Source organism: Paenibacillus xylanexedens (assembly GCF_001908275.1).
GTDB classification, from domain to species: Bacteria; Bacillota; Bacilli; order Paenibacillales; family Paenibacillaceae; genus Paenibacillus; species Paenibacillus xylanexedens_A.
This window is the reverse complement of record NZ_CP018620.1, coordinates 1,095,757-1,326,442: the sequence shown is the minus strand read 5'-3', so window position 1 is coordinate 1,326,442 and position 230,686 is coordinate 1,095,757. Positions and strand designations below refer to the sequence as shown.

The following is a 230,686-nucleotide window of genomic DNA, read 5'->3' as shown; positions in this document are numbered from 1 at the left end:
GGATCGCGAAAGGAAGCTTCTTTCATGAATTGCACGGTATTGTTCGCATTCCATTCGGCTGGAATTCGGGTCTCTGCCGTTTGCCCGGAATCCAGTGACCATCTCAATGTCGTGTCTGTCCTGCCATCCGGCGACGTGGATTTCAGAAACGTTACATCTTCACTACCGAGAATAAAGAGGGTCTCACCGCTCGCTTTCACACGATACATGGAAGCTTTGGGATACGAGCCATGTAATTGCTCCAACCGGGCCTTAATCTCTTCATCCGAAGCACCATCCAGGTTCTCCGCTTCAAGCGACCAGAGGTTACTGATCTGGGTAACGTCACCATAAGGTGCCGCTTGATTCATATTCGTGTTATTCACTACCACAACATATATGATGGACATGATCGGAAGAATGACGGGGACAAATAATACAGCCGCCAAGATCAGGATGATGTATCTGGACATCAAGGACCGCCCAAAGCGAAGCTTGCGCCGCCCGGATTGCTTTTGATCCATGCTTCGTTCTCCCTTCATGATCTTCCGTTCCCTGAACCACCGGATCATGGCTTCTTCACACGATATCCCACACCACGGACCGTCTGAATAACTACCGGATTGGCCGGATCAAGCTCCAGCTTTTCGCGTAGATGTCGAATATGTACCATTAAAGTTTTGTCCCCATCCAGATAGGGCTCGTTCCAGACGGCTTCATAGATCTGCTCTTTGGTTCGAATCATGCCCATATGTCGTAGCAGGTAGGCGAAGATGTGGAACTGTTTTCCCGATAAAATAATCTCATCTCCCGTCTCCTCATTGACGATCCGGTTGTCCTTCTCATAGATGGAGAGATGATCCAGTTTCAGGGCTGTATCCGATGAGACCGCTGTTCCTGCCTTACGCAGTTGTACTTCAATCCGGGCAGCCAGTTCATCGGGGTGAAATGGTTTGGTCACATAGTCATCGGCAAAATCAAGACCGTGCAACTTGTCGTCAATGGACGTTCTGGCCGAGAGCATGACAATGGGCACCGCGGGATGTTCTTTTTTCAGCCGCTGGCCCACCGTAAATCCATCCAGCCCCGGCAGCATGACATCCAGAATAATGAGTGAACAACCGACAGCAGCCTCCGCCGCGCCTTCACCACTGCCGAGCCACACCACCTCATAACCGCGTTCCTCCAGATCGGCTCTGACCCAAGTCGCAATTTCCGTATCGTCTTCAATATATAACAGTTTGGTTTTCATCCGAATATTCGTTTCCTTTCTGCCCCCATTGGGTTAATGATATATCTGAGCATCATCATGATAAAAGCTGTCTATAACATATGGATTCATGTCTTGTTGAAGTCTCGCGTTACCACACATGCTAATTATAGCTTATCCATTAACTTGGGTAACGTCATATCCATCAAGTCTACCAAGTACATACTAGTTCTACACCTGACGGGAGGAAATTCATTATGCTGCTGGAAGCCATCTATCATCAACCGAAACGAAACTGGGCCTATGCCTATGACCAAGATACAATCCACCTGCGCCTGCGTACCAAAAAGAATGATCTGACCGAGGTACATGCCCTGACCGGGGATAAATATGCGTGGGATGCAACCAAAGCGCTAGTTCCCTTAACCAAGTTTACCTCTGACTCCATGTTCGATTACTTCGAGGGTGAGGTGAAACCTCCCTACCGCCGACTGAAGTACTCTTTTCTGCTCAAAAACGGAGACGAACAGATCTGGATGACCGAAACGGACTTCCAGGAAAAAGAACCAGACGATCCGGGTCGTATGTTCCAGTTCCCTTATATTCATGCTGGAGCTGTATTCACACCCCCTGCGTGGGTTAAGGATGCGGTATTCTATCAGATTTTCCCTGAACGATTCGCCAACGGCAACCCGGATATTAGTCCGGAAAAGGTAGAGCCGTGGGGCGGCGAGCCAACACCTTTCAATTTCTTCGGCGGTGACCTTCAAGGCGTGATCGACCATCTGGATTACATCAGCGATCTTGGCATTAATGCGATCTACTTTACACCCATCTTCGAAGCCACCACCAATCACAAATACGATACCGAAGACTACCTGCGGGTAGATCGTCACTTCGGTGACGCAGATACCGTGAAACGACTGGTTGAGCTGTGCCATGCACGTGGAATTCGTGTACTTCTGGATGCTGTGTTCAACCATTCCGGGAAGACATTTGCGCCGTTTGTAGATGTACAGAAGAACGGAGAACAATCCAAATACAAGGACTGGTTCCATGTACATGAATACCCGCTGGAAGTGAAGGACGGCATTCCTACGTATGAGACCTTCGGATTCGAAGCGCACATGCCAAAGCTCAATACGGAGAATGCCGAGGTGAAGGCCTATCTGCTGGAGGTTGCCGAGTATTGGATCAAGGAAGTGGGTGCGGACGGCTGGCGGCTGGATGTGGCAGACGAAGTGGACGATGCATTCTGGCGTGATTTCCGCCGTGTAGTCAAAGCGGCTAATCCGGATGCCTATATTCTGGGCGAAGTATGGAACGAGTCTTCCTCCTGGCTGCAAGGTGACCAGTTCGATGCGTCCATGAACTATCCGTTTACCGATGCCGTGAATGCTTTCTTTGTGAAAAATACAATGCACGCCGAACAGTTCACAAACTCCATCGGGCGACAGTTATCCCGTTATCCGCTTCAGGCCAGCGAAGTGGCGTTTAACTTGCTGGACAGCCACGACACCCCGCGGCTGCTTACGCTGTGTGAAGGCGACCAACGCAAGATGAAGCTGGCTGCGTTATTCCAGTTCAGTTACATGGGTGCTCCGTGCATCTATTACGGAGATGAGATTGGCATGGACGGCGAACATGATCCGGGTTGCCGTAAATGCATGGAATGGGATGAAGCCAAGCAGGACCGAGAGCTGTTCGACTTTTATCAGAAACTGATCTCCCTGCGTCATGCTCATCCTGCCCTGCGTGCAGAAGGCACCGTTCGTTTCTTGCAGGCTCGTCCCGATGGCAGCCAACTGGTATTTGAGCGACAAAATGAGGAGGAACGCATTTTGGTTCTGTTTAACCGATCAGAAGAGACAGCTATTGTCGAGCTGGAGGCCGGTGACGAGGAATGGACCGAGTTATTCGGCGGAAACCATCGTACCGCCAAGGAAGATGGCGTACTCGCCATTGAACTGCCCGCGTATGGATATGCCGTACTAAGTACTAGTCTCACATAAATATCAAGTTATACTTGCTCATATGCAAGACAGAGTCCTCGTCATCGGAATATATCACCAAATAGGCGCTCCACAGATCTGTTCCTGATCTGTGGAGCGCCTATTTGATTTTGACGTTATTCATTATGACCATGGATTACTCTGGCTGAACCAGCTGTTCCTTCAGCAACTGGATGGTGGCCTCATATTGTACAAGCCCTACTTGCAGACACAGACGCTGTGCAGGCGAAATGTGTTCACCGAATTCTTCCATCTGGCGCTGAAGTTCAGCGTATAACATTTCCTTGCGCTTCAACTGGGTGGATATCCAACCCGTTACGGTATCTTCATCCGCCAACTCTCCGAAGTACAAACGCATCAGAAAATCAGAACGAAATACCTCAGCTTCCAAAGGACTCATTAAATAGGCGTGAAATTGCGCTGCTCCTTCAGGGGTCAATGAATACACGTTCTTATCAGGTTTCCCTTCCTGCTTCACCGATTCCTTAGTCAGTAATCCTGACTTTTCCATCTTCGCAAGTGTAGGATATATGGTGCCAAAGCTGGCATCAAAGAAAAATGAAAAATATTGTTCAAAGTACTGCTTGATCTCGTATCCGGAACTTGGCTGATTGTGCAGTATTCCGAGGATGACATGCTGCGTGTTCATCGGTGTACCGCTCCTTTCCATTCCCCTTAACGTATCACAATCAGTACCCCTTGTTCAATGTTCAGATGACGAAACGGTTGCTTTCAGAGCAACAGGCACAGCAGCAGTCTGGTCCTCCCTACGGGCTTCAGATCGTACCGGGCTGGAGCGTCTGATCCAGGTGCAAAGCGCACCCAGAGTCAGTGTTACACCACCGATTACGGCGAGCAACATCGCATCCCGGCCGATTCCGTTTCCTCCGAGCACAAGGTTCATCATCCCCTCTACCGCATAGGTCGCTGGCAGATAATGACCGATCCCTTGGTAGAAGTCAGGCATTACATCTCGCGGAATCGTTGATCCCGAGGACAGCATCAATAGAGGCAACAGCGCACTGTTTAACCAAGCCCCAGCATTGCCAAGCAACAGCAGGCTTAACTGAGCCATGAATAGAAAAGATATGGTGATTAGTAACTGAAACAGCCATAACATGAACCAACCGTCTGCTGATGATACCCCCATTATGTGCATCATACCCGATCCAACGAGCGAAACGATAAATGCCGCACCAAGATTAACGATGTTACGTGCCCAGAAGCGCTCCCATTTCCCTGCCCTTCCACTTAGTTCACCAGAAACCTTTTGCAGGTTCATACCAAGCAACATCGCTCCGGTAAACGTAGCCGTTACAATCAACATCGGTACCATGGAGAAAGCAAAATTATCAACAGGATTCAGTCGCTCCACCTCTGCCTCAACGCGTGAAGATAACCCTACCGCAAGCGCATCGGACTGATCGGCTGTCATACCGGACTGGTCCAGCACTCCGCGAATGCCATTCTCTTGTACTTCACGGTTCAACGTCGCTGTAACTTGTGCGGCTACGTTCTGCATCACACTTTTCACGGTAGCCACGTTTGATTCGTTCATCACATACTTCACTGTCATCGGTTTTGATAAGTCTTCTGCCTGTTGCATGAAACCTGATGGAATCTCAATAATCATGTACACATTCCGATCCGTTAACATCTGTCGTGCTTCTTGCATCGATTCAGATGGTTTGATCTCGAAATTCAGACCTGCCGCCAAAGACTTAGCCACTGGTTCAGCCGCTACCCCGTCTTCATTCACGATGGTGACAGCCAGCTCAGTCATTCTTTCGTTAACCTTATCGTATCCACTAAGCCAGATGATGTTAAAGAAAACCTGAAACAGTACAGCCGTAATTAAACCTACAATGGTGGCTCCGTTTTTCAAAAACAATAGACTCGTCTGGAAAATCCCTTTCATTCTATCCATCTCCTTTAATTTTGTTTCGCTCCTATATATATCGTATTGATATATGACAATTGTTAATATATCAATACGATATATATGTCGTCAATGTTTTTTTGTTTTTCTTCGTTGGAAAAAGACAAAAAAAGCCGATACATCTCTTCACCAGGAAGGTTTGTATCGGCTTTTCATATCAATCCTATTTATGCCTTAGGTTCTACGTCATTTTCAGCAGGAGACTCCGGCTCAGGTTCGGCACGCTTTGCCTTTGGTTTAGCCAACTTCTGCATCATTTTGCGGCCGGTTGGCGTCTGGGCCAACCCGCCCTGGGCTGTCTCCCGATGACGGCTAGGCATCGCACTGCCTACTTCCAGCATAACGTCGATGACTTCGTCTGACGGTATGGCACTACGCACTCCGGCCAGGGCCATGTCAGCCGCAGCCAGCGCCGTAACTGCACCCAGTCCATTACGGACGATGCACGGAATTTCAACGAGGCCTGCGACCGGATCGCAGATTAGGCCCAGTGTATTTTTTAACGCCAAACCAACGGCATGAACGACCTGTTCCGGTGTACCTCCACGCAGTTCAACCATGGCACCCGCAGCCATGCCGATCGCGGAACCCACTTCCGCCTGACAGCCACCTTCCGCACCGGAGATAAATGAATTGTTCGCGATAACATAACCAATCGCTCCTGCACAGAACAACCCGTTCACCAAATGTTCGTCCGTCCAGCCAAACCGCTCCTGTGAACTGATAAACACACCCGGGATAATGCCGCAGGAACCGGCTGTTGGTGTTGCCACGATCCGACCCATGGAGGCATTCACTTCAGATACACACAGGGCATACGCCATGGCAAGTGCGGAAGCATCTCCTGAACAAGTCTCACCTTTGCGAATGTACTCGGCCATTTTTTTGCCGTCTCCACCTGTTAATCCACTGCGTGATGTCGTATCTTCCGTTAACCCTTTGCGTACCGCTTCCTTCATCACCTGGTAATATTCAGACATCTGTTTCACAACATCCGCTTCCGGTGTATTGGTCTCCTGAACTTGCTCCTCGATCATCAGCTGAGCAATGGTTTTGGATTCTGCTGTACAGATCGTATTCAGTTCATGCAAATGTTTAAACCGCATCCGAATCAACTCCTCTCTTCAAATCTATGACACGAATGTCTAACACATGGTCCAGCTCCCTTAGACGCTTGAGCATATCAGGATTAGGCACACCGTCCATCTCCATCGCAGTCAGTGCTTCGCCATCACGGGCTTTCCGATCCACCTGCATATACCCGATGTTAACCCCGGATGAACTGATCGTGGACGTTACCGACGCAAGCACCCCTGCTTTGTCTGCATGTCGAAGAACGAGTGTCGGGAACTCACCACTAATCTGAACACGAAAATCATTCATCGAATGCACCGATACACTTCCACCACCAATGGATGCACCGATTAAGGAGCAGGCACGTTCTCCATGCCACAACTCAATTTTGACCGTATTCGGATGAGGAGCAGGCAGGCCACTTGTATAAAACTCAACCTCCATGCCCGCTTCCTCTGCGTATTGCTCTGCATCCGGGATACGCGGATCGTCTGTGACATAATCCAGCAGACCGCCGATCAGTGCCAGATCTGTTCCGTGCCCCTGATACGTATCTGCAAATGAACCGTACAGGGTCAGCCGGGCACGATCTGGCGTACATCCTAGCCACTGTCGAGCAATTCTCCCTAACCTTGCCGCTCCAGCTGTATGTGAACTTGAAGGCCCCGTCATCGACGGACCAATAATTGAAAACACATCTTTAAATCGCACCTTATAACCCTCCAATTGTATTCGTCATTTCCATCCAGAATCTGAGCCATATTGTTCCTTATTTACTGAATGATGACATCAAAAAAGGACAGAAGAAGGCCTCAGGCCCTCTCTCTGTCCTCGATACCTGAGAGTTTCACGATCAGCAGTGTCTCACGACAAGGCGCATTGCCTGCGATTACAGACAAGATCACCGGTCTGACTGATCATATACCCCTTGGGTGGCGCAGTTCGCGCACTCTCCAGAGTTGCGTCCAACGATGGTACATTTACCTGAGAGATTAACCACTGCGCCGGGTGCGCAGCAGCTTGCTCCTTCGGTGCCTGAACACTAGCCATTTTGCTTGGCTAACCCAGGTCTCTCCCGCTCGTTATCATCCGCTGTATTATCTTAATTTGATTCTTAATCGGAATGGTACATTTCTAAATTTTTGATCGTGTATACCCATAGAGTAATGTACAATATCATATATGTCAACAAAAGTAACGTGTAATTACCATAAGTCCGATGTCTATTTTAACTGAAGCGAATAGCATTCACATTTCTCACTTCCGCTGAGGCACTCGTGACGTTGCTAGTTGTCGTAAATTCAATACTTATCGTATATGCGTTAGTCGTTGTCGCAGGAGAAGTATCCACGTAAGTGTTAGAAGAAAGAAACCTCAACGTTCCCGCAGCATTCCCGGTCCTTGAGAGTTGCAATTGATTAATTAGAACTCCGTTACGCCTCAGGTTAATGTTATACGCAATACTCCAGTTAGACCCTACAACTACTGCTACTTGTGTACTATTATCGATTTTCACGCGTTGACCTGCCACCAAGGGTACATTGAGGGTCTGAATGATCGTTTCACCGGTCAACGGAAGAGGCAATGCCGTTGTCTGACTGTCAGCAAACAGAGAAGAATCCGCAGGAGCAGAAGCTGCTGTCGATCCGGTCGCTCCTGTAGCCCCTGTGGTTCCGGTCACTCCCGTTGCTCCGGTTACACCAGCCGTCCCAGCTGTTCCCGTCACGCCTGTCGCTCCTGTAGCCCCAGTAGCTCCGGTCACTCCCGTTGCTCCGGTTACACCAGCCGTCCCGGTTGTTCCCGTCACGCCTGTCGCTCCTGTAGCCCCTGTGGTTCCGGTCACTCCCGTTGCTCCGGTTACACCAGCCGTCCCAGCTGTTCCCGTCACGCCTGTCGCTCCTGTAGCCCCAGTGGTTCCGGTCGCTCCCGTTACACCTGTTGCACCTGTAACACCACTGACTCCGGTCGGCCCCGTCAGTCCTGTTGCTCCCGTTACGCCTGTCGCACCTGTAACTCCAGTGAATCCGGTCGCTCCCGTTAAACCTGTATCGCCAGCGACTCCGGTCGTCCCCGTTACTCCCGTCGCACCTGTAACACCAGTGACTCCGGTCGTTCCCGTTACGCCTGTCGCACCTGTAACACCAGTAACTCCGGTCGTTCCCGTCAGTCCTGTCACACCTGTAGCTCCAGTAACACCAGTTGTTCCCGTTACTCCCGTCGCACCTGTAACACCAGTGACTCCTGTCGTACCCGTTACGCCTGTCGCACCTGTAACACCAGTAACTCCGGTCGTTCCCGTTACTCCCGTCGCACCTGTAACACCAGTGACTCCTGTCGTACCCGTGACACCTGTCACACCTGTATCTCCATTGATTCCGGTTGTTCCCGTTGCACCTGTGGCACCAGCAACACCAGTAACTCCGGTCGTTCCCGTTACTCCCGTCGCACCTGTAACACCAGTGACTCCTGTCGTACCCGTGACACCTGTCACACCTGTATCTCCATTGATTCCGGTTGTTCCCGTTGCACCTGTGGCACCAGTAATTCCGGTTACTCCCGTCATGCCTGTTACACCTGTATCCCCAGTGACTCCAGTCGCTCCAGTCACTCCCGTTGCACCGGTTACACCAGTGGCTCCTGTTGTTCCTGTTACTCCAGTCAAGCCCGTAACCCCGGTACCTCCATTTATGCCTGTCAATCCGGTCGCACCTGTAACCCCAGTATCTCCAGTCGTTCCCGGTACACCTGTCGTACCAGTTGCCCCAGTCACTCCAGTTATTCCCGTTGCACCTGTAGATCCAGTATCTCCGGTCGTTCCTGTCACGCCTGTTGCACCTGTAACACCGGTGGCTCCAGTTACACCTGAAATACCGCTGTATGCCCCCAGTAATTCCTCGGATACGAGACGGTGGGCGGTAACCAGTTCTCCATTCTGGTTTTTACCCCAGACCGAAATCTGCACATCCTCCACAGTAGCATCACCTGTTGTAAAAACAAATTCAAACCCGTCCAAATCAGCATAAAAATCCTTGGTTATTACCTGATTAGGCAAAACATTGAACAACTCTTCGATATATAATGTACGTACGCCTACCAAATAATATCCTTGAACAAGAACTGTATAAATACTAATCGCATTCCTATTATCCAGCCTTATCGTAATTCTCTGGGTAGGACGCCCATTTCCCGCAACAACATTATTTTCAATGGGGCCTGTTGATAAAACAGTCATACATGGATGCCTCCTCTGCCAGCCTTCGCCGGGTCATGATCATCCTTTATGTATATGTAGCAAACAAGTAGATGTCGTCACAACTCATAGAAAATACGCTCATTTTGTACATAAGGTCTGCAATACTTGCTGCATAGCTTTGGCATGCGATCTTTCATCCATTCGTGCCTCGACTCATTCGCCATCTGAAAGGCATAATAACCCAGTGTAAAGATCAACATAAATCCTTCCATTAATCGGATATCACGATCCGTCAGTGGTGCGATCTGTTGGGTATAACCGGATAAGAATATGTCACGTTCCTCCCGATTGAACATCAGTGCTGCCCCTCCGGCATCAAAAAGATAATAACCATAACCGTGTAGACAAAAATCAATCATGGAAATTCCCTGCTCCGTTATCAGCAGATTGTTGCGAGTAATATCCCCATGAATGATCCCCCATGTCCCTGCGTGATGCGGGTATGTTTCTAACTGCTCATTAATGTTCTCAAACGTCTCACGAAGCAGATCGAAGTCTTCCGTTGTAAAAATCCCCAGTCGGACACCTTCCTCTAGCTGCCCGAGCATGACCAAGTTCTCATGGCTATTGCCATATGCCGGCCGCACCGTTGTTCGATCTGTCTGATTCTGCTCACGCCCATATTGATGAAGCATCTGCAGTTGTGACCCAAGATCATAGATCTGCTCTGTTGTCAGGCGTTCTCCCTGCTGGATGTCCCTTCCCTCAATCCACTCCAGTACTGTACAACAATTCTCTTTCCCTGCCTCACTTGTCCATACCGTGACCCATTCACCGGATGCATTGCGTACCGGATGTTGCACGCGCAATGCTGTCGTTGCATTTAACTCATGAAGCAAGTTCATCTCTGCCTCCAGCGCAGGAGGCGTATGCTGAATGCCTGTCATACTTGCATATGCGGCTTGATGGATACGTAGCAGATACTTCTGCCCGCTTGCTTCATCAACGACATGATATGTCAGATTCTCGTTGTGACGAATATATGAAACGACAGGTTTTTCAATCCTGTAGTTCTGTATGATATCAGCTGCCATGTGGTCGTAAGACATCTTATCCGTAGTGATTATCAACATCTCCTTCGAAGTTATGTAAACGTTCTCTTCATACTAAATATCGTAGCATGATTGCTTTACATACAGCAAATTTTTCCAAAATGAAATTAAAAAAGCACAACTCCCGAACAACCGTCCAGGCATTGTGCTTTCTTTTGTCTCTATTATTTATTAATCTCTTTGTCTATTAATCTATGTTACACTCCATGATCCAATTAACCGAAACGACCCATAATGTATTCTTGCGTCAGACGATTGTCCGGGTTCGTGAAAATATGCTCCGTATCCCCGTGTTCAATCATGTTCCCCAGGTAGAAATAAGCCGTATAATCCGAGATGCGTGCCGCCTGCTGCATATTATGGGTAACAATGACGATCCGCAGCTCCTTCTTGAGTTCGGTGATCAATTCCTCAACCTTACCCGAAGATACCGGATCAAGTGCAGATGCCGGCTCATCGAGCAGCAAAATCTGCGGATCAACCGAGAGGGCGCGGGCAATACACAGCCGCTGCTGTTGTCCGCCAGAGAGAGACAGAGCTGACTCATGCAGTCTGTCTTTCACTTCGTCCCAGAGCGCAGCACGGCGCAAGCTTTTTTCCACAATTTCATCCAGTGCCTTCTTACTCTTCGTACCACGGTAGCGGGGGCCAAACGCGATATTGTTGTAGATGGACTTATGAAAAGGGTTCGGCTTCTGCCACACCATGCCAATCTTCTGGCGAAGCTTGATTACATCGGTTCCAGGCTCATTCAGGTCGTTACCGTCCATCCAGATATGTCCCTCTGTACGGGAACCGGCAATCTCGTCGTTCATCCGGTTCAGCGACCGGAGGAACGTGGATTTACCGCAACCAGACGGTCCAATAAGAGCCGTTACGCTTGCTTCAGGAAACGTCAGGCTAATCTGCTTGACCGCCTGGAAATGTCCATAATATATGCTTAACTGTTCCGTACCAAAAGGTATGGCCATGTTGGTTCCTCCTTATTTCGAAGCTGTCATGCGGCGGAATACAACCCGACCGATCCAGCGTGCACTTAGATTGAACGCCAGCACGAGAATGACAAGCACGGCGGATGCCCCTGCTGCCACTTCTTTGGAATCTGGCCCAATACCTTCACTATTCACTTTCCAGATATGGACAGCAAGTGTCTCTGCCGGACGGAAAGGATTAAGCGGTGATCTTGGACTCGTCGGATTCCAATCTGTAAAGTCCAATGGTGGACTACTCATACCTGCGGTGAACATCAGCGCTGCTGCTTCACCAAAGATCCGGCCCGATGCCAGGATCGTACCCGTAATCAAGCTCGGCAATGCCACAGGCAGTAGAATGGAAGTGATAATCTTCCACTTGGACAGTCCAAGCGCCAGACCTGCTTCCTTCTGTTCCTTCGGAACAGCCCGGAAGGCCTGCTCCGTTGTCCGTACCATCAGTGGCAAGTTAAAGATCGCCAGAGCCAAGGCACCCGAGATCAGGGAGAAACCAAGACCAAATTGATTTACTAGCAGCAAGAGACCAAACAAACCGATAACAATGGAAGGGAATGATGACAATACTTCAACGACCAGACGAATGAAGCTGGTAATCTTGCCTGGTTTAGCGTATTCCGCCATGTAAATCCCGCCGCCCCATCCGAGTGGAATGGTAACAATCAAGGTCAGGACAAGCAAAAATACGGAGTTGAAGAGCTGTGGACCAATCCCGCCGCCACCCTTAAGCAACTGTGGTGCGCTCGTCAGGAAGTTCCAGCTAATATGTCCAATGCCTCTATACATGATGAAGCCAAGCAGACCGAGCAATAGAATAACAATGAACAGGGCCAGTACAACGATAACGGATGTTGCAATTTTATCTACCGTCTTTGCCTTCATTTTCATACCCGGTTTCTCCTTTCAAGCAGGCGAACCAGAATGACGAAGACAAAGGTCATCACCAACAGGACAAGCGCCATACTCCACAGTGCATTGTTATGAACAGAACCCATCGTGGTGTTACCCATGCTGAGTGTAATTACACTTGTTAATGTTGAAGCCGATTCAAGCAAGGATGTTGGAACATGCGGTGCATTACCGATAACCATCTGCACAGCAAGTGCCTCACCAAAAGCACGGGCCATACCCAAAACGACACCTGTCAACAAAGCTGGCAAAGTCGTTGGGATAATGACACGGTAGATGGTTTGCCAGCGAGTGGCACCCAGTGCGTAGGAGGATTCACGCAATCCTTTTGGCAATGCGGACAATGCATCTGCCATAATACTTGTCACCGTAGGAAGAATCATTACCGCGAGAACAAGACATCCGGCTGCAATCCCGACGCCTGTTCCGCCAAAGATACTGCGAAGCAAAGGTACGATGACACTCAGACCGATAAATCCGTATACAACGGATGGAATTCCGGACAAGAGCTCAATCGCAGGCTGCAAGATCTTTTTGCCTTTACCCGGAACAATCTCTGTCATGAAGAGCGCTGCACACAGGCCAAGCGGACTTGCGATCAATGCTGCAAGCAAGGTTGTAATGAAAGAACCTGTGATGAACGGCAAGGCCCCGTAGAACGCAGGTTCTCCGGTTGGATCCCACGTTTTTCCACCAAGGAATTCGCTGATGCTTATTCCATTTTGAAAAAATGTGGATAGTCCCTTGGACGCTACAAAATAAACAATGGAAAACATGACAACGATCAGGAAAACGACACAAATCGACGTATAGATCCGTCCCGTCCACTCTTCCCAATAATGTTTCTCTTTTAAGGGCCGGCGCGGTTTCAACTTGTTATTCATTACCGTTCCCCCTTCGGTCTGTTCCATAACAACCATCCTTCTATAGTAGAATTAATGCAAAATATGGGATTATTTTAGAGCAAACCGCGTAAAGAGGCGGGACCTAAGTCCGCCTCTTTCGCTGTATGCGCAAGTTCAAAGATTACTCAACCACATTACCTGCTGCATCGCGTTTTACTTTCATACCTGACATTGGAATGTATCCAAGTTCTGTCACGTCGTTTTGTTGAATTTCGTCACTCAAGATGTAATCCAAGAATGCTTTTGTTGCTGCATCAGGCTCACCTTTTGTGTACATGTGCTCGTAAGCCCACACTGGATAAGTTCCTGCTTCTACGTTCTCAACTGTTGCTTCTACACCTTCGTATTTCAACACTTGCAAGCTGTCATCCAAGTAAGACAAGGCAAGGTAACCAATAGCACCTGGCGTTTCAGATACCAATTTTTTTACGTTACCAGAAGAATCTTCTTGAATCGAACCTTGGATATCACCCATTTTTGCACCCAATGCATACTTCTCGAAAGTTGCACGAGTACCGGAACTGCTCGGACGGTTTACAATAACGATTGCTTTATCCGCGCCGCCAACGTCTTTCCAGTTCGTTACTTTACCGGAGAAGATGTCGATCAGTTGTTGCTTCGTCAAATCTTCTACACCTGCATCTTTGTTGCTAACTGGCGCCATAGCTACTACTGCTACTTGATGGTCAACCAGTTCTTTTACTTTGGCTTCGTCCTCCAGTTTCTCTTCTGCAAATACATCAGAGTTACCGATTGTAGCTTGTCCGTCAGATACTTGTGTCAAACCAGTACCACTACCGCCACCTTGAACTTGAACCGTTACGTTCTTATATTCATCAACTGCCATAAATTTCTGTCCAGCTTGTTCTACCAGAGGTAGCAATGCTGTCGATCCGACTGCCAGAATGTTACCGCTAAGCTCAGTAGCAGCTTCTCCTGATCCATTGCTTGCGGCACCCTCTGTACCAGCGTCATTTTTCGATCCGCATGCTGCGAGTACCAGTACGAACGTTAAGGTCATCAAAATAAACGGCAACTTTTTAAACATGTTTTGTTTTCCTCCCCCAATGTAGTGATGGCGTTTTGTGAATTTGTTTGTTCACCATCAACTCTTTACTCATTGTAGTTTCGGTATGTCATCTTAAAATCAGTGTTTTGTAAACGCAATGTTAAAAATATCGGCTGTATATTGAAAATCATCTGAGACAAGTTGCGCTGAAGTGGCCGCTTCGGGAACGGACGTTGTTTCAATCGCTGTTATCCCCGGATTTATATGATTTACTTTTTTCAAGGAATACATCCGGGGATAAAGGCGAACGCTTCGCTTTTCCACAATCGTTCCGTTCCCTTCGCTGTGTCAGCGCTCGTTGGATCTCAGGCATTTCAATCTCCTGCCTGGGAAGTATGCAAAGAAGGCCAGCCCTATAAAAGGCTGGCCTTCTGTAAATACTTAATGTAGATATTGAATCAATCTGTTATATAGAACAAACAAAAAACTGCCTCACAGTCAGTGCATAGCACCAGCTGGTTAGAGAATTTATGCAGATTTCATAGTTGTTAAGGCTTTTTTATCTGACGGGTCGCTTGAATTACTTTTTGGTTGATATACAGGTTTCTTTAACAATCCAATCATACAAGCTGTAATGATGGAACCAACTAAAATACAGACAATATACAGTAATGGATTACTTGCCGCAATGGGAATAACAAAGATTCCACCGTGAGGAGCTTGTAACGAAATACCTAGAGCCATGCTCATTCCTCCACCAATCGCTGCACCTACAATATTGGATGGAATAACTCTCAAGGGATCATTTGCAGCAAACGGAATCGCGGCTTCTGTAATAAACGACGCACCCATAATATAAGCGGCTTTGCCTGCATTACGTTCTTCGATTGAAAATTTATTCTTAAATAATGTTGTAGCTAATGCAACACCCAGTGGCGGAACCATACCTCCAACCATCAGAGCAGCAGAAGGTTCAAAGATTTGATTGGCGAACATCGCCAGTCCAAATGCAGATGCTGTTTTGTTAATCGGCCCTCCCATATCAGATGCCATCATTCCAGCCAGAAGTGCTCCTAATAAAATAGCATTCGAGCCTGTTAAGCCATTTAGCCAACCTTGTAACGACTCATTGATCCAAGCCATCGGACTGTTGATGACAAAATACATAATCAAGGCGGTTACAAATGAACCTACTAATGGCAAGATCAGCACAGGTGACAGGCTTTGCAGTGAGTCAGGAATGCCTTTGACTAATTTTTTCAGAGCTAGGATCGTATAACCGGCGATAAATCCAGCCAGCATACCTCCCAAAAATCCAGAACCTCCAATAGTTGCCAGCATCCCACCAATCATACCAGGTGCCAATCCTGGACGGTCAGCAATACTATACGCAATATACCCCGCTAATACAGGAACCATCAATGCAAAAGCAGCACTACCCCCTGCTGTACTTAAAAAAGCGGCGAAAGCATTATAGTCCGGGCTATTTGGGTCAGCCGCATGAATACCAAACATAAACGAAAGCGCAATCAATATACCTCCTGCGACTACAAAAGGAATCATAAAGGATACACCATTCATAATATGGCTGTATATTTTAGGCTGCTTTAAGCGTGTTTTTTCTTTTGCTTCTTTAAGATTACTGTTGCCTTGATTCAAAACGACACCTTTTCCAGCAATCGCATCTTCAATTAACTCTTGTGCATGATGAACTCCATTTTTGACAGAAGTTTTGATCACTGGACGATCGCCAAAAACATCCATATCGACTTTGACATCTGCCGCCACAATAATACCATCAGCTTCAGCAATATCTTCAGGAGTCAATTGATTTCCAACACCTGTTGATCCATTGGTTTGCACTTTAATGTGTACACCGAGTTCCTTGGCCGCATTTTTCAATGCTTCCGCGGCCATAAACGTATGGGCAATTCCTGTAGGACAGCCTGTAACTCCAACCACTTTTTTGCCAGCATACTTGTTAGGACTATGAAGTGCCTGCGCATCTTGCTCTTCTGCCTGTTCAAATAAACGGACAATCTCTTCTTGATCTCGAGCAAGGATAAGTTTCGCTCTAAATAGTTCATCCATCAAAAAGGTCGAAATTTTGGATAATGTTTGCAAATGCTCTGATGAAGAGCTTTGATCGACTGCAATCATAAAAAATAAATTACATGATTCGGTACTATATTCAATACCGCTTAATGATCTGCCCATAATAATGGCAGGGGACTGTACTCCAGTAGACTTGGCATGTGGAATGGCTATTCCGAATCCCACTTCTGTAGGAACCTGTTCTTCACGTGCCCAGATATCTTTTTTAAATTGCTCAATATCGCTTAAATAGCCGTTATCGTTTAACTTTTGCGACAATTCATCTATTAATTCGGCTTTGGTCGTAGCGGTGACATCTAATATGATATTTTCTGGTTTTAAGACATTAGAAATCTTCATGATGGATCTCTCCTCTTAAATTTCTCCCAGTTTATAAAGGGATGCTTTACCTGTAGAACCAAACAGATCCATTTTTTTCTTCACCAGTTCTGTTGCCGCTTTGGTCGCCTCAGGCATCAGTTGATCCGGTTCATATGCTTTCGGATTTGCATCGAGTGTCGCTCTTAATTGGTTGTAGAATGCTCGCTTCATATCGGTTGATAAATTGATCTTCGCTATCCCATGCTTCACTGCTTCTCTAATCTCTTCATCAGGATTATCTGATCCACCATGCAGCACTAACGGAATTTTTACTTTTTCATGAATTTGTTTCAAACGATCGATTTTGATCGAATGATCTTTGGATTGAGGATAAATACCATGTGAAGTACCTACAGCGACAGCAAGTGTATCGATACCTGTTTGTTCTACAAAAATCGCCGCTTCTTCTGGATTCGTATACAAAATCTCGTCAGCCCCACCTTCCGAGCTGCCTTCATTACTCCCAATTGTACCTAGTTCACCTTCTACAGATACATCGACCAGATGAGCCAGTTCAACCGCTTCCTTGGTTGCCGCAATATTCTGCTCAAAAGGTAAATGAGATGCATCCATCATGACTGATGTATACCCATTGCGAATCGAACGTGTAATATCTTTGATCGTCGCTCCATGATCCAGATGAATAACAAACGGTACTTTGGACTTGGATGCCGCTTCTCGCACATAAGCTATAAATTCATCAGTGACTAGATCAATTTCATTCGGGTGAATCTGCATAATTGCAGGCGAATTCTGCTCCTCTGCGGCTGTAATGACCACTTTGACGAACTCGCTATTGGCTACATTAAATGATCCGACTGCAAATTTATTTTCATACGCTACTTTAAGTAAATCTTTCATATTAATTAACATTTGAATTCCTCCTAGATTTATTTGGAAGACCAGACTTCCAAAAATTCATCGTAATTGGTGATATGGAGTATTTTTTCTGTCATATTGGTCTGTTTAAACACATCGTAAATTTCTTCGAAAAATTTGGTGTTATTCACCTTCTGATTTTTCGGCGGAATAAACAGAAAAATGATCTGCGCCATCTGATCACCCCATAGCATTTTCTGCTTATTAATCGCTACCAGTACACGTAGTTTTTTGTTATCTCCACAATCAAATGGATGGGGCATCGCGACCAAATTCCCAATATTGGTACTCGACATTTTTTCTCTTTCCACAATACTGGTATATAAATGCTGAATATCGCCTAGTTCTGTAAGTTTTTTTAACAAATCAATTGGATTGTCTTCATTTAGGAAAAAAACATCATCTGGAGATAAATAATATTTGAGCAGTCCACGATTTAACTGAATCGAAATATTCTTCATATCATCACTTGTAATCATTTCACTTACCAGAATGATATTTTGTACATTTAACTGCTGTTGTTCCGCAATCTCGCTCGTTGTGATAATCGTTTCAATTCCTTCGGGAAGAAGATGTATTTCATGATTAGCTAATAGACTATCGATTCTAATATTCGGAAAATAGAGATTAATCTTACGCTCCAATAGCTTGCCGACTAATAGATTTTTGCCATAAATAATCGCAATACGTTTTCTGTTATCTTGAGAATTCTCAATAATGCCCATAATGTGTAACGTCAAGTAACCGATTTCATTTTCGGGTATTTTGATATTTAAGCAAAATTGCAATTCTTTTGCCAACACAACTGCGACATTATAAGCATTGGTATATTCTGATTTTATTTGAGCAATAAAAGGATTTTCGACAGGGAAATAATACTTTAATGGGTATAATGATTTGGTAATATGAGCTAATAATCGATCAAGTAACTCTTGGTTTTTGTAGCTGATGAATCCATATTGCTCTCCAACTTTTTGGATCACTGATTTGATTTTTTGTTCCATTTCATTCACGTGTTCATGCCCGATCTCTTCATTTTTTTTAGGTAAGATCTGCAATGCGATCAGCAGGTAACCTAAATACTGATACTCATATTCATCAAAAGGGATATCCATTTCTTGAGCCAGACGGATCAGAATAGATTGGGCTATTTTTAATTCTTCAAAGCTTGTATGATCCAACCTCATATCCTGTTCAGTTATTTTTTGTGCAAGACTTACTCGTTTAAGACTGATCAAAACATTCACACAGATCGAGAATAATTCTTGAAAACTTAGCAATAAATTATACTTGGCAACCTCTTCTTCAATACAAGCGTAGATAAAATGAATAGAAGATTCGTTGAACCAATCGCCAAAATAGTATTGCAGTGCTTCGTCTATCGGCATGTGTTTGAGACAATCGGTAGTGACTAGTTTTTTGAGCAAAATCCGTTTCTCAACTTCGCTTCCTTTAAGCCGGATACCTTGGAAGATAATCGCTTCAATTTCGATGTTCTGCTTTTCTGCTTGAATCGTTTGCACTAATTTTTGCACGTCTTTACGGATCGTTTGAGTCGAAAAATAAAGCGTTCTAGCCAGATCCTCATACGTAATAAAATCAGTCTGCGATAACAGTGCTTTGATAATATGAAATGCTCTTTCTTCGTCATCATCTTCATTTTTATACAGGCTGGATAAATCCCCGACTAACTTGTATCCTTTGCGAGTATTGCCGGTAATTATTGCTTTATCTAAATAATTTTCATTTATTTCTTTAATGTCATTGCGGATCGTTCTAGTCGTTACATCAAATAGATTAGCTAATTCGCTTCCACTCACAAAATCATGCTCAGATTGTTTTAAATGCTCTAATAGCTTAATGTAACGTTTTCTCATTTGGCTTTCCTCCTTACACACATACTAATGCAAGCGCTTTATATCCACCAAGCCTATACTCTTTCCTAATAGTTAGGAAGTGATCGTGTATTCGTTTATGATACCCACTTTTTTTAAATTCTAAGTTAGTATTCTATTTAAGAATCGTTTGGGAAGGAAAATAGAACACAAAAAAAACCAACCTTCTAAAAAGGTTGGTTTGTGTGTATAGTACCACTACATCCATGACAATAAGTGCGATCCCTACAAACACTACCTACACTAGGCCCTTAACGGTTTGTTCTGGTTCCAAATGTAATTACGATTGTACTAACCTAGAATCCATAACCACAATGCCAATCCGGCCAACGTAATTAACAATGTCGGGATCGTCAGGATGATACCTGCTTTGAAATAATACCCCCATGTGATCTTCACACCTTTACGGGATAACACATGCAGCCACAGCAATGTGGCAAGTGATCCAATTGGGGTCATTTTGGGACCCAGGTCGGAACCAATGACATTGGCATAGATCAATGCTTCTTGAATGATACCTTCGGTATGTGCGCCCTGGATGGCTAGCAGGTTAATCAACACGGTCGGCAGGTTGTTCATCACCGATGATAATACAGCAGCGATGATGCCCATCCCAAGCGAAGCAGCCAGCAGACCATGCTCTGCTATGGCATCCAGCCAGCGGCTCAGATGATCCGTTAACCCTGCATTACGCAGTCCATATACGACGATATACATACCCACCGAGAACACCACAATCGACCATGGCGCTTCCTTAATTACCCGTTTCAGATCAACCGCCTCGCTCTTGCGTGCCAGTAAAGCGAACAGCAACGCAACGGAGCCAACGATAACCGACACGGGAATCGGCAGAAACTCACTGGATGCATAGGCCACGAGTAACAACCCAAGCATGAACCAGGCGATTCGGAACATCCGTGGATCACGGATCGCTTCCTTCGGGTCACGTGCCGCGGAGATGTCGTAGCGAAGAGGTATGCTTTTGCGATAGAACAAAAACAACATCCCCGTACTCGCTACGATTGAGAACAGATTGGGTACGACCATGCGTACCGCATACTCCACAAATGTAATACCAAAGAAATCGGCCGATACAATGTTAACCAGATTGCTGACGACTAACGGTAACGACGTGGTATCGGCGATAAACCCACTCGCCATCACAAAAGCTAGCACCATGCGCTCATCAAACTTCAATGCACGCACCATGGCCAGCACAATTGGCGTCAGGATGAGCGCGGCACCGTCATTCGCGAACAAGGCAGACACCGCGGCTCCCAGCAGAATGGAGTAGAAGAACAGTCTGCGACCGTCTCCTCCAGCCAGCCTTGCCATATGAAGGGCAGCCCATTCGAAGAAACCCGTCTCGTCGAGAATGAGAGAAATCATAATAATGCCGACAAAGGCCAGCGTTGCATTCCATACAATGGATGCTACATCCGAGGCATCATTTAAGCTAACAACTCCACATAGCAGGGCAAGCAATGCCCCGCCCGAGGCAGTCCAACCGATACCCAACCCACGAGGTTGCCAGATCACCAAAGTGATCGTTACTACAAAAATCAGTATTGCTACGTATACCATAGAGCCTCCTGCTGTACCCTGTATCAATATATTATTTCGTTAATTCAATCTTGTTTCGTAAGATTACACCGCTCTATACGCGGAATGACCAGACGATATATTTATACAGGGCAACAGGAATATTGTCTATCTTTATTTTCTTTTGATATAAAATGTGTGGTAAGTTATGGTGTTCAATGCCAAGAATTATTCTTTACCTTTATCCTTCGGTGTATCCTCCACCATCTTGAACATGCCAAGCAATCCTTGTAATTGTTCCGCCATGCTATTCAGATGTGCCGAGGATGATGCAATCTCTTCTACCGATGCCAGTTGTTCTTGCGAAGATGCAGACACGGATTCTGTATTTGCAGCCGATTCCTGGGTCACATTCGAAATATCGCTCATCGCTTTGGCAACGTGGGATGCACCGCTCTCCAGTTGCTTCGTTGTTTCGGACAAGTCATCCAATGTATGAACGGCATCTTCCACCGCCTCCCGAATCTGGGCAAACGATTGTCCGGACGTATTCACGGCCTGAATTCCTTCTCCCACCCGAGTCTGAGCGGCATTCATGGCGATTAGAGCGGCATCCATATCCTGACGGATATTGTGAACCACCTCACCGATCTGCGCTGCCGAGCTACCGGATTCCTCTGCCAGTTTACGTACTTCTCCCGCTACGACGGCAAACCCACGACCCGCATCACCCGCTCTTGCCGCTTCAATAGAAGCATTTAATGCGAGCAAGTTCGTTTGTTTGGAGATGGAAGCAATGACATCAACCATGCTGCCGATCTCTACCGAACGGGCATTCAGAGACTGAACCACCGTTCCCAGCTGCTCCACCGTTTCCTGGATACTGTTCATCTGCACCACAGCCTGTCCTGCTGCCTCATTACCAGAAGTAGCTGCTCCGGACGTATTCCGCATATTTGCCGTAATCGATTGCACACGCTCCGACATCATTCGAACATCTTCTGCCATTCGGCTCATCTGTCCCGATCCGTCTTTCACGCTGTTTACCTGCTGCTCTGCACCTTCAGCCAGTTCCTGAATGGCCTGTGTTGAATGTTCAATCGCTTTGGTGGTTTGTTCTGCACTGGCAGATAACTCTTGGGAAGAAGCAGATACCTGCTCTGTCGTTTCCTGTACGCCCAGAATCATCATTCGAAGGTTATCGACCATTCGTTCAAAATACTTCGCAAGTTCTCCGACTTCATCTTTGCGTCCTGTTTCCATTTTCACGGTCAAGTCACCTTTACTCACGGCTCTCGCTGATTCCTGCAGACGCTTGATTGGGCGCAGCATGGAGCGTGTAAACCAGATAATAAAGAGGAGCGTAAGGAACGTAGCCGCCAGAATAACAATAAAAGTGGCCATGCGAATATCCTTACTCGCATTAGTTATTTCACTCTTGAACATCGTGCCGGCAATTTTCCAGCCTGTTGCTTCATTTGTTGAGAAAATCATCATCTTCGGCTGATCGTTGTACACGTAATCGAATTGACCTTCTTGACTCTGATACATCTCATCAAGGGTGCCGCTCGTTTCCGGCGTACCTGCATCTGCTACAGGGGATACGACATAGTTTTTGTTTGCATCCATAATAATGACGTAGCCTTCTTTGCCCACCTTAATGGATGCCTGCTCTTGCAGGTCTGTCAGGTCCAGAGACAAACCGATGACACCGGATTGATCCTTTAATGTTTTGGAGATAAACACAACTGCAACACCATCGGTATTAACAGACACCGCTGATACAACAGCTGTACCTGGCTTTTCCATCGCTAGTTTGTACCACTCCCGCTCCCTAGGATCATATGCATCTCCCCGTGTGCTGCTCGCTGTTGGTTTACCTCGAACCATGACTCCATCTGTTGTTCCTACAAAAATATTCATGGCATCGGGATGCAAGCCCAGGTATTGCTCCAGCTTCACCTGAAGCTCGGGACTATCGTTCTCCCCTTTGACCAGGCTCGGATCAAGAGCATCCGCGAAATAGTTAATGTCATGAATCTTGTAATTCACTTGGTTTTCTACAATGGTATTGGCAGTGCTCACACTTTGCATGGCACTATCCACTAATTGTCCTTGTACGCCATCTTCAGCCATCGTTAGTGTGATCACGCCGACTGCCAAGCTTGGCAGGAGTAGAACAGCCAGGAAGGAGACCAATAGTTTGTTCCTTATATTCCAGACGAAACCTTTCTTTTTCTTTTTTTTATTTTGACTATGTTTTGGTTTGGCAGGTTTCGCTGCTTTCATTGGTTTATTATCCTGAGTTTCACTCATGTCTTTATCCCCCTCAAAATGTAAAAATGCCCTCTTTCTTTGTATGTATGGATCAATCTAAAAGGCTTATCTTATATATCGGCTAAATGAGGGTATTTATTTGAGAGAAAAATGTGCAGGCACGCCAAACAAGCCACCTCTGATCAGAAGCGACTTGTACAAGGTACAGGTTACTAATTATTACATGAATTAAATGAAGTATTGCAGTACGGACCGCCTGGCGGTTGTGCCGAGGGTTTACCAAAATAGTAGCCCTGTGCAAGCTCAATACCTATGGAACGACAGAATTCAAACTCTTCCATTCGTTCGATCCCCTCGGCAAGGACTTGCCCTCCAAATCGACTCGACATCTCAACAATATGAAGAATTTGCTGTTGTTTGGTCGAATCCTGATCACAACGGTCAATGAGACTTCGATCTATTTTTACAAAATCCGGTTCTAACCGATTCATCAACTCTATTGTCGAATATCCGGCACCCACATCATCCAGTGCAACCGACATTCCACGGGAACGATATACCTCAAATATTTGCTGCAAGATGGGCATATGCTGAATCTGCTCTGTTTCCACGACTTCAAACACAAAATCTTTAGGGTCCAGCGAAAGGCGTTCAATCGCTTCAAACGTATGTGTCAGACAATATTCAGGATTGTATATGGAGGAAGGCAGGAAATTTACGAAGCGTTTGACACCATGCGGCAAAAAAAGGGCACTGGTCTCAATAGCAGTAATACGAGCCAATCGATCCAGAAAAGAATGTAGTCCGGTCTCACGCGCAACTTCAAATAATTCATAGGAACTGAAGGATTTTCCATTCTCAGCAGGACGAAGCAAAAACTCATATCCAATAATCTGCTCCGATGCATCAACGATGGGTTGCATATGACTGCTGAATTGATGCTCCAGAATAATGGAAACAAGCTCCGCATGCTTGAAACGGGACTCCTGCATGGTTAGACTAATCCAGCTTTCTTCATTAGCCTGTTCGTATATAGGCATAATCTGAACGGTTAGGGAATCACGTAATGTCGGATCAATTTCGCCGATCTCTTTTATTAAATTCTGAACCGTCTCAAGATTCGAAAAATCCATCCATATCATGTCATTCGACGTCTCGATAAGTCTTCCCGGCGTTTGTAGCGCTTCCAGCAAAGCGGGGGAAATGGGACGCAAGTACAAGGTACCTTGGCCCTCTATAGGATAGATTGGACTGCAGCCACTGCAATTCATGTAGGACCCCCCTTGCCAATTTAGATTCCATGTCCATTAATGTTCACTTGTATATACCCAAAGTTTGTAAATATTATATCATGGGTCTTAAAATTAATCTCTACTGTTTTGATGACTTCCTGTATGACGGTTCTTGGAACAAATATATTCAAATTTGCAGAAAAAAAGACCGACAGTCTGATGACTGTCGGTCTCCCTCAACTTATTAAACTTTAAGAAGCGGGAATCACGATTTTCTGTCCAACTTTCAGGTTATGCACATTTGAGATTTGGTTAGCTGTCGCAAGCTTGCGCCAGTCTACACCATATTTCAAACCGATGCGGTACAAGTTATCGCCTTTTTTCACCACATATACCACTTTGCCGCCCGCTGGTTTCTCAGGCTGTGGCTTGGTCGTTGGTTTGGTTGGAGTAGTCGGCTCCGTAGGTTTAGTTGGCTTTGTAGGCGTAGGATCAGGCTCCGTACCTGGTTTCGGAGTTGTTGTTGCTTCACCTGTCAGTTTCAAACCATACTCTGCAAAACCTTCATTGTTTGTACCGATGAATGACATCGCCGGGTTTGCTTCAACCAGATCTTTTGCATCCGGGGAAGAAGAAAACACAACTTCAAGATCGTTCAGCGCTGCTGCGGTTACACCAGCAGATGGTTTGATTGGTGCCAGGGACCAGTTTCCGTCCGCTGCCGGATTAATCGTTTTATTCTCACGGATGTAGTCGATGATCACTTGACGGTTCTCATCCGGTGCAGCCAGAACGATCCGTTTACCGTCCGGGTTAGCCAGTTTGGATGAAGAAGCACGGTAGTTATTTGTCGCTACAATGAATTTTTGTGCTGGGTCAACCGGTTTGCCGTTAAAGCTCAGGTCCTTGATCCGGCTTGCGGATGCATTAACAATCGTAGCTTTGCTATCGTATTTGGCTGGTTGGGTCACATCAATCTGATACGTTACACCATCGATAACATCGAAGTTGTACGTTGGGAAGTCATTGTTGATCAGTTGTTGGTGTCCACCTTTAGCCGGGTCGATCTGGTTGAACTGGCCTGCAGACCATTCCAGCCATTCTTTCAGTTCTGCGCCGTTAACCATTACAGCATGTACCGTATTTGGATATACGTACAGGTCAGCAACGTTTTTAATCGCAATGGTGCCTTTAGGGATATTCGTGTAATACGAAGCGCCTGAACGTCCACCGGCTTTGAATGGTGCACCTGCGGACAATACAGGGATTTTCTCATATTCCGTACCTTGCATATGTTTTTCGACATACCATTTCTGTGCATTCGTTACGATCTGAATGGATGGATCATCCTGAACCAGAGCGAAGAAGCTGTTGATAGGTGCAGTCGTTTCGCCCACCGGACCACGAACATACTCCAATGTACCTTCATGCTCTTCATGAACCGCATCAATGATGTCCTGATCCGCATCTACCAGTGGCTTTTTGTTGGCTGTGTCATAGATTGGGCGTGCTTCCGTTTTGGAATCTACCACTTTCCATTTGCCATCAACCAGCTCTAGATCCAGGTCGATGATACCAAGATGATCACCCCAGAACCCTGGCTCTACAGCAGGAACGCCATTGATTGTCCCTTTCTCAAGGTCTACCCCTTTTTTGCCGGCAAAATCAGCACTTGGGAATACTTTGTGAGCATGTCCAAACAGAATGGCATTAATGCCTTCTACCTGGCTCAGGTACAGTACGGAGTTCTCCATCAGATCCGTTTGAGGGATATCCTCAAATCCGGAGTGAGGGATAGCTACAATAATGTCGGCACCTTTGGCTTTCATTTCAGGAATGAATTTTTTCGCGGTAGCAATAATATCCTTGGCGATTACTTTGCCTTCAAGGTTAGCGCTGTCCCACTGCATGATTTGTGGCGGCACAAATCCGATCACACCTACTTTGATCGTATGTTCTTTACCAGTTTCATCCGTTACCTTTTTATCCAAAATCTCATACGGTGTGAAATAGTTTTTGTCATTTGTCTCATCATCATCACCATCGTCTACATAGACGTTGGCATTAATGTAAGGGAAGTTCGCTCCCTCGAGCGTCATGTCCAAGAAGTCCAAACCATAGTTGAATTCATGGTTACCGATGTTACCTGCATCATAATCGAGCAGATTCATCGCTTTATATACAGGGTGAGTCTCACCCTTTTTCAATGGATCAATCTTCGCAACATAGTCTCCCAGCGGGTTACCCTGAATCAGGTCACCATTGTCGAACAGCAGGCTGTTCTTGGCTTCGTCACGCGCTTTCTTGATCAGTGTAGCTGTTTTGGCGAGTCCATATTGGTCTGTCTCTTTGTCGGAATAGTAGTCATAGTTAATCAGATTGTCATGAATATCTGTGGTCTCCATGATCCGCAGTTTAACTTTGGCAGCATCCGCAGCCGATACAGGTACCGGAAACACCGCAAGCACGTTTAATGCAACCAAAGCGGCAGTCAGGCTTGATAATACTTTTTTTCTCATTTTCAAAATAACCCCTCCCGGTTATGTACATTGAATCATGCATTAATGGGCAAACGAAGAGCGCAGAAAAAAGATAGATTTCATGGGTTGTGCGTACTGACGCTCTGATGACATGCATCGGAATTCCAGGTAAGTTTATCTCACATGAACATCTATTTATGTCTGTGCTTGTCGTTTACATTCCAAATCATAACGCAATGTTCAGTCATTGAAAAGCATTATTTTTTACATTACCCGCACATACCTAGGCAAGTTTACATTATCATGCGTGATTTCGACAATTTTTTCAACATTTTAGTAGGTATATAGTGCTTATTATCTTTAAAATACGTATATTACATGTGTCTTACATGTATATCCAATTCAGCGTTATTCATCCATACCAAAAACCGTGAAACCATAATGGCTTTCACGGTTGGATTAAACTCTGCGCGTATTTTCGCATAAGGACGCTACTTTGCAGAGGTTATTTTCATATTCGGATTATTGTTCCCACACATGATGTTCATGATCTTTCCCTGTGTATTCAATACGAGTCGGGGTGATATCCAGAATGACATAGTTTGGATCATTAGGTCCATCGAACCACGCCTTCAGTTCGTCGTTCCACACTTGCTCACGCAAGCCTTCGTTCTTCGTCACTTCACAGGTTCCTTCGATCTCAACTACTTCCTTGGAACCACCAGCTTCATAACCAAGTAGCAGGCTAACATTCGGATTATTCTCCAGTTCCTCTACTTTGTGTGTACGGCGGTTCGTTGCCAGATGAATGTTCAGTCCATCGTTGAAAAGCGCCATATAGCGGGATTTCGGTTTACCATTCTCCACAGTGGAGAAGCTGCAAAAAGGGTTGTTTTCCAATGCTTTTACAATGTTTTGTTCCAATTCAGTCTGGTTCATGGGAAGTGCTCCTTTCGGTTTTGGAGGTATATTGGAAGGACTCTTGTAGGCGGCCGTTTCGGGTACGGATCGTTCTTTGGATCGCTGTTATCTCTCAATGATCCTGATCTCTTCCTCATATGCATTGGATTAAAACCGATTCACACTGGCACTACGATGACAGAACAACCTTCCAATCGCTGTTATCCCCAGATTTTTTTGATTCCCTTTTTCTAAAGGGAAAATCCGGTGATAAAGGCGAGCGCTTCGCTTTTTCAGGTTTCTTCTGTCCTCTCCGTTATCGTGTGAATGCTTAATTCCAAAGGATATATGATTGAAAATCCAAGATACATGCGAACACTTCGCTTCCTCAGAATCGATTCCGTCCCCTCCACTACGTCTACCGTTCTCCCAATTAAGGTTGATTAATAAAAGTACAAAGAGAAGTGTAATTGTTACTATCTCTTTTTGTTTAATGACAGTTCATTAATCGCTTATAACTAGAGACAGCTTAATGCAACTCTGTAATAAGCCTGTACTTATAGTGTACCCACCTCACCTATGGTGAATCCCTTAAACCTGTACGCAAACGTGACAAAATCGGCAAAGCTGATTATTAAAATGTTTACATAAAGGGATTATCCCGTATTGTTCCTAGGATCTTTTTAATTCAGATCTCCAAGATAGATTGATGAAGAATCCGATTTAAGCAGCAGCTCTCCTATGGTTTTTGGATATAAACGAATCTGGGACAGCTCTTCAAGTGCAATCCATTCCACGGCGACTTGGTGGTCGTCTGGATTGGAGCCTTCAAAAATAGTTGCAGCGGGATCGATCAGGCTGCACGCAAAATAAAATTCAACCTGGTGGATATCTGCATCCCACTCGGCGAATTCATGATTTTTTCCGATATACTCCCGGATATGTAACAGCTCTCCCACGTTCACGGCCTGACCAATCTCCTCCAGACATTCGCGTGCGACCGCATCCTTGAGTTCTTCACCTTTCTCCTGTCCTCCACCCGGGAACACATAAGCGGTACCATATTGGTCTTCCAGCCGGATGACCAGCAATCGTCCATCCTGCACAATGACAGCTTTCGCCGAGTTGCGTATGGGTTTCATTCTGTTCATTCACTCCTTGTCAATTTCAAAGTTCAATCCGAACAACCTGATACTACTATTGTTCTACTGAACAGGCGTATCATTCTGTTGTCTGCGCAGATAATTTAATGCCTTCCGATTCCAACACACGACGAATCTCTTGAGCAAATGCGAGAGCGTTTGCTCCGTCACCGTGGATACAGACCGTCTCTGCCTTAATGGGAACCAACGTACCAACCGTGGATAGAACCACGCCGTCTTTCACCATCCGAAGCACTTGAGCAATTGCTTGTCCCGACTCTTCAATGATGGCTCCGACTTGGCTGCGAGGGGTTAGCTTGCCATCCGCTCCATAGGTTCGATCCGCAAACACCTCGCTCACACTGCGCAGACCGATGCGATCTGCGGAATGAATCAGCTCACTGCCCGCCAGACCATACAAATACAGATCAGGCTGTACTTGATAGATCGCCTCGGCGATGGCTTCAGCAAGTTTCGCATCTTCTGCGGCCATATTGTATAAAGCACCATGTGGTTTTACGTGATGCATTCGCCCTCCACTTGCCCGGACAAATGCATCCAGCGCACCGATCTGATACACCACCATGTCATATGCTTCCCGTGGCGTAATGTCCATACGTCTTCTCCCAAACCCTTGCAAATCCGGCAACCCGGGGTGGGCTCCAATTGCCACCTGATGCTCCAATGCCCTCTCTACCGTCATCCGCATTGTAGCCGGGTCCCCTGCATGAAACCCGCAGGCAATATTGGCTGATGTAATCAAGGGTAGAATGGCCTCGTCCGACAGCGTGCGATATATACCATAACTTTCGCCCAGATCACAATTGATATCCAAAGTTTTCGAGGTATTCATTAAGCGCTCCCCATTCCTGCCATTCTTCTGCGTATCAGCTTATCTATGAGTTGCATATTGATTTCCTGTTCCATATACAACTGTCCGGCTTGATCATGCGTAATCTTCTTAAAAGAAATTCGGGTTCCTGGCCTAGCCTGAGCCAGGATTGGCATATCCACCCGAGCTACCTGTGCAATGACAGGATAACCTCCAATCGTCTGATGATCTGCCATCAAGATGATGGGTTGACCATCCGGTGGCACCTGCACCGTGCCATAGGTAACGGCTTCAGACAGTCGATCCAGGGGCTGATCCAGCTCCACTCTGGAGCCCTGTAAGCGATAGCCCATCCGATCGGATTGTGAAGAGATCACGTATTTTTCGGCATAGAATTGTCCCAGACTTTCTTGGCTGAACAGCGAACTATCCTTGCTCTCCATCACACGAATAACAGGTTGCCCATAATAGTCAGGTCTTTCACGTTCAGATAAAAGCCACGCAGGCGCCAATATTCGGTGGTCCCGCTCACTCTCCTTTACCTGCTGCTCCATACGATGCATCCAACCTTGCGCTTCACCAGAAGGTTCACCTATGGATAACAGATCCCCCACGCGCAAGGCTCGGCCCTCCACACCGCCAAGACCTGTCTTGAGGTCTGTACTTCGACTGCCCATCACTTCAGGCACAGCTATTCCACCCGCAATCGCCAGATATCCACGCAAGCCATGACGACATTGACCAAACTTCAGTACACTTCCAGCCCGCACCAGCACCGGACGCCACAAGGGTACAGGCAGATGATCCACCGTTGCCGTCAGATCGGCTCCACATAACGAGACTAGCTGGCTCTCCTGAAATCGAAGCTCTGGCCCCGTCATCGTCATCTCCAGTACTGCCGCATGTCGGGAGTTGCCCACAAGCATATTGGCTGCTCTGGCTGCAAAGGTGTCCATGACCCCGCCAGGATGAATACCATACCGGCGATAACCGGTTCTGCCTTCATCCTGAACGGTAGATAACAGACCAGGGCGAATCACTTCAATACTCATCGTTCGCCCTCCTTCCGCTTCAACGCCAGATAGTCCTGCATCGTAATCTGTTTGAATCGAACCCGATCACCTGCTACCAGCAAACTCGGTACGTTCTCTTCCGGCCGAAACAACCGGAGTGGCGTTTGTCCAATACATTGCCATCCTCCGGGTGTGTCCACCGGATAGATTCCCGTCTGTTTGCCACCGATACCTACTGTCCCCGCCTCAACCCGGAGCCTCGGCGTCGCTCTTCTGGGCGTAGCAATCAGTTCGGATAACCCGCCGAGATAAGGAAAACCCGGTGCAAATCCAATCATATGTACGAGATAATCCCCGGATGTATGAATCGCAATAACGTCCTCTGGGGTCAGTCCATGCTCACTGGCAACGTAGTTCAGATCAGGCCCCCATTCGCCACCGTAACATACGGGAATCGTGACCGTTCTGGGTTTGTCTTGTACGGATTCCTTCATTTGATTCAACTGCTGAAGCAGAATTCGGCATAACTCGGGGTACGGGGAGATGAACGGATCATAAAATACTGTAACGGACGTATATGAAGGTACCCATTCGATCATGGCTGGCAAACTGCTTTTTTCCAAAAAAGCACATACAGACATCACTCTGCGCTGCACCGCTTCAGACAAGTGATCCCCGCAATCGATGATAACTGCTGTCTCACCCAGCGGAGATAAGATCTCTTCCGTCCATGCATACGTCTGTTTGGTCATGCGCCATCTCCCCCTTTTTCCAAACGTTTAGCGTATCGTTATTTATCTCTCTCCAATGCCTGCAATACCAGTGAACAAACCGCCGGAAACGGCTCATCTTCTTCTGTACGTATCGCAAGATACAGTGTCTGTAAAAACAGACGCACATTCAGGTTCCTATGACTGGTTTCCAGAAGTGATCTGTTCAACGCCTGGTCTCCTTGATGAAGGGAATCGATCCACGTCGTAATATCCTTTGTCTCCAACAGATTGCGACGCAGAATGGTAATCACAGCATGCGCTATTCGCTGATCTTCATCATGGATGTAAACCACACTTGATTCCGTTATTTTTACAGCGAGTGCGTGCAGAAGTTCCAGCAGATCCGTTCGCTCCAGATATGGCGATTGTGCCAAGTCTTCAACCGCATCCGCCGCGTGTGCAGGGGCATGCGCCCAGCCCTTGTTATCGGCGTAGCCGCGAACATCTTTTTCACGTTCCAGATATGTAGTCAACCGATGATGAATCCCTGCGATATCTTCTTGGTCCAGGAAAGGTCGCTGACGATCCACATTCAGAATGGGAGGCAGTAACAATACGGAGAACGTACGCGTAAACACACTATCCGTTCCCTGCTCTCCGATCGCATAGAACAGGTGCTGATCGTCCAGCGCCAACTGCAACATATGCCTTAGCTGATCTTCCGAAAATACACCCTGTCCAATCCAGGTTGCAAACGTAACATAGATCAATTCATCCCGCAGGACAGGATCAGTACTACCAATATGCTTCATCATATACAGTGCCAATTCGTAAGGCTGTTCCTCGTGATCAATGGAATGATTAGACGACTGAATATGCTGTAATTTTTGTTTTAACGTCAGAGCATCCATCTATTAAGACTCCCCGGGCGAATCCAAATGCACGCTGCAATTGTACAGTTCGCATTGCCACGTATTCTCATTCTTGGCGATCCGGGTAATGGATGTGTTGGACAGTTTCACGCTGATATCCAGTTCAGGCACCAGACCTCGCAGTATATTCCGCAGGACGGCCCCATGACTTACAACGATCACTCTTCCATTGGGGTGCTGCTGTACAATATCTTCAAGCACCGCACTGCCTCGAACAGTCCCTGCATCTGCAAGCTCACGTCCCAGATCCAGAGTACTCCAGTCCGCTCCCCACTTGGCTAACCGTTCCTCTTCCGTTGTTCCTTCGACCTGTCCCCCACCCATCTCGCGAAGTCTAGGGTCCAGATGAATCTCCTGAATGCCCAAGCGATCACCAATGATGCGAGCCGTCTCACTTGCACGCTCCAAGTCACTTGCATAGATGGCATCCCAGGATTCCTCGGCCAGTCTCGCGGCAAGTAATACCGCCTGTTCCCTGCCATCCTGATCCAGCGGATTATCCGTCTGTCCCTGCGAACGTTTTTCCTTATTCCACGCTGTGCTTCCATGGCGAATCAATGCAATTTGAGTCATTGTTGTTCCTCACCTTTTTCTATATGAAGTTCATCTTCTGTAAAATGTTTGCGTGCCTTCGGCTTGGCAAATTTGCCGCCATTATATTGAGAAGACCCGTTTCTCGGAATGGAGAGACTGTCCCAAGCTGTTTCTTTGAGCATTTTCGCGGCAAATACAATCTGCCCGACATGATACGGATAATGTGCCAATTGCCGGATAATGGCCTCCATCACGGTATGACCTTCATTTCGAATATATATGATATGAGACAATTGTTCCGGGGTAAATGAACGAATGGATTCGAGTAGACAATTCCAGCCTTCCTCCCATTTGGAGAGCAACTCATCCCGGGAAGAAATATCATTCACGAACTCGGCGTCTCGTTCACGCCACGGTTTCTCACCATCTGTTGTCAGTACATCCGTCCAACGGGACAGCATATTGCCCCATAGATGTTTTACGATTACCGCAATGCTGTTCGCGTCTTCATTCCAGGATTGAAACAATTGCTCGGAATCCAGTTGTGCCATAGCTTTTTCCCCGAGCTGCTTGTAATACAAGAATTGTTTCTCCGCTGTCTCCAGAAAAACCTGATTCATATCCATCCGTTAACCGCCCTTCGGAAAAGTAATATGACCCCTGATCATGTTCAAACAGAAGCGTCACATGTTATTTTATTCAGGAAATGAGAATGTACCGTCTGCATTCGGTTCAAATGGGATGACTTTGCGAACAGCATCCAGATTCAGCTCTCCATAGATATGTGGATATAGTTCATTCAATTCGTAGAGATCCTCATATACCAGTTCCGGCTCTAACGACTTCTCATCAATACTGAGCAATAACAGATCCGTGCGACCTGCATAATATTGCCCGGCTACCCATGGGATCTGTTCCTTGGTGGAACAATGAATGAATCCGTCTGTCTCCAGGCTATCTGGTGCATACTCACTCCCCTTTGACACTTGCTCCCACAACGAACGGGAAATAATACTATAGATCATGGTTCCGCCTCCTTCAATTTCTGCGATGTACCCTATGTGTCATTGGAAGTATTATAGATCATCCCGGATACGGGAGTACAATTTTTGATCCGTAAATACACCTTTGATCTTCAACTGTTTGCGTAGCAAACCTTCGTACGACATGCCCAGCTTCTCCATTACGCGTGCAGAGCCTATGTTGCCTGCATTACATTTCCCCTCCAACCGATTGCAGTCCAATTCCCGAAAGCAATAATCCACGATGGGTTGCATCGCTTCTGCTGCGAGACCCTTACCCCATTGACTGCTGGCTATTGCGTACCCCAGTTCAGCACTCTGCATGGGTTCGTTGAGATGGAAAATGCCACCTCTCCCGATCAAGGTCTCTGTTTCCTTTAAAACAAAAGCCCAGATATGTACCGTTTTCCGTTCATAATTATCCAGTACCCGCTGAATATATTGAATTGAATCCTCCACCGTCTCATGGCATTTCCACAAGCTCTGCTGACTCACTCGCGGATCAGAGGCAAACGCATAATATTCATCAAGATCATCCATCCCAAGGCGCCTCAGCTTTAACCGCTGTGTTTCGAATTCGGGCGATTCGGCAAAAAGTTTTTCTACATTCATGCAGCACACCTCCATGATTCACTTGAGTTCATGATCCAGCCATCTTATTTCTCAGGAAATAACGATCTATCATAACCATGCACAGAATACCGACCGTATATCGAATCAGATCGATCACCAGAAAACCATGTCCCAAAATAAGAGCACCTAATACGGTAGAGCGTATCTCAATCAGCCAAGGCGTCTGAATCAACTGCGAGAACTCAATCATCCAGCTGAATACACAGCTCAAACACATCGCCCATACCAAGCTGCGATGAGGCCACACCATGCGTACTCCGAAATAAATCATGCCCGCCCAACATGCATCCCCGAAATGTTCATGCACCCAATCCGGCAATCGTTCACCAAAGTGTCTGGATGCGAGTCCTGCCGCCATGGTCATCATGACTGCGAAGAAATAGATCAGCCTGTCTCTGATAAGTACGCTTTTCAATCAATCACACGCCTTCATCAAGCACTTGTAAAATAAATTGCGTTTTGGCAGCGGTATACGATTCCCTGTCTTCCTTGTTCTCATCAGCAAGCTTTGCCTTCAGGACGGCGTAAGCTTCCACCAGATCTGGGCGTTTTCTCAGCACATCCCGAAACCGAATTTGACGATCCCAGCGTTCTTCCCCCGGGCGCATTAGATGAAGGTGTACAGCTCTCTTGCCATCCTTAACCCTGACCCAAAATCGTCTGTACTCCCGTCCATCCAGTTCAGGCGGAACGTAGTTCCAGCCCAACGGATTCAGCTGATCCGCAATCAGATCCATGTCGTCCCATGACTGTACCTCTGCCATCAGATCAATAATGGGCTTGGCGGGTAACCCTGGAATGGACGTGCTTCCGATATGTTCGAATTGTTGGATATTAAACTGCTGTAGAAGACGTTTGAGTTGCAGGATTTCTTCCTGAGCCTGTGCGTCCCAGTTGGGGTTGGCCGGAGCAATCTCTACCGACTCTGTCGCCCAGGAAGGCCAGTTTTCCGGTTGCATTGGATCTGTCATTCAGGTATCTCCTCTTCACCAAGACATTTTAAATGGTAACCTTCTCTGTATTTTTCATAGGTGCGTTGCTTCATGCGCTTAATCGTAGTACTCCGTTGAAATGTAAGTATGGAACTTAGGGATAAAAGAAGATATTTCAGGTAAGCCAGATCACTAGAGTTAGCGTCTGAGCTTATAATCGAAGCTTTCATATTCATCCCATCCAATCCCCTTATATAGTTGTTAAAGCAGAAGGCATTTCAGATACATATTTCTATATATCCAAAAAAGGAGCGTATGTCTACGCCCCTTGGTTGTCTGTTACCTTGATGATATTGATGATTTTAACGATGTCATGTACTGAAACTAATTTTCGGATCATGCAAGATGCTTTATTATATGAAGATTTATTTTACCGTAACAGGGATCGTCACTTTTTTGTTGCCCCACTTGGCCGTGATGGACGTTTTACCTTTGCCTACAGCCACGATCTTGCCATTTGTTACTGTCGCTACGCCCGGCTTTGTGCTGCTCCACACCGCACTGTTGGTCACAACAGTGGTCTTGCCCGTATCATACTGTGCCATCACACTCAGCGTTGTACTTCCCTGTGGGGACAAAACCAGTTTTTTCTGGCCTGTAATCAACTTTTTGAGCAAAGGTACAACGGTAACCTCTGCCTTTATTGTCTGATTTTGATAAGTTCCTGTCAAGGTGGCTTGTCCTTCTGTCAGCGTTTTAACTGCTCCATTTTTCACGATAGCTACATTTGTATTGGAAGAAGTCCATATCACTTGTTTCGAAAGGTTGATCGTTTTGCCATTCGCGTAGGTGCCAATCACCTTCAACGCTTTGGACTTCTTGATGTTCAGCTGCATTGTGGCAGGAGTGACCTCAACTTTGGTAATCTCATCCGTCACAGCAACGGGGACTTTCACAACCGTTGTTCCGTATTTGCCTTGCAGCAATACTCTGCCGGGTGTAACCCCTTTGATTTTACCGTTTTCCAGCACAGCCGAAGAAGTGGACACGGACCACACAATCTCAGACGTCACATCCTCTTCCTTACCATTCGCACGGGTAATGCTTACTTTCGGAAGGGTGCTTTCACTGCCTTTAACGAAATTATAGGAGTTTGGTGAAGCTTTGATGCTTTTGATCTTCTCCTGCACCTGCACAACCAACTGGGCTTTAGACCCGTCTACTTCTGCAAAAATGGTTGCTTCGCCCGCGGCCACAGCCTTGACTTTGCCTTTCACCATCGTAGCGACTGCTGCATTACTGGTGGACCAAGTCACGCCTTCGGTAACATCCTGCTTGTTATCAAAACCTTCTACCGTTGCCATCACCTGAAGCGCAGCTGTTTCGGAAACACTCATCTTCTGCGGGCTGCTATTGGTTATTTCAATCGATTTCACGTCACCAGTAGCCGCCAAGGCCAACGAAGGGACCAGTATTGTTAATGCCATAATTAGAGCAAGTGTGCCTCGAAGCGCCAGTTTGATTCTACTCATTTCTATATCCATCTCCCATAATCCAATATTTTACTTCTATTATATTATATCGGATATGAATTGCATAAAGTTGAATAACATAAGTGAGAGTCTTGGAACAATTCATGATTTTCATTGTATAATATGGGAAGGTCGCGCCCTTGAATCTGGACAAATTGAAATCATTAACGAGCGTGAATGGAAGCTGCGTTAACATTTAAGAAATAATTTTATTTACTTACATAAACGAAGGAATTTTAATCAAAGAAGTAAGCTATATCTTAGGTCCAAGCACTTACCGGATCAGTTCAGCACAACATAGTAGGAAATTGGTTCGTTAAATATTGTTACCATTGAAAATGGGATGCCCATCGTCACATGCAACATGACGTGTGGAACATCCCCTTTTTGAATTACTAGAGCTTTAACTAACCTCTCTACTTCACTTCATCCTGCTCTGGCAAAATCAAGCTCTCGGCCCCGCCCATATAGGGCCGCAGGGCTGCCGGAATGCGAATGCTTCCATCCTCCTGCTGATGATTCTCAAGCAAAGGAATCAGGATACGCGGTGATGCCACCGCCGTATTATTCAGCGTATGACAATAGGCCAACTTGCCTTCGGCATCCAAGCAACGAATATTCGAACGGCGCGCCTGAAAATCATGCAGATTCGACGACGAATGCGTTTCTCCATATGCACCGCGGCTTGGCATCCAGGTCTCGATGTCATACTGTTTGTACGTTTTCTGCGACATATCTCCGGTACATACAGCGACAACACGATACGGCAGTTCCAGTAATTGCAGCAATTCTTCGGCGTGTCCAGTAATCTCTTGCAGCATGCGCTCCGATTCTTCCGCATCAGGGGCACAGAGAATGACCTGCTCAACTTTGGCAAATTGGTGCACACGGTATAATCCGCGTACATCCCGTCCGCCAGAGCCAACTTCACTGCGGAAACACGTCGATACCGCGGCCAGCTTCACAGGCTCTTGAACATCAACAATCTCATCGGCATAATACGAGACCAGCGGCACTTCAGAAGTTCCCACCAGCCACTTGTTCTCCCCTTCGAGTTCATAGACCTGATCTCGACCGGTTGGGAAGAATCCGGTGTTCACCAGCGCATCCTCCCTGACCATCAGCGGTACTTCCATTGGTGTAAACCCATGCTTCAGCAACAAATCCAACGCAAGTTGCTGTACTGCTCGATGTAATAACAGGCCAGCCCCTTTTAATACATAACTTCGTGTACCGCCAATCTTAACTCCACGGGGAATATCTATCAGATCATGCAACTCCCCAAGTTCCACGTGATCTTTGGTGTTATACTCGAACGTTGGCACCTCTCCCACACGTCGCAGCTCTACATTGTCTGCGTCCGACGTACCTTTTGGGGTATCCGGGGATACGATATTGGGTACCAGCCATTGCAGCTTGGTTACTTCCTCCTGCACAGGGGCGAGCCTCGCTTCCACCTGTTCCAACTGTTCATTGATCTGTTTCACCTGAGCCCGCAAACCCTCGGCCTGTTCCCGATTCCCGGCTTGCATGAGTCTGCCAATATCAGCAGATAACGTATTGCGCAACCTGCGACCTTCTTCCGATTCCTGCAAAAGTGTCCTGCGTTCCTCATCCCGCTCTAACAATGTGCGAATGTTGATCTTGATTTTTTTCCCGTCTGCTGCGGCCTGAACCTCTTCTGCATGTGCACGAATCCACTTCATTTCTAACATGGTCACCGTCTCCTTTGGCTGTAAAAATACAAAGAGCGCCCTCATCCCTTGGGACGAGGAGCGCTCTGCTCGCGGTGCCACCCAACTTGCTGAATCAGGATATCCTGCTTCCAGCCTCTTGGTCCGCGATAACGGGCGGTTCCGGTTAACTTGGGGAAATATCGCTCCCCTGGCGAAAACGCCTCCGAGTTGGATGCTCTTCAACGGCATGGTCCGATCTGTAATTGTTGGTCTCAGTATATACGAACGCCGGACCAGATTGCAACCTTCTGTATCGATCAGGAATTCATGGCACAACTTAACATGTCCTGTTATGATAGACTTTGTCTTCAAGATTGCGCTTTATTGTGATCCTCAATTTATGTATATAAGTAGAAGGGGTTCTTTATGAAAAAATTACTTTGGATCGGATGTCTGTCCTATTTCCTGATTGGACTTGCCCACGTTGTGCTCGGTTCCATTCTACCGGTTGCACTTGAACATTACGGCAAAGATTATAGCCAAGGCGGAACGCTGATCTTTGCCCAATTTGCCGGATTCCTGGGTGGTGTATTGTTATCTCCATGGCTGAACAGACGCTTTGGTAAACGGGGAGGCCTGTTAATCGCCACAGCACTACTCTGTATTGCAGAATTTTCCTATATGCTGTTGCCACCATGGGGCTGGATGTTCGTCATTGCACCCGCTGCCGGCTTTGGATTCGGAATGGTTGAAGCTGTTATTGGCACCATTATCATCGCTGCAATCAAAGACAATACAGCCGTTGCCATGAGTCGACTGGAAGTGTTATTCGGGATCGGAGCGATGGTCATGCCGCTCATTGCCAGCGGTCTGATTGCTGCCGGATACTGGCGTCTCTCCTTTCTCGTTGTTGCGATCTGCGCAGCGCTGACCTTTGTTTTCTGGGCAAAAGGATCATTCGGTGAACTCGATAAGTTTCTAGAGCGACAGAGTTCAAATCAAGCTCCCGTAAATACGCACTCTGCTGGGACAGCGGGTGAGATGCATCCCGCATCTGCAAGTACATCCAGTCCAACCTATCGTGGCCGTAACAGGACTCTTCTGGTATTATTCGTCCTATTCTTCTTCCTATATGTTGGCACAGAGATGAGTCTTGCGAACTTCATGCCAGCGATTCTGATTGAGAAAATGAACATGAAGGAAGCCGGAGCAGCCCTTAGTGTCACCTGTTTCTGGATTGCCATGTCCGTGGGACGGCTCTTCGCCGGGTATATCGCAGAGAAATTCCAATACCGCGTATATGTCCTGTACAGTTGTCTTGCATCTGTTCTCTTGTTAATGATATTTCCATTCACAAACCAAATCTGGTCTGCATTTCTCATCATCTTACTGCTTGGACTTGCGATGTCAGGGATATTCTCCATTGCCCTTGTCTTTGCCAGTAAACTGCTGCCCGGAACAGAAGAATCCACACCCAGCATTTTGATTGCCTCAGGTGGGGTTGGCGGTGCCATTCTGCCTTTGACTACGGGATGGAGTCTTGATCATCTGGCGGTTAATCAGTCTGCATGGATGCTTGCGATCTTTGCAGTTGGCCTGTTTGTCATTAGCGTAATCACGTATCAATGGCAGAACAAACATATAGTGAATTCTGCGACTTAACAGTTCTGTGTTGGTCTAGTCCTGAGGATTAGAAATACCTATTAAAGATATTGAAATGTCTACTGTCATGACCTGACAGTGGGCATTTTTTTGTAGCGTTACTCTGTTCTAATGAACCTAACACACGCTATTCCCATCCATTTCCGCATGTTTGAAATCTAACGAATCCTAGAGACGTTATTATAGATAATTAACTTCAATTAAATGCCTCGTTGGAGGTTTTTTGCATAATAACGCCGCTGAGATTCGTTAGATTTTTCATTCCTTAAAAACTGGCCTAATAAGGCGTTCTCGATTCGTTAGCGCTGTTATCATGGTGGCAAGTGTCCTATCTTTGCCTCTCTGATCACCTTTCATTAAAGGTGAGAATACGATCTATTCATTTGCACAAGATTGCCCAGGAAATACTTTGGGTCTGGGTGAATCACACACTTTTGTTAACGACAGGCATTACGGGCCCGTTATCCTTGATGAATTTACCGAATACATATCGCACGAGTGGTCCCAGAATGATTAACTGATATGGAAGCGCCAGGCTGAAGTTGCGAGCGATCGTCTGAAGATAGGTACGGAATATGGAACCCCCACTTAATTGGTCTGCAAGATACGCTGAAATCATTCCATACATGGACATGATCAGAACCATGCCAATCACCATGAAAAATGACATGACGAGCACACCCAAAATCTTGTTGGACTTGTCAAAGGGCAAGGAGAATGCAATCTTTCTCGCCACAGGGCCAACAATGAAAGACTCCACCAGAAACGCGATGACAAAACATAGTATGAATTGAAGCAGTATCTCAAGCGGGGACATCTTGCCGAGTAACCCACTGTGCCATAGATTGAAGAACATCATGACCAAGACCATTCCTATACACATCATTAATCCGAAAATAATTTGTTCCTTCTTGCTGGTTGGCAATTCTCTCATCCTCTCTGTTTACCTTCGTAATTATAGAGATGAGGAAACCCTCCACATAAGTGAACATTCTGTGAACAATTGTGATTTTTCCAATTTAAAACTATATTTGACAACCCCGTGGTATAGCCCTATGATATCCCTTAAAATGGTAGAAAATTTCACTATATAAGGAGGTTTTTGATTGTGAGTTTTCAAAAACGCATTGACCATATCGGTATTGCCGTGCGTGATCTGGAGACCACACTCCGTTTCTATACGGAGATTGTTGGTCTTGAATTGAAAGACCGGGTAACCCATACTAACGGCGTCATTCAGCTCGCCTTTCTTGGCTTCAATGGAAGTAACGAGACTGAGATTGAGTTAATTCAAGGGTACAGCGACAAGCTGCCTTCCGAAGGAACCGTGCACCATTTTGCCATCCACGTGGATGATCTTGATTCTGAGTACAAACGCATCCAAGCCACCGAAGCCGAATTTATCGATGGAGAGATCATCACACTGCCTAACGATTACCGTTATTTCTTCATCTATGGACCTGAAAAGGAATGGATTGAGTTCTTCCAGCGCTAAGAAATGGAGCTGATTTTATGAACATTTTAATTACCGGCGCAGCCGGAAAAATTGGACGTGACTTGTCCCAACACTTGTCAGAGACATTTCACCTGCGACTAACGGATTTAAATATCGACAGACTGCATACGTATCAAGGGACCGGCCATGAGATCATGACACTGGATGTGACAGATCCTGAAGCCTGTCAGCATGCTTGCGAAGGCATGGATGTGGTTGTACATCTGGCGGGAGATCCTTCACCGAATGCCGGATTTTATGAATCGTTGTTGGACATCAATATCAAAGGTACATTTAATGTATTCCGTGCAGCCAAGGACCAAGGTGTACGAAGAGTCATTCTGGCAAGCAGTGCACAGACGATCGAGGGGTATCCCATTGATGCTCAGGTCTATCCGGACATGCCGACACGCCCACGGAATTTGTACGGGGTTAGCAAATGTTTTGGAGAATCGCTCGCTTCCTATTTTGCGTATACCGAAGGTTTACAAAGTGTTGCGATACGTATAGGTGCATATGATGATTTTCAACCGGACGGACCAGTTCTGGAGGCAAGGGATATGAGCGCGTATATTAGTCCGTCTGACTTGTGTGATTTGATGTTCAAAGCAATTACAACTACAGATCTGGAACCCTTCACCATACTGCATGGGATCTCGAATAATCGGTTTAAACGATTAAATCTGGAAACCACTCAGAGACAGGTAGGTTATGACCCCAAATCCGATGCTTTTGCACTCAGCCAGATTTCCTTATATGATTCGCCACGATAATTATTGAAAATAACACATCTAAACAGGCTGTTATACATATGTATAATGGCCTGTTTGATAAGTTCATACATGTCCCTATCCAGTTCCTGACTGGACACGTTCCACCGGCTGGCCTATAATTACACCTAGTAATGCCCGTAACTTCATAGTTTCCCAGGGGAGTCGGAATTGGCCGGCTGAGAGTGTATCCCACCAAGATACTAACCCTTAGACCTGATCTGGATCATGCCAGCGTAGGAATCGGAGTATATCGAAATGGCACAGCCCTATGGCTGAACGCCACCTCTCTAACGCCTGCACGCGTCCCGGATTACGGGGCGCTTTTTTTGTTACTATCAGAAAGTATAAGTTTGGAAGCATCACCTTTCTGATATTGCAAGAAAAACTGCCGCTAAACGCGGTCTGGCTTCCTTGAATGACATCGATGGACGTTTACTTACGCTCAAAAATAACGTCATCCGGATCTCAACTGGTATAAATCTGTCGATTTATGCAAGATGATTGGATATGAAGCCAAGGAGTACCCCGTGCCAATCGGCCGGACATACCGAAGGAGAGAACCACAGATGAAATGGCGTAAAACGATGGGATTGTTGCTCTTATGCGTGCTTATGGTGACTGTAGCCGCATGTGGTGGCAAAGAAGCTGCCCCAGCTGGGCAGAACGGCAACACAAATACGGAAAGCAGCAACGAAGGTGACACTGCCGCCCTGAAAGATATTAAAGTGGTGCTCGACTGGACACCGAATACGAATCATACAGGCCTGTATACAGCTGTAGATCAAGGTTTTTATAAGGCCGAAGGCTTGAACGTGGAGATTGTACAACCAGGTGCCGGTGGCGCAGATACAATGGTTGCCTCGAATGAAGTGCCTTTTGGCGTAAGTTATCAGGAGAGTGTAACTCAAGCCCGCACACAGGGTGTTCCATTGGTCTCCATCGCAGCAGTTATTCAGCATAATACCTCCGGGTTCGCTGCTCCGGCGGATCGGAATATCAAGTCACCGAAAGATTTTGAAGGTAAAACCTATGGCGGTTGGGGTTCCCCAGTCGAAGAAGCCGTGATGCAATCCATTATGGAAGGCGACGGAGCAGATGTATCCAAAGTGAAAAACATTAACATGGGTGACGCTGACTTTTTCACCGCAGTGAAACGGGACATTGATTTCGCGTGGATTTTCTACGCCTGGACAGGTATTGAAGCCGAACTGCGCGGGGAACCAATCGACATGTTATATGTGAAGGATTATTCAGATGCATTGGATTACTACACGCCTGTCCTCGTAACAAACGAGCAGACGATCCAAAACGACCCTGAGTTGGTGAAAGCATTCCTGAAGGCCACTTCAGAAGGGTATCAATATGCGATTGATCATCCCGAAGACGCAGCGAACATTCTGATTAAGGCCGTACCGGATCTGGATAAAGACCTCGTACTGGCAAGCCAGAAATGGCTTAGTCCAAAGTACACAGATGACGCCCCGCGCTGGGGTGAGCAAAAACAGGAAGTGTGGCAGAACTATACCGACTGGATGTTTAGCAAAAAACTGCTGGATGAACAGATCGATGTGAGCAAAGCATATACAAACGAGTTTTTACCCCAATAAAAATTGCTTAAGTTTAACTTTTTTACACAAGAACGAAGAGTGCAGAACCCATCTGAAGAAGCGAAGCGCTCACCTAAAAGCTTTCTGAAAGAAAGCTCCTTCGGAAGCATATGCTATCCCCGGATTTCCTCCATTAGAACTCATTAAAGAAATCCGGGGATAACAGTGATCGGAAGAGGGTACTGCAATCGGAGTGATAAGTGTAAACCTGGTTCAATTCATGTAATTTATCACGAAAGGAGCCGTGATCTCTCATGGCAAGCACACTACTTAGCATTCAGGTTATTCCGAAAACGCCAAATGGCGAGAACTCTTATCCTTATGTAGATCGCGCCATTGAAGTTATTCAGCAATCCGGCCTGAAATATCAGGTGAACGCGCTCGACACCACAATGGAGGGGGAACTGGAGGAACTGCTGGAAGTTGTACGTAAAATGCACGAGGTACTTGTGGAGGCTGGCAGCCCAAGCATCATCTCCCAGATCAAAATCGCCCATAGCCCTACTGGCTTCAGCATGGATACCCTGACGGAGAAGTATCGCTAATGCCTGCCTATTTCAAAAGTGTATGGCCGCCCATTGTGGCGGTTATTCTCTTTATAGCGATATGGCAGGGAGCCGTCTCCCTCTTCCATATTGAGAAATGGATGCTGCCTGCACCATCCGACATCGCCCGCGAAGCGGCAACCCAGGCCGAACGACTTGGTATGCACGCTTCCGCAACCATTCAGTTAACGCTGATTGGATTCGCCGCTGGAACAGCGGTTGGATTACTGATTGCGATGGTGCTGCATTTGGTCCCTTTTCTCAAGTCAGCCCTGTATCCTTTACTTATTCTTAGTCAAAATATCCCAACCATTGCGCTCGCACCGCTCCTGTTAATCTGGTTTGGATTCGGGCTGTTGCCCAAGCTAATTACCATCATCCTCGTCTGTTTCTTCCCCGTTGCAGTGGCGGCCATGGACGGATTGACCCGTACAGATGCAGCGATGATGAACTATATGCGCATGGCTGGTGCGAAACGTCATCAGATCTTCTGGAAGCTGGAGCTTCCCCATGCGCTGCCATCCGTGTTCTCCGGTGTCAAAATCGCCGCTACCTATAGCGTGATGGGCGCCATCATCGCCGAATGGATTGGTGCAGACAAGGGTATTGGTTATTATATGATGCTGCAAAAGTCGGCTTATCGTACGGACCGCCTATTCGTGGCGATAATGATTATTGTCGCGCTCAGCTTGCTGCTCTTCCTGTTCATTGCCCTACTGGAGAAGCTTCTCGTGCGCTGGCGGCCACAGAAGCGGTAATAAAGCAAGTAATCTGTATATTAGGAAGTGATGACCATATGAATCGGCAACAGGATGAACAAGTCCAGCCTGGACGAGGAGCAAGTGTAATGGAGCCAACGCACGGTGAAAAGGTTAACTCCGCTACGCCTGATCGATCTGCCAATACGACTCCTGCTCCGGTTCCACCTGCACTGGAAGTCGTTGATGTTCATGCATCATTCCGTGAACGGCGGAGCAGGTTACCGGTTCTGAACGGCCTATCCCTGACTGTGGAGCAAGGCGAGTTTGTCGCTATCGTTGGTCCATCCGGCTGTGGCAAAAGTACCCTGTTCCATATCATCGGCGGTCTGCTGAAGCCACAGGAAGGCCAAGTGCTTATGAACGGTCAGAATGTAACGGGACAGCGTGGCAAGATTAGTTATATGCCGCAACAGCCCGCCCTTTTCCCGTGGCGTACCATTGAAGATAATGTACTACTTGCTGGTGAAGTAGCTTCAAGCGCTCCACATCGGGCCGAAGCACTTGCAGAGGCTCGAAAGTGGTTAAGCAGCGTGGGTCTTGCCGGGTTCGAGCAGGCCTATCCTCATATGCTGTCGGGCGGAATGCAGCAGCGTGCTGCATTTCTGCGTGCCCTGCTCAGTCCGCAGGAACTCATGCTTCTGGACGAACCTTTCAGCGCGCTGGATGCACTGACACGTAGCGACATGCAGCGCTGGCTGCTCGATATCTGGGAACAGAACCGCCGCTCGGTGCTGTTCATCACCCACAATATCGAAGAAGCATTGCTACTTGCAGATCGGGTCTATGTGTTATCCAACCGACCTGCAACGGTGTTGCACGAGGTACATGTTCCTTTTGACCGCCCAAGACGAGAAGAAATTACGGAGGAATCCGCTTTTCTGGAGCGTAAACGGCAGATTGCACAGTGGATGAGAGAAGAACAGCAGAAAGCCCGCCTATCTTGATAGCGCGGGTTTTTAAGTTATTATTTTCCTTTAATGGGTGATCCACCACAAGAAATTCTGCGTAACATAGTTAGAATATAAATGAACACAAGGAGGAATTCCCTCGTGCATTCTCAAGCTTTTGCACCATTAATTGATGCTCATATTCACTTCGATCAGTATACCCCTGACGAACAACGAGAGATGCTGTTATCTTTCCCGTCTCAGCAGGTCGAAGCAGTCATTGCTGTGTCCATGAATCTCGCTTCTGCCCGGGTCAATCTGGAGCTTGCAAAACAACATCCACGTAACATCTATCCGGCCTTCGGTTTCCATCCGGAACAGGAACTGCCGTCCGTTGCAGAACTAGACCTGTTCTTCCAATGGATCGAGAAGCATATTGGACAAGCTACAGCAATAGGAGAAGTCGGGCTCCCCTATTACAATCGTCTGGAAGCGGAGCAGGCAGGGCAGCGCTTCGATCAGAGCGGGTACATTGAACTGCTTGAACGTTTCATCCAACTTGCCAAAAAGTACAACAAACCACTTGTCCTTCATGCGGTATACGAAGATGCGGATATCGTCTGTGATCTACTGGAGCAAAATCAGTTCCGACGCGCCCATTTCCACTGGTTCAAAGGTTCTCACCAAACCGTAAGGCGCATAGCGGACAACGGCTATTTCATCTCCTTCACGCCGGATATTCGGTATGAAGAAGAGATTCGTGAACTCGCCCGGCAATATCCATCGGAACAAGTGATGGCCGAGACCGACGGACCTTGGCCCTTCGAAGGACCATTTCAGGGACGAATGACACACCCTGCCATGACCAGACAGGTCATCCAGGCTTGGAGTGAAATCACTGGCATGGGAACCGAGCGGACCGCCCGCCTCTTTTATCAGAACACAAAGCGTTTCTATGGCTTAACTTGATTACAATCAGGTAACAGCAAGTGCTCTCGCTTGCCCTGCCAACACAGCACTTTACAACAAAGCACAAAGAAGTCAGTCGGTTTCGCTCCGACTGACTTCTAATTTACTATATAACTTAACGCTTCAAGAATCCTTTGCCTTCCAGGAAAGGTCTCACCTGTAACCTTGTCGGCTCAGTCAGGCGCTTCGCCATTAGTTCGGACCATGGAGTTGTTCTTTCACCGTTAGTCCGTTCTTTCATGTACGCCGTCGTTGTCTCATCATACTGCTCAACACCTTTGATGCTCTGCTCGGCATTATAACGATTATGATGCAGGACTGCATCCAGTGGCAGACGCGGGCGAATTCCCGTTTCCTGATCTGCAACGCCAATACACATGCCATACACCGGATATACCCCTTCCGGCAATTCCAACAGCTCAGCAACTTCCTCAATCCGGGTACGAAGCCCGCCAATATATACGATTCCGAACCCTAGTGACTCCGCTGCAAGAGCGGCGTTCTGGGAAGCCAGAGCAGCATCAATCGTGGCTACCATGAAATTCTCGGTTGAATCGGCATACGATTCCTTTTCAGGAAGATGACGTTTCGCAGCATCACTCAGCCGATACAGATCAGCACACCATACAAGAAACACCGGACATTCATTGACATAGGCCTGGTTGCCTGCCAATTCAGCCAGCTTGGCTTTTTGCTCTAAGTCAGTCACAGCAATTACGGTATATGCTTGCACACTACTTGAAGAGGAAGCCATCTGTCCAGCCGCTACGATGGCTGCAAGCTGCTCTTCACTTACCGGGTCTGGCTTGAATTTGCGTACAGAGCGGTGTTTCATCATCAACTCAATGGTTTCATTCATGGTGGTTCACTCCCAATCCTCGTAGTACGAACTCAATTGTCTGCTCAGCAAGCTCGTCTGTATTCATATCCTGATAATCAAAGCCAAATCGTGAATTCTTGGCCCTTTTGTGCGCCAAAGCCACGCCCATAACCTGAAGCATTGCATAAGATACGGACTCGACCTGGAACAATCCCTGGTCTTTTCCTTCTTGCAGCAGGTCCCTCACTCGGGTCCATACAGGGTCTAGAAAACGAAATACGGTAGCTGTACGATGTGTCCGCAGTGTAATTTCAAGCTGCACAATATCGCTCATCTCCCGATCCGTCATCGTGAACTTCACAACTTCACCAATAATTCGGCGGATACCTTCCACAGGCGAGGACATCGACTCTTCCGCCAGCGCGTTCATCATATGCCCCGGGAAGAAATGCTCAAATAATGCTTCGAACACTTTTTCTTTGCCGCCAAAATGATAAGACACCAGCGACACATTGGCACCTGCCTCATCACATATTTGACGAACACTCGTCCCGTCATACCCTTGCTGTGCAAAAAGCTTCTTGGCTGCAAGCAATATCCTCGTTTTGATATCCAACTCCGGTTCCGTCATTCCGTCCCGCTCCCTCTTGTCCGTTCATCTCATTCGCTCCAGCTCAAGGACTGCAGCCAGCGATTCATCTGTCTATTATATTACACCAAGCACCCCGATGAAAATCATCGGGGTGCTTGTCCTATCCTATGATGCAATGGTATGCATCTGCTGTATTAGTTGTTTGCTTGAGCAGGACTTGGAGCCATAGCTGGCATGCGTTGTTTTTTCAACAGCGTCACGACCAGTGACAACGCAACGGCAACCAACAGTACAATCACGATAGAGCCCGCAGCAGACTGAACTCCTGGGCCTCCCAACTGCACGCTCAGAATACCCTGAACGGCGTATGTTGCAGGCAGGTACTGCCCAATGCCGCTATAGAAGCTGTTCAGCAATTCACGCGGTACCATTGCACCGGAAGATACCAGTTGCAAGGACAGTGAGATGATGTTGAACAGACTTCCTGCTGGTCCGAAGCAGATCAGGAAGAACTGGGAGAAGAACATGAACGTGCACAGGAAGAGCGCCTGGAACAACCAGAATGCAACGAATCCTTGTGCAATCTGTCCTCCCAGTGCCACGATCAACGATGATCCCAGCAAGGAAACGACCAATGCAGAACCCACGTTAATGACTACTCTCGCGCCAAACAAAGTCAAGCGGGAATAGGTAGATGACAGCATACCCATGGCTGTCTGGAGGTTCATCCCCATGATCATGGCACCTACATAGGAAGCCAGTACCATCATCATCGGCACCATCTGATTATTCATCCCGTTAACCGGGTTGATGGACGTTGTCGTTCCTTCCACTCGGGTAGTCAGGTTTGTAGCGGCTTCAGCAGCCTGATCGGCAGGTGCACCTGAAGCGGTCAATACCGTCTGTACCCCTTGTGCTGTAGCTTGTTTGTTAATCGTGTTTGTCACACTTTGTGATACACCTTGCATCATGCTTTTAATCGTAACCGGGTTCGCTTCATTAATGGTGTATTTAATCTCGGCGGTTGAGCCAGCCGTCTGAAGCAATTCGTTAAACCCAGCCGGGATATCCAGCACCATGTGTACTTGGTGATGATTCAGCTGATCCAACGCTTCAGCCGCGCTTAGATTGGATACGGTATGGAAAGGCAGTGTTCCTGCGAGCGAGTCTGCAATTCCTTTGGACATTTCGCCGTCCTCATTCACAATCGCAACCGTCAATTCTTTCGTACGGTCATTTACTCCAGAATATGCGGTCATCCAGATCACGCTAAAGATCACTTGAAACATAAGTGCTGTTACGATCCCTACAATCACTGGCGGTTTTTTAAACAATGTACGTAAAGCCTGTAACATAAAAGGTGTCCTCCATTACTCAAATAGTTCTAATTTGATTTAAACAGTTGTTTGAATCAAACGATCGTTTAAATTTTATGTGAATATGTCCATATTGTCAACTCATTTTTGAAAAATTCAGAAAACGTAAGCTTTATTCATGAATAAAATCGATCCATTTTCACAAAAGGGCATTATGCTATCTTTTCTTCGTAGAAAAGAACATCTAATACCAACGATTCAGGCTTACTTTCTGGCGACTCAACTGTATTTTTCTCAACAAAAAACACGGTCCGCCGCAGCGAACCGCGTATTTATTCATCCCCACTTTATTGACAATGAGGTGTTGAATATATCTCCAAACAAAAGTCGGTCAGTCATTTCTCTTCAACTTCATGCGTTGCAGACGTAGGGAATTCAGTACAACCGATACGGAGCTGAACGCCATCGCCGCCCCTGCCAACCATGGAGCCAAGAAGCCAACTGCCGCAATTGGAATACCAATAACATTGTAACCGAGTGCCCAGAACAAGTTTTGTTTGATGTTCCCCATCGTGCGCCGGCTCATCTCAATGGCATCTGCAATGCTGTTCAGATCACCACGCATCAACGTAATATCCGCCGCTTCCATCGCTACATCCGTTCCTGTTCCGATCGCCATCCCAATATCCGCTGTAGCGAGTGCCGGAGCATCATTAATGCCGTCACCTACCATCGCGACTTTCAGGCCACTTTCCTGAAGTTTCTTCACTTCCGCAGCCTTGCCTTCCGGCAGAACCTCAGCCAGAACTTTACCGATCCCTGCCTGTTCTGCTACAGCACGAGCTGTTCGCTCATTGTCTCCCGTGATCATGATAACATCGATCCCCATCGCTTGAAGACGACCAATGGCTTCTCGAGAGGTATCCTTGATGGTGTCAGCCACAGCCACGATCCCTGCCCACTGACCATCTACCGCTACCAGCATCGCTGTACGCCCTTGTTCCTCCAGACGGTTCATCTGCTGAACGGTTTCCTCAGAGACATTCACCTGTGCATCTGCAAGCAAACGACGCGTGCCGACCAGAATCTCCTGCCCGTTTACTGAAGCTCGAACACCATATCCCGGTATGTTCTCGAACTTCTCTGTTGGGGTTAGCTCCAGACCCTTGGCACGAATACCTGCAACAATCGCCTCTGCCAGCGGATGCTCGGAACTCTGTTCGGCCGCTCCCACTCGCTCAAGCAGATCAGATTCCGTCCAATTCGGAGCCGTAACAACATCGGTAAGGACCGGTTTGCCTTGGGTTACTGTACCTGTTTTGTCGAGCACCACGGTCTGAATCTGTTGTGCCGACTCCAGATGTTCGCCGCCTTTGAACAGAATGCCATATTCAGCCGCACGTCCTGATCCAGCCATGACAGAGGTCGGCGTTGCCAGCCCCAGTGCACATGGACAGGCAATGACGAGCACGGCAATCGCTTTTTCAAGGGAACCAGCGAAGTCACCTGGACTTGCAAACAGATACCAGATCAAGAATGTCAACGCGGCAATACCCACGACAATCGGAACAAATATACCCGATATGACATCTGCAATCCGCTGGATCGGTGCTTTGGAGCCCTGAGCTTGCTCGACCACTTTGATGATCTGGGACAAAGCCGTGTCCGATCCCACTCGGGTCGCACGCAGCCGTAATACCCCGTTTTTGTTCAGCGTAGCACCTGTAACGGGATCTCCCGGCTTTTTATCCACGGGAAGGCTCTCTCCACTTAACATGGATTCGTCCACCGAGGATTGGCCCTCTTCAACGATACCATCCACCGGGATACTGTCCCCCGGCTTCACCAGGATCAGATCACCCACCGCAACATATGCGGCTGGAACCAACACTTCCTGTCCATCACGGATGACACGGGCTTCACGTGGAGCCAGTTCAATCAGGCTTTTGATCGCCTGTGAAGAGCGACCTTTCGCCACAGCTTCGAACCATTTTCCAAGTAGAATTAACGTAATCAGAATTGCACTTGTCTCATAATAGAGTTCTACCGAAGGCATGGCGGCTGTGCTCGTTCCCATTGCCCCATGATCCATGGTTGTAGAAGGTAAGTAGCCACTGGTTAGCGTCAGATACAGACTGTAGAAAAACGCTGCACTGGTACCCAGTGCGACAAGAACGTCCATATTGGCACTGCGGTTACGTAATGCTTTGTACGCCCCCACATAAAACTGCCACCCAATGACGAACTGTACCGGCGTTGCCAGCAGCAGCTGGAACCAAGGGTTCATGAACAGATCTGGGACATAGATTCCGGATGTGAACGAGAAATGCCCCACCATTGCCCACAGCAAAGGAATCGATAACAACGCAGATATCATCCATTTCCACTTTTTGCGTTGCAGCTCACGTTCACGAACCGATGTGGTCTCTTCTTGCGTCAATTGCAGTTCAGCACCGTAGCCCATCTGCTTGATCTTGGCGGTAATATCCGAAGGTTTGAGTGCGCCAGCGGCATATTCGATATGCCCTGTTTCCAGCGCCAGATTCACATTCGCCTGAGATACCCCCGGTAGTCGGGAAAGACCTTTTTCGATCCGGGCAGAACAAGCAGCACACGTCATACCCGTGATGTTCAGATCAACCGATTCGGACACCGTACCGTAGCCAAGCGCCTCTACTCTATCCCGCAACGCATTCACATTGGTCGTCTTCGGATCATAAGATACGGTTGCCTGTTCGATGGCAAGATTCACATTGGCTTGATGCACACCTTCCATGCGGGACAAGCCCTTCTCCACTCGTGTCGAACACGCAGCACAGGTCATCCCAGTGATGTGCAGTGTTGCCTTCAGTCCTGGTGCTTCTGCCATAGGTGGCATTGGTGTGGGTTCGGATGATCTATCCATTGGTTTATTCGTTGAGTTATCCATCATGTCAGCTCCTTTCATGTCGATTCGATTTATTGTATGTTATACCAAGATACCCCCAAGGGGTATATATCAGACAGAAAATTAGGCTTAAACCTGACTCTTGGAAAAAGGTACTCTGACCTCTTTTTCGCCCATGAGCATGTTCGGTTTAAGCCTGTGATCCCGTTAGACTACATCGTATCCCTGATCTTCAATCGCAGCTTTGATCTGATCCACGTTCACCGTCTGCTCATCATATTCCACCGCTACTGTCCCCGCTGCCAGATCAACCTTACCACTCGCACCGGTATTCTTCACAGCTTCTTCAACTGATTTCACGCAGTGATTGCAAGACATTCCCGTAACGTTCAACGTAACATTAGACATTGTAAATTCCTCCTTGGGGTATATTAAAATGATAACTTAATTAGGTGAATTGATTCAGCTTACTTCATTAACTTCCGCATCGTAACCAGCAGTTCATCCACAACTTCATGTTCACCAGCCTGAATACGCTCAACGATACAGCTCTTCATATGGCCTTCAAGCAAAAGTTTGCCTACTGAATTAAGAGCAGACTGAGCCGCCGCGATCTGCGTCAGCACATCATCACAGTACGTATCCTTCTCGATCAATCCCTTGATCCCGCGAATCTGACCTTCCACACGGTTCAAACGAGAAACCAGGTTACTCTTCATCTCCTGCGAATGGTGACTCTTGCGCACATGCTTCCCATCACTGCCCTCGGCATGACAGGATACCGCTTCTTGAACTGTAGCCGAAGCTTCCGTTGAATCTGACATGGAGGATTGCAAAGGTTCCTCGGGATGGCTCTGATGATCCATCATGAACACCCCTTTTCTTTCGTTCTTTTCTAAGAGTAACATACCCCATGGGGGTATTCAAGAGTATTCTGATATTTTGATAAAAATGGATGAATCCTTCCTAATTAAATAGAGCGATGCATCTTACAAGGTATACTCCATCCTGCTGCTGCGGACGACCAGACCCATCTGTTCATAGAAAGTCTGTGCTCCAGAGTTAAACGTTGAAACGGACAATTCCACGCTATCTGCCTGAAGCTCTCTCCCTAGCTCGATGAATGCTTCTAGTAACTGTTTGCCTGTTCCTTGGCCCCGATGCTTGTTATCCACTACAAGTTCATGGATGTACAACATCTTGCGATCCACCATCAATGGGTTATCCTGAATTACACTTAACTGCACACTCCCGTAACCCAGAATCAAACCCGTTTCCGAAGACTCGGCAACATATAGGTAACGCTTGTCCGTTTCCAGCAGTTCGATGAACTCCTTTTTCTCCATTCTGGTCTCTAACGCTCTGTATAGATCCGGCCGCGCCTCGACATGCATCTGGTGCAGCTCATCTTTCAACAATGACACGCCAGAGTAGTCCCTCATTTCTGCCTTTCGGATGTTAATCGTACCTGTACTCATCCCAATCACTCTTTCGTCTACTGAATTTTACATTATTATACAACCAAAAAGCAGATACCATAAGGGTACCTGCTTCGCTAAATTTATCTTCATTCCATCAAGCCCACATGATGCTCATGTTGTTTATTTTTTCGAAGAAGCATTTCCTTCATTAAAAGCAACAGGTGATGGCTTCGCTGCCCATTCGTCCGCCTGCGGCTCAATGTCTACTCCGCTCAAAATCTTCTTTTTCTCCATCAAGGAATCCCCGTCTTCATCCAGCTTGTTGCGAATTTCCGCCTCGTCCTGAGGTTGATTGTTCTGTGTCATCATAGAGTCCTCCCTTTTTCGTATTCATGTTGATGTTCCTTTATATAACGTGCCCATTTTCTGCATTATCATTCTCTTCAAGGATCAGGCCGGGAGATCTAACGAATCGTACACACCTTATAAGGGCAAATATAGGGGGAATGAAAATGTAACGAATCTCAGACACGTTATATCACGGGAATTCATCGAAATGGGTGGAAAAAAGGGGCCTTTTCAGGCATTAGCGTGCCTACGATTCGTTAGAATTTCATACTTGCGATTTCCGTCCGAATAAGACGTGCTGAGTTCGTTAAATCGAAACAGTACACCATTCATAACCTCCTTTTTCTCAGATCAGCTCACAATCACAAATCCCCTAAAATACTTATCATCGATACAATATCCAAACTCCTTTTATGCACAAAAAAGGGCATCCCGTTGGTCAAATTCATGACCTTACAGGATGCCCTCTTTCCTTATAGTCCAACTCAGGTGGACGTTTAACCGATTTATTTATGGTTTCGTATTATACCTGATCCTGGCGAGCAAGCGCGGCTAGTGCGCGTAGCGCTGCATTAATCTCGCGCTCCACCGCTTGTCCAACCGCATCCGTATGCGGATCATACTCGGCAGCCAGATCGCTGTCTGCGAATCCATCGATCGCGACAATCGCTCCGGCGCGAGCGCCACGCAGGGTGCTGACGATATAGAGCGCCGCAATTTCCATTTCAGCCGCAAGTGCTCCAGCCTGCTTGTACTTGCGGTGTGGAATCTCTTCCACGCCTGCAAAGAACGCATCCAACGTTACGGTGATACCAACGCCCACTTTGCCTGCAAAGGTTGCAGCGTCCGCGCTTTCTTGCTCACGAGCAGCTTCGATCAACACTTGTGTCACCCCAATGTCCGCTACCGCTGGGAAACCATCCGGCACCAGTTGGCGAGTCAACCCATCCGTACGAACAGCGGCTGTACTCACAATCACACTGCCTGCCGGATAATCGGCTGTATACGATCCCGCTGTACCTACACGAATCAGAGTTGTTACACCCGCGCGAATCAATTCCTCGAAGCAGACAGCTGCTCCAGGCGAACCTACACCATGGCTGACCACAGCGATCTGTACCCCTTCATACAATCCAACAAATGTACGATACTCCCGACTGAACGCCAGTTCTCTCGCCTGCTCCAGCTTGCGGGAAATCTTCTCCGCACGTGCCGGATCACCACAGACGATGGCGTATGTCGGCATGTCTTCCGAATGAATCTGCAAAATAGGCATCAACATATTAATCAAACTCCTTCTTCGTCCACTCGTCTTCCGGAATTGGCAGATCTTCACCCGAGAAGCGTTGTTCCTTGAACGGATCGGCAAAATGGTGGAAACCATTCACTTCCCAGAAGCCGTTACGGTCTTCTGTCATAAACTCCAGACCTCGTATCCACTTGGCACTCTTCCAGAAGTAAAGTTGTGGCACAACCATACGCAGCGGAAAACCATGCTTGGGTGTTAGTGGCTCACCGTTATATTTGAATGCAAGCAATACATCATCATGCATCAACTCTTCGAGCGGTACATTTGTTTCATAATCATGATCCGCATGAATCATGACGTATTTTGCCTCCGGCTTAACCCCAAGAAGCTTCACAAAATCGGAGAAGCGAATACCTTCCCACGGCGTATCGAATTTCGACCAGCGTGTGACACAGTGAATATCACTCACCGTGTTCACCTGTGGCATCGCCTGCAACTCAGCTAGGGAGAACACCTTCTCCTCTTCTACTTCACCGAATACCTTCAAATCCCAGGTGGACAGGTCATATTCCGGCACTTCCCCTTCATGCAGAATCGGGAATTTCTCCGTCAGCATCTGTCCTGGCGGCAGTCGATCTCCGTGATTGTTACCTGTTTTGGGTGCCGGGGTTTTACTTTTTTTCAAACGTTCAGCCTTGTTATGCAAGTGGAATTCCTCCTTCTTTTACTGTCTCTAACATAGACATTCAGAATTAACGCGAGCTTCCGCCCGCTTTCAGTGCATCCTGTGCATAGGTACGGTCTTTGAAAAAGAACATCGCGACCAGCGTCACAATATACGGCAGCATCAACGTGAAATGGGTTGGCAAGGAGAAGCCTTGCAGACGAATACTCAATGCTTCCATGAAGCCAAATAGCACACTGGAGCCCATGACGCCCAGCGGGTTCGCTTGTCCCAGCATCGTTGCCACCAGCGCGATAAAACCACGACCCGCGGTCATGCCTTCGGTAAACATCGTCACCTGACCAAGCGACAACTGTGCTCCAGCCAGAGCACACAACACACCGCACATCAGAACGGCACCATACTGGATGCCACGTACCTTGATCCCAATGCTCTGTGCTGCAATCGGGTTCTCACCGACGGAACGCAGGCGGAAGCCGGATACACTTTTGAACAGATAGAATTGCAGTCCAATCACGAGCACAATGCCGAGGTAGACCAGGGGACTATGTCCCGATAATACATCGCCCAACCACGGGATGTCCTTGATCAGCGGAATATCCCACTTGGGAAGTCCCACCATGTCTTTGTCGTAGTATGCACCTTTTACATCAAAAATCGCACGCAGTGCAAAGGTCGTCACTCCCGCAGCCAGGAAGTTTAGCGAGATCCCGACCACGATGGCGTTAGCCTTGAGGTTAATACTTATAAAGGCAAAGAGCGCCGAGAATAACATCACAATAATAATGGAAAAGAGTACAGCCAGCAGCACATTACCAAACAGATAATTGCCGACAATGGCGGAGAACGCACCGATCAGAACCAGTCCTTCAAGACCCACGTTAAACAGACCGACACGAGAACATAAAGCCCCACCGAGCGCTGCAAGCAGGATTGGAGTCATAATCCGCAAGGTTGAGCCAAACATGGCTGCATCAAACAGTTGTTGCATTGGACTTTTTCTCCTTTCTCCGCTTCAGGAATGAATAACCGATCTGAGCTGATACAAATAACGTCAATACAGCTTGGATGACACTGCCAACTTCCAGTGGCACATCCGTGTTCCGTTCCATACCCATGGCACCTGTCTGTAACGCAGCCAGCAAAATAGCTGCTACAGCAGTACCGAGTGGATGCGAGCGGGCAAGCAACGTGGCCATAATGCCGCTCCATGCGTAACTTGCCGATGATAATGAGCCATCAAGGAAACGGTACTGTGTACCGAGCACTTCCCCCGCACCCGCGAGTCCAGCAAGTCCACCACTGATGACCATGGACAGCATCATCATGCGAATGCGGCGAACACCACCGTAGGTTGCAAAGGACGGGTTGCTGCCGAGCATGCGGATCTCGTAACCGGTCACCGTTTTATGCGTGAACCAGTAGATCAGAATGGCCGCTACAATGGCAATAATGAAGCCTGCATGCAGCCCCATGCCCTGGAACAACTTCGGCAACCAGATACTCTGGTCAATCATGGGTGTCTGAGCCATTGCTGCAGATCCTGTGCGGTCCTTAAATGGATAGGAGACCATGTAGCCCCCGAAATAAATGGCAATATAGTTAAGTAGTAAGGTTGTGATCAACAAGTTCATGCCGAAGCGTGCATCCAGCCAGCCTGCAAACAGGGACCAGATTCCCCCGGCAACAATACCTGCCACAATCGCAGCAATACACACAAACCAGCCTGGTCCTGGCAGATAGAGCGCCGTGAGCGCGGCACTAAGCCCGCCAAGAATCATCTGGCCTTCGGCTCCCATATTGAAGAATCCGGCACGGAATGCCAATGCTACGCCAAGCCCCGCCAAGATGATTGGTGTGGAACGAGCCAACGTATTGGTGAAGAAGTAGAAGTTGCCGAAGGCCCCTTTCCACATCTCCGCATACGTATCCACCACATTACCGCCAACGATCAGAATCGCCACAGCCCCTGCAATCAGACCGATGAATACGGCAAGCAGCGGCTGTACGAGTCCGCGAAGTGTTTCTTTTACCCGATTCATATCCGCTCTTTCCCTCCTGCCATTAACAAGCTGATCTGTTCCTCAGTCGCTTCTTCTGCTCTCAATTCTCCGGCAATCTCACCTTCATACATCACAATAATCCGATCAGATAATTGCAAAATTTCGGACAACTCCGATGAAATGAGCAGAATACCCGCGCCCGCGCTACGTTTGCGCAGCAATTCAGCATGGATTGTCTCCATCGCTCCGATATCCACACCACGAGTCGGTTCGGCTGCAATCAGAAACGGTGTATCCTGTGCAAATTCACGGGCAGCAATCAGCTTCTGCAAGTTTCCTCCAGACAGAAACTGTGCCTTGGTCTCCGCAGAACCTGTCTTGATGCTGAACTGTTGGATCCAACTCTCTACCATTGTTCTTGCTGCTTTGGCTTTGATAATACCGCGTGACTGCAAGCGATGATGGTGTCCCATCAGCCCGTTCTCGCGAACACTCGCATCCTTGGCCGCTCCCCACATATAACGATCTTCCGGGATATGAGCAAGTCCATGCTCCCTTATGCGCCGTACAGGCCAGTTGGTTGTATCCTGCCCGGAGAGCACAACGCGACCACTATCCGCCTTACGCAGTCCAGCAATGACCTGTATCAGTTCCGACTGGCCGTTACCTGAGATGCCTGCTATGCCAACGACCTCACCTTTTCGAACCTCCATATGGATGTCCTTGAGCGCCGAACGATCCTTCGCTCCGGACAGATTAACCCCTTCCACCTGAAGCACCGCTTCCGCTGGTACCGATGGCTGCTTGTCCATACGCACAAGTTCACGACCAACCATCAGACGAGACAATTCCTCCACATGTGTATCCTTGGCTTCCAACGTACCTGTCACCTGACCATCCCGAAGCACCGTGATTCGGTCGGCTACATCCATGACTTCTTGCAGCTTGTGCGTGATCAGTACAAAGGTTTTGCCCAGCTTGGCGAGAGATTTCATGTTCGCCAGCAGTTCCTTCACTTCCAGCGGTGTCAGTACCGCCGAAGGTTCATCCAATATAATGATGTCTGCGCCCTGATGCAGCACCTTGAGAATTTCAACACGCTGCTGCATGCCAAGCGGGCACTCGGACACTTTTTTCCACGGGTCAACCGGCATGCCATATTGTCTGCCAAGCTCGTTCACCTGAGCCGCTGCTTTTTTGCGGTCAAATGCGCCTGCCTTAGCCGGTTCACGTCCGATCACGATGTTCTCCGCCACCGTAAAGGAAGGGAACAGCATGAAATGCTGGTGCACCATGCCGATGCCACTTGCCATCGCCTGGGAAGGCGTAGCAAAGCTTACCTCACGTCCGCGGACTTTGATTGTGCCTGACGTGGGCTGTTCCATACCATACAGCATACGCATCAAGGTTGTTTTACCGGCCCCGTTCTCACCGACAAGGGCATGAATCTCTCCCTCACGCAAATTAAAACGGATGTCACGATTAGCGGTGAAGCCGCCGTACTTCTTCGTAATCTGATCCATCTCCAACAGCATATCTCGCGTTCGCTCCCCTCAGTTCAACTTAAAAAGGTTACACTCGTCACTACGATGACAGAACAACCTTCCGATCGCTGTTATCCCCAGATTTTTTGATTCCCTTTTATAAAGGGGAAAATCCGGTGATAAAGGCGAGGTGTATGCTTCCGAAGCAGCTTTCTTTCAGAAAGCTTTTAGCATTGCTTCTTCAGGTTATTTCTGTCCTCTTCGTTATCGTGTAAACGATAAGTTGAACATATACTGGTCATTTAATAGCAGCAAAACCGGCTGCCTGATCGGGCAGCCGGCTGATCATTTCCATCACTCATTCATTGAAAAGAACATTCGAAACTATTGTTGCAATGGATCTTTGACTACGATTTTGCCAGATACGATATCATCCTTGATTGCTTTAACCTTGTCGATCACTTCTTGTCCAACAAAAGCATTCAATGGAGATTCGCTGTCACGTGTAACGTAAGTCAGGCCTACACCGTCTTCTTTCAAACCGTAGTTAACAGCGCCTGCTTTGAAGTTGCCTTCTACAAAATCTTTCACAGTCTCATAAGCAACCGTATCGGTTGACTTCAATTGAGACAATACGATATGTTCCGGGTCTTCAACGGTACGGTCCGTATCTTGACCTGAAGTGTAGAAGCCTTTTTCTTTGGCTGCTTCGAACACGCCGAGATCACCTACAGCGGATGCGCCAGCGATGAAGTCAGCGCCTTTGCCGAATTGTACCAGTGCCAATTCTTTTGCTTTGGCCGGGTCATTAAATCCACCTACATAGTTCACGAGGAATTCTGCATCCGGATTCACGGATTCCAATCCAGCTTTGAAACCTTCCGTATATTTCTTGATCAATGGTACATCCATTGCTGCGATCATGCCGACTTTGTCTGTTTTGGTGGACAATCCAGCAGCTGCACCGAGCAGGTACGCCCCTTCATATTCACGGAAACCAACGCTACGAACGTTAGGAAGATCAACGGTTGTATCCACAATTGCAAAGGACTTGTCCGGATTTTCTGCAGCAACTTTCTTCAATGCATCTTCTGCCTGGAAAGTGGCTGTAATAATTAGATCATAATTCTCGGCAACCGCAGCACGCAGATTTTGTTCAAATGCTGCCGGATCTGTCGATTCAATCGTCTTGGTGTCTACTTTGAATTCTTCGCCTGCTTTTTTGAAGCCTTCATCCATCTGTACAAAGAAAGGGTTAACCCCTATTTTTTCGGGAAGTACGAGGGCCATCCGAAGAGATTTCTCCGAATCACTGCCTTGGGCGGATTGTTCGTCTTTGGAAGCCGAATTCCCACAAGCTGCCAACAAAATAGCCAACATGATGATCGATAAGACGAACGATAAACCTCTTTTCATTTTGAAAATACCCCTTTTCAACATTCTTTTTTCTTATCCTAGCGGATACTGTCGATCCTTGTCAATAAATCTTTGAGCGTATACACTCAAATAGAATATAATTGACAACTCGCTTTCTACCAAGCTTTGGAAACCGCTCTGTATCAAGCTTTTTTTCGTTGACATCCAGCGCGTCTCCGTGCTAAAGTCAATCCAATTATTCTATTCTGATAGGAATTGTCAGAATTATAACCCAAAGCTGATCATTTTCCAACCCATCTTAAGGAGGCTATTCATTTGAAAAAGATCACCCAGATCACGTTGGCGGCCCTACTCGCCGCTCCGGTAACACTCGGCAGCCTTAGCTTGCCCGCTTCTGCTTCTGCAGCATCTGCAACTCCGGCTAAACCAACCACCTCACAAAGTGTCAAAGGACCGGTAGCTCAGGCTCCAGTTGCTTACACGGAAAGCGCAGCGGATTTTGCTCAATTCTTGCAAGCGAAATACAACGTTCAATTGCCGCAACAGATTACCAAAGGTGATTTCATTCAAGCCATTGCAGCCATCACGGAAGCAACTCAAACAAGTGACAGTGAAGCCAAAACTCCTGTCTTTACCGATCTGTCTTCTGGTGATTCTTCCTATGATGCTGCCGTATCCTTATACAATAATGGGGTTCTTACGGGTACAGAAGTACGTGCCAAGGATCAACTGAGCACTTATGCCGCCGTCTTCATCGCGGTGAAAGCAGCCGGATTCAAGGAACTCGCTTATACATATCCCACAGAGAAAACGGCCAAAGCACTTGCCAAAGTTGGCATTAGCCCTAACCGTGTTCAGGGACAAGCCGCACAGGAACTGGCTGCAGCGATTGATACAGGCCTGATTCCCAAAAGCCTATACCCCGCTCTTCTTAAGGGTGGCGTAGCAAGTAAAGATTTCGCTAATACTTTGCTTGGACGTGTCCTGGTCAGTCAAGGGAAATACAAACATGAGATTGGGCGTTCCGGCGATGCGGACATCTATTCCAAATTGTATGCTGCATATCGCACAGCGGATCTGATCGAATCACCTGAGCTGAGAAAGATTGTGGATCAGGCGCTGCGAGATGATCTCGTAACAGGTTACAATCTGAAGGATAGCCGCTTTGATTCCAACTTTATCGATGAACTGACACTTACCTACGGCCACGATAATATTCAACACGCTGTACAGTTGGTTGGTTTGTTGCGTAGCGAAGGTATTGATGCTGATGTGCAATTCCAACCCAAGACATCTGCCTTCATTTATTTGAAGGAATGGGGCGAGCCAAAGGAAACGCCAGATTATAAAGTGACACAGATCGAGAACGGTAACTATATTGCTTCTGCGAAGGAATATGATATTCAGTTCGAGTTCAACAATGTGGCAGACAAAGTCCGCTTCAACGACATTGTGCTGAAATATGCCAAAAAGAACAGTGACAGTACATCTCCACTGATTCTAAGCTCCTGGTGGCAACCACTGTATTATTCACCAACCGCATTGGCTAACTATCCGGTCATTTCCAATAATAAGATCGCGCTTGGCAATTACTATGCTCAGTCCTTCTCTCTGAAAGAGAATGCCAAAGCCATTCGGGAAGGTTTCCTGAAGCTGGCACCTGATGCGGACATTACGACGTATGACTTCTGGGTGGACCAACCTTTCTTCAACTATCTGAACGGTGGATCTGAATAAAATAAATTCCGTCTCCAACCGAATTAAAGCTCGTATTTTGCCATTATAAACATCCGTCTTTACCGAATTTCACAGGGGTTTCGACCCCTAGATTCGTAAAGGCGGTTTTTTGTTCAGCATTTTGCAAATTTCTTCTACAAAATCATTTTTCTCATGCAGGAATTACCAATATAAGGTCGAATCCTTTATGTACACAAACACGCAATCATATTGCATATCTCCGCACGAACAGGAGTTACTCCATGGTATATGACGGTATTCTACTAGGCTTGATCGTTGGATTTTTTCGGGGCGGGTTGCGACATGGGCTCAACCAGTTTGCAGCACTCAAGCTACGAAGTGGCTGGATTTTCCCTGTATTGTTGCTAATCCAGTTCTTTATTTTCTATCTCCAGGAACGATTCGAATGGGTGGCATCCATTAATGGATATCTCTTTGCTGCCGTCTACATTACAGGGCTCGCTTTCCTGTGGCTCAACAGACACCATACCGGTTTCATGCTCATCTGGATTGGGGTGTTTCTCAATTTTGCCGTCATGGCTGTAAATGGTGGGCGCATGCCAGTTTCTGTGGAAGCTTCTGCTGTACTGGGACCCTATTATGTAGACATGCTCAGGGAAGGCGGCGCCGTATCGAAGCATTTTATGATGAATGCGTCTACAAATCTGCCTTTTCTCGGTGATATCATCCCACTCTCCAGCCCTTATCCACGGACTCAGGTCATCAGCATCGGTGATGTGGTCATGAACGTTGGCATATTCCTTTTTATCCAGTACATGATGGTGAATCGGGACAAAAAGGTTGTGCAACCTGCTAAAACTCATCAGGCATGAAGAAACAGGTAGACTCCAAGGAAGGGAGGTCTTCTCCATGAAAAAATTTGAAGGTGTGAAATATTCCCGCATTGTCATCAACGCAATCATCGTGGCTTCTGTCGTTGTAGCATTAACTTCGGGATACAAGCTGGGCGGCTAGTATCCATACCGCCAAACAAGACAAACAGGCTGCCAGCGGCCTGTTTTTTCTTTCTGGATTTTTGGCAGGCAACTTGGTATGTTATACATCTATATGGTATATCCCTTTACAAGAAAACTAATTATATACACATCAAGAGTAGACTAAACCCAAGCAGGAGATTTTTTATGAACTTTATTCGTAACCTTATCCATAAGGCAGATCGAAGCAGTCTGTATGTTATGTTGCTTAGTTGTACCGGGATCGGTGTTTTTCTGTACATGAATAAGTGGTCTTATCTTCATCTAACCACGGCGGATTGGGTTATGGTCTACACCATGCTGGGTGCGGCGTTAATTCTGGATTATTTCACGTTCCAGATTCCACCCAAAGGCAATCAGCAATCTATGGATTCATCGGTATACCTTGCCTGTATATTCATGTTTGGCGGAGCTTTCAGTTTGTCTGTACTGCTCCCTGTTTCCATCATCCTACTCATCAAAGAGCGCAAGCTCACCTGGTGGAAACACATTGTTAATTTCAGCATCTACAGTCTCATGATTACAGGAGCAGCTGCCGTGTTTGAGTGGACTGGCGGGCAATCCGGAACTCTGGACGGCTATAACCTGATTCCTTATTTTGCAGCGCTCGCAGCCTACTTCATCATCAACACGATCACACTTGGCTTATTCTTTCATTTCTCAACAAAGGATGCATTACAGCAGATGAAGCGGGCATTTGTTACCGAATCCCTGCTGGTTTATTTATGTACGCTGATTCTGGCGCTTGTATTGACGATTCTGGTTGTGCACAATGGCGTGCTCGGTCTGTTGTTGTATCTGAGTCTCAGTATTCTGCTCTCCCATGCATTCAAGCAGTTGTTTGTCATGTATCAGACCATTGAAGAGAAAGCTAACACGGATCAACGCACAGGTCTGTTCAACCATAGTTATTTTGAAAGTATGTTGGAAAATGAACTGACTACCGCTCGTACGCAAGGAACGCCGCTCTGTCTGGGGCTTATTGATATTGATGATTTCAAAAAGTATAACGATCGGTTTGGCCACCTTCAAGGCGACAGTCTTCTAGCCCTGCTGGGGGATTTTCTGATGCGAAAGACGGAAGACACACCTGTTACCGCCTTTCGTTATGGAGGGGAAGAGTTTACTTTGCTCATGCCAGGCATGGAGTTGGACGAATCCTACAGGTTCATGAACAAGCTGCGTAAACAACTGAACGACACACCATTTGAAGGCGTTGAAGTGTTTCCACACGGTTGTCTCTCCTTCTCTGCTGGCGTCGCGCCCTATCAGGTGGATATGTATAACAAATCCCAGCTCGTGGATCAGGCGGATAAAGCACTGTATTATGCGAAGAAACAGGGCAAGAACAACGTGCACCGCCACGGCAGCAATGATGGTATGGAACACGAGATTGATCTGGTACAGGACGTTCGTGACATCGAACAGCAGCTCAATCTGTTCAGATACAAAGATATGGATACGTTTAAACATTCCAAACGGGTCTACAAATATGCACTGGATATCAGTGAATTGCTCACACTGGACAATGCCGAGAAACGTCGTTTCGTGCTGGGAGCACTGATTCATGACATCGGAAAACTGGAGATCCCTTGGTCCATTCTGAACAAAAAGGACAAGCTCACCGCAGAAGAATGGGAAACGATCAAAGGACATGTCACCTGGGGCAAAAAAATGGTGATCACGAACGATCGCTTCGCCGATCTGATTCCGTATATTGAACTTCACCACGAGCGCTATGATGGCAAAGGCTATCCTTACGGCCTGAAGGGTAACGAGATTCCCCGGCTCTGCCGGATGCTGACCGTGATTGACTCCTTTGATGCCATGACGACAGAGCGGCCGTATCAGGAAACCAAGAACGTGGAAGAAGCGATTCGGGAGCTACGCTCATGTTCGGGTTCACAGTTCGATCCGGAGCTTGCCGAGTTGTTCATTCAATATATTGAGAAAAGAACCGCTCAGCAACAGTTACAGTAAAATAAACAGAGCTTCTTCTATAAGCCAAGAAAAAGTAAAAGCGCTATCCCCGGTCTGATCGGAGATAGCGCCATTTTCATTTTCATGGAATGAATCGTACACCAGACAACTTCATTCTCGTGCAGATTCTACATTAAGATTTGGTATTCAGCTCATGTGAGGTCTGATGCAGCTCTTTAATCATCTGCTGCAAAAACATGTTGTCTTGGCGACTGATACCGTGCTGATTGTCTTGAACAAGCATCTGATGAATGTTCTTTTTGAGCAATTCACTGCGACGTTCCAATACTTCTTGACTCATGTTGTTGCGTCACTCCTTAACATGTTTTGTAATGAATTCACGTTCTATATTAAGTATAGAGGACCTTCTCCGATAGGGAAAACGGACTCAGCCTTCCTCAGCTGGTCACACCAACCCTCACCTAGCGTGACAACATTTCACCCCTTATCGTTCTTAGATATCCTTCTAAATACTCCCTGATCCTCCCCAGCATTCCCCAAAGACACAGACTAGGGTCTTGGACAAGCTTGCGTTATAATGGTCCCATCCCTGTATAAATAAATTACCTTATTAAGCTAATCCTAGATCAAAGGAGTTCTGCATTCATGTCCTATAAACAAATTAAATGGATGATTCTGCTGATCCCCACATTCACGGTTGGCATCTGGGAATACATTCGCCATCAGTTTCTGATGCCATACCTTTCGATGGATGCAGGAAACTGGTTAACACCCGTCATCGTTTACCTCGTCAGCGTGACACTGCTCAGCCGATTGTTCCACATGCTTGAAGGTGCCAGGGCTGCTCTGGAGCAGGAACGTGCAGCAAAAGCAGCGCTGGAAGCTCGTGACCAATTGGCAAGAGAACTTCACGACGGCATATCTCAGTCTCTTTTCCTGCTGTCAGTGAAGACCGATAAAGCCGGCCGTAGTCTGGCAGGCAGCGGACATGAGCATGAGATCCAGGAGATTCAAAAAACCGTGCATGAAGTCAATACATATGTAAGGCAAGCTATTGCCCAGTTGCGTTATGTTCCCTCCTCTACCGTGGCGCCCGAGATTATTTCACTGCATGCGCAGGTCGAAGTGCTCGTCAAGGAAACGGTACCTGGTGCACAGATTCATTGGGACCTCAGGGGTGTAACGTTCTCTGCCAAGGAACAAGTGGAACTGCTCGCCTGTATCCGGGAGGGTTTACTGAATGTACGCAAACATGCGCAGGCTACCCGCGTTCAGGTTCACGCGGAAGGTAACCCAATTGCCTGGTTCATTTATATTCAGGATAATGGGAATGGACTAAGTGGAGATCCTCTTCATCTGAAGGATCGGTACGGACTGCGAATTACGAAGGAGCGTGCTGCCGAGATGGGTTGGTCTTTTACCCTCGATTCAAAACCGGGGCATACCCGAATGACGATAGGAAAGGAGCATACTTAATATGGAACATGTACGTGTATTGGTTGTTGATGATCATGCACATGCGCGTGAAGCGATCTGTAGCATTTTATCCGAGGACAGCCTGTTTGAAGTAATTGGTACAGCTTCGAATGGACAGGAAGCGCTGGAGCTCACCGGACAATGGATGCCTGACCTGATCCTGATGGACGTGCAGATGCCGGACATGGATGGGCTGGAAGCTACCCGTCAGATCAAGCTGAGATTCCCTTATGTTATTGTTGTGATGGTCACGGTATCGGATGATGTGACATTTCTGTTCGAAGCACTGAAACAAGGCGCTCAAGGCTATTTGCTCAAAAATCTAACGCCTTCCACCTGGCTTGAATACCTGCGCGCCATCGTCAGTGACGATGCACCGCTCAGTAAGGAACTGGCCTACCGAATTTTGCAGGAGTTTCCCGCACCACGCAGTGAAGATGTGCAAGATAACCCGCTAACAGCGCGGGAACTTGAGATTCTGCAATGGGTATCCGCGGGATATACCAATCGGGAGATTGCTGATCAACTCGGTATTTCAGACCAGACGGTCAAGAATCATCTGAAGAACATTTTGCAGAAGCTGCAGCTTGAAAACCGGGTACAACTCACCCGCTACGCGCTAGAGAGCGGGCTTGCAGGACGTAAACTTCGCAAATAATGTGGCTTCGTAACAATATGTGAATGGTAGCACGAACGTATCGCACACCAATATGAGATTTGTAACATAAGACGAGATGGGCGCTCTGCACCTTACACATTCATGCTTTTGTCACAATTATGTAGAACAAATCGTTTTTTTATAGCCCAATGTAGTCATACGCAGTCATTTTGGACAAAGTTATAATGGGTTAGATTGTGTTTAAAGGGCCATGAATGACTACAAATCTATAACCTGAGGGTGATGATTTTTTGATTTTGACAAGCTTTACCCTGAAATGGGGCAAACGGCACTGGGCATTGGTCACCAGCCTGTTGCTTGTGTGCTGCCTTGTTATGCCACAGTGGGCATCTGCCCATGCTTATATTGTTAAGGCTTCGCCAGGAGAAAATGAGATCCTCGTAGCTGCTCCAGAGCGGTTGACAATGGAGTTCAACGAGTCCTTGCAGACGGCCTTTTATGATATCAAAATTACCGGTCCTGACGGTACTCAGGCAGACGATGGAAAAGTTCAGATTGATGTGGATCGCCCTCATATTCTGGAGACTGGCCTGCGGGCTGGACTCGGGAACGGGACTTATGCCGTTAACTGGAAAGCTGTGTCTGCCGATGGACACCCGATTCAAGGAGCATATGTTTTCCATATCGGTGAACCATCCGGTTCTCCTGCCGGACTAAGTGATCTTACATCCGGTTCCGGCTCAACAGGTGGGCCGCTGAAATGGATCGTATCCCTGACAGACTGGATTCAGTATCTCGGATTGTCTGTCATTCTGGGGACACTTGCATTCTTGCTACTGCGAATCGCACCGACATCCATGACAAGAGAACCTATGGATGTTCCGGGCAGCTACAGACTGTTATGGATCAGCTATGCTGCTGCTTCCTTTGCCGCTCTGATCAGCCTGCCACTAAATACGTTATATGAATCTGGTGTGGCTCTGGGCGAGCTAAGCTGGGGACTAATCGGAAGTGCGCTCAAGCTGACATCCTTTGGTCAGATCTGGATGTTACAGATACTCATTGTAATGCTGCTGGCCGTCACGATACTCTCTGGATATGATCGCGATCGATCCATCCGTGCTCGCATCTGGTCTTCTTACGGGTCACTCGTGCTCGTGCTTGGATGGCTGTTCACTCATGCCATGACGGGACATCCAGCTGCGGCGGATCAACGAGCTCTCGCGATTGCCATGGACTTCGTGCATCTGATCGGGGCAGCCTTCTGGATTGGTGCACTAACCGCCATGGCGATATGTCTGCCTCCACTCGCCGACAAGCTACCTTCGAAGGTGCGAGGAGAAGTCTACTGGACTGCCATTCGCAGGTTTACCGCTTGGGGGATTGGCGCCGTTGCCGCTCTGGTTGCTACAGGGATATACAGCAGTCTGATTATTCTACCAGCACCTGTGCTGACTTCCTTGTTCACTACAGCCTATGGCCTTGTCCTGATCGGCAAGATCGTTCTGCTGATTGTGATGGTTCTCTTTGCATGGCGTCATGCCAGATTAGCAAGAGCAGCAACGGGAAGCAGATTATCCGGCAGCCTGAAAGCCGAGCTTGCTACTGGTGCTGTGATTCTCGCTCTTGCTGCTGTACTGACACACCTGTCTCCAGGACAACCGGCTGCGGTCGGACCGTATCAGGAGACAAAGACTACAGAAGATGGCTCGGCGATCACACTTCAGGTGAGTCCCAATGTAACGGGAGAGAACCAATTTGAAGTCGATGTGAAACGAGCAGATGGAAGTATCGTTAACGATCTGGAACAGATCACACTGTCACTCACACATCTGGACATGGATATGGGGATCTATGAGATTACCATTCCTAAAAACGACACCGGTGTGTACAAGGCTGAAGATTACATCTCCATGCCTGGACGTTGGAATATCAAGGTACATCTTCTGACCAAAACGTTGGATGCACTGGATGCCGAATTTGAGATCGACACTGCCAAGCCATAGTTACACACGTTTATATTGAAAAGTGACCCAATCTAAAATTAGTGTTTCTACACACTGCAAATGTAGTGAAGGATACGAAATTGATTCTGGAGAAGCGAAGCTCAGCCTTTATTCCGGGATTTCATCTTACTAAATATAAATTGAACTAATGTTTGCACTGAAACGGAGAGGACAGAAAAAACCTGAAAAAGCGAAGCGTTCGCCTTTATCACCGGATTTTCCCTTTGAGAAAAGGGAATCAAAAAAATCTGGGGATAACAGCGATTGGAGGGTTATTCTGTCATCGGAGTGTATGTGTAAACCATCTTTTGTTCAATTTGTTGAATCAAAAAAATCCGGGAATAACGGTGATCGAAAGAACAATTCGTAACCGGAACGTGCCTTTGCAGAACGTAGACACTCATTTAAGAAAATGGGCCGCATCATATATGATAAGTACTGAGAGGGGTTATTTATTTTGAAGAAAACATCATGGATTTCCAAACTAACATCCACTATCGCAACAGGTACTGCAGCATTTATGCTATTCGCCGGATTCGCGAGTGCTCACGTTACCGTTAGCCCATCCGTTGCACAGACAAGCGCATGGCAGACGTACACGATTAAGATTCCATCCGAGAAAGAACTGCCAACGACCAAAATCACGATGAAAATTCCAGAAGGTGTTGCGTTCAAGCAATACCAACCACTGGCAGGCTGGAAAATCACCACAGAGAAGAACGCCTCCAATGAAGTAACGTCGATCACATGGGAAATTGACGGCGATAACGAGGGTATTATCGCAGGACAATTCCAGCAGTTCAACTTCGTTGCACAGAATCCTACGGCTGAAGCTGAAGTGGCTTGGGATGCATTCCAATACTACAGCGATGGCAGTATTGTAGAATGGACAGGCCAGCCAAGTGACGCCAACCCACACAGTATCACAACGATCAGTGAAGATCCGGCTGCTACTGATAATGCTGCGGCAGGTGGAGGACATGATAGTGCAGGTACAGAAGGAGCCACTGGTGATAATGCAGCTACCGACGATAGCAAAGCAAATGATGACACCACGCTGGGCGATGCACTCAATGACACCGTTACAGGTGAGCCAAACAACACGGATACAGACCCAGGTACACTTAAACTTCAACAAGCAACGTTGATCGTATCCATTCTGGCTCTGATTCTGTCCTTCTTGGGAATCGCGTTGGCTACACGTCGCAAAAAACGTTAAGAACTAACTTACAGTTCACGATAACTTGAGAAATATTTAGATAACAAAAAGCCTATGGCATACGGGTTCAAACCCGATGTGCCGTAGGCTTTTTAGCTATCATCATCTTGATTGGCAACCCATGTTCTTTACAATCCGTGGTTTAGGCACTAATCACGCCTCTCCACATTCACACTCTTATCCACGCTGATTACCATCCGCAATATGGCATCAGCCTTACCACTCGTTAGCGTTCCTGATCCGTCTGGATCATAATCTCAATGTTTTGCAGCAAGCTTTTCTTCTGCTGTTCAATGGATTGAATACGTCTGGACAGGCCCGCAAAAAACTCTTCAATCTGCTGCCTTGTATAATCAGCAGATTGCCCTTTCCAATCGTTCAGGCGACTATATAGCGCCCTCGCTTCCTGTTCATCGGCTTGCAGACGGGCAAGCAGCTGTGTCAGTTCTTTTTCCGCAATTCGAAGATCATTCAATTCCACCAGCAATTGTCCACCCACTTGCGTTCCCCTCCCCCATGTACGTGATATCGACATTAACCAACCTGGTTCCTAATTAAAATGAACCGGACTCTCGTCCGCCTGCCGGAAGGCATCTGCTTTCTCATCAATAAAGTTCAGGAACTGGCTGGTATGTTTCATATGCCATGTGCTAAGTTCTTGAATCGACGCGTCCAGTTGGGTGACAATCGGCTCCAGCCTGCGACTGCGGCTCGTATGCAGGTATTGAGCCATGCGGCTTCGTACCTGATTCAGCTCGGCATTGCATTGTTGTGCATTTTGCTTCCACCGGGAAGCGACACTTTTCAGTTCTTCCGGCGTTACCTGAATCAGACCTGAAGCCGCAGCAGCCGAAGCCATACCTCCACCTCCGCCAGACTTGGAACGTAACGGACCGAAGTTCTTGCCGAACGGTCCCATGTGATCCATAAGGCGCGGTGAATAGCGGATTCTCTCTCCAGTAATCGGATCGTACAGGTCATTGGATATGTAACCATTTTTGAAATCATATTGATCCAGACTGTGATAGTTTTCCCCGCCAAATGAGTTCTTGGCTTTATCGATAATACTCACGCCATCATTCGCCGAGTCATAATCGGAGTTGATGTAATAGGTCGATCCTACATGCCGGTCATATCCTCCCAATGTTCCGCTGGCTACCAGATCACTGGGATTGGCATAGTTCACAACCTGCCCGTCAAATGCACCCGCTTCAGCCCGGCGCCGCATTTCTGGTGTCAAATTACCCATTACAGATGGTGCACTAAACGTCACGGCTGGAATTCCGGTATAAGCAGATGCATATTGTGCATTTCCCCCGCCCAAGGAATGTCCGGTCATCGAGAAATTCAGATCCTTATGCTTGTTCTGCATGTGATTTGCGTAGTCTTCGGATTGATACATCTGATTGGCCCAGCCTGTAGGGGAAACGGTTTTTTCAATATCCTTTACGCGATCACCCGTCCAGTTCTCCACGTCTCTTACCCTGTCACCAGCCCAATCCTCCACTTTGGATATGCCCGTGAAGTCCTTGACGCCTTCGACCCCTTTGTCGAGCCAATCCGGCGTAAGATTATTTACAAAATTCCCGGCCTCCTGCTGACCCTTACGAATCAACTCTCCGCCCCCAATACGGCCATCCATGACAAAGTCAGGTACAGAGCGATCCAAGGACGCACTTCCTTCTGTACCACGATAAGCAATGACCGCTTCCTTGGTCTCGGGATTATAAAAGGTTACAGCATCAAAACCGGAAAGTTTATTGCTTTCTGTCCCCTCAAGGACCTCCCATCCGGGAATTTCCGTTAATTTGTCTCCAGCCTTTTGATCCTGGTAGGCTAGATCAGACATCGTTTTATACGTTTCATCATCAATATTGGACCCGTTACTCAATAACTACACCTCCCTTTATTTGTCGTATGGATCATGTCCCTTGGCTATCATCACTTCCTCAATTTCAGGGCTAATGACCAAATTCTTGGTTACCTTCTTTTTGTAGTCGTACGAAATGCCAAAGCTCTGATCTTCATGATCTTTCACATGGCCTTTCAGCCCAATCTGGGATACTGCCATTTCCGGCAACAACTCTTTGCTTGTAATCACAACATCCAATTCGAACTTCTGCTTGAAATGCTGAATTACGGTTGCTTCAGCTTCTTGGTATAGAGCTTCCTTCTCACTTGCATTCATGTTCTGACAACCTCCCAGAAATATAGTAAACACCATCATTAGTGTGAATAAACCCTTCAACCATCCTGCACGTTTAATACGGATCCCTCCTCTTGGTAGAATCGAGGCATTCACTATATGTGAAGTACACCCTATTCATCTGTTACCTGCATCATAGTACAAAATCAACATGAGCCATATCGGCTAACAGGATCGTTTTCATGTAACTTTCTTCCTATATGATTCAAATAGGACACTTTGGTGTACATTACCCACTTTCCTAATTCTTGCATCAGTTTAGCTTCTCGGCTTTCCATATATAACAAAAAAGCATCCTTTTCAACACATATTGTGTAGAAAAGAAAGCCTTTTATCTTCCGTCAACATCATCCTCAATAGCCTCATCCATACTGTCTGGCCCCGGTTTCGTCCAGTTGTTCACACACGAGATCATTGTAGGATTTACACCGCCCAATCAATTCATCATGTGTTCCAGCATCAACGAGTTCACCTTGGTCCAGCACATATATGGTGTCCGCGCTTCGGATCGTACTTAGCCTGTGGGCAATGATAATCTGGGTACATTTCAACATGTTCAGATTATGGGCAATGGTCGCCTCTGTAACGGTATCCAAAGCACTGGTTGCCTCATCCAACAGAAGAACTTTGGGTCTGCTCACCAATGCTCGTGCGAGAGCTACCCGTTGCTTCTGCCCTCCAGACAGGTTCGATCCCGCCTCAGAGATCAGTGTATTATACTTCATTGGCATCTTCTCAATATCGGCATGAATATCCGCCAGCTTCGCTGCGAACATTACATCCTCCAGTGTTGAACCCTCTGCATGTAGCCTGATGTTGTCATACACGGTGTTGTTAAATACAAAGTTATCCTGAAGCACGATACTGATTTGGCTGCGAATATCCTGCTGCTCCAGTTCTTCTACAACCACGCCGTCAAAATAGATATTACCCTGTGTGGGCGTATACAGCCCTACCAGCAATTTCGCCAAGGTACTCTTTCCTGATCCTGATTTTCCAACTAGAGCGACCCTTTGCCCTGCTTTAATCGTAATATTAATATTTTTCAGCACATCTTCCCCGTAGTCCGTATACCTGAAGGTGACCTGATCAATTGTAATATCCCCATTCAGCTTTACATCTCGGAGGGTCGGCGTTTTCTTCTTGAATTTATTACTTTCCTCAGCTTGAATGACATCATAGATTCGATCTAGCAGCGCATCCGCCATCACGAACTCGTTCAGCATCAAAGCAAGCGAGTTCAGCGGCCCCAGAAACAGCGCGGCCAGGGATTGGAATGAAACAAGCATACCAAGTGTCATATTCCCCTGCATAATCTGATATAATCCCACCAGCAGAATGAGCATCGGAGTCATAAAACTCAGCGTATTCGTCACGGTATTTACTCTTGTCTGAAAAATGGCTTTTTCCTTGACCGTTGCGAGCTGACGCATGAATAGCGCTCTCCATTTTTCCCCGGTACGCTCTTCAATCCCAAGTGATTTGATGGTCGAGATGCCTTCCAACACTTCCGTCATGAACGATCCAGCCAAACTTTGGGCGACAATCTGGGTTTGTGTCAGTTTCTTGAATCTGCTGCGTGTGTATACAAAAACAAGAATCTGTATCAGCCCTACACCAAGCAGTGTGAAAGCGATCAAACGGGACTGGATTACAATATACGTGAAGGTCACAACAATTAAAAATAGATTGATTAGCGTAGAGATCATCTTCTGGGATAATATCTCTCGAATGGTCGTATTGCTATTAATCCGCAGCATCAAATCCCCACGCGAACGAATTTCAAAATATTGATAAGGCAGTTTGAGCATATGAGAGACAAAGTTTGTCGTCAGTTGGGAATCCAGCAATTCCTGAAGCCGTACAATGCACATATCCTTCATATAACTGAAGCCGATTTGAAACAGGGTTAACAGCACAATGCTGGTGATTAGGACAGGAAATAACGAGTAACCCTCACCACTAGTGGCCGCATCAATTGAAACTTGCATCAGGAATGGAAAGGCCACCGAAACCAATTGCAACCCCAGAGCAAGTAGAATGGTCCAACCAAAATATTTTTTGTTACTGCGAATCAAATCTTTGAAGTACGCCACTTTACTAATCTTTTTCTCGGACAAAGGTACAAAGCCATCATCCGGATATACGAGCAGAAAAATACCTGAATATTTCTCCGTAAACTCCTGTGTACTGATAACCAGCCTGCCCAAAGCCGGATCGACAATAATGAACTGACCACCCGTCTTGATCCGCTCAAGCACGACAAAATGGCTGTCTTCCCAGAAACAAATGACTGGCAGAAAGTCATTGTTAAGTGTTTCAACAGGCGCTTTTTTAGCTATCCCTTTCAAATGATAGGTCTGGGCAACCTCTTTCATTTTGAGCATCGAACTGCCATCCCGACCGTTCCCCAGCATCGCAAAACGTTCCTTCAGATCCGTGAAATCCGCTTCGTAGCCGTGATATGCGAGTAACATATGTAAGCAACTAGGGCCACAATCATATTGATTCATTTGCAGTTTGACAGGGACTTTGCGTTGTCTCTTTCCGCGCAGACGGAATACAGGTCGTTCAGGCATAATGCTGCCCCATATGGGGTGACTGTTCCATAGTGTCCATCTGCTGCTGAGCGGATGCCGTTTCCATAGCGTATGTCTGCGCCATATCCCTTGTTTCCTTGCCTTTTGGTCCCTCCATCATCAGTACTGAAGGCAGGTCACGATTGTAAAGTCGGAGCAATTGATATCCAATGCCGGCAAGCCCTAGCATCAGTCCTGGGATTTGCTGACGACCTGGAATGCCGCATCTCCAATGATGGTTATCATGTCTCACCTGTGTCACAATGTAATTTGCCATCTGAACGGAGTACTCCTTCAACTCTTCATCCTGCAAATATTCGGCTGCGAGCAGGAACAACTCCAGATTGCCCATATCTCCATGGCAGAGCGAATAGCTAACTTCTGTAAACCCTTCTTCCATCGTCTTGGCTAACGCTCTGCGGATATCCTTCTCAACCGTATCCATAGCTCCTAATGACCTCAATTGGTGCGCTAATCCTATACGGGCGATCCCTAGACCAGGTGCGCCATTACACCAGTACATGACGTAATGTTCTTCCGGCATGCTGCCATCGGTGAACCGCAGATCTTTCCAATTGTTCACTTCAGGACTGTAAAGGGCTTCCTCATACTTCAGTCCTTCCATACAGGTTTCAAGATAGGCTTTGTTGCCTGTAGCACTATATAGACGGGCCAAACTCAGACAGATGCCTGCGTTACCATGCGCAATGCCGCTAAGTGGCGTTTTATTAATCGCTGACGTCACCCAAGCCATACCTTGATCCATTGGCTGCGCAAGCTTCAGCAAACGATCTCCGCATCGCACAGCCACGTCCAGCGCTCTTTGCGATTGAAAGTTCATATACATGTCCACACAAGCCATCAATGTACCTGCACAACCTGAGATCACATCCAATTGCTGATCATTATCGACCATATCGTCCAGGATATCGAGCAATTCCAGCGTATCCGGGTTAATCCCCGGTTCGGAACATACGTTGGCTTTATGAACCAGTAAATAGAGAAGTGATCCATAGCCAGTGAACAATGAGATGTTTTTATCGATTTTTTTGCGGATCATCTCCCAGGCTGTCTGAATACACAGATGAACCATCTGCATATATTTGTGGTCACCTGTCTCCTGACTCAGATACAAATAGAAATAGGCAATGCCCGTTACCCCGTTATATAACCCCAATTCCGAAGATTTGTAGATTAACTTCTCGTCTGCATCCATACCCATACTGATCCATGACACCGAAAGACCTTCATCTCCCATAATGGCAATATCCTTTATGTAATCCCCGATCCTTACGGCTTCATGCAAATATTCTTCTTTCGTCATGGGTATTCGAAGTTCATTCAACTGTGCCGGTTGCACACTTGCGGTACTCTTCTCCATAGCGAATGAACGTTCCAGCACATACTTGGTCTGGAGTGTCCTTTCGGTAAATTCCCACTGCATGTCCATGTCTTTTGGGTTCATTGCCCGCACTTTATCCGCAGTCTGCGTTAAAATATCAGAGGAAAATACGCCGGCAATGGCTTGGTTGTCGTGGTGGTGAAACAACATGTCCTGGCCGATACAGGTCTGGAACATAGGTACGTCTCCGTGCAATAGATCGTAGCATTCATATTTCACGAGCTTTTCACGCATACGATCCTGTCGTACAATCATCCACATCATGTCGAACAACAAGCTCTTATCCAGCCCGTTTCTGAGATATTTGGGATGGGAGCTTGCTTCAATCAGCGTAAAGTATGTAACAGTCGGACGAACGATCGTTCGTACAGCACAACCATCAAAGTAATGGCAAACGATGGAGATAAATGACTCCTTTTGCTCCATGATGGCGCTGTATACACGATAGAAACCCTTCTTCAAACTTTGGATATATCGTTCAGGTTTGATGGGGGTCTGTTCATATGAAGGCAAATGACTGAACCGACTCACACTTACTTTGCTTCTTTGTATTCTCATGGTATCTGTATTCTTATCGTGAATCTCATACGTGTTCAGTACCTGATCTACGTCCCCCGCAAGCCCGCTTAGATCACTGTGATACAAAGCATTGGAGTCCAGCGTGGGCAGCATGCTCGTTTTTAACACGGAGTCATTCAATATCGAAAGGGTCTTCTCCAGCGCCGTATAGTATTCCTTCTCCTCCACATATTTGAAGGGCTGATTGTGCAGCAGTGATTCCAGATCGACAAAGAATGGATGCTCACCTTGAGCAACAATGTTCTCCATATGCATGTCCGTTGCGTTAACGGCATACAGAATAGCGAGATACTGCCCCTGCCGTTCAAAAAAACGTTCCGCTGCCTCCAGACTGGTGACTTCCTCATAGGGTATAAACTGCTGCCAGCCATATTCGGAGCGATCCAGCGATTTGGCAATACGGAACGGCAACCCCATTTGCTGATCGTTAAACCATTGCAACAGTCTGGCGAAAGCGGTGTCGATGGCCATGTTCCTTGGTTTGTACATGACATTGCCCCCTCCCGCAAACGCTAACCGCAATACACTGGCTCCACCATTATGCGAATCCCCGAGAAATACGACATCCTCCAGCTTATCCAGCTCGAAACCAAAAAAAGACTCCAGTTCACGACGATCTCTCGTCAGGCGCTCCAGAACACGCATCATATTGAGACTGATCCGAAGAGTGTGCTCAACAAGTCCTCGGGCAAGAACAGGATATTCCAGCAGTAAGGCGAGAATCTGTTCTCTGGACTGGATGTTCTGGCTCACAAAGTGCTGATACCGCTGCCGGGAATCCTCACCTCTCAATTCATCTTGTAATCTCGCTTTGTTTAACTCATAGATTAGTGTCTTGGCAGACATGTGGAAAACTTTATCCGAGACTGTCTTCAGAACAAGCCCTGTAACACGCCGTTTGTCCAACCAGTCATATCCTTCATTCAGGCCTTCGGTCATGATCTGAATGGATCGTTGCAGAAAGGGTTTGGAAAACTCAAAGAACGGAATTTCATCCGTATCGCCCTCAATAAAGTATTCGATCTCCAGATGCTCATTCTCCAGAAATGTTCTGCGGAGTTCCTGATGCCAGGTCATTTCAGCAAAGTCGTACATAAAACCTGTATCATTAAACATAGCCTGCACCGTATCCACCTTCATGGATTCAGCCTGGAAGCGATTCGACAATTGCTCCTGGTCCTGAAAAAACTTGTCAAGCCATTGCTGCATTCTTCCTGAATCCGTTTGCTCTACAGGCATGTCCACATTCGGAACGTTGGGAACTTGTGCAGTATATCGCTGCACAAACTGTTTGTATTTCTCTGTTAAGTAGAGTGCATCACTCCAGCGGGAGTCATGTAATCGCTCCTGTATGCTCATCATTTCATTCCCCTTCTATTGGATGGTTTGGTGTCCAAAATCTCACATAAAAAAATCAAGCACATAACTGAAATCAGCTATGTGCTTGAAGATGAGAGTAAAATTTAACAACAAGTAAGCCAGGAAGAAGGTGAAACCGAATTATAATGACATTCATGACTTACCGTACAAAATACACCGCCACTAGCTTGAGCATCAATTACAGATACCGCTCCTGTAATGACCATAAGCTCGTCATCACTGATGTCCTCGATTGCTCGCAATGCTTCGAGATTGAATTGTTTCATTGAAAAAACCTCCATTCGAATTTTTTTATATGTATAGCTTATAAAAAGCTAAACACCAATGTTGAACTCAACTGCAGGATATTGTAAAATATTTAAATTATGTAATTATTTTCTATATATTCATTCTAGCATAATTTGCTAGTTTTTGTAAATCTATTTTCGGGATTTTACCACCATTTTACAAAATAAATCGCATTTACTAGAATCACAACAAAATTGTGTTATTTCGTTGTTAAATGCACAAAATTTTAAACACCTGTCCAAGACAGGTGTTTTTCTAAGTAGCAGGCAACTGCAAAGCAGCTCTAAGCCCTTCCCCACTATCACTCTCAAGAATAAGCTTTCCCCGATGAGCCTGCGCAATCCTTGATACCATTGGAAGCCCTAAGCCATGTCCCTGACGGGAAGGCCGTACGCGTCCTGCCGCATAGGGGAGAACCACCACATCGTCCAGATACTCTTTTGGAATTCCTTTTCCATCATCTGACACCACAAATTCACAACATACATCCTCAGCTGCACGCATCGTTTCCAGCACAATTGCACACCCCTCCGGGTTATGCGTGATACTGTTTTGTACCAAATTCGTTACTGCACGATACAATAATCGTTCATCCCCCATAACATGGAGACTCTCGTCCTGAACATGAAGCGAGATTGGATAACGCTCATCCAGTCCATTATTCAAAAAATCCGACACAGCCTGCCTTGCTAGTACCGAGAGTCGAATCGACTTCAACTGTAGAGGCTGCATCTCATACTCCAGCATGGATACCAGGTTTAGATCACTGACCAGTGACCGCAGGCGTTCACCCTGGCGACGAATAATGGAGGCCTGCTGTTTGTGCTCGGCTGACAAATCCGATTGCTCCTCCAACTCACTCGCGTAACCCAGAATCATGGACAAGGGTGTCCGTATATCATGAGAAATGCCTGCGATCCAGTTGGATCGCGCTTCATCTCTCGCTTTTAGAGCATCATCCTTGTCCTGAAGCATACGGGATGTTGAATTGATGCTTTGTGACAGGTCATTAAATATACCTTTGGTTTCGACGTGAACAGGCTCTTCCTTTGCCAATGCGTGAATGCCATGGATTAACGGTCGAATACTACGGATCACCCGCGTTCCAATGAGTATGGATACTAGTAGAGCAAGAGCCACATTACACACCAACAATAGTATGATCCGAATAGGCAATGACTTGAGCCACTCTGCCAGAAAGTCGAACTGGTATTTTCCGTACGTATTCTTAGGGTAGCCTACGACCAATAATCCATCTTCACGTTCCCATACGTACACCGGGTATTCCTTAAGATAGTATCGCGAGAACTTCGCAACATCCGTCACGTCATAAGAGCGCGGGATTTCAGCCGGAAGCCGTTCGCTCCACTGTACCTTGCCCTGGGGATCGAGCAGCATCGCCCAAGCCTGATATGTATCCAGCAGTTGCATTCCATCGCTGTTTAGCGCATAGTCCCCCTGCTCGCCCTTACTCAGACCACTGGCCATCTGTTTCACAACCGCACCGGGGGAAGGACCCTCATGAATTTCCTTGAAGATCAGCGAACCTAGCAAAATTAGATTGAACAATAACAGCACCACAGATACCAGAATGGTAGATCCTACAAACTTTCTTAGAATTCGAACAACGCCATCCATCACCTAGACTCCTGAGCCATCAGTTTGTAACCAAGGCCCCGAACGGTTAGCAAAAATACCGGTTTGGACGGGTCTTCCTCAATCTTCTCCCGGATTCGCCGAACATGCACCATCAGTGTATTTTCATAACCATAACTCTCGTCTCCCCATACGGCTTGACACAGGGCATCGCTGGTTACAATCCGGCCTTGATTCTCATACAACTTGATCAGTATGGCGTGCTCCTTAGCTGTCAATGGAAGCTCCCTGTCTGTCCCCTGCACAACAGCACTCTCCAGATCAATGGTTTGTTCACCTAAACGGAATACAGGCAATCTCTCCACCGTATTGGAGGCATATACCCGCTTCAGAATAGCCATCAGCCTGAGAATCAACTCTCTTGGCAGAAAGGGCTTGACCATATAATCATCCGCTCCCAGCCCCAGACCGAGCAATCGATCCTCATCTTCACCACGTGCCGACAGGAACAAAACAGGCATGTCCGAGAATGACCGGATCGAAGAGAGCAGAGAGAACCCATCCCCATCTGGAAGCATCACGTCCAGGATTGCTGCATCCGGTTTTTCAAGCCTGCATACTGCCAAGGCATTCACGAAGTTATCGGCCGTATAGACCCGAAAAAAACCTTCTTTACGTAAAAAACGTTCAATCATTTCCCGTATCTCAGGTTCATCATCTACGATCAATATTTTCTTATTCTTCAATAATTCCATTGATATCACCCTTTTTATTATACATCATAAAGGCATTCATCCTATATTTCCCATTTCCATTTAAGGTAATTGTAAGGTTATCTTCAGCTACGAGCAAGAAGCCTGATCTATATTTAGAGCAACAGAGACATTAGTGAAATGGAGTTGAGATCAATGATAAACAGTTCCCCCATCGTGGAAACGCATAACCTGTCCAAATCTTATGGCGGTACTAACCGCGTACATCAGGTCAATCTGGCAGTTGAGACGGGACAGATTTTTGGCTTCCTGGGTCCTAACGGAGCAGGCAAAACAACCACATTAAAAATGCTGTTGGGTTTGATCAAACCTACCGAAGGCACTGTAAAGGTGTTCGGCAAAGATCTGAATAAACATCGCCCTTCCATTCTGAATCAGACAGGTTCACTGATCGAATCTCCATCTTATTACGGCCACTTGACTGGACTTGAGAATATGAAAGTCATGCAGCGGCTACGGAACGTACCGAACAAAAATATTGATGAAGCTCTGAAAATTGTCCGGCTCGAAAATCAAAAACATAAGCAGGCCGATCAGTATTCCCTAGGGATGAAGCAACGACTCGGTATTGCCATGGCCCTGCTTGCCTTCCCGAGCCTGCTAATTCTGGATGAGCCTACAAACGGACTTGATCCGGCCGGAATCGGTGAGATCCGGGAATTAATCAAGTCCCTTCCGGGTCAATATGGCATAACAGTCCTGTTATCCAGCCACCTGTTGTCCGAGATCGAACAGATTGCTACCTCGGTCGGGATTATCAGTGATGGCAAGCTGCTGTTTCAGGGAACCATGCAGAGCCTTCAAGCCAATAACAAGACCACCATTCGTTTTCAGACAACAGACACGACAAGGGCAGAGAAAATCCTTTTGACTCAAGGCTACATGCCCACAGTTCATGGAAAACAGTTGGTGTTCAACTATCTTCGTGACGAGGAAGTCTCTCAGATGAACAAGGTGCTGGTAGAACACGATATCCCCGTGATCCGGATCGAGGAACACAAGAAAAGTCTGGAAGACATATTCTTGGATCTGACCGGAAAGGAGCGGAGCCTGTAATGAAAGCTCTATCCCTGGAGTATTATAAAATCCGCCGCAAAAGGATCTGGGTCATGCTATCCCTTTTTCTGGCCGCAGAAATGATCTGGGCCTCCATGTCCATGAGCATCTCCATCTCCCGAAGTGCAGCCAATGCGAGTTGGGAAGCCTTGATCTTCAGCATCGCTTCCATGAACGGACTGTTCCTGCCCATTATATCGGCTATCGTTGTGTCCCGCATCTGTGACATGGAGCATAAGGGGAACACATGGAAGATGCTGATGACGACCAACATCGGACGTAATCATGTCTACACAGCCAAGTACATATGTGCGAACAGCCTGATTCTGTATGGTATTCTTGCGCAAGCTGTGTTCATTGTCGGTTTCGGTCTATCCAAAAACATTTCCGGCCCGCTACCATTCTCCCTGCTGGTGCAGTTCGTTATAGGCACACTGCTAACTACACTCGCGATAACCGCTCTTCAGCAATGGCTATCTCTTACGGTACGCAATCAGGCTTTTGCGTTATGTCTGGGTATGCTGGGCGGATTCATTGGTACAACATCGGGTTTGTTTCCTGCAGGTGTACGTCACCTTTTCATCTGGTCTTACTACATGGATCTGAATCCAGTCACTTATATTTACAGCGCATCTTCGGGTACCTATGTATCGGGTATGCTGCCTGTCGGTCTTTTCTTAGCCGCCTTGTTGATGGCTGCCATCTTCTATTTTGCAGGGAATATTCATGCTTCAAGACAAGAGATTTGAGGAGGGGAACACATGCTGAGGAGCATTTCCGCAGAATGGCTTAAACTTCGGCATTCCCGGATCAGCCTGGTACTGGGCATTCTGCCTATTATCAGTCTGCTTATCGGATGCTTTAACTTTTATTTTAATCAAGCGGCTTTACAAAACGGGTGGTACAGCCTGTGGACACAGGTCAGTTTGTTTTACGGAGAATTCTTCCTGCCCATCCTGATCGCTATCTGTTGTGCCTTTGTATGCCGCCTGGAACACAGCAATCGCAACTGGAATATGATTCTGGCTTCTCCAGTGTCAGTCACCAGCCTATTTGTTGCCAAGTTGGTCATTGTTGGCATATTGATCTTCTCGGCTCAAGCCTTCTTCATGCTCATGTACTGGGCAGCAGGCAAACTGTTCGTCATTCCGGGTCCGTTCCCGATGGAGACCGTCATATGGAGCCTGCGAGGATGGTTTGCCGCTATCTCTATTGCTGCATTGCAACTAGGGTTGTCGATCCGGATAAGAAGCTTTGCGACGCCAATTGGCATCAGCCTTTGTGCAGTCTTTCTAGGACTAGGCATGTATGTGCTGAAAATCGGCATGTTATTCCCCTACTCCTTGTTAACTATAGGCATGGGCGTTCTGAGTCAAAAGGGACTGACATCCTCGGAGAATATCGTCTTTCTTTTCATGAACAGTCTCTTTATCCTTCTGTTTGCTACCTGGTCGATCCGCCGCCTGAAATATAAAGACATCGTATCGTCCTAAATTTACCGAGATCAAAGGAGGACAAGAACATGAAAAAAGCATTCACTATTCTCGCATTGATACTCGTTATTCTGACTTGCCTGTGGCTCTTCTTCATGGACCCTGCTAAATTGACTCCCGATAACCCTGCCGGCAAAACAACCTACTATACCACTGTGAATCAGACTACAGTCAACAAGGATGACAATGGCAGATATGCTTATGAACTGATCGGCTATACAGACGAAGGAAAATCCAAAACACTCAGCTTCTCCACCAGTAAGCTACTCAAAAATGGAGCCTATCTGAAACTATATGTATCCACGCTGCGTGGTGTTACACACTGGGAAGAGGTCACAGCGGACGATCTGCCAGGGCAAGCCAAGCAGTTAACCTCTAAATAGAAAAAAGATGCGTATCTATATCTCCATTGATATTTGCATAACAAAAAGAGCCTTGCCCCATTACTTCAAGGGTGGCTCTTTTAGGTTATGCCAATGCCATCTGCAGCGCAGTCAGCGCAATCCCGATAACAAATCCGGTAACGGCTCCGTTGATCCGAATCCATTGCAGATCCTGTCCAACCTTATCCTCAATCATCGAAACCAAAGTGGCATTGTCCATTTTGTCCACATTTTCGCGTACCAGTTTACCGATTTTGGAATGGTTTTTCTCCAGCAGTGTTGTGACGCCATTTACGATCTTGGCATTCATGCCTGTCATCAACTCGTCATCTGCCCGCAGATCAACCAATACTCGCTCAATGGCTGGCAGTGCATACGTATCTACATACTGTCCATCTTCCATCGCGGCGAGCGCCTTGTCTCTCAGTTCAGTGAGTTTGTTCAGCACCGTTTCCTCTGCGTTCCAGCCCTCCAGCATATTGTTCTTCCAGCTGTTGATTCCATCTTGCATAGCCTCACTCATTGCCAAACGCACCGTCTGGGTACGTACCATATCAAGCACCTTGTATCTAAGAGCGCTGCCTTCACGTTTCATATCCTCTACCCGATCGAAGAGATATCCTTGTAAAATGCCACCCAGACGCTCCTCGTTCATATAACCCAGGAACGCATTCATCGCAAACTGCATCAAACCGTTCATCTGAATGCCACTAATGGCTTTCATGCCGCTTTCACCCAAAAACATGATCGTCTCGGGTTTAACCAGCCACTCCTCGGCTTGCTTCAGTCCGTAGTCCAGCGCTTTGGCGTCGTAACCACGCTCTGTCATCTGGTGGGCAGCCCGTTCCAGAATCGGACCCAGATCAAAGGCGCCCGCTTGTGACTTGATCTCACGTGCTACGAGCGGAGCAATCTGCTCTAACGGCAGACCCGCCAGAATTCGTTTGCAGAGCGTATCAATCATGATCTTGATCCCGTCACTGTGAAGCTCACGTGTCAACGTATCGAGCACCGTCTCTGCTGCTTTGAAATCTGCAATTTTCTCGGTAATGCTGTCTTTGTTGAGCAAGTTATTCTCTACTGCGGAGACCAGACCTTCCGTCATTTTATCGCGATTTTTCGGCAGCAATGCCGTGTGTGGAATGGGAATGCCGAGCGGGTGACGGAATAATGCGGTAACGGCGAACCAGTCCGCAAGTCCACCCACGAGTCCCGCTTCAAATGATCCTACCAGCAACTTGCCCACAGGAGCGCCCTGGAACGGCAAGGATGCAGCAAATCCTGCTCCCATCACTACGAGAGACCAGGCAGCTGCTTTTTTGGTTTGTTTAGGTTTAGCCATTATATTCTTGCTCCTTTATCGTTAATCGTACGGTCTGGTCTATACCCGATTCCGTACTTCGTCTGTTCTTATGTAAACTCTCCAATCACAAAGTCTTGACTTCCATATTTCGTATACTTCATCTTATCACCCACAAGCGTCAAAACCAAACCTCTGGTTGAAGAAAAAGGATAATAGCGGCGTTTACTTCGTAAAATGGATCGCTCCCTTTTCCAAGACCAGGAAGATTTTAGTATAATCATTCAAGACGGCCCTTCGATATCGATTGGCTACTGAACTGCAGGGTAATTACATAGTGGAACAATGAATCAATACGAGGAGGAATTTCGGACCATGAAACACGTGCAGGACACAACCACGCTCTACAACGGAGTCAAAATGCCATGGCTGGGTTTTGGGGTATTCAAAGTTAAAGACGGAGACGAAGTCGTTCATGCTGTCAAAACAGCCATTCAAGCTGGTTATCGCAGCATCGACACAGCCAAAGCGTATAACAACGAAACAGGTGTCGCTCAGGGTATTCGTGAATCTGGAGTAGCTCGTGAGGATCTGTTCATTACCACTAAAGTATGGAATAGCGATCAAGGATATGAATCCACGCTAGCTGCCTTCGAAGCCAGCATGGAACTACTCGAACTGGAGTACCTGGATCTTTATCTTATCCACTGGCCAGTCAAAGGCAAGTACAAAGATACATGGCGAGCGCTGGAGAAACTCCATAAAGAAGGACGCATCCGCGCGATCGGTGTGAGCAACTTCCAGATTCACCATCTGGAAGACTTGATGATCGATGCCACGATCAAACCAGCAGTTAATCAGGTGGAGCTTCACCCACTATTGATTCAGTCAGAGCTTCGTGAGTACTGCAACAAACATCAGATTCAGATCGAAGCCTGGTCTCCGCTCGGACAAGGTCATCTGATGGATCATCCGTTGCTGAAGGATATCGCCGCCAAATACAGCAAGTCCCCCGCACAAGTGATTCTGCGCTGGGATCTGCAGAACGGCATCGTGACCATACCGAAATCTGTCACCCCTGAGCGAATTCGTGCGAACGCCGATCTCTACGATTTTGAGTTAACTTCGGAAGAAGTAGAGCAGATTAACGGCCTGAACGAGAACAAACGCTTTGGTTCTGATCCCGACAACTTTAACTTCTAATATAAGCAGATGAATTCGATAACACCCGCCTTCGATCTTAGAAGAGCGGGTGTTTTGGTATGTGATGTTATAGGCAAACTATTCGTTGTTAAGAATGGAGGCGAGGCTCGTTATCCTATTCAGGGACGAAAGAATAAAAGTTTTTTTTGACCGTTTAGAACTATTTCTTCTCCTCACCAGTCTAACGAGTGTCAAGCGAACTCAAGCACTTATATAGAATCCAGGCCTGGAACGCGCGGTGACTTGAATATTTAGGTTGATCAGGGGGGATCAGGAGTGATTAGACTGAACCATAGAAAAACAAAAGAAGAACAGTTCAGCGAAAAAATAACAGAGATTCAAAATAAATTATATCGACTGGCATACTGCTATGTTAAAAATGAACAAGAAGCGCTGGATATCGTATCCGAAGCGGTCTATAAAGGGTACATCGCTTATGGAAAGATGGAGTCCATGACTTATTTTGATTCCTGGATGTCACGAATTGTGATTAACACAGCGATAGATCATATTCGACGCAACCAGCGAGTGACCTATATGGAGGATCATGTGCAGGAGTTTGTAGCTCCAGAGCGAGGGGCATCCGTGGAAGAGAAAATGGATCTGTATGATGCACTGGATCGACTCGTGCCCGAAGATAGAGCCTATATTATATTAAAGTTCTTTGGTAATATGCGTTTCCGGGAGATCGCTGAAGTGCTCTCCCTGTCGGAAAATACCGTTAAGTCAAAATTCTATCGGATTATCAACAAATTAAAAATGGATTTAATTGAAGGAGAGGTTGGAGATCTATGACAGGTAAAGATCGTTACGAAAATATTGAAATCCCTGCTCAACTTACTGACGTTATTCATCATGCACAGAAAAGAGCCACTGCTCGCAAGAATTCATCTCGAATGATTCGTTATGCCTCAGTCATAGCGGCATGTGCTGCTTTTCTCTTCGTGGTGAACATCCCTTCCGTAGCAAACGCCATGTCCAAAATACCTGTGGTCGGCTCTATTGTTCAGGTGTTGCAATTTGGCGATGGAGGCAAGATTACCGATGGAGTAACTGTGGGATCGGAAGCAACCGAAAATACGCTTAAAATCAATTTTAGCACCGACGAGCAAGATCAGACTAATGATGCACCCCATTATAATGTAGTACACAGAGAAGCACCGAATCGTATCCTCTTTACTTTTAGCGGTGCACGTTACATGGATATAGAGAAAGTCAAAGCCGACTTCATGACCCAGCCTTTAGTGAAAGATGTTTATGGTTCCATGATTTTAGACGACTCTTCTGTCGGATTCGTAGTTGTTTTAAAAGAAGGGGTACAGTATGCCGTAACGGAATTCAAGAACCCTGGATACCTGGAAGTGAAACTGACTTCCGACGGCAAACCGGTCACACCTCGGAAGGTATACTCTCTCCGCACAGAATCAATGCCTTTTGGAGAATCGATGGGTATAATTAAAGAATCTTATCCGGATGAGGACATCTCTTTCCTCAAAACGTCCACTGGTGAGTTTACAGCAGTTATTGGAGAATATCTTACCGCTGAAGAAGCTGAACAGAAGCTCAAAGAACTCGCTCAGCAACCGGATTATCATGAGGAGTTTTATGTGGACAGCTGGATGAGTAACGAGAATCCGAAGTGATTAGTCATTGCCAAAAGTGATGCTGATTCAAAAGGGAATCCTACATCCCTGAACTGGGCATAGACCTCAGCATATTTAATACACTCGATCCAAAAAAATCCCGATTCGGGTGCCTATGCACCTGGATCGGGATTTTCACATATCAAAACCTATTCGCTTTTGGATACAAGCTTGAAATCATCAAAGTGGAAACCTGGCGCTACTACGCAAGTTACCAGTACAGGCTCATCGCCCAGCGGACGCGCTGTCTGCCATACGCCGGCAGGAACGAGCACCTGTGGTGATTGCCCCGCAGCAATATCCATCCCCAGAACAAGAACTTCCTCGTTCTCCGGGTTCTCCCCGTTGCCGCCCAGCTTCAGTTCAACCGGACTGCCGCTGTGCCACAACCAAAGTTCATCGGACAGAACCGTATGCCACTCGGAGATTTCATGTGCGTGTAGCAGGAAATACGTGGAACTTGCCGAGAATCGTGGGCCGGAGTATGTATCCGGCAGAACGGACTGTGGAATCTGATAAGACGCCTTCCATTCTTCCTTATACCAACCGCCTTCAACGTGAGGTTGCATATTGAGCGCAGCAACCAATGGCGATAATTCATGTGTCGTCATAACCTGTTTCCTTCCTTCCAAATCATATTGGAGACACTCCTTAACCAGAGTTTCGCCTCTCTCCCCCTACTCTAAAACATCATTCAAGTTTTGTCACCTTGACAGCACATAAGTGCCATGCCAGATTCGTTCTCTCGGTATTTAACGATAAGATTAAAGAAATATTTCATTTCCAATGATTGCGTTTACAAAAAGATGGATGTTCCGTTATGATATGGATATCGTTGTTAATCCGTGAAGCAGAGGGGAGCTGTACCATGAGTCTCATAGAGGATCGGATTGGACCCAAATACCGAATCGGTGAACATTCATTTACCATTGAACATATGCGCAGACATGATGGGAATGGTATGCCACAACCTCACGCTCATCCATTCTACGAACTGTATTACTTACTTGAAGGTGAACGAGTGTATTCCATGAATGGTCAGATTCTGTCCGCCCGCAAGGGTGATTTAATTCTGATTAATCCACACGATGTACATACCACCTCCAAAGGAAGCATTCCCGGCTTCGAACGAATTCTAATCGGTTTTTCTCCTGCTTTTGCAACGGGGATGGAACTTGGCATATGTGGTCTGCTGCCTTTTAATTGTTCAAGACTGCTTCGCCTGCCTGAAGCGGAACAGCCCGAGATGGAGCGTATATTGTGGCAGATGCTGCAAGAATGCAAAGAGCGACGCCCTCACTATGAGATCGCCGTAAGAAGTCTGCTTGCCCAACTTTTGATCCGTATTCATCGGGTAGAGGAGGACATCCGGCAGTCATGCCCCGGTCCCTTGCATCCGATGCAGGACAAAATCAGTGAAATTGTCACTTATGTGAATAAAAACTATACCGAACCACTTACGCTGGAAGGTGCAGCCAATCGTTTTTATATCAGTCCATCCTATCTGAGCCGAATGTTCAGCCGGTTTACCGGGTTTCGATTTAGCGAATATTTGCGTGTTGTTCGTGTCCGGGAGGCACAACGAAGATTGCTGTCCACACAAGAGCGTGTCCAGATGATCGCAGAGAAGGTAGGATTTGAGCATACGGCTCATTTTAACAAAACATTCAAACAGGTCACCGGTACAACACCGCTGCGCTATCGCAAGGAACACCGGTAGATCATCAGATAACTTCATATAAAAGCCGAGTGGGTAGCCTCGCTCCAGAGATTACGTACTCCTTAATTAAAAGGCATCACGATTACTGGATCTATGGCTACGCCACTACGGCTGAATTGGACCAACTTGTATACCCCCTACTACATACCTTTTACCTGCGAATGATCACGCCACTTCGTACTTCAGGACCCACAGAGATCTGACGACCATCTGTGTCAGCATCGCCTTCACGACATACAATGCCTGCGGACTCGTGTCCGGTCACCATCAGAAGCCGGCCATCTGCACCATTGCCCTGAATGCTCTCTAATTCTGCCCCTTTACACTGGTGCAAATGAACCAACGGACCTTCGGTGATCTGCGCCTGCAATTCAGCGATATGCAGATGTTTCGCATGAGCACATTGGATACCACTGCGAGCTTGCACGTGGTAACGCTGGATGATCACCCCATCCAAAGGCTGTTCCGGCAATCCACTCACAAGCAGCGCAGTGTCGGCACCGGCACAGACCACATCCGATATTCGAATATCCCGGAACACTGGCGTCTCTTCGCTAATCTCCTGAGACAGATCACTGCCCCGGGCAGACCCTTCCTGATTTGCATAGAAAAAGGAAAACGAGATGGCTTCCATAATGATATCTTTCATATATATGCGCTCAATCTGAATGTCCTCAACCACTCCGCCGCGCCCACGTGCGCTTTTGAAGCGAAGTCCAATGTCCGTACCGATAAACGTACAATCCGACACACGCACATGCCGCACACCACCGGACATTTCACTGCCAATCACAAATCCGCCATGACCGTGATACACCGTGCAATCGCGAATGGTGATGTACTCCGATGGAAGACCCAGTTCACGGCCTTCGGCATCCTTGCCTGATTTCAGACAGATCGCATCATCACCGACATCGAATACACTCTTCTCCACCACCACATGACGGCAGGATTCAACGTCCAGCCCATCTCCATTCTGAGAAAACCACGGATTCCGCACACTCACGTTACGAATAGTGACATGCTCAGATGCCCAGGGATGAAGATTCCACGCAGGCGAGTTCTGGAACGTTGGACCGTCCAGCAATACCCGTTTGCATCTGCGCAAGCTGACCATGTTGGGGCGCAAAAAGTCTCTGACTTCTTCATAGGCAGCGACATCACGTACCTGCTCCTGATGCAATCGATTCGCGATGGTGTCACCCTCAAGTGCAGCTGTGGTAGGCCACCAGATTTCTTCATCTCCGCCGGATTGCTCTACAACACCACCGGAAGCGATCAATTGGTTCCATTGTGAAGTGGTCATTTTGGAGCGTTTCACCGGACGCCATGCCTCCCCGCCCCCATCCCATATCCCCTCACCAGTAATCGCAATATCCTCCAGTTGATCACCATCGATCGGGGATTGGCAACGTACCACCTGCCAGCCTTCGAAGCTTGATGCAATTAATGGGTATTGATCAAAATCTCGGCTAAATGTAACCAGTGCCCCTGCTTCCACATGTAGTTCGATACGGCTGCGCATTACAATCGGGCCTGTGAGCCATACCCCGGCAGGAATTACGATTCTCCCACCTCCTGCTTCAGCACATGAAGCGATGGCAAGTCGGAACATCTCCGTATTATCTGTTACGCCGTCTCCAACAGCTCCATAGTCTGTAAGCTGAAAATCCTGTACAGGAATGACAGGCAAATTGGCTTCATAAGCTCGAACATCGGACTGGGCACTTGCTCCTGTCGACATTGGGGAGTGATATGTATTCATCGTGCAGAATCATCCTCTCTACATGTAATGGAATTGTTATGGGATCAATACATTGCTTTTACTTTCCTTACTTACGTTCAAACGGACGCTCTCTCGCTCCATCATATCAATGGCATGACGTGTAGGGTTGAGCTTTCTTGCCATGTACACGTGGAACTTGATGCTATTTGTTTTGTTAATCAGAGTCATAAATCAAACATCACTTTCAGTATACTCTATACAACTATTCCAAAGGTTGGAAAACAACTAGGAGAATAGATTCATTTTTCTGTCAGGATTCGTCACAAGGTATTTAATAACATGACAGATATATAACATTTTTTCCGGCTATAGCCCCACGGAACCCATTACTTATGTCATGTTTTATCACAAACCAATTGCCATAAGCAGGATGACTATGTATGATTAAATAACTAGTTTCAATTTATTCCTTATTATTCCTTTTACACACAGACGTTGCAGAAAGGATGGGGTGTACTCTTGATTGAATTTAGGGGTGTCCAGAAGCATTTCGGTCATTTTCATGTCCTCAAGGATATCCATCTTCACATTGAAGAAGGAGAGGTCGTCGTCATTATCGGACCTTCCGGCTCCGGCAAAAGCACGTTACTCCGCTGTATTAACCGCCTGGAGACCATTACCGAAGGTGAACTTGTCGTCAGTGGGATTCCTCTACATCAGAAAAAGGTGGACATTAACCTCTTCCGCCGTGACATCGGCATGGTATTTCAACACTTCAATCTTTATCCTCACAAAAAAGTCATCGATAACATTACCCTTGCACCCATGAAGGTGCGTAAACAACCCAAAGAACAGGCAGCCGCAACAGCTATGAAGTATCTGACCCGGGTGGGCATTGCCGACAAAGCAGACAGTTATCCCTCCCAGTTGTCCGGTGGACAGCAACAACGGGTAGCCATCGCCAGAGGACTTGCCATGGAGCCCAAAATCATGCTTTTTGACGAACCTACCTCTGCTCTCGATCCCGAGATGATTGGGGAAGTCCTCGATGTTATGCGTTCCCTTGCCCATAATGGCATGACCATGGTCGTTGTTACCCATGAGATGGGATTCGCCCGCGAAGTTGCGGACCGGGTCATCTTCATGGACGAAGGCCGAATTGTAGAAGAGGCCAACGCTGCTGAATTTTTTGACAACCCCAGAGAAGAACGAGCACAGCAATTCCTGAGCCGTCTGATTCATCATTGAGAATAATCCACTATTCCATTTTGAAAGGGGTCTTTATTCATGAAAAAATTATTGAAATGGCCATCATTTATGCTTGTCCTCATTCTCTCCCTTGTATTGTCCGGTTGTAGTACAGGTACAGATACACCTTCAGCGAGCGGTGGTGGTGACGCCGAGGCGAAAGGCACGATTGAGCGGATTAAGGAACGTGGCAAGCTCATTGCCGGTGTGAAATACGATACGAAGCTGTTTGGCTTGAAAGATCCTGCAAGTGGCAACGTTGAAGGGTTCGATATTGATATCGCCAAGGCACTCGCCAAACAGATCCTTGGAGATGAGACCAAGGTTGAACTGAAAGAGGTCACTTCCAAGACACGTATTCCCATGCTGCAAAATGGAGACATCGACATCATCATCGCCACAATGACAATTACGGATGAGCGTAAGGAACAGGTAGATTTCAGTGATGTTTATTTTGAAGCAGGGCAGTCCCTGCTGGTGAAAAACGACAGTGCAATTACCGGCCTAGAAAGCCTCAGCGGGGTGAAAGTACTCGCGGTGAAAGGCTCCACATCCGCTCAGAACATTCGCGAGAAAGCCCCGGATGCTGAGGTGCTTGAATTCGATAACTATCAGGATGCATTCACTGCTCTCAAAGCAGGTAAAGGCGAAGCGCTGACCACAGATAACATCATCCTCATCGGTATGCAACAGACGGATAACAGCTTCCAATTGGTTGGTGGCAATTTCACAAGCGAACCTTATGGTATGGCCATTCGCAAAGGCGACACTGCCTTCGTGGAGGAAGTCAACGCGCTGCTCAAAAGCATGAAAGACAGCGGGGAATATGACACATTACATGAGAAATGGCTGGGCGCGAAGCCCGAGTAACCCGAATTAAGATAGGTAAGCGGCGAATTCGTCTGCTGGATGCGATGCATGAGCAGACGTAATCGCCGTTTCTACATCTGGAGAACGGAGGCTTCGCCTATATGGGCACATTGGATTTCAGCGTACTAATGCGACACTCGGATCGTTTTCTGGAAGGGTTCCTGAATACGATTCAAGTGAGCATTATGGCTCTCATTGGCAGCTTTATCCTTGGCGCGATCCTGGCTATCTTTCGGATATCCCCTGTGAAACCCCTGAACTGGCTCGGCACGGCTTTTGTGGAATTTATCCGAAACATCCCATTGCTGTTGGTTGTGTTTTTCTTCTATCTTGGACTGCCTGCACTAGGCATCTCGCTGGATGGGTTTGTCTCCGGTACTCTGGGCCTAACCATCTACACGGCCGCTTTCATTGCCGAAGCGATTCGAGCGGGCATTCAGACTGTACCGCGTGGACAGCTGGAAGCTGCAAGATCCTCAGGCTTGTCCTATGTACAGGCCATGAACCTGATCATTCTGCCCCAGGCCATCAAGATTGTGTTGCCGTCCATCGGCAACCAGTTTATCAATTTGGTCAAAAACTCATCCATTCTTGCCGTTGTCGCCGGTATGGATCTTATGTATTTTGCCGACCTGGTTAACTCGGATACGTTCCAGCCGCTAAGTGTGTACACCATTGTTGCGCTGTTCTATCTGGTGCTGACGCTACCACTTAGCTTCCTGGTGCATTATATGGAGCGCAGGTTTGGACAGAGGGATGCAGAGGCGCGCAGCACCAAAGGCAAACCGAAAAAGAACAAACCGGCAGGTCAGGTTACCATGTAATAGATCGACTTGTACCTCCGCAGATTTTTAGGGAGAAATATCGGCTTGTCCATGTGGTTTAAATGAGTACTGGATCGTCTGTGTTTTACTGGCATTGGTGATCATGTCACAGTGCATATTGTAATTCACTGCTACGGTGCTTGAGTTGCTTTCTACACAGTCCATGCCCCATCTATTGATCTTCGATATTCCATTCCTGCATACAGAAGGAGGCTAATAAAATATGGACTTTAGCGGGGCCTATGCGTGGCCCAACCTTCGTTTCCTGCTTCAAGGATTCCTGATTACCCTGCAGGTAGCAGGGCTATCCATTATATTCAGCTTTGTGTTCGGCACTGTGCTGGGTACGATCCGGTTTACCCGTATCCCTGTTCTGTCACAGATCGTGGCGGTGATCGTGGATACGATCCGGAATCTGCCGCTGCTGCTCATCATTTTCTTCATCCACATGGTGCTTCCACAGCTCGGGATTAAAATGTCCGTCTTCTGGTCCACAGTTGTTGGACTGAGTCTGTTTGAAGGCGCGATGATCGCCGAGATCGTCCGTAGCGGTCTGAAATCCGTTGAGCGCGGTCAGGTGGAAGCTGCCCGCTCCTCGGGCCTGAGCTACATGCAGACTCTCGGTGGCATCATCATGCCACAGGCGCTACGCCGCATGTCCCCGCCGATGGTCAGCCAGTTCATCTCACTCCTGAAGGATACTTCACTGGCGATCATCATCTCTCTGCCGGAACTGATGCACAACGTGCAGATCCTTGGCGGTCAAAGTTTCGATTACATTATCCCGGCCCTGCTGCTCGCAGCCGTATTGTATTTTGCCATCAACTACGCGCTGTCCATTGTCGCAAGGCGACTTGAGGCACGGATGAATTGATAATCAGAGAGAATAACGCATGAAAGAATACGACACATGAAGGAACATCAAGGAACATGAAGGAACCGAGACCCCGTGATTGATCAGATATGAAGAAATGAACTTGAAGGAAAGAACCTAATAGATGAAAAGAATGAGAACGCCCCAAAAACTCTAAATTCACCTATGCTATGCAGTGGATTTGGAGTCTTTGGGGCTACAGTTATACTCATCAATGCACGAGCTTCCCACCAATTTCTAACGAACTGAGGGAAGCTTATTTAGCCTTTTTCGGGACATTTCCTAATCTAACGAATCGTAGACGCTCTAATCTTCCGATTCCCCCGCTTTTACCCCCTATTACAGGGTTTTGAGCAGAATAACTTCACTGAGATTCGTTACATTTTTCATTTCAGCTTATATCCCGGAATTAGACGTCTCAGGTTCGTTAAAACGTACGCCACCGCGAATTAAATAAACACCCACTCCCACTATTAATGATTCACCCGATTCGCCCCATTCGACCACAATCAGCTCATCTGCTAGATCGCTGCTCCGTTGTGACGTAATTCCACCTGTAACAGCTCGATTGGCAGATCAACCGGGTCCAGCTTCATCTTCACTGTTAGTGCAGCCGCTGTTCCCGCAGCTTCACCCGTAGCCATACAGCTTGGAGTCAACCTTGTCGTTGCATGCGCCTCATGTGTGGTGGAGATGCAGCGTCCTGCCGCCAGCAGATTGCGGATATTGCGAGAGATCAGACAGCGATACGGAATATCATATGCCCCGTCTCCCTCAATAAAGGCAGCCACAACGCCTTGACCCGAAGGGTCATGAATATCAATCGGATAACCGCTTCTGGCAATCACATCGTCAAACTTTTGTCCTGCAACTACATCCGTCCGGGTCAATGCGTAATGACCTATGATCCGTCTCGATTCACGAATGCCAATCTGCGGCGCTACTGCCGAGATCGAAGCTCGTTCGAAGCCAGGCACATCACGCTGCAAAAACTCAGCGATCATTAGCACCTGCTTCCGGCCTTCCTGTTCCGCAGAGGTCAGATCCTCGGCATCTGTCGCATCAAGTCCCTGCACCCGGGTACAATTAATCAGCACTTCATCCTCTGCCGGTCCGGTAAAAAACAACACCTGGTCGCGATTAATCGGCACACTTGCTTTTTTCCACTGGGAATAGAAACCACTCACCCCGGTTAACGGAATGCTGTCCAGTTCAGCAAAGGGGGTTTTCACATAGAAATCCTCCGGGTGCTCCAGCATGTATTGTTTCACTCGTCCAAGATCGACACCACGCATGCGGAATTTCATGGTCATCGGCTGTGACTGATGGTCGCCGTCTCGTCCCTTTGCCACAGAAGCACCCGCAAGATAAGCCAGATCCGCATCGCCGCTTGCATCCACAAATACGTTCGCCCGGAACTCCTTTCTTCCAGACTTGTTGGTCACTCGCACCGCTTCCACCCGATCATCTACAACGACCACCTCGTCCACAAAGCTGTGCAACAGAAGCCGGACACCAGCCTCCTGCAACATCTCTGCTGCAACCACCTGAAAGATGGCTGGATGGTACGGCGTGACGGTATGCACAAATCCAACTGTATCGCGCAGATGCCCCGGAGAGCCGCCACGTGCCTGCAAACGATCCACGATCTCCTGCGCAATACCTTTAATAACCTGCTCACCGCGCTCCGTATGGAAAGTCATCCAGGGATAAACCATAGCGGCAGTTGACATCCCGCCCACGAATCCATATCGTTCCAGCAGCACTGTTCGTATACCCTGCCGTCCAGCCGCAATGGCTGCCGCTATACCCGCAGGGCCCCCTCCCACAATAACGACATCTGCTTCTTCCTTTTTCATACTCTTCTGTTCACGCAAATGTTGTCCCTCCTTCCGTTCTATTGCACGTATTACACGGCTTATTCTTTCAGTCCCGTCATGGCAACCCCCTCAATGAAGCGCCGTTGTGCCAGGAAAAAAACAATTAACAGTGGCAAGGTTGCCATGACGGTGGCGCTCATCAGATATTGCCAGGCTGTACCCACTTCATCTGTAAACAGGGATAATCCAAGCGGAAGCGTCATTAGATCACGCGAGTTAATGAAGATCAACGGATCAAAAAACTCATTCCAGATCGTCACAAACGTGAAGATTGTCAGCGTAGCCATACCCGGCTTGGCAATGGGCAGCATAATTCGCGCATATATCCGGAATCGGTTGCAGCCGTCCATCATCGCCGCTTCCTCCAGCTCCGTTGGCACCGTAATGAAGAACTGCCGCATCACAAAGATGCCAAACACACCACCCGCCCCAAAGATCGGCAGTAAAATCAACGGAAGATGGGTATCAATCCACCCCAGTTGTCGCATGAACAGAAACATCGGTATCGCCGTCACCTCATGGGGAATCATCATCGCACTCAGCAGGATGAGAAATACCACATTGCGTCCCTTGAACGGAATTTTGGCAAATGCATACCCTGCGAGGGAGGCAAAGAATACAGTTCCTAGCACAACCAAAGCAGAAATGTAGATACTGTTCCAATAAAAACGGTGAAACGGAATCAATTGAAAGACATCGATATAGTTCTGAAATCGGAATGTTTCCGGTATCCACTGCGGTGGATAGGTGAATATGCTCTGGGGTTCCTTGAATGATGTCGATATCATCCAGATAAATGGCACAATCATAATGAGCGAAATCAGAGTCAGCAACAAATACGTCCCCAGAGTACTTCCTATCTTCCGCCCCGAAGGACTAGGCATCGCCTTCATTGAATACCCACCTCTTTCGGAGCTGCCATTGCAGCAGCGTCAGAATTAGCACGATAAAGAACAGCACATATGCGAGAGCAGAAGCGTAGCCAAACTGAAATAATTTGAATGCTTTTTCCCAGATATAATAAACCAATACTTTTGTACTGTTGCTCGGCCCGCCCTGTGTCATCACGTAGATCTGCCCAAATACTTTGAGTGAACCAATCACGGTCATGACTACGGTCAAAAACACGGTTGGCGTGATCATGGGCAGCGTTACGTGAAAGAAGGTTCCCCTTTTGCCCGCCCCGTCTAATGTTGCTGCTTCGTACAGTGAACGCGGTACCTGCTGAATAGCTGCAATGAACAGCACCATATTCAGACCGACATTTTTCAGCACACTTGTCACGATAATCGCTGGCATTGCCAAATCCGGATTGTAAAGCCAGGCCGGACCTTTGATGCCCAGCATCAACAGAAGCTGATTAATCAATCCAGACTCTGTCGCATACATCAGCTTCCACACGATGGCCCATACGATCAACGAGGTCATGACCGGAACAAAGATCGCTGTTCGGAAAATTCCGATGCCCCGCAGATTTCTGGACAGCAGCAACGCGAGCAGCAGGGCGAGCACAATATTAAGCGGCACCAGCCCCGCTGTGAAATAAACCGTATTGGCGAGCACTTTCCAGAACATGGCGTCTGTCATAATATTCCGGTAATTATCCAATCCAATAAAATGATGATCCCCCAGCAGCGGCCAATCGGTCAGGCTCATGTATAACGCGAGACCCATGGGAAATAACAGCAGCAGGGTAAACCCAAGCACCATCGGCGATACAAACAACCAACCTGCGATCTGGGCCTCTCTGGCGAGCGGCCCCCCTCTTTTGCGCTTGTGTGAATGGTTCACAAATCAGGCCTCCCCCTTTTAAACAAATTTCCTCCGAAGCTGAACTCTGCGACGATTCTATATAAGGTGAACTATACATTTACACAAGAACGTAGAGGACAGAAAAAACCTGAAGAAGCGAAGTGGTCGCCTTTATCCCCGGATTTCCCCTTTATATATGGGATTCAAAAAAAATCTGGGGATAACAGCGATCGGAAGGTTGTTCTGGCATCGGAGTGGCAAGTGTAAATATTCTTTAGTTCAACTTATATAGTCCGAACGGTTCAGACTGTCCACCGCATTGCGGAACCCGTTCACAGCCCTTCGCAACTGTTCCTCCATGTTGCCTGTCACGACCGCTCCAAGCATGATCGCCTTTACCCCGGTATCGCGCAGCACCCGAACATCCTCCGGCACCAGCTTTCGCTGGGAAGGAACCAATACCGGTACCTGGGCTTGCAAGACCAGACGGCGATACTTGAGTACATCCGCGAAGCTTAGCGGTGTACCATATTCTTTTCCAGGTACAATGGATGCCTCCAGAGCGGTGAAGCCGAAGTGCGCTGCCGATGTTACGAGGGAAGCATCATATTCTTCATTGATCGCAAACGTTGGGTCCAGCCCCAAGTCATTCAACATGAAGGATGGCAAGTGATGTGCATAGATGGAATAGAAGTCAAAACCCAGTCCAGAAAGCCTTTCCACATCCTCTCGCCTTGCTCCATCAATACTGCCAGAAGGTACGACCCCTAGCGGACCACCAAACTCACTGCGGATCGCCCGAAACACCTCGGCGTACATGACCAATGGACCAAAATGATTCCCGCTGGCGCGATGACCGACATTATAATGCACCTTCAGTGCATCAGCGCCCTCTTCCATGGCTGCCCGAGCCAAAGCAATATCATTCTCAGGCAGGCTGACCACCAGCGACAGCGGTTTCCGCTCAAGTAACTCTTTGAATTTGCCCATCGTTCTCACCTCCGGTTTCGATTGAATGATTTAGGGTTGCAACACACTTTGGATCTCTTCCTGCATTTGTTTCAGGTTATCCTCAGCTGTCGCTGTCTTTGCAAACAGTCGGTCAAATCCCTGCAATACCGCATTGTCGATATCCTGCCAACGGATATGACCGGGAATTAAGCGCGCTTTTGGCATTTCATCAATGACGGCCTGCACGATATGCTCTTTGCTCGGGTTATTCGGCTGAATAATGAATGCATCTGAGTTCAGAACAGAGGTACGCGGAGGCACAAAGTAGGTGGCTGTCGCCTGAATCCCCTGCTCACTGGCAAAATACTTCAACAGTTTCTTCGTTTCCTCTGGATGTTTGCTGTCGTTGAACATGGCATATCCGGCCTGCCCCAGCATCGGCACACTGCCTTGAGAGCCGGAAGGCATAGGAGCGATGCTCCATTCAAAATCCGTAATTTCCCTTGCTTTGGAAACATAGCTGTAATTATCAAAGAACATGCCCACATTACCCGCATCAAAGCTGACCTGTTCGCCCGCCTTTGGGTGTGATTCATCGGTGAACATCATGCGTTCCAGCAATTCAAAGGTCTGTACGCCATAGGCATCGTTCCAGGTGAACGTTGTCATGCCTTCGTCGAATGGACCGCTTCCATTGGACCAGGAGTAGGAGGAAAGCACCGCCCAGGTCTTCCAGTCGCGAAAAAAGTTGGCACCATAGATTCGGTTGGTCGCATCCTTACTGGTAATGGCTTTGGCGGACTCTTCGAACTGTTCCCATGTCCATTTTCCTTGGGTGGCAAGTCTGTTTGGATCAGTCAGACCGGCTTGGTCAAACAGCGTTTTATTGTAAAACATGACCACCGGAGGTGTAGAGAAAGGTAGCCCTAGCAATTGATCGCCATCACGGAACAAATCCAATGTACTTGGAATATAATCATCCAGCTTAAACTGTGCATCATCTTTAAACTCAGATACATCGGCCAGAATGTGGTTGGACTTGAATTGTGGCACCATTCGCTCCGATACCCAGGCGAGATCGGGAAGGGAGCCTCCGGCGGCAAGCACCGAGATTTTTTGCTGGTATTCTGCGAAAGGTACGGATTCCATCGTTACTTTGATGCCTGGATTTTCCTGCGTGAAGTCATCAATCAACTTGTTGTACACATCCATATGCGCCTGATTGCCCCACATCATGAACTTCAGCTCGACCTCTCCATTCTCTCCGCTTGCACTGCCAGATTCACTGTTAGAATTGGAGCTTGCGCACGCGATTGAAGCCATCATCATGAGTACAAACACCAGTATCAGTCCTGCTTTTTTCATGGAAATCCCCCTTATGGACGTCGTGGTATACATGTGCAACCAAAGTATAACGAAAGCATCGTTCCCCCTTAAATCACGTCAACTACAGAAATGGTATGGTTTTTCAAGAGATACTGAATCGGTCTCGATATTCTCCTGCGGTCCATCCCACCTGCTGCTTGAACACCAGCATGAAGTGTTTGGGGCTCTGATGCCCGGATAACCGTGCCACATCATAGATTTTGAGACCCGTGTTGATCAGCAACCACTTGGCCCGCTCCATACGTGCCTCAGTGATGTATTCGGAATAATTGATGCCTATTTCGTTCTTGAACAATTGGCTTAAATAAGTAGGGTTCAAGTTAACAAGATCGGCTATCGTCTGAAGTCGCAGATCTCCATCGGGATGTTGCTTGATGTGCTCCTTCACATCTCGGATAATCTTCCGTGTATCTCCACCAGCGTGTTCTGTTTTGCCAGATGGCTCAGGGATAGAAAGAGTTGTAATACCGTATCTGCGATCCAGCAGCAATTGAATCTTTTGTATGCATAATGCCAGTTCATAACGATCGATGGGCTTCAACAGGTAGTTCAACACCCCGAACTCCATCGCTCTGCGTGCATATTCAAACTCGCCGTAGCCGCTAATGATGAGCATTAGCAATTCAGGGTACATGTCTCTTGCTTTGCTTACCAAAGTTAGTCCGTCCATTTCACGCATGCGGATATCCGTGATTAACACGTCCGGCACCTCACATCTCAGAAAATCCAGCGCCTCGGTACCGCTCGATGCTTCGCCCGTTACCTGAAACTGAGAAGACACTTGTACGATCAGTTCCCTCAGTCCCTGACGGATGACCGTCTCATCCTCTACAAGCAATACTTTATACATGCGCTTCAATCCCCTTTCGGTAGAAGTTGAATGGATATCGTGACCACCAGGCCCTGCCCGGGACTCCCATCAATGCTTAGGCTGCCGCCTTCTCCATACATGAGGCGAAGCCTCTGAGCGATATTGTTAAGCCCCAGACTGTCCCCGGCATGGCAACGTAATGCCTCATTGGAAGGCTGTTTTGATATGGATTCATTTAACTCGTCAATCTTTGCCTGAGTCATACCCTTACCGTTGTCTCGCACGCTAATCAGCAGCTCATGGTCGAATTTCAAGGCAGATACCCAGATTGCTCCTCCATTTTCCTGCCCTTCAATGCCATGGTAGACTGCATTTTCCACCAGCGGTTGCAATACCAGCTTGGGAATCAAATACTCGGCTATCCCTTCTTCGATATCATAGATAATCTCTAACTTGCCGTTGTAACGTACCTGCTGAATGCGTACATAGGATTGTACAAAAGCAAGTTCTTCTCCAAGTGGAACCATCCGGTCCACCTTATCAATCGTATAGCGCAGCAGCTTGCCAAGCGCCGTCACCATGTCCGATACCTCAGCATGCTTCTGGCGAATGGCCATCATGTTAATGGACTCCAGCGTGTTATATATAAAATGGGGATTCATCTGGCTTTGCAACGCTGACAACTCTGCCTCCCGCTCTTGAATGCCCAGCAGAAACACCTCATTGAACAGCCGATGAATCTCTTCCATCATTCGGTTAAAGCCCCGGCTAATCTGTCCGAATTCATCACTGCTGAAGTGTGCTACACGCTGGCTAAAATCTCCCTGCTCCACCCGAATCATGTGGTGCTTCAGTCGAATCAGTGGCCGGGTGATACGATAAGATAACAGAACCGCCAGAATTGCTATACCCGCCATACATAACACTGCGAACCATATTGTAAAGGTGAGCATCTCACCCGACTCCTTTTGAATCACAGCAATAGGTGTAAGACTGATCACCGAAAGCCCAGAATAGCTGGAATGATGTTGTACATAGAGATAGGGCTGCCCATCCAGAACAACTTTTTGGTTTCCTGCATAGCTTTGAAGCTGTCCCTGCATTAGCAACTGGTCGTACGCAGACATTCCTCCGATTGAGGTCCGTTCGAACAGAAGACGCTGTTTGCTGTCTACAATCATCAGGCTTGCATCTTGCTCATAATTCAGATTGGATAACAGTTGACCAAAGGCCTCCAGACGGATGTCAATCAGAATGTACCCCAATCGCTGGAGCGTACCCGGATCTCGAAGCACTCTGCCCACCGATATATACAATTCTTGCTGACCACCCGTGTAATAGCCGGGGTCATGCGGAGGAAGCAGGCGCCATGTCCCTTCCGAGTCTTCAAGCTCTGCAAACCATTCATCCTGCCTGCTGTCCCATACCGGCTTGACCGCCAGCGAATCGAGATTGGAGAACAAAATACCGCTGTTGCTGATCAGATGAATTCCCCGAATCTCGGGCCGGTCATAAGCTTGACCCGATGTGTAAAGCTTCATTTTCAGATAATCCTCCGATCTCGCCCATGTACCCGACCCCATTGAAGCGTTGTATTTGCCCAGAATGCCAAGCACCATCTGATCGTAAAGCGGCAAGAGCGACAACCGCTCAAAGTCCTTCAGCAGCCGATTCAGATTGGCGTTAATCTGGCGAACCATATCAATGGTGAATTGCTCGGTCTTGCGATCCATCGTCTGCGAGAAATGCTTGTAGTTCATCAATCCCTGTAAACTTAGCGGCAGCAACGTCAGCGCCAGGAACAACAGGAGCAACTTGGTGCGCAGGTTTACATTTTTTCCGAAAAAAATGCGTACCTTGTCCATCATTTCCGTTCATCCCTCCCTCTCCCGATCATTGTATGAGCCCCCTTCACAGATCAATCTGGATATAACTGGGGTCATCATATCCAGTTTTAATGATCATCCGCTATCCTGCCAATCCTGGAATTGGTACGGAATTTCAAGTTATCCGCATAGGTTTCAGGGTGAACGCCAAAAAGCCGACTGTATCGCTACAGTCGACTACGCTATTTCTATAGAACACTATTTAGACAAAAAAACCGACTGCATTATGCAATCGGTTGTCTGTTCCTGAGATGGCTTTTATATTTGAATCGATTATATTCATTAATAAGCTCGTCCAGTACCATGGACTGTCGGAGGACTTGGTTGTCCTGCATGCCATGATTCTCCGCCAAACGACTCAACTCTTGCCTGTTCCGTTCGATTTTATCTGTGATCTGTATCGGTTCACTCACAGCATGCACCCCCTCTTTGTATAACATTTTAGGATACATTGCCAAAAAATTCATATTATATTCCTTTGCAGAATAAAATGATTGTTTGCAAAATCAGTTTTCATAAATCTTATATTAATTTATATCTCCCTATTTTACCTGCTTCAAAAAAAAGCTAATTCAGGATTGGTGCCATTTCCCCTTTGAAGAAACAGCCTCATATCAACAGAATGGCTAATATGGGTGGTCGGCTAGTCTCCTGCAAAGGAGGTGATGCCTGTGGCGATTGAAACGGTATTGACATTGATGATCAGTTTTGCGGGGTTCATTGTAACCTTAATTGGACTGATTGTAACTATTGTCATTGCCTTAAATAATCAAAACAAAAAGAAATAGACCGCCCCAGCTAAGGTAATGGTCTATTTCAGCTACCTATGCACAGCCACCACCCTTAGAAGCGGCTGTTGTAAAGAGCAGGATGTTCGCGCATCCTTGCTCTTTGTTATCATCTCCAGTTTAGCACAGTTTGTTGCATAAGTTAGCTCTTTACTGGTAATTATTGTCGCTCAGTTTTGGAGTAGAAGGGACGTGGCAAAAATGGAGAAACACCTCTCCTCACTTCACCTGCTTCAGAAACGCCAAGTCCGGATTCACTCCATCTCCCATTTTAATAAACGTCTCATATGATCCGCTAAAGGTTATTTTACCTTGATGAATAAAATGCAGAACACACTGGATATTTGCAATATCCTGCAAGTGATGGTTCGAGACCAGTACAGTGCACTCATTATGGAGTGCCAGCTTCTCAATCCTTTTCAAAATATGATAACGCATTTCCGGATCGATACCCGCTAATGGCTCGTCAAAGATGTATAATTTCCTCTTCATTAATGTGATTGCCAGAATACACAGATAACGCCTCTCCCCAACAGATAATTGCCCAAACTCCATATGCCATACCCGCTGTACCAATTCAACCTCTGCAAGACTCATATCTTCATCTACATAAGGTTCGTTGTTCACTTCAATGCGGTTAGAGTGATCGGAATACAGGAAAAAGCGAAAGAGATCTTTGGCCTTCAAAGTTAGAGGAAATAACAAACCCTGCAGCTGGTAGATGATCTCCTTCTCATCCGGAATACCTTGTATTTCTGGTGGACGTTTAATCACATTCGCGATCAGATCAAATAAAGTCGTTTTGCCAGAACCATTTTTGCCAATAATCATATTCACGGTCTGTTCGGGAAACTCCACATGTAAATGATCCAGATTTTGACGAGAGGCTTTGGGATAAGAAAAGCTCAAATTTTCAATTTTAATCATAGATCCTCCTGCTATGTCCGATGTGTTCTGGATATGACTTTCACAAATTTGAGTGCGATAAGTCCGCAGGTAACATAACAAAGTGTGATGAGGCTCATGTTGATCAGACTCAAATGTGGGAAAGGGCTATTCATAAACCATTCTGCTAATAAAAAAGTTAGATTCCTAACGTACTCCATAGGGTTGATGAACACCAGAAGTAGACCATACTCTGTTGAATACGCCAGTCCCTTTGCAGATAGAAAAAACATGACCAGTAAACTCATACTGACCACCGCATTCAGCGACTCCTGCCTTACTGGAAGAAGCATGAGGATAAGCGTTAAAAAAATGACCATTACAGACCCCAATATACAGCTTGTTAAAGACACGACGAGAAACAAAGCAACCTGTCCAAAGCTATCCAGGAATATCACTCCCGATACTAGCGAGAACAGAAGAATGGTCAAAAACAGAAAACCAATCTGGTTCAGAGCCTTTCCCCAGATAATAGGGTATTTACTACCCGAGATAAATTTAAACATCTTGAAAAAACCGCTCTCTCTTAAAGAGATCAGATTGGTCGTCACATCGATGGACATCACGAAGATAATATATGAAACAAATACACTGGTTTGGATGTAAAATTCATTGATCTCAGGCCCCTGAGTAAACCATTGATAATTAAAGATAAAAAAAGCAATGAGGGGAAATAACAGATACCATACGAAAGCTACTTTGTTGCTTAACATCATTTTAGTAAACAGACGGAAGTATTCACGAGTTATTTTCAAAAAACAACCTCCAATTTATCCAAACGGGAGCATTTTCCCAATATTGTGTAATCGATTCTTATAAGGCTTCAAGATTTCGACTTGAGTTGGGTCTATTTTTGCAGCATACATGTGATGGAAGCCTTTATTTGTTATAATTTTAACAATTTTTGTATTTAACTCTCCATCAAGAGCTGGTATATAACAAAGATTAAAATCCATTGCCAATTTTAAAGAGATTTTCTTAACTGTATTATAAAATTCATTAGGATCAGCTTTGTCTCCATCTATTAGTTCACCACGCACTTGATCTGATTTCTCCAGGTATTGAAACTCGCTTTTTAATTCATCTACACCAAGTCTCTCCATAAAATAATGAGAGTAAAGTAATGGATCAACTGAGTATTCCGTATTTTGATAATTTGATTTTTTTATAGGCTGCTCCACAGTTACATATTGGAATAGCTCTTTTAAACTGCCTGTTATTGCACCTTGGTAGTCCCAATCAGCACTTATCCCAACACCTTTAGTTTTTGCTCCAAAGGCGATTGTAATTACTACCTTGACCTCATCACACAACGATATATCGTACATAAAAATCTCATCTACATGTATCCGAGACATCTGGATAATGGATTGAAGATTTATAAATTTTATATCTTCAAGATGAATCTTTTTAGCAGGAGATTTAGTGAACCAACTAAAGAGCAAGCTTTGTCTTTCAAAGAATTCTAAAAATGCAGAATTTATAGACTGATGGGAACTAACATGAGAGGCCATTCCGCAGGTATCGCTATATATATTATCAAGATTTACTTTTTTTAGTATAGGATCATTCCAATTCAACAAAATACGATGTAGAGGGAATTGTTCTATTGTACCATTCAGCATGTTGACTCCCTCTACTGATTGATCCCTGAATCTATGATAATTGTTAAAAACAGATACCCTCTCTATATGCTCTCCTATTGCTGCTTTAATTGATTTTCTTTTATCAAAATCAATTGCGCTTGCAGGCGGGCCATTCTCAGAATACGTAATAACATCACTCTGAAAATAGTCAAGGAGAAATGAATTTTGTTTGATATGAAACCTTTCAATCATAAAAGGTGTGCCGTTAACTGGATTATTTATCAAAGCGTATTCTCCTCTCTATCACACTACAATACAGTTAGGTATTTTCAGCATGCTTTGCTCGTTAAGATTTATCGTATTTACATTCATAGGGTTTCTTAGGTTAATGTACTCTTTTAAAGGAATATGATTAAAAAGATAAGGAGAGTATATTTTTATACATTTAATTTTTGTAGTTACCGTTTGTTTTAGCGGAATCATATATACCTCAGCCACCCAAGCAGGAAGTATATTCAACAAATTGGAAATTGTTAATTCTTTCATCGTTTTTTCATAATCACTAGTTGAGATACTTCCGTACCCTACAGATAAGTAATCAATAATCCCAGATTGATTTTCATATTTTTTCTTGAACACTTGGCGTGACATAGCAACGAGTTCATTACTTTCTTCTTTCCACTGTAATAAAACGGCTTCTTGTGTGGATTTAAGGATAGCCTCTTCAATGGAAAAAGAGCTACCCACCCCAGAAGAGCACACGAAATTTTTGTGAAGAATAAAACAAAATACTACCTTTAAGGGATAGAAATATTCATTGATAAAAAAAAGAACTTCTTTATTTTTTTGATACATTAATCCAGATAAAATTTTATGTTTGTTTATCAGAGATACATCTAGTTTAATTTTAGAGCCTTGTTTACCATACCAAAATAGATACAAGGCATTTTTTTCAATAATTTCTCGGAGAGAACTAACAATTGCTTTTTGTGACGAAATATGACTAGAGGTTCCGGTAGTATCAATTGGGAATTCTTCTGATAATGAATACGTTGAGTATTTCTTATCAATAAGTACACTACTTGAATTAACCATATTAATAGCATATACACTCTTCTCATCAAAAGGGATGCCCCCGGCAGATATTGCCCTTCTCTCGATCATTTCTGAAAAAGCTTTGATTAGAGACTGTTGCTTATTAAAATCTATTGCAGTGGAACTATCCGGCCCTATATAACCATTTTTAAGAAAGTTCCCAATTCTTGAGAAGGATGTGTATGTGTCGTCAGTAATAAATTTTTGCTCCGGTATATTAAAGTGAAGAGGATTTGATAAATACAACATGATATCGACCTCATTTTCCTGTTGAATCCGTGTATCCAAACCATTGAAGCATTACTATTGGACACAATCTCACATTAAGACCACATCGCTTAGTCAGTTCGTTATCATTGAATCCAGACCAACTTACCTCTCCGACACCTTTACTCATTTTATGGAGAGAATTTTTAAACACTTGGCTCATGGCTCCTACCTCTATTAGAGCATGTCTGTACCCTCTGATATGATATTTGATTATTGATCTGCGTAAGTCTGCTGCATATGCGATACAAATTTCCGGTAGATCTATTGCATCATGACAGACATACTTCTTAATATGAAGTGCTTCGTCTTTGGCCCAAGACGTTATTTTTAACAATGATTGTTCTATCCCATCATATACGTAAACTCCTCTTGTCAAAGTATCATGATCTTGGAACACGAGTACCAACGGAACTATGGGATAGAGAGCACCAGCAGAACCATATTTTTTAGACCCCGTTTGTTTATCTCTTATAAAAGCATCATTTAATAATTGGGATAACTCTGCAAAATTGAACAGTCTCTCTTTGTTAAATGATCTGTAACTTCCGATTACATTCACTTCTGTGCTTGTATTAAGATTAATTTTCTGTTCGTAATAATCAGGAGTGATATCTGTGTACTGCGCATATTCAAGCCATGGAATTACGTTATCATCGATGGATTGGTGCTTGGAATCAGGCAACTTTAGCAAAGTACTGCTTTGATGAAATTTAAGAATATAGTTCTCAACTTTCTTTGGTATATAAGAAGCGTAAATGTAATCAGTGAATGACCTTTCCACTGTGTTATGTTCTAGACTTCCAACATACTTATTTTTCATAGCAGTCACATAGCTCCCAATGTAATGAATAATCTGTATAGTAATTATTTGTTTGAAGATCAAATACGGAACATTCATGTAACTCTTCATTATGGATTATTCTACCATTTTCTAAGGTGAAATATTTACTTATTTTATTACTTAATAACGAGAGTATATTCAAAATATTATTTTTGTTTAGAGGAGTATGAACCTTGAATTTGGGTTCATCTTTATAAATCGAATCGATAATTTGCTGATAAGAGATATTCCCAGTAGAATCTACACGCAATTGTGATTCAATGTGACCTATGTGGCAAAAATGACATGGATTAGATGCTTGAGGGCTATAAAGAGAATCAATATAAAAGTTGTTGTTGTATGTGTAGCTCATCAATAAAATTGAGTTCTCACTCCTTCTTACAAGTGAAGTAATCTTACTGGCTATTTCTTTACTGTAAGGATTCATAAACACTACATATAAAGTATTACTATTCTTCTCTGATAGTAGTGTGCTATTTGATTCTTCATTAAGATTTATAATTGAATTTTTCATATTTTGGTTCTCAAAAAGAAACTCTCGGGACACTTTAAGTATTTCATCATTATTACTTAAGAAAACGCATTTTTCTATTGAGAAGTTCACCTCTTCTTTAGTAATGAAGATGTAATTATTCTCTAAAAAGGATATAGCATTTGAATAGTCTTCTTGAAAAACATCCATAAGTTCTTTCTCATGGACTGATTTAATATTATTGTTATCCCATTTCTTTATTTCTTCTATTAATCTTGCTTCTTTTATTTTCACTATCCCATAGTTATGCATTAAAACTAGTTCATTTGAGTTTATTTCATAGATAACAAAGTTATTCAATGTGTACGTAGTGTACTCTTCTGTAATCAAAATGATATGACACCTCCGCTTTAAACTTCAAGTGCGGCTAATATCCTAAATACGCATATTGCCGCACTCGAATCAATATAATTATTGGGAATCAAAAAAAGTCCTATAGTTCAATTTGTTTTTGTACATTATCCGCTCCACCACCTTTGCCACAACAACAGCAAAGTACACAACTTACATTAACACCACAGCTACCGGTGTTCCCTGTTCCCCCGCCTGTATTTGGGGGGTTTTGAAATCTGATTGCTCCAACACCGAAATCCCCGCTAGTCAACTCGGGATATTTTGTACTGCCTTTACCAGGTTTACTTGCTCCCATATGCTCACCTCCTTGTTTAATATAGATAAAAATACATTTAACCTTTTCAAAAATTGAACTAGTATTTTGATCCCTTTTTTAAAATATAATATTTTGCAAAAGAATATTATATTTAAATTATTTGAATAATTATACAAATTAGCATGTGTAATTATTTAGTAAAAACTTAAATATCATATCGTTCATTTCCTCATATTTACACCTAGAGTAAATCGATTATATTCATTAATTAGCTCGTCCAACGCCATAGACTGCTCAAGCACTTTCACATTCGGGATTCCATATTGATCTACCAAGCGACTCAACTCTTGCCGACCTTGCTCGATTTGGTCTTTCAAGATACTCCGTTCTCTCATAGCATGTACCCCTCTAGGACATTCTGGAAAATATTCAATATGAGTAAGCTATTAGTTTCGCTAATGACTACAGGTGCTTTTTAGAACATAATATGTTTTGCATAATATTGTAAAAACAAATCTTTAGAAAAGGCATTGTGCTCTGCTTAATCCTTTATCAAAATACAAAACAGCCTACCTCAAAAGCAGATAGGCTGTTTGTTTTATTTAATATTTATCGTCTTAAATAATTGTGAATACGTCTCTTGCTGGGACAAACTAGCTTGCTGTCTGTAAGTTCCGTATAAATCAACGCATTTTACTGTCATGTGATCGTCTTGGTTCAAAGTTGAAAGAGATAAAATATAAAGTATTATATCTATACCGTTTTGGTAATCTTGTCGATTGCATTTATACTTTGCAAGTTCATAATTAAACAACATATATCTATGAGTTATAATTCGTGAATTGCACCCTCTATCTAAATAAAATCGCTTGATTTTGTCTTCATATTCTTCTAAATCAAACTCAATTTTAAGAGATTGTTCATTAGCAACTTCAATAATATTAATAAAGGCAGTTAACGTTTCCTCAGAGTAAGCTTCCAGGTAATTAAGATACTCATGTATAAATTCTTGATTTCCAGACATTAAATTAATAGTTATACGATTTCCTTGAGCCCATCTCTTAAATTTGGCTATCATAACCCCTTCTTCTTCTGATGGACCAGAAATATCAACTACTCTCTCATAAATATCTGTATATTTTAAAGCCACTGCATATTCTTTACGTGCTTTAAACACACTTGCCTTTAACAGATTCGCATAAGCTTTGTAAGTAATTAAAGGATAAGCCGTAATACGTTTAGCCTCTGCTCGAGACTTAAATCTTAATAATGCATCCGATTTTCTTTCTAATTTTTCTGCCAATGAATAAACCTTTTCCCATAAATCCATTGTACTATATACATTAGCCAGTTCCTTAATCGCATCCAATTGTAATTCTTCATTGAGCTTCTCTACATAAACCTCTAAACGAATTGCTGCATTAAGGTTATCAAACTTTTTTAAATTTATACTAATAAGAAATATACGATATTGGCACATAGCCAACCGTTCAGAGTGCTGATATTTTTCGCATTCAGACACACATTCATACAGAATAAGTGCTGCCTGCTTCATTCCTTTGTTATACAATTCTTCAGCTATTTCAAACAACTCATCAATGTATGAATGATCATCTGTCACATGAGTAATGACTTGTTGAATAACATCCAGCTTGCCAAGCTCAGCACAACGATATATAAACGGTTCTAAGCGTCTCCAATGGGGTGCAGATTCAATAAAATATTCCATACCATACATATCATAAAAGCACCCCTGTTCCAAACCCATTGCAGAGGTAATCCGGTCTAGTTGGTTCATTGAAATAAGTCTGGTTCCTCTGATGATAGCACTTAATGTACCCACGTTAATGTCAACAATTTCTGAAAACTGCTGTAGTTTATACCCATTGTCTTTCAAGTATCTATCAAAATAGGAACGTATATTGTGCATCTTCTTCATCGTCCCTTCCCAGATATTTCATTATCAAAAAGTCGGCAAACTTAACTTTTCTACTACATTTTTGTAATTTCTGATCTGTTTTTCATTGGCTTCGCTCCTATACTCCCCGTACAAATCTAAACATTTAATACACATCAGGTCATCTTTACTTGAAGAAGAGAGTTCTAAACACATGAGTAAGGCATCAATCCCAAGTAAGTAATTACGTTGTTTTATTTGATAATATCCCAATTCATAGTAAAAATCTTGATACCCGTGGTTTAACATTTGATCGTTATAACCACCTTTAAAGTGCATGTCTGTATTAAACAATTTGATCTGGTTCTTAAATCTATCTAAAGCAAAGTCAATGTTAAAAGAATACTGATTAGCTGCTTGCAAAATATTAACGAATCCAGCTAATATTTCTGACGGGTTGTTTTCGATATAATCCAAATAAGAATCGATTACATTTTCTTGACCAAGCATTAATTGGGAGGCATATTGATTCCCTTCCCCCATACTCGGAACAAATCTATTATTTGTTGATCCTCTTGTGTAGGATTCCCAAGCTCAACTATTTCCAAGTATTTTTCTGTATACTTTAGGACATTTTCATATTCCTTACGGGCATCATAAACGCTTGCTATTAATAAGTGTGCATAGGCTACATATGTAAAAAGAGGATAGGCTGTTAGCCTTCTTTTATTTTTTCGCCTACGAGATTGAATTTTTAATTGGAATTCTGCTTTCCGTTCCAGTTCCCGTGCCCATGTGTCGACCTTGTCCCACAAATGTATCGTCATATACACGTTAGCCAAGTCTTTAATTGCATCCAATTGCACTTCTTCATTTAATTTATCAATATAAGGTTCGAACTTTACTGCTGCATTGAGATTGTCAAATTTACTCAGTGTTTTATGAAGCAAGAAAATGCGGTACTGGCAAAGGGCCAACCGCTCCGAGTGTTGATACTTCTCACTACCGGCCACACATTCATATATAATGAGTGCAGATTCATTGGTGCTTTTATTATAGAGACTCTCTGCCACATTAAATAACTCATCAATATAGGATTGATCATCTGTTACATGAGTAATGACTTGTTGTATAATATCTAGCTTACCAAGTTCAGCACAACGAAATAAATACGGTTCTAATCGCCTCCAATGGGGCGCAGATTCAATAAAACATTCAACTCCATACATTTCATAAAAGTACCCCTGTTCCAAACCCATTGCTGATGTGATTTGGTCTAGTTGATTCATTGACATAAGTCTGGTTCCTCTGATGATAGCACTTAACGTACCCACATTAATGTCAGCCATTTCTGAAACTTGCTGTAGTTTATATCCCTTATTCTTCAAGTGACTTTCAATATAGGAACGTATATCGGACATTGTCTTCATCGTCCTCCCCAGATGTTTTACTATCGAAAAGTTGGTACACTTAACTTATCTATTAGTTTTGTATACTGTTCTTCCTGGATCTTACTAGCGGAATTTCTGTATTTTCCGTACAAATCAATGCATTTGATACACATTAGATCTTCATTACATGAAGATGAACGTTCCAAGCTAGTAATTAGATGTTCTATTCCCTGTTCAATTTGATTCTGTTTCAATCTGTATTTTGCTAGTTCGTAGAATAAGCGTATATATCTAAAATTTGATGCCTGTTCGTTATATATTCCTTTTACATGTCTTTCCGCTTTAATTTGATCAATGTGATTTTGGAATCTATTTAATGCATGGTCAATATTAAAAGAGTACTGATTTGCCGCCTGTATAATATAGGCGAGTGCTGTTAAAATTTCGGCAAGATTAACATCTAGGTAATTCAAATAACGGTTTAAGCCTTCGAAGTCACCTGATAGTATTTTGTACAAATATCGATTGCCCTCAGCCCAGCCCTTGAATCGATCTATCAATTCTTGCTCTTCCTCTGTTGGATTTTTAATCCCATCCATAATATCCTCATAAACATCTGTGTACTCCAAAGCTTTCATATATTGCTTACGTTCTTCAGATACATTTGCCATGAGCAGATTAGCATAAGCTTTATAAGTAAATAGAGGATAAGAGGCTATTCTTGGTTTTCTGTTCCGTCTCATAGATTGAAGTTGAACTTGGAATTCAGTTCTTTGAATCAATTCATTAGCCAGTTCAAAAACCTTATCCCATAGATTTATCGCGCCATACAAATTAGCTAAATCTTTAATCGCATCCAGTTGTACTTCCTCATTCAATTTTTCGATAAAAGGTTCAAATTTTACTGCGGCATTTAAGTTATTGAATTTATTCAGTGTTTTATGAAGCAGAAAAATACGGTACTGGCATAAGGCCAACCGCTCGGAGTGTTGATATTTTTCACTGTCTGCCACACATTCATACAAAATAAGAGCTACTTCTTTTAATCCTCTAGCAAAAAAGCTTTCAGCTACATCAAATAATTCTTCTATATATGATCGATCGTCCGTTACATGAGTGATGACTTGTTGTATACAATCCAGCTTACAAAGCTCAGCACACTCATATAGATATGGCTCCAAACGTCTCCAGTGGGGCGAAGATTCTATGAAGGATTCAACCCCATAACTCTCATAAAAATACCCTTTCTCTAATCCCATAACAGAAGTGATCTGATTCAGTTGGTTCATAGACATCGGTCTGCTACCTTTAAGAATGGCACTTAAAGTCCCAACATTAATTCCTGTAATGTCGGAAAAATGCTGCAACTTGAGATTTTGTTCTCTCATGAATTTCTCAATATGTACTCTTATTGTAGGTACCGATTCCACGATCTCACCTCCGTCACATAAATCACTTATAATTCAATTACATATAATAAATGTTATTTTAATCCTGTATTTTACATCGGTCAATCTATAAAAACACAAAAAGGCTTACTTCCGCATTCGGAAATAAACCGCTATTAATTAGTGTAGTTTAAGTTTTTATATCTTACAACATTCCATCACCATGTGCTAGCAGACTATAGATTTGATCTTGTACATTAATTAGTATAGTGGGAAAACTAACAATAATAGCACTAAACAAAAGTATAGCTATGATTTTTTTTGATTTCATAATAACTATAAGCCTCCTCCATTAGATTATAATAGATACCTTCTATTTCTTTAGATGCAAAAGACCTATACCTTTCAAAGAGAGCAACACATTGTATTATGTCATTAGAATTATTAATCTTGATGGCTGAACTCAAACAGGTGACAAGCTTGTGTATTCCTTCCATGTATCGTTCTCTTTTAAAATAATACATTGCCAACTCAAATAAGAGTTTTGAGTACAGATTGTTTTTCATTTGTTCATTGTATCCTTCTGATAAAGTTCTATCATTCAACATAGAATTAATGGAAATATCAAATTTAGAAATAACATAATCTATATCCAAGTCGTACTTATTTGCTGCTTCTATAATTTTAACAAGACCAGTAAGTGTCTCCTCTTCATTCTGCTCAATCCAAGCTATATATTCCGGGAGAACCTCTGTCTTTCCCATCATCAGTTTATACAATTGAGTATTAACCTCTGCCCATCTGTTGAACATATTGATATATATCATTTCTTCATCATCAGGATTGGGTATCTTAACCAAAGAAGCATAATTATTTGTATATTCCAGTGCATCGTTATACATCTCTCTCCACTCACATGCACTGCTTTTAAGCAAATTCGAATAAGCTCTGTATACAAATAAAGGGTACGCTGTAATCCTATTTTCTTTAATAACTTTTTTCTTAGTATACGATTGAATAATTTCCGCTTTATGTCCCAATTCATCTGCAAGCGCGAACAACTTGTCCCAATAGCGAAGTGCGGAGTACGTATTCGCCAAATCCTTAATCGCATCCAGTTGCCGTTCCTCATCCAGCCGATTAATATATGGCTCAAAATGCACAGCGGCCCGCAGGTTATCATGTTGATTCTGACCGAGAGATAACGTGAAGATGCGATACTGGCACAGAGCCAGACGTTCCGAGTGTTGATATTTCTCACACTCCGCCACACATTCGTACAACATCCGTGCAGCCTTCGTCTGTCCACGTTCAAGCATGCCTTCCGCCATCTCAAACAACTCCGAGATATACGAGCGATCATCCGTCACTTCCTGGATAACCTTATGAATACATTCCAGCTTGTCCAATTCAGCACAACGTTGCAGGAATGGTTCCAGTCTCCTCCAATGAGGTGCCGATTCCACGAAACATTCAGCCCCATAAATCTCGTAGAAATACCCCTCTTCCAGCTTCATGCCTTGGGTAATCAGATCCAGTTGCGCCATAGCGATGGGCCGAGTCCCCTTAATAATTGCGCTAAGCGTTCCAGCGTTAACTCCCGATATATCGGCAAAATACTGCAGGGTGTACCCCTGTTTCCTGATGTAGTCCTCAATATATGAGCGTATCGTAGTTGTAGGTTCCATGTATCCCACCTCCACAATGAAAATCCATAATTTTGAATTTATATGATAAGCACAATTTTAATCCTAAATTTTACAGCGGTCAATAAAAATCGTGGCAATTCCCTTCACATTTATGCAAGGAGGCCTCGCTGTTCCTGCTTATAGAAAAAATCCATTAGAAGAATCCGTGAGAACGTGATACATTTAATCCAACTTACATATCCTACTATTTCAATAGGATTATACGACACAGGAATTATCAATTCAGTTCGAGGAGAAGGTCAGATGAAATTTGCCTTGTTTAGTCTCATGATGAATCTGCCTAATGCCGTAACCGGGGAAGCTCTGACGACTCAGCAGAAATTCCACAATATAATAGAGCAGGCAAAGCTGGCTGAACGACTGGGTTTCGATGCCTATGGAATCGGTGAACGACACGGTGCGCCTTTTCTATCTTCCTCGCCACCTGTCGTATTAACCGCAATAGCCGCAGCAACCACACGCATTCGGTTACTAACCACCGTCACTGTTCTTAGTATACTTGATCCAGTCCGGGTTGCCGAGGATTATGCCACGTTGGATCAATTATCGGGCGGACGGCTGGAGATGATCATCGGGAAAGGCAATGACCCTCGGCACTATCCGCTGTTTGGCATAAGCGAAGAGGAACAATGGGACTCACTCGATGAACGCTACCATCTGCTAAGACGGCTGTGGTCTGAAGAGAATGTAACGTGGCAGGGAACGTATCGCCCTCCGCTTGAGGGAGTGACCACGTGGCCCAGGCCGCTTCAGCAGTCCATCCCGATCTGGCATGGTAGCGCGTCCAGCACGGTCTCGACCGAACTCGCTGCCAAATATGGCGAGCCTCTCTTTACGTCGAACTCTTTTCATCCGCAAGCCAAATACAAAGCGTTAATTGATCATTATCGGGAGCGCCTCGATTATTATGGTCATGATCCGCAGCAAGCAGTGATTGGCTCTGGTGCCGGCAGTCTCTATCTTGCGGATACGGGCGAAGAAGCCATCCGTCGTTATAAGCCATATTATGAAGCGTTCCATGCCACTGCGGCCGCACAGCATAACCAGTCACCCTTCACCGATCTGGAGGATAACATTGCACGAGGTCCTGCGTTAATTGGCAGTTCGGAGCAGGTCATTGAGAAAATTCTGGACTATCATGCCGCTTACGGACATCAGGTGCTGAGTATCAGCGTAGATGGACTGACGCATAGCGAGCAACTGGAGCAAGTGGAGCGTTTTGCCAAGGAAGTTGCCCCTGTATTACGCCGCGAACTGCCCAGTTCGGTATGGAATGAACCCCCGGTGTTAACCCAGCACTCATCCTTCCTTTCCTCTAATGTTACAGATTCATGGCCCACAGCCATCTCACCTATATTCCAGGTCTAACAATCTACCTCGTACAATATACATGTGCTCCTTCCAGGGTGATTCCTACGAATCGCCCTCTTCCCTCTTCCTCCCACTTCTATCGTGACTATCCCTATATCTACTTGGACTGAATGCCTTCCAACAATGAACGGAGCATCAGATCTACAAACGCATCATCCATCGCTTCCCCCGTCACTAACATACGATAGAACACCGGCCCATAGATCAGATCAATGTATAATCCAATGTCCGTCCCACTCTTTAATTCGCCGCGCTCCACACCCTTCTCCAGAATCCCCCGAGCTTCACGCCGACGCGGTTGGATGTACCTTGTACGATATTCTTCGGCAAGCCCTGCATCCGACTGCCCTTCCCCTATAATCTGTGTAATCACTTTTCCTTCCCGACTGGTCAAAAAACGAACCAGATTACTCGCATGTATGCGTATATCCTCCAATACCGAGCCTGTATCCGGCACTGGCAATCTTGCCGTTGCAGCAGACATATATCCGTCCATGATGACAGCGCCTTTATTCGGCCACCATTTGTAGATAGTGGCTTTGCTCACCTGTGCACGTTCAGCAATCTTCTCGATTGTAACCGCCCCGAATCCGTGCTCCAACAACAACGCATACGATGCTGTAAGAATGGCATTCTGGGTTTCCATGTTACGCGGACGTCCTCTTTTGGCAGTCATCTTGAGCCCTCCTGGATGTATAAAATATATTTAATCATCAGTATTTTTCATAAAAACGATACGTTCATTATACTAAACTGCCATGAGTACACACAATTCCATCCTACGCTCACCTTTTCATCCTCATTAACTTTCTCATTAAAATATGTAGAGCCTATTTACAATACTATACGTTTAGTTTATTATATATTTGTAATTAGTGTACACACCGTTTAGTAATTAACATTTTTAAATATCACCTGTGTATTGGGAATACCAATTTAGAACTGTGGAGGATGATTATGATGGATATGAGACAACAAGTGAAGAAGGCACCTGTACCCACCTGGATTATTTTTTTGCTGGCATCAGCTTGTGGATTGATCGTGGCAAATCTGTATTATGCTCAGACCGTTATCGGTCCAATCAGCATGACAACGGGGCTGTCTTCTGCCGCTGCCGGATTGATCGTAACATTGACTCAGATTGGTTATGTCATTGGTTTGCTGTTTATCGTGCCGCTCAGTGACATTACCGAGAATCGACGCCTGGTCGTTCTTTTCCTCATCGTACTGGTCGTTGCCCTCATTGCTGCGGCTTTCTCGCCCACTGCTGTTGTATTTCTGACTGCCTCTCTGTTCATTGGGATAGGTTCTGTCGTCGCTCAGATTCTGGTGCCCTATGCGACATATCTTACTTCCGAGGAACAACGCGGACGGGTTGTTGGCAATGTAATGAGTGGTCTGTTGCTTGGTATCATGCTGGCTCGTCCTGTCGCAAGCTTTATCACCAGCCTCTTCGGATGGCAGACGGTCTTTGTATTCTCCGCCATTGTCATAACACTTCTAATGCTGCTCCTATCACGTGCTCTTCCTGCTCGCCAGCCTGAACCCACCTTGAAATACGGGCAATTAATCGTTTCCTTGGGCACACTGTTCAGAACGATGCCGCTGCTGCGCCGCCGGGCGTTCTATCAGGCCAGTCTGTTTGGTGCTTTCAGCTTGTTCTGGACTACGGTTCCGCTCAGGCTCGCTAACGATTTTGACATGTCACAGCAAGGTATTGCCTGGTTCGCACTGGCTGGTGTCGGAGGTGCTATTGCCGCTCCTATTGCCGGAAGATTGGCTGATCGCGGACTAACACGTATTCTGACGGGTGCTGCCATGGTGATCGCTGTTGCTTCGTTCGGTCTTGCTTATGTGTTCCATAGCCACTCCACGTTTGCATTGATCCTGCTTGTGATCGTGGCGATCACATTGGATATGGCTGTCTCGGGAAATCTGGTGCTGGGTCAACGCATCATCTATTCGCTAGGAAATGAAGCGAGAGGGCGCGTGAATGGTATATTCATGTCGATCTTTTTTGTTGGCGGTGCGATCGGTTCATCCCTTGGAAGCTGGTCTTATGCTAACGGAGGCTGGAATCTCACAACGCTGATTGGCATGATCATGCCGCTGCTCGCTTTGGTGTATTACTTTACGGAAAAGAAAGCTGCCGTTGTCAGCAATCATCTATAAGTGCGTGTTCAAAAAGGTCGGTTTTCAGTACCGAGAACAACCTCTATAACAATTCTTTCATATATAAAGAAGGGCAGAGTGATCCCTAAGATCCGCTTCTGCCCTTTTCCCTTATTTCATGACACTGAATTTTTTGGTTGCTACCCTAACTTGATCATCCTCGCCCCATACAATGACACCTACCACTTTGGTAGCTTCCAATTCCATCGAAGCAATTTCAACTGCATATTGTTCAAAGGCATTGTTGAGCGATTGGCCTGTCTGTGAAAAAACAACATGGCTCAGTTCCCCGCTGTCATCTGAGCAGAGTCTGGCCAGATTGATCAGTTGATTCTCCCCGGCCTTCAGAATGACAGTGCTATATCGGATGCCCGCATGCTGAACGCCGCTATGATCCAACACAGGTTGATCAGAATATAACCCCGGCTCATTCAGGGCTGCTTGTCCCATTAACAGGGCAGCCACATTGGCGGCGGCGCCAGGTTCCAGATTTTTATCCAGTATAATAGCAATTCTTTTCATATGACTGTATTCACCCTCTGTGTATTTTGTGTAAAACATACCCATGGCATATTGATTCCCTCACGCAATACTTTGTAGGTCACAAGCCCGTAATGATCAGCGCATAGCTGATTCGTGAGCGCAATGGAATTCTCCGTGTTGTGCATGACCTTCCTGCAAGCTTCAGGGTTGGACGATACGGTGCTGTTCTCTCTATAGGTTGTATCAAGTTCAGATAACAAGTATGTGGTTGCTGGATGATGATAGATAATATCGATCTGATCGGGACATACCGCATGGAAGCCGGATAGAACCAGCGCAGGAATTTTCTCCACAAAGCTCTCAGACACCGCTAGTTCAGAATCCATGATGAAGCTGTTGAGCTTGGGATACGCCCCGGGGACCAGTAAGCAGGATATGATCCCTGATCTCAAGTCTTCCGCAGCCGCTTCAAATTCAGGGTATGGCTTGATACGTTCCGAGTTGCCTAGTTTTTTCGCGATATGCATGCTGCAAGTCAGGAATCCTTCATCGTCTCCCAGCGTTCCCAGTATGGCATATTTCTCTTTAACGATCTCCATTTATTTCTATTTCCTCCTTTTTATTTCTAATCCGCTAAAGATCGTATACTAAAAAATTCCTATTGTCAATTAACACTTTAACGCAACATAAATATGTATTTTAGTTCATATTTTTAACTAAATGGTGTATTCAAAATGGAAAATATTGAGCTATAATGTTATGAAATGAATTTTTACTATTTTTAGTATTTTGTTGAAAGGGGATTTACGAGAACGTATGAAAACCATTGTATACATATCTGATTTCAGGCTTCCAACTGGATTAAACTTCATTAAACCTTTGCAGAAATTGGCGGATCACAAGAAAATTCTGATTATTGAACGGCATAATTTGCATCATGATGAGGTCCTCAGGGACTTCTTTGATGAAATTAGATATGTCGATCATCTGGAGTCCGTAGATGCCATCCGGGAGCATATGATGCAGATCCGAGAATCCCATTCCATCTCTGCTCTGTTAACGCCGGGTGAGAATGCGATTGAGATCGGTGGTCAGCTCCGTTCCGAGTTCGGGATCCCCGGTATGCAGCGCAATCAGGCTGAGGCTGTTCGCAACAAATGGATCATGAAACAAATGCTGCATCAACGCGGAATTCGGACATCCGAAATTGCCATTGCTCTACATGAACAGGACTATATTCGTTTCACTGCTGTACACGGCTTCCCGATTATTGTGAAGCCACTCAGCGGATATGGAAGTATCAATACGTTCAAATTGTCCAGCATGGATGAACTGGTACATTATCTGCACCATACAAGACAAGCACAGCAAAGGGATTTGCTGGAGGAATTCATTCACGGTACGGAGTTTCATTGTGATTCCATTGTGTCCAAGGGCAAGGTTGTATTTGCATCCGTATCCCAATACCTGTATAACTGCCTGGATATTGCGACGAAGCAGAAACCTCCAGCCAGTATTACGTTCCCTGAAGGCACGGAAGCTGATTTTATCCATCACATCAAAGAACTTAATGAACGGGTCATTGCTGCCCTGGGTATCAATCAATCCGTAACACATGCCGAACTTTTTCTGACTCCGGAAGGAGAAGTGGTGTTTGGAGAAATTGGTGCAAGAATCGGGGGATCGCATGTCATGCCTCCTTGTATCAAGAACACCCATGGCGTTGATTTCTTCGAAGCCGTCACTGATCTGGAAGTTGGAATATATGAATTTAAGCAACAGGAGACGCGCCATAAATTCACAGGCATGATCTGCTTCCCTTCACGCGCAGGGGTAATTCAACACATATCCGGGATAGAGGATTATGCCGATATCCCTGGCATCGTTGAGTTTAATGTATCCTATCAAGTGGGGCAGCGGGCGGGGGACGTCAACGATACCATGACCCGATCAGGCTATGCTATCGTGGAGGGTGATTCGTTCGAGGAATTGCGTCAAACCCTGCTGGATATGTACGATCGTTTCAAGATTGAAGTGACGGTTGCTGAAACTGTGTAAGATGTACGGATCATCCTCACTGTTTTTGGTCTGGAGTGACGGTTATCTTGGGGAGGGCTGGAATTATTGTCGTTATTCAAAACGTACGCGGGTCTGAGCCGCGATATCTATTATCTCTGTTTAGCCAGAACGATTAACAGCACGGGAGATTTTGTATTCTCCCTGATTACCTTGGTGCTTACGTTACAGATGGGCATGAATGTGGTCAGTGCAGGGATCTTTGTGTCCATGGCAGCCCTGATTAGCGGACCCGGTGTACTTCTTGGCGGCTATTTAAGCGATCTTATGGGCAAAAAAACAATTATTGTCATCGGACAACTGTTGTCTGCCATCATGATTATAAGCTGCTCTTTTTGGTCAGGCACCCTTACCGTTGGTTACCTTCTGATTGCAGTCATGTTTTTCATCAGCATTACCCGGCCTGCTTATAATGCACTGATTATTCAACTGTGTACGGAGGAGAAAGAGCGAAAGTCCGCCTTTTCCCTCATGTATCTGGGGGCCAATCTGGGTATAGCCATCGGACCACTGGTCGCCGGTTTTTTTATCAAGGATCACGTCAACATTGTCTTTATAAGTATCGGTACCGTGTTTCTGATATCTACCTTTATCATCATCAACCAAGTTAAGATCGGCACACGCAAGGAATTGGCATCAACAAACAGCGAACATGCTGGACAACAAGAACAACAACGATCGAGCCAACCACCTTCGCCGTTATTCAGACTACTGCTGAAAAATCCACTTGTTGCCTTTTTCATCGTTGTGTCATTTCTTAACTATTTTATCTATATGCAATACTCATTCAGCCTCCCACTCCAGATGAATCACTCATTTGGCGAGAACGGAGCAGCATATTACGGCTCTGTCATGACCATCAATGCCATTAGCGTCATTATTCTTACCACCGTGATCCTGTCCGCTACACGCAAATTAACTGCCCTAAACTCCATAGCCACAGGCGCACTCTTCTATGGAATCGGATTTGGAGCCTTGAACCTGCTGGGAACCTTCCCCCATTTTTCCATCGTCGCCTTATCCACGGTGCTGTGGACCATTGGAGAGATTCTCGTGCAGACCAACATCAATCTGTATATTGCTTCGCGTGTACCCGATACACATCAGGGCCGGTTTAATGGCTTGCTGTTATTCGTAGGTTGCCTGGGTTATACACTTAGCCCATATTTGACAGGCATTTTCATCAAAAGCATGGACATGGAAAGTGTATGGATCATTATTCTGGCTGTCAGTCTGTTCTATGCGTTGTCTATGATTATTCTCTGGTATATCGAAAAAAGCTCAACAAGAAAAAACGAAATGAAACCGCTGGATCACTCCAAAAGTATCTGAACCTCAGGGCAGCCTATTCTGCCCTTTTTTTCACTTTATTTTCACACCAACACGGGCTGATGCGTAGCAGCATCATACTCGACCAATTGCTGACCCGCATGCAGTCTCTGTACCAGATCTGGATTGGCGATAAACGGTCTGCCGAACGCTGCCAGATCTATGCTTCCCTCACCAATCGCGTGCTCCGCGGTTTGAACATCCAAATCCCCCACACCAATGATGATTCCATCCCACCGACTACGAATCCGCTCGTGAAAAGACTGCTCCCCTTCCCATGCTTTCGCATAATGATCTGTTGAGGGATGCAAGATCGTAATTCCCGTCTCGCGGAACAAGTTCAGGTATGCATCGATCATTCCAGCTTTGTCTGCCCATGCATAGGATGCATCATCATCCTTTTTCTCGGAAAATCGTACCGATATGCGATCTACACTGATCTCTTTTTTCACAGCCACAATAATATCTCGCAAGAACCGCAATCTGCCCGCAGTGTCTCCTCCGTATTCATCTGTTCTGTGGTTGGTCTTCTCATTGATAAACTGGTCGATTAGATACCCATGCGCAGCATGCAGCTCGATCCCGTCGAACCCCGCAAGAACCGCATTGCGGGCAGCAGTCTGAAAATGCTGAATCGTATCCGCTATATCCTGTGTACTCATCGCTTGGGGAACCTGATACGGCTTATGCAGCTTATGCACTCTTCCCTCTGCCGCAAGGCTGGAAGGTGCCACTGGAGTGGTTCCGATCAGATCGGAGTGGGACAACCTGCCGACATGCCACAGTTGAGCAATAATGGTGCCGCCATGTCTGTGAACAGCATCCGTTACCCTTTTCCAAGAAGTCGTCTGTTCATCTGTATATAAACCGGGGATGCCGTAGGTGCCTTTGCCTGCCAGATTCGGGTTAATGCCCTCGGTAATGATCAGTCCCACGCCATCACGCGCACGCTGCTCATAATACGCCACCATCTCATCCGTCACGGTCCCCTCCCGATCATCAGCAAATCCCCGGGTCAACGGTGCCATCACAATTCGGTTCCTTAATTGCCACTGATGAATCGTTACCGGGCTTAATAGTGTTGAATGTGTATTCATGTTATCCATGTCATATCCCTACTCTCTTTGTCATTAAGGATATTGTACGGCGGCTCCGATATATCGTAAAATGATTGAAATATATAGTTGTATCTCTCAGAGAGATACCTAACATCACCATTTGCCGAATTAATTGAAGTTAATCAACGTTCAGGAGGGGACAGCATGGAACTTTCCGATATCGATATTGTTCTCGCGGTGGCACGTTCAGGCAAAATCTCACAGGCTGCCAAAGAACTGAATTACGCACAATCCAATGTCACTACACGTATCAAAAAACTGGAGCAGGAATATCAAATCCAGTTGTTCAACCGATTTCCCAAAGGTGTTGTACTGACCTCCAAAGGAGAACAGTTCGTCCAGTACGCCACACAGATTCACAACCTTTTGTACGATCTGAAGCAGGATATGACCGATCCCGGTGAGCCTTCCGGCACGCTGAAAATCGGCATTGTAGAAACGGCGGCATCCAGCCGTTTTATGGAGATCCTGAATGAATATCAGATAACCTACCCGAAGGTGTCCATCTCACTCGTCAACGCCACTTCACCCAAAGTACTGCGTAAGAAAATACAGGACGATGAGATTGATGGTGCTTTTATCAGCGGGGCTTGTGTGAAAGAAGGTTTGAAGGTGGAATATGAGATGCAGGACACTGTTCATATCATCTCCAAGCGGATGGATACACCACCCGAAAGTCTGTGCCAAGTATCATGGGTTGTTTTCCCCGAGGGCTGTCCTTATCGTGAAATGACCGAAGAATTTTTGCAGGAAGAAGGGTTGTCCGCACGTAATATCATCGAAGTGAGTACGATGGAAAACCTGCTCAGCTGTGTGGAGTCAGGAATCGCATTTACCATTATGCCGTGCAGCGTTATTCACAAGAAACCGGATGATTTCTCCGTATTTGATCTCGCAGATCGCTATACTCATACCACGACAACCTTTGTCCGCGGTGAGGATCGGTATGTCAGTAGTACGTTGGATCAATTCATGAAGCTGCTGAACCAGAAGTGCATCACGTTTTGATATAGGTAACTCAGTACCCCTCTTTCAACCGCTGATCTTCTTGATTACTAAATGGACTAGAGCACATTAATCGAGACCATAAAAAACAAAGCAAAAGGCACTCATACAGAGTGCCTTTTGTCTTCTCTTTATACCTATTCAATTAACACCTTACTCCACCTTGAATCGCGCAGCCGATTCGGCCAGCTTTTGCGTCAATTGATCGATCGTATCCACCATGTTGGCCAACTGCTGTACTGTTGAAGATTGCTCCATCATGGTTGCTGTTACCTCTTCAACCGAAGCAGATACCTGCTCTCCTGAAGCCGACAAACTATGGGCTGACTCCAGTACATCATCCTTATTCTGTAACATCTCCTGCATCTGTCCTGCCATCGTAGCGATCTGTTGATTAATGACCGTTACCTTCTCCAGAATCACATCAAATGCCTGACGAGTCTGCAAGACAAGCTCATCCTGTCTGGACGAGATGGTATGAATTTCGGCAACACTTTGGTTGTTCTCGGCGACATCGGCCAGATTCTGCTCGGTAATGCTGGAGATTTCCTTGGATTGGCGGGAACTCTGCTCTGCCAGATTGCGGATCTCCTCGGCTACAACTGCAAATCCTCTGCCATGCTCCCCAGCCCGTGATGCTTCAATTGAAGCATTCAATGCAAGCAGATTGGTCTGCTTCGCAATCTGGCTGATGGCTTCCGTGATCTGACTAATACTGCCCGAACTCGTTTGAAGTTTGACGGTAATCTCCGAGATCTTCTCCACTTCCCGTTCGTTCACCTCGTTGATACGCATCAGTTCATTCACGACTTCATTCCCGTTGTGGAATACAGATTCGATCTCATCCGCTCTTGCCTTCACATCCTGTGCACTGCTGTTCATGGCAGCTACTTTATCGCCAAAGCTGTTGAATTTGCCTGCAATCTGCTCGGTATCTTCCGATTGGGCCTCCATGGCTTTTGCAATCCCCATGGACGTCGCCGATGTCTCATCAATGGATCTTGCCGTCTGTCTGGATGTCTCCTCCAATTCCTGAGTGCTGGCTTGAAGGACATGGATTGAATTATTCATATCGGTAATGAGATTCCTGTTCTGCTCCACCATACCATTAAAGCTCTCCGCCAGATCTTTGAATTCACTGTTATATCTGCCATTGGCCTTAACGGTCAGATTGCCTTGAGCAAGCTGTTGGAACAGTCCGATCAGACGAATGATAGGTCTTGTAATACTACGAGAAATCAGCAGTCCCACACCAATAGCCAGAGCAACTCCGATCAAGGTCACGATAACCATCTGACGTTGGATATCCTCTATTGGGCGCTTGATATCGTCATAATCGTCAATGATGACCACAGATAGATCTGCCCCGGGAATCTGATTAACGCGATAATAGATGTTATCTCGATCCATCGAAGTGATTTTCACTTTGTCAGTGGCTCTGGCCTCGATGATTCCCATCGCTTCCTTGTCCGCTTCCAGCGTTTGTCCCACAATGGAAGGGTCCAGTGAATCATACATGATGATGCCGCTCCGGCTCAGCACTTCAACTCTGCCTTCGGCATTGATTTTAATGTCTCCCAGTTGCCCCAGGAAAAAGCTGCTGTCCACCGACATGGCGAACACACCTAGTATATTCCCCTGTTCATCGGTGATAGGCTCCGAGAATACAATAATGAGCTTCTTGCTAGTCTTAGAGACGACCGCGTCACTGATGAAGGATTTCCCCAGTATGGATTCCTTAAAATATTCCCGATCTCCCCGTGACTGACCAATGACTTCTGGCATGGTCCCCGCCACCATGGTTCCTTCCTTGTCAAATACGAACAGGTCCGGCTTGGAGCCTTCCGTATCGGATATACTGTCAGTGAGAATCGTATTTGCTCTGTTGAAATATGGATTCTCATGTGTAAAAAAGGTCTCATCTGGCATTTCATTGGTATCACGCAACTCCAAGAGTTCCTTGAAGGTATTATGCACCGATATGGCATGACTCAATTGTTGTTGAAGCTGCATAGCTGTCCAAAGCCCTTCCCCAAGGCGGTCAGCCATCACATTCATTTCATCCTTGCTTTTCTTGACCACAACATCAGATGAAATCATATAACTTGTGGTCGTTGCACCTAACAGAACCAAAACAACCAATACACTGATCATGAAAGGCAATTTGATTTTAAGCGACATATTTTTGATCCTATGCCCTAACCCTTTTCTTTTCCCCATTTCCCACTTCTCCCCACTTCCCTGAACCATATGCATCTGAACGATGTACATACATTATCGGAAAAATCTATAGTAGAATTGATCATTTAGGGAGATATTGCCACTGTTTTCTTTTTTTCTGATAGCAACATAAAAAAATGGCCTGTTAGATCGACACTATCCATCTTTGGAATGGATGTTGCCGTTATCTAACAGACCAATTACAGATTTGGTAATGATTCAATTACGTTTACTTGCGCAATCTACGGGAACTCAGTGCATGGTGACCATTCTGCAGGAATGTACTGCGCGTATTCTTCATCTGTTCGATCCGTCGCTCAGCCAGACGATCTGCGGCAACATAGGTAGCGATGCCCTCGGTACGTGAGCTTTCAAATATTTTCTCCAGATTGGAATAGATCTCTCCGATCTTGCTCCACGCCCGATCCGCATTATAACCGTTCAACTCATCCGCAATGTTAATGACGCCACCTGCATTGATAACATAGTCAGGCGCATATACGATGCCCATATCATACAGCTGATCCCCATGACGGGTCTCCAGCAACTGATTATTGGCACAGCCCGCTACAACCTTCGCTTTAAGTGTCTTAAGCGTATCGTCATTAATCGTGCCGCCCAGTGCACATGGTGCATAGATATCGCACTCCACACTAGTGATGTCTGCGGGATCAACTGCTGTCGCGCCGAAGCGGTCCACAGCCTGTTTCACCGAGTCCTTATGGATATCCGTAACGATCAGATGTGCACCTTCCTCATACAGATATTTGCACAGATGCATCGCCACATTGCCGACACCTTGGACCGCTATCGTTTTACCCTCCAGCAGATCGGTACCAAATGCTTCTTTGGCTGCTGCCTTGATCCCCCGATATACACCCCAAGCCGTTGCAGGTGACGGATTACCGGATGAACCATAGCTCGCCGAGATGCCTGTCACATAATCGGTTTCCTGATAGATCAGGTTCATGTCCTCTTCCGTTGTTCCCACATCTTCGGCCGTGATATAGCGTCCGTTCAACCCTTGAATATATCGTCCAAACGCCCGAAACATCGCTTCGTTTTTGTCGCGCCGCGGATCTCCGATGATAACGGTTTTGCCACCGCCCAGATTCAGGCCGGATACCGCATTCTTATATGTCATACCACGGGCAAGGCGCAGGGCATCTTCAATGGCGGCTTCTTCTGAAGCGTAAGTCCACATCCGCGTGCCTCCCAGCGCAGGGCCGAGTGTTGTGTCGTGTATGGCGATAATTGCTTTTAACCCTGAATTTCGATCCTGGCACAGAACCAGTTCCTCATAATCGTGATGCTCCATTGCTTCAAACCAACTCATGTGCTAACCGTCTCCTCCAACCATTTTTGCGATCCAATCGCATTGTTCTCTATTCATTGACCATCCTCTATTGTACCCATGAATACCCAGTTTGTGCAAAATCACATCGCAATGTCAGAGAAGCATCGATCGATGTTTCTCATATGGCGGGAGCAAAGCTGTCGAATTTCAGATTATAATTTTATCGTCTATCCATAGAAAAACCTCTCTCCCTTACAGGAGAAAGGTACAATTCTCTCAACAGCATCAACTTAATCGCTCCAAGTAGGCCACTTGATCGTTCACATTTAAGGGAGCGTTTCAACCACATTGATTGGATGCAAATCGCCATCCACAGCAAATGAAGCCTGCCCCGTCTCCTCGGAGACAACCAACACAACCGCATCCGTCAATTCACTGAGTCCCAGTGCTGCCCGATGACGAGTGCCTATTTTTCGTTCATGCACTTCCGCTTGCGACAACGGCAGCACATTACCAGCGGATACAATCTGATTACCACGAATCAGAACAGCCCCATCATGCAGAGGTGCACCGGGAATAAACAGGGATTCCAGCAACGCATGTGTCACTCGTGCATCCACAGTCACGCCTGAGTGAATGATCGACTCCAACGGAATCTCCCGTTCTATCACAATCAACGCCCCATATCTCCGGTCCGATAGATGCTGTACGCTCGATGTTAATTCGGCAAACTTCTCGGTAAAAGGTGACAGATAACAATCCAGATAAAACGAAGAGGCGAGCACCTCGATCTGCTTGATCTCCGCTCGAATCTCTGCAAATTGCCCCAGCAGACAGGCACTGTCATTGTCAAATCGGGATAACGTCAGATTCATACGTTCTGCTACACGATGGAGGTCTGCCTTGAGCTTCTGCCTCATCGAGGAACTGTCACAGTCTGCTTGCTGAGTCATCATTCGCCGCCTCCTTGGTTGGGTTGGGCTTCACGCCGCATCATTAGTACCCATACCTTCCCCTCTGGAGCACATATTTATGCAATGGCGGGGCTGTAGGAGCTAATCATGGGCTTCATTGTAACTGATATAACAAGCAAAAAAGAGCCTGTCCGCAAAACTCCACGGTCAGACCCTATTCGCATAATAATTTGATGTTTGTCTACTTCCCTTATTGTGCTTTTCCGTATGAACCTGCTTTAAATGTAGTTGGGTCATACCATTTGTACCCTGCCGCGGGTGCAGCCCATGGCTCAAGTTGCGGCTCGGTTGATGCAGCCGGAGCTTCGATAGGAAGCAGGCTTGTTGCCGTATCCAATGTCAGTCCTGGCACTTGTGCCAGACTGGTATAGCTCTCTTTGACCGCAAGCCATTTCACGGTATTCACAAGGAAAGTGGCATCATCCACTTCTTTGAATCCATCATAGGTCTTCTTGGTGGCACCGGTCTCTTCACGCAAATATTTCGGAGTCGCGTCTTCCACAGGTGAAGAGTCACCGATAAATGCGGCTTTGCCCGCACCAACCTTTGCAATGGCAGCATAGGCTCCTTCAGCTCGTCCACCACCATTGTATACGCCCTGGTCCACGGCATTGCCCCACTTGGATACACCACTTGGTACATACACCAAGCCTTTGGCTTTGTTCGGGTCTATAATCGCAATGGTCGATCCCGCATGCATGGCTACAGAATTAACACCAGCCGTAATGCCAAAGGATTGTGCAGGTGCAACGATATCCGATGCATTTACATCTCCAAGGGCATTGTAGCGGAAACGGACACCAAAGTTCGTCGCGAGCCAATCTGAACTCGTCACACTCTGCATCGCTGGTGATTCGGCTTCAGCCGAAGACATGCCTTTGGCCGGATTCAGGAAGGCACCGCGGCGATAACCGTTGAATACTTCGGAAGAATCCCAGCGGTTTTTGTTGCGGTCCGCGTTATAGTGGTCGGAGATGAAGAAAACACTTCCTCCGTTCTGCACGTACTGCACCAGCGCAGCCTGCTCAGTCGCCTTGAACGGCACGTTGGCTTCGCCGATGACAAAGACGTCGTAATCTTTCAATTTATTATAGGTGATGGCTTGCTCACCGAATGTATACGGGATGCTGCGTTCCAGCTGATCCACGGCAAAGCCTGCGTTTCGCAAACCATTGGCAAAATCTGAAAATGCCCCGTCAATAATCCAGTCGGCAGCACCTGCTGTCTGGGCGTGGGTATTATCGAACAATACTTTCTTGCCGGTACCATCCGGCAGTGTTGTGCCCGGGTTCGGTTCTGGATCAGGATTGGTTGTTCCGGAGGAAAGCGCGATGGACGTTGGGTTTTTGACTCCTGCATAGCTGTTGTAAGCACCAAGGGTTCCGGTTACGATGATCTTTTTGCCTACAAGACTGGGGTTGGACGCCAATCCATATTGCGATCGGAAAGATGAGGGAATCTGCACATCCAATAATCTGGCGTTGGTCCGCTCTGACGCTGAATCGGCAATCAGAACATTAAAATCATTGGCATACGGAGATGTAAACTTGGCTGTAAGTGACCCGGTAGCATGTCCAACAATGATTCCTTCAACCGTCGCTGTTCCTCCACCGCTCTGGGCAGCGATGGCCTGAGATACCGTAAGTGGTGCTGCAGCTTGTACCGGACTTTGCGAACCCGGCCCCAGCAGTGCGGTTGCCATCATGATAAAGACCAGGAATGCCCCGATCCAGTGCTGCCATAACGCCTTTTTCATATTCCCTTTCTCCTCCTCATAATTACCTGATAATGGGTTATCCTCCTTTAATTTAATTGTTCATATGCTGAATTCCTCTTTCTTTTTGTAAAGTTTATGAAAAAGTTTAGAAGTTGAGTCTATTGGCCCATACTGATTATCATTAGAATTCCATTTACCGAAGGAGTAAAACGATGATGAAATTGGTATTTTTGATACTCTTGTTGATTGTTCCGCTGATTATGGCTTATGTTGCTCTTCGTTCCCGAATGGTTACCCGAGTGTTCCATATTCTTGCGCTACTCTGTTTCTACAGTGCGGCAACCGTCATCGCTGGTGATGTGTATGCGACGAATGCTCATATGACCACATTCACTACCGAGATTCACCATTTCCTGCTGAATGGATGGTTCCTGTATCCGTCTGCATATCTCGGTGTATACATTCCCTATGTGCTGTGGATGAGCCTATTTTCAGAAAAAAGTTAAATTCGATGCGGACTTGGGATTGCATTTTGCCAGCGTTCATTGCATAATGAATATATAAATGTGATAATGATTATCATTCTTGAACTTGTCTCTTTGTAACTTTCTACTGCATATGATTTTACGATTTTATAGATAAAGGGGAACGAACATCGAATGAATACAACTCTGCAAAAGGCTGATCTGCAGCTTGACGATTATTTGGATCTTCTGAACCTGGCGACCAATCTAGGTGATACGAGATGGCAAAAGGAAATTATCCGTAAGCTGGCTTATACTTATCCCGCAGTTCAATGTAAACAACCACAATAGCATTCCACATACATCATAGATCTACATTATGGCTCATGATCGATTCATTCGTTGAATCTGTTATGGGCTATTTTTGTTGTACAATGTACAGTAAAGTTACTCAAACGTGAAGGAGTGAACAACGATGCAACTGGAGACTGACAGACTGATCATCCGGGAGATTCGGGAGACCGATTGGGAGAGGATTCATGCCTATACTTCAGTGCCGGAAGTTACACAGCATACAGCGTGGGGGCCGAATACCGAAGAAGATACACGAGCATACGTGCAGTTTGTGTTGGACATGCAGCAGACACAACCACGAGAGAGCTTTGAACTGGCGATATGCTTGAAAAGTGATGGAACTCTCCTTGGCGGAGTAGGTATTCACGTGATGGAGAAAACCAATGCAGAGATCGGTTATGTCCTTAACCCCGCTTACCAAGGGAAAGGTTATGCCGCCGAAGCAGCCCGCGCTTTACTGGGTTTCGGTTTCAACGAACTCGGAATTCACCGAATTTACGCCAAATGTCGTCCGCACAACACAGCTTCGGAGAATGTCATGAAGAAGATTGGCATGCAGCGAGAAGGGCTATTACGTGAGCACTGGTTCTACAAAGGTTCCTTTCATGACTCTGTGATCTATTCGATTCTTGCAACGGAATATGCAGGTGAACAATTTCAAAGAAACACAAAAAGCTGACTCCCATATATGGGACGCCAGCTTTTTTTCTTTTACTCCGTAACGACCCCAATCGCCAATGGAGGTGAAGCCTTGAAGCCTCATTTGGAATCCAAATCGAATTTGTTCCTCGGGAATGCAACCGTTGTGCTTCCCTCAATTAGGAACACCGGAACAAGCTATGTTACAACCGGCACAGCTCTACCGGGCAGCTTGGGAATGTCGGACATCCACACATACAGCGCAGGGCTGCCAGGTCACGAATCATCAGTTTGCCGTCCATCATATCCAGCGTACCTTGTTCCTTCCATGCCCCCAGCATCCGCGTTACGCTCTCCCGGGTAGCTCCAATCATCTCGGCAAGATCGGTATGGTTCAGCTTCATGTCCAGCACAATACCATCCGGTGTAACCCTGCCATACGAATTGCTGGCACGGATCAGTGTCGAAGCGAGCGCACCCGCCTTGCCATAGAGCAGCAAATCACGGAATCTCGACTGGGTGATCCGCTGCGACAGTGCCATCCATTGCAAGAATTTCAAGGCAAGGTCGCCATGTTTGCTGAGTATACTTTCCAGATCGCTAAGCGAGATAATGGCCAGTTCCCCTTTTTCCGCCATCTCTGCACTGTAGCTATGATTCAATCCTCCGATGCCGCCGAATTCACCGATGAGATCGCCGCTTTGCTGAATGGATAAAATAATTTCCTTGCCATCCTCCGTCGACTTGGTCATTTTCACTCGTCCCGAACGAATGTAGTACAGATATCCGGCTTCATCGCCTTCGAGAAAGAGACTATACCCCGACTTCACCCGTTTGGGCTGCATTTTTGCTTCAATCAGGCCCCATTGCTCAGATGTAACGAACGAAAGGATTCCGCCTGTTTCTCGTGTCATTTTGTCCGCCTCCGTTTGTTTCTGCTCTGCTCTTTGGGTTGTTCTTTCTACAAATACTGTACCCATAACCTTCGTCCCCCTCGGTGATTCCTTATGTATCCATCATACCGCGAAAGTAGCGCGAGGGTTATCGGGGGATTACCTGATCATTAACGAGAAACTCCCTGAGTTTGCTGTGAGAAAAGTCACATTTCACCGATATGCCTCATCCTTCGCATTTCTTCAATCCCTTGGTGCACCTGACTCAGGAGTCCTCGACTGCCCAAGTTCAGTAGATTATAGAACGGAAATAGGGGTTTTCCCTGAATTACATCGTAAGAGAAAGGGTCTACAATAGAATTAATATTGTAATACCCTTACTTTAAGATGATCCTAAAAGGTTAATGATAATAATTACAGGTTACGTACGTTATAATTTCGAAAAAGGAAGTGTCCTCTCATGCATGATGAACTGCCATCTGGCATTCAGGAGATGATCGATGGCCTGCGCCTGAACACATCCAGCGACTTCTGTGGACTTGCCTGTCTGAACGGGACGATGCTACGCTGGAAGTATACCTCTGGGGCTAGTAATGAACGGGTGAAACGCATGGAAATGCGCCCCGGACAAGATCTGGTAGGCACAGCCCTTCGGACTGGACGCACAGCTCGATCTGATGCACAATCCACCGGGGAGCATACACCCGGTCGTTGCCCGTTAATGCTTGCTGAGCGCCTGGTAAGTGCCATAGCAGTACCTGTGTTCCAGGAAGGAAGCGTGCCTGGTGCCGTGCTACTTGTTGGCAGCAGATTGCCTTGCACCTTCTCACCGGACATGATCCGGCAGACGGAGCAAGTCGCTCTACATCTTCAGCCAAAGGTGTTTGGATAACAACATCTGTCTTTAATATGGAAGAAGTCTTGTTATTTCCTTAGGGGAGTATCAAGGCTTTTTTTATTATAGTTATTTACAGCGGAGCAAGCCTTAGTCTGTTCACCTGTCTTCGCTCATCTGTATACATCGACGTCACTCACACAGATTGATATAATCGAGTCCATACATTCGTATATTCATAGATAGTATATACAGCTAAGGAGGCTACAGATATGTTTGTACTGACAACTGCCAGTGTTATTCCATGGGAATCCACACAGCACAACAGTACCATTTCCATGAAAACGCCTTCATTGGTTACCTGCACAGCGACGGTGGACTATAGATATGGTAATGAGCACGGTGTTTTACATAAAGGACAGTTACTTTTTCTACATCCCCAATGCTCCCTGGAGCTGATACATATCCCACCTTCTGCCTTCACCCTGTATCATATCGGTTTTCAGGATTATGCATTAACGGAAGAGAGTCCTGACAAACGTGTTTATGAGCTAACAACAGTGAACTTGCCCTCACATGGTTCGAAGACCGGAGCAAGTCCACAGGTTCTGCGAATGCTGGCAATCATCCAGGATCTTTCCGAAAAAAGGACAGGAAGTGTCCAGACCGAAGAAGCCAGGTCCCATTATCTGCTGAGTGAATTGCTTGAATTATTCAAGCTGGCGATTAAACCTTCTACAGAAATGGTAGACAGTATAATTCGTGAAGCACTTCGCTACATGAATCATCACTATGACAGTCATCTCACCCGTGAAGAACTCGCCAGATTAACTGGGTTTAATGCGAGCTACTTCTCCAGGTTCTTTCAAAAACAGGTTGGACGCAGCTTCCAGGCTCACTTGACCCGAGTTCGTATGGACAAGACAAAGCAATACCTGTTGTCCACGCAGGCCACCTTAAATGAAATTGCGCTGCTTGTGGGATACTCCGACGGTTTATACTTAAGTCGAAAATTTAAGCAGTTTACTGGGATTAGTCCAAGTGAATACCGACTACAGCCCAGCGCAAGACGAATTGCTACCGTACAGTACACAGGAGATCTTTTAGCCTTAGGCGTTCAACCCATTGCCGCCTCATTCCTACCCTGGGCTATGTCACCGCTGATCCAAGACGAGTTGCATGATGTACTAGATTTGGATCAATATGGTGTGGAAGAAATCCTCCGAACTGAACCACCTGATCTGATCATCGCGCCAGATTATCTATACTATTTGCCCCATAAGCTCGAACAACTGGAACAGATTGCTCCGGTTATGGTCCTGCCATGGGACAAGTTAAATCGATTGGAGACCGTTCAACTTATCGGACGAATCATAGGTCGAGAGCAGGCTGCCGAAGACTGGATAAGGCATTACACCGCACTGGTCAGCAGTGAAGCTGAACGGCTTGGGGCAGCAATCCAGCCTGATGAAACCGTTGGGTTATATGAACTCTGGGAAGATGGCACGATCTGTATCTGGAATGTAACCGCCAGAGCGGCATACAACGTCTATTATGGACTCAATCTTACACCTCCTCCCAGTATTCTGCGTGACATTCTGGAACCTAATAATCATCAGTTCATTCAGGAAGATCAATTGACGGAATATGCAGCAAACCATATGTTTCTCGTGCTTTCCTCACATGAAGGCGGTCTCTATCATGATGCAGAAGTTAAACTCAGGGAACGACCACACTGGGACAAGATTATGAATAACGGAAATAGCCGGATATATCCTCTCAAGTTGGAACAATTCTGGTGTAATGATGCGCTGGCTCTGGAAAAGCAACTTCAGCTTATGGTAGATATCCTGATTCGGGAGAATGGCGAAAAGAACAGGTAACCATTGTCCATGCTCAAGAGGTCACATTTTGAGATGGACGATACTTGTATCCAAAAGCTACGATATTAAGGAGGTTTTATTGAGAAAGATAATCATTATTGATTGGGGAGAAGCAGAATGACAGGGGTTAAATCAAAATGGTGGACTGGGCTTATGTTCCTGGTACTGGTGATTGGAATTATTGGCTGCTCAAGCCAAGTGGAAGAAACCACAAAAAATAAACCTTCCTCACCTGTTGCTACAGAAGAACAACCGGCAGACAGCGCCGCAAAAACGCAGGTCATATCCACCGTTAATGGAGACGTTGAAATACCCGTGAACCCACAGCGGATTGTGACACAGGGCTACCTCGCTGATTTTCTCGCACTTGGTATCAAACCAGTAGGCGCACCGGATTATGAGCTGGAAAGCCCTTATGTGCTTGATCTGGTTGAAGGCGTAGCAGACATTGGTCGTATCGACGGCGGTTCAGTGGAAAAAATTCTTTCACTTGAGCCCGACCTGATCGTCACTGTAGGTGGAGATGAGAAGCTGAATGAGCAATATCGCAAAATCGCACCAACCCTCATCATCCCTTATGGTACATACGACAATGTACATGAGGAAATCACTGCTTTTGGAAATATCCTAAACAAACAAAAGGAAGCCGAAGACTGGTTGTCCCAATTCGAAGTAAAAGTGAAGTCAGCCAAGGACTCCATTCAAGGGCTGGTCAAGGAAGGTACGACCTTCTCCAACTTCAGTCTCTTTGGTAAGGATTGGTACATCAACGGAGATGGTGTCAACCGCGGTGGACAAGCCATCTACCAACAGCTCGGACTGAAAGCACCAGACATTGTGCAAAAGGAACTGATTGATCAGGATAAAGATACTGTAACTGTATCCGAGGAGAAACTGGCAGATTATGCAGGTGATTATCTTTTCCTGGATTTATCCAATGGTGGTTCGCTGGATGAAACATCACCCGTCTGGTCATCGTTGGACGCCGTGAAGAACAATCGAGTGTTCAAGCTGGATGGGGAACGGTTCTGGCCATATGATCCTCTTGCCGTGGAGGCACAGGTCCAGGAAATTGCCAATATGATTCAGGAACGTTTCGGCCAAACAGAACATTAAGGTTCAATGTTTCTATCCCACACGTTGAGTAAGAGAAGCTATTCGGAGATTAAAGCTCTGAATGGCTTCTTTTTTTGTTATGATATAGATAGAACTAAGGAAGCGGACAGGGGGAAATCATGTGATTCAACTATTAGTTGTAGACGACCATGTTGTCGTGCGTTCCGGGCTGATCGCCTTACTTGAAGGAAAGAATGATATACATATCGTTGGAGATGCCGCAGATGGCGATGAAGCCATTGCCAAGGCTCAAGAGTTGAAGCCAGATGTGGTCTTGATGGATTTCAGCATGCCGCCAGGCAAAGACGGTCTGACCGCTACCGCTGAATTGAAGAAATTGATGCCAGATGTCTCCATTTTGATACTAACTATGCATGACGATGAAGAATATCTGTTCCGCGCCATCCACGCGGGAGCATCCGGATATATACTCAAAAGTGCGCCGCATGAAGAATTGCTTGCTGCGATTCGTTCCGTAGCAGAGGGTAGCGCCTATCTGTACCCCAGTGCGACCAAGCGGCTGATGAGTGAATACCTGGACAAAGCCAAACAGGAAAACGCCGGACCGTATGACACGTTATCCGAGCGGGAGAAAGAGATTTTGTCCTGGATTGCCAAGGGTTATGCCAACAAGGAAATCGCCGAACATCTAATCATCAGTGTCAAAACGGTCGAATCCCACAAAAGCAATCTGATGGAGAAACTTGGCCTGCGTACACGACCGGAACTGGTGAAGTTCGCCATGAAAAAGGGGTTGCTGAACTTTGAGTAGTGCACGCAAGAACAGATTAAGTGGACTCGCAGACCAGCCCGTACGCCTCCTGCTGAACGAAATCGATAATCACATTACGGATAATGAATTTCGCAGCAGGTTGAAGGGTTCCCTGCATCAACTGAGTAATCTGAAATTTGCCTTGGATGAATCCTCTATTGTAGCCCTGACAGACCGCAAGGGTAAGATCCAGTATGTGAATGATAAATTCTGTGAAATCTCGCAGTATGAGCGCGAGGAACTGATCGGTAAGGATCATCGAATCATTAATTCCGGATACCATGGCAAAAGCTTTATGAAAAACCTGTGGGACACGATATCCTCAGGTAAGGTATGGAACGGGGAAATTCTCAATCGTGCCAGAGATGGCAGTCATTATTGGGTCAACACCACTATCGTGCCTTTCCTTGATAACGACGGGGAGCCATATCAATACCTGGCTGTACGCAGCGAGGTCACCAAGCTGAAATCCGTCGAAGCCGAATTGCAAAAGATGATGTCCCAAGTGATGAACATTCAGGAAGAGGAACGACGCCGGATCTCGCGTGAACTGCATGACGGGATTGGACAGAGTCTCTTCTCTCTGGTGATTCAGATGGACCGACTGCTGGCAGACCAGCCTCAACCCGGGGTTGAAGCACTTCGTAAGCAGGTCACGGGTATTATGGAAGATGTACGTGGTATGGCATGGGAGCTGAGACCGTCCGTTCTGGATGACCTGGGTGTTGTTCCGGCGATTCGTACGTATATCGAGAATTACACCCGTCACTACGGGATCGAAGTTGATCTGGAATGTAATTTGCGCAAACGACTGGAGATGAACCGGGAGATAGCCATCTACCGAATTATTCAGGAAGCCTTAACGAATGTCGCGAAGTATGCCGATGTTGCCGAGGCACGTGTTACTATAGAAGACGCTGAGGACATGACGATGGTTATTATTGAAGACCAGGGTGCCGGATTCAGCGAAGCAACTGCTGGCAATGGCGTTGGATTGTTCAGTATGGAAGAGCGTGCCCGTGGTGCAGGAGGAACGTTGAGAGTTTCTTCCGAGCCTGGCGAAGGCACGACAGTTACCCTTTTACTGCCCAAGACAGCCCAAGTATAACCGGACATGCTTCGTATCGTGCTCTTCGCTTCACTTCAGCTACCTATTAACCGGCTGCTCGCTATTGGACTGTGCGAGTGGTCTTTTTTATTTCCGATTGGTCAAAATGACAAAATGAAGGCTCAAAATCGGTTAAATTCAATAATCAAGATAAATAGATTGACTCCAGTTACGATTCGTCATTAAACTATGAATGCCACATACACATTGTATGTTTAGTAAAATTTCATTGTTCATTTCATATAGCGAGAGAAAGGGATGGTCAACATGTCAGAGAAACGCTCCTCCAAGGGTGGGGAAATTCCTCAAATGTACAATCTGGACGAGATGGATCGCAAAATCATCGCCGCGCTTCACAAGAACAGCCGGATATCCTACACGGACCTGGGTACACAGATTGGGTTGTCGCGTGTAGCTGTTCAGGCGCGCATTAATGCGTTATCCGAAAAAGGAATCATCGAACGTTTCACCGTGGTGATCAACCCTGGCAAGGTTGGGCTTCAAGTCTCGGCTTTTTTCAATGTCGATGTCGAACCGCCTTTCCTGGATGAAGTCGCTGAGAAACTGGATGAAGAGCCAGCCGTCACCAGCCTTTATCATATGACAGGCCCGAGTACCCTGCACATGCACGGTATTTTTGCGGATATGGAAGAGATGGAGCAGTTCTTGCTGGAGAAGCTCTATAAGATGCCGGGTATCGTCAAAGTGGAATCACAGCTATTGTTGAAACGTTATAAAAGCCGGATGGGCATGAGACTCTAGGAGGAAATCAGCATGGGTTGGAAAGATTACAACGGTCTCGTGATCGGAATGGTACGGACCGGAATTCTCGGATATGGCGGTGGCCCTTCGGTGATCCCGTTAATCCGTTACGAAGCCGTCACGCGTTACAAATGGGTCAGTGATGAGGAGTTCGGCGAGATTTTGGCTATCGCCAACGCCTTGCCGGGTCCCATCGCGACCAAGATGGCCGCATATCTTGGTTATAAAACCAAAGGCGTGCTCGGCGCGATAGTGTCCGTACTCGCTCATATTCTGCCGACAAGTATCGCCATTATTGCTCTGCTCGGTTCCATGTACGCGCTACGCGAGTCGAAAGTGGTCGCAGGCATGGTAGCCGCCGTAAGGCCGGTCATTTTTGTCATGCTGGGCATGATGGCTTATGAATTTGCCATGAAAGCCTGGAAGGGACTCGGTAAAGTTTTTGCCGCCCTATTCGGCGTAATTGCCTTTGTACTATTGCAGCTGCTGGATATCCATCCGGGGATTGTGATCGCGGTTTTCCTTGGATATGGTGTCTTCCATCTGGAGCTAGTCCAGCGCTTCAAATCCAAAGGCAAGTCCGATAAGGGGGTGTCCTAAGGATGCTCCAGACATGGTGGGAATTATTTTGGGGATTTTTCGTAGCAAACATCTTGGGATATGGGGGCGGCCCGGCATCCATTCCGCTCATGCAGGAAGAGATTGTGAACCATTATCAATGGATGACCACGGAGCAATTCGGGGATGTACTGGCGATTGGTAATGCTCTTCCCGGCCCAATTGCAACCAAAATCGCTGCATTTGTCGGGTATCACGTGGCAGACTGGTTTGGGGCATTTATCGCAAGTTTTGCCACGATCGTACCTTCCGCAACCGCATTAATTTTATTACTTCGTCTGTTGAACAAACATCGCACGTCACCAAAAGTCAAAGGTATGACCCTACTCGTGCAGCCGGTTATCGCTGTACTCATGATTCTGCTCACATGGGAATTCGGGCAGCTATCCACTGATTCCATCGGCATCTGGCAGACATTGATCATTGCAGGCATCTCGCTCTGGGTCATGACCAAGACCAAGCTGCATCCGGCCATTCTGATCGTGATCGCTTTTGCCTATGGTGCGCTGGTACTGTCTCACACGATGTAGTTATAGAACATACAGGGAACGATCCCTGAATAAGACGTTTCAGATTCGTTAGCGCTTGAAGACACGTTCTAGTTTATAGACCAAAAACGGTGATACCAGCTATTAGCTGGCATCACCGTTTTTATTTGCGCGTTTCACGCTCACATTTGGAAAAGCAATTACTTCGCTTCAACCACTACCGTTACTTTGGTTTTCACACCTGCAAATGTCACCGTAATCGTTGCTTTACCTTTGCCGTTCGCCTGAATGATTCCATCTTTCACCGATGCTGTTGCAATACGGGAAGATTTCCAGAGAGCCGGTTTGGATACATTAGCTTCACTGCCATCGGCATACGTTGCAGTTGCAGCCACGGTTACCTTTTCACCTGGTTTCATGGTCAACGTTACTTTATCCGTCTGCAAATATTTCAGTGTATCCACATCTACAGCAATCGTTACAGACTTGCTACCGTATTTTGCAGTAATTTTGGCTTTACCTGAACCTGTAGCTTTGACTTTACCTTTGGTCACTTGAGCTACTTTGTAGCTGTTCGTTTTCCATTCAGCCTTGTCAGAAACATCACGCTCGCTACCGTCGCTCAAGAAGGCAGTTACCGTCAGATCAGCTGTATCGCCTGATTTCAGGGAAAGAACCGGCTCGGAAGCTTCAATACGTGTGATGACATCCACTTCAACTTGGATCGTCACTTTTTTGGAGCCGTATTCTGCTGTGATGTTGGCTTTACCACTGCTGTTACCTGTGATCACGCCTTTTTTCACATCCGCTACACGTGCATTGCTGGATTTCCAGGTTGCTTCGGATGTAACATCCAATGTGTTGCCGTCCTCATCCGTACCTGTTAGAAGGATCGTCTGAGTTTCTTTGGCAGACAGAACAACGAAGTTCACATCTGCTTCCAGTCCACTAGCCATACCTACTTCAACAGGCAGAGTCAGTGTTTTGCCTTCAATCTTCGCGGTAATGGTTACTTTACCTGTAGCAACACCTGTGATAACCCCTTTGCTATCTACCTCAGCGATTTTGTCGCTGCTGCTGCTCCAGGTTGCATCTTCGGATACATCTTTGGATGTTTCACCATACAACGCCAGTACTTTGGCAGAAGTCGTTCCACCAACAGCTACTGATGCTTTTTTCTTATCCATTTCATACTTGTCTGCTACGTCTACATTCACTGTGAATTTAACCGTTTTACCGCCATAAGCTACAGTGATCGTAGCCGTACCGGATTTGTATGCAATCAGATCGCCGTTCGATACATATACAACATCTGCATTGCTTGAAGTCCATGTTGCTTTGGAAGTTACATTTTCTGTACTGGCATCAATATATTCGGCATTGGCTACCAATGTTTTAGACTTGTTATCACCAGTAACACTCATGGCGAGTTTGTCATTTACATCTTTGATATCCAGATATCTTGCCGTATCTACATCTACAGCAATTTCTACAGTTTTTCCACTATAGGTTGCTTTGATCGTTGTTGAACCTGCGCTAATGGCTGTGATCTGTCCCTTAAACACCGTTGCAACCTTCTCGTTGCTAGATGTCCATGTTGCCTGATCCGTTACATTCACATCGCTGCTGTTTGGATAAGAAGCCGTTACAACGACATTAGCCGTTTTGGTTGTATCACTCAAACGGAAGAAAATACTTTGTTTCACCACACTCAGTTTGCTCGTCAGATCCACATCCACGTCAACGGATACTGATTTCGTACCGTATTTGGCTGTGATCTTGGCAGAACCTGCCGAGTATCCTGTAATTTCGCCTTTAAGAACGTCTGCGACCTTCTCGTTGCTGGATGTCCACTCCGCCAGATCCGTTACATCTTTGGTTGTGCCATCTGGATACGTAGCCGTCACTTTCACACTTTCACTTTTGTTCAACAACAGGTTAACTTGCTGTTTATCTACATCTACACGTTTAACCACTTCAACGTTAACATCCACCGTCACGCTTTGGCTGCCAACTTTGGCTGTGATAACGGCCGTACCCGCGCTTTGTCCAGTTACTTTACCATTCACAACGGTAGCAACCTTCTCATCACTGGTAGACCATTCTGCAGTATTTGCTGCTGCATTATTTGTTTCATTGTCACTATACGTTGCTGTCAAAATAATTTCTTTTGTATCTCCCGTGCGCAAATCCAGACTTTGCACGTTTTTCGAAAGGGCTTTGACCTTCTTCGTTACTTTCACTTGAACAGTCTGACTCTGACCCTGGTAAGCTGCCGTAATCGTCGCTTTACCTTCTTTTTTGGCCGTGATTGCACCATTATATACAGTTGCTATCGAAGTATCTTCGCTACTCCAGGTTGTACTAATCGTTACATTAGCCGAGGTATTGTCTGAATATACCCCTGTCACCGTAACAGACCCAGAATCACCAACTTCGAGCGACATCTCATTCTTGGAAACCACAATTTTGGACAGTTCTTTATCTGCCGCAGCGGCCAAGCCTACGTTGGAAATACTCAGCATCAACACCAGCATCATCACCATGTACTTGGTCAATCTTGGCTTTAACATCATTTCCCCCCGATTATCATCATTTTTTTCCTTATGTTTTATGTCGGCAAGTTCTTTCCAGATGTTTAGACTTTCAGGAAATTTTCAGGGAATTCTATGGAAATTAATTTATCTTCTATTCCTGTTTCAACCGATCATACCTGCGAATATTGCGCATACCTATGTATATTGGCAGTCTTGAACTTCTTTTAACAGGATTGGAGGAAACATAATGCATCAGCCTTTTGATTACATCGGGTATTGGGAGGAAACATATCGTTCGGGTGAAACTTCCGGGAGGGGTTCATACGGGGTTTTGGCTGAATTCAAGGCCGAGGTCGTGAACGGACTGATTCAACGTGAAGGGATTCATCGTGTCATTGAGTTTGGATGTGGGGATGGCAACCAGTTGCAATACATGAATTATGAGGACTACCTGGGCGTGGATGTAGCGGCTTCTTCAGTAAAGCGTTGTGCTTCCCAATTTGCCAAGGATTCGTCCAAGAGTTTCATGCTGTATACACCAGGACTATGGATTAACCGAGGTTTCCTGCAAGCCGATCTGACGGTCTGTCTGGATGTGTTATATCACATCACGGATGAAACAGATTTTCGTAATACCCTCTATGATATTCTGCACTCCTCAACAGCATGGGTGGTGCTTTACACCCGTTTGAAAGAAAACGGCAACCCGGGGATTGATACAATCCAGGACCGTAATCTGTTCGAATATCTCTTCGACTACCCTGATTTCAAAGTTCATGAGATTATTCCGCAGCGCTATCCAGATCAATCTTCTGCCGACTTTGTCATCCTGAGACGTACACCTTCGAAGTGAAAAGCGATTTTTTCAGTAGAGCATAACTAAGTCTGCACCCCAACTGGATCCGTAAGAATGAGATATTTATAGGCCAGATACTTCTTTTGTCTTCCTTCGATTATGTACACCATCCGCCTGTCCGCTCACCTTGATTTGTCTATTCAAAGCTCAAGCTTAGGTATACTCCGTCTCCAGTAGAGGGAATAGCGTTCCTAATACTGGAGACAGCCTTATGCGAACAGGTGATGATGGTTTGCTAACAACTCGAAGGCTCATAACACCACGATCTTACTAATCCGTTCTCCCCTTCAGTTCTTCCAGCCCGTAGTTCTCAATTCTTCTTTTAAAATAACCCCGCATGTCCACGCAGCTTCGCCAGCGCTTCCATATAGAAATAATCGCCGTATATAATCGGCACATTCAACCCTCGCCCTTCCGGGTAATGCACCGTTCCCTGCATGATCAGACCTTCTTCCGCTGCCGAGTCGCCGGAGCTATATTGCTCATGCAAGCCGCGGACGATACGCTCTCCCGCGGCAGCATAGGTTTCCCCGCGCGGCGACAGCTTCGCCAGCTCTAGCAACCCGCTCGCGGCAATCGCCGCAGCGGACGAGTCCCACGCCACCTGATGCTCCGCAGGTGCGCGGAAATCCCACACCGGCACGATCTCTTCGCCAAGCATGGCGAGGAAGAAATCGGCCGCACGCTCCGCTGTCTCCAGATATCGGGCTTCGCCCGTATACCGGAAAGACAGCGCAAACCCGTGCAACGCCCAGGCGGTCCCCCGCGCCCAGGCGGAACCTGGAGCATGGCCCTGTCCGCCATGCTCTCGCAGCATCTGCCCCGTGTGTGGATCAAACTCCACCACGTGGCAGATGGACCCGTCAGCGCGGATGAATTCGCGCGCCACGGTGTCCGCATGCGCTTCCGCCAGCCAGCGGAAGCGAGGGTCGCCGCTCTGCTCGGATGCCCAGTAGAGCAGCGGCAGGTTCATCATGCTGTCAATGATGGCTACGCCGCGCGTATCCATTGCTGACGAGCTGAAGTTCCAGGCGCGGATGAACTCACCGCGCACGTGGAACCGGGCAGCGAGCAGATTGGCGGCAAGCATTCCGCGCCGCCGTCCATCCATGCTACCCGTCTGGCGGTAGTTGGCTACGCCACTAAGCAGCCAGATGAACCCCAGATCGTGATCCACCGATTCGGGATCACGCAGACAACCCTCCAGTTGCCGCTCACAGCTTTCGGCAATGCGATGCAGCGGAGCCGCCGCTTCACTTTCCGGCGCATCCCCATAGACCAGCCATAACAATCCAGGCCAGAAACCTGCTGTCCACCATTCCGGATCATTTCGATCATACGTCCCCTGCGGAGCAATGTGCGGAAAAGTATCCTTGATCCGCTTTGCATTCCGAATTGTCTTGGCAGCGCCCTGTTGCCACGCTTCCTCGAGCCATTTTACCGACGTTGATGTGTTCATGAACATATCCCTCCTCGACTCAATACCGGACATCTATGCTTGATGCTCCAGCTCATCCTCAACTTATCTATAGCGTCGTATGCCGTAACTGCGATATCTATCCGATAAATATCACTAATCATCCACGAATAACACTTTAACTATGCTTCGAACTGTTTCGAGATCTAATGATCCTCAACCTGAACATCTTCAGTTAAACTCGCCCAATCGGATCGCAAATGACAACCTACGTGCTCCGTTCACTTCAATCCGGGCTTCCTTCAGTAACCCATTACGTGAAGCCACGGCTTGCTCCTCCAGATGAATTATGGCTTCCTGATCCAGCGCTGTAGATTCTACATAGGCCCCCCGATACTCCGTTCGTACGTTATGATCCGTATGGGTAATTACCGCCTGTTCACGGCCATCATGGAACATTAATGGAATGAGTGCCCCTGCTGCCGCGATCTCTCCTTCGAATTCATACGTTATAGTCAGCACATCCGCCTGTTGTACGTAATGAGTACGCAATGTTTTAATTCCGGGTAATGGACCGACCCATGTCACGGCAAAAGCATTCTCCAAGGCGTTCACGCCATCTTCTGCCGCTCTTTCCGCCAGATGCTGCTCCACTTGGTTCCGTGTATCATGGTCCACCTTCTCATACACAATGGAACCACCTCCCTGAGCAGGGTCTAATCCAACATCCCGATCATATGCACCACCGGATGGAATCCCCTCTGCAAGACTGTGCCATACCCCATCTGGTGTCTTCCAGGCAGGACAGTAACTGAGCGGACGAACCACCCCTTCGGCAAATTCCGTGAATCCGGCCTGCACATGGCTGGCGGCGGACGGACCAATCAGACCAGGTAACCCCGTCTGCTGAATCCGTACCAAACCAGGGATCGTATACGGATCATTCATCGCCGTGTGTAATACCAGTTGCTGACCAGGTATGGAAGCAATCACAGTTTCAAACCACCCATCGGTCTGCAAAACCCTGCTGCCTAACTCGGAAGGAAGGTATACTTCGCTCACATCGTCTCCCGGATCACTGAGACAAGCGTGAGCAAGCGCTGCTGCCGTCCACAGGTTGTAACAGGTGTGGTTGGTATATATCTCGTACCCGTGCCGATCTTCTGGCGCGTATTCATTGCGCACAATTTTTTCAAGCGTCCATCTTCCATCTTCCAGCGCTCAACAGCAGCAAAACACCGATTGGTCGCACGTGCAAAAGCACCCGCCATCACCCGATCTCCCGCCTTCAGAGCCTGCGTTACATGTGTGGAGCATACATAAGCCGCCGCCGCTTCATTCCACTGATGCTGGGAGCTGCGACCACGCGGTGGAATCTCACCTAGCGGCGAGAGCGTCAGTAACGAGCTGAAGGCACCATGGCGCAGCTGCTCACGTAACGTATCGGCAGTGGTTCCCTCGTAACCAGCTTCAAGCATCACCCCAAGGTGATAACGGGTGGCTATATCATAGGAAAATGGACAATTTGGACGGTCCAGCGGTCCATCCTGATACAAGCCAAGGGCCGTAAACCGGGGTAGATGATAGGCTTCCAGATATCGATCCATCCACGCAGTACCCTCATTCGCCAGCTGTTCATGCCACCGCAGATATTCGCCAGAGATCATAATGGCGTTCCAGTTAATCATGCGATTGGGATTGTTTATCTTGCTCATCGTAAATACATAATCTTGTTCAGGACTGATTGTCTTGAGTGCCTCAGCCCAGATCTGTGCATGTTCAGGCAGATGTGACTTCAACAAAATATAAGCTTTCATCATGAGCACCGGAAAAAAATCAGGGTGATTGTCAGGTGCGCTACCATTGACCACGGCATCAATGCTCTGTGACAGGGCTATTGCTGCCGATTGGAGCAAATCTGTACGCCCTGCATCAACCAGAACTGCCGCAGCCATCGCATAGGCCGGTGTAGAATAATATCTCTCCACACCCGAGAACGGGTCGATAATTGCACCCTGGCTGTCCTGATATGGTGTGTAAGCGCGAACAACACTCTCAACAAGTGCCAACTTGCGCTCCCTATTCCAGCCGTCTGCCGGAGGAGGGCCCGCTTGCTCTGCCAATGAACGGTAACGTTCGAGTTCATCTTTCCATGGATATGTGGACGCAGATGTATATTTACTCACGCATGCTCACCTCGATTTCTCCCATTTTCGGTTCAATGATGAAGCGTACCTCACATACCGTTTCAAGCGAATTAGGGCGTTCTGTCCGAACATCCGTCTCATCAATTGCACCTGTCCATGATAGTGACGTTCGATAGAATGTGACTGGTACATTATCATGATCAACTGTGTTCATAACCTCCGTAAAGACCTGCCACTGGTTCGCATCATACGTCATATGGACCGTTCCATGTATGCCTTGCCAGCGAAGATTACCGCTCTTCACCACCTCAGGTTGCACTCCGCTCATCCATCGCTCCACTACGCTCGAACATCCTGCATCTGAATCGTCCACCGAAGATGATCGTTCAGCTGAAGACATACTCCTGCTCTTCCATTGAAAACGGTCAATCAGACGCAATTCTGCTCTATCTTTGCTACCGTCAGGAGACATTTCCCAATGAAATTGGCGCGTATAACGAGCCAGAGAAGCAGCCTCAGAGTATGCGGATGTCAGATCCAAAGTAGTATCCAGCTCACAGCCACCCTCTGCCAGCTTTGCCTCTAACAAATGGGCTTGCGCTTGCCGACCGGAGCATTGCTCCTGGCCTTCAATGAGCGGAACGTTATGACCGGATGACGAGATGTGGAACAGCTGCTCTCTGCCTGGTGCAAAATACGCTTGGCTGTACAACCCTGCTCCTGGATCACACAGAATATTCTCACCACCGCAATGGATAACGAACTGCCCCAGATCATTATGGTTGTGAGGTTCATCGTTATGCCCGCCTTTAATGGAAATAGCCACATGAAGGGGTGCGCCGTTTGTACGTTTTGTATCCGGAGAATCGAGCGATCCTTTTGCAATCATCCAGCCCAGATTTCGAAAAATAAATCCTCGTTCAGCCTGCCCAGAGGCACCTTCATCGCCATACACTGCCGGATCGCTCCACATCACGTTCCGCAACAGATGAGCCCAGCGATGACAGGGATCATCAGTAAGCAGTGGAATATGAAGAGGCAGATCCACTTGCAACCCAACTCGGGATGCGAGCAGGGAAAGCAATCCGGAAGGGATCTCTTCCTGCTCGGCACTGTCCGAATAATTCACATATGTGCCGCCCGACAGATGAACTCGCAGCGGGAAGGCTGAGATAGCTGTTATTTTGGAACCCGTCAGCAGATCTAGTTCGCCCTCACTGTACTCACGAAGCATCTCGGCATAATAGGTGAAATAACCAAATCCATATACCCAATATCCAATGCCTTCGGCACAACCGCCATCCTCGCCATATCCGCTCAAGAATGCGTTCATACAGCTGACTGTATGGGAGATCGATTTCTGTAGTGTGAGCTCATCCTCCAAAAGCAACAATGCAGCCATGCCACAGCAGCCACCACAGACTGCCGACCAGTTGTGATCCGCTGTCTGCCAGTGGAACTTCCGTTGCTCCCGGTAAAGCGGGATGAAGATTCGCCGTTCTGCTTCAGACCTGATCCGTTCTATGACAAGGCGATCCAGCCGCTCGGCGTGAATGGTCACAATCTCGGCCAGCATATGTACTGTCTCTGCGGCGAACAGATCGATGTTTCCATTCACCTGGTTGACCTCTCCCGTACCCAGATGCGCGGGTAAACACCACGTATACTCACCACACACGTCCCACAACATTTCTTCCAGCGCTTGCAGTGCATCCGGCCTAGCTGTGTCTAATGCGAGCATCGCCACAGCAGCCAGCCTGCCCCTTCGATCGAAATAAACCTCTTCATAGGCTTTTCGCTCACCCATATCGCTGAACTGTCGATATAGACGGAACGACAAGGAAGGCATGGGTTCATTCAAGGCACGTTCACCGTAAGCCTTCAAGTCTGTGTATAACGTAGCCAATTCAGGCCGGGATAACTTCTCCAAGAGTCTGTCGGCACTTAAGGATCTCAATGCTCTGCTCTCAGTTCTCCGTTGGTTTATATTTTCATTTTCGACTTCGTGAATGGAATCTTCCACTGGATTCACCACTCTTCGTTAATGGATTGTCATACCAAAATTATAATGTAATCGATTTCATTTTACCGGATATGATAACACTTTTGAAGAATTATCCATTAGAACCCTTCCACGACGTTACTTCCTTCTCCTTCCCAACACAAAAAAAACGAAGAACCTTTGTCAGGTTCTCCGTTACATTCTGCCTGTCACCACAGGCTTTTTATGGTTATCTCATATTCTTAACTATCTTATATCCTCAACTAATCCTGAATACCTTTAATGCTGCTGCCCATATCGCAACTGTCCGCTGTTGTTATTACACAATCGCAAGCGGAGAATTCTGTACAACTGACAACCATTGGCGTGCAATCAGCTCATGACCTGCTGCGGTTGGATGTACACCATCCCATAACCAGTACGCTGCATCCGCCTGTTTCAGAGCGTCATTAAATGTCTGCTGCAATGACACCCACACAGCTCCAAATTCTTCAGCAAGACCTTGGGCCAGTTTCTGATATTGACCGACATACTCTTCCCAGGCTTCCCATTTCTCCGCAGTCGCTCCAGTTCTCAGAATAAACGGCTCCATCAAAATCAGCCCCGTATCCGGCATTACTTCCCGAGTTTCTTCGAGCAAATGGCGATACGCCCGTCCGAAACGATCGGTTACCCCGCTAGGTTCACCATTCATCGTGCGCCAGGCATCATTAACCCCGATCAGGATGCTGATCAGGTCCGGTTTTAGACTAATTGTATCCTCATTCCAGCGTGCGTACAGATCGGATGCCCGATCCCCGCTGATACCTCTGTTATAGAACGTCTTATCCTTGCCCGCCAGTTCCATACCCAGTTTGCTGGAGATCAGATACGCATATCCGTGTCCGAGAAAATGATTCGGATCATCATTGCGTGATCTTCCCCCATCTGTAATCGAGTCTCCCTGAAACAATATAACGGATGGACTAGTACTCATGATTGAAATCGTTCCTTCCTCTTGTGCAAAATGGAAACACTGAACACCTCAGTCTCCATTTTATCCCTTTCGGCTACAATAGAAAATAGCGTTTTCATCACTGAGGGTCGCCATCATATGACTCTCCTAGCAATTATCCGATCCAATATCGCAGTATCATCATAGCCACAATACCGACCATTACGGTTCCAAGCAGACTGCGTGTCCAGATGGCTACTGCAATCGTAGGCAGGGAGGCCCACAGAGCTGCATTGTGCGTAATCGGCACCAACTGGTTGTCCGACATGAACAGTTCCTGACCAATCAGCGCTGCCATGACCGCTACGGGTACATACTCCAGCCAGCGTAACAACCACATCGGAATCTGTATCTTGCTGAACAGCATCAGTGGCAGTACACGCGGGATAAATGTTAACAGCGCCGAACCCATAATAATCCAGAATACATCCCATCTTACTTCCATCGTTCCATGAACACTCCCATCGTTGCCGCAATGACCGCAGCCACAATGACACTCATGCTGCCAAGTGAAGCCATGCTGGCGAAGATTACACAGACCACGGCGATAATAGCCACATTAATGTGTATTTTTTTGTTTTTGCGATGCACCAACTGGAGTACAACCAGTCCAATAAACATCGCTGGCAGGGCATAATCCAGACCCAGTCGTTCCGGGTTAGTGATCCAGCGTCCAAAGTACGCTCCCGCCATATTAGCCACGAACCAGTTCAGATATGCGGTAATATTCAGACCGTGCATCCAGCGTTCACTGAGCCTTTCTCTGCCAATTGCACGTGTCATCGCAACGCCGAAAGACTCATCGGTAAGCAGTGAACCAATCCACATATTTTTAAGCGGGGTCAGATGCCGAAAATACGGTGATACAGCTGCACTGAGCAGCAAATGACGAAGATTCACAAAAAATATGGTGAACATGATGGCTATTGCTGATCCATTCGATGCGAGCATGCCTGCTGCAATGAACTGAGCCGATCCTGCATATAAAATCAGGCTGAGCAGTGCCGTTTCCGCCAGACTCAGACCTGCGGTCATTTCAATAACACCCGCCGCAAAGCCAATACTCAAATAACCAAGCAGGGTTGGGATACAATCTTTGACCCCCTGCATGAATGTAGCTTGATCCTGGACCTCTTCCATGTTCTCCTGTCCAGATATCTGTAGTGTACTTTGGTCCAACTGCCTTACAACCCCTCTCCAATCTCAGTCCCCATAAACCGATATATATGGATGTAGATCCATCCAGGTCCACTCTTCATGAAAACAACTTCTTTGTGTATTCAACATGACCAGTTACATGTCTTATGGATTTCACATTTTGCAGAATTCACTTCACATTAATTCAGAAATATACCACAAGATGTGCACTAAGGGAGAGACAGATTACTTTTTATAGAACAGATGTAATCCTAAATACCTACAAAATCGAAAAATATTTTCGCGAAACTCATAAATTATGTTGAATAAACGCGAAATTTGTCATACGATAGCACCAGAAACTTCTGGAAAGGATGGAATGAAATATCTTTTACCAGATGGGCTTGTCCACTAGACATGAGGATGGGTTACACAGAGGGGGAATGTGTATGAAAAAAATTCGTAAACAAGGGGTCAAAAGAACAATGCAGATGAGAGAGAAACTGATTTTGTCATTTGCCATTGTATTGCTCATTCCAACCATTAGTCTGGGCATTATCTCGTTCCAAACAGCTGATGCCAAGGTTGAAGAGAAAATGTATGAGAACGCGATCAGCAGTGTTACTGTGCTCAACCAGACCATTGACCAGATCATTGGTGCAACACGCAAAAATGTTGATTTCCTGGCAAGTCAGCTGGATGCAGGCAATGTCGGACCCAATCAGGGTGACGAAACAGATACCATCCGTACCTTGCTCGACGCTTATAAGGAAACGCATGATGACGTAGAACTTGCCTCCATCGGTACCGATCAGGGTGTGTATATTAACTCCCCTGTAACTGCGGTGAACAAAGAAGGATATGACCCGCGCGAACGCCCGTGGTATCAGGCTGCTACGCAGAACAAAGATGTTCCTACCATAATCACCCCCTACTTATCAAGCAATACCGGCAATGTTGTTGCTTCGGTAGCTCAGACCTCAACGGATGGCCATGGTGTCGTCTCTGTCAGCCTATCGCTTGAAGCCCTCTCGAAGACGGTTAACTCCACGAAGATTGGCGAGAAGGGTTATATCTATATCATTGATAATGCCAATAAAATCATTGTACATCCTACCGAAAAACCGGGGACCGAAGGAACCATGGCACCCTATAAAGATATTTTTGCACAGAAAAACGGAAGTCTGACCTATACACTCAATGGAAACCAGGAACACGCCTTTTTCTCCACCAATGAAACGACGGGCTGGACCGTGGTTGGTGTCATCGACAGTGGGGAAGTGACGGCATCTGTCCGTCCGATCCTATACACCACACTTATTGTTGTAGCAATTGCAATTGCGGTAAGCTCCATTATTATTTTCTGGATTGTGCAATCAATCACCAAACCACTGAACCGCTTGGTGAAGGCATCTGACGAAATTAGTAATGGTAATCTGACCATCGAGGTTGCTGTATTAGGACAGGATGAATTCGGCAAGCTGAGCACCAGCTTCAATAAGATGAGCGAATCCCTGCGAACCGTTATTCAGGACGTGCGACACACGGCTGACGAGTTAACCGCCTCATCCACACAATTGGCAGTCAACTCATCGGAGACAACCAAAGCAACAGAGCAAGTCGCCCTGATCACGGAAGAATCCGCAGCTGGACTTGAGAAACAAACAAGCAACCTGAAACATACGGCACTACAGATGAAAGAGCTTGCTGGAGGTGTAGGACAGGTAACGAACAGCACACAGCAAGTATCCGAAGCTGCCATGCAAGCAAGTGAGCTCGCGGATAAAGGGAATGCAACCATGCAGACGGCCGTATCCGAGATGAGTTCCGTGAGTCGCTTTGTGCAAGGTATGGCAGATACTGCTGGACGACTTGAACAGCATTCCACATCCATTGGCGAGATGGTATCTGTCATTACAGATATCGCTGCACAGACCAATTTGCTTGCTCTCAATGCTTCTATTGAAGCAGCACGTGCAGGTGAGCATGGACGTGGCTTCTCCGTGGTTGCCAGCGAAGTCCGCAAGCTGGCGGAACAATCGAGCCTGTCCGGCCAGAAGATTGTAGAGATGGTCGGAGCGATTCAACAGGAAATTTCAATGGCCAATCACAATGTACAGATCGGGCAACAGGATGTAAGCAACGGCATTCGTGCCGTTCAGTTTGCAGATGAATCTTTTGCCCAGATTAGTGAGGCTGTTGGGGTCGTCAATCATCAGCTTGAGAACATTGCAGCCGCCTCACAACAGATGTCTGCAAGTACAGCCGAAGTGGTGCAATCCATTGATCAGATCCACGCCATATCGGAAACCAATGCCGATGGAACGGAGAACATCTCTGCTGCTACGGAGGAGCAAGTGGCTTCCATGCAGGAGATATCATCCTCTGCTGATTCCCTTGCCCATCTGGCTCACAAGCTGCAGAAGCTGGTTGAACAATTCAAGCTGTAATCGTTGAGCCAGAGATTATTTACACTGACACTACGATGACAGAACAACCTTCCAATCGCTGTTATCCCCAGATTTTTCGATTCCCTTTTCCATAGGGGAAAATCCGGGGATAGCGTATGCTTCCGATGTAGCTTTCTTTCAGAAAGCTTGCAGGCGAACGCTTCGCTTTTTCAGGTTTATTCTGTCCTCTCCGTTATCGTGCAAACGATTAGTTCAACTTATAAAATTAAGTAGTCTGTAATACCAAAAGCCTTTGCCATCATATTGGCAAAGGGGCTTTTGGGTTATATTTGAGTTATAAGGAACTGGCTTCTTATAAAAGGAAATGACTCTCCTATTCAGCAGATTGCTTTTTATCTCCGTGGTACCCTTGATCTCCGTAGGGCTCTAACTGTTCAAACCAGCGATTCAGACATTTGGCGAGTGCATCTTTGGAATCGTTATACGGGTTATCGTCTTGTTTCAATGTCTCCAGCACCTCAATCACAAACGCAGTCTCTCCATATTCATTCCATTCAGCCTGCAATCTTCGATTCAGATGGCTACCCATCTGTAACATAAACCGTTGTCCGTTAATGGTTTTCAGGTTCAGTGTGCTGTCGATATAAACTTTGCCGTTACGTTCATTCCGAATTTGGTAGACGCCCGCTTCCGTTTTAACTTCTTTGGCCTGTTCCTGCAATTCTTTGCGACGATTCATCTTCTCCTGCTCCCCCTTTTCTTTGCGCTCCTGTTTTCCAACTTTGGCGCTCTGTTGATCTGTGTGGCTTCCCAACCAATACTGACTGCCGTCTGGCTCACGTTCCAGCAAACCATAGTCGACGAGATACCTCCGTATTTCCACGTAATCATCATGAACTTCCTTCAACAGCTCATTGACCTGTTTCTCGGAATATTTGCGCTCTGTCTCGAATCGTTTGGCAATTTCGGTGAGCACAATATATTTATGCTTTTGCTGCATATGAAACGTCGTCAGCCGACCGCCGGTACCCTCTGGAAAATACTTGTTTAGCACCTTTTCCCGATCCTGTTCTGTAATATCAAATGAATCACGATGGATCGTATGTCCATGTCTTGTCACAGGTGACACCCATTCGGCTGGAGCCTGGGTATCCTTACTCTTGAGAAGTTCCATTAATGCCAGGAATATTTTGGCCTGCCGTTCCTTCTCCTTCAATACAAACCGATGATTCCGGATCGTGGAAGCACTCCCGATGCCAAGGGTCTTCTGTACTTCAGCATCCTTCTTGCCTTCATAGAATTGTGACAACAAGCCCCGCTGGACATCAGACAATCCGGTTACGCTTTTATCCAGCTCCAGCAAATATTCAAATACCGATCCATGAACCTTCTCAATATGCACTCGCATATAACGGGCTGCCTCATAGAGCACTCCTTCTTCAGGATAGATAATCCCTGATTCCGTCCTGTATCCGCAACAGACACATATATAGGCGGGACCCTCCTCCATGTAACCACGCTTGATCTCTTCCAATGAAGCTGTTTGCAACCAGGATTCCGATGATTTCATGTTAAAGCCCCTTTTTATCAATGTTATGGTCATTTCAACCGTATAATAATCAAATATTTTATATTTTTGTTTGTTTATTTATAGATATAATATAATTTTGTTTGTTATATGTCAATATAACGAAAAAATGTTGTGTTTAAAGACATAACGGATGCCCCGTTGTTCAACAGAAAAAAGACCGCAGGGTCGCAACCCTGCAGTCTCATCGCAGAAAGGGCATTTCAGCACCTTCCATAAGCATTTATCCTCAATCATTGTCTCATTTCAATCTCTGTTACAACTTAAACCGTTCAATCATGCTTTGCAGATCTTCAGCCATACGTGACAATGCTGCCGAAGAAGCTGCAACCTCTTCCATTGTAGCCAACTGCTCTTGAGCCGCCGCTGATCCATCTTCCGTTCCAGAGGCAATTCTGTCCGACAGAACCATTGTATCACTTACTGCCTTGTTGATATGACTCATGCCGCCATCAATCTGACGGGAAGCCGCGGATACTTCTCCAGCTTGTGCAGCCACCAACTGTACCGCAGTACGAATGTTCTGGAATGCTTCGCCCGCTTCTGTAACCATCTGCGAACTCTTCACCATACCTTCTCCCGTACGGGCAAAAGTGGATTGCACCGCATTGGTTTTCTCCTGCATCTCATGCATAAGCTCATTAATCCGCTCGGCTGAAGCGCCTGAACTGTGAGCCAGTGTCTTCACTTCGTTGGCTACAACCGCGAATCCACGCCCTTGCTCACCAGCTCTTGAAGCTTCAATAGACGCATTCAATGCAAGAATGTTCGTCTGCTTGGCAATGGCCGTAATCTCGGCCACGATCACAAGAATCTCTTCATTTTTCGCGCGCAGATCCTCAATGACCACAGACATGGCTTTGCTTTCATCATTCACCTGCTGAATATGGGTAACGGCTTCTTCTACTGTAACCATACCCGCTTCCGACTTCGTGGATGCATCCAGAGCGATACGAGCGGTATCTTCAGCACTTGATGAGATCTCTTTGACTCCAATGGACATTTCGCCCACGAGTTGACCTGTAGCAGCAAGACTATTGTTCTGCAAAGTCGTTCCCGCAGCTGCATCCTGCATCAGTTCAGCCACCTGTTCTGTGGCTTTGGATGTCTGCTCGGAACTCGCCATCAGCTCTTCAGAAGATGCCGCCAGCTGGCTGGATGTATCATGCACCTCTCCAAGCACACTACGTAGTGAAGTCGTCATCGTGTCGAAGCTTTCCCCGAGCTGTCCGAACTCATCCCGGCGCTGTAAACCTACCCGAACGGTGAGGTCCCCGGCGCTTACTTTGGATGCTGCCTGCGTTAATTGCAGCAATGGCCGGTGAATGCTGCGGATAATGAATATAAGCAGAATCAACCCGATAACCAATGCAGATGCCACAATTGTAATTGCACGGATCCAAATAGGCCTTACGGCTTCACTTGCTTCGGAAGGAACCATCTCACCAACAATTTTCCAACCTGTCACCGGATTGGTGAAATACACTGCTTCCACTTCGTGACCATCATATGTATACTTCACCGTTCCACTTTCCTTCGTATACATCTCATTAATGTAGCTTTCATCCGACTGTGTACCGGATCCAATATTGTAGTGGAACAGGAATTTACCTCCGTTATCCAACATGTACAGTTTGCCTTCTTTACCAATACGTATCTGATCAACGGATTCTTTCAGATGATTGAGGCTGACATTGGCCCCAAATACCCCTTTGCCATCAGCCAGCTTGGCGGCAACCGCTACAACCCATTCACCTGTCGTGGAAGACTGGAATGTATCCGAGATTACAGGTTCGTCCTGAGACATACCCATCGTATACCATGAACGTTCACGCGGATCATAATTCTGTTCCCCGGAATCAGGAGATTTCATCCAGCTACCATCTTCCGCACCTGCGGTGAGTACACCCAGTTCCTTATGATTCTGAGACATCCGATCCATCTGCCTTTGCAGTGCAGGGGATTTATTAATAATATCGTTTGAAGTAATACCCGCCGCCATTTGCGCTGCGTTATCCTTCTCCATATCCAGCATTTCATTTATCTGCAGACTAAGCATTTCTGTTTTGGCCTGTGCGGAACGAATAATTTCCAGCTTAACCTGGTCAGCAGCTTTTTGATAAGACAACCAACCAACAGTAATGCTCGGTACAATCAGGAACAGGAGCAATGCAGCGATCAGGCGTTTTTTTACGGTTAAAGTAAACCAATTTCGAATCCTTTTCTTCATTTAACTATCCCCCATCATAATCTTCACCCATCCTTTTATCGGACAATCGCTGTAAAAATATTATGTATCGATACTAAATTAGTACAAATTTAATCTTTTCGGTCAGGTTAGATGAACTCACCTTATCCTTCTATTCGTTTTGACCCCCTTAGCGAGATCGTTTACAATGCTCATAAGCTGGCTATTCATGAAACGATTGGAAGGAGAGGATTCAAATCTTACGCAAGTCAAATGAAAGACAACGTATTTCCACGGTATATTCATCCATGTTCCGCATTCTGTTGGCGCTCATCCTGTGCGCAGGCCCGATTCTGGGACAAGCTGGTATTACGACATCCGCAGCGCAGGCAACGCAAGCAGTTCACATTGAAGTGAATGGTGAGCAACAATCCTGGAAGAACGCACCACTTATCATCAAAGGTTCAACGTTTGTTCCACTGCGGGATGTGGTCACATCGGTTAAAGGCACGTTGAAATGGGATGCTCGCACCAAGACAGCTACCGTTAACGTTGGCAGAGACAAGCTGATCCATCAGGCTGGCAGCAACTCCATTAAGGTTAACCAAGTTGATCTGGCTACAGGTGTGAATTCACGTACCGTTAACGGTACATTGATGGTCCCTGTCCGGGCCATGGCTAATGCAATCAAGGCAGACATCAAGGTCCAACGCACAGCCACGGGTCAGATGAGTGTAAATATGGTCACTGATCAGGTCAGCCTGCTGAACAGCGAGGTTGCCAGCGTGGATACATATCTGCGCGAGATCAACTATCCAGGTATGGCGCTGATTGCCCGCGATGGTGAAGTTCTGCTAAGACAAGGCTACGGACTTGCCGATGAACAGACGCTGAATCGCCCGGATCAGAAGACCCGAATCGCATCGCTGAGCAAATCCTTCACGGCCGCGTCCATTCTGAGTCTCGTGGAGGAGGGTAAGATTAATGTGCAAGATCCAATCTCCAAGTATATCTCGGGTATACCGAAGGGAGATCAGATCACACTGCATATGCTGTTATCCCAGACTTCAGGCCTGCCATCCGCATTTGGTCGGAGTGAAGGAACTTCTATGGAAGAGACTGTAGAAGAGATTCGTCACAAAACGCTGAAGTTTGAACCAGGGAGTGCCTATCTGTACAGCAACAGCGGTTATGTTTTGCTCGCATACGTCGTTGAACAGGTATCCGGTATGAGTTATGCCGATTATGTGCAGCAGACGATATTGAAACCACTTGGCATGAAAAATTCGGGAGAGGCCTCCCGTAAAGTGCACACGATTAGTGGTTTTGTTCAAGAAGATAACGCATGGGTAACTGCGCCTTACTATGTGTCTCAATCGGGATCAGGAACCATCTATTCCACGGTGGACGATATGCTGAAATGGGATCGTGCGTTGTATACGGACAAGATTCTAAGCCAGGATACGATTGAACAGATGTATGAGCCTTACTCCGATAAAAACTATGGCTACGCCTGGATTCTCAAAGAGAATGGCACCAACCGTACCGTCTTCCACAACGGTAGTGGTGGCGGGTTTGCTACAGCCTTTTCACGTAATCTGTCCGATGATATCACCATTATCCTGCTCGGCAACCACGCAGGTATGGACATGACTTCACTTTTGGATGAAGTTGAAACTAAAACAGCAGCAACACTGCAATTGCAATAATCCATAATTAATCGTTTATACAGCACAAAGAGACGGTCCTTTAAAGGATCGTCTCTTTGCTCTGTATATGTTCTCATTTTAACGACTCACACTTCCGTTTCGCTCAATCCACAATTCATCTCTTCTTCATCCTGCAAAAGGCAGATTAACTCATATTCTTATTACTGTCTAGGAGACATCCGCTCTTTCATCATCTGTCTGCTTTAATGTTACAGGAAGTTTCCCCGCAAAAGGAATGTGCCCCATCAACGCCTGAGCGACGCTATCCATGGCAAGTGGCCGGCTCTCGTAAGCCGCTACATAGACCTGGGCATCCGGAAGCGCCAGCAGATCATAGGGGCTTCGCAATGCCACAACAGCCAGCGGTTTGCCCAATTGCTGTATCCAACCAATCAGCCTGCACTGTGGATCGCCGGAGGAGCTTCCCGCATTGTAGGTCCCCACCACAATCTGCCGAATGTCATCTGCTTCCGCTGCCTGAAGCAGACGTGCGGAACGAATGGCGACTTCTTCGGGCGTGACCATCAGATCGACAACATCCAGACCATAAATGGATAAGGCTGATCCCAAGGTGAATGTCTGATTCAGATGTTCGTCAGCAATTGTCGTCACGGACGTGGCAATCGTTATGACCAACGTGCGTTCCGGCTTTAAAGGCAGCATATTCAGCTGATCGCGCACCAGTGTGATACTATTCTCGCTAATACGGCGGGCAACCTCTTGGTGTAATGAACTGTTGCGCTCCGACGGACTGGATAGAGCAGGAGCGTTGAATGCCTCTGGCAATGATGCATTCGATACTGCAATATTCACTTCCTCATCACCTGCACCACCCGTTTCACTCTCCAGTAAACCACGCTTCGCCTTGTACATCAGTAAGCGAATCACCGACTCATCAATACGTCTCTCGCTGATCCGCCCGCTCCTCACAGCTGCTAACAATGCTTCAAATGCCTCTGCTTGAAGCTTAGCCGTATGGCTAATTAACACCAGATCTGCCCCGGCCTCTACCGCCATTACGGCTGCATCGACAGTGCCATAGTTCACGGCAATGGCATCCATCTCCATGCAATCTGTCACGATCATGCCCTCATAACCCAGTTCCTGGCGAAGCAGACCGCTTAATACGGTTTGCGATAGCGTTACGGGCAGACGCTCTGGCTCCAGTGCAGGAAAATAAATATGCGCCGACATCATGGCATCGACACCTTCGGCGATAGCGGCTCGGAATGGAATCAACTCCAGGCGCTCTACCCGTTCACGATCATGAGTGATGATCGGGAGGTCCAGATGGGAATCGGTATCCGTATCCCCATGCCCCGGGAAGTGCTTGGCTGTCGCTGCAATTCCAGCGTCCTGTATTCCCGCAATGGTTCTGGCCCCATATTCTGCAACCGATTGTGGAGATTCGCCAAATGATCGTACACCGATGACCGGATTGGCCGCGTTATTGTTCACATCCAATACCGGAGCAAAGTTCATGTTAATGCCCATGGACTTCAGCTCCAATCCACTGATATATGCCGCCTGATATGCATCGTCAATGGAACCGGCAGCGGCAATGGCCATTGGTCCAGGCATCAAGGTTATCCCTTCGGTAATTCGAGCAACCATGCCGCCCTCCTGATCAATGGATATCCAGAGCGGCACATTACCACTGCTTTTGGCAATCTGTTGTAACCCTGACGATAACCGCTCTACCTGCTCTGGCGACTCAACGTTGCGCGCAAAGTAGATTACGCCACCAATTGGATACTTTCGGAGAAAGGGTTCCACATCACCAACAGCTTCAGTGCCATGAAAGCCACAAAGCAGCATTTGCCCGACTTTCTCACGCAAGGTCATCTGTTTCAGCCTCGAATGGTATAACTCTTTTGGCCCACTCATTTCATGCCTCCCCCCGATAACAAACATCCATTCATTCATATAACAAAAACGGCTTTCGCCGCTCCTTCCATTCCGCTGCCTGTACATTCCACGCATCCATTAAACGAATGAATTCCGCGCGGTCATGAATCGTTTCCCTGACTTCCTTACCCCCTGCCAGCAGGTCGATAAAGTACCTTGAACCCGGCTCTGGTGGCTCCAGCCAGCAGAATTGCTCCGGATAGAGTGAAACCAGTTCATGCAAAAGCACCAACCCTGTCTCTACCGCCCGGAATTTCCGGCTGTCCGTTACAAAAATCCTTACGCCACCACACAGCTCACCTGCATGTTTGGAGAATGTTGGGGACATGTACACTGGATGCACATGCACACCTTCCAGTTTGTATTCCCGAAATCGTTCCGCCAAACGTTCACCCTCAACCCAGGGGGCCCCAATCCACTCGAATGGGCGGGTCGTGCCCCTGCCCTCCGATACATTAGTACCTTCGAACAGGCACGTACCCGCATATACCCGCACACTGTCCAGCGTGGGCATATTGGGAGAGGGTAACATCCAGGGAAGCCCACAATCCGCATACTCCATGGAGCGCTGCCATCCTTTCATGGCAACCACGTCCAATTCGCAAGGTACATCCATCTCGCTGTTGACCATCAGGGCGAGTTCACCTACCGTCAATCCGGTACGTACAGGTACACGCCAAGCGCCAACGAGTGATTCATACCCCGCGTTCAGCACACCGCCTTCCACAACGTTTCCACCCAGCGGATTGGGACGGTCCAGAATCAGCATGCGTTTGCCCGCTCCAGCGCAGACCTCCATCATATGGAACAAGGTTGAGGCATACGTGTAATAACGGATACCCACATCCTGAATGTCGAACAGCACTGTATCCACTCCAGCCAGCATTGCAGGCGTAGGTTTCTTGTAATCTCCATATAGGCTGAACACCGGAATGTCCAGACGTGGATGAAGCATGTCTCCGAATCTGACACCCGCCTGAAGCTCTCCATCCAGTCCGTGCTCACAGGCATAGAGCGCTGTAAGCTCGGCATTAGCCAGTCCGGCGCACACATCTATTGTCGATACAAAATCCGCTGTAATACCAGTCGGGTTTGTAATTAGACCGATTCGATTACCTGTTATCCATGGATGCGATAACCCTCTGGACAGAAGATCAACTCCCGTTTTTACAGCCGGGATCTGCTCGGTCCCATTCAACTGACCCATCACACATTCCCCTGGCTGACCCAGCCTGTATGCTGGTGATCATTACCGCCTGTTACGACAGGCTCTTCTGCAGGCTCCAACACATTAAGAGCAACCTTATGCTGATAGACGGCAAACATACCTCCAAACAACGCTCCGAAACCAACGACAGTCAGCATCAGCAGAGCCGTCAGGCACATGGCCTGAAAACAAGCGCCCATCGTGTACCCCGGGTGACGGAAGAACAGCTTTACACTTTCCCCCATCGCCTGAACGATGCCCATGTTTTTTTGTAAAACAAGCTGCCAGGTATAGAACTGTGACATCAGCGCCATGAGAACAAAGAACGTCTGGAATACACCCACTGCTGTGCCTGTAATTCCACCCTGTCCGCCGTAATACCACCAGGTTGACCATAGAATGAAGCCAAGCACCGCGAAAAGCACCCCCACCGACACTCCAGGGATTACTCCCTTCAATGTTCCGACCCAGATATCCTTAAGTCCATTACGCCGTTCCTTACGTTTCAATCTGTGATGTACGGCATAACAGACCCCGAACAGGATGGGCATATATATCAAGGCCAGAAGCAGTATAGCGATCGGCAGCGGAGCAAACATCAGAATGGGAACCAATACGATGGAACTAACGACACTGTACAAGGCCACCGAAATAATATCCCGATAGATTTCCGCACCCGACTTGATCAATACTTCACTCAGCTTACGCATGTTTATTCTCCCTTCTATATAAGTTGGACTAAACATTTACACGATAACGGAGAAAACAGAACAAACCTGGAGAAGCGAAGCGTTCGCCCACAAGAGCTGTCTTAAAAGGGCTCCCCATTTCGGTTGGCTTGGCCGCACCACCGGTCAGTATGTTGTACCAAACTTGCAACGTGCTAACGAATTTACCGCACCTTAAACGACGAATTTTCGAGGCATGCCAATTGTAACGAACTTCAGTGCCGTTATTTCGGTACAAATAAGGCGTCAGAGCCTAAAAAACAACATCTTCGAGTAAATAACGTCTCTGCGATTCGTTACATTTCAAACCGGTGCAAATGGGAGCCAATAATAATACACATTCAAGCTCATTGCTTTTAGAACAGCCCCGCCTACTCCCGTCCAATCGCAAGCTCCGTCTCTGGATCAAAAAAGTGCGCCTTACGCAGGTCCAGTACAAAATTTTTGTCCATACCTACATAAGCATGTGTTTCCGGATGAACTTTAGCCGTAACGGTACGGGTACCGGAATGGAAATACACCAAATTCTCGGAGCCCAGATGTTCTACAACCTGAACTCGCGCCTGCAGCATGTGGTCTGTCGGGATATTCGGAGCAACATCCTCACCAAAAATATGCTCTGGACGCAGCCCCATAATTACCGGCTTGCCTTGATGACTCTTAAGACGAGCGAGTACATCTGCTGGCAAGGTGAATGATGCTCCCTCGATGACAACCTGCGTGCCTTCAATCCGTGCATCAATGAAATTCATCGCCGGGGAACCGATAAATCCGGCAACAAACATATTCCGCGGACTCGCATACAGTTCTTTTGGTGAAGCCACCTGCTGAATATCTCCATGATTCATGACCACGATGCGTTCCCCAAGTGTCATGGCTTCTACCTGATCATGCGTCACGTACACAATCGTGGCACCGAGACGTTTATGAAGCTCTCCCAACTCCACCCGCATCTGCACCCGCAACTTGGCATCCAGATTGGACAGTGGTTCGTCGAATAAAAACACCTGCGGATCACGGACGATCGCCCGTCCCACCGCCACACGCTGACGCTGACCACCAGACAGCTCGCGTGGTTTGCGCTCCAGCATCGCTTCCAGTCCAAGAATGGAGGCCGCATTCTGCACCTGTTCATCAATATAGGACTTTGGCTTTTTCAGATTTTTCAGGCCAAAGGAAAGATTCTCACGGATGGTCATATGCGGATAAAGTGCATAATCCTGAAACACCATCGCGATATCCCGATCCTTCGGATGCAGATCGTTAACAAGCCGGTCACCGATCACAATATCACCGCTCGTTTGCTTTTCAAGTCCGGCAATCATCCGCAGTGATGTTGTCTTGCCACAGCCCGAAGGACCCACAAACACTACGAATTCCTTATCTTCTATAACAAAGTCCGAGCCGGCCACAGCCGTGAACGTCCCTTTATGATCGTCTTTGAATTCTTTGCGCACTTGGCGAAACTCCACGCGTGCCATAGGTAGATCCCCCTTTACGTTGTCGCTTGTCCTGAACTAAAAGTTAACCTTTTACCGCACCGATCGTAATGCCCTGCAGGAAGTAACGTTGCAGTGAGAAGAACAGAATGATCATGGGCAGAGCACCTATGGTAGCCCCGGCCATCATTGCGCCGAAATCCGTTGATTCGGCAAATACAAACGAGGCCAGCCCTACCTGAATGGTCCGCATCTCGTTGGAATTGGTAATGAGGAACGGCCAGAAAAATTCATTCCACGAAGCTACAAATGTGAAAATTGCCAGCACCGCGATTCCCGGCTTTGCCATCGGCAGAATGACTTTCCAGAAGATGCCGAACTCGCTGCATGCATCGATACGCGCCGCATGGATCAGTGATGTGGGCAGCGTGGACATGAACTGTTTCATCAGGAATATGTTCCCTACGCTGACGGCAGCAGGCAGAATAATAGCTGTATAGGTATCCCCCAGGTCAAATACATTGACCATCAGAATATACAAAGGAATTAGCGTCACCTGTGCCGGAATCATCATGGTCCCGAGCAGGGTCCAGAATACCGCCTGACTACCCGGAAATTTCAGTTTGGCAAATGCATATCCCGCCAGGGAGGCGAAGAATACATTGGTTACGGTCAGAATGATCGAGATGAGCAGCGAGTTGTACAGCCAGCGCCAGGCATCGGTTTTGGCAAAAAAGCGCTCATATGGTGATAATGACAATTGCTCCGGAATCATCTGTGGTTTAAACGAAGCCGACATTGCGCTATCCTGCACCGAACCAACGAGCATCCAATACATCGGAATAACCGTCACCAGCGCCCAGACCACCAGCAGAATGGATGCAACAACGAGCAGTATCTTTTTCTGTGTTGATTTCATGAATTTTATTCACCCCCGGATGCTTAATGCAACGTGCTTAATACTCGATATCGCTGGAGAAATATTTGAACTGTATGACGGAGATGACTATGATGATAATCGCCAATACGAACGACTGTGCCGAAGCTAATCCGAATTCATAGAATTTAAATGCCGTCTCGTAGATCAGATACGCGATTGTAGTTGTCGCAAAGTTTGGTCCACCCTGTGTCATCAGATATACCGAGATAAACACCTGGAAGGATGTAATAACACCCGTGACGAGCAGATATAGAGTCGTTGGTTTGAGTAGCGGCCATGTAATCTTGCTGAACTGGGTCCAGCCGCTGGCATGATCAATATCCGCCGCTTCGTACAGCGATTTCGGAATACCGCCCATGGCTGCCAGATACAGAATAATGCCCGCTCCGTGTGATCCGAGCCAGTTCATTAGAATGAGGGAAAAAAGTGCCGTTCCCGACTGGCCCAGCCAGATCACCGGATCAAGGCCAAACAAGCCGAGAAAACGGTTGAGCAGCCCCGAATCGGTAGGATCAAAGATGGCCAGCCATACAATGGAGATGGTTACCCCGGAGGCTACCGCAGGCAGATACATGGTAGCTTTGAAAAAAGTCTGCCATTTACTTTTCATCTGATAGATGAAATAGGAAAGTACAAATGTAATGAGAATATTGACCGGGACTGTGCCAACAGTGAAGATCACCGTATTTTTGATCGACTTCCAGAACGTCTCATCTTTCACCAGTCGCTCATAGTTGTCCAATCCAACCCACGTCGAATTCATAATGTTGTATTTCTGGAAGCTCATAATTAGAGCCGTAAGTACTGGATACAGCGTAAAAATGAGAAACAGCAGGACAGGCGCCAAAATGAACAAATACGCCCACCCGTAGTCTCGCCAAAACCGGGCAACCCGGGAAGTCCGGGGCACTGACGGTTTTGGCGCAAGGGCGGTCTGCATGGCGAATCCTCCTCTCCTAATCAATGTGGTTTTGCGTTATGTTTGATGGTCCGAGTTATTGTCCAAACATCTGCTGGCCTTTGTTCTTGAAGTCTTCTGCGATCTGCTCCGGTGATTTTTCTCCCGAGAACAGCGCCTGGATGTTTGGCTTCACAACTTGTTCCTTGAATTGTTTTTGCTGAGATGCTTTGTCGATATCCAGTTCCAGTACAACCGGCATAGCGATATCCTCTGCCATGACTTTCGCAGCAGCCAGATTATCCGGTTGACCAAGCTCTTTTCCTTTAAACAGTTCCACTTGGGATTGTCTTACGAATGGGAGCGCCAGTTCATTGGCCGAGTTCCCTGCTTTGGCACCGCTAAGCGCCTCCATCACCAAGAACGTATTTTTGGCATGTTGCTCACCTTTGTCCTTCTTCTGTTTGAAGGCTACATACCCTTCGCCGCCCATTGTTGTGGCCGCAGGTTGATCATCATTATGCGGTACAGGCAACAGGACAAAATCAATCTTCTCTCCCTGCACCTTGCCATCATCGATGTCCTTGTTGCGGTTCTGAATCATCACATCATAATAAGGAATCGCTTTGGAGATGATCGCCGTTTCCCCCGCGTAGAACATATCCGTCCGTTTCGCTGGAGCGAGAGCCGCCGTTTCCTTCGGCATATACCCTTGATCCATTAGGTTTTTGATAAAAGAGAGGGTGTCCAGAATGCGACCATCATTCCATTGGAACGTGCCGTCTTTATCAAGAACATCAATCATCCCGTTGTTCCGGGATAACATTTCAATGAAGTCGAGCGAAGTACCATCCGTAACCAACGCATACTGCTTAGCCCCGCCATCGAGCGTTTTGGTCAACTTGGCCGCGGCATCGTTGAATTCGGACCAGGTCCAGCCATTTTGCTGAATCGATTTCCAGTCAATGCCCGCTTCATCCAGAATGCGTTTGTTACCACCCCAAGCCCATTGGAATTGATATAAAGGAAGTCCATACTGTTTCCCCTGAATCTGGCCTAACTCAAGCGTACCTGGCAGGTAGTCGTCCTTGATCTCAGGTGTCAGGTAGCTGTCCAGTTCAAGCCCCAGCCCGGTATTCACATACGTACCATCTACACTATGGAAATACAGATCCGGCGGGTTCCCGGCATTCAGTGCGACATCGAATTTTTTGGGGCCTTCCGCCCAGGAGAGCATTTCCGTCTTCACGGTAATGTTCGGGTGTTCCTTATTGAAATCAGAGATTAGATCCTTCAGTTCATCTTCATATGTGCCATGTACAGGATAGGTCCATACCGTTACCGTATCATCGGCATTCGGGTCATCCGAAGTAGCACCTCCGCTATTCCCACAGGCAGTAACCAAAACCATCATCAACAACATTGCCCATACTAGACCCTTCTTTTTCATCCCTTCATCTCCTTTGCATGTCATCATCCGATTCTTTCATTGCCTAACCATGCTACCCCTTTGTGATCGTTCGGCCTTCAAACGCCATCCACCTATACACGCGGCAGTAAGGAAAAGCACCTCCCCTGTAGATTGGGCCTGCCAGTCGCAGGCTAAATCTCTTAAATGCAATATTAACGTCAACTTAATTGACATTAACAGTATTAATTCCTTCCAAAATTGTAGATTGAATTCATTATATGAGTTATAAAATAAAAATTCAACATTATTTTTTATTATAAAATTTAATTTTACTTTTTCTTTTCATGCAACTATACTATGTAAAAAGAAAACCCAAGCAAGCGAGGTGAGCCACTTTGCGAGTATATGTAGGTGTAGATGGAGGCGGTACCAATACTGATGCAGCAATCATTTCTGAATCTGGTGAAATTCTTGCCCGACTCAGCGGCGGTCCCACGAATCCTCACAGCGTATCAACTGAACAGGCCATTTCCGAACTGCAACGAGTGCTGGAACAGCTATTTAATCTAATCAGTGATTTATCGACAAATTGTGAGGGTATATGTCTTGGTATGTCAGGTGTAGACGCGATCCAAGAACGGCAACTTATAGCCGAAGTAGTAAATAACTATATGAAGAGTCGTAATCGACAAGTATCAGAAGACTGTCCAGTCTGGGTTGTATCCGAAGGAGAGATTGCTCTGATGGCCTCTCTCGGACATACGCACGGTGTATTGTGTATCTCTGGAACAGGTTCCATCGTGTACGGATTTACGCGGGAAGGCGAGCGATACCGTGCAGGAGGCTGGGGTCATCTGCTCGGAGATGAGGGGAGCGGCTATCGTATTGGGCAGCGTGCACTCCAAGTGGTTATGCAGAGTTATGACGGTGTTCTTCCTCCAACCTGTTTAACCCCGCTTCTTCTAAAGAATCTGAACCTTCGGGATATATCGGAGCTAAAGACGCGAGTGTATCAGACGGATTGGGGCAAAACCGAGACCGCATCCATCGCCCGCCTAGCTATAGAAGCTGCTGAACTCGGAGATGAGGCCGCACGCGCACTGATCATTGACGAAGCCTCACAATTGGCGGATACCGCCAAGGCGCTGATTGCCCGTCATCCCGAATTTGCATCCACTCCGGTTGTCCTGTCCGGATCACTGTTTCGATACGCTACACTTTTCCGAAATACATTTATTCAGAAGTTATCGGGATATTATGGAGAGTTGGACTTGGTATATCGTGAAGATGGCCCCGCTCCAGCGGTTGGCGCAGCACAACTGGCAAAAAAACGCTGTTCCCTGAATGAATCATTTTAAAAGAGAGAAGGAGGCCATACAGATGAATCACATGCTGAATTCACTAATAACAGAACAACCCAATCCACTAACGGATCATATAGATGAATTGCCTTCGGCAGAAATTATGGAGCTAATTAATAAGGAAGATCAACGGATTGCGGAGCTCATTCAGCCCCTCATTCCGGCCATTGCTCAAGCTGCGGATCGGATCTTGGAGGCGTTTCAGTCTGGCGGGAGGCTTTTTTATGTAGGCGCAGGTACCAGTGGACGATTAGGAATACTTGACGCTTCGGAATGCCCGCCTACCTACGGAACCCCGCCCTCCATGGTGCAGGGTATTATTGCAGGGGGATTCCGGGCAGTGAAGGACCCGGTTGAAGGTGCTGAAGATAATGAGGAGTTGGGAGCTGCGGACCTTGATGAACATGGCTTAGACAAAAACGATGTCGTGGTTGGCATTGCAGCCAGTGGACGAACGCCGTATGTGCTCGGTGCGATGAGACACGCCAAGGAGATCGGGGCTACGGTGATCAGCCTGAGTAATAATGCAGGCACGCCGATGACTCTGTTGGCTGATGTAAGCATTGAGGCTGTTGTCGGCCCAGAGGTTGTCATGGGTTCAACACGTATGAAGGCAGGCAGCGCCCAGAAAATGATTCTGAATATGCTCACCACTACCGCCATGATTCGTCTGGGCAAGGTTTACCGTAATTTCATGGTTGATCTGAACCCTTCGAACGAGAAGCTTGTCCATCGGGCCAAACGCATGATCCATCTGGCAACCGGAGCAAATGAAACGGATATTGAAGAGGCTTTTACCGGTGCAGACGGTCATGTAAAAACGGCAATCGTCATGCTGATGGCAGGCGTGGACGTAACAGAAGCCCAGCACAGGCTTGATCTGGCTGACGGATTTGTCCGCAATGCTATATCCGGTAAATAACGCAGGTGGCTATGGTTAAACACGAAGGAGCCCGACATTGGTCTGGGCCCTTTTTTTGATTTTTTTATGTCGCACGAGTATGTTCAATCTATTAAAAAAATCCCCACCAGCGCGGACATACAATAAATCTGGTTTTTGCCCGTCTTTTCCCAAATCATCTATATCTTTATTCAAATGAAATAGAATATGAACGATATAAATCTATATATTTATTATAAATTATGGTAGAATTCTTTTATATATGGTAGAAAGAGGTGATTATTGGTTATAAATTGGATTCGTTCGCATTGATATGGTTTTTTAGTTGTCTGTCTATTTTAAAAAAGAATATTGGAGGTTGTAATGTTGATTAAAAAGACTCTAAGTACTTTTCTTGCGGCAACTTTACTTTTTGTATCTTTAACAGCTCCTGCTTCCCACGCGAAAACTTCTGATAATACTGTAGTGAACGTAGAATCTTATACGATTGAAACTTTGTCAGACACCCAAAATGAAGAGGGTTTTTATGAACCAACAGGTTATAAAAATGTAAATGCAATAACTGAAATCACAGATAATGGTCTAGAAATTGAAACTAAATTAAGTGTAATTGAAGACTATTATGATACTAACGCTACTTATAAAGAATCTAGTGTTGTATACGAAGAATTCAAAAACAATTGGAACACTGGAGAAGCTACTGAGTTAAAACAAACTGAAACATTTTTAACTCCACTGGTGGAAACTAAAGCTGTGCAGTTTAAACTTAATACTGATCCTCAAGAAAAAACCCAATTCATTCAGGAGAGTTTAACTGCTAAGGAAGAGGTAAATGTTCGAAAAAAAGTGGAGAGTTTAACGTCGAATTTATCTTCTAACGCTACACCTACCAGCTCTCAAGGTATCACTAAAGCACAAATAACAGAACTGAAATCATATATTTCAGAAGTTGAAGAAGCCATGGCCCTCGCTTCAACAACTGAACGGGCTGGTGCATACGATAACTATTACAACCATACACTAGATACTGGTGCATTTGTTGTACAATCATTAAGCCCCGGTGCACCAAATAAATATTTGAAGTACACGGGCACAACCAAAAATAATTCTACACAGGCAAGTTCACTGGTACTCTACAAAGGTTATATCAACAATTATGAGAAGTATGTAATACAATATATGGACACAGCACTTTGGCCAGAAACAGTAGGTTGGATTTCTGCATTAGCAGGTCTTGTTATAATGGTAGTCGGATTTGCCTCTGGCCCTGCTGGCTGGGTTGCAATTGTTTCAAACTATGTAGGTGCTCTAACAACTTTTGCGGGATTAACTTCTTCAGCATATGCAACAAAATCAAGAATGGATTTAAGTAGAACAGCAGCTCAATATCAAAACAACGCAATGGAAATGAACGTTAGAGGAGGGAAGTATTGGCCTAACTCCAGTTTTTCAATTGTAAATGGATACTAAGAAGTAATATATAATGTCGGGAGGGATAGAATCTTGAAAAATTACAAACTCCGTCTCGCTTGGATTATTCCTCTTATATTTTTAGTAATTCTTGATATTTCTATAATAATTTACACTGTTTTACATTGGGGTGAGTTAGGTATGGTAAGTAACATGGCTTTTTTACTATTATCACTCCTAATGTTAGCGGTCATCTTATTTGGTTTCTACAGAATAAGAAAATGGATTAGGTCTGGGTTAATATAGTATATACCAGGCAGTTAATTCAAACTCTAAAAACCAGAACGGAATGTCTAGTCAATACCTAAGTTGGTGCAATGCTTCTCATCGTGAAGTTTTTTTCTTCATCGAGTAGCTTTATCGGCCAGGCTGAACCCGGAATGTTATTTTCACTCCAGGTTCAGCCTTTTTATTGAATCTTAAGGCCCGCCATGGGCTACGACAATCATATACCTCGCATTGGAGAATCTTGAGCAAGTGCACAATGTGTCTAGCATAACCATACTCTAATATGGGATATTATGTTTCCCCTCTTAACTTCATTGCTTGATGCAAATGTTGCTCCTAAATGAAGCACAAAGCTTGGCCTCTATTACTTATCTTTAGCCTCAGAAAAGACTACAGACATATTAGTGACAGCCTCATAACTTTCAATATCCTCTACAATCAAAAAAAGATCAATATGGGTATGATTCATTTATGTTCCAGTATAGCCTGTCGGCTCTTCTCCAAATATTCCACCGACTGGTTGTAGTCGCGGCTGGCAATCGCCAGATACAAAATGTCGATCACGTTCAGCTGTGCAATGCGTGACGAAGTTGCTCCGCTTCGGATATCACTTTCGGTGGAAGTAATCATCAGGGGCACATCCGCCATACTACTGAGTGTATTGCTGCCCCACTTGGTAATGCTGATTGTCGCTGCACCGCCATCATGAGCATGCTTGAGACAGGAGATTACGTTCGACGTCTCCCCTGAATACGAGATACATACCACCGCATCATCCTCACGAAGCGTCGTTGCGGACGAAATCTGCATATGCGGATCGGCGAACGAAAAGCTTGTGCGATTGATTCGCATGAACTTGTAATGTGCATCCAGCGCAATCAGGTTGGAGGCCCCTACTCCATAGAAAAAGATCCGTTTCGCCTGATGAAGCACGTCCACGGCTTTTTCCACCAGACGTGGGTCCAGAATATGAACCGTATCCTTCACCGACTGAATATTGTTTGCGGACACATGCTGAATAATGCTCTCCATGGAGTCCTGGGGACGAATCTCCGTATATTGATATGGCTCACTCGTCTGCAAATCTCCGGCAATCTTCAGCTTCAGCTCCTGAAAACCCGTTACACCTAGTGATTTGCAGAGACGGATAATGGCAGCTGGGCTACCTCCACTCCGTTCAGACAACTGGGCCACCGAGGATTGAACAGTTTCTTGCGGGTGATCGAGAATATAAGCTCCGATCTTCCGTTCGGACGGGGTCAAGTCATCCATTAATGCGCGTAAACGTACAAGTCCACCTTTCATGCCTTCCATTCGCTCCTCCTTTCCGTACTGCATTCATGTACAAGCATTTTATCTTATAATTCCACTCGCGTCTAATCGAATTCCTCGCCCTTCCATAACTGAACTCATATTAAATTCAGGTCTCACTAAAGTGTGAGATTGCCCGAGATTACGGCGTGTTTTGCGCCGGTTACGGCCGGAAGTGTATTGGTTCTTCCCATAAGTGCCTCATGGCCAAGTAAAGCAAATCCAATGGCTTCCCGAGCATCATCGGGTATACCATGATCTGCCGTTCGCTCCAAACGGATATCCTTCGGTAGTCTCTGACGGATCATCTCCATTAACGTGGCATTGGAAGTGCCACCACCGCACGCGAGCATGGCCGATATTTGCACCTTGGGCAGGATAAAATCCTTCACAGCACGCACGATGGTCTCCGCGGTCAGGCAGGTGGCAGTAGCCAGCGTATCTTCAAGAGATAAGGAACGCTTTGCGGCCATCTCCATCAGTCTCACTGCATACGCGGCTCCATATACTTCTCGCCCAGTACTTTTCGGTGGAAGTCTTTTGAAATACTCATCCTCCAAACACAGGTCTACCAGACCCTGATCGACCTTCCCCTGTGCGGCAATACTTCCATTCGGATCATAATGCTTCCGTCCATCCGTCGCCTGCCGCACAATGGCGTCCATCACCATATTCCCTGGTCCCGTATCAAATGCCGAAATACCTTCGGTAGATGACTCGGAGGGAAGCACCGTCACATTGCCAATGCCACCGATATTCTGCACCAGCCGTCCTTCCGTCGGGCTACGAAACATCAGAGCATCCGCATAAGGCGTAAGCGGGGCACCTTCCCCACCAGCGGCCATATCCCTTGCCCGAAGGTTGCCAATCACTGGCAGTCCTGTCCGTTCTCGAACGACAGCACATTCACCGATCTGCAATGTCGATACCACATCAATACTTGCTCCCGTTGGCCCTGGAAATGCAGATGCTACAGGAGCATGCCATACCGTCTGTCCATGCATGCTAATCATATCCACCTGCTGCGTTGAGATACCGGCAGACTGCATCAGTTCCGTAACGCTATGCGCATACCACTCCGATACACCAAAATGTGCGGCTGTCAGCTCGTCGACACGCGACGTCCCCGGTGAACATAACCGGATCAGTACGTCTCTCAATCCATTCGAATACGGCACACAGACAAAATCAACCAGCTCGATCTGCTGTAATGCCCCGCTCATATCGGTTTGAATACGCACCAGTGCCGCATCTGTTCCATCAAGTGACGTTCCTGACATTAGTCCGATGACCAGATGCTCCTGCTTCAAACGATACTTCTCCCACATCGGATAGCTGCCTGTATCCATCCACTTCCAACCTCCTGCAAGACCCGATGAACACGTCATCCTGCCATAATTTCACCCAGTATATGATATTAAATTTCACAAGTCAAACATTATATGAAATTTAATTACATCATTGAAAATAAAAAGAGAGAGATTCATCCCATTTGCGATCACACCTCATGTTTTCTTCCATCAATTGATAATTAGATATCAGAAGAGAAACATTTTTACATTTTTACCGTTTATATTATGTAGGGATATTTTGGAATTAAGAAAATGATCTAATATTAGTCGAGGTGCATAATGAAGAAAACCATTTTACTACTGTTTTTGAGTCTATTCTTACTCGTTTTGCTCCCTAATCAGGGAAATGCCGCTGCAAGCACGTCGAAAATCTTTATGGATGGAGAGGAATTAGTCCTCCCAAGTGATGTACAGGTAACGATTATCAATAAAAACGTGATGATCCCGATTCGTGTCGTTGCCGAAAATTTGAAATTCAAAGTCGATTGGAACCAACAAGCACGCACTGTAAAAATTAAGCAAGATCAACAGACGATTTCCCTAACCGTGGACCAAAAGCAAGCCCTGGTTGCTGACAAACAAGTCACTTTGAACACAGCACCGCAGATTTTGAATAAAACGCTGGTGGTTCCCATTCGATTTGTCAGTGAACAGATGGGGCTTAAGGTAAGATGGAACAATCAAGACAAGATCGTATACTTAACAAACACCAGTAAGGAACCTGCTATTGAACCAGGAAATAGTCCTGGAAAAGGGGATTCAAGCTCTACCGCTCAGGTTACCGATATCCAATTTGCCAATAATCAGCTCGTGTTATCCACCGATGGGGCCGTTCAGCCGATAGTAACGACCCTCAAGTACCCTGATCGTCTGGTTGTGGACTTGCCCGGAGCCACCTTTGGTGATATCTCCCAGCCGCTGGATCAAGGACTCAATGGCAAGTTGGATGTGAGCGGTTATCCCAATGTGACAGAAGTGAGATATTCACTGTTCAAACGAGAACCGGAGCAAGTTCGAATTGTTGTAGAATTGAATAATGTGAAGAATGTCCAGTACAGCCAGAACGTCATTGCCGACAAACTGATTATTGATCTGAATGTTGCGGGTGACAATGTCACACCTGCTCCAGTCACTCCAGTAGGCGACTCAGGACGCAAGGTTGTGGTCATCGATCCAGGACACGGTGGCAGTGATCCAGGGACGATCAGCATCACGAACAAACCCGAAAAGGAATACAATCTGGCATTAGCTCACAAAGTACAAGCCCTGTTGCTCAATGAACCCAATATCGAATTGGTGATGACTCGTGAAGGTGATACCTATCCGACCCGCCCTGAGCGTGTTCAACTCGCCAATCAATTAAATGCGGATGTATTTGTATCTATCCACGGCAATAGTGTGAAGTCCGCCCCCCAAGCCACAGGTACGGAGACATACTATTATCAACGCAGTAATAGCAAGGAATTAGCCACTATCATTCATCAACGTTTGGTGAAAGCCATGGGTCTCAGAGATCGTGGTGTGAAAAATGGCAACTTGGAAGTAATCCGAGACACGACCATGCCTGCAGTGCTTTTGGAAGTGGGATTCTTGAGTAATGTGCTCGATGAAGAACTGATGTCGTCCGAAGTTGTTCAGATGAAAGCCGCTCAAGCGATAGCCGATGGAATCAAGGAGTATTTGGGCCTATAAATCATCAAATAAATCAGATAAAGGAAGTGATTCTTTGAATAAGAAGCTAGGTTGTGCACTTATATTATCATGCTTGATCCTTATCGGAGTTGGATGTGCCCAGAAGCCAGTGAGCCAATCCGGTTCGAATGAACCTGCTGTTCAGGGAGGACAGACGCAGTCACCAAACCCATCCGAAACGGAAGTGGACCTGGGCACAATGAATACACAAGTCGTCGACATTTACTTGGCAGACTCACAGGTGCTGGAGCTTGAGAAAACAGAGCAGGAAATTGAATACAAGGATGATTCCGAAAAATATGAAAAAACATTTGCAGCGTTGCAGACGAATACCGATTCGGAGCTTGTTTCCCTCTGGGAGCAGGTGGAATTGCTCTCTGTCCAATATGCTGAGGGTACGGTGACTTTGGATGTTCATATCCCCGCTGAAGCCAATCTCGGTACCAGTGGAGAATTGCTCGCATTGGAAGCTTTAACTACAACGATGTTTCAATTTGATGAAGTGAACAGCCTGGATATACTGGTGGATGGTGAAGCCGTTGATAGTTTGATGGGTCATGCCGAACTGGAACACCCTATTCATCGCGAACCCTAAAGATCACACATCAATGGAAAAAGAACGTCCCCAGGGACGTTCCAATCTGTCGCAGCAATTTGATTCATGCACAATTCACAGATATAGCTCGTCACCAGCAGACAGTGAATGTATAACTGTTCCCGGTGACGGGCTATTTCTGAGCAAACCTTCTTTTAATCGGTCCGTCTCTGCCCGGTCAGCATGCACAAGGACCGTATGCTTTGCTGGAATCAGGTGCAGCATCCGTTCAACATCCTTCCAGCCCTGATGCACTTTATAACGTATTTTCCGCACCTCACACACTCCATACTTGTCAGGAACCTGTAGCAGCTTATCACCAAATGTACCATGAGCAACATGCCCGGTGAGCAGAATCAGATTCTCCTCCCTGTCCGATAATTGACTATAATACCAACGAGCAAGTGAGGACTGCATCATGCCGTCCGGAATAAACCATAGCGAAGCAGCATGATGTTCCAACAGTTGTTCCCGCTCTTGAGTGGTCGTAGGCAGATCCCATCCTCGTCCAGTCAGAAAGCCATCAATTTTGTCTTTCAACGAACTTCCGTTGACATGCTCTCCCTTCTCCCTCAACCAATACGGAACATGCATAAGCTGCTTCATGCCGTCCACCAGCCCTTGTTCCACTACGATTGGGATAGCCGGGAATTGTTGCTGTGCCCACAGTATGATCTCCTGTCCACGCCCTACGACAGGCATAGGTAAGAGCACCTTTCCACCTTGAGCAATCGTCTGGCGAATGGCTTGTTCCAGCTGTTCCAGTTTGTCAGCCTGTGCATCTTGGTCCGTACCGTAGGCCGCATCAATGATCGCCAGATCCACCACGACCGAAGATATTGGCGCAGCGTCTGCAACGTCTGCTACGTTTGCTCTGCCTGCTCTGACTGCTCCATCTGCTACATTGGATGTGAAATTTCTCTGCTTCATGGGTATCTCCATGGATACAAGTGTTCTTGACGACGCCTCTGATGCAACAGATGTCTGATCTTGTGACGTTATGAATTCTCCAGCCTTTTGCCCACTGTTTATAGCGATTAGTTCCTCTATACCCCACCGCTCGCTGCTAGGAGCATCGGACACAGGATTCTCACGAAGCATGTTTGTCTTCCAAAATGCCTCCGCTGGACAATCCTCCTGTAAAAGCATCGATTCGGACGTGTAGTCCCCGGAATAGAAAATCCGCTTACCTTCCATTTCAACCCCAAACCACACCGATCCAGCCAGATGTCCACTACGGCCCCACATCACTTTTACTTCAGGAATGGGTTCGAACCAGGTTTGGGATACCACCTCATCCTCCAGATACCGATAACGAATAGCTTGCTCATCTGCTTCATCATAAGGAAGTTCTTCGCCTACACGCTCTACAAACCTACGCCAGTTGGCAAAATACGTACGCAGCTGCGCCCTCGTCTCTCTCGTCGTCCACACTTCACCCTGGTAGCCCATCTTGTACAGCAAAGGGATGGCGACCGAATGATCCTCATGGGCGTGGGACAACAGGACCGCATCCAGTTGGGGGACAATCTCCGGGTCAATCATCGGATACTCGCCCGTGCCTTCTTTTTTCACACCACAATCCAGCAAAAGGTGGAACTGGCTCCCGCTCAGGAGATAGGCGGAACGTCCGTGTTCCCCTGCACCGCCCCATACGCTCAGTTTGATCATGATGCATTCCACTTTCTCTTTGAATTCAGCAGTTCGATTCCCAGCAGCATCAGCACCGTCATGCCTACAGTCACAACGGCCATCGCCATTCCGAGGGATACCTGACCTTGTTCAAACTGGGCAAAAATATACGTAGCCGACGTCTGCATCGACGGCGGAAGAATCAACAACGAACCTACCAGCTCCCGGGTAGCAATCGTAAAGGTCATCATCCAACCCGCCAGCATGCCGGGCAGGATCAGCGGGATCAGGATTCGCCGCAGAATATACAGCGGCTTCCCGCCAAAGACTTGCCCAGCCTGGAACAACGTTCCGTCAATCTGGGTAAAGCTCGATTTTACATACTGCACGGTGTAAGGCAAGAAGAGCACAACGTACGTGAGCACAACCATGCCGTAGGTGTTATACAACGTAACTGGCATCCAAGGTGAGTTCCAGAACAGAATCAGACCCACGACCATCACGATACCCGGCACCGTATTAGGCAACAGACTGAACAAGTCAATCACACGCTGCATGAATGAAGAAGATCTGCCGATCGCCAGCGCAAACCCGGTTCCGATAATAACAGCAACGGTTGAAGCCGCGAGGGATAATCCCAGACTGTTCCCGATGGCCTTCATACTCACTGATCCCCAAGATAACAGCTCCTTGTAATGATCCAAGGTGAGATTATCAAAAGCAATTCCCGATCCCCGTAACTTCATGGTCGAAGCGGCGATGATGGAGAAATACGGGATACCTATCGACAGGATCAACAGGATTGCAAGATATACCCCGCACAACCATCCTGCTCCGCCACGAAGAGAATATCGCTTCGAACGTTGTCCTTTGCCACCGACTAGACGATACGTGAACTTTCGACTCATGGCAGACTGCATATACCACATCACCAGACAGACGGACAGCAGCACCGATGCCAGTGAAGTCGCCTTGCCGAAGTCAATCGGCCAACTGGATATGTACTTATGGATCTCGGAGGTCATGACATAATAGCCAATCTTGCGTCCAAAGGTCGCCGGTGTTCCGAATTCCGCAATCGTTTTGACAAAGACCAGCATGATTCCCATGCCGTAAGACGACAACAACAGGGGTAAAATAATACGTCTGAAACGATACCCCGCACGTGCACCGTGCACAGCTCCCGCTTCTTCCAGATTGCCACCGATGCGGATCAATGCATCCCGAAGCAGCAGATACAGGAATGGGAACAGGTGCAGGCTCATGATGAGCACCATGCCCCAGAAGCTGAAGAACAGCTCACTCCAGCCAGCAGATGAGGGCAGCCATTGCTGCAGGTATCCCCCTTTTTGCATAAACAGAATCCAGCCCATCGATCCGATATACGGCGGGGTCATGAACGGAATCATCAGGATCACATCCACCCAGCGATGCTCACCCATCCGAGTCTTCGCCATCATCCAAGCCAGCGGTAGCGCCAGCAGCGTGGTTACTGCTACAACGCAGATACCAAGCCAGACGGAATTCAGCAATACACCCGATAGATGATGACCTGTAATCGTGCGAATCGGAGCCATCCAGTCCCATTGTCCGTCCGGATACACACTTTGCCAGAAGATCAGCAAGAGCGGTACGCCAATGCTTATAGTCAGCAGAAAGAGGGCCAGAATCACGCCCACTCTCCGAAAAATTCGGTTGTTGTCCATTACAACAGGTTTCACTACGTTCACCTCACATGACTTTCCACAGACAGCAGGTATTCCTTTTGCCTAGTTGTCTCTATCTTATTTCTTCTTTCGGTATGTTGCATATGCAAAAGTACTTACTTAAAAGTCTCGGAAAAACGAGCTGCTGTCTCTTCGCCATGTTCGCTCATCCAGTTCCAATCCACTTTAAGCTGTGGAATATCCTTCACATTGGCACGGTTAGTCGCTTCAATGTCTTCGCGGCCCGGGATCAGATAGGCATCTGCAACAAGCTTCTGTGCTTCATCAGACAACAGGTAGTCAATGAACGCTTTGGCATTCTCTACATTTGGGCTGGATTTCAGAATCGCTGCCGGTCTTGGGCTGATTACCGTGCCTTCCTCAGGATATACGATATCCAGTGGTTCGCCTTTTGCCTTGGAGGAATACGCCATGTAGTCCACACCTGCTGCTACGATGCTTTTGGCCCCCGTAATGACCGGATCAAGTGCTTCCTGATTGGCGCCTGCCATCGCTGCACCATTGGCTTTATAGGCACTCAGCAGATCCCAACCTTTTTCACCATTTGCGCTCAGGTATCCTGTGATGAAGTCGAGTGCTGAACCTGATAATGTAGGGTCGGGAATGTTTACTGCATCTTTCCACGCAGGCGTAGCCAGCTCTGCCCAACTTGTTGGTGGTGTAGATACCAGTTTGGTGTTATACACAATGCCCAGTGCGGAAGCACTGCTGCTGAAATAATTGCCCTCTGCATCCGACCAGTCCTTGTTCAACTTGTCTGCATTGGCTGCTTCAGGGTATGGCATAGTCAGTCCATCGGCTTTCAGAGCCTGTGCTGAAGGTAAAGAGGCCAGGATTACAACGTCTGCAACCGGATTGGATTTCTCAGCTTCCATACGAGCCAGAATTTTGCCTGTCGTTCCCTGGAACATCTCAACTTCGATCCCTGTTTTGTCTGTAAATCCGCTCACAATGTTATCCGCCAGCTTCTGTGGGCCAGCACTGTACAAGACCAACTTGCCGCCAGCCGGTTTCGTTGTTTCCGCCGCCGCTGCTGTGTTTCCTTCACCCGCGGGTTGTGCCGCGTTGCCTGTGGTCGAGTTCCCTGTACTACATCCGAACAAACTGATACTCATTACCGCAGTTAATAACAGCATTGCGCTCTTTTTCCGTGTGTTCATACCCAACATATTCGTCCATCTCCCCTGGTTTCTTATAAAATGTGTACTTCTGCTTCCAACTGCGTGCTCGTTCAACAATTTAATATGCCACTGCGATCGCTTCGTTTTGCTTCATACTCTGGTGGTCATAACCGTCCATTCGGCATATCCGCTCAGGGGTTACATAGAGCTGTACACGCTCCCCTACGCGCACCCTTTGGTTCATATAGGCTGTCCATACGCCCAGCCCTTCCATCTGCACTCGTACTTCATAACGTTCACCTACATAGCTGACACTAAGTACCGTCCCTGGATAACACAGATCATCATGACCTGTTTTGTTCCAGGTGACATGCTCTGGTCGCACCATCGATTGATTAGGCGTGAGCCAGTTGGACTTTCCGATAAACGAAGCGACATACGGATCACTTGGCGCCGAGTAGATCGTTTCCGGGCTTCCTTTTTGCAATATCCGCCCCTTCTGCATCACCACAATCTCATCCGACATCGACATCGCCTCAATCTGATCATGTGTGACGTACAGCGCAGTCAGTCCCATGTCTCGTACCAAGGACATCATCTCAATACGCATCTCTTCCCGGAGTACAGCATCCAGTGCACTCAGTGGCTCATCGAACAGGATCACACCAGGTCTAACCGCTACGGCTCTGGCAAAAGCAACCCGTTGCTGCTGTCCACCAGACAGCTGATGAGGATATCGATCTTCCATGCCTTGCAGGCGGACCATGCCAAGTGCTTCGTTCACCTTTTGTCGCAGATCAGATTTCTGTTTTCCGGCCTTCAGGCCAAATGCTACATTTTCGTATACAGTCATATGCGGCCATAATGCAAAATCCTGAAACACCATGCCCAGATTACGCTTGTGTGTTGGTATATCAATCCGCTTCACCGCAGAGTAGATACACTGACCATCTGCACGAATCTCCCCCGCGTCCGGCTGTTCCAGCCCGGCCAACATGCGGAGCAGTGTTGTTTTGCCACAGCCCGATGGGCCGAGCAGGGTCGTGAACTTTCCATGTTCAAGCGTTAGATCTGTCGGCAGCAGTGCGGGTGTTTGATTAAATGATTTTTGAATTCCTGTCATCTCTAATTTCATAAGCATCCCTGCCTGTCTTCTGTTACTTGATCTCTTGCACTGTTCTCAGTCTAACGTCCGCTTTCGCGAGTTGTATGTCTTGTATGTAAAATTGGAATTAACTTTTTAGATGAATTCTGTTGATGTTCATAGATTAAATCTATAGTAGGTGAACTAATCATTTGCACGATAACGGAGAGGACAGAAAAAACCTGAAAAAGCGGAGCGTTCGCCTTTATCACCGGATTTTCCCTTTGAGAAAGGGAATCAAAAAAATCTGGGGATAACAGCGATTGGAAGGTTGTTCTGTCATCGTAGTGTCTGTGTAAATCTTTAGTTCAATTTATATAGTAGAAGTGAGAGGAGTGTCGGAACATTGAATCTGATCAAATTGCAAATTGTTGAGCTGATCGACAAGCATCATCACATGACAAGCGTGGCCGAGTTACTGGGGATCAAACAACCTACCGTTACATTTCATATGAAGTCATTGGAGGAAGAGATGGGTGTGCGATTATTTGAATCGCGGAGTGGGAAGACTTTTTTAACCGAGGCCGGACAGGCTTTGCTCCACTATTCTGTCAAAATCAATGCTCTGACCCAAGAGGCAAGGCGGATCGTAAAGGAATATGACAGTCTCTATCGGGGCACCCTGCACATTGGAGCAAGCTATGTACCGGCTACATATCTGCTGCCTGCCATATTCAATACCTTTTCGCAGGAATTCCCGGGCATTCGTATCATCTTATCCGTCAAACCATCACCTGTTATTCGCGAGATGTTGATTCGACATCAGATTGATCTGGGGGTGATCTCTTCCGAGCCATTTGTTGGACCCGCACTGCAAGCTGAGACGTTGTGTGAAGACGACCTGGTATTGATCTGTTCTCCGCAGCATGGGTTGGCCCAGAAGGATGCATTAACCCCTGATCATATCGCGCAGATTCCTTTTGCCCTACACGGCAATGAATCCAGTACTCGTCGGTTAACCAATCAATGGCTTGCGCAACATGATATTCGTTTGCGGAGTACCGTGGAGATGGATTCCCTGGAAGCGATCAAACAGCTCGTGTTAATCGGGGGGCATGTCTCATTCATGTCTCGGATGGCGGTACAGTGGGAGGAACAGCACGGGCTCATTCAAGTTCTTCCCATTCCGGGAGAGCAAGCGCCGCGCCATATCTATACGGTACATAACAAGGACCGCCACCCTTCAGTTCAGGTAAACCGCTTCAAAGAAGTGCTACGAGAGGTGAGTCACGGCTCCCCCCTTTCTATGGCTGATTGCCCTGATCCGCTATAAACTATCGTTTGCCATTCATCAAATCTATGCAGGGTTAACGCAATGTGCGCTCCCCGTTAATCGCTTTCAGATACTCGGGCGATAAAGTGGGATCTGTACATTAATCCAGATTAGGAGAGTGATTGGTTTTGAAAAAGTGGAAAAAGGTAACCGCCTCATTCATGCTGAGCATCGTAACATTGGGAAGTGGAATGACATTTCTGGGAGCACCCCAGGCTTCAGCTGCTGCCAATGCCGTTCCTGCTTATGAAGTGAAGTTTCTGGCCAAGCCGGAACTGGTTTTGAATACAGATGGGACACCACGCAGTGAAGTGATTCAGACACTCGGCCTGAGTTCCACGCCAAGAAACATTAACGTAGAGTACTTCGACACCAATGCTCTCGGATTGGATCAACAAGGATGGAACGTTCGTTTTCGAAAAAAAGATGACAAGAATAACTACGAATTGACTTATAAAAAACGCTACCCTGTGATCAATGGCGATATCAACGCAGCGCTGACTCTCGCTAACCAAGAAGGATTTGATAAGTCTGATGATAATTACGAGGCTGAAATCGATTGGGGATACGGCAAACAGACACTAAGCTTCTCCAATACCAAAAAAGTCGATACCAAAACGACAGGTGTTCAACTTCCTTCGCAGCAAGAAGCCTTGAACATGTTACTGGACAAGCTTCCGGGCAAATTGAAAAACTGGACTTCCTCCAACTGGGGCAAGCAGCAACTGACTCAATCCCGTGCATATGGTCCGATAACGTTCCAACGATATGAAGGTACATGGAATGGTCAAGAGCTTACACTCGAAGTATGGCCGATCCGTGACGCAGCAGGTACAGGTATTGAGAATATCGTAGAGGTTTCTTTCAAAACCGATGATGCTGTAGCCGTATCCGGACTGCGTACCCAACTGCTGCAATTGCTGGAGAACAACAACTGGCTGATTCCTGCAGATGGCTTGAAAACACAGACGATTCTGGAAAGATACTAATCGCAAGCTCTAATTAAAAAGACAAGTTCCTCTTCCTGCGGACATCGTAGGAGAGGGGCTTGTCTTTTTTTGCGTAGTGAATTAAATGATCTGTTATTTAAGTAATTCTACGATTAACATCAGTTGAGATTTTTACTGGTTATTCGCTCAACGGTTTGCATGATAGTAACTATGTAATGGCTATTTTCCAACTCGGTAACCTAATTCAATTCAATTTATAGTGGAGAGTTACACGGTTAAATGATCAGAATTCGCTATTTCATTTTCATATTATCATATGGACTTCTTATTTGTATGACAATATGCAATAATTGATAATGATTCTCAAATACATCATATGTAATGTTACTATTGCAAGTTAAGGAGGGATTCTGGTGACTTTGCAAGTCTTTCCACTGATATCTAACGGTGAACATACCCGTGACCTATATGCAAGATTCAAGACATCCGAAGTTCTCGATCAAGCGTCTTTTCTTCCCCCATTCGTATTAACGGACTCACATCTTCTGCTCATCTGTACTGGTGGTGAGGCCAATATCCGTATTGGGCACAGGCTGAATCATGCCACACTCGGCAAAATGTATCTGATCCTGCCAGGAACAGCGATAGAATATACAACGGATGAGGTTCATCCTTTACAGGGCATCGCGATATATTTTGATATGTTGAAGCCTCTCTCCGATATCAATAAAGCTACTTCCGGCTCTACTGTAAGGGAGGTATACCAAAAAGGGTTACTTCGTTCATCTTACGCTGATGAATTACCGCATGAACTTTTTCAGGAATGTACCAGAATTGCCTCACAGCTCCACGAATGCATCTCTGTACCTCAAGAAAATCGTCCATTTCGTATTCAGACTTTGATGCATGAATTGTTGACCCATGTGTATGCTCCTCCCAAAGAAAGTTCAATAGGAGATTCCGAACACACCTCTGCTTTGGATCAAACGATTGAACTTATTGAGCTTGGATATGCTGAGCATCTTTCTCGTGAAGTTCTTGCCGGAGTGGCAGGCATGAGTGTGTGGCACTATTCGCGGGTATTCAAAAATAGCACTGGCATCAGTCCCATGGAATACGTGAATAGCATCCGCATGGACCGGGCCAAAGAGATGCTGCTCGTCCCCGGCCAAACCATCAAACATATCGCCTCACAGGTTGGTTTTCAGGACGAGTTTTACTTTAGTCGCAAATTCAAAAAATATGTTGGCGTGTCTCCCTCTACCTATCAACGGCAGAAACGCAGTAAAATTGCCACTCTCTCCTTCGGAACCACTGGCCATCTGCTGGCATTACAGATCATCCCCCATGCGGCATTGATCGATAACCGACGGGATCAACACAGGAATCTGTTTTTCTCGAATATCCCTTATCATCTGGGACGTAGCAAACGCATGAATCCTCGTATCTGGCAAACCAACGTTGAGTTGTTGATGCAAGCGAGCCCGGACCTCATACTCTGTAATGAGTACGAAGCCAATACGTTAAAAAGAACGCTGCAGCGAATTGCGCCTACCATCGTTATCCCATGGAAAGGATTGAGCTGGCGGGAACACTTCATACAAGTTGCCTCCATTGTGGGACAGCAACAAGATGCTCAGCAATGGTTGGAGCAGTACGATGACAAGGTAATCCAAGCCAAAGAGCAGCTTACTCATTTAATCGGTAAGGATACGGTCTCCATTATTCATATCATGATGGGTCATCTGTTAATCTACGGGCGACGCAATGGGGGCGCTGTTCTATATAACGATCTCGACGTGTCGCCTTCACACGATCTGCTTCCAGGGCAAGTCTATCGTGTATTGGATGATCAGGAGTTGCCTCAAATGGTTGGAGATCGCATGTTACTGATTGTGGACCAGGACTCAGAATCCCAGCAACGTTGGCATAAAGTACAACATACTCAGTTATGGCAAGATTTGATGCCTGTGCAGAACCAACATGTATATCTGCTTGATGAAATGCCTTGGTTGGATTATTCACCATATGCCCATGATCAGATCATCGATGAAACCCTGAAACTTTTTGGTGGGACTCAGCACATTAATCCATGACCGGATAGCACAGAAGGCTATGTCTCCCCCAACATGAGACCGCTACAATATATAGTGTACTGAGAATCAATATCATTAGAAACACAGGGGGATTATGATGTACAAACAGCATTATGTCAAAATAACGGGGATCCTGTTCATACTCGCCATGTTACTTGTTGCGTGTGGGCAGACACCTGCAAGCACTTCGCAGCCATCTGCAGATGGCGTAAAGTCAGCTGCGGGGACAGATGGCGACTCATCCACTGAATCAGCTACTAAGACCGTGGAGAGCGCTAGTGGCAGCAAAAAAATCCCGGCACATCCCGAACGGATTGTGTCCATTAATATGGAGGACATTATCCTCTCCTTGGAGGTACCACTGGTACTTGCTACACCTATTGGTCGGCAAGATTACCTGAATGAGCAACTTGAAGCTCAAGGCGTGGATGTCGAACCCATCAATGAAAGTGTCAATTTTGAAGCTGTAGTCAGCGCCAATCCGGACCTCATTATTGCCAATGCCAGTTTGGATGCCAAAATTCTCGAACAACTCGAGAAGATCGCGCCTACGATCACTTATGATCGCCGTAATTGGCAGGAATCTATCGTGCAGGTAGCTACTGCACTGGATATTGAAGAGCGAGCTGAACAGCTTTTACAAAAAAATAAAGATCAAGTAACTGAAGCTCAGAAGCTTTCAGCCGATATCACCAAAACCAAACCTACAGTTGCATTCCTGCGCCTGGAAGAGAAAGATATGCGTTTGTTCTTCTCGTCCATTCCATCCACGCCATTCCCAGCTTCCAGTTATGTAGGAGCGGGTTATGAGGTTGGATTCACTCCCGATGCTCTCGTTACCAAACTTGAGGCAGAGAATCCGGATCGGATGAATGCCAGTATCTCGGTAGAGCTTTTGCCTGAAATCAAAGCAGACTATCTTTTTATCGTGTCCATTAGCTCAGATGGATCAGCTGAAGCGTTGCAAAAAACAAAAGATGAACTCAACGAAATCCAGCTACTCCAAGTGTGGAAAAGCCTACCCGCTGTTCAAAATGGCCATGTCTATGTCCTCAATGCTAAGAAATGGCTCATTGACGGCCCCATTGCCGAATCGCTCAAACGTAATGAAATGCTCGAAGTTCTTGGACTACCTGCTCCCTGATTCCAAACATACCGACTATTTCATCCACAACAAACAAAAGGAGATTCACCGTATTTTCGGTGGATCTCCTTTATATTTAATATTCCATATGGCCTCATTCAGTCCTGTTTCAGGAAAAATCATTCTACATGCTTAACATTTAAATGCATTTCATGTACACCCTTCTCTTCCTACAACTAATTAGGGATAGGTATTTCATCAAAATCATATATAACTGTCCAGCTTTTAATATATTTTAAAATTTTGGGCTGTTTCAATCCCAAGTGCACTCTGGATAAACGTATTAGCCACTTTCTCTACAGGTACGGGATTAAATCCAATAAAGAAATCCTTATATTTTTCCGCCGACTCTACAAACAAATTAGGACTAACCGAATTCAAACGAATGCCTCTTGGTAACTCAAACGCTGCCGCTCTGGCAAACGAATCAATAGCCCCATTGACCATAGCACTTGATGCACCTTGCTCAATAGGGTGGTCTTGTATAATGCCACTGACCAGCGTGAAACTCCCCTTGTCGTTAATATAGTGCTGTCCAATCAATACGATATTGACCTGTCCAAGCAGTTTACCCTGCACACTAATCATATTGTTCTCAGGTGTAAGTTCTTCGAGTTTCGCATAATGGGTCTGGCCCGCCGCCACAATGACGTAATCAATATTTCTCACCGTTTCGAAGAGGGTAGTAATACTCTCTGTCGACATCATATCCACCTGAACATCCCCGGATTGTCTACCTGCTGTAATAACCTCAACGGAATAATCTCTCAGTTTCGCAACAACGGCTTTACCTAATGTTCCGTTTCCACCAATGACCAAAGCTCTTTTCATTACTGTTTGTCCTCCTTCATAAATAAATGCGGTTAATCAGATACGAATTGTTCTATTTATTTAAACAAAGATTTCATCCTTAATCAAATGACAATTGACCCTATTTTAAAAGGAATACACTTATTCTTTTTAAAGCACAAAAAAAGCCCTTGCTATAAGCAAAGGCTTTTCTGTATGTTACTAGGAAGCGGGTGATGGGAATCGAACCCACGCTATTAGCTTGGAAGGCTAAAGTTCTACCATTGAACTACACCCGCAAAATAAAAAAAATCGGGATGACACGATTTGAACATGCGACCCCCTGGTCCCAAACCAGGTGCTCTACCAAACTGAGCTACATCCCGATACTTATGAGAATAATGGCGCGCCCTGAGAGATTCGAACTCCCGGCCTTTTGATTCGTAGTCAAACGCTCTATCCAGCTGAGCTAAGGGCGCAAATATTGGAGCGGAAGACGGGAATCGAACCCGCGACCCTCGCCTTGGCAAGGCGATGCTCTACCGCTGAGCCACTTCCGCAAAACATATGGTGCGGTCGAGAGGACTCGAACCTCCACGGGGGTTAGCCCACACGGACCTGAACCGTGCGCGTCTGCCAATTCCGCCACGACCGCAAAATATAATGGTGAGTCATGAAGGGCTCGAACCTTCGACACCCTGATTAAAAGTCAGGTGCTCTACCAACTGAGCTAATGACTCGTAATGAAATGGCTGGGGATATAGGATTTGAACCTATGCATGACGGAGTCAAAGTCCGTTGCCTTACCGCTTGGCTAATCCCCATTAAAAAATCATGGGGCGATCGAGGGGAATTGAACCCCCGAATGCCGGATCCACAAACCGGTGCGTTAACCACTTCGCCACGACCGCCATAGAGTAAGCCATTCATCCACTAAGAGAATCTTAGTATTAACAATTTTACTTGTAATATACATTCTATCACAAATTCAGATGTAAATACTAAAAATGGTGCCGGCGAGAGGACTTGAACCCCCAACCTACTGATTACAAGTCAGTTGCTCTACCAGTTGAGCTACACCGGCACGGTGTATATTTAATTAAAAAATGGCGGAACCGACGGGATTCGAACCCGCGATCTCCTGCGTGACAGGCAGGCATGTTAGGCCAACTACACCACGGTTCCAGATCACTTTCTCAAAGGAAAGTATAATTGCGGGGGCAGGATTTGAACCTGCGGCCTTCGGGTTATGAGCCCGACGAGCTACCGGGCTGCTCCACCCCGCGTCGTTATAGAGTTTATATGGTGGAGGCTGAGGGGATCGAACCCCCGACCCTCTGCTTGTAAGGCAGATGCTCTCCCAGCTGAGCTAAGCCTCCATATTATGACCCGTAGGGGATTCGAACCCCTGTTACCTCCGTGAAAGGGAGGTGTCTTAACCCCTTGACCAACGGGCCTTGCTAAAAAAATTATCTGGCGGAGAGAGAGGGATTCGAACCCTCGAGACGCTTGTGACGCCTACACGATTTCCAATCGTGCTCCTTCGGCCAGCTCGGACACCTCTCCATATGGCTCCCCGAACAGGGCTCGAACCTGTGACAACTCGATTAACAGTCGAGTGCTCTACCAACTGAGCTATCAGGGAATGGTGGAGCCAAGCGGGATCGAACCGCTGACCTCCTGCTTGCAAGGCAGGCGCTCTCCCAGCTGAGCTATGGCCCCATACACTGTGTATTTCATTGTTGTGGTCTTGCTATGGGCCCTGGTGGACTCGAACCACCGGCCTCACCCTTATCAGAGGTGCGCTCTAACCAACTGAGCTAAGGGCCCTAATATATATCCCTTATTCCTTAGCAAGGGGGGCAAAAAAAATACCCCAAAGGGAAATCGCTTGGCGGCGTCCTACTCTCCCGGGACCCTGCGGTCCAAGTACCATCGGCGCTAGAGGGCTTAACGGTCGTGTTCGGGATGGGTACGTGTGGAACCCCTCCGCCATCGCCACCAAACGCGTAGCTTACATTTCAGAGTTGTTGTTCTCTGAAAACTAGATTCGAAACGAAACATGCGAATTACAACTTGCTATTGGATAAGCCCTCGACCGATTAGTACTGGTCAGCTCCATGCATTGCTGCACTTCCACCCCCAGCCTATCTACCTCGTCGTCTTCAAGGGGTCTTACATACTGGGAAATCTCATCTTGAGGGGGGCTTCACGCTTAGATGCTTTCAGCGTTTATCCCGTCCGTACATAGCTACCCAGCGGTGCTCCTGGCGGAACAACTGGTACACCAGCGGTACGTCCATCCCGGTCCTCTCGTACTAAGGACAGCTCCTCTCAAATTTCCTACGCCCACGACAGATAGGGACCGAACTGTCTCACGACGTTCTGAACCCAGCTCGCGTACCGCTTTAATGGGCGAACAGCCCAACCCTTGGGACCTACTTCAGCCCCAGGATGCGATGAGCCGACATCGAGGTGCCAAACCTCCCCGTCGATGTGGACTCTTGGGGGAGATAAGCCTGTTATCCCCAGGGTAGCTTTTATCCGTTGAGCGATGGCCCTTCCATGCGGTACCACCGGATCACTAAGCCCGACTTTCGTCCCTGCTCGACTTGTAGGTCTCGCAGTCAAGCTCCCTTATGCCTTTGCACTCTTCGAATGATTTCCAACCATTCTGAGGGAACCTTTGGGCGCCTCCGTTACTCTTTAGGAGGCGACCGCCCCAGTCAAACTGCCCACCTGACACTGTCCCCGCACCGGATTACGGTACCAGGTTAGAACCTAGATACGATCAGGGTGGTATCCCAACGTTGCCTCCATGCAAGCTGGCGCTCACACTTCAAAGGCTCCCACCTATCCTGTACAGATCGTACCCAAATTCAATATCAAGCTGCAGTAAAGCTCCATGGGGTCTTTCCGTCTTGTCGCGGGTAACCTGCATCTTCACAGGTATTAAAATTTCACCGGATCTCTCGTTGAGACAGCGCCCAAGTCGTTACGCCATTCGTGCGGGTCAGAATTTACCTGACAAGGAATTTCGCTACCTTAGGACCGTTATAGTTACGGCCGCCGTTTACTGGGGCTTCGGTTCACAGCTTCGGATTGCTCCTAACCACTCCCCTTAACCTTCCAGCACCGGGCAGGCGTCAGCCCGTATACTTCGCCTTACGGCTTCGCACAGACCTGTGTTTTTGCTAAACAGTCGCTTGGGCCTTTTCACTGCGGCCCCCTCGTGCTATTCACACTACCGGGGCACCCCTTCTCCCGAAGTTACGGGGTCATTTTGCCGAGTTCCTTAACGAGAGTTCTTCCGCGCGCCTTAGAATACTCTTCTCGCCTACCTGTGTCGGTTTGCGGTACGGGCACCATCACCTGGCTAGAGGCTTTTCTTGGCAGTGTGAGATCATGACCTTCGCTACTACAATTTTCGCTCCCCATCACAGCTCAGCCTTACAATGTGCGGATTTGCCTACACATCAGCCTTACTGCTTAGACGGACATCCATCAGTCCGCGTCACTACCCTACTGCGTCCCCCCATTGCTCATAACGGCTTACGGTGGTACAGGAATTTCGACCTGTTGTCCTTCGACTACGCCTTTCGGCCTCGCCTTAGGTCCCGACTTACCCTGAGCGGACGAGCCTTCCTCAGGAACCCTTAGGCTTTCGGCGGATCAGATTCTCACTGATCTTTTCGTTACTCATACCGGCATTCTCACTTGTATAATGTCCAGCGCTCCTTACGGTACACCTTCAACCCTTATACAACGCTCCCCTACCCCTGATGCAAAGCATCAAGCCATAGCTTCGGTGGTGTGTTTAGCCCCGTTACATTTTCGGCGCAGAGTCACTCGACCAGTGAGCTATTACGCACTCTTTCAATGGTGGCTGCTTCTAAGCCAACATCCTGGTTGTCTGTGCAACTCCACATCCTTTCCCACTTAACACACACTTGGGGACCTTAGCTGATGGTCTGGGCTGTTTCCCTTTTGACAATGGATCTTAGCACTCACTGTCTGACTCCCGGAAGTAAGTCTATGGCATTCGGAGTTTGACTGAGCTTGGTAACCCTTGCGGGCCCCGCACCCAATCAGTGCTCTACCTCCACGACTCTGTTTTCCGAGGCTAGCCCTAAAGCTATTTCGGGGAGAACCAGCTATCTCCGAGTTCGATTGGAATTTCTCCGCTACCCCCACCTCATCCCCGCATTTTTCAACATGCGTGGGTTCGGGCCTCCAGTGCGTGTTACCGCACCTTCACCCTGGACAGGGGTAGATCACCCGGTTTCGGGTCTACGTCCACGTACTAATTCGCCCTATTCAGACTCGCTTTCGCTGCGGCTCCGGCTCTTCACCTTAACCTTGCACGGGAACGTAACTCGCCGGTTCATTCTACAAAAGGCACGCCATCACCCCTAAAACGGGCTCTGACTTTTTGTAAGCACACGGTTTCAGGTTCTATTTCACTCCCCTTCCGGGGTGCTTTTCACCTTTCCCTCACGGTACTGCTTCACTATCGGTCGCTAGGAAGTATTTAGCCTTGGCAGATGGTCCTGCCGGATTCATACGGGGTTTCACGTGCCCCGCACTACTCGGGATCCGTCTCGGAGGGAACCAACTTTCAACTACAGGGCTTTTACCTTCTTTGGCGGGCCTTTCCAGACCTCTTCGCTTAACCGGTTCCTTTGTAACTCCATGTGAGACGTCCCACAACCCCAAAGAGCAAGCTCTCTGGTTTGGGCTTCTCCGCGTTCGCTCGCCGCTACTGACGGAATCACTATTGTTTTCTCTTCCTCAGGGTACTTAGATGTTTCAGTTCCCCTGGTATGCCTCTACACAACCTATGTATTCAGTTGTGAGTAACTGGAAATTACCCCAGCTGGGTTTCCCCATTCGGACACCCCCGGATCAAAGCTTGCTTACAGCTCCCCGAGGCAGTTTCGTTGTTCGCCACGTCCTTCATCGGCTCCTAGCGCCTAGGCATCCTCCGTGTGCTCTTAGTAGCTTAACCATTTTGTTCCGGTTTCGGTCGTTCGCTTCCCTTGGTTTGGACTACGTCCAAATCCAAAAGTCGCTCTCACCCGATACCATCACAAAAGCAATTTAACTACCTTTATAAACACTTCACTTGTTTACACAAGATCAGCTTAAAGGAATGTTCTAATTCGCGTTTGTTTCGTTTCGATATCTAGTTTTCAAAGAACAAGCTCCATGCAAAAGCAAGCTGTTTGAGAGTTTGAGCTCTCAAAACCGAACAACGAGTGAGTGTTTTGCAGCTAAGCTGCGTATTTGAATGTTTCCACTCGGGAAACGATTCTCCATAGAAAGGAGGTGATCCAGCCGCACCTTCCGATACGGCTACCTTGTTACGACTTCACCCCAATCATCTATCCCACCTTCGGCGGCTGGCTCCTTGCGGTTACCCCACCGACTTCGGGTGTTATAAACTCTCGTGGTGTGACGGGCGGTGTGTACAAGACCCGGGAACGTATTCACCGCGGCATGCTGATCCGCGATTACTAGCAATTCCGACTTCATGCAGGCGAGTTGCAGCCTGCAATCCGAACTGAGACCGGCTTTGTTGGGATTGGCTCCATCTCGCGATTTCGCAGCCCGTTGTACCGGCCATTGTAGTACGTGTGTAGCCCAGGTCATAAGGGGCATGATGATTTGACGTCATCCCCACCTTCCTCCGGTTTGTCACCGGCAGTCTATCTAGAGTGCCCATCCGAAATGCTGGCAACTAAATATAAGGGTTGCGCTCGTTGCGGGACTTAACCCAACATCTCACGACACGAGCTGACGACAACCATGCACCACCTGTCTCCTCTGTCCCGAAGGAAAGATACATCTCTGCATCGATCAGAGGGATGTCAAGACCTGGTAAGGTTCTTCGCGTTGCTTCGAATTAAACCACATACTCCACTGCTTGTGCGGGTCCCCGTCAATTCCTTTGAGTTTCAGTCTTGCGACCGTACTCCCCAGGCGGAGTGCTTAATGTGTTAACTTCGGCACCAAGGGTATCGAAACCCCTAACACCTAGCACTCATCGTTTACGGCGTGGACTACCAGGGTATCTAATCCTGTTTGCTCCCCACGCTTTCGCGCCTCAGCGTCAGTTACAGCCCAGAGAGTCGCCTTCGCCACTGGTGTTCCTCCACATATCTACGCATTTCACCGCTACACGTGGAATTCCACTCTCCTCTTCTGCACTCAAGTCACCCAGTTTCCAGTGCGATCCGGGGTTGAGCCCCGGGATTAAACACCAGACTTAAATGACCGCCTGCGCGCGCTTTACGCCCAATAATTCCGGACAACGCTTGCCCCCTACGTATTACCGCGGCTGCTGGCACGTAGTTAGCCGGGGCTTTCTTCTCAGGTACCGTCACCTTGAGAGCAGTTACTCTCCCAAGCGTTCTTCCCTGGCAACAGAGCTTTACGATCCGAAAACCTTCATCACTCACGCGGCATTGCTCCGTCAGGCTTTCGCCCATTGCGGAAGATTCCCTACTGCTGCCTCCCGTAGGAGTCTGGGCCGTGTCTCAGTCCCAGTGTGGCCGATCACCCTCTCAGGTCGGCTACGCATCGTCGCCTTGGTGAGCCGTTACCTCACCAACTAGCTAATGCGCCGCAGGCCCATCCCCAAGTGACAGATTGCTCCGTCTTTCCAGTTCTCTTCAGGCGAAGAAAACAATTATTCGGTATTAGCTACCGTTTCCGGTAGTTGTCCCAAACTTGAGGGCAGGTTGCCTACGTGTTACTCACCCGTCCGCCGCTAACTATCCGAGAAGCAAGCTTCTCTTCAAGTCCGCTCGACTTGCATGTATTAGGCATGCCGCCAGCGTTCGTCCTGAGCCAGGATCAAACTCTCCAATAAAGTATTGAAAAGAGCGATAAGCTCATTTTGAATCTGACGAGATTAAAAATCTCATTTGTGCTCCAGCCGATTCAAGCCAAGGCTTGTCTCAACTTTCGCGTTCATTCTGCAAGCAGAATGTTTACTCACTCGTTGTTCAGTTTTCAAAGATCAAACTTATTTTGTTACCGAATGTCGTTCTCTTCATCAACTCTTATATAATATCATGTCCGAACCAACTTTGCAAGCTCTTTTTTTAAGTTTCTTTCGAAGCTTATTTCATTCGCTTGCCGCACCGTGTAAACCGTGTTTTCTTGGCCGGAATTAGAATATATCATGTAGAGATTTCAATTGCAAGTCTTTTTTCAAAAAATAATAATCAACCTACATCATCAGCTCATTATGTAATCTGACGCTCCTGTATTATAGAAATAACTCTCAGCATCCTCATTACGGCGCTTCTAATATACATATCCATTAAACATAACCAGGGAAGCCACTTCCACTGCGATTGCAGTGAACAATTGATTGTGACTAGCCCTAGTTTTCGGAGATCTCAGTTTTCTTTCCTTCTATAATAGATAAGAAAGTATATTCCTTGGGCACAGCTTACACATTCCGTTTTACTTCTCAGTGCTTACAATATGCGCTTACCAAGTAACGAAGCGATCAGTTCCACACCAAGTCGTGCCGTATGTCTATTATGATCAAACAACGGATTCACCTCAACCAGTTCCATCGACGTAACTTGATTTGTGGAAGCAAGTATCTCCAATGCATAATGTGCTTCTCGGTAAGTCAGACCACCCGGTACTGGGGTACCCACACCCGGAGCTTCCCGCGGATCCAGACAATCCATGTCGAAGCTGACATGAATACCATCTGTCCCTTTTCCCGCTGTAGCTATTGCTTCCTCAATAACTTGCTTTATTCCCATCCGGTCAATATCATGCATCGTAAATGCTCGGATTCCCAGTCCCTTAATCTGCTCTTTCTCATACTCATCCAGATCACGCAGACCAATATAGACCAAGTTGGACGGATCAATAAACTCGCCTGCTCCAGTAATGTGCGACAGATTGAATGCAGTATGCCCCAAGGATGCAGCCACACTCATCCCATGCATATTACCGGACAAGCTGCGTTCTTCCGTATTCAAGTCTGCATGCGCATCAAACCAGATCACACCCAAATTCGAATAGTGCGCTGTTAGCCCGGCAAAAGTACCAATCGCTACACTATGATCTCCCCCAAGCACAAGTGGGAAAGCCCCCTCCTCTACTGCACCTGATACTTCACTACACACCTTCTCACTGACCTGACGTACCTCATTTAAGTGTTTTACACGATTCCGCTCAATAGGGGCAGCAGGTTCAGAAGGACAATCTACCCGCACTTCTTTGGAAAGCACTAACCCAAGACTCGCAATCTCCCGCTTCAGTCCAGCTGTAATCAATTCATCAGGCCCCAACTCTGCTCCACCTCGTGCTCCACCGAGTCCAAAAGGAACCTTAATGATAGCAATATTACGCCGCACAGATGTTTGATTTGTATCAATAGAAGTATCTTTTATTCCACTATGGACATCATCATCATTTTTCATGTAGGTCAGCTCCCTCATTGGTGATCAATACCTGCTCAATTCTCTCCAGTGCCCAGTCAATCTCGGACTCTTTAATCGTCAGTGGTGGGGCAAATCGAATGGTTGTCTCATGGGTTTCTTTACACAGCAGTCCAGCAGACATCAACCGCTCACAATAAGGGCGGGCTGGTTCATGCAGTTCAACACCAATAAATAAACCTTTCCCCCGAATATCCCGTATGGCTGAACTGCGAATATCTCGAAGTCTTTTCATAAAATAGTTCCCCAGACGCTCCGATCGCTCGGCAAGCTTCTCATCTTCAAGAACTTTCAGAGCTGCTATAGCCACGGCGCAAGCGAGTGGGTTACCCCCAAACGTAGAACCATGAGACCCCGGCTCAAACAAATCAAGTATCTCCGCATCAGCAGCGATAGCCGAGATGGGCATGACTCCTCCCCCCAGCGCTTTGCCCATAACCCAGATGTCTGGTTCAACCCCTTCCCAGTCGGAGGCAAAACGGCGACCTGTTCTTCCAAATCCGGTCTGGATCTCATCAGATACAGTCAACACCTGCTGGCTCTTACACAGAGCAAAGGCTTTAGCCAAATATCCATCAGGCGGGATAACGATTCCAGCTTCGCCCTGAATAGGCTCTACAAGAAAACCAGCCGTATTTGGCGTAATGGCCTGCTTCAGCGCTTCAATGTCTCCATAGGGAATAATCCGGAATCCAGGTGTGAACGGTCCAAAATCTTTTTTATACTCCGCTGAAGAAGAAAAGGACGTAACCGTCAGAGTTCTTCCATGAAAGTTACCAGAGCATACGATAATTTCGGCTTGATTTTCCGGTACACCTTTGCGACGATAAGCCCACCTGCGTACCGCCTTCACGGCAGTTTCCACCGCTTCCGCTCCTGTATTCATGGCGAGAATCTTCGATTTCCCCGTGAATTGTGAGAGTTTCTGATAAAAAAGAGAAGCGGAGCTACTGTGGAACGCCCGTGATGTCAGCGTAACCTGATCTGCCTGATCCTTGAGCGCCTGTATGATCACAGGATGTCTATGACCATGATTCAATGCAGAGTATGCACTTAACATATCCATATAACGGCGGCCTTCAGGGTCTTGCACCCATACCCCTTCCGCCTGTTCAATAACAATAGGGAGCGGATGATAATTAGGTGCAGCATAACGCTCCGACCAATCAATTAACATTTTGGAATCTGACATACACACCCAACACCTTTCCAAAATATTGTATACAAAATACAATAACAATGTATGCGATGCCATCGCCATTTACGACTACATCCCTCTTTTTCCACTCCAGCCTAATCCAAGCCTTTCTCGAATCCAATCCTTTATCAATAGTTAGCGAGAGGTAGACAGTCTACGTTCCAACCAAGAGAGTAAATTAGCCAGTGTAAATGTGATTATAAAATAGAGGCCGGCGGCAACAAGCAGCGGAGCAAGCGGCTGGAACGTAACACCCTGAATCGTTCTGGCCGTGTATATAATCTCGGCTATGCCGATCATGGAGACAAGCGAAGAATCTTTAATGATAATAATGAATTCATTACCGATGGCTGGAAGCATGTTACGAAAAGCCTGCGGCAGTATAATATAACGAAGTGTCATACCATTTGTCATACCAAGGGAGCGCGAAGCCTCCGTCTGTCCTTTATCAATCGCTTGAATCCCGGCCCTGAACACCTCCGCCATATAAGCCGAGCTATTCATAGTCAGGGCTACCACCCCCGACATAAATGCCGGTAAGTTCACACCTACAACCGTCAGACCATAATGAATAATAAGAATCTGTACCAGCATCGGTGTTCCTCGAATGAGTTCAATATACGCCGATGCCACAAATTTAATTGGCCATATTCGGGATATTCGCATTAGCGCCATGATTACACCCAGCAACGTACCAAACAATACACCGAAAAAGGAAAGTTCAAGCGTAACCCACGCACTTTGTGCATAATCCTGCCAATGTTCTAATAGAAAGGAAAAATCTAAATTCACGGCATATCCCTCACTCGTCCGGTTTATTCGCCGAGCATCTCATTCGCTTCAACGACGAACCGTTCAATATCTCCGTTTGTTTTGAGCTTTTCCAATGTAGTGTTGATCTGATCCAGCAGCTTCTGATTACCTTTCTTCACCGCGATGGCCGAACCACCCTCGTCTTCAGCCTGTTCAATCTCCACACCTGCAACAACAAGCCCCTCTTGGTTCTTCACATACTGTTCAGCCACCGGCTTCTCCAGGATGAGTGCGTCTACACGCCCCGTCTGCAACTCCAGAATCAGTTCAGGTATTTTGGCCAGAGAAGTGAGCTTTGCTCCCTCTATTTCCTGAGCAATCCCTTCCTGAATGGAACTCTTTTGTACGCCAACCTGCTTGCCTGATAGATCTTCTATGGACTTCAATGCCGCATCTTCACCTTCTCTAACGAGTACAGCCTGTTCTGCATAATAGTAGATATCTGTAAAATCAACATTCTTCTTGCGTTCTTCGGTAGGGGTTAAGCCTGATATTACAAAATCAACCTTATCTGTACCGAGGGCCATAAGAAGGCCATCAAAGTCCATGTCCTCAATCTTCAGCTCGGCTCCCAGATCAGCCGCAATTGCTTTCGCAATCTCGATGTCAAAACCTACGATAGTATCTTTTCCATCGATTTTCTTATGAAATTCATAGGGTGCATAGTCTGCACTGGTTCCAAGTACAATTACTTCCTTTTCCGCAGAGCTACTGTCCGAAGACGAAGTAGCGTCTGATCCGGTCCCTGTCGTTTTTTCCTGCCCACATGCGGACATGAATACAACCACTAACAACAGCATCATTGGCAAAAGCACTTTTTTCACACATCATACCCCTATTCTTTTTTTGAATGAGTAGCATAATAATTTGTATACAATATACATAAGACAATATATGGACTTATATGTAAGTAATACTAACAAATAATCCGATATATCACAATCATTATTTAAACATTTATACGCTCTAATTCCATAAAATGTACTATATATAACACGGTATTTACATCGGCTGAAACATGAAGTTTGCTTGCCCAACTTCCCCCTCGGTGTTAAGATGATAAAAACTTGAAACGCCTGAACGGCGCGCACAGTACGGCCTCACACCCATCTAATCATTCACTATACATAGAAAGGAGGATTCGGTATGGAGGTACCCAAATACCGGTCCTTGAAAGATCACGTATACGATTACATTGCCCAGAAGATTCAGGACGGGACGTTACTTCCCAACCAGAAGATCAACGAGGCCGAAATATGCAAAAAGCTGGACATCAGTCGCACGCCTACTCGGGAGGCGCTTTTCCAGCTGGCTTCAGACAATCTGCTGCAATACATCCCACGCAGGGGATTTATTGTCACTCCTTTTGATGCAGGCAAAAAACTGGAGTTCTCCCAAGCGATCGGTGTGCTGGAGGCACTTGCTGCCACACTTGCAGCAGACCATCTCAGACCATCAGAACTTTTGGAGATGGAAACTCTGGTTGTTCGAATGGACGAAGATATCAGCCAGCTTGATCTTGCTGCCTACAACAAGAACCAATATCAGTTCCATAATCTGTACATTCAGCGATGTGGTAACGCCACAGTCATTGAGATGTTAAACACATTGAAGAACAGTTTCATCCGGCAGTCCTATGTTAGTGATAATAAACCAAAGCTATCTGAGGTACTGATGGAAGTTAATGAAGAGCACCGGCAAATTTTAAGTGCTTTTCGAGCCAAAGATAAGAACCAACTGGAAGCCCTGCTCAAACACCATTGGCGGATTATCGACAACGATATGCTGTAGTACGTTCTGTCGGAACAAACCAAAGGCAACCCACACGATTGTGTGAGTTGTCTTTTTCCTATTTTTCGTTTTTGACCTCCAACGGTGCCCTAGCCGCAAAAACAGCATATCCCAACTTTTTGCCGTATTTCGCGAGCAAACGATCATTAGTTTGACTCATTCGCTGCATACGTTCATCCTCAAACCAATTCATATCGATCTCGCGATGTGGGTCATGATCAACGCCCCATTTTCCCATGGATCGCGAATGTTCTTTGACCTCTACCTTGGTGAAACCACACTGTTTGAGGCGTTTTCTCCATGCTGTGGCCGTTACCAGGGTTTGTATACCGTAAAATTGCTTTAACCTACGACACATCAATTCGGTCTTCTGGCCTGATAGAACCATCTCCCGATCCACTAAAAGTCCACCGGGCTTCAACACTCTTCTATACTCAGCAAGTGCACTCCGCCATGGGGTGAAGATCGTAACAGACTCCACGAATACCACATCAAAATGATTTTCCGGAAAAGGTAACGATGTTACATCAGCCTGAACAAATTGAACATCCACCCGTTCTCGTCTCGCTCTCCGAACTGCCTTATCCAGCATATTGCGATGAAGATCAATCGCCGTTACCCGATATCCATTATTGGCCAGATAACACGCAGTCCTCCCAGTGCCGCACCCTATCTCAAGAATATGACTACCCACAGGCAGAGATAAGCCCTCCAGCAACTTCAGCGTTGCCAAAAATCCTCCAGGATGGGCACTTCCCTCCCCTAACCGAGCCAGCATGTCATGATAATCCACGCGACATCCCCTCCTCACTCCTCCCATTGTATGGAGCAGATTCAAAAACGGCTCCTCCCCATTCGATTTTCCGGGTACTCGTCCATACCAATTGGTCTTCTTTTTACTATGATATACAAACCGTTGAATTCAAGCGGCAACCGCATCTAATGAGGAGGATTTGCATGTACAGAATTAATCGGGTATGTGAAGAAACGGTTTCTCCGCACGTTGGACGTTCCGTTTGTCTCGTTATGAACGACGGTAAGCATATGTATGGTACGCTTAGTCAATGTCGTGATGGCAAAATTTATTTGAACGGGTGTTTCGAGGGACCACGGCTGTGTTCAGTCAAATCCAAACAGCAGCTGGTAAAAAGCAGCAAGAAAAACGCTGTTGCAACGAAAAAAGTTAAATCTTCGGCCTACGGTCGATATGGTTACGGAGGATACGGTGGGGGTTACGGCTATGGAGCAGGAATCGATCTGGCTCTGGTAGCAACATTGTTTCTGCTTCCATTCCTGTTCATCTAAATTCCAATCTGATCATGGTAAAATTGTAGTCATAACAAAGACCCTTTTCGCTATAAGCAAAAAGGGTCTTTATCTTTTTCATACGATTCACGTCAATTACACTATATCTTGTTAAAAAATGATACAAAAAAAGGCATTCGCTAAAACGAATGCCGGGAACTTCATATTTAATACCCTTACCTTCGCACAGGGTGTCTATTTAATCTTAAAAAAAAACACCTCGTTAGAGGCGGGTAAGCTATGTTAAATCCGATTTCCTTTAGGCATCGTTTTCAGATTACTATTCGAATTCTCAAGCAATGGTAGCATCCTAGTCGTGCTGACCATCTCAGAAGCACATATCGGACAAGTAGGTACGTTATCAAACGCAAAATTGTCCCGCATCCATCCTTTGCACGTATCACTCGTACATTCCCAGATTGCCGCATCAGCTTGTGGAATCTCTTCCAACGGTTTTTTGCGATTATACATGACTTCTACCCCCTTTGTTATGGAAAAACATCTAACCGACGTTATTTCACAGAAGCCTACAATTAGCGGAAGTTTTACATCCCACCGAACTCCTGCCTCGACAACTAATGGGTCGACTTTTATATAACTGATCAAAAAAAAGAAGCTGCCTTTACCATTTTAACATGTTAAAGGCAGCTATGCTTTAATTACAGTTTTACAACTTCTTCTGCTTGAGGACCACGGTTTCCTTGTACAATTTTAAATTGTACGCGTTGACCTTCGTCCAGAGTTTTGAAGCCGTCGCCTGTAATAGCGCTGAAGTGTACGAATACATCTTCTCCGCCTTCAACTTCGATGAAACCGAAGCCTTTATCAGCGTTGAACCATTTTACTGTTCCGTTTTGCATGTGAATTACACCTCCAAATAAAAATTAACATGTTCCTTTGTTCTTTGCAGCAAGCAAATAAAAATTCACACATTGAAAAAGGTACCAGTCATAAACCTATAAGTGATCGCCCTTTACAATATATGAATTAGGTTTTCCACTCTCTACAACTTGTTTTTATTATAACTCCAATTCAGCAAAAAAGCAAATCTTTGTATTTTCTTTTCAAACAGCTTTGGAAATACATGTTATTAACACGCGCGGGGACAGGGTTTATCACACTTATGTGTGTGGCCGCTTATGTACGGTCTTATGAAAGGATATGCAGTTCTAATCCATCTTATACATTTTTTATATAATATTCTGACATGCATATCCAACACAACCAATGAATCATCTTACTCCAGTATAACACACTATGTCCATGCCCACATAAATGCATCCCGATCCCAGGCGATCTGCCCACGATGAAGCTTCCGGAAAGCCTTCTTCACTTCTTTGGACAATGATGTATTGCCGTTCTCGTTAACAAAAACAAACTCTTCGCCAAAATGGGTCTTCACATATTCTATGGCAGCTTCCTGATGAAGTGTTCCTGTGAATTTAATCTCCTGAACCATCCATTCTGCTACGCCTTGTGCTGTCTTCTCCACAATATCACCTACTGTCTGAATCTAATGTACGGATAGGCAGACCTCGTATCATGAACATATCTGTCTTCCCGCCAGACTGAAGTATACCATGATCCAACTGCTGACGGGAAACTGTATGATAACTACTTTCAAGCAATACCCGCAATACCCTTAATGAACAACCGTATTCGCTTGCTCACTCCCTTTGGATGGAATAGACGAATTTGTTCGAATGCTCCACACTAACCATGCACAGTAAGCAATCAGTACTGCCAGTATAAACAGATCATAAGGCAGTGTACCTGTGTCCTCCAGGTCATTCCCTAGAAATTGAATCAGATTATGTATGAAATGAAACAAAATAAGCGGTACGATATTTCCGTTCTTCAGCATCAATAACGCCAGTGCAGCTCCCAGAAGCAGCGCATATATCAATTGCATGATCGTATCTGTCATATGCTGACCAGACAATGCGTTCAACAGATGTGTAATCGAAAACAAGATGCTGGAGGTCACAACTGCGGCCACTGCACTTTTTTGAAGCAAGGTCTTGAAAATAAGCCCCCGATAGATCGTTTCCTCAACAAAAGCTACGAGCAAGGTAAAAAAGATGAAAAAGGCTACCCGTGACAAGCTCAGCTCCCCAAATCCTTTCAGAGAAAGTGTACCCAGTACAAGGAGTAGTGGAATATAATACTTTGCGTGGCCAGCTGGGATACTTCGCAAAGATCGGAATCCGGTCTCTCCCCACTTGCACCTTAACGTCAGATAGATCATCAGAACAATTGCGATGGGTGTAAAGGAAATGAGTACAGGGGAAGTGTAGTCCAGTTGTTTTATCGTCGCAATGGCTCCTGCAGCAAATACGGCTAACAAGAGAAGTAGCTCAATAATCACAACGGTGAGCACAGGTTTGCGCTCGGAAAAGGAATGTTTTGGCTTGGATAGCGCATTAATCATACATTTGCCTACCTCGTTTCATTTATGTTTTCCGTTGTCATAAGAACTTATATGCCAATATAGTTGTATAACATCATCCGTATATTGAATATCCCTATTATGGATAAAACTATAAAAGTAACAAAAAAGAGACTTATCCTAACCTCTTTTCCCCTAAAATCAGGTATGGCTTATACCTTTATCTGTCCATTATAGTATTACAAGAGTTCAAAGTTGCAGGGGTGTGGCGACTCTTCAGCGTCTTATATCTATGAAGTACCCATAACGATAGACTCACAATGCATAATGAAATCAGGGGGATACTATGAAAGCATTCTTTCAGCGCTGGGGGCATTTACTGGCTATTCTGTGCATACCGCTCCAAGGCTCCATTTACGTATTTCTAGGCAGCAACACCGGAAGTGATGTCTTCTACAATTATGCTTGGATTGACACACAGATTCCTTTTCTCAAAGAATTTATTTATCCGTACATTAGCTGGATGCCCATTCTGTATCTTGGATTTCTCTATTTGGGTCTGACGAACAAGTCACTATTCTGGCGTACGTTGATTACCTATAATGTTGGTGTCATGGCTGCCAATGTCTGTTTTGCGGTGTTCCCTACCCATGTCCCGCGCCCGGAGATCGGCGGAACTGATTTGAGCAGCGTGTTAGTACAGTTTATCTATACCAATGATGCGCCCTTCAACTGTTTCCCAAGTGTTCATGTTCTGACCAGCTACTTGCTGTTTATTGTGATTAACAGACACTTGAACTTTAAGCCTTTGACACGGATTTCTTGGTCGGTATGGCTGTGGTTGATCATTGCTTCAACGGTGTTTGTAAAACAGCATTCCTTGCTGGACATCGCTGGAGGCATTTTGTTTGCTGAGGCCGCGTATTGGACTGTACATGTCTCTGCTCTTCGTCTTGGGCAGGCACAAAAAAAAGGCAAGCAGCCACTTACAGCTTCTAATCCAAGCAGTCATGTATAACGACATTTATAGATGTAACAGGTGGGATGATGATCCTGCTATACAGCAAAAGAGGGCATAGGCCCTCTTTTTTTGTACTCATTGAATTAAACCTACTTATATAGAAGAACTTTATTTGGGTTGGACTACGCGTTTCATGCTATAGGTGGCCGTTCATGAAGAAGGTCAGACGGTGGACTTCCGGTTATACGTTTGAATATGCGGTAAAAATAAGACAGATCCCGGTAGCCGAGAAATTCGGCAATTTCCTGGATGGAGAGTTGTGACTCAGTGAGCAGATATATAGCTCGTTTCATCCGTTGCTCATGGACATATTGACTGATGGTCTGATTTGTCATGCTTTTGAATAATGCGGCAGCATAATTGGGAGTTTTATTGATCTCGTCCCCGAGTTCTTCCTTCGTCACTTTCTCCCGATAATGCCGCTCAATATATCGCTTCATCCGTTCAACATGATTATGCCTCTCCGGCGGGATAACTCCACGATCAAGCTCCCTGTTCATATAAATCAACACTTCCATCAATAAGGCTTGGCTCATCATGACATAATAAGACGGACGCTCCTGCCATTGTTGATAAATAGCGCTCATGCGTTGATGGATCAGTTCGTAACATCCAGGTTTATGCCGCAAAGCCTCATACCGTTCCAGTGCAGGCAGAGTTTCCATATGGTCGCGTTGCAGTTGAATTACAATCTGTGTGTGCGTTACTGTAGGAATACTCTTGCCGTAATATGGGGTACCACCTGGAATGAGGAGCAATTCACCCTTTTCCATGATCTGTTTATCACCGTTCACCCAATATACACATTTTCCATAAGTAACCAAGCTAAGCCGCCAAGTTTCTTGAGATTGCACAGCTTCTTCGTACCAACCGACACCATTAATATGTCGTACTTCAAGTGGAGTGACCATAACACACCTCATTATCGGACTATACTCTAATCATTGTACTATAGTTCATACCCTGATTCGACAGAAAACGCTACAATACACATATAAGCTTAAATATGAGGAGGAAATTTAGCATGTTAAAAACAAAAATTATTTGTACCATGGGACCTGCTTGTGACTCAATCGAATTGTTAAAAGTAATGATTCAGGAAGGTATGACCGTTGCCCGTCTGAACATGGCTCATGGCGAACTGGAAGATCACGTTACACGGATTAACAATATCCGCAAAGCAGCTTCCGAACTGAATACCTATATACCGATCATGATGGACATCAAAGGGCCAGAAGTACGTATCGGTAAACTGAAAGAAGCATCCTGCCATCTGCAAGCGGGTAAAGAGCTGATCCTGACTACCGAAGAAATTCTTGGTGACGCTGAGCGTATCTCGGTAAACTATCCAGAACTGAACCTCGTTGTGAAACCTGGCGATCGTATCCTTATCGATGATGGCCTTGTGGATCTGACTGTACTGTCTGTGGAAGGATCCGATATCCATTGTAAAATCATCAGTGGCGGCATTCTGAAACCACGCAAAGGGGTTAACTTGCCAGGAATCAAAACGACATTGCCAGGTGTAACCGAGCGTGACGTTATGCACATCGGATTTGGGATCGAAAACGATATCGAAATTATCGCAGCATCCTTTGTTCGTAAAGGTGACGACATCCGTGAAATCCGCAGCATTTTGAAAGAACGCGGTGTAGAGCACGTACAGATCATCTCGAAAATCGAGAATCAAGAAGGTATGACTAATCTGGACGACATCATCTTGGCTTCTGACGGCATCATGGTAGCTCGTGGAGATCTCGGTGTTGAGGTGCCAATCGAAGACGTACCAATGATGCAAAAAGAAATGATCGATAAATGTAACCGCGCTGGTAAACCGGTTATCGTAGCTACACACATGCTGGAGTCCATGCAAGTGAACCCACGCCCTACTCGTTCTGAGGTCAGTGACGTGGCAAACGCTGTACTTCAAGGTGCTGACGTTGTAATGTTGTCCGGTGAATCAGCTGCTGGTAAATATCCGGTACAATCCGTGCGCACGATGGCTGCTGTTGCTCGCCGTGCTGAAACAATGATCGATTACAAAGAGCAATTCGCACAAAAATCGGCTCAACAGATCGCTGATATTACTGAAGTTATCAGTCAGGGCGCTGTAAGTTCTTCCCTCGTACTGAATGCAAAAGCAATCATCACTTCGACTGAGAGTGGATTCACAGCGCGCATGATCTCCAAATATCGTCCAAAAGCGCCAATCATCGCAGTTACACAACATGAAGAAGTATTGGCGAAAATCTGCCTGCTCTCCGGTGTTATTCCGGTTATGGGCGACAAAGTAACGACAACGGATGAAATGTTCGAGTCTGCTACGCGTAACGCAATCAAAACAGGTTACATTGAAAAAGGTGACATCATTGTGTTGTCCGCTGGTGTTCCAATCGGTCAATCCGGTAATACTAACCTGATCAAAGTTCAACAAGTTTAATTCAATAGCTGAACTGAAGCTATATATCTTAGCTATAAAATAGAACTAGAAATACAAAAAATCCACCGAGAGCAGAATGCATCCCGGTGGATTTTTTGTTGATGATGTGTGCCAATGATCGTGATGTTACAACAAACGGCTTCGAGATTATAGATTCCGTGAGTAATTAACCAGATCCTGTGACATGGTGTTGATCTCATCCATTGAAGCATTTACCTGCTGTGTCAGGGCAGCCTGATTTTGCGTTAACGTGGACATATTACCGATATGTTCAAGAATCTGATCAATCAGTGTTTTCATCTTCTGCATGCTATCTTCGATATTTACTGTGGCCTCCGAACTGTGATCAGCCAGTTTCCGCACTTCACCTGCAACGACGCCAAATCCCAGTCCCAGCTCTCCCGCTCGTGCAGCTTCAATTGCTGCATTCAACCCCAGCAGATTGGTCTGACTGGCTATCTCTCGAATAAACACGGTGATATTCTTCGTATCATCTGCACTGCTTTTCACTTGAATAGCTGCATCGGCAGATAACTCCTGTGCAGTCACCAGATCCTGTGCCTGATCGGTAATCGAGTTGATTCCACGTACCATCTCGCCAATGGACTCCGATAATTGTTTTGTTTTGAGATTCATGGCTTCCACGATCTGTTCCTTATTCTTCTCATGGGTAACATCTCGAATGGTTCCAGCTACACGGAGTGGTACTCCATCCTGATCCCTAATGGTCTCCCCACCCGCGTGATACCACCGATACTCCCCGTCTTTGCGTTGCAAACGATAATCCAGATCGTACGGCGTACGACCACTGTAATCGTTCATATGTCTGGCAAATTCGTTGATTGTCCGATCATGGTCTTCCGGATGAAGTCGGCTGCTCCAGCTGCTGAACACATTCGGGAAATCTTGCTCGTCTTTAAACCCTAATTCTTTACGGAACTGGGGTGACCACCAAAATTCATTGTTCGGATTAACTACATCTCCAGCCACAACGGTCATATCCCACGGTGCCTCCACCAAGGCGCGGTTAACCAGATCATATCGGGTGACGAGTGCTTCCAGCTCATCAGACTTGCTCTTCTCCTCATGAATATCAAACATGATGCCCAGAAGTTTGACCGGAACTCCAGCCTGATTTCGGATGACTTGTCCAAGGCATCGGAACCAGCGGATTTCTCCACTTTTTGTAATCATACGGCTGATGACGTTATAGGCAGTTGTTGCTCTTGTGTCATTCACATGTTTCATAATCTCCTGCACCAGTTGGGGTCTGTCATCCGGATATATCGATTTCGCCCAGCTTGCAAATGAATCGGGATAATCCTTGGCATTATGGAATCCTAACATTTGGCGGAATTCATTCGAAAATGCGACAATATTATTGTTATCCAGTGGATCACCAGCAACAATTTCAGATTCCCATAATCCCACATTCATCGCCTGATTCAGCATTCTAAGCCGCATTTCCACGGCTTCGTTTTGAGCTTTCATCATATGTACTGCTTTTTTGATATTACTAGCTATTTCATCAGTATCCTGAAACTCAATGCCATCTTCGATCCATGCGTCATAGTCGCCTTTTTCTGCGTTTGCTACCAGTTTACGACTGTACTCCAATAATTTCTGATGAGTATCTATACGAAGGTGTTTGGTCGATTCAGTACGTTTACGAAACATGCTCATTTCTCCTCTTAGCTCATATGATATATATTTCGACATTATCAGACATTAAATGTAGAGCAATAGTCTTAATTTTGCATAAAAACAAGAACCAGCGCTGAATCAGCACTGGTTCTTATATTAATTGCCTTTATTTTTTATGAAAATAAATCTTAAATGACTGCCTCTTACCAGCTACCAGCCAAAATTCAATGTTTTCCCCGTCTCCACCCAAGTTTTGATGCTGCTTAGAATCATCCACCAGCTGCTCTGTGCATTCGCAATGGAAGGATGGTTATCTGTAAATTGATCATTGATTAGCGTCAGCTTCGTACACTCACCTACAGTTTCCAACTGGAAGACCACTCTGGATTGAAGCTCGGCATGATTCGCATGGTACGACGGTCCGGGATGCTCCTGATAACTAAGTCTGGACAACGGTTCAAATTCTAATATATCTCCATACACATGGACAGTCTCCGCACCATCATTACCTGGCCCTACATAAGCAAACGGCTGCCCTGGTTGGAAATTGGTGCGAAGTTCACTACCGAAAAAGCTGTTCCGTGTGCCGTCTGGTGATATTAGAGCATTCCACACCTCTTCCAGTCCTGCATTGATATAGAATTCATATTTCAGTTCCATGGACTCACTCCCTTTATGTATTGGATAAGCGATCTGCCAACCTCGCACCCCTATCCTATCGTTATACCCCAAAGGCCGTATTGTAAAAACGCGACAGCAGGTAAAATATAAGCTCTTTATGTTTTCGGGAATGTTTATACCATGATCCAAACGGATTGCGTCCATATAGTGCTTTCCCAGAAGATCAGATATACTAAACTGGAATGAAATAACAGGCCTGTTCAAGGTAATGCGACTAATTTAGAAAGGAAATGAGATATGAGCAAATCAACGAATATTATGGGTATCCCTTTTCCCAATGTCACGATGGATCAAACCGTTGCGATCCTTGATAAAGTCGTAGATCATGAAAGCAATGAACTGTTCCATGTCATCACAGGTAATCCCGAGATTGTTATGTCCTGTCAAAAGAATGCCTCTCTTCGCAAAATCGTCGATCAAGCTGGGTTGGTAACGGCTGACGGTGCTGGCATTGTGATGGTATCCCGTTTTCGGGGCGGACAATTGACTGAACGGGTAACCGGTTGTGATCTGTTGTTTCGTTTATTGGAGGAAGGCGATCAAAAACACTGGTCATTCTACATGCTGGGAGCAGAGGAAAGCGTAAGTGAACAGGCTGTGAAAGTTATTGCGCAACGTTATCCGGGAGTTGTTGTAAAAGGTAGACACCATGGTTACTTCCAGGCAGATGAGGAACAACAGATTGTGGAAGAGATTTTTACTGCTCAACCAGACTTTCTTATCGTGGCTCTGGGTGCACCCCATGCGGAACACTGGATTAACAAGTATCGCCACCAGTTGAACGCTCGTGTAGCCATAGGTGTTGGAGGCAGTCTCGATATCGTGGCAGGCAAAACCAAACGTGCCCCTGCGATATGGCAGAAGCTTAACCTGGAATGGCTCTATCGCCTCCTCAGTCAACCTTCGAGATGGCGCAGGCAACTCATTTTACCCCGTTTTGCTGTGCGGGCATTGTTGTTCAGAGAACCTAAATAATGTGAGATGAGCAGTACACCAGAGGAATACTTACACTCTAGACATCCGCATGGTGAGCGCCGAGGGCTGATCAATTAGAAACCTGTTCTGAAAATCAGGACAGGCGAATGACTTCTATGGTATCCCCCGTATGGATTACACCCTCCCGTTCAACCGAGCATACAATCCCACGTTTTTTGCGAGCCGCAGGCACGAATTTTTTGCGCAAACCGTCCTGTTCATAGAATTGTTCAATCATTTTTCCCGGATGTACACAGGGAAGGTTCTCCCCTTCGCATATTAACCCTGTCCCGTTTGGAAATAGGAGCCGCGTTCCAGCAGGCAGTTCCGTCAATCGATCAATGCCACGGACCAGTATATTGGCACCAAGCCACTCTGGACGCACTTCAGGAATGTTCATTTTCTCAGCAATAAGAGCACATTCTTCCTCAGACACAATACTGATCTGGCGGCGATTCGCAATCGGTGTGCCACGCTTGTAGATTTTCTGACGTGAGTCCGCCGGACGAAGCAGACCATAATGACGGTCACCCGAAATTCCTGCAAGCTCAATGTCGATAAAAGGTACAACTCGGGTCACAAATGTGGATGGATCATCAGCCAACATAACGAATTGAACTGTTCCCATAGTAAACTCCTCCCTTTCCTGAGCAATATTACTTCTTTATTGTTCATTATTACCCAATGAATGGATTGTCGACAATCGGCGTATGCTTACCTTTGTAACCATTTTTTAATTTCAACATCATAACTCAACTGGAAAACGATAAATAATTTAGATAATGCGAAATTAAATTGTTACAAATTGAATTTATTCTTTCCGTTCTTGTTGCAAACATTTATACTAGGATGGACAAGTAAATAAATTACATATCAGAAAGCAAGGTGTTTCCTTTGATTAGTATCATTTTTGTAGCTCTTGTAGCTGTCGAACACTTCTATATCATGGTGATGGAGATGTTTATGTGGACTCGTCCACGCACAATGAAAACCTTTAATCTCACGCCGGAATTCGCCAAATCCACCAAATCTCTCGCGGCCAATCAAGGTCTTTACAATGGATTTCTTGCGGCAGGTCTGATCTGGGGACTCGTATATCCGGATGCTGCCGTTGGACAGCATATTCAGATTTTCTTCCTGGCGTGTGTGATTATTGCGGCTCTTTATGGAGGAGCAACTTCTTCACGGTCGATCATTATCAAACAAGGTCTGCCTGCGATCATTGCGTTGTTGCTAGTTCTGTTCCTGTAATTTCTGTCGAATGGTGCATTGCCTCGATTCATGTTAACTCCTTTATGGTAAGGTAGTGAATAGATAGCAGTGTACAATGACCAGAATCGTTCTGGAATTGGAAGGAGAACATGTCATGGGATTGTTTGACAAGCTTCGGCGGCGCAAAAAGGAGAAAGTACCTGCAGGTGGTGCTGTCGAATCGACGAATTACAGTGAAACCATCGTGGGTTTTGTCCTGCTGGAGCGTGACGATTGTGATTTTGACCTTTTCATCAGGAACATGAAGAACGAATGGGATATCGAGATTGAAGAACGCCCGGAGGAGGGCAATCTCTTTTTCGAAGTGAATGGGATGCAGGTGGTATGTGCTCACATTGCCGCGCCTGTACCTGACCGTGAAGTTGAGGAGAATGCCAAGCTAAACATCCTTTGGCGAGAAGCGGAGCAAGTTACCTCACGGCACCAGTCTCAGATTATTGTGTCTGTTCTGAATGCAACAAATGCAATTGAGGGACATGTTCTGTTTACTCAAACAGCGAGTGCCTTGTTACAGTTGGATCACGCGCTGGCCATATACATGGCCCCACTTGTTGTTGAAGCCAGTCAATATGTCGAAACCAGCCGTGGGATCAAACATGATGAGTTGCCCGTCTCGCTCTGGATTTTTATCGGATTATACCAAAATGCCGAAGGCGCTTCAGCTTATACTTACGGACTACGTAACTTTGGTAAAGAAGAGATGGAGATTATGCAATCGTCGGAGTCCTTAAGCGATGTATTTGAGATGATGTTCATGACCACAACGTATGTGGTTGAGAACGACGTCACACTGCATGACGGGGAAACACTTGGTTTTTCGGCAGAACAAAAGCTGAGCATTTCCCTTTCCAAAGGTATAGCAACGGAAGGTAACAGTTTGAAGATTGGCTTCTAACTTACGTAGGATTTTCAATTTATCATGTCACAGTTGTAGAAGCCGTCTGGAGTTCAACCTCTGGGCGGCTTTTAGCTATTTAACCTTCCTTCCAATGAAGATATGATAACAATCCCTGAATTTAACTTCCCTAGGAATAAGTAGTCCATAAGAACCACTTAATTATGAATTTAGTTTTCATTCTCGTTATAAAAAGGTATAATTAATAGGCTTATAGTCTCATATATTACATATTATTTTATTATCGAGGAGTTGCCTACATGTCTGTTAGACGTTTGGATTCAACTAAACCTATTATTGAAATTATCTGGGAAGGTATTGTTTCTCCTGAACATGTCGAACAAACGAATACAGAAATCCAGAGAATAGCGGAACAATTGGGGAATTCGTTTGATGTGCTAGTAGATATGCGGAACATGAAGGCTTTCCCTCAGGACACCAAAGAAAAAATTGTGGAGCATCAGAAATTACTGACACAGTGGGGGATGAAGCGAGCCAGTGTAGTCGTAGGTGGTGCGATCGCCAAAATGCAATTGAATCGGATTTCCAAAGAATCGGCGCACCAGACTGAGTTCCAATGGGAAACCTATGACGAGGCTTTGGCATTTTTGTTGAAATAATATTGAAGTGATACGGAGTAAGTAAAAAGAGAGCTACCGATGCTGTACGTGGCACAAAGAAAGAGGCATTCCCCATGAGGAAGCGCCTTTTTCTTTTGCAGTTCCACTTGGCTTACTCAGCTTTGCCAGTGATCCGACCGCTTATCATTTAAGATTCAAGTTTACTTACACGCACCATCGTTACAGATGTACCATTTAGGCACTCCTCCACAAATCCTAACCGCTTATATAAGCGAATCGCTTGGTTATCCGGGTCAACACTGAGCGAGACTGCTTCAATTCCCCGCCATTCAACCTCATCTAATGCGGACTGAAGCAGCAAGGTACCTATTCCTTTTCCACGTGCATCTTCCGTTACAGCCATCCCCATCTCTGGCGTAGCTGCATTCACATAACCGTATCCCGCATTCTGATCCGTATAGAATCTTAATGTTATTGAACCTAATCTCTTGCCTTGCTGGTCAACTGCAACATACCCGAAATCCCCTGCTCTTCCCCAGCCTTCAACGTATTTGGACAGTCCGGGAGTATGAATACTTTCGATTGGAAGAGGTGCATCACCTTCTCTTCTATGCAGGGATGCGTATAACATCTCCCATAGGAAAGGGATATCCTGTTCTTCAATAGGGCGTACATAATAGTTGGTTATGATGGTCATGTTTGCCCCTCCTTCAACTTTTCAAAAAGGCTGTCCATCTCAATCAGATTAAACTCATTGGTAACCTCGTAGTCCTGAAATTTGTCTCTTGTTTTCGCGCCGCTATAGATGGAGATAGATTGTTCATTATAAAACGTGATTCCGAAATCTTCAGTAAAGCGCTCTTCTTTATTTATGGTAAGTCGCCACTCATAGTAATGCGGACTCCTTTCAGAAACGTCGAATTCCCGTACTCTTTTAAGATCAACATCCTTTAATAGCTTCAGCATGTCTCCAATCTCTTTGGGATCTGTAATCGTTATTTCATCATCTTCATTATACGGTTCATTGTCGGAAATTTTCCTAATCGTCAGTTGATCCAATGTATCCAGCATCGTCATATGATCTGTGACCTCTGCTCGAAACGTCGTATGTTTGCTGGGGATATACATAGTATATTGACCAGAGGTATACATACGCACTGCAATAACTAAAAAAACAATAATCATGGCGATACCCATAATCATCTTGATTCGTCTACTCATCCCATTCCCCTCTCTATACCTACATAAAACATATAAATTGGTAATTATTGATATATTCCAGTATAACATCTCACTCCTTCTGTTCCAATGTCATTTCTTATCTCTGGTTCCTCAATTACGATGACGTTTTGGGCTACACTAAAAATTAAAGATCTAAATGAACAAGTCGCGTTCTCCCATAGGGTGAACGCGGCTTGTTTGTTAACTTTGTTATATTGTGTTATTACCTTTTCAGAACCAGGTAAGACGATAACCCTTATCCCGAGCCATGAATATGACACACGTAGACTTGGTCTCACAACTGATCAGGTTACATCAGAAACCTAATTGTTTTCAGCTCAATACACGACCTGCTGATTCTCGGATAACCAGCTCAGGCTTCAGCACAATCTTCTGTGGCTCTTTTTGTTCATCCTTTAACTCTTCAATCAACAGATCTACAGCGCGATGTCCCAGTTCTTCAATCGGCTGGGCAACGGTCGTAAGCGGTGGACTGGTTACCGAAGCCAGAATGGTATTATCAAATCCGATAATCGACACATCCTCTGGCACGCTTAGGCCCAGCTCTTTGGCTGCCTGAAGTGCACCAATGGCCTGAATGTCATTACAACAGAACAAACCTGTCGGGTGATCCTTCTCACCGAGCAGCAGTAACGCCTCTTTTTTGGCCGAGCTCAGGTCAGCTGCCGATTCTCGGATCTGATTCGGTTCCAGCGTATGACCTGCCTTAATCAGGGTTTCACGGAATCCACGTACACGTTCCTGACTGCTGCTGACTTTGGACGGTTCCGACAGAACCGCTACACGGGTGTGCCCAAGTTCAAGCAGATGCTCCGCTGCGAGTGCTCCACCGAGAATGTCATCAATGGTGACTGTATGAACCGACAGGGATGGCATATGACGTGCAATCAAAGCGACAGGGATGGACTGCTGCAAAAGCGGTGACAAAATTTCGGCATTATCGATCCCGGTTCCGATCATCATGCCATCGACCCTTTTTTGCTGAAGCAGATTCAGGTAACGCTCTACCCGCTCGTCCTTATTATCCGTACTGCAGATGACCACGCTGTAACCCAATTGACGGCTTCGATCCTCCACGGCTCTGGCGAGTTCTGCGAAATACGGGTTTGAGATGTCCGGTACGAGCAGCCCCAATGTATACGTCTGCTTCCCTGTAAGTGCAGCTGCGATCGCACTGGGTTGATAATGAAGGCGTTCCATGATCTCCATAATCTCAGCGCGCCGCTTCTCGCTGATCTTGCCTTTGCCATTAATGACCTGCGAGACGGTTGCAATGGATACACCCGCCTCGCGTGCTATATCGTATATGGTTGCTTTCATTGTTGTTCCCCATTTGTGCTATATATAAGTTTCGTTATACATAGATAATTGTTCTCTTCTCATTATGCAGGGGGAAGTCTGCATACGCAACTTGAAGCCAGCACAATGTGCGTAGCATAAACTGTTTTACTTTTTCATCAACCACTCATGGTCAGGGTCGTTATGGAATTTCCATGTCCGAGTAGGGCCGGCCATCACGTTCAGATAGTAGACCTCATACCCCGGAGGAGCACCTACCGGATGATAACCGTCCGGAACAAGCACCACTTCTCCGTTCTTCACTGCTAGCGTCTCATCCACAGAACGATCATCCGTGTATATGCGCTGAATGGCAAACCCCTGCTCAGGCTGCACACGGAAATAATACGTTTCTTCCAGCAAAGATTCATCCGGGAGTGCGTCCCGATCATGCTTATGTGGCGGGTAACTGGACCAATGCCCATCTGGCGTGAATACCTCAACAACGAGCAGACTGTCCGCTTCTTTTTGTTCCGGCAAAATGTTGTGAATCTGGCGTTCCAGATTACCATATCCTCGTGCCTCTACCCCTACATCTTCGGGTGCAATGAGACGAGCCGGGTACGTGCCTTTACCGGGTGCAACACATATAGCGATTTCCAGTTCGGTACGTGCTGTGATCTGCACTTGATCGGAAGTTGAGACGTAGACCGAATACGGCGGAATTTTCTCGAAAACACTCATTCTTTTTCCGATATTATCCCATGTGTGCTCCCGGGTACTTACATTGGCGAAACCACTGAGAAGCACCACACAGAGTTCCTGATCACCGCTCTCACGGGTTAGCGTCTCCCCCTCCGCCAGCTTCGCTACCTGAAAGCCAACATATTCCCACCCCGCCGACTCCGGTGTTACGTTTATAAGTGTACCGTCTCCCTCCGGGTTGACCACGGGTTTCACAATACGTTCTGACATCTTGTCATCCACTCCTTTCTGTAATCGTCCACAACAACCTGATACTTATAAAAAACAAAAACTTGGACCATTCTTGCGCTCTATTAGAAAAAAGTGACTTTAATCATCCACCTATGGCGTTGCCGTTTGCGATTCCAGTGACACCCCAGGGACTTCACTCAGCTTCACAGGTCTTCCCCGCTCCATGGACAGTTTTGCTGCCAGCGCAATTCGTTCTGCCTGTACTGCATCGTGGCCATCTACGATAACTGGTGTATCATGGATGATTGCATCGATAAAGAGGGCTGTCTCCTGCACATACGCTTCATTGTAGCGTTCCAGGAAAAAGTGTAACGGTTTGTCGCGCATAAGCCCGGCCGCTGTACTGATCTCAGCCGTATTTGGATGATCATTCGCCGCTGCGGCGCTACCCTTCGAGCCAAATACTTCAACACGCTGATCGTATCCGTATACTGCCTGACGGCTGTTATCAATAACACCAATCGCTCCATTGGCAAAAGTCATCGTTACAATCGCTGTATCCACGTCACCATGTTCCGCAAAAACCGGATTGATCAGCACGTTGCCCTGAGCGTACACTTCTTCCACTTCACTCCCGGACAGATAACGGGCCATGTCAAAATCGTGGATCATCATGTCCATGAAGATCCCGCCAGACACCCGGATGTACTCCGCAGGAGGCGGACTCGGGTCGCGAGACGTAATTTTGATAATATGTGGATCACCAATCGTACCATCCTGCACATGCGCACGTATCCGTCTGAAATTGTGATCGAAGCGGCGGTTAAATCCAATTTGCAGCTTCACGCCAGCCTTTTGAACTACCGCTACTGCCGCTTGGGTCTGTGCCAGATCCATGCTGACCGGCTTCTCGCAGAAGATATGTTTGCCCGCCTGAGCGGCCTGTTCGATCAGCGGCACATGTGTATCTGTTGAAGAACAGATCAGTACCGCGTCTACATTAGGCATCGATATCAACTGGCTACTATCCGTTGTTACCACAGGGATGCCACGGTCGGAGGCCCAAGCCTCCAATTCAGGACCTGCAAACAAGTCACTGATTCCCACAATCTCGGCATGCGGGTTGCGCAGGAGATTGTCTGCATGAATTTTGCCGATCCGTCCAGCACCGATGATGCCAATTCTCACTTTGTCCTTGCCCATTCCGTTATCCTCCCTATGTGCGTCCATATGGGCTAGGCATTCCCTTAGCCCGAGTGATGCTCTCGTTGTTACCAGCGCGCCGTTACCATCTTCTTGCGAGTGTAGAATTCAACACCATCCGTACCATTGGCATGTAGATCACCATAGAAGGACTTTTTCCAACCGGAAAACGGGAAAAATGCCATTGGCGCAGGTACGCCCAGGTTAATACCCAACATGCCCGCATCAATTGTTTCACGGAATTGACGCATACTCGCCCCGCTGCGGGTGAACAGACACGCCCCGTTGGCAAAATCAGAACGGTTCGCCAGCTCAACGGCTTCCTCCAGCGTAGACACTCTTGCCACCGAGAGTACCGGAGCAAAGATCTCATCCTGCCAGATTTTCATATTGCTATCAACTTGGTCGAATACCGTAGGCCCTACAAAATAACCGGATTCACCTGTCGCCTGATCCTTACGTCCATCCCGAATCAATGCCGCGCCTTCCTGCTCTCCGGCTTCAATGTAACTGAGTGTACGCTCTTTATGTGGTCCACGGATGACAGGACCGAGGAACACGCCCTCATCCATGCCGTTACCAATGGTAATGCGGTCTGCCGCTTCCACCAGCTTTTGTACCAGTTCGTCAGCCACATCACCCACAGCCACAACAACCGCACATGCCATGCAACGCTCCCCTGCTGAACCAAAAGCTGCACTGGTAATCTCTTTCACGGTTAGATCCAGATCGGCGTCCGGCATAACGATGGAGTGGTTTTTGGCACCCGCGAGTGCCTGTACCCGTTTGCCATGCTTGGATGCGGTAGTGTAGACGTATTCAGCCACAGGTTGTGATCCGACAAAGGAGATCGCTTGAACATCCTTATGTTCCAGCAACCCGTTCACGACATCATGCGCACCGTGAACGATGTTGAGCACGCCGTCCGGAAGCCCCGCTTCCTTGAACAGCTCTGCCAGGCGGCCTGCCAGCAGCGGTGTGCGCTCGGACGGCTTCAGGACAAAGGTGTTACCACACGCAATAGCCAGCGGGAACATCCAGCACGGCACCATCATCGGGAAGTTGAACGGGGTAATCCCCCCAATTACGCCGATTGGGTAGCGGTACATGCCCGACTCCAGTCCTGTCGCGATATCAGGCAGTTGTTTGCCCATCATCAGATTCGGGGCACCTGCCGCGAACTCGACGCATTCAATGCCACGTAATACCTCGCCGTACGCTTCGGCATAACTTTTACCGTTCTCCAGTGTCACTAGGCGAGCGAGCTCTTCCCAATGTTCAACCAGCAACTGCTGGTAGCGGAACAGAATACGTGCACGGCGCGGAACCGGTGTGCTGCTCCAGGATTTGAACGCTTCTTGTGCTGTCTGAACCGCCAGATCCACGTCCGCTTGTTCGGATAGTGGCACATGTGCAATAACCTCTTCTGTAGCCGGATTCACCACTGGCTCCGTGCGAGTTGACGCTGGGGTTACCCAGGCACCTCCGATCCAGTTTTGTACCATTGTCGCTGTTGCAGACGCTTCAGAAATTCCTTTTCCCATAGCCCTGTCTCCCTTCACTTATGTGTGATCCCTTATGTTCAACATGTTCATTGTTATAGATCTGTATGAGTGTGTTATTCAAAGTATTGCAACGAGCTTCAAGACACGGTAATCTCGCCCCGATTGCAACGTTCGATGTAGTCATTCACCTGTTCCACCGTTGGCATCGCATCCGAACAGCTGTGGCTCGAAATGACGATACTTGCTGCGCCACTGCCATACGCCATACTGCGCTCAATTGTCCAGCCCTGCATCAATCCATACAGGAACCCAGCCGCATAGGAATCGCCTGCGCCGAACGTTTTGACCACTTTTGCCGGATAGCTGTCCGCACGATGGGAAAGCCCTTCACGCGTATAAGCAATGGATCCTTCCTTCCCGTGTTTGATTACTACAATATTCGCTGAGAAATCAAACCATTTCTGTGCAGTTACTTGATCGCTATGATCCGGATTGTGGTCGAATGTCTCCATCATGTCGAACTCTTCACGTGTGCCGAGGATGATATCGCATTTCTCGGCTGCAAGGTTGTAATAGACCGCTGTCTCTTCGTCCGATGTCCATGTGTATGGGCGATAGTCCAGATCAAACACAATAACTGTGCCATGTTTTTTTGCATACGTTAGTGCCTGTAATACGGCTTCACGGGATGGGCTCTGCGCGAGGGCTGTGCCTGAGATTAACAGCACTTTGGAGTCAGCAATCAACTGCTCTTGTACCTCTTGCGCCTGTAATAACAGATCAGCTACATTGTCCCGGTACATCAGGATACTGCAATCCGTTGGGCTTTTGATTTCGGTAAAAGCAAGCCCTGTCACCGCTCCAGTGTCATCTGTAACTACATTTGATGTGTCGATGCCGTTCTTCTCCAAATAACTCTGGATGAATCTGCCCATCTGGTCACCCGCGATCTTACCGATAAAAGCCGTCTCCATACCCAGTCTGGACATGCCAATCGTAATATTGGCCGGAGAGCCACCAACATACTTCGTGAACGTCATCGTCTCTTCCATCGGGCGATTGATCTCGTTGGCGTTCAAGTCGATGCACAAGCGGCCAATCGCGGTGAAATCCTTCTTCCTGGATACCGGAAAGGATACGTAAGTCATTGCATGTGAGCCCCTTTCTGTAGTGGGATTTTCCATGTTCTATATGGATATCTAGACTAGTTACTCATTCCATCGTAAGAACTCGTAAACGGCTAGAGTAAGTCAGTTTTATTTTCCAATCGTAACGTTATACTCTTGCTGGCCTTCTTCCTTTTTCGCTTCATAGGTGTGGCCTCTGACCGCTGCAATGCTGAACGAATCAGCTGTGTTGGTATAACGACTCCATATAGTTCAAAGATCGCTTCGCATACTCATAAGGGTTATGAATCGCAGGGTCCTGCTCTCCTTCTAGCATCGCCCAGCCATCGTACCCTCGTGTGATCAGTTCTTGCAGAATTGGTGCAAAATCAATGCATCCATCTCCTGGTACAGTGAACACGCCTCTACGAATACATCCGACAAAATCAGACTGCTCCGCGCGTGCTTCATCCAGCACATGAGGGCGAATGTCTTTCAGATGGATATAGGCGATCCGATCATAATGTTTGCGCAACAGTTCAAGCGGATTGGCTCCGCCATAATAGGCATGACCAGTATCATAGAGCAGATACACGAGAGAAGGGTCTGTCAGCTCCATCAGTCGATCAATCTCATCCGGTTGTTCTACCACTGTGCCTCCATGATGATGGTACGTAAGCTTCAACCCATGTTCACGGGCAATGGCTCCTGCTTCATTCAATCCTTCAGCGAGGATATGCCATTCAGATTCGCTGAGTCTAAGCACTTCTTTTTCATTCGGTGTCCGTCTTGGATCAAAATGAAGTGACCCGCCTACCTCCGCCGTACTGATCACCTTACTGCCCATGGATTGCAGAAATTCCGCATGTCTGCGATAACTGTCCAGCTCCGACTGACGATACGCCGGATCGGAGAAAAGTACCGATTTCCACTGGGAGACCAGATTGATATTCCTTTTACTCAATTCCTCACGCAATATAGCAGGATCAGTTGGATATTTACGTCCCATCTCTGTACCTGTCAGCCCAAGACGCTGAATATCATCCAGAATCTGTGCACACGTTGTCGCATCACCATGCTCCTTCACATCTTCACCGACCCAATTGATCGGATGAATCCCAAGCTGGAATGGCAGCTTGCTCATTGCCCCACGTCTCCTTTGTCGTTCAACATTGTGGTTCACTATATTAAACCGGATTAAATAAGTCTTGCTTTAGCACGGTTGGCTTGCATGGTGTGATGAGCATGAACTACCTTTTCTTCGGCAGATACCTCAGGCACACCTACATTCCACCACGACTCGTATCCACCTGCGTTGGTTCCAGGCACGACCGGAATCTCAATCAACGTACTCACTGTTTCGTTCTTCGCATCTCGGAGTGCCTGTTCCAGCTGTTCTGCTGTCTCCGCTCTATAGGATTTGGCTCCCATGCTTCGGGCGTGTGCAGCAAAGTCCATCGGCATGTAATCCCCGGTCAGTCGTCCACTCTCGGATTCCCGATAACGGAACTCATTGCCGAACCCGTCACTACCATGTTCCCGCTGTAAATTATGAATACATTGGAATCCATTGTTGTTGAATAATAGAACGGTCATCTTCTTCTGTTCCTGCAAACTAGTCACAAACTCCGAATGCAGCATCAGATAACTGCCATCCCCTACCATGGCGTACACTTCACGATCCGGCTCGGCAAGTGCTGCTCCGAACGCTCCACTTACCTCGTACCCCATACAGGAGAATCCATACTCCATGTGGTATGTCTTTGGTTCAGACGGACGCCACAGACGATGTAGATCACCCGGCAGACTGCCTGCCGCACACACTATGACGGAGGATGGATCAATGGTCCGGTTAACGATGCCAACTGCTGTAGTCTGTGCCAGCCCTGCTTCATGTTGAGCTGCATACAGCCGATCCACTTCTGCATTCCACTCAGCGCGGAGATCAGCGATTTCGGATGCACCATATGCACTTCGGTATTGTCTTTGCTGCAATTCCTTCTGCAAAGCCTGCAATCCTTCGCGTGCATCTGCCAGAATGGCTTCCCCGCCTAGCTTGGCGGCATCCATGCCGTTCAGGTTAATGTTGATGAATGAAGCTTCCGGATGTTGAAAAGCAGAGCGGGACGCCGTCGTAAAATCCGAGAACCGCGTACCGACGCCGATCACCACATCCGCTTCTCTCGCCAGCCTATTGGCTGCCAGAGAGCCGGTAACCCCGATGGCCCCCACATTTAGTGGGTGGTCCCAAGAGACTGCACTCTTGCCCGCCTGCGTCTCGGCGATCGGAATACCAAATGCCTCCGCGAATTCCACGAGCTGGGCGGATGCCTCAGAGTACAACACACCGCCGCCTGCAACGAGTAGCGGCTTTCTGCCACGGGCAATCTGTTCCGTTGCCCGTTCAATGGCTGCCTGTACCGGGGGGCGACGGTCCAGATAATGTACTTTGCGGGCAAAGAACGATTCTGGATAATCGTACGCCTCTGCCTGCACATCCTGCGGCAGTGCGAGCGTTACTGCTCCCGTCTCTGCTGGATCGGTTAGCACACGCATGGCCTGTGTAACAGCAATCATCAGCTGTTCGGGACGAACGATGCGATCCCAGTACTTGCTGACGGCTTTGAATGGATCAGTGGCTGAGATTGTATAGTCACTGCTCACTTCCAACTGCTGAAGTACCGGGTCCGGTTCCCGTGTAGCAAAGTTATCTCCAGGAAGCAATAAAACCGGTATCCGGTTCACCGTTGCAGTAGCTGCGGCTGTAATCATATTCAAAGCACCAGGTCCAATGGATGTTGTACATGCATAGATCTGTCTACGGTTCTTCTGCTTGGCATAAGCCGCTGCCGTATGCACCATACCTTGTTCGTTCTTGCCTTGCATATACGTCAGGCTTCCCGGACTGCGCTCCAACGCTTCTCCAATGCCTGTTACGTTGCCATGTCCAAAAATGCCGATGATTCCCTTCACAAACTTGGTTTCCACACCGTCAACCGAAATATATTGCTGATCCAGATATCGAAGCAGTGCCTGAGCCATCGTTAATCGAATTGTTTTCATGAATTTGATCGCCGTCCTTTCCTTTACGGGTTAAGCGCTTAATCTACGTTAAGTTTAAGCGCCTTACCCCTGAAGGTTAAGCGCTTAATTGATATGGTATTACAGGTTAATGATTTACGCAAGCTATTTTTGTAAGCGTTTTATTAAATGTGGTAAAGAAAAGATATTCTTGTGTTCGAACATGTGTTAGACCTTCTCTATTTGAACACTTCCACAATGACTAAGAAGAGACTTAAAAAAGAGGGAAATATATCGTGAGGATGGGATACATGCTGGTACACGCATGTGAGCCATATATTCCATGATCTTCGTATACTACAATCGCCAATATACCTATGAAAGCAAAAAAAGAAAGAGACGGTGAATACCATCTCTTTCTTTTTCAATATATAAGCGGGTGATGGGAATCGAACCCACGCTATTAGCTTGGAAGGCTAAAGTTCTACCATTGAACTACACCCGCATAACAACAATCGGGATGACACGATTTGAACATGCGACCCCCTGGTCCCAAACCAGGTGCTCTACCAAGCTGAGCTACATCCCGTTATCTATACCGGCGAGAGGACTCGAACCTCCACGGTTTCCCACTCGATTTTGAGTCGAGCGCGTCTGCCATTCCGCCACGCCGGCAAAATATGAAGTTATAATGGCGCGCCCTGAGAGATTCGAACTCCCGGCCTTTTGATTCGTAGTCAAACGCTCTATCCAGCTGAGCTAAGGGCGCAAAATATTGGAGCGGAAGACGGGAATCGAACCCGCGACCCTCGCCTTGGCAAGGCGATGCTCTACCGCTGAGCCACTTCCGCAAATAAAGAATGCGCGTGGAGGGACTTGAACCCCCACGTCAAAGACGCTAGATCCTAAGTCTAGTGCGTCTGCCAATTCCGCCACACGCGCATATAATGGTGAGTCATGAAGGGCTCGAACCTTCGACACCCTGATTAAAAGTCAGGTGCTCTACCAACTGAGCTAATGACTCATAGAAAAACTGGTGGAGGATGATGGATTCGAACCACCGAACCCGTACGGGAGCAGATTTACAGTCTGATGCGTTTGGCCGCTTCGCTAATCCTCCAGGATTACATGGTGCCGGCGAGAGGACTTGAACCCCCAACCTACTGATTACAAGTCAGTTGCTCTACCAGTTGAGCTACACCGGCGTATTACATGGTGTTATAAATGGTGGCTCGGGACGGAATCGAACCGCCGACACGAGGATTTTCAGTCCTCTGCTCTACCGACTGAGCTACCGAGCCTTACTACATTTAAAAAAAATGGCGGAACCGACGGGATTCGAACCCGCGATCTCCTGCGTGACAGGCAGGCATGTTAGGCCAACTACACCACGGTTCCAGATCACTTTCTCAAAGGAAAGTATAATTGCGGGGGCAGGATTTGAACCTGCGGCCTTCGGGTTATGAGCCCGACGAGCTACCGGGCTGCTCCACCCCGCGTCGTTATAAAGTTATATGGTGGAGGCTGAGGGGATCGAACCCCCGACCCTCTGCTTGTAAGGCAGATGCTCTCCCAGCTGAGCTAAGCCTCCATATTATGACCCGTAGGGGATTCGAACCCCTGTTACCTCCGTGAAAGGGAGGTGTCTTAACCCCTTGACCAACGGGCCTTACTGGCTCCCCGAACAGGGCTCGAACCTGTGACAACTCGATTAACAGTCGAGTGCTCTACCAACTGAGCTATCAGGGAATGGTGGAGCCAAGCGGGATCGAACCGCTGACCTCCTGCTTGCAAGGCAGGCGCTCTCCCAGCTGAGCTATGGCCCCATACTCTGGTGTATTTCTTGTTGTGGTCTTGCTATGGGCCCTGGTGGACTCGAACCACCGGCCTCACCCTTATCAGAGGTGCGCTCTAACCAACTGAGCTAAGGGCCCTTATCAATTTTCGAAAAAAAATACCCCAATGGGGTTTCGCTTGGCGGCGTCCTACTCTCCCAGGACCCTGCGGTCCAAGTACCATCGGCGCTAGAGGGCTTAACGGTCGTGTTCGGGATGGGTACGTGTGGAACCCCTCCGCCATCGCCACCAAACGCGTAGCTTACATTCAGAGATCGTTCTCTGAAAACTAGATTCGAAACGAAACATGCGAATTACAACTTGCTATTGGATAAGCCCTCGACCGATTAGTACTGGTCAGCTCCATGCATTGCTGC

At 46.7% G+C, this 230,686-nt stretch carries 201 protein-coding genes, 34 tRNA genes, 5 rRNA genes and 3 riboswitches (2 of these 243 running past the window's edge); of the genes, 66 read left to right on the top strand and 174 right to left on the bottom strand.

The window, feature by feature from the left end:
- On the bottom strand, positions 1-503 hold the start of the coding sequence (locus tag BS614_RS06030; RefSeq protein WP_157116029.1) for a HAMP domain-containing sensor histidine kinase. Its footprint begins 1,009 nt before the window's first position; 503 of the gene's 1,512 nt are visible here — the first part of the coding sequence; its start codon is at positions 501-503; its stop codon lies beyond the left edge, outside the window.
- A gap of 44 nt (positions 504-547) precedes the next feature.
- Entirely contained in the window at positions 548-1,231 is a 684-nt protein-coding gene (locus tag BS614_RS06025) for a response regulator transcription factor (protein WP_017690959.1), read from the bottom strand.
- Positions 1,232-1,446: 215 nt separating this feature from the next.
- Between BS614_RS06025 and BS614_RS06020 the strand changes: the two genes are divergently transcribed.
- Positions 1,447-3,201, top strand: a complete 1,755-nt coding sequence (locus BS614_RS06020) for an alpha-glycosidase (RefSeq protein ID WP_074093261.1) — start codon at positions 1,447-1,449, stop codon at positions 3,199-3,201.
- 136 nt (positions 3,202-3,337) lie between these two features.
- On the opposite strand, the gene BS614_RS06015 is transcribed toward BS614_RS06020, so the two are convergent.
- From BS614_RS06015 to serS, 31 genes are all read right to left on the bottom strand, one after another.
- Positions 3,338-3,850, bottom strand: a complete 513-nt coding sequence (locus BS614_RS06015; protein ID WP_074093260.1) for a PadR family transcriptional regulator — start codon at positions 3,848-3,850, stop codon at positions 3,338-3,340.
- Positions 3,851-3,904: 54 nt separating this feature from the next.
- Complete coding sequence (locus BS614_RS06010; RefSeq protein WP_074093259.1) at positions 3,905-5,119, bottom strand: YhgE/Pip domain-containing protein; 1,215 nt, start codon at positions 5,117-5,119, stop codon at positions 3,905-3,907.
- Positions 5,120-5,307: 188 nt separating this feature from the next.
- Positions 5,308-6,246 carry an L-serine ammonia-lyase, iron-sulfur-dependent, subunit alpha gene (gene sdaAA / locus BS614_RS06005; RefSeq protein WP_074093258.1) on the bottom strand — a complete coding sequence of 313 codons (939 nt, stop codon included), beginning with the start codon at positions 6,244-6,246 and terminating at the stop codon, positions 5,308-5,310.
- Positions 6,236-6,925, bottom strand: a complete 690-nt coding sequence (gene sdaAB / locus BS614_RS06000; RefSeq protein WP_074093257.1) for an L-serine ammonia-lyase, iron-sulfur-dependent subunit beta — start codon at positions 6,923-6,925, stop codon at positions 6,236-6,238. Before sdaAB ends, sdaAA begins: the two co-directional genes overlap by 11 nt.
- Positions 6,926-7,037: 112 nt before the next feature.
- Positions 7,038-7,173: riboswitch (glycine riboswitch) on the bottom strand.
- Between the two features lie 4 nt (positions 7,174-7,177).
- Positions 7,178-7,302: riboswitch (glycine riboswitch) on the bottom strand.
- A gap of 140 nt (positions 7,303-7,442) precedes the next feature.
- Positions 7,443-9,446: a hypothetical protein gene (locus BS614_RS05995; RefSeq protein WP_074093256.1), complete on the bottom strand. Its 2,004-nt coding sequence runs from the start codon at positions 9,444-9,446 to the stop codon at positions 7,443-7,445.
- Positions 9,447-9,523: 77 nt separating this feature from the next.
- Positions 9,524-10,501, bottom strand: coding sequence for a phosphotransferase enzyme family protein (locus BS614_RS05990; protein ID WP_167544379.1), 978 nt, complete (start codon positions 10,499-10,501; stop codon positions 9,524-9,526).
- Between the two features lie 233 nt (positions 10,502-10,734).
- On the bottom strand, positions 10,735-11,490 hold the full coding sequence (pstB, locus tag BS614_RS05985; protein ID WP_074093254.1) for a phosphate ABC transporter ATP-binding protein PstB: 756 nt from the start codon (positions 11,488-11,490) through the stop codon (positions 10,735-10,737).
- Between the two features lie 12 nt (positions 11,491-11,502).
- A complete protein-coding gene (gene pstA / locus BS614_RS05980; RefSeq protein ID WP_026081329.1) occupies positions 11,503-12,390 on the bottom strand; it encodes a phosphate ABC transporter permease PstA in 888 nt (295 codons plus the stop codon).
- Between the two features lie 2 nt (positions 12,391-12,392).
- Complete coding sequence (gene pstC, locus BS614_RS05975; protein ID WP_074093253.1) at positions 12,393-13,328, bottom strand: phosphate ABC transporter permease subunit PstC; 936 nt, start codon at positions 13,326-13,328, stop codon at positions 12,393-12,395.
- A gap of 115 nt (positions 13,329-13,443) precedes the next feature.
- A complete protein-coding gene (locus BS614_RS05970; protein ID WP_074093252.1) occupies positions 13,444-14,370 on the bottom strand; it encodes a phosphate ABC transporter substrate-binding protein in 927 nt (308 codons plus the stop codon).
- Positions 14,371-14,859: 489 nt separating this feature from the next.
- Positions 14,860-16,785, bottom strand: coding sequence for a PTS fructose transporter subunit IIABC (locus BS614_RS05965; protein WP_074093251.1), 1,926 nt, complete (start codon positions 16,783-16,785; stop codon positions 14,860-14,862).
- A 15-nt stretch (positions 16,786-16,800) separates the two neighbouring features.
- A complete protein-coding gene (locus BS614_RS05960) occupies positions 16,801-17,679 on the bottom strand; it encodes a ketose-bisphosphate aldolase (RefSeq protein ID WP_074093250.1) in 879 nt (292 codons plus the stop codon).
- Between the two features lie 17 nt (positions 17,680-17,696).
- Positions 17,697-19,562, bottom strand: a complete 1,866-nt coding sequence (locus BS614_RS05955; protein ID WP_074093249.1) for a BglG family transcription antiterminator — start codon at positions 19,560-19,562, stop codon at positions 17,697-17,699.
- Between the two features lie 309 nt (positions 19,563-19,871).
- The gene (locus BS614_RS05950; RefSeq protein WP_047840355.1) at positions 19,872-21,164 is read right to left on the bottom strand and encodes an arsenic transporter; all 1,293 of its coding nucleotides are present in this window, start codon (positions 21,162-21,164) and stop codon (positions 19,872-19,874) included.
- Between the two features lie 186 nt (positions 21,165-21,350).
- Positions 21,351-23,438, bottom strand: coding sequence for a methyl-accepting chemotaxis protein (locus tag BS614_RS05945; RefSeq protein WP_084174416.1), 2,088 nt, complete (start codon positions 23,436-23,438; stop codon positions 21,351-21,353).
- 173 nt (positions 23,439-23,611) lie between these two features.
- Positions 23,612-24,670, bottom strand: a complete 1,059-nt coding sequence (locus BS614_RS05940; RefSeq protein WP_074093248.1) for an EAL domain-containing protein — start codon at positions 24,668-24,670, stop codon at positions 23,612-23,614.
- Positions 24,671-24,882: 212 nt separating this feature from the next.
- A complete protein-coding gene (locus BS614_RS05935; RefSeq protein ID WP_084174415.1) occupies positions 24,883-27,156 on the bottom strand; it encodes a bifunctional 2',3'-cyclic-nucleotide 2'-phosphodiesterase/3'-nucleotidase in 2,274 nt (757 codons plus the stop codon).
- A gap of 477 nt (positions 27,157-27,633) precedes the next feature.
- Positions 27,634-28,050, bottom strand: a complete 417-nt coding sequence (locus BS614_RS05930) for a pyridoxamine 5'-phosphate oxidase family protein (protein ID WP_074093246.1) — start codon at positions 28,048-28,050, stop codon at positions 27,634-27,636.
- A 644-nt stretch (positions 28,051-28,694) separates the two neighbouring features.
- Complete coding sequence (locus tag BS614_RS05925; protein WP_074093245.1) at positions 28,695-29,153, bottom strand: NUDIX domain-containing protein; 459 nt, start codon at positions 29,151-29,153, stop codon at positions 28,695-28,697.
- A gap of 79 nt (positions 29,154-29,232) precedes the next feature.
- Positions 29,233-30,006 (bottom strand): LamB/YcsF family protein, encoded by a 774-nt coding sequence (locus BS614_RS05920; RefSeq protein WP_074093244.1) that lies wholly within the window; start codon positions 30,004-30,006, stop codon positions 29,233-29,235.
- Positions 30,006-31,037, bottom strand: coding sequence for a 5-oxoprolinase subunit C family protein (locus BS614_RS05915; RefSeq protein WP_074093243.1), 1,032 nt, complete (start codon positions 31,035-31,037; stop codon positions 30,006-30,008). The genes BS614_RS05920 and BS614_RS05915 overlap by 1 nt, the downstream gene beginning before the upstream one ends.
- Complete coding sequence (gene pxpB, locus BS614_RS05910) at positions 31,034-31,750, bottom strand: 5-oxoprolinase subunit PxpB (protein ID WP_074093242.1); 717 nt, start codon at positions 31,748-31,750, stop codon at positions 31,034-31,036. The genes BS614_RS05915 and pxpB overlap by 4 nt, the downstream gene beginning before the upstream one ends.
- 38 nt (positions 31,751-31,788) lie before the next feature.
- Positions 31,789-32,622, bottom strand: a complete 834-nt coding sequence (locus BS614_RS05905) for a DUF2785 domain-containing protein (protein WP_084174414.1) — start codon at positions 32,620-32,622, stop codon at positions 31,789-31,791.
- 3 nt (positions 32,623-32,625) lie between these two features.
- Entirely contained in the window at positions 32,626-33,216 is a 591-nt protein-coding gene (locus BS614_RS05900; RefSeq protein WP_074093241.1) for a histidine phosphatase family protein, read from the bottom strand.
- Positions 33,213-33,803, bottom strand: a complete 591-nt coding sequence (locus BS614_RS05895) for a DUF1572 family protein (RefSeq protein ID WP_074093240.1) — start codon at positions 33,801-33,803, stop codon at positions 33,213-33,215. Before BS614_RS05895 ends, BS614_RS05900 begins: the two co-directional genes overlap by 4 nt.
- Positions 33,804-33,872: 69 nt before the next feature.
- A complete protein-coding gene (locus BS614_RS05890) occupies positions 33,873-34,202 on the bottom strand; it encodes a DUF952 domain-containing protein (protein ID WP_074093239.1) in 330 nt (109 codons plus the stop codon).
- 51 nt (positions 34,203-34,253) lie between these two features.
- Positions 34,254-34,811: a GNAT family N-acetyltransferase gene (locus BS614_RS05885; RefSeq protein ID WP_074093238.1), complete on the bottom strand. Its 558-nt coding sequence runs from the start codon at positions 34,809-34,811 to the stop codon at positions 34,254-34,256.
- A gap of 28 nt (positions 34,812-34,839) precedes the next feature.
- Entirely contained in the window at positions 34,840-35,247 is a 408-nt protein-coding gene (locus BS614_RS05880) for a ribosomal maturation YjgA family protein (RefSeq protein ID WP_074093237.1), read from the bottom strand.
- 4 nt (positions 35,248-35,251) lie between these two features.
- Complete coding sequence (locus BS614_RS05875; RefSeq protein ID WP_074093236.1) at positions 35,252-35,803, bottom strand: GrpB family protein; 552 nt, start codon at positions 35,801-35,803, stop codon at positions 35,252-35,254.
- A 386-nt stretch (positions 35,804-36,189) separates the two neighbouring features.
- The gene (locus BS614_RS05865) at positions 36,190-37,296 is read right to left on the bottom strand and encodes an Ig-like domain-containing protein (protein WP_074093235.1); all 1,107 of its coding nucleotides are present in this window, start codon (positions 37,294-37,296) and stop codon (positions 36,190-36,192) included.
- 416 nt (positions 37,297-37,712) lie between these two features.
- A complete protein-coding gene (gene serS / locus BS614_RS05860) occupies positions 37,713-39,011 on the bottom strand; it encodes a serine--tRNA ligase (RefSeq protein ID WP_074093234.1) in 1,299 nt (432 codons plus the stop codon).
- Between the two features lie 387 nt (positions 39,012-39,398).
- On the opposite strand from serS, the gene BS614_RS05855 reads away from it, so the two are divergent.
- Positions 39,399-40,634, top strand: coding sequence for an MFS transporter (locus BS614_RS05855; protein ID WP_074093233.1), 1,236 nt, complete (start codon positions 39,399-39,401; stop codon positions 40,632-40,634).
- Positions 40,635-41,058: 424 nt separating this feature from the next.
- On the opposite strand, the gene BS614_RS05850 is transcribed toward BS614_RS05855, so the two are convergent.
- Complete coding sequence (locus BS614_RS05850; protein WP_342351886.1) at positions 41,059-41,568, bottom strand: DUF2798 domain-containing protein; 510 nt, start codon at positions 41,566-41,568, stop codon at positions 41,059-41,061.
- A gap of 174 nt (positions 41,569-41,742) precedes the next feature.
- On the opposite strand from BS614_RS05850, the gene BS614_RS05845 reads away from it, so the two are divergent.
- From BS614_RS05845 to BS614_RS05815, 7 genes are all read left to right on the top strand, one after another.
- Positions 41,743-42,129 carry a VOC family protein gene (locus tag BS614_RS05845; RefSeq protein WP_074093231.1) on the top strand — a complete coding sequence of 129 codons (387 nt, stop codon included), beginning with the start codon at positions 41,743-41,745 and terminating at the stop codon, positions 42,127-42,129.
- 17 nt (positions 42,130-42,146) lie between these two features.
- Positions 42,147-42,902 carry an NAD-dependent epimerase/dehydratase family protein gene (locus tag BS614_RS05840; protein ID WP_074093230.1) on the top strand — a complete coding sequence of 252 codons (756 nt, stop codon included), beginning with the start codon at positions 42,147-42,149 and terminating at the stop codon, positions 42,900-42,902.
- A gap of 145 nt (positions 42,903-43,047) precedes the next feature.
- Positions 43,048-43,160: riboswitch (TPP riboswitch) on the top strand.
- A gap of 308 nt (positions 43,161-43,468) precedes the next feature.
- Positions 43,469-44,509 carry an ABC transporter substrate-binding protein gene (locus BS614_RS05835; protein ID WP_074093229.1) on the top strand — a complete coding sequence of 347 codons (1,041 nt, stop codon included), beginning with the start codon at positions 43,469-43,471 and terminating at the stop codon, positions 44,507-44,509.
- Positions 44,510-44,763: 254 nt separating this feature from the next.
- Positions 44,764-45,054 carry a thiamine-binding protein gene (locus BS614_RS05830; protein WP_017690996.1) on the top strand — a complete coding sequence of 97 codons (291 nt, stop codon included), beginning with the start codon at positions 44,764-44,766 and terminating at the stop codon, positions 45,052-45,054.
- Positions 45,054-45,812, top strand: coding sequence for an ABC transporter permease (locus BS614_RS05825; RefSeq protein WP_036616724.1), 759 nt, complete (start codon positions 45,054-45,056; stop codon positions 45,810-45,812). Before BS614_RS05830 ends, BS614_RS05825 begins: the two co-directional genes overlap by 1 nt.
- Positions 45,813-45,850: 38 nt before the next feature.
- Positions 45,851-46,759, top strand: coding sequence for an ABC transporter ATP-binding protein (locus tag BS614_RS05820; protein ID WP_074093228.1), 909 nt, complete (start codon positions 45,851-45,853; stop codon positions 46,757-46,759).
- Between the two features lie 81 nt (positions 46,760-46,840).
- Positions 46,841-47,671 (top strand): TatD family hydrolase, encoded by an 831-nt coding sequence (locus BS614_RS05815; protein ID WP_074093227.1) that lies wholly within the window; start codon positions 46,841-46,843, stop codon positions 47,669-47,671.
- 115 nt (positions 47,672-47,786) lie between these two features.
- Here BS614_RS05815 and nfsA read toward each other — a convergent pair whose 3' ends face one another.
- The 14 genes from nfsA to BS614_RS05745 all read right to left on the bottom strand — a co-directional run bounded on the left by nfsA (position 47,787) and on the right by BS614_RS05745 (position 61,892).
- Positions 47,787-48,530: an oxygen-insensitive NADPH nitroreductase gene (gene nfsA / locus BS614_RS05810; protein ID WP_074093226.1), complete on the bottom strand. Its 744-nt coding sequence runs from the start codon at positions 48,528-48,530 to the stop codon at positions 47,787-47,789.
- A complete protein-coding gene (locus BS614_RS05805) occupies positions 48,523-49,122 on the bottom strand; it encodes a TetR family transcriptional regulator (RefSeq protein ID WP_074093225.1) in 600 nt (199 codons plus the stop codon). The genes nfsA and BS614_RS05805 overlap by 8 nt, the downstream gene beginning before the upstream one ends.
- 155 nt (positions 49,123-49,277) lie before the next feature.
- Positions 49,278-50,438 carry a YhgE/Pip domain-containing protein gene (locus tag BS614_RS05800; protein ID WP_074093224.1) on the bottom strand — a complete coding sequence of 387 codons (1,161 nt, stop codon included), beginning with the start codon at positions 50,436-50,438 and terminating at the stop codon, positions 49,278-49,280.
- A 352-nt stretch (positions 50,439-50,790) separates the two neighbouring features.
- The gene (locus BS614_RS05795; RefSeq protein WP_074096704.1) at positions 50,791-53,277 is read right to left on the bottom strand and encodes a heavy metal translocating P-type ATPase; all 2,487 of its coding nucleotides are present in this window, start codon (positions 53,275-53,277) and stop codon (positions 50,791-50,793) included.
- 216 nt (positions 53,278-53,493) lie between these two features.
- Positions 53,494-53,694 (bottom strand): copper ion binding protein, encoded by a 201-nt coding sequence (locus tag BS614_RS05790; RefSeq protein ID WP_017691004.1) that lies wholly within the window; start codon positions 53,692-53,694, stop codon positions 53,494-53,496.
- Positions 53,695-53,753: 59 nt separating this feature from the next.
- The gene (locus tag BS614_RS05785) at positions 53,754-54,110 is read right to left on the bottom strand and encodes a metal-sensitive transcriptional regulator (RefSeq protein ID WP_074096703.1); all 357 of its coding nucleotides are present in this window, start codon (positions 54,108-54,110) and stop codon (positions 53,754-53,756) included.
- Positions 54,111-54,275: 165 nt separating this feature from the next.
- A complete protein-coding gene (locus tag BS614_RS05780) occupies positions 54,276-54,764 on the bottom strand; it encodes a GNAT family N-acetyltransferase (RefSeq protein WP_074093223.1) in 489 nt (162 codons plus the stop codon).
- Between the two features lie 123 nt (positions 54,765-54,887).
- Complete coding sequence (locus BS614_RS05775) at positions 54,888-55,073, bottom strand: hypothetical protein (RefSeq protein ID WP_017691007.1); 186 nt, start codon at positions 55,071-55,073, stop codon at positions 54,888-54,890.
- Between the two features lie 505 nt (positions 55,074-55,578).
- The gene (locus tag BS614_RS05770; protein ID WP_074093222.1) at positions 55,579-56,337 is read right to left on the bottom strand and encodes a nucleoside phosphorylase; all 759 of its coding nucleotides are present in this window, start codon (positions 56,335-56,337) and stop codon (positions 55,579-55,581) included.
- Between the two features lies 1 nt (position 56,338).
- The gene (locus BS614_RS05765) at positions 56,339-57,010 is read right to left on the bottom strand and encodes a sulfite oxidase-like oxidoreductase (protein WP_074093221.1); all 672 of its coding nucleotides are present in this window, start codon (positions 57,008-57,010) and stop codon (positions 56,339-56,341) included.
- A gap of 46 nt (positions 57,011-57,056) precedes the next feature.
- Positions 57,057-57,980: an ABC transporter permease gene (locus BS614_RS05760; RefSeq protein ID WP_074093220.1), complete on the bottom strand. Its 924-nt coding sequence runs from the start codon at positions 57,978-57,980 to the stop codon at positions 57,057-57,059.
- Positions 57,964-59,031: an ABC transporter permease gene (locus BS614_RS05755; RefSeq protein ID WP_017691012.1), complete on the bottom strand. Its 1,068-nt coding sequence runs from the start codon at positions 59,029-59,031 to the stop codon at positions 57,964-57,966. Before BS614_RS05755 ends, BS614_RS05760 begins: the two co-directional genes overlap by 17 nt.
- Positions 59,028-60,527, bottom strand: coding sequence for an ABC transporter ATP-binding protein (locus BS614_RS05750; protein ID WP_074093219.1), 1,500 nt, complete (start codon positions 60,525-60,527; stop codon positions 59,028-59,030). Before BS614_RS05750 ends, BS614_RS05755 begins: the two co-directional genes overlap by 4 nt.
- Before the next feature lie 333 nt (positions 60,528-60,860).
- Positions 60,861-61,892: a BMP family lipoprotein gene (locus tag BS614_RS05745; RefSeq protein ID WP_017691014.1), complete on the bottom strand. Its 1,032-nt coding sequence runs from the start codon at positions 61,890-61,892 to the stop codon at positions 60,861-60,863.
- 276 nt (positions 61,893-62,168) lie between these two features.
- Between BS614_RS05745 and BS614_RS05740 the strand changes: the two genes are divergently transcribed.
- From BS614_RS05740 to BS614_RS05730, 3 genes are all read left to right on the top strand, one after another.
- The gene (locus BS614_RS05740) at positions 62,169-63,590 is read left to right on the top strand and encodes a hypothetical protein (RefSeq protein ID WP_074093218.1); all 1,422 of its coding nucleotides are present in this window, start codon (positions 62,169-62,171) and stop codon (positions 63,588-63,590) included.
- A gap of 242 nt (positions 63,591-63,832) precedes the next feature.
- Complete coding sequence (locus BS614_RS05735) at positions 63,833-64,423, top strand: DUF5317 domain-containing protein (RefSeq protein ID WP_074093217.1); 591 nt, start codon at positions 63,833-63,835, stop codon at positions 64,421-64,423.
- Positions 64,424-64,732: 309 nt separating this feature from the next.
- A complete protein-coding gene (locus BS614_RS05730) occupies positions 64,733-66,565 on the top strand; it encodes a bifunctional diguanylate cyclase/phosphohydrolase (protein WP_074093216.1) in 1,833 nt (610 codons plus the stop codon).
- A 133-nt stretch (positions 66,566-66,698) separates the two neighbouring features.
- Here BS614_RS05730 and BS614_RS31770 read toward each other — a convergent pair whose 3' ends face one another.
- Complete coding sequence (locus BS614_RS31770; RefSeq protein ID WP_017691019.1) at positions 66,699-66,866, bottom strand: hypothetical protein; 168 nt, start codon at positions 66,864-66,866, stop codon at positions 66,699-66,701.
- 305 nt (positions 66,867-67,171) lie between these two features.
- On the opposite strand from BS614_RS31770, the gene BS614_RS05725 reads away from it, so the two are divergent.
- The 4 genes from BS614_RS05725 (at position 67,172) to BS614_RS05710 (ending at position 71,846) form a co-directional block, all read left to right on the top strand.
- Positions 67,172-68,002: a sensor histidine kinase gene (locus BS614_RS05725; protein ID WP_074093215.1), complete on the top strand. Its 831-nt coding sequence runs from the start codon at positions 67,172-67,174 to the stop codon at positions 68,000-68,002.
- 1 nt (position 68,003) lies between these two features.
- Positions 68,004-68,660 (top strand): response regulator, encoded by a 657-nt coding sequence (locus tag BS614_RS05720; RefSeq protein ID WP_017691021.1) that lies wholly within the window; start codon positions 68,004-68,006, stop codon positions 68,658-68,660.
- 251 nt (positions 68,661-68,911) lie between these two features.
- Positions 68,912-70,627 (top strand): copper resistance CopC/CopD family protein, encoded by a 1,716-nt coding sequence (locus BS614_RS05715; protein ID WP_084174412.1) that lies wholly within the window; start codon positions 68,912-68,914, stop codon positions 70,625-70,627.
- A 457-nt stretch (positions 70,628-71,084) separates the two neighbouring features.
- Positions 71,085-71,846 (top strand): YcnI family copper-binding membrane protein, encoded by a 762-nt coding sequence (locus BS614_RS05710; RefSeq protein WP_074093214.1) that lies wholly within the window; start codon positions 71,085-71,087, stop codon positions 71,844-71,846.
- A 226-nt stretch (positions 71,847-72,072) separates the two neighbouring features.
- Here BS614_RS05710 and BS614_RS05705 read toward each other — a convergent pair whose 3' ends face one another.
- The 8 genes from BS614_RS05705 to BS614_RS05670 form a co-directional block, all read right to left on the bottom strand.
- Complete coding sequence (locus BS614_RS05705) at positions 72,073-72,345, bottom strand: hypothetical protein (RefSeq protein ID WP_157116026.1); 273 nt, start codon at positions 72,343-72,345, stop codon at positions 72,073-72,075.
- A 51-nt stretch (positions 72,346-72,396) separates the two neighbouring features.
- Positions 72,397-73,737, bottom strand: coding sequence for a Tle-like phospholipase domain-containing protein (locus tag BS614_RS05700; RefSeq protein WP_244898275.1), 1,341 nt, complete (start codon positions 73,735-73,737; stop codon positions 72,397-72,399).
- A gap of 15 nt (positions 73,738-73,752) precedes the next feature.
- Positions 73,753-74,034, bottom strand: coding sequence for a hypothetical protein (locus BS614_RS05695; RefSeq protein WP_074093212.1), 282 nt, complete (start codon positions 74,032-74,034; stop codon positions 73,753-73,755).
- A gap of 380 nt (positions 74,035-74,414) precedes the next feature.
- Complete coding sequence (locus BS614_RS05690; protein ID WP_074093211.1) at positions 74,415-76,631, bottom strand: peptidase domain-containing ABC transporter; 2,217 nt, start codon at positions 76,629-76,631, stop codon at positions 74,415-74,417.
- The gene (locus BS614_RS05685) at positions 76,624-79,974 is read right to left on the bottom strand and encodes a type 2 lanthipeptide synthetase LanM family protein (RefSeq protein WP_074093210.1); all 3,351 of its coding nucleotides are present in this window, start codon (positions 79,972-79,974) and stop codon (positions 76,624-76,626) included. Before BS614_RS05685 ends, BS614_RS05690 begins: the two co-directional genes overlap by 8 nt.
- A gap of 101 nt (positions 79,975-80,075) precedes the next feature.
- Positions 80,076-80,258 (bottom strand): type A2 lanthipeptide, encoded by a 183-nt coding sequence (locus BS614_RS05680; RefSeq protein WP_074093209.1) that lies wholly within the window; start codon positions 80,256-80,258, stop codon positions 80,076-80,078.
- Between the two features lie 277 nt (positions 80,259-80,535).
- Positions 80,536-81,918: a sensor histidine kinase gene (locus BS614_RS05675; RefSeq protein WP_074093208.1), complete on the bottom strand. Its 1,383-nt coding sequence runs from the start codon at positions 81,916-81,918 to the stop codon at positions 80,536-80,538.
- Complete coding sequence (locus BS614_RS05670; protein WP_074093207.1) at positions 81,918-82,631, bottom strand: response regulator transcription factor; 714 nt, start codon at positions 82,629-82,631, stop codon at positions 81,918-81,920. The genes BS614_RS05675 and BS614_RS05670 overlap by 1 nt, the downstream gene beginning before the upstream one ends.
- A gap of 156 nt (positions 82,632-82,787) precedes the next feature.
- Here BS614_RS05670 and BS614_RS05665 point away from each other — a divergent pair, with 156 nt between their 5' ends.
- Genes BS614_RS05665 through BS614_RS05650 form a run of 4 tightly spaced genes read left to right on the top strand, consistent with a single transcriptional unit; the run spans position 82,788 to position 85,581 of the window.
- Positions 82,788-83,705: an ABC transporter ATP-binding protein gene (locus BS614_RS05665; protein ID WP_074096700.1), complete on the top strand. Its 918-nt coding sequence runs from the start codon at positions 82,788-82,790 to the stop codon at positions 83,703-83,705.
- On the top strand, positions 83,705-84,454 hold the full coding sequence (locus BS614_RS05660) for an ABC transporter permease (protein ID WP_074093206.1): 750 nt from the start codon (positions 83,705-83,707) through the stop codon (positions 84,452-84,454). The genes BS614_RS05665 and BS614_RS05660 overlap by 1 nt, the downstream gene beginning before the upstream one ends.
- Positions 84,455-84,466: 12 nt before the next feature.
- Entirely contained in the window at positions 84,467-85,198 is a 732-nt protein-coding gene (locus BS614_RS05655) for an ABC transporter permease (RefSeq protein ID WP_074093205.1), read from the top strand.
- A 29-nt stretch (positions 85,199-85,227) separates the two neighbouring features.
- Positions 85,228-85,581 (top strand): YxeA family protein, encoded by a 354-nt coding sequence (locus tag BS614_RS05650; protein WP_074093204.1) that lies wholly within the window; start codon positions 85,228-85,230, stop codon positions 85,579-85,581.
- Positions 85,582-85,666: 85 nt separating this feature from the next.
- Here BS614_RS05650 and BS614_RS05645 read toward each other — a convergent pair whose 3' ends face one another.
- Positions 85,667-86,923, bottom strand: coding sequence for a DUF445 domain-containing protein (locus BS614_RS05645; protein ID WP_074093203.1), 1,257 nt, complete (start codon positions 86,921-86,923; stop codon positions 85,667-85,669).
- Positions 86,924-87,256: 333 nt separating this feature from the next.
- Between BS614_RS05645 and BS614_RS05640 the strand changes: the two genes are divergently transcribed.
- From BS614_RS05640 to BS614_RS05630, 3 genes are all read left to right on the top strand, one after another.
- Positions 87,257-88,084 carry an aldo/keto reductase gene (locus BS614_RS05640; RefSeq protein WP_074093202.1) on the top strand — a complete coding sequence of 276 codons (828 nt, stop codon included), beginning with the start codon at positions 87,257-87,259 and terminating at the stop codon, positions 88,082-88,084.
- 276 nt (positions 88,085-88,360) lie between these two features.
- Positions 88,361-88,879 (top strand): sigma-70 family RNA polymerase sigma factor, encoded by a 519-nt coding sequence (locus BS614_RS05635; protein ID WP_074093201.1) that lies wholly within the window; start codon positions 88,361-88,363, stop codon positions 88,877-88,879.
- Complete coding sequence (locus BS614_RS05630) at positions 88,876-89,727, top strand: DUF4179 domain-containing protein (protein WP_074093200.1); 852 nt, start codon at positions 88,876-88,878, stop codon at positions 89,725-89,727. Before BS614_RS05635 ends, BS614_RS05630 begins: the two co-directional genes overlap by 4 nt.
- 149 nt (positions 89,728-89,876) lie before the next feature.
- Here BS614_RS05630 and BS614_RS05625 read toward each other — a convergent pair whose 3' ends face one another.
- Complete coding sequence (locus tag BS614_RS05625) at positions 89,877-90,338, bottom strand: cupin domain-containing protein (RefSeq protein ID WP_017691032.1); 462 nt, start codon at positions 90,336-90,338, stop codon at positions 89,877-89,879.
- 257 nt (positions 90,339-90,595) lie between these two features.
- On the opposite strand from BS614_RS05625, the gene BS614_RS05620 reads away from it, so the two are divergent.
- Complete coding sequence (locus tag BS614_RS05620) at positions 90,596-91,447, top strand: AraC family transcriptional regulator (protein WP_074093199.1); 852 nt, start codon at positions 90,596-90,598, stop codon at positions 91,445-91,447.
- A 151-nt stretch (positions 91,448-91,598) separates the two neighbouring features.
- Here the strand turns inward: BS614_RS05620 and BS614_RS05615 are convergent, their stop codons facing one another.
- The gene (locus tag BS614_RS05615) at positions 91,599-93,212 is read right to left on the bottom strand and encodes a glycoside hydrolase family 28 protein (protein ID WP_084174410.1); all 1,614 of its coding nucleotides are present in this window, start codon (positions 93,210-93,212) and stop codon (positions 91,599-91,601) included.
- 480 nt (positions 93,213-93,692) lie between these two features.
- On the opposite strand from BS614_RS05615, the gene BS614_RS05610 reads away from it, so the two are divergent.
- The 4 genes from BS614_RS05610 to BS614_RS05595 all read left to right on the top strand — a co-directional run bounded on the left by BS614_RS05610 (position 93,693) and on the right by BS614_RS05595 (position 96,989).
- Positions 93,693-94,421 carry an amino acid ABC transporter ATP-binding protein gene (locus BS614_RS05610; RefSeq protein ID WP_051449904.1) on the top strand — a complete coding sequence of 243 codons (729 nt, stop codon included), beginning with the start codon at positions 93,693-93,695 and terminating at the stop codon, positions 94,419-94,421.
- A 39-nt stretch (positions 94,422-94,460) separates the two neighbouring features.
- Positions 94,461-95,291, top strand: coding sequence for a transporter substrate-binding domain-containing protein (locus tag BS614_RS05605; RefSeq protein WP_036673119.1), 831 nt, complete (start codon positions 94,461-94,463; stop codon positions 95,289-95,291).
- A gap of 101 nt (positions 95,292-95,392) precedes the next feature.
- Positions 95,393-96,115 carry an amino acid ABC transporter permease gene (locus BS614_RS05600; protein ID WP_074093198.1) on the top strand — a complete coding sequence of 241 codons (723 nt, stop codon included), beginning with the start codon at positions 95,393-95,395 and terminating at the stop codon, positions 96,113-96,115.
- Positions 96,116-96,338: 223 nt separating this feature from the next.
- On the top strand, positions 96,339-96,989 hold the full coding sequence (locus BS614_RS05595) for an amino acid ABC transporter permease (RefSeq protein ID WP_074093197.1): 651 nt from the start codon (positions 96,339-96,341) through the stop codon (positions 96,987-96,989).
- Between the two features lie 521 nt (positions 96,990-97,510).
- Here the strand turns inward: BS614_RS05595 and BS614_RS05590 are convergent.
- From BS614_RS05590 to BS614_RS05555, 8 genes are all read right to left on the bottom strand, one after another.
- Positions 97,511-98,848 (bottom strand): FAD-dependent oxidoreductase, encoded by a 1,338-nt coding sequence (locus BS614_RS05590; protein ID WP_074096698.1) that lies wholly within the window; start codon positions 98,846-98,848, stop codon positions 97,511-97,513.
- 59 nt (positions 98,849-98,907) lie between these two features.
- Positions 98,908-99,762 (bottom strand): carbohydrate ABC transporter permease, encoded by an 855-nt coding sequence (locus BS614_RS05585; RefSeq protein ID WP_074093196.1) that lies wholly within the window; start codon positions 99,760-99,762, stop codon positions 98,908-98,910.
- Positions 99,746-100,660 carry a carbohydrate ABC transporter permease gene (locus tag BS614_RS05580; protein ID WP_074093195.1) on the bottom strand — a complete coding sequence of 305 codons (915 nt, stop codon included), beginning with the start codon at positions 100,658-100,660 and terminating at the stop codon, positions 99,746-99,748. Before BS614_RS05580 ends, BS614_RS05585 begins: the two co-directional genes overlap by 17 nt.
- Positions 100,661-100,900: 240 nt before the next feature.
- Positions 100,901-101,611 carry a beta/alpha barrel domain-containing protein gene (locus BS614_RS05575; RefSeq protein ID WP_074093194.1) on the bottom strand — a complete coding sequence of 237 codons (711 nt, stop codon included), beginning with the start codon at positions 101,609-101,611 and terminating at the stop codon, positions 100,901-100,903.
- Positions 101,612-101,641: 30 nt separating this feature from the next.
- A complete protein-coding gene (locus BS614_RS05570) occupies positions 101,642-102,937 on the bottom strand; it encodes an ABC transporter substrate-binding protein (RefSeq protein ID WP_074093193.1) in 1,296 nt (431 codons plus the stop codon).
- 103 nt (positions 102,938-103,040) lie between these two features.
- Positions 103,041-103,808: a response regulator transcription factor gene (locus BS614_RS05565; protein ID WP_074093192.1), complete on the bottom strand. Its 768-nt coding sequence runs from the start codon at positions 103,806-103,808 to the stop codon at positions 103,041-103,043.
- A 5-nt stretch (positions 103,809-103,813) separates the two neighbouring features.
- A complete protein-coding gene (locus tag BS614_RS05560) occupies positions 103,814-105,637 on the bottom strand; it encodes a sensor histidine kinase (protein ID WP_074093191.1) in 1,824 nt (607 codons plus the stop codon).
- Between the two features lie 242 nt (positions 105,638-105,879).
- Positions 105,880-106,068 carry an aspartyl-phosphate phosphatase Spo0E family protein gene (locus BS614_RS05555; protein WP_036673231.1) on the bottom strand — a complete coding sequence of 63 codons (189 nt, stop codon included), beginning with the start codon at positions 106,066-106,068 and terminating at the stop codon, positions 105,880-105,882.
- 258 nt (positions 106,069-106,326) lie between these two features.
- Between BS614_RS05555 and BS614_RS32085 the strand changes: the two genes are divergently transcribed.
- Positions 106,327-106,443, top strand: a complete 117-nt coding sequence (locus BS614_RS32085) for a putative holin-like toxin (RefSeq protein WP_222592206.1) — start codon at positions 106,327-106,329, stop codon at positions 106,441-106,443.
- A 219-nt stretch (positions 106,444-106,662) separates the two neighbouring features.
- On the opposite strand, the gene BS614_RS05550 is transcribed toward BS614_RS32085, so the two are convergent.
- Positions 106,663-107,370 (bottom strand): ATP-binding cassette domain-containing protein, encoded by a 708-nt coding sequence (locus tag BS614_RS05550; protein WP_074093190.1) that lies wholly within the window; start codon positions 107,368-107,370, stop codon positions 106,663-106,665.
- A 96-nt stretch (positions 107,371-107,466) separates the two neighbouring features.
- Between BS614_RS05550 and BS614_RS31385 the strand changes: the two genes are divergently transcribed.
- Positions 107,467-107,994, top strand: coding sequence for a hypothetical protein (locus BS614_RS31385; protein WP_157116024.1), 528 nt, complete (start codon positions 107,467-107,469; stop codon positions 107,992-107,994).
- 164 nt (positions 107,995-108,158) lie between these two features.
- Here BS614_RS31385 and BS614_RS05540 read toward each other — a convergent pair whose 3' ends face one another.
- The 11 genes from BS614_RS05540 to BS614_RS05490 all read right to left on the bottom strand — a co-directional run bounded on the left by BS614_RS05540 (position 108,159) and on the right by BS614_RS05490 (position 118,686).
- Positions 108,159-109,259: a YcaO-like family protein gene (locus BS614_RS05540; RefSeq protein WP_074093188.1), complete on the bottom strand. Its 1,101-nt coding sequence runs from the start codon at positions 109,257-109,259 to the stop codon at positions 108,159-108,161.
- Between the two features lie 18 nt (positions 109,260-109,277).
- Positions 109,278-110,318 carry a YcaO-like family protein gene (locus BS614_RS05535; protein WP_074093187.1) on the bottom strand — a complete coding sequence of 347 codons (1,041 nt, stop codon included), beginning with the start codon at positions 110,316-110,318 and terminating at the stop codon, positions 109,278-109,280.
- Positions 110,319-110,328: 10 nt separating this feature from the next.
- Positions 110,329-111,159 carry a nitroreductase family protein gene (locus tag BS614_RS05530; protein ID WP_074093186.1) on the bottom strand — a complete coding sequence of 277 codons (831 nt, stop codon included), beginning with the start codon at positions 111,157-111,159 and terminating at the stop codon, positions 110,329-110,331.
- The gene (locus BS614_RS05525; protein ID WP_074093185.1) at positions 111,149-112,042 is read right to left on the bottom strand and encodes an McbB family protein; all 894 of its coding nucleotides are present in this window, start codon (positions 112,040-112,042) and stop codon (positions 111,149-111,151) included. The genes BS614_RS05530 and BS614_RS05525 overlap by 11 nt, the downstream gene beginning before the upstream one ends.
- A gap of 103 nt (positions 112,043-112,145) precedes the next feature.
- On the bottom strand, positions 112,146-112,361 hold the full coding sequence (locus BS614_RS05520) for a hypothetical protein (protein ID WP_074093184.1): 216 nt from the start codon (positions 112,359-112,361) through the stop codon (positions 112,146-112,148).
- A 182-nt stretch (positions 112,362-112,543) separates the two neighbouring features.
- On the bottom strand, positions 112,544-112,717 hold the full coding sequence (locus BS614_RS05515) for an aspartyl-phosphate phosphatase Spo0E family protein (protein WP_074093183.1): 174 nt from the start codon (positions 112,715-112,717) through the stop codon (positions 112,544-112,546).
- Between the two features lie 203 nt (positions 112,718-112,920).
- Positions 112,921-114,261, bottom strand: coding sequence for a helix-turn-helix domain-containing protein (locus BS614_RS05510; protein ID WP_074093182.1), 1,341 nt, complete (start codon positions 114,259-114,261; stop codon positions 112,921-112,923).
- A 24-nt stretch (positions 114,262-114,285) separates the two neighbouring features.
- Positions 114,286-114,762 (bottom strand): hypothetical protein, encoded by a 477-nt coding sequence (locus BS614_RS05505; protein WP_167544378.1) that lies wholly within the window; start codon positions 114,760-114,762, stop codon positions 114,286-114,288.
- Positions 114,729-115,640, bottom strand: a complete 912-nt coding sequence (locus BS614_RS05500; protein ID WP_074093180.1) for a helix-turn-helix domain-containing protein — start codon at positions 115,638-115,640, stop codon at positions 114,729-114,731. Before BS614_RS05500 ends, BS614_RS05505 begins: the two co-directional genes overlap by 34 nt.
- Positions 115,641-115,669: 29 nt before the next feature.
- Positions 115,670-117,040: a helix-turn-helix domain-containing protein gene (locus BS614_RS05495; protein ID WP_074093179.1), complete on the bottom strand. Its 1,371-nt coding sequence runs from the start codon at positions 117,038-117,040 to the stop codon at positions 115,670-115,672.
- Positions 117,041-117,291: 251 nt separating this feature from the next.
- Positions 117,292-118,686: a helix-turn-helix domain-containing protein gene (locus BS614_RS05490; RefSeq protein WP_074093178.1), complete on the bottom strand. Its 1,395-nt coding sequence runs from the start codon at positions 118,684-118,686 to the stop codon at positions 117,292-117,294.
- A 264-nt stretch (positions 118,687-118,950) separates the two neighbouring features.
- Here BS614_RS05490 and BS614_RS05485 point away from each other — a divergent pair, with 264 nt between their 5' ends.
- Positions 118,951-120,075 carry an LLM class flavin-dependent oxidoreductase gene (locus BS614_RS05485; RefSeq protein WP_074093177.1) on the top strand — a complete coding sequence of 375 codons (1,125 nt, stop codon included), beginning with the start codon at positions 118,951-118,953 and terminating at the stop codon, positions 120,073-120,075.
- Between the two features lie 100 nt (positions 120,076-120,175).
- Here the strand turns inward: BS614_RS05485 and BS614_RS05480 are convergent, their stop codons facing one another.
- Positions 120,176-120,754, bottom strand: coding sequence for a TetR/AcrR family transcriptional regulator (locus tag BS614_RS05480; RefSeq protein WP_074093176.1), 579 nt, complete (start codon positions 120,752-120,754; stop codon positions 120,176-120,178).
- Positions 120,755-121,035: 281 nt separating this feature from the next.
- Here BS614_RS05480 and BS614_RS05475 point away from each other — a divergent pair, with 281 nt between their 5' ends.
- Entirely contained in the window at positions 121,036-122,250 is a 1,215-nt protein-coding gene (locus BS614_RS05475; protein WP_074093175.1) for an MFS transporter, read from the top strand.
- A 111-nt stretch (positions 122,251-122,361) separates the two neighbouring features.
- Here the strand turns inward: BS614_RS05475 and BS614_RS05470 are convergent, their stop codons facing one another.
- A complete protein-coding gene (locus BS614_RS05470) occupies positions 122,362-122,772 on the bottom strand; it encodes a DUF2000 family protein (protein WP_074093174.1) in 411 nt (136 codons plus the stop codon).
- Positions 122,769-123,332, bottom strand: a complete 564-nt coding sequence (locus BS614_RS05465; protein ID WP_074093173.1) for a type 2 periplasmic-binding domain-containing protein — start codon at positions 123,330-123,332, stop codon at positions 122,769-122,771. Before BS614_RS05465 ends, BS614_RS05470 begins: the two co-directional genes overlap by 4 nt.
- A gap of 217 nt (positions 123,333-123,549) precedes the next feature.
- Here BS614_RS05465 and BS614_RS05460 point away from each other — a divergent pair, with 217 nt between their 5' ends.
- Together BS614_RS05460 and BS614_RS05455 are read left to right on the top strand one after the other, a co-directional pair.
- On the top strand, positions 123,550-124,791 hold the full coding sequence (locus BS614_RS05460; protein WP_074093172.1) for an ATP-grasp domain-containing protein: 1,242 nt from the start codon (positions 123,550-123,552) through the stop codon (positions 124,789-124,791).
- 66 nt (positions 124,792-124,857) lie between these two features.
- Positions 124,858-126,141 carry an MFS transporter gene (locus BS614_RS05455; RefSeq protein WP_074093171.1) on the top strand — a complete coding sequence of 428 codons (1,284 nt, stop codon included), beginning with the start codon at positions 124,858-124,860 and terminating at the stop codon, positions 126,139-126,141.
- A gap of 41 nt (positions 126,142-126,182) precedes the next feature.
- Here the strand turns inward: BS614_RS05455 and BS614_RS05450 are convergent, their stop codons facing one another.
- On the bottom strand, positions 126,183-127,235 hold the full coding sequence (locus tag BS614_RS05450) for an alkene reductase (protein ID WP_244898274.1): 1,053 nt from the start codon (positions 127,233-127,235) through the stop codon (positions 126,183-126,185).
- Positions 127,236-127,400: 165 nt separating this feature from the next.
- On the opposite strand from BS614_RS05450, the gene BS614_RS05445 reads away from it, so the two are divergent.
- The gene (locus BS614_RS05445) at positions 127,401-128,264 is read left to right on the top strand and encodes a LysR family transcriptional regulator (RefSeq protein ID WP_074093169.1); all 864 of its coding nucleotides are present in this window, start codon (positions 127,401-127,403) and stop codon (positions 128,262-128,264) included.
- A 150-nt stretch (positions 128,265-128,414) separates the two neighbouring features.
- On the opposite strand, the gene BS614_RS05440 is transcribed toward BS614_RS05445, so the two are convergent.
- The 4 genes from BS614_RS05440 to BS614_RS05425 all read right to left on the bottom strand — a co-directional run bounded on the left by BS614_RS05440 (position 128,415) and on the right by BS614_RS05425 (position 134,457).
- Positions 128,415-130,481, bottom strand: coding sequence for a methyl-accepting chemotaxis protein (locus tag BS614_RS05440; protein ID WP_084174407.1), 2,067 nt, complete (start codon positions 130,479-130,481; stop codon positions 128,415-128,417).
- Positions 130,482-130,710: 229 nt separating this feature from the next.
- Positions 130,711-131,817, bottom strand: a complete 1,107-nt coding sequence (locus tag BS614_RS05435) for a Glu/Leu/Phe/Val family dehydrogenase (protein WP_074093168.1) — start codon at positions 131,815-131,817, stop codon at positions 130,711-130,713.
- A gap of 287 nt (positions 131,818-132,104) precedes the next feature.
- The gene (cdaS, locus tag BS614_RS05430; protein ID WP_047840418.1) at positions 132,105-132,734 is read right to left on the bottom strand and encodes a sporulation-specific diadenylate cyclase CdaS; all 630 of its coding nucleotides are present in this window, start codon (positions 132,732-132,734) and stop codon (positions 132,105-132,107) included.
- Between the two features lie 208 nt (positions 132,735-132,942).
- A complete protein-coding gene (locus BS614_RS05425) occupies positions 132,943-134,457 on the bottom strand; it encodes a DUF6359 domain-containing protein (RefSeq protein WP_244898325.1) in 1,515 nt (504 codons plus the stop codon).
- A 224-nt stretch (positions 134,458-134,681) separates the two neighbouring features.
- Between BS614_RS05425 and BS614_RS05420 the strand changes: the two genes are divergently transcribed.
- From BS614_RS05420 to BS614_RS05415, 3 genes are all read left to right on the top strand, one after another.
- A complete protein-coding gene (locus BS614_RS05420; RefSeq protein WP_074093165.1) occupies positions 134,682-134,975 on the top strand; it encodes a hypothetical protein in 294 nt (97 codons plus the stop codon).
- 153 nt (positions 134,976-135,128) lie between these two features.
- Positions 135,129-135,284: a hypothetical protein gene (locus BS614_RS31765; RefSeq protein WP_017691064.1), complete on the top strand. Its 156-nt coding sequence runs from the start codon at positions 135,129-135,131 to the stop codon at positions 135,282-135,284.
- 124 nt (positions 135,285-135,408) lie between these two features.
- Positions 135,409-135,966 (top strand): GNAT family N-acetyltransferase, encoded by a 558-nt coding sequence (locus BS614_RS05415; protein WP_074093164.1) that lies wholly within the window; start codon positions 135,409-135,411, stop codon positions 135,964-135,966.
- Positions 135,967-136,129: 163 nt separating this feature from the next.
- Here BS614_RS05415 and BS614_RS05410 read toward each other — a convergent pair whose 3' ends face one another.
- A complete protein-coding gene (locus tag BS614_RS05410) occupies positions 136,130-136,906 on the bottom strand; it encodes a Crp/Fnr family transcriptional regulator (protein WP_083677610.1) in 777 nt (258 codons plus the stop codon).
- Positions 136,907-137,279: 373 nt separating this feature from the next.
- On the opposite strand from BS614_RS05410, the gene BS614_RS05405 reads away from it, so the two are divergent.
- From BS614_RS05405 to chrA, 8 genes are all read left to right on the top strand, one after another.
- The gene (locus tag BS614_RS05405; protein ID WP_074093163.1) at positions 137,280-137,711 is read left to right on the top strand and encodes a GAF domain-containing protein; all 432 of its coding nucleotides are present in this window, start codon (positions 137,280-137,282) and stop codon (positions 137,709-137,711) included.
- 215 nt (positions 137,712-137,926) lie between these two features.
- Complete coding sequence (locus BS614_RS05400) at positions 137,927-139,537, top strand: AraC family transcriptional regulator (protein ID WP_074093162.1); 1,611 nt, start codon at positions 137,927-137,929, stop codon at positions 139,535-139,537.
- A 117-nt stretch (positions 139,538-139,654) separates the two neighbouring features.
- Positions 139,655-140,653 carry an ABC transporter substrate-binding protein gene (locus BS614_RS05395; RefSeq protein WP_074093161.1) on the top strand — a complete coding sequence of 333 codons (999 nt, stop codon included), beginning with the start codon at positions 139,655-139,657 and terminating at the stop codon, positions 140,651-140,653.
- 121 nt (positions 140,654-140,774) lie between these two features.
- Positions 140,775-141,425: a response regulator gene (locus tag BS614_RS05390; RefSeq protein WP_017691068.1), complete on the top strand. Its 651-nt coding sequence runs from the start codon at positions 140,775-140,777 to the stop codon at positions 141,423-141,425.
- The gene (locus BS614_RS05385) at positions 141,418-142,533 is read left to right on the top strand and encodes a PAS domain-containing sensor histidine kinase (RefSeq protein ID WP_074093160.1); all 1,116 of its coding nucleotides are present in this window, start codon (positions 141,418-141,420) and stop codon (positions 142,531-142,533) included. Before BS614_RS05390 ends, BS614_RS05385 begins: the two co-directional genes overlap by 8 nt.
- A 267-nt stretch (positions 142,534-142,800) precedes the next feature.
- Positions 142,801-143,295: a chromate efflux transcriptional regulator ChrS gene (chrS, locus tag BS614_RS05380; protein WP_062837151.1), complete on the top strand. Its 495-nt coding sequence runs from the start codon at positions 142,801-142,803 to the stop codon at positions 143,293-143,295.
- A gap of 12 nt (positions 143,296-143,307) precedes the next feature.
- Complete coding sequence (gene chrB, locus BS614_RS05375) at positions 143,308-143,895, top strand: chromate efflux transporter ChrB (protein WP_074093159.1); 588 nt, start codon at positions 143,308-143,310, stop codon at positions 143,893-143,895.
- Positions 143,896-143,897: 2 nt separating this feature from the next.
- Positions 143,898-144,443 (top strand): chromate efflux transporter ChrA, encoded by a 546-nt coding sequence (chrA, locus tag BS614_RS05370; protein WP_074093158.1) that lies wholly within the window; start codon positions 143,898-143,900, stop codon positions 144,441-144,443.
- Positions 144,444-144,601: 158 nt separating this feature from the next.
- Here chrA and BS614_RS05365 read toward each other — a convergent pair whose 3' ends face one another.
- Positions 144,602-146,977 carry an Ig-like domain-containing protein gene (locus BS614_RS05365; RefSeq protein ID WP_244898272.1) on the bottom strand — a complete coding sequence of 792 codons (2,376 nt, stop codon included), beginning with the start codon at positions 146,975-146,977 and terminating at the stop codon, positions 144,602-144,604.
- A 208-nt stretch (positions 146,978-147,185) separates the two neighbouring features.
- Here BS614_RS05365 and BS614_RS05360 point away from each other — a divergent pair, with 208 nt between their 5' ends.
- Entirely contained in the window at positions 147,186-147,791 is a 606-nt protein-coding gene (locus BS614_RS05360) for a methyltransferase domain-containing protein (RefSeq protein ID WP_036616541.1), read from the top strand.
- 325 nt (positions 147,792-148,116) lie between these two features.
- On the opposite strand, the gene BS614_RS05355 is transcribed toward BS614_RS05360, so the two are convergent.
- The 7 genes from BS614_RS05355 to BS614_RS05330 form a co-directional block, all read right to left on the bottom strand.
- Positions 148,117-149,253 carry a glycoside hydrolase family 88 protein gene (locus BS614_RS05355; protein WP_074093156.1) on the bottom strand — a complete coding sequence of 379 codons (1,137 nt, stop codon included), beginning with the start codon at positions 149,251-149,253 and terminating at the stop codon, positions 148,117-148,119.
- A gap of 189 nt (positions 149,254-149,442) precedes the next feature.
- Complete coding sequence (locus tag BS614_RS32080; RefSeq protein ID WP_244898271.1) at positions 149,443-150,273, bottom strand: hypothetical protein; 831 nt, start codon at positions 150,271-150,273, stop codon at positions 149,443-149,445.
- Complete coding sequence (locus BS614_RS32075; protein ID WP_244898270.1) at positions 150,270-151,397, bottom strand: hypothetical protein; 1,128 nt, start codon at positions 151,395-151,397, stop codon at positions 150,270-150,272. Before BS614_RS32075 ends, BS614_RS32080 begins: the two co-directional genes overlap by 4 nt.
- Positions 151,390-153,315 carry a heparinase II/III domain-containing protein gene (locus tag BS614_RS05345; RefSeq protein ID WP_167544377.1) on the bottom strand — a complete coding sequence of 642 codons (1,926 nt, stop codon included), beginning with the start codon at positions 153,313-153,315 and terminating at the stop codon, positions 151,390-151,392. Before BS614_RS05345 ends, BS614_RS32075 begins: the two co-directional genes overlap by 8 nt.
- A 364-nt stretch (positions 153,316-153,679) precedes the next feature.
- Positions 153,680-154,336 carry an SGNH/GDSL hydrolase family protein gene (locus tag BS614_RS05340; protein WP_074093154.1) on the bottom strand — a complete coding sequence of 219 codons (657 nt, stop codon included), beginning with the start codon at positions 154,334-154,336 and terminating at the stop codon, positions 153,680-153,682.
- A gap of 133 nt (positions 154,337-154,469) precedes the next feature.
- The gene (locus BS614_RS05335) at positions 154,470-154,799 is read right to left on the bottom strand and encodes an AzlD domain-containing protein (RefSeq protein WP_074093153.1); all 330 of its coding nucleotides are present in this window, start codon (positions 154,797-154,799) and stop codon (positions 154,470-154,472) included.
- The gene (locus BS614_RS05330; RefSeq protein WP_036673217.1) at positions 154,790-155,494 is read right to left on the bottom strand and encodes an AzlC family ABC transporter permease; all 705 of its coding nucleotides are present in this window, start codon (positions 155,492-155,494) and stop codon (positions 154,790-154,792) included. The genes BS614_RS05335 and BS614_RS05330 overlap by 10 nt, the downstream gene beginning before the upstream one ends.
- Positions 155,495-155,940: 446 nt before the next feature.
- Between BS614_RS05330 and BS614_RS05325 the strand changes: the two genes are divergently transcribed.
- Positions 155,941-157,941 carry a methyl-accepting chemotaxis protein gene (locus tag BS614_RS05325; protein WP_074093152.1) on the top strand — a complete coding sequence of 667 codons (2,001 nt, stop codon included), beginning with the start codon at positions 155,941-155,943 and terminating at the stop codon, positions 157,939-157,941.
- A 334-nt stretch (positions 157,942-158,275) separates the two neighbouring features.
- Here the strand turns inward: BS614_RS05325 and BS614_RS05320 are convergent, their stop codons facing one another.
- On the bottom strand, positions 158,276-159,472 hold the full coding sequence (locus BS614_RS05320) for a DUF2087 domain-containing protein (RefSeq protein WP_074093151.1): 1,197 nt from the start codon (positions 159,470-159,472) through the stop codon (positions 158,276-158,278).
- A 274-nt stretch (positions 159,473-159,746) separates the two neighbouring features.
- Positions 159,747-161,720, bottom strand: coding sequence for a methyl-accepting chemotaxis protein (locus BS614_RS05315; RefSeq protein WP_074093150.1), 1,974 nt, complete (start codon positions 161,718-161,720; stop codon positions 159,747-159,749).
- Between the two features lie 266 nt (positions 161,721-161,986).
- On the opposite strand from BS614_RS05315, the gene BS614_RS05310 reads away from it, so the two are divergent.
- A complete protein-coding gene (locus tag BS614_RS05310) occupies positions 161,987-163,387 on the top strand; it encodes a serine hydrolase domain-containing protein (RefSeq protein ID WP_074093149.1) in 1,401 nt (466 codons plus the stop codon).
- A 168-nt stretch (positions 163,388-163,555) separates the two neighbouring features.
- Here BS614_RS05310 and nagZ read toward each other — a convergent pair whose 3' ends face one another.
- The 7 genes from nagZ to BS614_RS05275 form a co-directional block, all read right to left on the bottom strand.
- Entirely contained in the window at positions 163,556-165,274 is a 1,719-nt protein-coding gene (gene nagZ, locus BS614_RS05305; RefSeq protein WP_074093148.1) for a beta-N-acetylhexosaminidase, read from the bottom strand.
- Between the two features lie 31 nt (positions 165,275-165,305).
- Positions 165,306-166,502 (bottom strand): exo-beta-N-acetylmuramidase NamZ family protein, encoded by a 1,197-nt coding sequence (locus BS614_RS05300; protein WP_074093147.1) that lies wholly within the window; start codon positions 166,500-166,502, stop codon positions 165,306-165,308.
- A complete protein-coding gene (locus tag BS614_RS05295) occupies positions 166,502-167,212 on the bottom strand; it encodes a hypothetical protein (protein WP_074093146.1) in 711 nt (236 codons plus the stop codon). Before BS614_RS05295 ends, BS614_RS05300 begins: the two co-directional genes overlap by 1 nt.
- A gap of 389 nt (positions 167,213-167,601) precedes the next feature.
- The gene (locus tag BS614_RS05290; RefSeq protein WP_074093145.1) at positions 167,602-168,711 is read right to left on the bottom strand and encodes an ABC transporter ATP-binding protein; all 1,110 of its coding nucleotides are present in this window, start codon (positions 168,709-168,711) and stop codon (positions 167,602-167,604) included.
- A 43-nt stretch (positions 168,712-168,754) separates the two neighbouring features.
- Positions 168,755-169,588: a carbohydrate ABC transporter permease gene (locus BS614_RS05285; protein ID WP_017691096.1), complete on the bottom strand. Its 834-nt coding sequence runs from the start codon at positions 169,586-169,588 to the stop codon at positions 168,755-168,757.
- Between the two features lie 37 nt (positions 169,589-169,625).
- Positions 169,626-170,549 (bottom strand): carbohydrate ABC transporter permease, encoded by a 924-nt coding sequence (locus BS614_RS05280; RefSeq protein WP_074093144.1) that lies wholly within the window; start codon positions 170,547-170,549, stop codon positions 169,626-169,628.
- A gap of 55 nt (positions 170,550-170,604) precedes the next feature.
- Entirely contained in the window at positions 170,605-171,957 is a 1,353-nt protein-coding gene (locus BS614_RS05275) for an ABC transporter substrate-binding protein (RefSeq protein ID WP_074093143.1), read from the bottom strand.
- A gap of 356 nt (positions 171,958-172,313) precedes the next feature.
- Here BS614_RS05275 and BS614_RS05270 point away from each other — a divergent pair, with 356 nt between their 5' ends.
- From BS614_RS05270 to BS614_RS05260, 3 genes are all read left to right on the top strand, one after another.
- Positions 172,314-173,276 (top strand): N-acetylglucosamine kinase, encoded by a 963-nt coding sequence (locus BS614_RS05270; protein ID WP_074093142.1) that lies wholly within the window; start codon positions 172,314-172,316, stop codon positions 173,274-173,276.
- Between the two features lie 22 nt (positions 173,277-173,298).
- Positions 173,299-174,201: an N-acetylmuramic acid 6-phosphate etherase gene (murQ, locus tag BS614_RS05265; RefSeq protein ID WP_074093141.1), complete on the top strand. Its 903-nt coding sequence runs from the start codon at positions 173,299-173,301 to the stop codon at positions 174,199-174,201.
- Between the two features lie 342 nt (positions 174,202-174,543).
- Positions 174,544-175,650: a hypothetical protein gene (locus tag BS614_RS05260; protein WP_074093140.1), complete on the top strand. Its 1,107-nt coding sequence runs from the start codon at positions 174,544-174,546 to the stop codon at positions 175,648-175,650.
- A gap of 693 nt (positions 175,651-176,343) precedes the next feature.
- Here BS614_RS05260 and BS614_RS05250 read toward each other — a convergent pair.
- Together BS614_RS05250 and BS614_RS05245 are read right to left on the bottom strand one after the other, a co-directional pair.
- Positions 176,344-177,183, bottom strand: coding sequence for a MurR/RpiR family transcriptional regulator (locus BS614_RS05250; RefSeq protein ID WP_074096696.1), 840 nt, complete (start codon positions 177,181-177,183; stop codon positions 176,344-176,346).
- A gap of 125 nt (positions 177,184-177,308) precedes the next feature.
- Positions 177,309-178,538 (bottom strand): anhydro-N-acetylmuramic acid kinase, encoded by a 1,230-nt coding sequence (locus BS614_RS05245; RefSeq protein ID WP_074093138.1) that lies wholly within the window; start codon positions 178,536-178,538, stop codon positions 177,309-177,311.
- 282 nt (positions 178,539-178,820) lie between these two features.
- Between BS614_RS05245 and BS614_RS05240 the strand changes: the two genes are divergently transcribed.
- Both BS614_RS05240 and BS614_RS05235 read left to right on the top strand, forming a co-directional pair.
- Positions 178,821-180,233 carry an N-acetylmuramoyl-L-alanine amidase family protein gene (locus BS614_RS05240; protein WP_074093137.1) on the top strand — a complete coding sequence of 471 codons (1,413 nt, stop codon included), beginning with the start codon at positions 178,821-178,823 and terminating at the stop codon, positions 180,231-180,233.
- A gap of 34 nt (positions 180,234-180,267) precedes the next feature.
- Entirely contained in the window at positions 180,268-180,828 is a 561-nt protein-coding gene (locus tag BS614_RS05235; protein ID WP_074093136.1) for a GerMN domain-containing protein, read from the top strand.
- 75 nt (positions 180,829-180,903) lie between these two features.
- Here BS614_RS05235 and BS614_RS32070 read toward each other — a convergent pair whose 3' ends face one another.
- The 4 genes from BS614_RS32070 to BS614_RS05210 all read right to left on the bottom strand — a co-directional run bounded on the left by BS614_RS32070 (position 180,904) and on the right by BS614_RS05210 (position 186,443).
- Complete coding sequence (locus BS614_RS32070) at positions 180,904-182,499, bottom strand: MBL fold metallo-hydrolase (RefSeq protein WP_244898269.1); 1,596 nt, start codon at positions 182,497-182,499, stop codon at positions 180,904-180,906.
- Entirely contained in the window at positions 182,496-184,166 is a 1,671-nt protein-coding gene (locus tag BS614_RS05220) for an ABC transporter permease (protein ID WP_074096695.1), read from the bottom strand. The genes BS614_RS32070 and BS614_RS05220 overlap by 4 nt, the downstream gene beginning before the upstream one ends.
- Before the next feature lie 116 nt (positions 184,167-184,282).
- The gene (locus tag BS614_RS05215; protein ID WP_074093135.1) at positions 184,283-185,356 is read right to left on the bottom strand and encodes an ABC transporter substrate-binding protein; all 1,074 of its coding nucleotides are present in this window, start codon (positions 185,354-185,356) and stop codon (positions 184,283-184,285) included.
- A 70-nt stretch (positions 185,357-185,426) separates the two neighbouring features.
- A complete protein-coding gene (locus BS614_RS05210; protein ID WP_074096694.1) occupies positions 185,427-186,443 on the bottom strand; it encodes an ABC transporter ATP-binding protein in 1,017 nt (338 codons plus the stop codon).
- 355 nt (positions 186,444-186,798) lie between these two features.
- Between BS614_RS05210 and BS614_RS05205 the strand changes: the two genes are divergently transcribed.
- The 4 genes from BS614_RS05205 (at position 186,799) to BS614_RS05190 (ending at position 191,915) form a co-directional block, all read left to right on the top strand.
- Positions 186,799-187,725: a LysR family transcriptional regulator gene (locus tag BS614_RS05205; protein ID WP_074093134.1), complete on the top strand. Its 927-nt coding sequence runs from the start codon at positions 186,799-186,801 to the stop codon at positions 187,723-187,725.
- A gap of 128 nt (positions 187,726-187,853) precedes the next feature.
- Complete coding sequence (locus BS614_RS05200; protein WP_084174405.1) at positions 187,854-188,714, top strand: hypothetical protein; 861 nt, start codon at positions 187,854-187,856, stop codon at positions 188,712-188,714.
- Positions 188,715-189,088: 374 nt separating this feature from the next.
- Positions 189,089-190,771, top strand: coding sequence for a helix-turn-helix domain-containing protein (locus BS614_RS05195; RefSeq protein WP_074093133.1), 1,683 nt, complete (start codon positions 189,089-189,091; stop codon positions 190,769-190,771).
- Between the two features lie 94 nt (positions 190,772-190,865).
- Positions 190,866-191,915, top strand: coding sequence for an ABC transporter substrate-binding protein (locus tag BS614_RS05190; RefSeq protein ID WP_084174404.1), 1,050 nt, complete (start codon positions 190,866-190,868; stop codon positions 191,913-191,915).
- 225 nt (positions 191,916-192,140) lie between these two features.
- Here BS614_RS05190 and BS614_RS05185 read toward each other — a convergent pair whose 3' ends face one another.
- The 25 genes from BS614_RS05185 to BS614_RS05065 form a co-directional block, all read right to left on the bottom strand.
- The gene (locus BS614_RS05185; protein WP_074093131.1) at positions 192,141-192,746 is read right to left on the bottom strand and encodes a short chain dehydrogenase; all 606 of its coding nucleotides are present in this window, start codon (positions 192,744-192,746) and stop codon (positions 192,141-192,143) included.
- A 186-nt stretch (positions 192,747-192,932) separates the two neighbouring features.
- Positions 192,933-193,003 (bottom strand) — tRNA-Gly (locus BS614_RS05180).
- Positions 193,004-193,016: 13 nt separating this feature from the next.
- Positions 193,017-193,090: transfer RNA gene (locus tag BS614_RS05175), tRNA-Pro, on the bottom strand.
- Positions 193,091-193,106: 16 nt separating this feature from the next.
- Positions 193,107-193,183 (bottom strand) — tRNA-Arg (locus tag BS614_RS05170).
- A gap of 6 nt (positions 193,184-193,189) precedes the next feature.
- Positions 193,190-193,264 (bottom strand) — tRNA-Gly (locus BS614_RS05165).
- Positions 193,265-193,272: 8 nt separating this feature from the next.
- A tRNA-Leu gene (locus BS614_RS05160) sits at positions 193,273-193,359 on the bottom strand.
- 9 nt (positions 193,360-193,368) lie between these two features.
- Positions 193,369-193,444 (bottom strand) — tRNA-Lys (locus BS614_RS05155).
- Between the two features lie 9 nt (positions 193,445-193,453).
- Positions 193,454-193,528, bottom strand: a tRNA-Gln gene (locus tag BS614_RS05150).
- An 11-nt stretch (positions 193,529-193,539) separates the two neighbouring features.
- Positions 193,540-193,615, bottom strand: a tRNA-His gene (locus BS614_RS05145).
- A 97-nt stretch (positions 193,616-193,712) separates the two neighbouring features.
- Positions 193,713-193,788, bottom strand: a tRNA-Thr gene (locus BS614_RS05140).
- A gap of 23 nt (positions 193,789-193,811) precedes the next feature.
- A tRNA-Asp gene (locus BS614_RS05135) sits at positions 193,812-193,889 on the bottom strand.
- Positions 193,890-193,916: 27 nt separating this feature from the next.
- Positions 193,917-193,990 (bottom strand) — tRNA-Met (locus BS614_RS05130).
- 17 nt (positions 193,991-194,007) lie between these two features.
- A tRNA-Val gene (locus BS614_RS05125) sits at positions 194,008-194,083 on the bottom strand.
- A gap of 6 nt (positions 194,084-194,089) precedes the next feature.
- Positions 194,090-194,161 (bottom strand) — tRNA-Glu (locus BS614_RS05120).
- A 17-nt stretch (positions 194,162-194,178) separates the two neighbouring features.
- Positions 194,179-194,270: transfer RNA gene (locus BS614_RS05115), tRNA-Ser, on the bottom strand.
- Positions 194,271-194,273: 3 nt separating this feature from the next.
- Positions 194,274-194,349, bottom strand: a tRNA-Asn gene (locus tag BS614_RS05110).
- Between the two features lies 1 nt (position 194,350).
- Positions 194,351-194,426 (bottom strand) — tRNA-Ala (locus BS614_RS05105).
- Positions 194,427-194,460: 34 nt separating this feature from the next.
- Positions 194,461-194,534 (bottom strand) — tRNA-Ile (locus BS614_RS05100).
- A gap of 59 nt (positions 194,535-194,593) precedes the next feature.
- Positions 194,594-194,710, bottom strand: a 5S ribosomal RNA gene (gene rrf, locus BS614_RS05095).
- A gap of 76 nt (positions 194,711-194,786) precedes the next feature.
- Positions 194,787-197,712: ribosomal RNA gene (locus BS614_RS05090) — 23S ribosomal RNA — on the bottom strand.
- Between the two features lie 313 nt (positions 197,713-198,025).
- Positions 198,026-199,578, bottom strand: a 16S ribosomal RNA gene (locus BS614_RS05085).
- Together the 16S, 23S and 5S rRNA genes with 17 tRNA genes alongside form the textbook arrangement of a ribosomal RNA operon.
- Positions 199,579-200,194: 616 nt before the next feature.
- Positions 200,195-201,160: an arginase gene (gene rocF, locus BS614_RS05080; protein ID WP_084174403.1), complete on the bottom strand. Its 966-nt coding sequence runs from the start codon at positions 201,158-201,160 to the stop codon at positions 200,195-200,197.
- Positions 201,150-202,370, bottom strand: a complete 1,221-nt coding sequence (locus BS614_RS05075) for an ornithine--oxo-acid transaminase (RefSeq protein WP_074093130.1) — start codon at positions 202,368-202,370, stop codon at positions 201,150-201,152. Before BS614_RS05075 ends, rocF begins: the two co-directional genes overlap by 11 nt.
- A 141-nt stretch (positions 202,371-202,511) precedes the next feature.
- Positions 202,512-203,168, bottom strand: a complete 657-nt coding sequence (locus BS614_RS05070) for an amino acid ABC transporter permease (protein ID WP_074093129.1) — start codon at positions 203,166-203,168, stop codon at positions 202,512-202,514.
- A 23-nt stretch (positions 203,169-203,191) separates the two neighbouring features.
- The gene (locus tag BS614_RS05065) at positions 203,192-204,013 is read right to left on the bottom strand and encodes a transporter substrate-binding domain-containing protein (protein WP_084174402.1); all 822 of its coding nucleotides are present in this window, start codon (positions 204,011-204,013) and stop codon (positions 203,192-203,194) included.
- A 322-nt stretch (positions 204,014-204,335) separates the two neighbouring features.
- Between BS614_RS05065 and BS614_RS05060 the strand changes: the two genes are divergently transcribed.
- Positions 204,336-204,980, top strand: a complete 645-nt coding sequence (locus tag BS614_RS05060; RefSeq protein WP_036607955.1) for a GntR family transcriptional regulator — start codon at positions 204,336-204,338, stop codon at positions 204,978-204,980.
- Between the two features lie 58 nt (positions 204,981-205,038).
- Here the strand turns inward: BS614_RS05060 and BS614_RS05055 are convergent, their stop codons facing one another.
- Positions 205,039-205,773: a class I SAM-dependent methyltransferase gene (locus BS614_RS05055; protein WP_074093128.1), complete on the bottom strand. Its 735-nt coding sequence runs from the start codon at positions 205,771-205,773 to the stop codon at positions 205,039-205,041.
- 164 nt (positions 205,774-205,937) lie between these two features.
- Between BS614_RS05055 and BS614_RS05050 the strand changes: the two genes are divergently transcribed.
- Positions 205,938-206,285, top strand: a complete 348-nt coding sequence (locus tag BS614_RS05050; RefSeq protein WP_074093127.1) for a hypothetical protein — start codon at positions 205,938-205,940, stop codon at positions 206,283-206,285.
- 243 nt (positions 206,286-206,528) lie between these two features.
- Here the strand turns inward: BS614_RS05050 and BS614_RS05045 are convergent, their stop codons facing one another.
- From BS614_RS05045 to BS614_RS05030, 4 genes are all read right to left on the bottom strand, one after another.
- A complete protein-coding gene (locus tag BS614_RS05045) occupies positions 206,529-206,756 on the bottom strand; it encodes a cold-shock protein (RefSeq protein ID WP_017691121.1) in 228 nt (75 codons plus the stop codon).
- A gap of 188 nt (positions 206,757-206,944) precedes the next feature.
- On the bottom strand, positions 206,945-207,145 hold the full coding sequence (locus BS614_RS05040; RefSeq protein ID WP_017691122.1) for a cold-shock protein: 201 nt from the start codon (positions 207,143-207,145) through the stop codon (positions 206,945-206,947).
- 395 nt (positions 207,146-207,540) lie between these two features.
- A complete protein-coding gene (locus BS614_RS05035) occupies positions 207,541-207,777 on the bottom strand; it encodes a DUF6953 family protein (protein WP_036607962.1) in 237 nt (78 codons plus the stop codon).
- Between the two features lie 150 nt (positions 207,778-207,927).
- Entirely contained in the window at positions 207,928-208,716 is a 789-nt protein-coding gene (locus tag BS614_RS05030) for a CPBP family intramembrane glutamic endopeptidase (RefSeq protein ID WP_074093126.1), read from the bottom strand.
- 304 nt (positions 208,717-209,020) lie between these two features.
- On the opposite strand from BS614_RS05030, the gene BS614_RS05025 reads away from it, so the two are divergent.
- Positions 209,021-209,692 (top strand): phosphatase PAP2 family protein, encoded by a 672-nt coding sequence (locus tag BS614_RS05025; RefSeq protein WP_074093125.1) that lies wholly within the window; start codon positions 209,021-209,023, stop codon positions 209,690-209,692.
- Between the two features lie 134 nt (positions 209,693-209,826).
- Here BS614_RS05025 and BS614_RS05020 read toward each other — a convergent pair whose 3' ends face one another.
- Positions 209,827-210,606: a helix-turn-helix domain-containing protein gene (locus tag BS614_RS05020; protein WP_074093124.1), complete on the bottom strand. Its 780-nt coding sequence runs from the start codon at positions 210,604-210,606 to the stop codon at positions 209,827-209,829.
- A 113-nt stretch (positions 210,607-210,719) separates the two neighbouring features.
- On the opposite strand from BS614_RS05020, the gene pyk reads away from it, so the two are divergent.
- A complete protein-coding gene (gene pyk, locus BS614_RS05015) occupies positions 210,720-212,135 on the top strand; it encodes a pyruvate kinase (RefSeq protein WP_074093123.1) in 1,416 nt (471 codons plus the stop codon).
- A 147-nt stretch (positions 212,136-212,282) separates the two neighbouring features.
- On the opposite strand, the gene BS614_RS05010 is transcribed toward pyk, so the two are convergent.
- Both BS614_RS05010 and BS614_RS05005 read right to left on the bottom strand, forming a co-directional pair.
- Positions 212,283-213,812, bottom strand: coding sequence for a methyl-accepting chemotaxis protein (locus tag BS614_RS05010; RefSeq protein ID WP_074093122.1), 1,530 nt, complete (start codon positions 213,810-213,812; stop codon positions 212,283-212,285).
- Between the two features lie 177 nt (positions 213,813-213,989).
- Entirely contained in the window at positions 213,990-214,439 is a 450-nt protein-coding gene (locus BS614_RS05005; RefSeq protein WP_017691129.1) for an SRPBCC family protein, read from the bottom strand.
- 258 nt (positions 214,440-214,697) lie between these two features.
- On the opposite strand from BS614_RS05005, the gene BS614_RS05000 reads away from it, so the two are divergent.
- Positions 214,698-215,435: a WecB/TagA/CpsF family glycosyltransferase gene (locus tag BS614_RS05000; protein ID WP_074093121.1), complete on the top strand. Its 738-nt coding sequence runs from the start codon at positions 214,698-214,700 to the stop codon at positions 215,433-215,435.
- A 94-nt stretch (positions 215,436-215,529) separates the two neighbouring features.
- On the opposite strand, the gene BS614_RS04995 is transcribed toward BS614_RS05000, so the two are convergent.
- Positions 215,530-216,063 (bottom strand): MOSC domain-containing protein, encoded by a 534-nt coding sequence (locus BS614_RS04995; RefSeq protein ID WP_074093120.1) that lies wholly within the window; start codon positions 216,061-216,063, stop codon positions 215,530-215,532.
- A gap of 317 nt (positions 216,064-216,380) precedes the next feature.
- Between BS614_RS04995 and BS614_RS04990 the strand changes: the two genes are divergently transcribed.
- The 3 genes from BS614_RS04990 to BS614_RS04980 all read left to right on the top strand — a co-directional run bounded on the left by BS614_RS04990 (position 216,381) and on the right by BS614_RS04980 (position 218,222).
- The gene (locus BS614_RS04990; protein WP_047841175.1) at positions 216,381-216,686 is read left to right on the top strand and encodes a DUF1304 domain-containing protein; all 306 of its coding nucleotides are present in this window, start codon (positions 216,381-216,383) and stop codon (positions 216,684-216,686) included.
- Positions 216,687-216,762: 76 nt separating this feature from the next.
- Positions 216,763-217,602 (top strand): DUF4261 domain-containing protein, encoded by an 840-nt coding sequence (locus tag BS614_RS04985; protein ID WP_084174400.1) that lies wholly within the window; start codon positions 216,763-216,765, stop codon positions 217,600-217,602.
- A gap of 260 nt (positions 217,603-217,862) precedes the next feature.
- Positions 217,863-218,222 (top strand): hypothetical protein, encoded by a 360-nt coding sequence (locus tag BS614_RS04980; RefSeq protein WP_074093118.1) that lies wholly within the window; start codon positions 217,863-217,865, stop codon positions 218,220-218,222.
- A 148-nt stretch (positions 218,223-218,370) separates the two neighbouring features.
- On the opposite strand, the gene BS614_RS04975 is transcribed toward BS614_RS04980, so the two are convergent.
- From BS614_RS04975 to BS614_RS04840, 28 genes are all read right to left on the bottom strand, one after another.
- Positions 218,371-218,880, bottom strand: a complete 510-nt coding sequence (locus BS614_RS04975; protein WP_084174399.1) for a GNAT family N-acetyltransferase — start codon at positions 218,878-218,880, stop codon at positions 218,371-218,373.
- Entirely contained in the window at positions 218,877-219,404 is a 528-nt protein-coding gene (locus tag BS614_RS04970; RefSeq protein ID WP_074093117.1) for a hypothetical protein, read from the bottom strand. Before BS614_RS04970 ends, BS614_RS04975 begins: the two co-directional genes overlap by 4 nt.
- 333 nt (positions 219,405-219,737) lie before the next feature.
- Positions 219,738-220,745 (bottom strand): LacI family DNA-binding transcriptional regulator, encoded by a 1,008-nt coding sequence (locus BS614_RS04965; protein ID WP_074093116.1) that lies wholly within the window; start codon positions 220,743-220,745, stop codon positions 219,738-219,740.
- Between the two features lie 126 nt (positions 220,746-220,871).
- Positions 220,872-221,678 (bottom strand): 5-deoxy-glucuronate isomerase, encoded by an 807-nt coding sequence (gene iolB / locus BS614_RS04960; protein WP_074093115.1) that lies wholly within the window; start codon positions 221,676-221,678, stop codon positions 220,872-220,874.
- A 111-nt stretch (positions 221,679-221,789) separates the two neighbouring features.
- Positions 221,790-222,842: an inositol 2-dehydrogenase gene (iolG, locus tag BS614_RS04955; protein ID WP_074093114.1), complete on the bottom strand. Its 1,053-nt coding sequence runs from the start codon at positions 222,840-222,842 to the stop codon at positions 221,790-221,792.
- A gap of 68 nt (positions 222,843-222,910) precedes the next feature.
- The gene (locus BS614_RS04950) at positions 222,911-224,386 is read right to left on the bottom strand and encodes a CoA-acylating methylmalonate-semialdehyde dehydrogenase (RefSeq protein WP_244898267.1); all 1,476 of its coding nucleotides are present in this window, start codon (positions 224,384-224,386) and stop codon (positions 222,911-222,913) included.
- A gap of 98 nt (positions 224,387-224,484) precedes the next feature.
- A complete protein-coding gene (gene iolC, locus BS614_RS04945; protein WP_047841171.1) occupies positions 224,485-225,495 on the bottom strand; it encodes a 5-dehydro-2-deoxygluconokinase in 1,011 nt (336 codons plus the stop codon).
- Positions 225,496-225,694: 199 nt separating this feature from the next.
- Positions 225,695-226,597 carry a myo-inosose-2 dehydratase gene (gene iolE / locus BS614_RS04940; protein WP_074093113.1) on the bottom strand — a complete coding sequence of 301 codons (903 nt, stop codon included), beginning with the start codon at positions 226,595-226,597 and terminating at the stop codon, positions 225,695-225,697.
- Positions 226,598-226,650: 53 nt separating this feature from the next.
- On the bottom strand, positions 226,651-228,516 hold the full coding sequence (iolD, locus tag BS614_RS04935) for a 3D-(3,5/4)-trihydroxycyclohexane-1,2-dione acylhydrolase (decyclizing) (protein ID WP_074093112.1): 1,866 nt from the start codon (positions 228,514-228,516) through the stop codon (positions 226,651-226,653).
- 392 nt (positions 228,517-228,908) lie between these two features.
- Positions 228,909-228,979, bottom strand: a tRNA-Gly gene (locus tag BS614_RS04930).
- A gap of 10 nt (positions 228,980-228,989) precedes the next feature.
- Positions 228,990-229,063, bottom strand: a tRNA-Pro gene (locus BS614_RS04925).
- Between the two features lie 7 nt (positions 229,064-229,070).
- Positions 229,071-229,149: transfer RNA gene (locus BS614_RS04920), tRNA-Leu, on the bottom strand.
- Between the two features lie 17 nt (positions 229,150-229,166).
- Positions 229,167-229,243, bottom strand: a tRNA-Arg gene (locus tag BS614_RS04915).
- 7 nt (positions 229,244-229,250) lie between these two features.
- A tRNA-Gly gene (locus BS614_RS04910) sits at positions 229,251-229,325 on the bottom strand.
- 10 nt (positions 229,326-229,335) lie between these two features.
- Positions 229,336-229,416, bottom strand: a tRNA-Leu gene (locus BS614_RS04905).
- A 6-nt stretch (positions 229,417-229,422) separates the two neighbouring features.
- Positions 229,423-229,498, bottom strand: a tRNA-Lys gene (locus BS614_RS04900).
- 10 nt (positions 229,499-229,508) lie between these two features.
- Positions 229,509-229,594: transfer RNA gene (locus BS614_RS04895), tRNA-Tyr, on the bottom strand.
- A 9-nt stretch (positions 229,595-229,603) separates the two neighbouring features.
- Positions 229,604-229,679, bottom strand: a tRNA-Thr gene (locus BS614_RS04890).
- A gap of 20 nt (positions 229,680-229,699) precedes the next feature.
- Positions 229,700-229,775: transfer RNA gene (locus tag BS614_RS04885), tRNA-Phe, on the bottom strand.
- Positions 229,776-229,794: 19 nt separating this feature from the next.
- Positions 229,795-229,872 (bottom strand) — tRNA-Asp (locus BS614_RS04880).
- A 27-nt stretch (positions 229,873-229,899) separates the two neighbouring features.
- Positions 229,900-229,973, bottom strand: a tRNA-Met gene (locus BS614_RS04875).
- Between the two features lie 16 nt (positions 229,974-229,989).
- Positions 229,990-230,065: transfer RNA gene (locus BS614_RS04870), tRNA-Val, on the bottom strand.
- A gap of 6 nt (positions 230,066-230,071) precedes the next feature.
- Positions 230,072-230,143: transfer RNA gene (locus tag BS614_RS04865), tRNA-Glu, on the bottom strand.
- Between the two features lie 4 nt (positions 230,144-230,147).
- Positions 230,148-230,223 (bottom strand) — tRNA-Asn (locus BS614_RS04860).
- A 1-nt stretch (position 230,224) separates the two neighbouring features.
- Positions 230,225-230,300: transfer RNA gene (locus BS614_RS04855), tRNA-Ala, on the bottom strand.
- A 34-nt stretch (positions 230,301-230,334) separates the two neighbouring features.
- Positions 230,335-230,408: transfer RNA gene (locus tag BS614_RS04850), tRNA-Ile, on the bottom strand.
- 38 nt (positions 230,409-230,446) lie between these two features.
- Positions 230,447-230,563 (bottom strand): 5S ribosomal RNA (gene rrf / locus BS614_RS04845).
- Positions 230,564-230,636: 73 nt separating this feature from the next.
- Positions 230,637-230,686 (bottom strand): 23S ribosomal RNA (locus tag BS614_RS04840); it runs 2,876 nt beyond the window's last position.

What these genes read in the sequence shown, in the direction of transcription:
- BS614_RS06025 (WP_017690959.1), bottom strand. Translation starts at nt 1,231, where the DNA reads ATGAAAACCAAACTGTTATATATTGAAGACGATACGGAAATTGCGACT.
- BS614_RS06020 (WP_074093261.1), top strand. Translation starts at nt 1,447, where the DNA reads ATGCTGCTGGAAGCCATCTATCATCAACCGAAACGAAACTGGGCCTAT.
- BS614_RS06015 (WP_074093260.1), bottom strand. Translation starts at nt 3,850, where the DNA reads ATGAACACGCAGCATGTCATCCTCGGAATACTGCACAATCAGCCAAGT.
- BS614_RS06010 (WP_074093259.1), bottom strand. Translation starts at nt 5,119, where the DNA reads ATGAAAGGGATTTTCCAGACGAGTCTATTGTTTTTGAAAAACGGAGCC.
- sdaAA (WP_074093258.1), bottom strand. Translation starts at nt 6,246, where the DNA reads ATGCGGTTTAAACATTTGCATGAACTGAATACGATCTGTACAGCAGAA.
- BS614_RS05995 (WP_074093256.1), bottom strand. Translation starts at nt 9,446, where the DNA reads ATGACTGTTTTATCAACAGGCCCCATTGAAAATAATGTTGTTGCGGGA.
- BS614_RS05990 (WP_167544379.1), bottom strand. Translation starts at nt 10,501, where the DNA reads ATGGCAGCTGATATCATACAGAACTACAGGATTGAAAAACCTGTCGTT.
- pstB (WP_074093254.1), bottom strand. Translation starts at nt 11,490, where the DNA reads ATGGCCATACCTTTTGGTACGGAACAGTTAAGCATATATTATGGACAT.
- pstA (WP_026081329.1), bottom strand. Translation starts at nt 12,390, where the DNA reads ATGAAGGCAAAGACGGTAGATAAAATTGCAACATCCGTTATCGTTGTA.
- pstC (WP_074093253.1), bottom strand. Translation starts at nt 13,328, where the DNA reads ATGGAACAGACCGAAGGGGGAACGGTAATGAATAACAAGTTGAAACCG.
- BS614_RS05970 (WP_074093252.1), bottom strand. Translation starts at nt 14,370, where the DNA reads ATGTTTAAAAAGTTGCCGTTTATTTTGATGACCTTAACGTTCGTACTG.
- BS614_RS05965 (WP_074093251.1), bottom strand. Translation starts at nt 16,785, where the DNA reads ATGAAGATTTCTAATGTCTTAAAACCAGAAAATATCATATTAGATGTC.
- BS614_RS05960 (WP_074093250.1), bottom strand. Translation starts at nt 17,679, where the DNA reads ATGTTAATTAATATGAAAGATTTACTTAAAGTAGCGTATGAAAATAAA.
- BS614_RS05955 (WP_074093249.1), bottom strand. Translation starts at nt 19,562, where the DNA reads ATGAGAAAACGTTACATTAAGCTATTAGAGCATTTAAAACAATCTGAG.
- BS614_RS05950 (WP_047840355.1), bottom strand. Translation starts at nt 21,164, where the DNA reads ATGGTATACGTAGCAATACTGATTTTTGTAGTAACGATCACTTTGGTG.
- BS614_RS05945 (WP_084174416.1), bottom strand. Translation starts at nt 23,438, where the DNA reads ATGAGTGAAACTCAGGATAATAAACCAATGAAAGCAGCGAAACCTGCC.
- BS614_RS05940 (WP_074093248.1), bottom strand. Translation starts at nt 24,670, where the DNA reads ATGAATTGCAGTGGCTGCAGTCCAATCTATCCTATAGAGGGCCAAGGT.
- BS614_RS05930 (WP_074093246.1), bottom strand. Translation starts at nt 28,050, where the DNA reads ATGAACCAGACTGAATTGGAACAAAACATTGTAAAAGCATTGGAAAAC.
- BS614_RS05925 (WP_074093245.1), bottom strand. Translation starts at nt 29,153, where the DNA reads ATGAAACCCATACGCAACTCGGCGAAAGCTGTCATTGTGCAGGATGGA.
- BS614_RS05920 (WP_074093244.1), bottom strand. Translation starts at nt 30,006, where the DNA reads ATGAATACCTCGAAAACTTTGGATATCAATTGTGATCTGGGCGAAAGT.
- BS614_RS05915 (WP_074093243.1), bottom strand. Translation starts at nt 31,037, where the DNA reads ATGAGTATTGAAGTGATTCGCCCTGGTCTGTTATCTACCGTTCAGGAT.
- pxpB (WP_074093242.1), bottom strand. Translation starts at nt 31,750, where the DNA reads ATGACCAAACAGACGTATGCATGGACGGAAGAGATCTTATCTCCGCTG.
- BS614_RS05905 (WP_084174414.1), bottom strand. Translation starts at nt 32,622, where the DNA reads ATGGATGCTCTGACGTTAAAACAAAAATTACAGCATATTCAGTCGTCT.
- BS614_RS05900 (WP_074093241.1), bottom strand. Translation starts at nt 33,216, where the DNA reads ATGACTCAAATTGCATTGATTCGCCATGGAAGCACAGCGTGGAATAAG.
- BS614_RS05895 (WP_074093240.1), bottom strand. Translation starts at nt 33,803, where the DNA reads ATGGATATGAATCAGGTTTTTCTGGAGACAGCGGAGAAACAATTCTTG.
- BS614_RS05890 (WP_074093239.1), bottom strand. Translation starts at nt 34,202, where the DNA reads ATGATCTATAGTATTATTTCCCGTTCGTTGTGGGAGCAAGTGTCAAAG.
- BS614_RS05885 (WP_074093238.1), bottom strand. Translation starts at nt 34,811, where the DNA reads ATGAATGTAGAAAAACTTTTTGCCGAATCGCCCGAATTCGAAACACAG.
- BS614_RS05875 (WP_074093236.1), bottom strand. Translation starts at nt 35,803, where the DNA reads ATGACAGATCCAATGCAACCGGAAAACTGGCCTTCCTGGGCGACAGAG.
- BS614_RS05865 (WP_074093235.1), bottom strand. Translation starts at nt 37,296, where the DNA reads ATGAGTAGAATCAAACTGGCGCTTCGAGGCACACTTGCTCTAATTATG.
- serS (WP_074093234.1), bottom strand. Translation starts at nt 39,011, where the DNA reads ATGTTAGAAATGAAGTGGATTCGTGCACATGCAGAAGAGGTTCAGGCC.
- BS614_RS05855 (WP_074093233.1), top strand. Translation starts at nt 39,399, where the DNA reads ATGAAAAAATTACTTTGGATCGGATGTCTGTCCTATTTCCTGATTGGA.
- BS614_RS05850 (WP_342351886.1), bottom strand. Translation starts at nt 41,568, where the DNA reads ATGAGAGAATTGCCAACCAGCAAGAAGGAACAAATTATTTTCGGATTA.
- BS614_RS05840 (WP_074093230.1), top strand. Translation starts at nt 42,147, where the DNA reads ATGAACATTTTAATTACCGGCGCAGCCGGAAAAATTGGACGTGACTTG.
- BS614_RS05835 (WP_074093229.1), top strand. Translation starts at nt 43,469, where the DNA reads ATGAAATGGCGTAAAACGATGGGATTGTTGCTCTTATGCGTGCTTATG.
- BS614_RS05830 (WP_017690996.1), top strand. Translation starts at nt 44,764, where the DNA reads ATGGCAAGCACACTACTTAGCATTCAGGTTATTCCGAAAACGCCAAAT.
- BS614_RS05825 (WP_036616724.1), top strand. Translation starts at nt 45,054, where the DNA reads ATGCCTGCCTATTTCAAAAGTGTATGGCCGCCCATTGTGGCGGTTATT.
- BS614_RS05820 (WP_074093228.1), top strand. Translation starts at nt 45,851, where the DNA reads ATGAATCGGCAACAGGATGAACAAGTCCAGCCTGGACGAGGAGCAAGT.
- BS614_RS05815 (WP_074093227.1), top strand. Translation starts at nt 46,841, where the DNA reads ATGAACACAAGGAGGAATTCCCTCGTGCATTCTCAAGCTTTTGCACCA.
- nfsA (WP_074093226.1), bottom strand. Translation starts at nt 48,530, where the DNA reads ATGAATGAAACCATTGAGTTGATGATGAAACACCGCTCTGTACGCAAA.
- BS614_RS05805 (WP_074093225.1), bottom strand. Translation starts at nt 49,122, where the DNA reads ATGACGGAACCGGAGTTGGATATCAAAACGAGGATATTGCTTGCAGCC.
- BS614_RS05800 (WP_074093224.1), bottom strand. Translation starts at nt 50,438, where the DNA reads ATGTTACAGGCTTTACGTACATTGTTTAAAAAACCGCCAGTGATTGTA.
- BS614_RS05795 (WP_074096704.1), bottom strand. Translation starts at nt 53,277, where the DNA reads ATGCCACCTATGGCAGAAGCACCAGGACTGAAGGCAACACTGCACATC.
- BS614_RS05790 (WP_017691004.1), bottom strand. Translation starts at nt 53,694, where the DNA reads ATGTCTAATGTTACGTTGAACGTTACGGGAATGTCTTGCAATCACTGC.
- BS614_RS05785 (WP_074096703.1), bottom strand. Translation starts at nt 54,110, where the DNA reads ATGTCAGATTCAACGGAAGCTTCGGCTACAGTTCAAGAAGCGGTATCC.
- BS614_RS05780 (WP_074093223.1), bottom strand. Translation starts at nt 54,764, where the DNA reads ATGAGTACAGGTACGATTAACATCCGAAAGGCAGAAATGAGGGACTAC.
- BS614_RS05775 (WP_017691007.1), bottom strand. Translation starts at nt 55,073, where the DNA reads ATGACACAGAACAATCAACCTCAGGACGAGGCGGAAATTCGCAACAAG.
- BS614_RS05770 (WP_074093222.1), bottom strand. Translation starts at nt 56,337, where the DNA reads ATGTTGATGCCTATTTTGCAGATTCATTCGGAAGACATGCCGACATAC.
- BS614_RS05760 (WP_074093220.1), bottom strand. Translation starts at nt 57,980, where the DNA reads ATGCAACAACTGTTTGATGCAGCCATGTTTGGCTCAACCTTGCGGATT.
- BS614_RS05755 (WP_017691012.1), bottom strand. Translation starts at nt 59,031, where the DNA reads ATGAATCGGGTAAAAGAAACACTTCGCGGACTCGTACAGCCGCTGCTT.
- BS614_RS05750 (WP_074093219.1), bottom strand. Translation starts at nt 60,527, where the DNA reads ATGCTGTTGGAGATGGATCAGATTACGAAGAAGTACGGCGGCTTCACC.
- BS614_RS05745 (WP_017691014.1), bottom strand. Translation starts at nt 61,892, where the DNA reads ATGAAAAGAGGTTTATCGTTCGTCTTATCGATCATCATGTTGGCTATT.
- BS614_RS05735 (WP_074093217.1), top strand. Translation starts at nt 63,833, where the DNA reads ATGGTATATGACGGTATTCTACTAGGCTTGATCGTTGGATTTTTTCGG.
- BS614_RS05730 (WP_074093216.1), top strand. Translation starts at nt 64,733, where the DNA reads ATGAACTTTATTCGTAACCTTATCCATAAGGCAGATCGAAGCAGTCTG.
- BS614_RS31770 (WP_017691019.1), bottom strand. Translation starts at nt 66,866, where the DNA reads ATGAGTCAAGAAGTATTGGAACGTCGCAGTGAATTGCTCAAAAAGAAC.
- BS614_RS05725 (WP_074093215.1), top strand. Translation starts at nt 67,172, where the DNA reads ATGTCCTATAAACAAATTAAATGGATGATTCTGCTGATCCCCACATTC.
- BS614_RS05720 (WP_017691021.1), top strand. Translation starts at nt 68,004, where the DNA reads ATGGAACATGTACGTGTATTGGTTGTTGATGATCATGCACATGCGCGT.
- BS614_RS05695 (WP_074093212.1), bottom strand. Translation starts at nt 74,034, where the DNA reads ATGAATGCAAGTGAGAAGGAAGCTCTATACCAAGAAGCTGAAGCAACC.
- BS614_RS05690 (WP_074093211.1), bottom strand. Translation starts at nt 76,631, where the DNA reads ATGCCTGAACGACCTGTATTCCGTCTGCGCGGAAAGAGACAACGCAAA.
- BS614_RS05685 (WP_074093210.1), bottom strand. Translation starts at nt 79,974, where the DNA reads ATGATGAGCATACAGGAGCGATTACATGACTCCCGCTGGAGTGATGCA.
- BS614_RS05680 (WP_074093209.1), bottom strand. Translation starts at nt 80,258, where the DNA reads ATGAAACAATTCAATCTCGAAGCATTGCGAGCAATCGAGGACATCAGT.
- BS614_RS05675 (WP_074093208.1), bottom strand. Translation starts at nt 81,918, where the DNA reads ATGGATGGCGTTGTTCGAATTCTAAGAAAGTTTGTAGGATCTACCATT.
- BS614_RS05670 (WP_074093207.1), bottom strand. Translation starts at nt 82,631, where the DNA reads ATGGAATTATTGAAGAATAAGAAAATATTGATCGTAGATGATGAACCT.
- BS614_RS05660 (WP_074093206.1), top strand. Translation starts at nt 83,705, where the DNA reads ATGAAAGCTCTATCCCTGGAGTATTATAAAATCCGCCGCAAAAGGATC.
- BS614_RS05655 (WP_074093205.1), top strand. Translation starts at nt 84,467, where the DNA reads ATGCTGAGGAGCATTTCCGCAGAATGGCTTAAACTTCGGCATTCCCGG.
- BS614_RS05650 (WP_074093204.1), top strand. Translation starts at nt 85,228, where the DNA reads ATGAAAAAAGCATTCACTATTCTCGCATTGATACTCGTTATTCTGACT.
- BS614_RS05645 (WP_074093203.1), bottom strand. Translation starts at nt 86,923, where the DNA reads ATGGCTAAACCTAAACAAACCAAAAAAGCAGCTGCCTGGTCTCTCGTA.
- BS614_RS05640 (WP_074093202.1), top strand. Translation starts at nt 87,257, where the DNA reads ATGAAACACGTGCAGGACACAACCACGCTCTACAACGGAGTCAAAATG.
- BS614_RS05630 (WP_074093200.1), top strand. Translation starts at nt 88,876, where the DNA reads ATGACAGGTAAAGATCGTTACGAAAATATTGAAATCCCTGCTCAACTT.
- BS614_RS05625 (WP_017691032.1), bottom strand. Translation starts at nt 90,338, where the DNA reads ATGACGACACATGAATTATCGCCATTGGTTGCTGCGCTCAATATGCAA.
- BS614_RS05620 (WP_074093199.1), top strand. Translation starts at nt 90,596, where the DNA reads ATGAGTCTCATAGAGGATCGGATTGGACCCAAATACCGAATCGGTGAA.
- BS614_RS05615 (WP_084174410.1), bottom strand. Translation starts at nt 93,212, where the DNA reads ATGAATACATATCACTCCCCAATGTCGACAGGAGCAAGTGCCCAGTCC.
- BS614_RS05605 (WP_036673119.1), top strand. Translation starts at nt 94,461, where the DNA reads ATGAAAAAATTATTGAAATGGCCATCATTTATGCTTGTCCTCATTCTC.
- BS614_RS05600 (WP_074093198.1), top strand. Translation starts at nt 95,393, where the DNA reads ATGGGCACATTGGATTTCAGCGTACTAATGCGACACTCGGATCGTTTT.
- BS614_RS05595 (WP_074093197.1), top strand. Translation starts at nt 96,339, where the DNA reads ATGGACTTTAGCGGGGCCTATGCGTGGCCCAACCTTCGTTTCCTGCTT.
- BS614_RS05590 (WP_074096698.1), bottom strand. Translation starts at nt 98,848, where the DNA reads ATGAAAAAGGAAGAAGCAGATGTCGTTATTGTGGGAGGGGGCCCTGCG.
- BS614_RS05585 (WP_074093196.1), bottom strand. Translation starts at nt 99,762, where the DNA reads ATGAAGGCGATGCCTAGTCCTTCGGGGCGGAAGATAGGAAGTACTCTG.
- BS614_RS05575 (WP_074093194.1), bottom strand. Translation starts at nt 101,611, where the DNA reads ATGGGCAAATTCAAAGAGTTACTTGAGCGGAAACCGCTGTCGCTGGTG.
- BS614_RS05570 (WP_074093193.1), bottom strand. Translation starts at nt 102,937, where the DNA reads ATGAAAAAAGCAGGACTGATACTGGTGTTTGTACTCATGATGATGGCT.
- BS614_RS05565 (WP_074093192.1), bottom strand. Translation starts at nt 103,808, where the DNA reads ATGTATAAAGTATTGCTTGTAGAGGATGAGACGGTCATCCGTCAGGGA.
- BS614_RS05560 (WP_074093191.1), bottom strand. Translation starts at nt 105,637, where the DNA reads ATGATGGACAAGGTACGCATTTTTTTCGGAAAAAATGTAAACCTGCGC.
- BS614_RS05550 (WP_074093190.1), bottom strand. Translation starts at nt 107,370, where the DNA reads ATGATTAAAATTGAAAATTTGAGCTTTTCTTATCCCAAAGCCTCTCGT.
- BS614_RS31385 (WP_157116024.1), top strand. Translation starts at nt 107,467, where the DNA reads ATGTTGATCAGACTCAAATGTGGGAAAGGGCTATTCATAAACCATTCT.
- BS614_RS05535 (WP_074093187.1), bottom strand. Translation starts at nt 110,318, where the DNA reads ATGTTGTATTTATCAAATCCTCTTCACTTTAATATACCGGAGCAAAAA.
- BS614_RS05530 (WP_074093186.1), bottom strand. Translation starts at nt 111,159, where the DNA reads ATGAAAAATAAGTATGTTGGAAGTCTAGAACATAACACAGTGGAAAGG.
- BS614_RS05520 (WP_074093184.1), bottom strand. Translation starts at nt 112,361, where the DNA reads ATGGGAGCAAGTAAACCTGGTAAAGGCAGTACAAAATATCCCGAGTTG.
- BS614_RS05515 (WP_074093183.1), bottom strand. Translation starts at nt 112,717, where the DNA reads ATGAGAGAACGGAGTATCTTGAAAGACCAAATCGAGCAAGGTCGGCAA.
- BS614_RS05510 (WP_074093182.1), bottom strand. Translation starts at nt 114,261, where the DNA reads ATGAAGAAGATGCACAATATACGTTCCTATTTTGATAGATACTTGAAA.
- BS614_RS05505 (WP_167544378.1), bottom strand. Translation starts at nt 114,762, where the DNA reads ATGGGGGAAGGGAATCAATATGCCTCCCAATTAATGCTTGGTCAAGAA.
- BS614_RS05500 (WP_074093180.1), bottom strand. Translation starts at nt 115,640, where the DNA reads ATGTCCGATATACGTTCCTATATTGAAAGTCACTTGAAGAATAAGGGA.
- BS614_RS05490 (WP_074093178.1), bottom strand. Translation starts at nt 118,686, where the DNA reads ATGGAACCTACAACTACGATACGCTCATATATTGAGGACTACATCAGG.
- BS614_RS05485 (WP_074093177.1), top strand. Translation starts at nt 118,951, where the DNA reads ATGAAATTTGCCTTGTTTAGTCTCATGATGAATCTGCCTAATGCCGTA.
- BS614_RS05480 (WP_074093176.1), bottom strand. Translation starts at nt 120,754, where the DNA reads ATGACTGCCAAAAGAGGACGTCCGCGTAACATGGAAACCCAGAATGCC.
- BS614_RS05475 (WP_074093175.1), top strand. Translation starts at nt 121,036, where the DNA reads ATGATGGATATGAGACAACAAGTGAAGAAGGCACCTGTACCCACCTGG.
- BS614_RS05470 (WP_074093174.1), bottom strand. Translation starts at nt 122,772, where the DNA reads ATGAAAAGAATTGCTATTATACTGGATAAAAATCTGGAACCTGGCGCC.
- BS614_RS05465 (WP_074093173.1), bottom strand. Translation starts at nt 123,332, where the DNA reads ATGGAGATCGTTAAAGAGAAATATGCCATACTGGGAACGCTGGGAGAC.
- BS614_RS05460 (WP_074093172.1), top strand. Translation starts at nt 123,550, where the DNA reads ATGAAAACCATTGTATACATATCTGATTTCAGGCTTCCAACTGGATTA.
- BS614_RS05450 (WP_244898274.1), bottom strand. Translation starts at nt 127,235, where the DNA reads ATGAATACACATTCAACACTATTAAGCCCGGTAACGATTCATCAGTGG.
- BS614_RS05445 (WP_074093169.1), top strand. Translation starts at nt 127,401, where the DNA reads ATGGAACTTTCCGATATCGATATTGTTCTCGCGGTGGCACGTTCAGGC.
- BS614_RS05440 (WP_084174407.1), bottom strand. Translation starts at nt 130,481, where the DNA reads ATGGGGAAAAGAAAAGGGTTAGGGCATAGGATCAAAAATATGTCGCTT.
- BS614_RS05435 (WP_074093168.1), bottom strand. Translation starts at nt 131,817, where the DNA reads ATGAGTTGGTTTGAAGCAATGGAGCATCACGATTATGAGGAACTGGTT.
- cdaS (WP_047840418.1), bottom strand. Translation starts at nt 132,734, where the DNA reads ATGATGACTCAGCAAGCAGACTGTGACAGTTCCTCGATGAGGCAGAAG.
- BS614_RS05425 (WP_244898325.1), bottom strand. Translation starts at nt 134,457, where the DNA reads ATGATGGCAACCGCACTGCTGGGGCCGGGTTCGCAAAGTCCGGTACAA.
- BS614_RS05420 (WP_074093165.1), top strand. Translation starts at nt 134,682, where the DNA reads ATGATGAAATTGGTATTTTTGATACTCTTGTTGATTGTTCCGCTGATT.
- BS614_RS31765 (WP_017691064.1), top strand. Translation starts at nt 135,129, where the DNA reads ATGAATACAACTCTGCAAAAGGCTGATCTGCAGCTTGACGATTATTTG.
- BS614_RS05415 (WP_074093164.1), top strand. Translation starts at nt 135,409, where the DNA reads ATGCAACTGGAGACTGACAGACTGATCATCCGGGAGATTCGGGAGACC.
- BS614_RS05410 (WP_083677610.1), bottom strand. Translation starts at nt 136,906, where the DNA reads ATGGGTACAGTATTTGTAGAAAGAACAACCCAAAGAGCAGAGCAGAAA.
- BS614_RS05405 (WP_074093163.1), top strand. Translation starts at nt 137,280, where the DNA reads ATGCATGATGAACTGCCATCTGGCATTCAGGAGATGATCGATGGCCTG.
- BS614_RS05400 (WP_074093162.1), top strand. Translation starts at nt 137,927, where the DNA reads ATGTTTGTACTGACAACTGCCAGTGTTATTCCATGGGAATCCACACAG.
- BS614_RS05395 (WP_074093161.1), top strand. Translation starts at nt 139,655, where the DNA reads ATGACAGGGGTTAAATCAAAATGGTGGACTGGGCTTATGTTCCTGGTA.
- chrS (WP_062837151.1), top strand. Translation starts at nt 142,801, where the DNA reads ATGTCAGAGAAACGCTCCTCCAAGGGTGGGGAAATTCCTCAAATGTAC.
- chrB (WP_074093159.1), top strand. Translation starts at nt 143,308, where the DNA reads ATGGGTTGGAAAGATTACAACGGTCTCGTGATCGGAATGGTACGGACC.
- chrA (WP_074093158.1), top strand. Translation starts at nt 143,898, where the DNA reads ATGCTCCAGACATGGTGGGAATTATTTTGGGGATTTTTCGTAGCAAAC.
- BS614_RS05365 (WP_244898272.1), bottom strand. Translation starts at nt 146,977, where the DNA reads ATGATGTTAAAGCCAAGATTGACCAAGTACATGGTGATGATGCTGGTG.
- BS614_RS05360 (WP_036616541.1), top strand. Translation starts at nt 147,186, where the DNA reads ATGCATCAGCCTTTTGATTACATCGGGTATTGGGAGGAAACATATCGT.
- BS614_RS05355 (WP_074093156.1), bottom strand. Translation starts at nt 149,253, where the DNA reads ATGAACACATCAACGTCGGTAAAATGGCTCGAGGAAGCGTGGCAACAG.
- BS614_RS05340 (WP_074093154.1), bottom strand. Translation starts at nt 154,336, where the DNA reads ATGAGTACTAGTCCATCCGTTATATTGTTTCAGGGAGACTCGATTACA.
- BS614_RS05335 (WP_074093153.1), bottom strand. Translation starts at nt 154,799, where the DNA reads ATGGAAGTAAGATGGGATGTATTCTGGATTATTATGGGTTCGGCGCTG.
- BS614_RS05330 (WP_036673217.1), bottom strand. Translation starts at nt 155,494, where the DNA reads ATGGAAGAGGTCCAGGATCAAGCTACATTCATGCAGGGGGTCAAAGAT.
- BS614_RS05325 (WP_074093152.1), top strand. Translation starts at nt 155,941, where the DNA reads ATGAAAAAAATTCGTAAACAAGGGGTCAAAAGAACAATGCAGATGAGA.
- BS614_RS05320 (WP_074093151.1), bottom strand. Translation starts at nt 159,472, where the DNA reads ATGAAATCATCGGAATCCTGGTTGCAAACAGCTTCATTGGAAGAGATC.
- BS614_RS05315 (WP_074093150.1), bottom strand. Translation starts at nt 161,720, where the DNA reads ATGAAGAAAAGGATTCGAAATTGGTTTACTTTAACCGTAAAAAAACGC.
- BS614_RS05310 (WP_074093149.1), top strand. Translation starts at nt 161,987, where the DNA reads ATGTTCCGCATTCTGTTGGCGCTCATCCTGTGCGCAGGCCCGATTCTG.
- nagZ (WP_074093148.1), bottom strand. Translation starts at nt 165,274, where the DNA reads ATGAGTGGGCCAAAAGAGTTATACCATTCGAGGCTGAAACAGATGACC.
- BS614_RS05300 (WP_074093147.1), bottom strand. Translation starts at nt 166,502, where the DNA reads ATGGGTCAGTTGAATGGGACCGAGCAGATCCCGGCTGTAAAAACGGGA.
- BS614_RS05295 (WP_074093146.1), bottom strand. Translation starts at nt 167,212, where the DNA reads ATGCGTAAGCTGAGTGAAGTATTGATCAAGTCGGGTGCGGAAATCTAT.
- BS614_RS05290 (WP_074093145.1), bottom strand. Translation starts at nt 168,711, where the DNA reads ATGGCACGCGTGGAGTTTCGCCAAGTGCGCAAAGAATTCAAAGACGAT.
- BS614_RS05285 (WP_017691096.1), bottom strand. Translation starts at nt 169,588, where the DNA reads ATGAAATCAACACAGAAAAAGATACTGCTCGTTGTTGCATCCATTCTG.
- BS614_RS05280 (WP_074093144.1), bottom strand. Translation starts at nt 170,549, where the DNA reads ATGCAGACCGCCCTTGCGCCAAAACCGTCAGTGCCCCGGACTTCCCGG.
- BS614_RS05275 (WP_074093143.1), bottom strand. Translation starts at nt 171,957, where the DNA reads ATGAAAAAGAAGGGTCTAGTATGGGCAATGTTGTTGATGATGGTTTTG.
- murQ (WP_074093141.1), top strand. Translation starts at nt 173,299, where the DNA reads ATGAATCACATGCTGAATTCACTAATAACAGAACAACCCAATCCACTA.
- BS614_RS05260 (WP_074093140.1), top strand. Translation starts at nt 174,544, where the DNA reads ATGTTGATTAAAAAGACTCTAAGTACTTTTCTTGCGGCAACTTTACTT.
- BS614_RS05250 (WP_074096696.1), bottom strand. Translation starts at nt 177,183, where the DNA reads ATGAAAGGTGGACTTGTACGTTTACGCGCATTAATGGATGACTTGACC.
- BS614_RS05245 (WP_074093138.1), bottom strand. Translation starts at nt 178,538, where the DNA reads ATGGATACAGGCAGCTATCCGATGTGGGAGAAGTATCGTTTGAAGCAG.
- BS614_RS05240 (WP_074093137.1), top strand. Translation starts at nt 178,821, where the DNA reads ATGAAGAAAACCATTTTACTACTGTTTTTGAGTCTATTCTTACTCGTT.
- BS614_RS32070 (WP_244898269.1), bottom strand. Translation starts at nt 182,499, where the DNA reads ATGATCAAACTGAGCGTATGGGGCGGTGCAGGGGAACACGGACGTTCC.
- BS614_RS05220 (WP_074096695.1), bottom strand. Translation starts at nt 184,166, where the DNA reads ATGGACAACAACCGAATTTTTCGGAGAGTGGGCGTGATTCTGGCCCTC.
- BS614_RS05215 (WP_074093135.1), bottom strand. Translation starts at nt 185,356, where the DNA reads ATGTTGGGTATGAACACACGGAAAAAGAGCGCAATGCTGTTATTAACT.
- BS614_RS05210 (WP_074096694.1), bottom strand. Translation starts at nt 186,443, where the DNA reads ATGAAATTAGAGATGACAGGAATTCAAAAATCATTTAATCAAACACCC.
- BS614_RS05190 (WP_084174404.1), top strand. Translation starts at nt 190,866, where the DNA reads ATGATGTACAAACAGCATTATGTCAAAATAACGGGGATCCTGTTCATA.
- BS614_RS05185 (WP_074093131.1), bottom strand. Translation starts at nt 192,746, where the DNA reads ATGAAAAGAGCTTTGGTCATTGGTGGAAACGGAACATTAGGTAAAGCC.
- rocF (WP_084174403.1), bottom strand. Translation starts at nt 201,160, where the DNA reads ATGAAAAATGATGATGATGTCCATAGTGGAATAAAAGATACTTCTATT.
- BS614_RS05075 (WP_074093130.1), bottom strand. Translation starts at nt 202,370, where the DNA reads ATGTCAGATTCCAAAATGTTAATTGATTGGTCGGAGCGTTATGCTGCA.
- BS614_RS05060 (WP_036607955.1), top strand. Translation starts at nt 204,336, where the DNA reads ATGGAGGTACCCAAATACCGGTCCTTGAAAGATCACGTATACGATTAC.
- BS614_RS05050 (WP_074093127.1), top strand. Translation starts at nt 205,938, where the DNA reads ATGTACAGAATTAATCGGGTATGTGAAGAAACGGTTTCTCCGCACGTT.
- BS614_RS05045 (WP_017691121.1), bottom strand. Translation starts at nt 206,756, where the DNA reads ATGTATAATCGCAAAAAACCGTTGGAAGAGATTCCACAAGCTGATGCG.
- BS614_RS05040 (WP_017691122.1), bottom strand. Translation starts at nt 207,145, where the DNA reads ATGCAAAACGGAACAGTAAAATGGTTCAACGCTGATAAAGGCTTCGGT.
- BS614_RS05030 (WP_074093126.1), bottom strand. Translation starts at nt 208,716, where the DNA reads ATGATTAATGCGCTATCCAAGCCAAAACATTCCTTTTCCGAGCGCAAA.
- BS614_RS05025 (WP_074093125.1), top strand. Translation starts at nt 209,021, where the DNA reads ATGAAAGCATTCTTTCAGCGCTGGGGGCATTTACTGGCTATTCTGTGC.
- BS614_RS05020 (WP_074093124.1), bottom strand. Translation starts at nt 210,606, where the DNA reads ATGGTCACTCCACTTGAAGTACGACATATTAATGGTGTCGGTTGGTAC.
- pyk (WP_074093123.1), top strand. Translation starts at nt 210,720, where the DNA reads ATGTTAAAAACAAAAATTATTTGTACCATGGGACCTGCTTGTGACTCA.
- BS614_RS05010 (WP_074093122.1), bottom strand. Translation starts at nt 213,812, where the DNA reads ATGTTTCGTAAACGTACTGAATCGACCAAACACCTTCGTATAGATACT.
- BS614_RS05005 (WP_017691129.1), bottom strand. Translation starts at nt 214,439, where the DNA reads ATGGAACTGAAATATGAATTCTATATCAATGCAGGACTGGAAGAGGTG.
- BS614_RS05000 (WP_074093121.1), top strand. Translation starts at nt 214,698, where the DNA reads ATGAGCAAATCAACGAATATTATGGGTATCCCTTTTCCCAATGTCACG.
- BS614_RS04995 (WP_074093120.1), bottom strand. Translation starts at nt 216,063, where the DNA reads ATGGGAACAGTTCAATTCGTTATGTTGGCTGATGATCCATCCACATTT.
- BS614_RS04990 (WP_047841175.1), top strand. Translation starts at nt 216,381, where the DNA reads ATGGTGATGGAGATGTTTATGTGGACTCGTCCACGCACAATGAAAACC.
- BS614_RS04985 (WP_084174400.1), top strand. Translation starts at nt 216,763, where the DNA reads ATGACCAGAATCGTTCTGGAATTGGAAGGAGAACATGTCATGGGATTG.
- BS614_RS04980 (WP_074093118.1), top strand. Translation starts at nt 217,863, where the DNA reads ATGTCTGTTAGACGTTTGGATTCAACTAAACCTATTATTGAAATTATC.
- BS614_RS04975 (WP_084174399.1), bottom strand. Translation starts at nt 218,880, where the DNA reads ATGACCATCATAACCAACTATTATGTACGCCCTATTGAAGAACAGGAT.
- BS614_RS04970 (WP_074093117.1), bottom strand. Translation starts at nt 219,404, where the DNA reads ATGAGTAGACGAATCAAGATGATTATGGGTATCGCCATGATTATTGTT.
- BS614_RS04965 (WP_074093116.1), bottom strand. Translation starts at nt 220,745, where the DNA reads ATGAAAGCAACCATATACGATATAGCACGCGAGGCGGGTGTATCCATT.
- iolB (WP_074093115.1), bottom strand. Translation starts at nt 221,678, where the DNA reads ATGTCAGAACGTATTGTGAAACCCGTGGTCAACCCGGAGGGAGACGGT.
- iolG (WP_074093114.1), bottom strand. Translation starts at nt 222,842, where the DNA reads ATGGGCAAGGACAAAGTGAGAATTGGCATCATCGGTGCTGGACGGATC.
- BS614_RS04950 (WP_244898267.1), bottom strand. Translation starts at nt 224,386, where the DNA reads ATGGGAAAAGGAATTTCTGAAGCGTCTGCAACAGCGACAATGGTACAA.
- iolC (WP_047841171.1), bottom strand. Translation starts at nt 225,495, where the DNA reads ATGACTTACGTATCCTTTCCGGTATCCAGGAAGAAGGATTTCACCGCG.
- iolE (WP_074093113.1), bottom strand. Translation starts at nt 226,597, where the DNA reads ATGAGCAAGCTGCCATTCCAGCTTGGGATTCATCCGATCAATTGGGTC.
- iolD (WP_074093112.1), bottom strand. Translation starts at nt 228,516, where the DNA reads ATGAAAACAATTCGATTAACGATGGCTCAGGCACTGCTTCGATATCTG.